The organism is Gaoshiqia sp. US2 (genome assembly GCF_059705485.1).
Genome location: NZ_AP048550.1, coordinates 4,094,239 through 4,324,924 on the forward strand (window position 1 = coordinate 4,094,239; position 230,686 = coordinate 4,324,924).

General features: G+C 46.1%; 159 protein-coding genes, 1 tRNA gene and 7 pseudogenes (2 of these 167 running past the window's edge). 83 read left to right on the forward strand and 84 right to left on the reverse strand.

What is annotated here, in order from left to right; genetic code table 11:
* From AC6H3C_RS16300 to AC6H3C_RS16350, 11 genes are all read right to left on the reverse strand, one after another.
* Nucleotides 1-2,320, reverse strand: partial view of a glycosyl hydrolase gene (locus AC6H3C_RS16300; RefSeq protein WP_497516473.1) — the 5' portion only. The gene continues 935 nt to the left of window position 1, outside the view; only the first 2,320 of its 3,255 coding nucleotides appear in the window; its start codon is at nucleotides 2,318-2,320; its stop codon lies beyond the left edge, outside the window.
* Nucleotides 2,313-3,764 carry a sulfatase-like hydrolase/transferase gene (locus AC6H3C_RS16305; RefSeq protein ID WP_497516474.1) on the reverse strand — a complete coding sequence of 484 codons (1,452 nt, stop codon included), beginning with the start codon at nucleotides 3,762-3,764 and terminating at the stop codon, nucleotides 2,313-2,315. Before AC6H3C_RS16305 ends, AC6H3C_RS16300 begins: the two co-directional genes overlap by 8 nt.
* Before the next feature lie 181 nt (nucleotides 3,765-3,945).
* Nucleotides 3,946-6,453 carry a CBM96 family carbohydrate-binding protein gene (locus AC6H3C_RS16310; RefSeq protein WP_497516475.1) on the reverse strand — a complete coding sequence of 836 codons (2,508 nt, stop codon included), beginning with the start codon at nucleotides 6,451-6,453 and terminating at the stop codon, nucleotides 3,946-3,948.
* 119 nt (nucleotides 6,454-6,572) lie between these two features.
* Nucleotides 6,573-9,407, reverse strand: coding sequence for a hypothetical protein (locus tag AC6H3C_RS16315; RefSeq protein WP_497516476.1), 2,835 nt, complete (start codon nucleotides 9,405-9,407; stop codon nucleotides 6,573-6,575).
* A 72-nt stretch (nucleotides 9,408-9,479) separates the two neighbouring features.
* Entirely contained in the window at nucleotides 9,480-10,643 is a 1,164-nt protein-coding gene (locus tag AC6H3C_RS16320; RefSeq protein WP_497516477.1) for a glycosyltransferase WbsX family protein, read from the reverse strand.
* Between the two features lie 86 nt (nucleotides 10,644-10,729).
* A complete protein-coding gene (locus AC6H3C_RS16325) occupies nucleotides 10,730-11,179 on the reverse strand; it encodes a hypothetical protein (RefSeq protein WP_497516478.1) in 450 nt (149 codons plus the stop codon).
* 104 nt (nucleotides 11,180-11,283) lie between these two features.
* A complete protein-coding gene (locus tag AC6H3C_RS16330) occupies nucleotides 11,284-12,981 on the reverse strand; it encodes a glycoside hydrolase family 99-like domain-containing protein (protein WP_497516479.1) in 1,698 nt (565 codons plus the stop codon).
* 49 nt (nucleotides 12,982-13,030) lie between these two features.
* On the reverse strand, nucleotides 13,031-14,824 hold the full coding sequence (locus AC6H3C_RS16335) for a RagB/SusD family nutrient uptake outer membrane protein (protein ID WP_497521272.1): 1,794 nt from the start codon (nucleotides 14,822-14,824) through the stop codon (nucleotides 13,031-13,033).
* A gap of 11 nt (nucleotides 14,825-14,835) precedes the next feature.
* Nucleotides 14,836-17,880, reverse strand: a complete 3,045-nt coding sequence (locus AC6H3C_RS16340) for a SusC/RagA family TonB-linked outer membrane protein (RefSeq protein ID WP_497516480.1) — start codon at nucleotides 17,878-17,880, stop codon at nucleotides 14,836-14,838.
* Between the two features lie 29 nt (nucleotides 17,881-17,909).
* On the reverse strand, nucleotides 17,910-20,189 hold the full coding sequence (locus tag AC6H3C_RS16345; RefSeq protein ID WP_497516481.1) for an FAD-dependent oxidoreductase: 2,280 nt from the start codon (nucleotides 20,187-20,189) through the stop codon (nucleotides 17,910-17,912).
* A 3-nt stretch (nucleotides 20,190-20,192) separates the two neighbouring features.
* On the reverse strand, nucleotides 20,193-21,854 hold the full coding sequence (locus AC6H3C_RS16350) for a sodium:solute symporter family protein (RefSeq protein WP_497516482.1): 1,662 nt from the start codon (nucleotides 21,852-21,854) through the stop codon (nucleotides 20,193-20,195).
* A 164-nt stretch (nucleotides 21,855-22,018) separates the two neighbouring features.
* On the opposite strand from AC6H3C_RS16350, the gene AC6H3C_RS16355 reads away from it, so the two are divergent.
* The gene (locus AC6H3C_RS16355) at nucleotides 22,019-22,261 is read left to right on the forward strand and encodes a LacI family DNA-binding transcriptional regulator (RefSeq protein WP_497516484.1); all 243 of its coding nucleotides are present in this window, start codon (nucleotides 22,019-22,021) and stop codon (nucleotides 22,259-22,261) included.
* A 166-nt stretch (nucleotides 22,262-22,427) separates the two neighbouring features.
* A complete protein-coding gene (locus AC6H3C_RS16360) occupies nucleotides 22,428-22,649 on the forward strand; it encodes a hypothetical protein (protein WP_497516485.1) in 222 nt (73 codons plus the stop codon).
* A gap of 242 nt (nucleotides 22,650-22,891) precedes the next feature.
* On the opposite strand, the gene AC6H3C_RS16365 is transcribed toward AC6H3C_RS16360, so the two are convergent.
* Complete coding sequence (locus tag AC6H3C_RS16365; RefSeq protein WP_497516487.1) at nucleotides 22,892-24,346, reverse strand: sulfatase family protein; 1,455 nt, start codon at nucleotides 24,344-24,346, stop codon at nucleotides 22,892-22,894.
* Nucleotides 24,347-24,468: 122 nt separating this feature from the next.
* Here AC6H3C_RS16365 and AC6H3C_RS16370 point away from each other — a divergent pair, with 122 nt between their 5' ends.
* Nucleotides 24,469-24,702 carry a transposase gene (locus AC6H3C_RS16370; protein WP_497516488.1) on the forward strand — a complete coding sequence of 78 codons (234 nt, stop codon included), beginning with the start codon at nucleotides 24,469-24,471 and terminating at the stop codon, nucleotides 24,700-24,702.
* On the opposite strand, the gene AC6H3C_RS16375 is transcribed toward AC6H3C_RS16370, so the two are convergent.
* Nucleotides 24,614-25,795 (reverse strand): sodium:solute symporter family protein, encoded by a 1,182-nt coding sequence (locus tag AC6H3C_RS16375; protein ID WP_497516489.1) that lies wholly within the window; start codon nucleotides 25,793-25,795, stop codon nucleotides 24,614-24,616. The genes AC6H3C_RS16370 and AC6H3C_RS16375 overlap by 89 nt on opposite strands.
* Before the next feature lie 230 nt (nucleotides 25,796-26,025).
* Here AC6H3C_RS16375 and AC6H3C_RS16380 point away from each other — a divergent pair, with 230 nt between their 5' ends.
* Nucleotides 26,026-27,048 (forward strand): LacI family DNA-binding transcriptional regulator, encoded by a 1,023-nt coding sequence (locus tag AC6H3C_RS16380; RefSeq protein WP_497516490.1) that lies wholly within the window; start codon nucleotides 26,026-26,028, stop codon nucleotides 27,046-27,048.
* Nucleotides 27,049-27,151: 103 nt separating this feature from the next.
* Here the strand turns inward: AC6H3C_RS16380 and AC6H3C_RS16385 are convergent, their stop codons facing one another.
* The gene (locus AC6H3C_RS16385) at nucleotides 27,152-34,201 is read right to left on the reverse strand and encodes a T9SS type A sorting domain-containing protein (protein WP_497516491.1); all 7,050 of its coding nucleotides are present in this window, start codon (nucleotides 34,199-34,201) and stop codon (nucleotides 27,152-27,154) included.
* Nucleotides 34,202-34,745: 544 nt separating this feature from the next.
* On the opposite strand from AC6H3C_RS16385, the gene AC6H3C_RS16390 reads away from it, so the two are divergent.
* The 6 genes from AC6H3C_RS16390 (at nucleotide 34,746) to mnmA (ending at nucleotide 42,126) form a co-directional block, all read left to right on the forward strand.
* The gene (locus AC6H3C_RS16390; protein WP_497516492.1) at nucleotides 34,746-35,252 is read left to right on the forward strand and encodes an RNA polymerase sigma factor; all 507 of its coding nucleotides are present in this window, start codon (nucleotides 34,746-34,748) and stop codon (nucleotides 35,250-35,252) included.
* 6 nt (nucleotides 35,253-35,258) lie between these two features.
* Nucleotides 35,259-36,095: a FecR family protein gene (locus AC6H3C_RS16395; RefSeq protein WP_497516493.1), complete on the forward strand. Its 837-nt coding sequence runs from the start codon at nucleotides 35,259-35,261 to the stop codon at nucleotides 36,093-36,095.
* Nucleotides 36,082-38,637: a TonB-dependent receptor gene (locus AC6H3C_RS16400; protein ID WP_497516494.1), complete on the forward strand. Its 2,556-nt coding sequence runs from the start codon at nucleotides 36,082-36,084 to the stop codon at nucleotides 38,635-38,637. Before AC6H3C_RS16395 ends, AC6H3C_RS16400 begins: the two co-directional genes overlap by 14 nt.
* Nucleotides 38,638-38,851: 214 nt before the next feature.
* Nucleotides 38,852-39,610: a FecR family protein gene (locus AC6H3C_RS16405; protein WP_497516495.1), complete on the forward strand. Its 759-nt coding sequence runs from the start codon at nucleotides 38,852-38,854 to the stop codon at nucleotides 39,608-39,610.
* Between the two features lie 6 nt (nucleotides 39,611-39,616).
* Nucleotides 39,617-40,750, forward strand: a complete 1,134-nt coding sequence (locus AC6H3C_RS16410) for a DUF4382 domain-containing protein (RefSeq protein ID WP_497516496.1) — start codon at nucleotides 39,617-39,619, stop codon at nucleotides 40,748-40,750.
* Between the two features lie 197 nt (nucleotides 40,751-40,947).
* Nucleotides 40,948-42,126, forward strand: coding sequence for a tRNA 2-thiouridine(34) synthase MnmA (gene mnmA, locus AC6H3C_RS16415; protein WP_497516497.1), 1,179 nt, complete (start codon nucleotides 40,948-40,950; stop codon nucleotides 42,124-42,126).
* A gap of 8 nt (nucleotides 42,127-42,134) precedes the next feature.
* Here the strand turns inward: mnmA and AC6H3C_RS16420 are convergent, their stop codons facing one another.
* Both AC6H3C_RS16420 and AC6H3C_RS16425 read right to left on the reverse strand, forming a co-directional pair.
* Complete coding sequence (locus AC6H3C_RS16420; RefSeq protein ID WP_497516498.1) at nucleotides 42,135-43,238, reverse strand: energy transducer TonB; 1,104 nt, start codon at nucleotides 43,236-43,238, stop codon at nucleotides 42,135-42,137.
* A 22-nt stretch (nucleotides 43,239-43,260) separates the two neighbouring features.
* A complete protein-coding gene (locus AC6H3C_RS16425; RefSeq protein ID WP_497516499.1) occupies nucleotides 43,261-43,863 on the reverse strand; it encodes an RNA polymerase sigma factor in 603 nt (200 codons plus the stop codon).
* Between the two features lie 124 nt (nucleotides 43,864-43,987).
* Between AC6H3C_RS16425 and AC6H3C_RS16430 the strand changes: the two genes are divergently transcribed.
* The 7 genes from AC6H3C_RS16430 (at nucleotide 43,988) to hydF (ending at nucleotide 51,299) form a co-directional block, all read left to right on the forward strand.
* Entirely contained in the window at nucleotides 43,988-45,832 is a 1,845-nt protein-coding gene (locus AC6H3C_RS16430) for a vWA domain-containing protein (RefSeq protein ID WP_497516500.1), read from the forward strand.
* 121 nt (nucleotides 45,833-45,953) lie between these two features.
* Entirely contained in the window at nucleotides 45,954-46,829 is an 876-nt protein-coding gene (locus AC6H3C_RS16435) for a YicC/YloC family endoribonuclease (RefSeq protein WP_497516501.1), read from the forward strand.
* 11 nt (nucleotides 46,830-46,840) lie between these two features.
* Nucleotides 46,841-47,407, forward strand: a complete 567-nt coding sequence (gmk, locus tag AC6H3C_RS16440) for a guanylate kinase (protein WP_497516502.1) — start codon at nucleotides 46,841-46,843, stop codon at nucleotides 47,405-47,407.
* A 22-nt stretch (nucleotides 47,408-47,429) separates the two neighbouring features.
* Nucleotides 47,430-48,002 (forward strand): nicotinate (nicotinamide) nucleotide adenylyltransferase, encoded by a 573-nt coding sequence (gene nadD, locus AC6H3C_RS16445; RefSeq protein WP_497516504.1) that lies wholly within the window; start codon nucleotides 47,430-47,432, stop codon nucleotides 48,000-48,002.
* Between the two features lie 87 nt (nucleotides 48,003-48,089).
* Nucleotides 48,090-49,481 carry an aspartate ammonia-lyase gene (locus AC6H3C_RS16450; protein WP_497516505.1) on the forward strand — a complete coding sequence of 464 codons (1,392 nt, stop codon included), beginning with the start codon at nucleotides 48,090-48,092 and terminating at the stop codon, nucleotides 49,479-49,481.
* Nucleotides 49,482-49,658: 177 nt separating this feature from the next.
* On the forward strand, nucleotides 49,659-49,898 hold the full coding sequence (locus AC6H3C_RS16455; protein WP_497516506.1) for a hypothetical protein: 240 nt from the start codon (nucleotides 49,659-49,661) through the stop codon (nucleotides 49,896-49,898).
* Between the two features lie 177 nt (nucleotides 49,899-50,075).
* A complete protein-coding gene (gene hydF / locus AC6H3C_RS16460) occupies nucleotides 50,076-51,299 on the forward strand; it encodes a [FeFe] hydrogenase H-cluster maturation GTPase HydF (protein WP_497516508.1) in 1,224 nt (407 codons plus the stop codon).
* A 5-nt stretch (nucleotides 51,300-51,304) separates the two neighbouring features.
* Here the strand turns inward: hydF and AC6H3C_RS16465 are convergent, their stop codons facing one another.
* Nucleotides 51,305-51,541 carry a putative signal transducing protein gene (locus AC6H3C_RS16465; protein ID WP_497516509.1) on the reverse strand — a complete coding sequence of 79 codons (237 nt, stop codon included), beginning with the start codon at nucleotides 51,539-51,541 and terminating at the stop codon, nucleotides 51,305-51,307.
* 975 nt (nucleotides 51,542-52,516) lie between these two features.
* On the opposite strand from AC6H3C_RS16465, the gene AC6H3C_RS16470 reads away from it, so the two are divergent.
* From AC6H3C_RS16470 to AC6H3C_RS16560, 19 genes and pseudogenes are all read left to right on the forward strand, one after another.
* Complete coding sequence (locus AC6H3C_RS16470; RefSeq protein ID WP_497516510.1) at nucleotides 52,517-53,107, forward strand: RNA polymerase sigma-70 factor; 591 nt, start codon at nucleotides 52,517-52,519, stop codon at nucleotides 53,105-53,107.
* Nucleotides 53,108-53,209: 102 nt separating this feature from the next.
* A complete protein-coding gene (locus AC6H3C_RS16475) occupies nucleotides 53,210-54,220 on the forward strand; it encodes a FecR family protein (protein WP_497516511.1) in 1,011 nt (336 codons plus the stop codon).
* Between the two features lie 162 nt (nucleotides 54,221-54,382).
* The gene (locus AC6H3C_RS16480) at nucleotides 54,383-55,348 is read left to right on the forward strand and encodes an STN domain-containing protein (RefSeq protein ID WP_497516512.1); all 966 of its coding nucleotides are present in this window, start codon (nucleotides 54,383-54,385) and stop codon (nucleotides 55,346-55,348) included.
* Nucleotides 55,349-55,516: 168 nt separating this feature from the next.
* Nucleotides 55,517-56,983, forward strand: a complete 1,467-nt coding sequence (locus AC6H3C_RS16485) for an ISNCY family transposase (RefSeq protein WP_497516513.1) — start codon at nucleotides 55,517-55,519, stop codon at nucleotides 56,981-56,983.
* A gap of 219 nt (nucleotides 56,984-57,202) precedes the next feature.
* Complete coding sequence (locus AC6H3C_RS16490) at nucleotides 57,203-59,638, forward strand: SusC/RagA family TonB-linked outer membrane protein (RefSeq protein WP_497521273.1); 2,436 nt, start codon at nucleotides 57,203-57,205, stop codon at nucleotides 59,636-59,638.
* A 12-nt stretch (nucleotides 59,639-59,650) separates the two neighbouring features.
* Complete coding sequence (locus tag AC6H3C_RS16495; RefSeq protein ID WP_497516514.1) at nucleotides 59,651-61,135, forward strand: RagB/SusD family nutrient uptake outer membrane protein; 1,485 nt, start codon at nucleotides 59,651-59,653, stop codon at nucleotides 61,133-61,135.
* A 137-nt stretch (nucleotides 61,136-61,272) separates the two neighbouring features.
* Nucleotides 61,273-64,164 carry a glycosyl hydrolase gene (locus AC6H3C_RS16500; protein ID WP_497516515.1) on the forward strand — a complete coding sequence of 964 codons (2,892 nt, stop codon included), beginning with the start codon at nucleotides 61,273-61,275 and terminating at the stop codon, nucleotides 64,162-64,164.
* 91 nt (nucleotides 64,165-64,255) lie between these two features.
* On the forward strand, nucleotides 64,256-65,512 hold the full coding sequence (locus AC6H3C_RS16505) for a glycoside hydrolase family 28 protein (RefSeq protein WP_497516516.1): 1,257 nt from the start codon (nucleotides 64,256-64,258) through the stop codon (nucleotides 65,510-65,512).
* Between the two features lie 34 nt (nucleotides 65,513-65,546).
* On the forward strand, nucleotides 65,547-68,552 hold the full coding sequence (locus AC6H3C_RS16510) for a glycoside hydrolase family 2 TIM barrel-domain containing protein (protein ID WP_497516517.1): 3,006 nt from the start codon (nucleotides 65,547-65,549) through the stop codon (nucleotides 68,550-68,552).
* 160 nt (nucleotides 68,553-68,712) lie between these two features.
* A complete protein-coding gene (locus AC6H3C_RS16515; protein WP_497516518.1) occupies nucleotides 68,713-70,494 on the forward strand; it encodes a beta-galactosidase in 1,782 nt (593 codons plus the stop codon).
* Between the two features lie 79 nt (nucleotides 70,495-70,573).
* Nucleotides 70,574-71,971 (forward strand): IS1380 family transposase, encoded by a 1,398-nt coding sequence (locus AC6H3C_RS16520; RefSeq protein ID WP_497515887.1) that lies wholly within the window; start codon nucleotides 70,574-70,576, stop codon nucleotides 71,969-71,971.
* A gap of 328 nt (nucleotides 71,972-72,299) precedes the next feature.
* On the forward strand, nucleotides 72,300-72,536 hold the full coding sequence (locus AC6H3C_RS16525) for a hypothetical protein (RefSeq protein ID WP_497516519.1): 237 nt from the start codon (nucleotides 72,300-72,302) through the stop codon (nucleotides 72,534-72,536).
* Between the two features lie 32 nt (nucleotides 72,537-72,568).
* Nucleotides 72,569-73,147, forward strand: coding sequence for a hypothetical protein (locus tag AC6H3C_RS16530; protein ID WP_497516520.1), 579 nt, complete (start codon nucleotides 72,569-72,571; stop codon nucleotides 73,145-73,147).
* A gap of 18 nt (nucleotides 73,148-73,165) precedes the next feature.
* Nucleotides 73,166-75,355: pseudogene (locus tag AC6H3C_RS16535) on the forward strand (glycosyl hydrolase 115 family protein); the annotation flags it as partial.
* A gap of 137 nt (nucleotides 75,356-75,492) precedes the next feature.
* The gene (locus AC6H3C_RS16540) at nucleotides 75,493-76,959 is read left to right on the forward strand and encodes an ISNCY family transposase (RefSeq protein ID WP_497516521.1); all 1,467 of its coding nucleotides are present in this window, start codon (nucleotides 75,493-75,495) and stop codon (nucleotides 76,957-76,959) included.
* 229 nt (nucleotides 76,960-77,188) lie between these two features.
* Complete coding sequence (locus tag AC6H3C_RS16545; protein ID WP_497516522.1) at nucleotides 77,189-77,812, forward strand: hypothetical protein; 624 nt, start codon at nucleotides 77,189-77,191, stop codon at nucleotides 77,810-77,812.
* A gap of 151 nt (nucleotides 77,813-77,963) precedes the next feature.
* Entirely contained in the window at nucleotides 77,964-79,361 is a 1,398-nt protein-coding gene (locus AC6H3C_RS16550; RefSeq protein WP_497515887.1) for an IS1380 family transposase, read from the forward strand.
* A 285-nt stretch (nucleotides 79,362-79,646) separates the two neighbouring features.
* Nucleotides 79,647-81,722 carry a beta-galactosidase gene (locus AC6H3C_RS16555; RefSeq protein WP_497516523.1) on the forward strand — a complete coding sequence of 692 codons (2,076 nt, stop codon included), beginning with the start codon at nucleotides 79,647-79,649 and terminating at the stop codon, nucleotides 81,720-81,722.
* 18 nt (nucleotides 81,723-81,740) lie between these two features.
* Nucleotides 81,741-83,213, forward strand: a complete 1,473-nt coding sequence (locus AC6H3C_RS16560) for a glycoside hydrolase family 28 protein (protein ID WP_497516524.1) — start codon at nucleotides 81,741-81,743, stop codon at nucleotides 83,211-83,213.
* Here the strand turns inward: AC6H3C_RS16560 and AC6H3C_RS16565 are convergent.
* The 3 genes and pseudogenes from AC6H3C_RS16565 to AC6H3C_RS16575 form a co-directional block, all read right to left on the reverse strand.
* Entirely contained in the window at nucleotides 83,128-84,291 is a 1,164-nt protein-coding gene (locus tag AC6H3C_RS16565) for an IS4 family transposase (RefSeq protein ID WP_497515873.1), read from the reverse strand. The two genes, AC6H3C_RS16560 and AC6H3C_RS16565, sit on opposite strands and share 86 nt — an antisense overlap.
* Nucleotides 84,292-84,651: 360 nt before the next feature.
* Nucleotides 84,652-85,026 (reverse strand): ISAs1 family transposase, encoded by a 375-nt coding sequence (locus tag AC6H3C_RS16570; RefSeq protein WP_497516525.1) that lies wholly within the window; start codon nucleotides 85,024-85,026, stop codon nucleotides 84,652-84,654.
* Nucleotides 85,027-85,198: 172 nt separating this feature from the next.
* Nucleotides 85,199-86,035 (reverse strand): annotated as a pseudogene (locus AC6H3C_RS16575) (reverse transcriptase domain-containing protein); the annotation flags it as partial.
* A 628-nt stretch (nucleotides 86,036-86,663) separates the two neighbouring features.
* On the opposite strand from AC6H3C_RS16575, the gene AC6H3C_RS16580 reads away from it, so the two are divergent.
* From AC6H3C_RS16580 to AC6H3C_RS16590, 3 genes are all read left to right on the forward strand, one after another.
* On the forward strand, nucleotides 86,664-87,080 hold the full coding sequence (locus AC6H3C_RS16580; protein WP_497516526.1) for a HEPN domain-containing protein: 417 nt from the start codon (nucleotides 86,664-86,666) through the stop codon (nucleotides 87,078-87,080).
* Between the two features lie 67 nt (nucleotides 87,081-87,147).
* Complete coding sequence (locus AC6H3C_RS16585; RefSeq protein ID WP_497516243.1) at nucleotides 87,148-88,083, forward strand: IS982 family transposase; 936 nt, start codon at nucleotides 87,148-87,150, stop codon at nucleotides 88,081-88,083.
* A 29-nt stretch (nucleotides 88,084-88,112) separates the two neighbouring features.
* Nucleotides 88,113-88,424 carry a nucleotidyltransferase domain-containing protein gene (locus tag AC6H3C_RS16590; RefSeq protein WP_497516527.1) on the forward strand — a complete coding sequence of 104 codons (312 nt, stop codon included), beginning with the start codon at nucleotides 88,113-88,115 and terminating at the stop codon, nucleotides 88,422-88,424.
* A 298-nt stretch (nucleotides 88,425-88,722) separates the two neighbouring features.
* On the opposite strand, the gene AC6H3C_RS16595 is transcribed toward AC6H3C_RS16590, so the two are convergent.
* On the reverse strand, nucleotides 88,723-89,358 hold the full coding sequence (locus AC6H3C_RS16595; RefSeq protein ID WP_497516528.1) for an IS91 family transposase: 636 nt from the start codon (nucleotides 89,356-89,358) through the stop codon (nucleotides 88,723-88,725).
* A 171-nt stretch (nucleotides 89,359-89,529) separates the two neighbouring features.
* Nucleotides 89,530-89,605, reverse strand: a tRNA-Lys gene (locus AC6H3C_RS16600).
* Nucleotides 89,606-89,845: 240 nt separating this feature from the next.
* On the opposite strand from AC6H3C_RS16600, the gene AC6H3C_RS16605 reads away from it, so the two are divergent.
* Both AC6H3C_RS16605 and AC6H3C_RS16610 read left to right on the forward strand, forming a co-directional pair.
* Nucleotides 89,846-91,651: an SLC13 family permease gene (locus AC6H3C_RS16605; protein WP_497516529.1), complete on the forward strand. Its 1,806-nt coding sequence runs from the start codon at nucleotides 89,846-89,848 to the stop codon at nucleotides 91,649-91,651.
* 205 nt (nucleotides 91,652-91,856) lie between these two features.
* Nucleotides 91,857-92,507 carry a response regulator transcription factor gene (locus AC6H3C_RS16610; protein WP_497516530.1) on the forward strand — a complete coding sequence of 217 codons (651 nt, stop codon included), beginning with the start codon at nucleotides 91,857-91,859 and terminating at the stop codon, nucleotides 92,505-92,507.
* An 18-nt stretch (nucleotides 92,508-92,525) separates the two neighbouring features.
* On the opposite strand, the gene AC6H3C_RS16615 is transcribed toward AC6H3C_RS16610, so the two are convergent.
* From AC6H3C_RS16615 to AC6H3C_RS16725, 23 genes are all read right to left on the reverse strand, one after another.
* A complete protein-coding gene (locus tag AC6H3C_RS16615; protein WP_497516532.1) occupies nucleotides 92,526-93,557 on the reverse strand; it encodes a patatin-like phospholipase family protein in 1,032 nt (343 codons plus the stop codon).
* A 73-nt stretch (nucleotides 93,558-93,630) separates the two neighbouring features.
* On the reverse strand, nucleotides 93,631-94,116 hold the full coding sequence (locus AC6H3C_RS16620; RefSeq protein ID WP_497516533.1) for a hypothetical protein: 486 nt from the start codon (nucleotides 94,114-94,116) through the stop codon (nucleotides 93,631-93,633).
* A 73-nt stretch (nucleotides 94,117-94,189) separates the two neighbouring features.
* Complete coding sequence (locus AC6H3C_RS16625; RefSeq protein WP_497516534.1) at nucleotides 94,190-94,978, reverse strand: hypothetical protein; 789 nt, start codon at nucleotides 94,976-94,978, stop codon at nucleotides 94,190-94,192.
* A 60-nt stretch (nucleotides 94,979-95,038) separates the two neighbouring features.
* The gene (locus AC6H3C_RS16630) at nucleotides 95,039-95,920 is read right to left on the reverse strand and encodes a tetratricopeptide repeat protein (protein WP_497516535.1); all 882 of its coding nucleotides are present in this window, start codon (nucleotides 95,918-95,920) and stop codon (nucleotides 95,039-95,041) included.
* A 16-nt stretch (nucleotides 95,921-95,936) separates the two neighbouring features.
* Nucleotides 95,937-97,253, reverse strand: a complete 1,317-nt coding sequence (locus AC6H3C_RS16635; protein WP_497516536.1) for an ATP-binding protein — start codon at nucleotides 97,251-97,253, stop codon at nucleotides 95,937-95,939.
* 11 nt (nucleotides 97,254-97,264) lie between these two features.
* Nucleotides 97,265-98,242: a tetratricopeptide repeat protein gene (locus tag AC6H3C_RS16640; RefSeq protein ID WP_497516537.1), complete on the reverse strand. Its 978-nt coding sequence runs from the start codon at nucleotides 98,240-98,242 to the stop codon at nucleotides 97,265-97,267.
* Between the two features lie 12 nt (nucleotides 98,243-98,254).
* Nucleotides 98,255-102,013, reverse strand: a complete 3,759-nt coding sequence (locus tag AC6H3C_RS16645; protein WP_497516538.1) for an eCIS core domain-containing protein — start codon at nucleotides 102,011-102,013, stop codon at nucleotides 98,255-98,257.
* Between the two features lie 10 nt (nucleotides 102,014-102,023).
* The gene (locus tag AC6H3C_RS16650) at nucleotides 102,024-102,374 is read right to left on the reverse strand and encodes a hypothetical protein (RefSeq protein WP_497516539.1); all 351 of its coding nucleotides are present in this window, start codon (nucleotides 102,372-102,374) and stop codon (nucleotides 102,024-102,026) included.
* A 2-nt stretch (nucleotides 102,375-102,376) separates the two neighbouring features.
* The gene (locus AC6H3C_RS16655) at nucleotides 102,377-104,236 is read right to left on the reverse strand and encodes an eCIS core domain-containing protein (RefSeq protein ID WP_497516540.1); all 1,860 of its coding nucleotides are present in this window, start codon (nucleotides 104,234-104,236) and stop codon (nucleotides 102,377-102,379) included.
* A gap of 24 nt (nucleotides 104,237-104,260) precedes the next feature.
* On the reverse strand, nucleotides 104,261-105,754 hold the full coding sequence (locus tag AC6H3C_RS16660; RefSeq protein WP_497516541.1) for a contractile injection system tape measure protein: 1,494 nt from the start codon (nucleotides 105,752-105,754) through the stop codon (nucleotides 104,261-104,263).
* Complete coding sequence (locus tag AC6H3C_RS16665; RefSeq protein ID WP_497516542.1) at nucleotides 105,738-109,973, reverse strand: PKD domain-containing protein; 4,236 nt, start codon at nucleotides 109,971-109,973, stop codon at nucleotides 105,738-105,740. The genes AC6H3C_RS16660 and AC6H3C_RS16665 overlap by 17 nt, the downstream gene beginning before the upstream one ends.
* Before the next feature lie 10 nt (nucleotides 109,974-109,983).
* The gene (locus AC6H3C_RS16670) at nucleotides 109,984-112,689 is read right to left on the reverse strand and encodes a baseplate wedge protein (protein ID WP_497516543.1); all 2,706 of its coding nucleotides are present in this window, start codon (nucleotides 112,687-112,689) and stop codon (nucleotides 109,984-109,986) included.
* Nucleotides 112,677-115,832, reverse strand: coding sequence for a baseplate J/gp47 family protein (locus AC6H3C_RS16675; RefSeq protein WP_497516544.1), 3,156 nt, complete (start codon nucleotides 115,830-115,832; stop codon nucleotides 112,677-112,679). The genes AC6H3C_RS16670 and AC6H3C_RS16675 overlap by 13 nt, the downstream gene beginning before the upstream one ends.
* An 11-nt stretch (nucleotides 115,833-115,843) precedes the next feature.
* A complete protein-coding gene (locus tag AC6H3C_RS16680) occupies nucleotides 115,844-116,254 on the reverse strand; it encodes a GPW/gp25 family protein (protein ID WP_497516545.1) in 411 nt (136 codons plus the stop codon).
* Nucleotides 116,255-116,257: 3 nt separating this feature from the next.
* On the reverse strand, nucleotides 116,258-116,548 hold the full coding sequence (locus tag AC6H3C_RS16685; RefSeq protein ID WP_497516546.1) for a PAAR domain-containing protein: 291 nt from the start codon (nucleotides 116,546-116,548) through the stop codon (nucleotides 116,258-116,260).
* 1 nt (nucleotide 116,549) lies between these two features.
* Nucleotides 116,550-118,295: a type VI secretion system tip protein VgrG gene (gene vgrG, locus AC6H3C_RS16690; RefSeq protein WP_497516547.1), complete on the reverse strand. Its 1,746-nt coding sequence runs from the start codon at nucleotides 118,293-118,295 to the stop codon at nucleotides 116,550-116,552.
* Nucleotides 118,296-118,300: 5 nt separating this feature from the next.
* On the reverse strand, nucleotides 118,301-119,014 hold the full coding sequence (locus AC6H3C_RS16695; RefSeq protein ID WP_497516548.1) for a CIS tube protein: 714 nt from the start codon (nucleotides 119,012-119,014) through the stop codon (nucleotides 118,301-118,303).
* Nucleotide 119,015: 1 nt separating this feature from the next.
* Nucleotides 119,016-119,174, reverse strand: a complete 159-nt coding sequence (locus AC6H3C_RS16700; RefSeq protein ID WP_497516549.1) for a DUF5908 family protein — start codon at nucleotides 119,172-119,174, stop codon at nucleotides 119,016-119,018.
* Between the two features lies 1 nt (nucleotide 119,175).
* Complete coding sequence (locus AC6H3C_RS16705) at nucleotides 119,176-119,607, reverse strand: phage tail protein (protein ID WP_423126893.1); 432 nt, start codon at nucleotides 119,605-119,607, stop codon at nucleotides 119,176-119,178.
* Between the two features lie 2 nt (nucleotides 119,608-119,609).
* A complete protein-coding gene (locus tag AC6H3C_RS16710; RefSeq protein WP_497516550.1) occupies nucleotides 119,610-120,044 on the reverse strand; it encodes a phage tail protein in 435 nt (144 codons plus the stop codon).
* Nucleotides 120,045-120,073: 29 nt separating this feature from the next.
* Complete coding sequence (locus AC6H3C_RS16715; protein WP_497516551.1) at nucleotides 120,074-121,993, reverse strand: phage tail sheath family protein; 1,920 nt, start codon at nucleotides 121,991-121,993, stop codon at nucleotides 120,074-120,076.
* A gap of 17 nt (nucleotides 121,994-122,010) precedes the next feature.
* Nucleotides 122,011-122,886, reverse strand: a complete 876-nt coding sequence (locus AC6H3C_RS16720) for a hypothetical protein (RefSeq protein WP_497516552.1) — start codon at nucleotides 122,884-122,886, stop codon at nucleotides 122,011-122,013.
* Entirely contained in the window at nucleotides 122,883-123,479 is a 597-nt protein-coding gene (locus AC6H3C_RS16725; protein WP_497516553.1) for a Pvc16 family protein, read from the reverse strand. Before AC6H3C_RS16725 ends, AC6H3C_RS16720 begins: the two co-directional genes overlap by 4 nt.
* A gap of 303 nt (nucleotides 123,480-123,782) precedes the next feature.
* On the opposite strand from AC6H3C_RS16725, the gene ribB reads away from it, so the two are divergent.
* The 14 genes and pseudogenes from ribB (at nucleotide 123,783) to AC6H3C_RS16795 (ending at nucleotide 140,519) form a co-directional block, all read left to right on the forward strand.
* The gene (gene ribB / locus AC6H3C_RS16730) at nucleotides 123,783-124,406 is read left to right on the forward strand and encodes a 3,4-dihydroxy-2-butanone-4-phosphate synthase (RefSeq protein ID WP_497516554.1); all 624 of its coding nucleotides are present in this window, start codon (nucleotides 123,783-123,785) and stop codon (nucleotides 124,404-124,406) included.
* A gap of 24 nt (nucleotides 124,407-124,430) precedes the next feature.
* A complete protein-coding gene (locus tag AC6H3C_RS16735) occupies nucleotides 124,431-125,192 on the forward strand; it encodes a DeoR/GlpR family DNA-binding transcription regulator (RefSeq protein ID WP_497516555.1) in 762 nt (253 codons plus the stop codon).
* A 316-nt stretch (nucleotides 125,193-125,508) separates the two neighbouring features.
* On the forward strand, nucleotides 125,509-127,005 hold the full coding sequence (gene glpK, locus AC6H3C_RS16740) for a glycerol kinase GlpK (RefSeq protein WP_497516556.1): 1,497 nt from the start codon (nucleotides 125,509-125,511) through the stop codon (nucleotides 127,003-127,005).
* A gap of 58 nt (nucleotides 127,006-127,063) precedes the next feature.
* Nucleotides 127,064-128,479: an L-fucose/L-arabinose isomerase family protein gene (locus AC6H3C_RS16745; RefSeq protein WP_497516557.1), complete on the forward strand. Its 1,416-nt coding sequence runs from the start codon at nucleotides 127,064-127,066 to the stop codon at nucleotides 128,477-128,479.
* A 113-nt stretch (nucleotides 128,480-128,592) separates the two neighbouring features.
* Nucleotides 128,593-129,447, forward strand: a complete 855-nt coding sequence (locus tag AC6H3C_RS16750; protein WP_497516558.1) for a transketolase — start codon at nucleotides 128,593-128,595, stop codon at nucleotides 129,445-129,447.
* Nucleotides 129,448-129,493: 46 nt separating this feature from the next.
* Nucleotides 129,494-130,444 carry a transketolase family protein gene (locus AC6H3C_RS16755; RefSeq protein ID WP_497516559.1) on the forward strand — a complete coding sequence of 317 codons (951 nt, stop codon included), beginning with the start codon at nucleotides 129,494-129,496 and terminating at the stop codon, nucleotides 130,442-130,444.
* 150 nt (nucleotides 130,445-130,594) lie between these two features.
* The gene (locus AC6H3C_RS16760; RefSeq protein ID WP_497516560.1) at nucleotides 130,595-132,250 is read left to right on the forward strand and encodes a DUF5060 domain-containing protein; all 1,656 of its coding nucleotides are present in this window, start codon (nucleotides 130,595-130,597) and stop codon (nucleotides 132,248-132,250) included.
* 59 nt (nucleotides 132,251-132,309) lie between these two features.
* Nucleotides 132,310-133,287 (forward strand): family 43 glycosylhydrolase, encoded by a 978-nt coding sequence (locus AC6H3C_RS16765; RefSeq protein WP_497516561.1) that lies wholly within the window; start codon nucleotides 132,310-132,312, stop codon nucleotides 133,285-133,287.
* 132 nt (nucleotides 133,288-133,419) lie between these two features.
* Nucleotides 133,420-134,265: pseudogene (locus AC6H3C_RS16770) on the forward strand (D-ribose ABC transporter substrate-binding protein).
* 6 nt (nucleotides 134,266-134,271) lie between these two features.
* Nucleotides 134,272-134,910 carry a DUF2291 family protein gene (locus tag AC6H3C_RS16775; protein WP_497516563.1) on the forward strand — a complete coding sequence of 213 codons (639 nt, stop codon included), beginning with the start codon at nucleotides 134,272-134,274 and terminating at the stop codon, nucleotides 134,908-134,910.
* Complete coding sequence (locus AC6H3C_RS16780; RefSeq protein ID WP_497516564.1) at nucleotides 134,894-136,429, forward strand: sugar ABC transporter ATP-binding protein; 1,536 nt, start codon at nucleotides 134,894-134,896, stop codon at nucleotides 136,427-136,429. The genes AC6H3C_RS16775 and AC6H3C_RS16780 overlap by 17 nt, the downstream gene beginning before the upstream one ends.
* On the forward strand, nucleotides 136,416-137,414 hold the full coding sequence (locus tag AC6H3C_RS16785) for an ABC transporter permease (RefSeq protein ID WP_497516565.1): 999 nt from the start codon (nucleotides 136,416-136,418) through the stop codon (nucleotides 137,412-137,414). Before AC6H3C_RS16780 ends, AC6H3C_RS16785 begins: the two co-directional genes overlap by 14 nt.
* Before the next feature lie 288 nt (nucleotides 137,415-137,702).
* Nucleotides 137,703-139,172 carry a nucleoside hydrolase-like domain-containing protein gene (locus tag AC6H3C_RS16790; RefSeq protein ID WP_497516566.1) on the forward strand — a complete coding sequence of 490 codons (1,470 nt, stop codon included), beginning with the start codon at nucleotides 137,703-137,705 and terminating at the stop codon, nucleotides 139,170-139,172.
* Between the two features lie 42 nt (nucleotides 139,173-139,214).
* Nucleotides 139,215-140,519: a DUF1593 domain-containing protein gene (locus tag AC6H3C_RS16795; protein WP_497516567.1), complete on the forward strand. Its 1,305-nt coding sequence runs from the start codon at nucleotides 139,215-139,217 to the stop codon at nucleotides 140,517-140,519.
* Nucleotides 140,520-140,590: 71 nt separating this feature from the next.
* On the opposite strand, the pseudogene AC6H3C_RS16800 reads toward AC6H3C_RS16795, so the two are convergent.
* From AC6H3C_RS16800 to AC6H3C_RS16820, 5 genes and pseudogenes are all read right to left on the reverse strand, one after another.
* Nucleotides 140,591-141,778, reverse strand: a pseudogene (locus tag AC6H3C_RS16800) (MFS transporter); the annotation flags it as partial.
* 44 nt (nucleotides 141,779-141,822) lie between these two features.
* Nucleotides 141,823-142,713, reverse strand: coding sequence for an HAD-IIA family hydrolase (locus tag AC6H3C_RS16805; protein WP_497516568.1), 891 nt, complete (start codon nucleotides 142,711-142,713; stop codon nucleotides 141,823-141,825).
* A gap of 6 nt (nucleotides 142,714-142,719) precedes the next feature.
* Nucleotides 142,720-144,033, reverse strand: coding sequence for a sn-glycerol-1-phosphate dehydrogenase (locus tag AC6H3C_RS16810; RefSeq protein ID WP_497516569.1), 1,314 nt, complete (start codon nucleotides 144,031-144,033; stop codon nucleotides 142,720-142,722).
* A gap of 11 nt (nucleotides 144,034-144,044) precedes the next feature.
* Nucleotides 144,045-145,289, reverse strand: coding sequence for an MFS transporter (locus AC6H3C_RS16815; protein WP_497516570.1), 1,245 nt, complete (start codon nucleotides 145,287-145,289; stop codon nucleotides 144,045-144,047).
* Between the two features lie 35 nt (nucleotides 145,290-145,324).
* Nucleotides 145,325-146,893, reverse strand: a complete 1,569-nt coding sequence (locus tag AC6H3C_RS16820) for a glycerol-3-phosphate dehydrogenase/oxidase (protein ID WP_497516571.1) — start codon at nucleotides 146,891-146,893, stop codon at nucleotides 145,325-145,327.
* Between the two features lie 253 nt (nucleotides 146,894-147,146).
* Between AC6H3C_RS16820 and AC6H3C_RS16825 the strand changes: the two genes are divergently transcribed.
* Entirely contained in the window at nucleotides 147,147-147,911 is a 765-nt protein-coding gene (locus tag AC6H3C_RS16825) for a DeoR/GlpR family DNA-binding transcription regulator (RefSeq protein WP_497516573.1), read from the forward strand.
* A gap of 57 nt (nucleotides 147,912-147,968) precedes the next feature.
* On the opposite strand, the gene AC6H3C_RS16830 is transcribed toward AC6H3C_RS16825, so the two are convergent.
* From AC6H3C_RS16830 to AC6H3C_RS16860, 7 genes are all read right to left on the reverse strand, one after another.
* Complete coding sequence (locus tag AC6H3C_RS16830; RefSeq protein ID WP_497516574.1) at nucleotides 147,969-148,697, reverse strand: metallophosphoesterase family protein; 729 nt, start codon at nucleotides 148,695-148,697, stop codon at nucleotides 147,969-147,971.
* Between the two features lie 15 nt (nucleotides 148,698-148,712).
* Complete coding sequence (locus AC6H3C_RS16835) at nucleotides 148,713-149,177, reverse strand: fibronectin type III domain-containing protein (protein ID WP_497516575.1); 465 nt, start codon at nucleotides 149,175-149,177, stop codon at nucleotides 148,713-148,715.
* Nucleotides 149,178-149,190: 13 nt separating this feature from the next.
* Nucleotides 149,191-150,780: a calcineurin-like phosphoesterase C-terminal domain-containing protein gene (locus AC6H3C_RS16840; protein ID WP_497516576.1), complete on the reverse strand. Its 1,590-nt coding sequence runs from the start codon at nucleotides 150,778-150,780 to the stop codon at nucleotides 149,191-149,193.
* 89 nt (nucleotides 150,781-150,869) lie between these two features.
* Entirely contained in the window at nucleotides 150,870-152,456 is a 1,587-nt protein-coding gene (locus AC6H3C_RS16845) for a RagB/SusD family nutrient uptake outer membrane protein (protein ID WP_497516577.1), read from the reverse strand.
* A gap of 90 nt (nucleotides 152,457-152,546) precedes the next feature.
* Nucleotides 152,547-152,921, reverse strand: a complete 375-nt coding sequence (locus AC6H3C_RS16850; RefSeq protein ID WP_497516578.1) for a hypothetical protein — start codon at nucleotides 152,919-152,921, stop codon at nucleotides 152,547-152,549.
* A complete protein-coding gene (locus tag AC6H3C_RS16855; RefSeq protein WP_497516579.1) occupies nucleotides 152,905-153,831 on the reverse strand; it encodes a hypothetical protein in 927 nt (308 codons plus the stop codon). The genes AC6H3C_RS16850 and AC6H3C_RS16855 overlap by 17 nt, the downstream gene beginning before the upstream one ends.
* Nucleotides 153,832-153,868: 37 nt before the next feature.
* Nucleotides 153,869-154,777 (reverse strand): glycerophosphodiester phosphodiesterase family protein, encoded by a 909-nt coding sequence (locus AC6H3C_RS16860; protein WP_497516580.1) that lies wholly within the window; start codon nucleotides 154,775-154,777, stop codon nucleotides 153,869-153,871.
* Nucleotides 154,778-155,394: 617 nt separating this feature from the next.
* On the opposite strand from AC6H3C_RS16860, the gene cysD reads away from it, so the two are divergent.
* The 9 genes and pseudogenes from cysD to AC6H3C_RS16905 all read left to right on the forward strand — a co-directional run bounded on the left by cysD (nucleotide 155,395) and on the right by AC6H3C_RS16905 (nucleotide 166,695).
* A complete protein-coding gene (gene cysD, locus AC6H3C_RS16865) occupies nucleotides 155,395-156,303 on the forward strand; it encodes a sulfate adenylyltransferase subunit CysD (protein WP_497516581.1) in 909 nt (302 codons plus the stop codon).
* Nucleotides 156,304-156,351: 48 nt separating this feature from the next.
* Nucleotides 156,352-156,561: pseudogene (locus AC6H3C_RS16870) on the forward strand (four helix bundle protein); the annotation flags it as partial.
* 32 nt (nucleotides 156,562-156,593) lie between these two features.
* On the forward strand, nucleotides 156,594-158,501 hold the full coding sequence (gene cysN, locus AC6H3C_RS16875) for a sulfate adenylyltransferase subunit CysN (RefSeq protein ID WP_497516582.1): 1,908 nt from the start codon (nucleotides 156,594-156,596) through the stop codon (nucleotides 158,499-158,501).
* A 373-nt stretch (nucleotides 158,502-158,874) separates the two neighbouring features.
* Nucleotides 158,875-159,018, forward strand: a complete 144-nt coding sequence (locus tag AC6H3C_RS16880) for a hypothetical protein (RefSeq protein ID WP_497516583.1) — start codon at nucleotides 158,875-158,877, stop codon at nucleotides 159,016-159,018.
* 10 nt (nucleotides 159,019-159,028) lie between these two features.
* Nucleotides 159,029-160,261: a M48 family metallopeptidase gene (locus AC6H3C_RS16885; protein ID WP_497516584.1), complete on the forward strand. Its 1,233-nt coding sequence runs from the start codon at nucleotides 159,029-159,031 to the stop codon at nucleotides 160,259-160,261.
* Nucleotides 160,262-160,553: 292 nt separating this feature from the next.
* Nucleotides 160,554-162,815 carry an aconitate hydratase gene (locus AC6H3C_RS16890; protein ID WP_497516585.1) on the forward strand — a complete coding sequence of 754 codons (2,262 nt, stop codon included), beginning with the start codon at nucleotides 160,554-160,556 and terminating at the stop codon, nucleotides 162,813-162,815.
* Between the two features lie 20 nt (nucleotides 162,816-162,835).
* Nucleotides 162,836-164,068 carry an NADP-dependent isocitrate dehydrogenase gene (locus tag AC6H3C_RS16895; protein WP_497516586.1) on the forward strand — a complete coding sequence of 411 codons (1,233 nt, stop codon included), beginning with the start codon at nucleotides 162,836-162,838 and terminating at the stop codon, nucleotides 164,066-164,068.
* Between the two features lies 1 nt (nucleotide 164,069).
* Nucleotides 164,070-165,338, forward strand: coding sequence for an NADP-dependent isocitrate dehydrogenase (gene icd / locus AC6H3C_RS16900; protein ID WP_497516587.1), 1,269 nt, complete (start codon nucleotides 164,070-164,072; stop codon nucleotides 165,336-165,338).
* A 37-nt stretch (nucleotides 165,339-165,375) separates the two neighbouring features.
* Nucleotides 165,376-166,695 (forward strand): citrate (Si)-synthase, encoded by a 1,320-nt coding sequence (locus AC6H3C_RS16905; RefSeq protein ID WP_497516588.1) that lies wholly within the window; start codon nucleotides 165,376-165,378, stop codon nucleotides 166,693-166,695.
* Nucleotides 166,696-166,794: 99 nt separating this feature from the next.
* Here AC6H3C_RS16905 and AC6H3C_RS16910 read toward each other — a convergent pair whose 3' ends face one another.
* From AC6H3C_RS16910 to AC6H3C_RS16935, 6 genes are all read right to left on the reverse strand, one after another.
* The gene (locus tag AC6H3C_RS16910; RefSeq protein WP_497516590.1) at nucleotides 166,795-167,217 is read right to left on the reverse strand and encodes a DUF3276 family protein; all 423 of its coding nucleotides are present in this window, start codon (nucleotides 167,215-167,217) and stop codon (nucleotides 166,795-166,797) included.
* Between the two features lie 117 nt (nucleotides 167,218-167,334).
* The gene (locus AC6H3C_RS16915; protein WP_497516592.1) at nucleotides 167,335-168,153 is read right to left on the reverse strand and encodes a M48 family metallopeptidase; all 819 of its coding nucleotides are present in this window, start codon (nucleotides 168,151-168,153) and stop codon (nucleotides 167,335-167,337) included.
* A 1-nt stretch (nucleotide 168,154) separates the two neighbouring features.
* Nucleotides 168,155-169,036 (reverse strand): bifunctional methylenetetrahydrofolate dehydrogenase/methenyltetrahydrofolate cyclohydrolase FolD, encoded by an 882-nt coding sequence (folD, locus tag AC6H3C_RS16920; RefSeq protein ID WP_497516594.1) that lies wholly within the window; start codon nucleotides 169,034-169,036, stop codon nucleotides 168,155-168,157.
* 16 nt (nucleotides 169,037-169,052) lie between these two features.
* Nucleotides 169,053-170,381 (reverse strand): signal recognition particle protein, encoded by a 1,329-nt coding sequence (gene ffh, locus AC6H3C_RS16925; protein WP_497516595.1) that lies wholly within the window; start codon nucleotides 170,379-170,381, stop codon nucleotides 169,053-169,055.
* A 435-nt stretch (nucleotides 170,382-170,816) separates the two neighbouring features.
* The gene (argS, locus tag AC6H3C_RS16930) at nucleotides 170,817-172,610 is read right to left on the reverse strand and encodes an arginine--tRNA ligase (protein WP_497516596.1); all 1,794 of its coding nucleotides are present in this window, start codon (nucleotides 172,608-172,610) and stop codon (nucleotides 170,817-170,819) included.
* Nucleotides 172,611-172,712: 102 nt separating this feature from the next.
* Complete coding sequence (locus AC6H3C_RS16935) at nucleotides 172,713-173,150, reverse strand: OmpA family protein (RefSeq protein WP_497516597.1); 438 nt, start codon at nucleotides 173,148-173,150, stop codon at nucleotides 172,713-172,715.
* Between the two features lie 206 nt (nucleotides 173,151-173,356).
* Between AC6H3C_RS16935 and AC6H3C_RS16940 the strand changes: the two genes are divergently transcribed.
* From AC6H3C_RS16940 to AC6H3C_RS16950, 3 genes are all read left to right on the forward strand, one after another.
* Entirely contained in the window at nucleotides 173,357-173,824 is a 468-nt protein-coding gene (locus tag AC6H3C_RS16940) for a 3'-5' exonuclease (protein WP_497516598.1), read from the forward strand.
* Nucleotides 173,825-173,889: 65 nt separating this feature from the next.
* Nucleotides 173,890-175,464 carry an IS1634 family transposase gene (locus AC6H3C_RS16945; protein ID WP_497516599.1) on the forward strand — a complete coding sequence of 525 codons (1,575 nt, stop codon included), beginning with the start codon at nucleotides 173,890-173,892 and terminating at the stop codon, nucleotides 175,462-175,464.
* A 15-nt stretch (nucleotides 175,465-175,479) separates the two neighbouring features.
* Nucleotides 175,480-175,713 carry an exonuclease domain-containing protein gene (locus tag AC6H3C_RS16950; protein ID WP_497516600.1) on the forward strand — a complete coding sequence of 78 codons (234 nt, stop codon included), beginning with the start codon at nucleotides 175,480-175,482 and terminating at the stop codon, nucleotides 175,711-175,713.
* A gap of 38 nt (nucleotides 175,714-175,751) precedes the next feature.
* Here the strand turns inward: AC6H3C_RS16950 and AC6H3C_RS16955 are convergent, their stop codons facing one another.
* The 6 genes from AC6H3C_RS16955 to AC6H3C_RS16980 form a co-directional block, all read right to left on the reverse strand.
* On the reverse strand, nucleotides 175,752-176,165 hold the full coding sequence (locus AC6H3C_RS16955; protein ID WP_497516601.1) for a DUF5606 family protein: 414 nt from the start codon (nucleotides 176,163-176,165) through the stop codon (nucleotides 175,752-175,754).
* Nucleotides 176,166-176,352: 187 nt separating this feature from the next.
* Complete coding sequence (locus AC6H3C_RS16960; RefSeq protein WP_497516602.1) at nucleotides 176,353-178,152, reverse strand: OmpA family protein; 1,800 nt, start codon at nucleotides 178,150-178,152, stop codon at nucleotides 176,353-176,355.
* Between the two features lie 20 nt (nucleotides 178,153-178,172).
* Nucleotides 178,173-179,102 carry a PorP/SprF family type IX secretion system membrane protein gene (locus AC6H3C_RS16965; RefSeq protein WP_497516603.1) on the reverse strand — a complete coding sequence of 310 codons (930 nt, stop codon included), beginning with the start codon at nucleotides 179,100-179,102 and terminating at the stop codon, nucleotides 178,173-178,175.
* A gap of 21 nt (nucleotides 179,103-179,123) precedes the next feature.
* Nucleotides 179,124-186,533: a T9SS type B sorting domain-containing protein gene (locus AC6H3C_RS16970; protein WP_497516604.1), complete on the reverse strand. Its 7,410-nt coding sequence runs from the start codon at nucleotides 186,531-186,533 to the stop codon at nucleotides 179,124-179,126.
* Nucleotides 186,534-187,160: 627 nt separating this feature from the next.
* Entirely contained in the window at nucleotides 187,161-187,955 is a 795-nt protein-coding gene (locus AC6H3C_RS16975; protein ID WP_497516605.1) for an amidohydrolase, read from the reverse strand.
* A 38-nt stretch (nucleotides 187,956-187,993) separates the two neighbouring features.
* Nucleotides 187,994-190,936 (reverse strand): FAD-binding and (Fe-S)-binding domain-containing protein, encoded by a 2,943-nt coding sequence (locus AC6H3C_RS16980; RefSeq protein WP_497516607.1) that lies wholly within the window; start codon nucleotides 190,934-190,936, stop codon nucleotides 187,994-187,996.
* Nucleotides 190,937-191,435: 499 nt separating this feature from the next.
* On the opposite strand from AC6H3C_RS16980, the gene pta reads away from it, so the two are divergent.
* From pta to AC6H3C_RS17010, 6 genes are all read left to right on the forward strand, one after another.
* Nucleotides 191,436-192,440: a phosphate acetyltransferase gene (pta, locus tag AC6H3C_RS16985; protein ID WP_497516608.1), complete on the forward strand. Its 1,005-nt coding sequence runs from the start codon at nucleotides 191,436-191,438 to the stop codon at nucleotides 192,438-192,440.
* A gap of 11 nt (nucleotides 192,441-192,451) precedes the next feature.
* A complete protein-coding gene (locus AC6H3C_RS16990; protein ID WP_497516610.1) occupies nucleotides 192,452-193,423 on the forward strand; it encodes a 3-hydroxyacyl-CoA dehydrogenase family protein in 972 nt (323 codons plus the stop codon).
* A gap of 116 nt (nucleotides 193,424-193,539) precedes the next feature.
* Complete coding sequence (locus AC6H3C_RS16995; RefSeq protein ID WP_497516611.1) at nucleotides 193,540-194,751, forward strand: acetate/propionate family kinase; 1,212 nt, start codon at nucleotides 193,540-193,542, stop codon at nucleotides 194,749-194,751.
* Nucleotides 194,752-194,940: 189 nt separating this feature from the next.
* Complete coding sequence (locus tag AC6H3C_RS17000) at nucleotides 194,941-195,843, forward strand: phosphate acyltransferase (RefSeq protein ID WP_497516612.1); 903 nt, start codon at nucleotides 194,941-194,943, stop codon at nucleotides 195,841-195,843.
* A gap of 5 nt (nucleotides 195,844-195,848) precedes the next feature.
* Nucleotides 195,849-196,934 carry a butyrate kinase gene (gene buk / locus AC6H3C_RS17005; protein WP_497516613.1) on the forward strand — a complete coding sequence of 362 codons (1,086 nt, stop codon included), beginning with the start codon at nucleotides 195,849-195,851 and terminating at the stop codon, nucleotides 196,932-196,934.
* Between the two features lie 144 nt (nucleotides 196,935-197,078).
* Nucleotides 197,079-197,354, forward strand: coding sequence for a hypothetical protein (locus AC6H3C_RS17010; protein WP_497516614.1), 276 nt, complete (start codon nucleotides 197,079-197,081; stop codon nucleotides 197,352-197,354).
* 114 nt (nucleotides 197,355-197,468) lie between these two features.
* On the opposite strand, the gene AC6H3C_RS17015 is transcribed toward AC6H3C_RS17010, so the two are convergent.
* The 7 genes from AC6H3C_RS17015 to AC6H3C_RS17045 form a co-directional block, all read right to left on the reverse strand.
* Nucleotides 197,469-198,830, reverse strand: a complete 1,362-nt coding sequence (locus AC6H3C_RS17015) for an IS5 family transposase (RefSeq protein WP_497516615.1) — start codon at nucleotides 198,828-198,830, stop codon at nucleotides 197,469-197,471.
* A 225-nt stretch (nucleotides 198,831-199,055) separates the two neighbouring features.
* Entirely contained in the window at nucleotides 199,056-200,384 is a 1,329-nt protein-coding gene (locus AC6H3C_RS17020; protein WP_497516616.1) for a Gfo/Idh/MocA family protein, read from the reverse strand.
* A gap of 76 nt (nucleotides 200,385-200,460) precedes the next feature.
* Nucleotides 200,461-202,866, reverse strand: coding sequence for an alpha-L-rhamnosidase-related protein (locus AC6H3C_RS17025; RefSeq protein WP_497516617.1), 2,406 nt, complete (start codon nucleotides 202,864-202,866; stop codon nucleotides 200,461-200,463).
* 171 nt (nucleotides 202,867-203,037) lie between these two features.
* Nucleotides 203,038-204,570: a RagB/SusD family nutrient uptake outer membrane protein gene (locus tag AC6H3C_RS17030; protein ID WP_497516618.1), complete on the reverse strand. Its 1,533-nt coding sequence runs from the start codon at nucleotides 204,568-204,570 to the stop codon at nucleotides 203,038-203,040.
* Between the two features lie 17 nt (nucleotides 204,571-204,587).
* Nucleotides 204,588-208,028, reverse strand: coding sequence for a TonB-dependent receptor (locus AC6H3C_RS17035; RefSeq protein WP_497516619.1), 3,441 nt, complete (start codon nucleotides 208,026-208,028; stop codon nucleotides 204,588-204,590).
* 197 nt (nucleotides 208,029-208,225) lie between these two features.
* Entirely contained in the window at nucleotides 208,226-209,236 is a 1,011-nt protein-coding gene (locus AC6H3C_RS17040; protein ID WP_497516620.1) for a FecR family protein, read from the reverse strand.
* A gap of 64 nt (nucleotides 209,237-209,300) precedes the next feature.
* Nucleotides 209,301-209,915 (reverse strand): RNA polymerase sigma-70 factor, encoded by a 615-nt coding sequence (locus tag AC6H3C_RS17045; protein ID WP_497516621.1) that lies wholly within the window; start codon nucleotides 209,913-209,915, stop codon nucleotides 209,301-209,303.
* Nucleotides 209,916-210,436: 521 nt separating this feature from the next.
* Here AC6H3C_RS17045 and AC6H3C_RS17050 point away from each other — a divergent pair.
* From AC6H3C_RS17050 to AC6H3C_RS17060, 3 genes and pseudogenes are all read left to right on the forward strand, one after another.
* A pseudogene (locus AC6H3C_RS17050) lies at nucleotides 210,437-210,643 on the forward strand (SulP family inorganic anion transporter); the annotation flags it as partial.
* Nucleotides 210,644-210,698: 55 nt separating this feature from the next.
* Nucleotides 210,699-211,178: pseudogene (locus tag AC6H3C_RS17055) on the forward strand (family 43 glycosylhydrolase); the annotation flags it as partial.
* 74 nt (nucleotides 211,179-211,252) lie between these two features.
* A complete protein-coding gene (locus AC6H3C_RS17060) occupies nucleotides 211,253-211,477 on the forward strand; it encodes a hypothetical protein (RefSeq protein ID WP_497516622.1) in 225 nt (74 codons plus the stop codon).
* Nucleotides 211,478-211,601: 124 nt separating this feature from the next.
* On the opposite strand, the gene AC6H3C_RS17065 is transcribed toward AC6H3C_RS17060, so the two are convergent.
* From AC6H3C_RS17065 to AC6H3C_RS17085, 5 genes are all read right to left on the reverse strand, one after another.
* Nucleotides 211,602-212,810, reverse strand: a complete 1,209-nt coding sequence (locus AC6H3C_RS17065) for a glycoside hydrolase family 88/105 protein (protein WP_497516623.1) — start codon at nucleotides 212,808-212,810, stop codon at nucleotides 211,602-211,604.
* 271 nt (nucleotides 212,811-213,081) lie between these two features.
* On the reverse strand, nucleotides 213,082-214,284 hold the full coding sequence (locus AC6H3C_RS17070; protein ID WP_497516624.1) for a YeeE/YedE thiosulfate transporter family protein: 1,203 nt from the start codon (nucleotides 214,282-214,284) through the stop codon (nucleotides 213,082-213,084).
* Between the two features lie 7 nt (nucleotides 214,285-214,291).
* Entirely contained in the window at nucleotides 214,292-214,813 is a 522-nt protein-coding gene (locus tag AC6H3C_RS17075; RefSeq protein ID WP_497516625.1) for a YeeE/YedE thiosulfate transporter family protein, read from the reverse strand.
* Nucleotides 214,814-214,817: 4 nt separating this feature from the next.
* The gene (locus AC6H3C_RS17080) at nucleotides 214,818-215,474 is read right to left on the reverse strand and encodes a cytochrome b/b6 domain-containing protein (protein ID WP_497516626.1); all 657 of its coding nucleotides are present in this window, start codon (nucleotides 215,472-215,474) and stop codon (nucleotides 214,818-214,820) included.
* Between the two features lie 34 nt (nucleotides 215,475-215,508).
* Nucleotides 215,509-217,107 carry a tetrathionate reductase family octaheme c-type cytochrome gene (locus AC6H3C_RS17085; RefSeq protein ID WP_497516627.1) on the reverse strand — a complete coding sequence of 533 codons (1,599 nt, stop codon included), beginning with the start codon at nucleotides 217,105-217,107 and terminating at the stop codon, nucleotides 215,509-215,511.
* A 258-nt stretch (nucleotides 217,108-217,365) separates the two neighbouring features.
* Between AC6H3C_RS17085 and AC6H3C_RS17090 the strand changes: the two genes are divergently transcribed.
* Together AC6H3C_RS17090 and AC6H3C_RS17095 are read left to right on the forward strand one after the other, a co-directional pair.
* Nucleotides 217,366-218,766, forward strand: coding sequence for a hypothetical protein (locus tag AC6H3C_RS17090; protein WP_497516628.1), 1,401 nt, complete (start codon nucleotides 217,366-217,368; stop codon nucleotides 218,764-218,766).
* Nucleotides 218,767-218,923: 157 nt separating this feature from the next.
* Nucleotides 218,924-220,576, forward strand: coding sequence for a diphosphate--fructose-6-phosphate 1-phosphotransferase (locus AC6H3C_RS17095; protein ID WP_497516630.1), 1,653 nt, complete (start codon nucleotides 218,924-218,926; stop codon nucleotides 220,574-220,576).
* A 193-nt stretch (nucleotides 220,577-220,769) separates the two neighbouring features.
* Here AC6H3C_RS17095 and AC6H3C_RS17100 read toward each other — a convergent pair whose 3' ends face one another.
* Both AC6H3C_RS17100 and AC6H3C_RS17105 read right to left on the reverse strand, forming a co-directional pair.
* Nucleotides 220,770-222,011 carry an outer membrane protein assembly factor BamB family protein gene (locus tag AC6H3C_RS17100; protein ID WP_497516631.1) on the reverse strand — a complete coding sequence of 414 codons (1,242 nt, stop codon included), beginning with the start codon at nucleotides 222,009-222,011 and terminating at the stop codon, nucleotides 220,770-220,772.
* Between the two features lie 70 nt (nucleotides 222,012-222,081).
* Nucleotides 222,082-222,489, reverse strand: a complete 408-nt coding sequence (locus tag AC6H3C_RS17105; protein WP_497516632.1) for a gamma-glutamylcyclotransferase family protein — start codon at nucleotides 222,487-222,489, stop codon at nucleotides 222,082-222,084.
* A 91-nt stretch (nucleotides 222,490-222,580) separates the two neighbouring features.
* Here AC6H3C_RS17105 and AC6H3C_RS17110 point away from each other — a divergent pair, with 91 nt between their 5' ends.
* Both AC6H3C_RS17110 and AC6H3C_RS17115 read left to right on the forward strand, forming a co-directional pair.
* Nucleotides 222,581-224,566 carry a peptidase U32 family protein gene (locus tag AC6H3C_RS17110; RefSeq protein ID WP_497516633.1) on the forward strand — a complete coding sequence of 662 codons (1,986 nt, stop codon included), beginning with the start codon at nucleotides 222,581-222,583 and terminating at the stop codon, nucleotides 224,564-224,566.
* Between the two features lie 120 nt (nucleotides 224,567-224,686).
* Nucleotides 224,687-225,613 (forward strand): DUF6807 family protein, encoded by a 927-nt coding sequence (locus AC6H3C_RS17115; protein ID WP_497516634.1) that lies wholly within the window; start codon nucleotides 224,687-224,689, stop codon nucleotides 225,611-225,613.
* A gap of 118 nt (nucleotides 225,614-225,731) precedes the next feature.
* Here the strand turns inward: AC6H3C_RS17115 and AC6H3C_RS17120 are convergent, their stop codons facing one another.
* Nucleotides 225,732-226,784 carry a Gfo/Idh/MocA family oxidoreductase gene (locus AC6H3C_RS17120; RefSeq protein WP_497516635.1) on the reverse strand — a complete coding sequence of 351 codons (1,053 nt, stop codon included), beginning with the start codon at nucleotides 226,782-226,784 and terminating at the stop codon, nucleotides 225,732-225,734.
* Nucleotides 226,785-226,938: 154 nt separating this feature from the next.
* Between AC6H3C_RS17120 and AC6H3C_RS17125 the strand changes: the two genes are divergently transcribed.
* Nucleotides 226,939-227,658 (forward strand): cytidylate kinase-like family protein, encoded by a 720-nt coding sequence (locus tag AC6H3C_RS17125; RefSeq protein ID WP_497516636.1) that lies wholly within the window; start codon nucleotides 226,939-226,941, stop codon nucleotides 227,656-227,658.
* Between the two features lie 600 nt (nucleotides 227,659-228,258).
* Nucleotides 228,259-230,686, forward strand: partial view of a DEAD/DEAH box helicase gene (locus AC6H3C_RS17130; protein ID WP_497516637.1) — the 5' portion only. Its footprint extends 509 nt past the window's final position; 2,428 of the gene's 2,937 nt are visible here — the first part of the coding sequence; it begins with the start codon at nucleotides 228,259-228,261; its stop codon lies off the right edge, out of view.

The window sequence follows — 230,686 nt, forward strand, 5'->3', positions numbered from 1 at the left end:
CTTCTACAATTTTGGGCTGATCATGCTGGTTGGATACAAAAAACAAATCAGTTTCTCCTTCTTTACGGTGGATATATTCAATTCCGTTACCGGTATCCGGGATTGAACCGGAACTACCTTCACGGATGACCCGGTAAGAAAAATCAGGCAACAGGTTTGCCATGCCGAATATAGAATTCAGGGGTTCATTCCAGTAAATTTTACCTTTGCCATAACTGTTCATGGTTACAGCTTGCCCGTCACAATCGCCCCACAGCCGGTCTGCTATCGTCTTCAGGGTTGTTTCTGAATCTTTTCCACCTTCTAGTCCGGGAATATGCAAAGGTTTTGGACCGACAACAGTGGCACCAGCAGCTACAAGATTTTCGATGACATGCAATACTTCCGGACGCATGTGCAGCCGGGGAGGTAAAACCAGTATCCGGTAGCCCATACCGTTGGGAAGCACGAGCTTGCCGTCTTGCACCTCAATCTGCCTGAGAATTTCCCGGTTACCATAATCAAAGTCAAAACCATCCGGTAAAGAAGGTTGAAGTTCCTCACGGACAACAGGGGCCTGCGGCGCATCCTCGCCCGCGTAATAAAGCACATCGGCGACAAATTGCCCTTGACGAAGCATATACTGGCAACGGGACAAATAATCTGTCCATCCTTTTATGTAGGGCCACCATGTGTTACGCCTGTCGAAATGTGAGCCGTAAGCGCCCAGGCCTAAACCGGGGGCTTTTTCGTATGGGTCATGGGCAAAAACGTGCAAGTCAAACTGATTGATCCCCAAGCAAAAAAAATGATCGCCCTGAGCTTTTAATTTTCCGGGGTATTCTTCAAAAATTCGTCCCGGTGTTCCGGTAAAAGCTTCTGAACCTACTTTTGTCCTTCCGTAAGTGTGAGCTGCAGATGAAGCAAGTTTAGCCTTGGCGTTGGCATCAGGATTATTATTAAACGTCCACCATTCGTTCATGGGGATACCGGCAATACCGGCAACGGTAAAATCGTCGGTATTCCCAAAATTCCCATACGGTTCAACCGAAAGTGACAATCCGTTTTCGCGGCACAGTTCGGCAAAACGTCCATAGTAGTTTTGTGCAACCATATCGCTGATAGTCTTTCTAAAATCCCAGAGAAACTTTTCAGCCGTTTCCAGGCTGCCAACCACGCGTCCTGTTAATGCGGGCAAATACTTCAGCAGGTTATATCCCCGTTGTTCCTGAAAATCCTTTTCAAATGATGCCGTCCAGTTCTGGTGCCCCACCTCGTAACTGTCAATGAGAATGTGTTTCAATACTTGTTTTGCCTGAATACTATTTCCTTCTTCAATAATTTTTGAAATGGATTTCTCCCAGTAAAAATCAATAGCCACAGATGACATTTTATCGACCTCCAACCCCCTGCCTTCCGGTGGTGCAGGATGGTTTTGCCTGCCGGTTGGCTGATACCCCAGGCGCAACAGCGTCCAATCCCCTTCCGGAACGTTCCACCTCAAACGCCCCTGTTCATCCAGTTTTGATGTCAGGTCAATTATTTGAGACGGATCAATTATGTCTGAAACCGGAACATTCCGGTAATCCGGTGAATACTTTTTCATTTTTTCAAACCCCGCTTTTGCCCACCAGTTTTCAATCCGAAAAGGGGCATCTGCTTTTTCGCTTTTGGGTGTGGGGAATGCCAGCAGCGCAATATCCCGGTAATAACCACGGACCTTTTCCCTTGGGACGTAATACCTTTTGTTGATTTCGGGGTCGCGTTTCATATCCCTTTCAATCCCCAACGCCGGTAAAGGTATATCGAGTGTTCCATCAAATACAGACGGTCCCGATAGTTGTTTTTCCGTCCACACTACTTCCTGCATGGCCTTATCCGGTGTTACCCACGGTCCGCCACTGGATGACCATCCGGCACCATTGTGAACCCCCATTTCAAGTCCCAGGCGTTCCGCTTCTTTTTTCGTGTGTTTCAATAAATCCCACCATTCCCGGCTCATATATTTTACCGGTCCGGGAGGAGTGCCTTCGGAAGTGTTGAAAAGTGTGAACCCGCCAAAACCGGCCTGTTTCATCGCCTCAAGGTCACGGGTAATTGCCTCTGCGGAGATATGGCCATTTATCCAATGCCACCAGATTCGCGGTTTTGCCGGGTTTAGCGGCGCTTTGAAGCCTTGTTCCAACCATCCGGTACCATCAAAGTTTTCATTGCTTGAAACAACTTCTTTTTTACTTGAACAGCCGGTATTACTACCTGCAAGAAATAAAATAATAAGTAAGACCGGAACCCAAGGGAAACGCCCAACGGGATTTTTTCTAATACACCAATTATCAATCATTGTTTAAATCAGTTTTAATTTTTTCATGCAGTTCTCTGGTTTGTTTATTGGAATTCATTTCAGATTGTTCCCCATACTTTTTGAAATACGCTTTCAACTGTTCGCTGTCTTCCAGCATGCCGTAATCCCCGGTTTTTTTGATCCAGTCATCCAACACCATTCGCATTTCTGCCAGTTTATCCCGATAATCCGTATCATTGACCAGGTTATGCATCTCGTAGGGATCGTTGCGCAAATCGTATAATTCTTCCTCAGGAAGCGGTTCCACCAAAGCTTTCTGCCAGGGGTTGAGTTTGTTTTGCGCATCGAGGACATTAATAACATGATAAATGGGGTAATGAGCTTTTGTATGGGCAGTAGAAGCTTCATTTACAGAGAAATCATGGTTAAAATTTTTAATGTATTTAAATGCTGTGTCCCGAACGGCCCTGCTTTTATAGAAAATTTCCCCTATTCTATCCGATGCGGCAAAAATGTATTGGCGTGGTTGCTCTTTTAGATTTCCCCAGAAAACCTCACCCTCCATATAATCGGGTTTCCTGATACCGGCCATTGCCAGACTGGTTGCAGAAATATCAATGGCACTGACAAGCTGGTCAACGATACCTCCCGGTTTATATTCTTCCGGCATCTCGACTCCTTCCGGGATATAAACGAGCATGGGGATCTTAATGCCGCTATCATATAGCCAGCATTTTGCCCTGGGCATTGGCCTTCCATGGTCTGAAAAGAAAAAAACAATAGTGTTTTTGTCCAGATCAAGTTTTTTTAATGTATCCAACACCTGCGCAACTTGATTGTCCAGGGTCTCAATACTCCGATAATAATTGGCCCAATCTTCCTTTGTTGGTGCAACATCCGGATAGTAGGGAGGAACATCTATCTTATCGGAATCTACATGAATCGACTGATCTGTAACAAAAGGCCTATGGGTTTTAAACAAACATAATTCCGCGAAAAAAGGCTTGTCCTGGTTAACCAGGTCGTCCCAATGGCGAAAATCCAGTTGACTGGAAACATCATGTTTAAATGACCAGTGGGTTTTTCCTATACCTGGTTTATCTGCAATATTCCCAGCCAGGTAACCATTGGCCCTGAAAATATCATTGAGCGTTTGTATTCCCTCAGGAAGGGGATTTACCAAACTATCCGGGTACAGCATGTGGTGCGCGTTAATGGAAGTTTGATGCATACCGGTGATTAAAGCGGTACGACTGGGGGCACAAACGGCAGCCGTTGTATAAACATTGGTAAATTTAGTTCCATTTTCCGCGAGCTTGTCAATTGTTGGCGTGTGTGCTACCTGATTTCCATAGCATCCCAAATCGAGAGATAAATCCTCCGCGATTATCCAAAGGATATTGGGTTTTTTTGCCGGTTCACTGCATGAAAACAGGGAAACTGACAAAAAAAGGCTCATACACGATGCATTTAAATTTTTCATGATTTTCTTTTAAATAAGCGATTCGTTAAAACTTGTTGTGCCCTCCTGGATATGTCCACTTTTGATCGGTTCGTAGATTTCCCGGGCGTTGCTGTGTGTAGCATGTACCACAGCCATAAGGATAAAAATTAATAACTTTTTCAGAATAGGTGTATTTATTTGGTCAATAAACTTACTGCATTTACTGCGGAACAATTACATTCCTCGTATTTTGTTGGTCAATTTGTATTTGATCCCTGGTGCAATCGGATCCTTTACCAACGATGGTATTGCCACTGATTACAAAATCCTGTGCCGAAACCAGCAAGATATCGGCATTCATAGTACATTGAAACCTGTTTTTTTTGATCAGTACCCGGCGGGGTCCCAAATCAGGAGAGGATTGGTCTCCAAATTTCTGAAATCTCATTGTAACAGGTGGAGTGGAAGGCCGTTGGAAACTACAATCGCGAAATTCGTTATCGTGGATAATAATGTCGGAACAATACAAACCGTTAGGCCAATAAGGTTCATTCATAAAAATAACACCGCTGCTTGATGTCCCTTCATAGAAGTTGCCTTCCACCACACCTCGTCTCGCCCTGAAAACCGTCCCATACCTCCGGATGTTTCGGATGGAATTGTTCCTGATCATAAAGTCGCCTGACGATTTGCTCCGGTTCCAAATTTGGGTAACGCGTTGAATATCTTTAGTGGTAATTCGCGAAATCCAGCCCGGTCTGCGGGCAGTGTGGATGTCTTCGTTATGTTGTTTTTTCTCTCCGGTTGTGGCAATCCCATCAGGAACATCTTTTGCGAATAGCACCAGCCAGACGTCTCCTTCCTTCTGAACAGAGGAAACACTACCTTCGAAAAGTATCTTTCCTTCATCCGGATTAAAAAACGAAACCTGGTTTCCAGGTTCAAGCCCCATATGCAAATCGTTTAAAAGTAAAGCGTTTTTCTTTCCCCCTGGATGAACCTGATAAACCGTTGCAGGCCGGGCATACAATGCAATACCGTCATCACCGATAGCCTGGATGCTGCACGCTTCGACCCACGGCCCCACCTCTAACCCACGGCAGTGAATCCCATCCGCATTGCCCGAAAACCAGTTCCCTTCGGCGATCTTCCACTGGCAATGCAAAATATTTAGGATTGACCCTCCATAGGACGCATAATGAAAGGCACTTGCGCCGTAGCTGGTAATATCGGTATAAGTTATGTTTTGGCAATCGTTGGACTGGGCCAGCGCTTTGCCGTTATTACGCATGAGATGAACAAACCGGTCGCCGGGTGCAAAGTCTTTTATTAACGTTCGAGGGGCCTGTATCAACTTTAATATCCAGGTACCGTCGGGGCCGGCAGAATAGGATTCAAATTGAAAAAAACTACTGGCTCCACTCTTAAGACGACCGTTAATTTCAGTATCCAATAACGACATAAAATGAATCCCCTGTTGAACATAGGGCTCATCGTAACCGGGAAAGCCCTGTTCCAGTTTAACCGTAACTGTTCCATCTTCCTTATTCACAGCAAGCACCCTTCCCTGAAGAAAGGTCTTCTCTCCGGGAAAATCGACTTCAAAACCCGTGATGACCATACTGTCCACATTCGTTAACTGCGAAAGGCCTCCATTGTACCTTAAAGAATGTATCATCGAGCCATTCCCGTCAATGATCATGTTCCCGGTGTTGCTAAGAGTAATAAGGGCAGTGTTTGGTTTATCAAACTTATAAGTACCTTTGGGAAACACAACCCGCACAGACTTACCTGTAGCGGTGATAGCTTTGGCTTGGGAAAGAGCCTGCTGTACTACATCAAAATGATCCTCTGCTCCTGGATTGTAATTAACATGTACTTCCTCATCGCAGGGAGTAATTGCGAAATAACCGGTTGACGACCATTCCGTTGGTTTGGAGTTAGCCGGAAGGGCGCGTACCCGCCAAAAATAATTGCCAGGTTCTAAAGGACGGTCGTGAATATAACGGTTGAGCCCGATACTGTCCCTGTCAACCACATTTTGGAAGTTTTTATCCCTCGCGATTTCAATTTCATAGTACACCGGTTCTGAAACAGACTGAAATGCCTGACGGTGTGCAGTCCAGGTAAAGTGGGGAAAGGGATAAAAACTTTTACTTTCCGCAACCGGAGTCAAAAGTTGTTGCCGGCCGGAAAGGGAAAGTAAGGGGTGTTTATTTGCTTGGTCTGAAGAAACGCTGTAAAACTGAACAAGGTCATTATGCCCGGTAGGAGCTACCCTTATTGTAAAAGTGTCAACATTTCCCCGGGTTACCAACTCGTTGTAATAATCAGTGATATCAAGTTCGATATATGGATCTGAAGAAGAAACTTCTGTATTCCCCAATTGCTTAAGACTTGCCGGATTGGGTCGCGTATCCCATGTTAATCCTTCGGTAAGGTTGCCCTTGCCTGCTGAAAAAGCTATGGTGGCCGGGTCGTTGCTCAGAACTTTCATTACATACAATCTTAAAACAACAGATTCGACTGTCGTGGTATCGGTAATCCTAAAGGCCAGATAGCCTTCTCCGCGAAAGTTTGTAGCCATTCTCAAATAAATAAGCGATTCGTTAAAACTTGTCGTGCCCTCCTGGATATATCCGCTTTTGATCGGTTCGTAGACTTCCCGGGCGTTGCTGTATGTAGTATGTACCACAGTCAAAAGGACAAAAATTAATAACTTTTTCATAATAGGTGTATTTATTTGGTCAATTCGTATTTGATCCCTGGTGCAATCGCGTCCTTTACCAACGATGATATTGCCACTGATTACAATAAAATTTTTCATTTTTCCTATTATTTTCTGGTTCATTTTAATATGGTAGGTTTTGCAACAAGTTTTTCGTTGTGATTCGTTAAGACCTCCACACGATATTCTATTTCAGGAATTCCCCCGTTTAATGGGATACTTAATTCAAAGGGATAAGATGTATCGGTAAACTCTTCCCATTCATCCGTTCCCTTTGTTTTAAAATGAAAGGTGGCCTGCCGGATCTCATCCTGTGAGGCCTCCAGCCAGATATAAGCATGATTCAGGGATGGGCCCATAGAAATGATCATTCCCGTTACCTTGCCAAACGGGGTTTGTTTTTCAGCAAAACCCTGTTCAAAATGGTTTTGCTGCTTTCCCTGATATAATTTCTGCCGGAACCCGGGGACGATTTTGAGCCCCTTGATCCGCAGGGCAGTTATGCCTTTCGCTGAAATATCAACGTTTATCCGTCCGTCCTGCATTTGAACGCCGGGTACTGGTTTATTGTCTTTCCATACATCTGCTTCATACGTTTTCCCCTTTTCCCATGGCACGACAAGCGGATCGATGAAAATGTTCAGGGAAGAAGCATCCCCCGATTGATTAAGAAAAGCCAGGTACAGATTATCATTTCCATAACCGGCTACGTAATTGGCTTGTATGTTATCCGTGGTAAGCAAACCGGAAGGCAACCACACCCGGACATCGTTATCCCCATAAAATTTACCGGGCTGATCACCATAAACCTTACTCTGCAAATAGGCATACCCCTGTGCATAATGGTTTGGAAAAAAAATATTGTTTTCCGACCGCACAATGGCATCGGTAATCAAAAAATCCATTGTTAACGCGATCTGTGGCCAAATATGGTTATAATAAAATGTATTATAAGTAGCCTCATTCAATGGGCGCAAGGGATAATCAGCCCGCTGTACAATGTTTGTATACTCGCCGTAAAAACAATATCCCGGGTAATTTGAATACCTGCCTACGATAGCTGCACGGGCAATATCCCTGAAGAAGGTGTCCTTCGTGTAACCATACAGCCTGAGCATCCAGGCGGCATGGTTTGCCAGGAACACATCGCGGTTGACGGTAAAGGTGTTGGACGCTTCCGGCATAAGCCCAACAGGGGATACCTGCCATGCCGGAATCGTTTGCTCAGGCGCAATCATTGGTTGTGTATTTTTGAACAACCGGTTCTGGTGGGCATAAGCGCCCACTTTATTCCCCTCATTGACAATTATTTTATTGTTAGTTATGGGAAACTGCAGCCAAATAAAATTGGTATAAAGTTTGGCGCCTTCCGTTGCTGCCTCGAGATACTTTTTCTCTCCTGTTGTCTCATACAATTCCAGCAGTTCGATCCATTTTGGGGCAAAGTCGGTCCAGAATTGCCCGCCCAGGCCATTCCCTATCCGGGCATCGCTAAAATCTTCCTGTGGCTGGTCTATCCGCAGAGAAACATATTCATTGGCCCCTTTTTTTGCTTTTTCCATGAATTCCGTATTACCCGACATGCGGTAAAGCGCCAATGCACTTTGCCAGCTTCCGCCTTTACTGACCATTCCCAGGTTCAACACGCGGGGTTTATCAAACAAATCTTCAGCATAATGTTTAAAAACCGGGCAATTGTGATGCGAAATTTCATACAGCGCTGCCAGTTCCGAAACTTCTGTCGCAGGCCCTCTCAATAAATGTGACGGACTTTGATGGGTATCCACAGGTTTGGATGTGGTAAAGAGGTATTTTTCCCTCGACATCAAATATTCGATGGTGGGCAGCGCCCGTCTCTTATACACCTGCCCGTCATCGGTAACAATTGCTATGGATAAGGGGTGTAAAGCGGAGACTGTTTTTACCGTATTTTTCACATCGGTAGCATAATCCGGCGCTTTCAGGCCCGCATTCCATCCCGAATAATCATCATTCATGGCAAAATCGATCATGTTTTCGATCGTCTTGTTCATTGAAACACTGATGTTTTCCCTGTAATCGTGGAAGTTAAAGAGTTGCGTAGCCAGGTACCTGTAGGCATCATAGCAATCGCCGGTTCCCACATATAAGCGGGCTTTAAACGAAAACGACTCTCCTTTTTTCATTCCGGAATCCTGTTGCCCTAACACCGGGGCGAACAAAATGGGTTGAGCTTCTCCCCGTGGATTCCTGACAGTTACGCCAAACCTGCTGTTTTTGTGGGTTACAAACCGAAACGGGATTTCCGAAGGATCGGCTATAACGCTCCATGTTTGGCCTTTTTTCTGGACAAAAGCAGCAGGTAACGTGCATGCATATTCAGGGGATAAATAAGAAGCCGATGGAAATCTTTTTTCCTGCCAGATCAAGGGCTGCCAAATGGCATCCAGGTCCTGTTCAGTTACTGTAGGGGCTCCCGCGTATCCAACAGAATACCAACCGGCTTTCCCGGCTTGAAAATGAAACTTAAGAACCGGCAGTTCTTTTCCCTCCGGTAATTCCAATGTGGCGTTTAAAACAAACCCTTCACTGGATTCAAATGTCCATTTTATCCGGTTTTCCACGGTAGTTACCCCGGAAGCCTCCTTTACGAACAAAGTGTCGGCTGCCAGAAAATAGTCGGTCACCCTTTCATTTTTGTGGTTTTTCCATGCAGCCATTTCATATTCCAGCGCACTGAAATGGGTAATATGGATACCGGGGTCATTTTTTCGGTACAACACATAAAAAGAGGGCTTAAAAATAGCCGACACGTTGGAGTTTTTAAGCCTGATTTGAACAGCTTTGTCTTTTTGCAGGAAGATTTGGTACCTGTCATTCTCAAGGGTATTTGCTTTGGGAAGCGTGCTGCCCCCTCGTACAAATAGATGTGGCAAAAATATCAGGCAACCTATAAAAACAAGTGTTTTTCTCATTAATATGTATTACTTTTTAATAATTGTGCTTTTATGACCTTTTTATTATCAAAGCCTTTCCGGAATACGAATTTAATCTTCCATGAAAACCTTTTTTACAGCTTCCAGGTAACCGTAACCGTACATTGTGCAGGGCATCAGGTAACTGGTCTCGGTCCATTCGTTCCAACTGTTGACGGTAATCAAAGGCGCCTGATCGGGGTGAGCATCCACGAATCCCTTTGCCATCCGTAAGGCCTTTTCAAAATTTTCCGGCGTATTGTTTTTTACTATATTCACCCGGGCACCATATATTCGGGGACTGGAATCCCAACCAACAGATACATGCGGATAATATTTTGCAGAATAACTCCCCGAAATCGCGCTCCAGTCTTTGGCGACATCGTTTAAAATCTCGTTATAGTCCCTTTTAACATCGGTAAAATGTACAAACTGGTAATGGGTAAGTGAATTGAACCCTACTTTTTCAACCACCTCCTTTTGTGTCCCGATGTTATCTCCCGGCACAACAGTCATGCTCCTGTTTGTTTCTCTCCTCATGGAAAGCTGGAGTTCAAGACCTTTGAAACCAGCTTTCACAGTTTGTTTACGGAACCAGTTAAGGGCTTCTTTGGTCTGCTCCACCCCACCCAGCCCCAGGATGAGTTTATTCATATCATAGATCATTAAAACCGGTTTGCCATCAATTTTATAATATGACGGATGCGTGAAATATTTATCGATCCAGCGTAAGGCAACCTTTTCAAATTCCTGCCTGTTGATATCCCCCCGCCAAACGAGAGCCTTGTTTTTATGATCAAAAGCATCATCTGCATTACGCTTGTCCCACCCAAGGTTGACGTCGTGGTTGGCCCACATCAGGTAAAATTTCACCCGGTCATTGTTTCTTGCTTTCAGATAGCCTTCGTTCAAATGGCCTTCCAGGAAAGGCATGCCATCGTACCAGTACCAGTCAAAAATAAACACGTTCACCCCATGGTCGGCTGCTGCATTGATTTCCATCTCTGAGACATATGGGTCGGCTTCATTAATGTATCCCCACAACGGGTAACGGGGTTGCTCGTGCCCTTCGAATTTGGCTTTGTTGCTGATCACTGTTTGCCACTCGCCAACCCCATCCGGCCAAAAGATTTTTGCACGGTCATCAGGGTGATAAGACGGCCAGACAAATGCAGCCACATCATATTTCTTTTCCCGGGAATTTTTTGTTGTTTGGGCAACAAGAAATCCGGTCATGCATACAAACGTTATTGTAAATAGAAAAATTCTTTTATTCATAATATTCATTCCTTATTGTTTATTAAATTTAACCTTTGCCGTTTTTATAGATAAATTTTGACGGGATTGTTATTCATTCCTTTTTTGATCCGCCCATTTTCCGTGCATGGCGCAATATGGTGGCCTTCTCCCCACTCGTTCCAATTATCCAATAATAGCATCCTGCTGCCAAGTTGATTTTGCGGAACCTTGAATAAATTATTCATCAAATCCGCTTCATTGGCAACCCTCCCTTTCCAAAGCGTGGTTTTCCCGTATGCCGGAAGTTCAACCCGGTGTTTGGTTACACCTTCAGTATGAATACCATCGGGTAATTTTAATTTCACCGAGAGCCTGACCCGAACTGCTGCCGGTTTGCTGACCGTTGCCAGTACCACAAAAGGACGCCCCGCTCGGGTCATGGGCTGATCCCCCAAAAATTCAACTATTTTTGGGGGATCGGTAATTTCATTCCCATCCTGGCCGCAACCTTGAATTGTAAAAAATAATATCATCAACCCGGTAGTTAAAAAAATTATTTTAAATACTTTCATGATTACAGGCATAAGTTGTTTTTCAATGGAATTTTTTACATTAAACCCGGGCGATTCTGTCAATCCTATTTCAGTAAATCTTTTACGGCTTTAATCCTGGAATCATCAGTTCCACCTTCCGGAGACAACGTGGGACATATCCAACCGCCCTCATCAAATTCGTTCCAAGCGTAAATAATGGCTGTCCTGGCAGGAGCATGATCGGGGTGTTCATTGATCCACTGGATAGCCTCGGTCAGATGTCCGGCAATCTCTTGTGGAGTCGCCTGTTGAACCCACATATTTTCAAACTTTTCATAATCCGGCTCCCAGGGTACAGGATTGTCAAATCTGGGCCGTTTGTCCCAGCCGGTCGTTACCGTAGGCACCAAATTGATTTGCGGGGCCCCTGCATCTGCATAACTTTGCCATTGGCTTTTTTCAGCGCTGGCCAGTGCGGCATAAGATATCCCGTCCGTTCCCGATCTTGCATAACGGCTGACTGCATCAGCGCCCACTTCCCTGGCCGCGATAACAGCGTCATCTGCCGGAAATTTCATGATCACAATGTAAGGGCTCGGGAGGCCGGCATTTTTTGTTTCTTCTTTTAATTGGTTGACCTCCTCAACGCTGGGTGTACGGAAAAAATAAACCAACGGTCTTTCATTCATCACTTTCTGGTAATTTGGCTCTTTGAACCGCTCAATCAACACCTGCAAATTTTCACCGAAACTGGGTGTGCGAAAGTGACCTTCGATTATTGCACACCAGCTAACCTGATCCTTAAGGGAACTGGATAAATACAGCTCTCTGGCGAGAGATAACGGCCCTGTTGGATAATAAACAAACGCCCAGTAGTCGATCCCCGCCTCTTTGGCAAACTGTATCTCCTGATCTACAACATCCCGGGTAGCGCCGTCAATCTTCACGGATATTCCTTCGTGGTTGACTTTGACTTTCACATTGTCGATGTAAAGATCTGAGATGAGGCTCCCATTGGTAGCAAACCTGAGTAAACCAATGGATTCTGTGGCATTCCTGAAAGGTGTAGTTGTTTTAAGTATCCCATCCACATAAATGTCAACAGTACCTGCCCCGGGATCGGCCTCGATTTTAACGGCATACCAGGCATCGTCGGCGATGGTTTCAATAGCCTGGAATGAAGCATCGGGGGCAATATAAATCAGTTCTTTGATGCCTGCCTTTACCCTGGTACGGATATCAACCGCTACCTGGCCCGCTGAGTTGACCAGCACGGCTTGAGACCACCTGCCTGCCACGGTTTCTTTCCAGTCCCATTCAACTATGGTTTTTCCCGTTTGGGGGGAAAAGGTGTAGCTCATCTTCGGAGCATCAGATGCGGATTCATCGTGGAGGTGGACACTCTTGTCGTTTGCGCCGGGCACCTCCACTACCGAAACACTGGTGCCATCCGGCTCGGAAACGACCCAACCCGCGGGATCCGAACCGGTAGTCTCTGTATTGAAGCCCTGGTCGAGAAAGATATCCTCGTAAGGCGAACCCGGTTCAAGAATTTTTGAATAGAAAGGGAGCCGGAAATGGTACTTTTCCGGTGACAACGAACGTTCCACCGCTAACCCTTCACTACTCCGGCTACTCACCCAGGCATCCCATCTAATCGCTCCAATCAATACAGATTGGTCCCCCTGATGCCCGTTTTCAATTTCGTTTTCTATATTATCCTGCTCACCCCAGTTTTTACACCCGGTGGTTAACAGGAACCATGTCATTAAAATGAACGATATTGAACTTATAGTTTTCATGATTTGATATTTTTCAGTTAGTGAACATGTTTTAATAAAAAGAGGTTGGTTAATAATATCCCGGATTCTCAACCAAATTCGAATTAGCGCCGGTTCTGGAAAGAGAAATAGGCAAATAATAATGTTTACTTTCAAAATAAGGGGTAGTAGATCCATCTACTCTGTCGACAATCTTCACCCGATACTTTGCATTTAAAACATCATATGCTCCTTGTTCGTAAGAATTACCGTCAAGGATAAACCTCAATCCATGAGAAGCTAATGATAAGTTAGTAATTGCTATTCTCCAGCGTCGTAAATCAAAGTAACGGTTCCCTTCAAATGCGAGTTCCACTTTCCGCTCTTTACGCACTAATTCCCTGGTAACCGAACTATATACCGGCATGCCGGCACGTTCGCGAATTTTGTTTACTGCCTCAAGGGCATCTTCACTTTTGTCTAACTCAATAGCTGCTTCAGCATAATTCAGGTAGATTTCCCCTAACCGAAAAATGATGTAATCCGTATCTGAATAACCTCTTTCATGGACAACAGCCCGTTCCTCGTCAAGATATTTTAACATTCCAAAGTTGGTAAGCCGTCCTACACTTTGAGTTTTGGCAAGTATCCCCTTGTAAGAACCACTTTTTTGTTCTTTTCCGTCAACCAGAATTGCATCATGGTAGTCCAAAATAAACGGCCCGTTCTTATAGGTCCAGGGAGAACCATGCGTATATACCGATGCCCTGAAGCGGGGATCCTTTTGCCCCCATAACTCATCAACCGTCCACAGGTAACCTGAAGCAATCTTATCCCGGTCGATTATACCCGAGGTTCCATCAACATTATCAAACGATTCAACCATTTCCAGGTAAATACAATTTTTTTGTCCTCCCCCCCAAACCTGATAACTTTTAGGAACATTAATCATATCCAAGGTGTGCCCTTTACCTGATAAACCATCAAACCGTTCGCTGAAAATCACTTCACTGTTTCCTTCATCCAGAAACAGGTTGCGAAAATTTAATGTTTTATCATTAGGATATTTGTTGTATAAAGCAAATTCATTGCTGCTTATAATCGTTTGGGATGCATCATAAGAAGCTTTCCAGTAAATATTGGCTTTACTTTCCGGAATACCGACTATGCCATCAAGCTGAACCGAGCCCCAAGTTGCAATACTTGCTGCATACATGGCTGCACGACTTTTGAGCGCCAAAGCTGCATACCTGCTTGGCCGCCCTAAATCTCCAGCGGGGTATTTTTCAGGTAAATCAGAGGTTATGGCATCCAATTCGGATAGGATAAAATCATACACTTCTTCTTCCTTGTTCCTTTTAGGGTATAATTCGCCTTCCGGAGAGTCAAGCAGCAGCGCTGTAGTGATCAAAGGCGTTCCGCCGTATCGTTTCGCCATATTAAAGTAAGCAAATGCCCGAAGGAAACGAGCTTCAGCCAAACGTTGGTTTCTGTATGACCCGGATAAATCCAGTGTCTGAAGTTTATCAATAAAAATGTTCAGCTTTCGAACAGTAGGATACCCCCACCATTCAAAATGTTTGCCGCTAATATTGATCCAATGAGATTTTGGCGATACTCCTCCCCATGCTGAAAGGCACTCATCTGACAGAGAGATTGCATCGGTAGAATTGTTTGCATTAAGTAAGTTAATAGGTTTACCATATGGCATCTCAAAGAAGAAGCCCATCTCGGAATAACACTGGTTCAGGTAATCGTCCATTAATATAGGATCTGACCAAACAGCAACATCGGTAATAGTATCCAGGGGTTGCTTTTCAAGTACATCTTCACAAGAAATGAGAAAACCCGAAATTATCAATAAAAATAAAGCTATTTTTTTCATTTTTCCCAATATTAAAGTGTAAAGTTTAAACCAAATGTAATGGTGCGCATTTGCGGGTAATAATACCCTCCATAACCGTTCGGAGCTTCAGGATCAATATCATACTTCATTAAACCGCTCCATGTAAACAAATTGGTGGCAGCTCCATACAAACGTAAATTCCTGATATTTAACTTCCCTAAGAATGATGAAGGTAAACTATAGCCCAAAGAAAACGTTTTTAACCGGATGTAATCCGCCCTTTTATAGTAGAAATCTGAATATAACCCATTAGAAGATGCTCCTCCTAAACGTTCTATTAAAACATTTTTACTGTTATTTTCAGGGGTCCAGCGTTCATTATACATTAATTCAGAAAAATTGTTCCCCCAACGGAGCTCAACTTGATTGTAAAAACCAAATGCACCCTGGAACAGGGCAGACATGTCAAAATCCCGATATTTCAAATTCAGGCTTAAACCGCCCATCCAGTGAGGGGTTGTTCCTTTTCCGATTTCAACCTTATCCCTCCAGTCCAACAGGCCATCCTTTACATACTCTACGTAACGGATGTCCCCTGGCGCAAGGGCAGCATTCCCATTACCTGTACTGTACACAAAATCGAGGGCGTCAATTTCTTCCTGCGAAGTAAAAACCCCGTCAGACTTGTACCCAAATGACCGGTCAGTCCATTGCCCGGTTTTTTTATCTATTCGAATCTGGTCAGGATCGTCATATTCCGGCTCGTCAAAGAAATCCCATTTAGAACGGGACCAGGAGAGGTTCGCGTTGATATCCCATTGAAAATCCCCCAGTTTCCCTTCATGACCTAACGTCAATTCAAATCCGCGTGTATTGATGCTGTTCAGGTTCTCCACCGGCAGGTCTGCCCCAAAAGTATCAGGAATTGCCACCCTCCGCTGGTCTGGTATACCATCCCTGTCGCGGTAAAACACATCAAATTCCCCGTAAAGTTTCCGTTTCAATAGTGAAAAATCCAAACCGGCATTGTAAATGGTCATATTTTCCCATGTCAACCGGGGATTTTCCATTCCTGTTGACGCTAACCCCTTCGATGCCGCAACTCCGATCAGGTAAGTAGAACCATATTCGTAACCAGACAGGTACGCGAAATTGGCTACATTGTCTTTGCCGGTTTCACTGTAACTCAGCCTTAATTTCAGGTTATCCAAAAAACGGGCATTATTTTTTATAAAGTTTTCCCCGGAAAGCCTCCAGCCTAATGACACACTCGGGAAATACCCCCTTCTATGTTCCTTGTCAAACTTCGATGATTCATCTATTCGAAGCGTGCCTTCCAAAAGATATTTGGATTTATAAGAATAATTAACACGATTGATTAAACTTTGCCTTCCCATCTCTGAAGCGCTTCCATCAGCAACCTGGTTGGTCAAACCCCCGGCAAAAAGGTAATCAATGGAGGTAGTCTTGTATTCTATCCTTTTCGCGCTGATCCAATCACTATAATAGTCAATAACTTCGTAAAGAACCATTGCCGATACCTGATGATCCTCTGCAATCTCGCGGTCGAAATTAAATGAAAACTGCCCTGTTATATTTCGATTCTTCGAATCATAGTGGTATAATTGAGGTAGTGTTGCAGAAGTTTCTCGCTTATACGTGTCGTTAGAGTAATTATAAGACCAACTATCACTTAGCCAATTAAATTGTTTTAAAAAACTATAATCCTGATTGTAGTTTACAAACACTTTGGAAGACAGCCCCTTAATGGTTTTAAAGTCATACTTTAAAGAAAGGGTCCCCTTTAAATTCTGGCTATTGGTTTTCCTGTAACCTGATAATTTACTATTCGTTATATAATGATAGCCAATTGCGGCGCCAGCCCCGCCATAAGGTATTTTATCCGGATCCGGTAATGTTGAAGACCAGAAAGGCTCAGTATTCCAATATTCCTGCCAAACCGAATTTTCTCTTTCACTGTTTCGCCATGGAAAATCCCTGTTTTCAACAATACTTGACAGATCAAGCTGTAAGGTCAGATTATCCAGAATTTTTGCATCAATATTTGATCGCAGATTATACCGTTGGTATTCCCCGCCATTTTTTTTAAACATGGATTGTTGATCCAAATACCCTAAAAACCCGTAATACTTTATTTTATCACTACCTCCCTGTATTGACAAATTATGTTGGCTTTGAGGAGACCAATCACGTGCGACTATGCTCCACCAATCTGTATTCGGATAATCAGGATCGGTTCCCGCGTAAAACTTTTGGACTTCTTCCTCGGTAAACCTTATATCGGCAACCCCTCTATTAATCTGCCCTTCTCTCCACAATTCAGCCATTTGGCCTGAGCTTGCCATTTTAGGCAAATTGGCAGCTCCCTGAAAAGTCATTGAACTTTGCAAATTAATTGTTGGTTTATCAATAGTTCCCCTTTTGGTGGTAACTAATATCACGCCATCCCCGGCCCTGGCTCCATAAATAGCTGCGGCAGCATCTTTTAACACGCTGATGGATTCTATTTCATTAGCGTCAATATTATTAAAAGATGATTCAACCCCATCAACGATTACCAATGGAGTTCCAAACCCGCGAATACTCAAGGATGATGCGTCTCCTCCCGGTACTCCGCTTTCCTGCTTGGATATCAATCCGGGCAAACGGCCCGCCAACGTGTTTGTAGTACTTGCAACCGGTGCAACAGTTAATTTCTCAGAACTGACAGTTGCTACAGAACCAGTCAAATTAATTCTTTTTTGGCTGCCGTATCCTACAGCAACCACTTCTTCCAGTCCAACCGTTTCTTCCCCCATAGTAATAATGAAAGAAGTTTTTCCTGCAACAGGCGCTTCCTGCATTGTCATGCCCACGAACGAGAACTGTAAGATTTTCGCATCGCCGGGGACGCGTAACGAGAACTCGCCTTCGGAATTTGTGATGGTACCAATCGTGGTTCCCTTAACAACAACCGTAACTCCCGGCAGTGACATTCCCTCCGGATCGGTCACCCGGCCGGAAACCTCTTTCTCTTGCGCAAACAGCGCAGTGAAAAAGAACATGAATAAAAAAAACGAAATGATTTTCCTCATAGCTTAAGAAATTTGAATTAAAAGCATAATTAGGTAATGGTTATTTCAAAGATTGAGGCAGGAACATGCCCCGAAGGATGTTCCAACCCGAGTATCAGCCCTTTGGCTTTAAACCCTGGTTTAAAGTTCCAGGTGTTAATTGTTTGATAGTTGCCTTGTTTTTCGAACAGGACTTCTCCGGTTAAATTTTTAATCGTATAATTCCGGATGCAGAGCGGAACAACATTTTCCGGGTGTCCGAACAAGGTTGATTCCATGGGGTGGTCGTAATCAGTGTCAAAAAATATCCTGATTTGCCTTAATTCTTTTTCTTCCGGCCATTCAATCGTTAAACGCGGGCGCTTATCGTCAAAATTGGCCACCCAGGCGTTGGTGCCGCCCCAGGGACGGACAAAACCGTTGCAGATATTCCCCGGTTGATAAATGTCAAGCGCCGGACTGATTTGCATCGCAATATTTTTCCCGTCAGGCCTGCGGTAAGAGATCCAGAATTCAAAAGCTTCGATGCCTATCCCGTCCGGCGGCAATTGCTTGCCGTTATTTGATACCGCTTTGTTTTTACCGTTAAAAACCGAAAGGACCCCGGTATATCGCTTGTTGCTGCTTTTAAGATAAACCTTCTCATTTGCCTTAAAAGTCACAAATGCATATTGGTCTTCTGTCACCGGGTTTACAAACTCAAAATCAATCCACTGCTCACCTTTAGCCAACTCAACAAAAAAGGTTTCGAGGGTTATATCCGGCGTGTAATTTTTAGATTTCGATGATTTCCTCAACTGAATTTCCAATTTCGACTCTTCATCTGCCTTTACCTGGATTTTAAACCGGTAAGACCGGCCTGCTTTAAAGGGGAGCATTTGCGCGGCAGGTACCCTAAGGCTGATCCAATCCCCATCGAAAGGTATTTCCGCGAGTTTTAACGTTGAAGAAGCCTTGATGGAAGCTTTGGAAACAAGGTTGGACCCTTTCCTGACAGGTATGCCGGGGATACTTTGCCCCGCTTTGTTTAGTTTATCCTGAAGCCCTGCTATTTTGTTTTTTTCGATTATAGCTGCCGGCTGCAGATTTTCTTCGATACATAAGGCGGCAGCCATGCCGACTGCTTGGGCCCCCAAGCCGTTGGTAGCCATTACCCGGGTCGAACTAAAGGCAACATGCGTGGCGCTGATAATTCTTCCGGCCAAAAACAAATTGTTTATATCCTTGCTTACATAGCACCTGTACGGTATTTGGTAAATACCCCTGGTATGCCACTGCGAACAACCGGGCAAATTGCTGTAAATCCCGTCCGCGGGGTGCAGGTCGAGTGCCCATCCCCCGTGGGCAACAGCATCATCAAACAGTTTTTGTTCAACAAGATCCTGTTGTTTTAGCATGTACAAACCCTCGAACCGGCGGCTTTCACGCTTACCGGGGATAGTAGCTACCCATTCCAGGGTCAGGTTGTCAACATCTTCAAAATTTCCTGAATTTTTAATGTAATCCCACACCCCGTAAATGACCTTCCATAACTCCCACTTGATCTCTTCAGTTTTATGCACGGTATCTGTCCGCCCGCCAAATTCAAACCACCAGAAGCGGCAGCCCTGGTCCTCTTTGCTGATGATTTTGTATCGCGGGATTTCCCCGATATCCTTCAACGCGTAAGACGGGGCTATAAATTTCACCGGGGCGTCTGCCCGTTTGCTGTAAAAATACATCGAGTGCCCAAGTAATTCCCCGTAGGATTCATCCGGCGCCAGTAATTCTCCAAACTCTTCTTTTGGCTCTGCTCCCATCCGGAAGGCGGCGCCTGCTTTAAATGCCACGACCCCGTCCCCGGACGCGTCACAAAAGATTTTAGCGCTGATTTCATACCTTGTTGAATTCTGGCTGCAAAAGGCAACCACCTTCTCTATCGTTTTTTCGTCTGACTTTTTCAGATCGTAAACGCAAGCGTTAAGCAACAACGTGATGTTTTTTTCCTGAATGACCTTTTCCAGCAGGATGGTATCAAAAATAACCGGGTTTCCTTCTTTATTGCGATAAAGGTTCTCCACAAGGATCTCATCGATCACCCCGCCTTCGCGTGCCCAGCGGTTATTATTTCCCATGTGGGAAGTAGCTCCCAAAATCCAAAGCCGGACTTCCGAAGAAGCATTACCTCCCAAAACAGGCCGGTCCTGGATTAAAACCGTTTTAATCCCCTGTCGCGCTGCAGTAATGGCAGCGCATACCCCTGCAATCCCGCCTCCAATAACTGCAAATTCGGTATTGATCTTTTCTGTTTTGCAATCCCTGTAATGCTCTTTCTCTTGTCGTATCAACATAATTTAATATTCTTTCCTGTTTTGTATATTTTTTCTGATTATCCATATTCCAATCAGGAGTACAATTCCACCCATGCCACCTGTAATGCCCCTTTCGGTGTTGGCAAAAAGTGACAGCGAGGCAATCAAAAGGCCGGTTGAGGCTATCCCGATGCCAATAACGGTTGCCCCTTTCCTGTTTTCATTATTATCATCTTCTGTTGTAGCGGGTTCGGGTAGGCTTGCACGGTTAACGTAAGCGAGATATGCTTTTTGATCTGCTTTTGCCCAATAAGCATATATTTCATATAATGCCAGTAAAAGGATTGGCGTCCCGGCCCCGACACCCATTTCAGTTGCCCTGCCGAGCGAAATTCCGAGCAATGAAGGGGATATAAATTTAAAAAACACACCAACCGCGAGTGAAACGAGGGTAGCTGTCAAAACACTCCTGCCTGTTTGCCGGCGGGAAAACAAAGCCCAAATAGGCGGTAAGAACAACGCGCCTCCCGTAAGGGCCGCCACGCTCAGGACGCTCTCAACAACGCCTCCCATGTAAGGCACCATCAGGGCAATAATTATCGTTAATATGCCAAGTAACACAGTAGCAACCCGTCCAACTTTTACCAAATGGCGATTGCTTGTTTGGGGAAAGAAGTGTTTGTAGACATCATTTGCCAGCACACCGGCCGAAATATTCAACGTGGTATTCACCGAGCTTGAGGTGGCGAAAACCATCCCTGCCAGCATCAGGCCCAACATGCCTGCAGGCAAGACTTCCTTGCACATCAACAGATAAGCCCCCTCATCGGCAAGTCCCTCGAGGCCCGGGTTCAAAACGCGGTAAATCATAGGGGGCAGCATCCAGATCACGGGGCTAACGGCATACAAAGCGCCGAATATCCAACCCACTTTTTTTGCATCTCCCGGAGTGGCAACGCTCGTGTAACGTTGTACATAGGCCCAGTTGCCGGCAATAAAAAAAAGGTTATACAGCCCAAAGGCAATCAAAAACCCACCGGTGTATTCGCTATCAACAAAAGAGAAAAAACCCTCGGGCGTCCCGGAGATGAAGTTTCCCATTCCACCTATTTTGTTGAATGACAACGGAACCACGATCAATACCACTGCCGTGAGCACAACGAATTGCAATACGTCCGTAACAATAACAGCCCACAACCCGCCGACTGCCGTGTATATTATAATAAGAACACCTAAAAAAATGATGCTCGCGGTTATCGGGATGCCGGTTGAAACCTCTACAATTTTTGCCACCGGGTACAAAAAGTTTCCCGTGGTAAAAAGGGATATCAACAAAAACAGCCAGGTATAAATTTTTTGGGTATTGTAACCCAGCCTGTTAGTGATAAATTCGGCCGCTGTCAGGGAGTTTGTTTTCCTCCATTTCGGGGCGATCACAAAGCCGATAACAAAACCGGCCATGCTCATCGTCCATTGTATGGTTACAGCCACCCACCCGCTGCTATACGCGATGGAGCCCCAAACCACAAACGTTCCTGCCGAAAAGAAACTCATGAACAAGGACAACCCGCTCATCCACCAGGGCAATGCCCCCCCCGCGGCAAAGAAGGACTTCATGCTTTTGCCCGACTTGGAAAATAACATTCCACAGGTGAAAACAAGAAGGGAAAAAATCAAGATCACACTAATATCTATCCTGCTCATTTAGTTAGGTTTTTCAATTATTTTCCAGCAAAATAACAAGTAGGATGAAATTCTAGCAAATTTTTAACATCCAAATTTTTCGAAAACGTTTTCGAAAACGTTTTATTTCGTCGAAAACGTTTTCGACGAAAAGTGTTTATATTTGCATCAATAATCCGGATAAAATGAAATTTGTCACTATTAAAGATATTGCAAAAGCTTTAAATGTATCAGTGTCTGCTGTTTCAAAAGCATTTAACGACAAATATGATGTTAGCAAAGAAACCAGGGAATTGATTTTGGCAAAGGCCAGGGAGATGGGGTACCATCCCAACCCGATAGCCCGGAAGCTCCTTTCACAGCGGAGTTATAACATTGGTGTGGTTGTTCCGGAATTTAACACCCCGTTTTTCCCTCACGTTAAATAGGTATCCAGGACATATTTTAAAAAAAAGGATATCAGGTTTTGATTATGCAATCAAACGAAAACTTTGAGACGGAACTGGAAAATGTAAAGACCCTTGAAAATAACATGGTGGATGGAATAATCCTGTCCTTAACGCACGAGACGAGTAATACTGATATTATAAAAAAATGATTGAAAACGGGTTCTCAATCGTGTTATTTAACCGGGCAAACGATGAATTGGAATGTTCCAAAGTAGTTTCTGATGATTACAAATGGGCATTCTTCGCCACTGAACACCTGGTGCTGCAAGGCTATAAAAATATTTATCATTTTGCAGGTCCTGGAAAACTTGCTTTGTGTGCTAACCGGATCAAAGGATTTGTGGATGCTCACAGAAAATATAAATAAAAGTTCATGACAGCCAAATAATTGAGACCGGGCTTTTAAAAGAAAACGGGGAAGAAGCCGTTAAAAGCTTAATTGAAACCAATCAATTACCGGATGCAATTTTTGCGGTAAATGCCCCGTGTGCTATTGGAGTACTCCCCAATTCCTAATGCTTTTCAATGTTGCCGGGTTTCAGGTACTAATGGGTATGCGCTGCAAATATTTTTTCTTTTTGATAAGGAGTCATTTTACTAAACACATGATTATTTTATGCTTTTAATCCCTGATTTGTTTGTCTTTATTGAATCATCCATGTCCCAGGTATAGTTCCATTTTTTCATATATTCCTTCCCTTCAAGAAATTCATCTTTTCTCTTATCAAGGAGCTTTTGTAGTTTTTCTTCCAGTTCGGCCTGAAGTGCTGCATATTCCGGTTTATTGCAAAGATTGTTCACCTGATACGGATCATTTACATTATCGTAAAGGAGCCAGGGGCCATTTAAATCTTTTGCGTAAGTGTACCTTTCGGTACGGATCCCGCGGTATTCACGCCCCCCGTATTTGTACGACCATTGATGAAATGGAACGGGGCAGGTAATATAAGCCCCCTCTATTTCAAGGTTTTCCGTTCCTATAAGCTCCCCCGAAAAATCAATCCCTTCCACTGAACCGGGAATTTCAAGATTACTGAGTCCCAACAAAGTGGGCATGATGTCGGGATAAGAAAAAACCTTTTTAACCTGGCCCGCTTTTAACTTTTCCGGGTATTTCAACAAAAAAGGCACAACAATAGACTCTTCCCAGGGTTTTTGCTTTTTTTCAAGCCCATGAGAGCCGAGCATGTCCCCGTGATCGGAAGTGAACACAAAAATGGTGTTTTCTTCAATCCCCGCTTCCCGTATGGCATTTTGCAACTCACCTATGCACCGATCCAATGCAGCAATATGAGCATAGTAACCCCGTAGCCATTCAGTAGCTTTATCCGCATATTCATCAGGTACATTAGGCCGGAGTTCTATTTCCAAATCTTCATATAGTTCCTGAAATTCTTCGGGGGCAGTTTTATAAGGTGCATGGGGTGGCCCCCAGGAAAGAAAAAGCAGAAATGGATCATCTTTGTGGGTTTTAATGTAGCTGACAGCTTCTTTAGTTTGGGCAATGGCATCGTACCCTTCCCATTTGTGTTCCACGTTTTCCTCGTTAAAGTAAACCGAGTTGTTATAATCGTGGGGACACTCGTGCGCTTTCCAGAAATCAAACCCCTGCCTGCGCTCTACAGGAACTGGCAAATTCCTGCCTTCCAAAAACGAGGTTTGGTGGTCGTGCCCGTTGATGTGCCATTTACCAATGTAGCCGGTTTGATACCCGTTTTCTTTATACACCTCGGCCAGGCAGATGGCATCGGTTGCCAGCGGCTTGTCATTATAGAAGAGGCCATGTGTCAATGGATATTGTCCTGTCATCAACGACGCCCTGGCCGGAGTACATACCGGAATGTTGGAAATGGCATTCCGAAAAACGACCCCTTCTATGGCCACCTTGTCAAGATTGGGCGTTTTTACCTGTTTGTTCCCAGCATAACCCAAGTCTTGTGCCCGCCATTGGTCGGCGAATACAAATACGACATTGGGTTTTTTAACATCCCCGGAATTTTGATGTTTACAGGCAAATCCGAAAAAGAGTGAACTGCCAATTAAAAAGGAAGCTAATTTTTTCATAATTCATATGTTTTTAAATCGAACTCATCTTGACTTTTTTTTTGAAAAAAGATAGGGTTGCAGAAATTTGTATTGCGAAACATAAAACCACAACCCAATGTACCAAGTACTAAACAAAAGATATGATAGAATTAGAAATTGTACCCTATTTACCAGAGACAAAAAGAGGCTTTAAACCCAAAGCGCCTCTTTACGAGATTGTTAATGCTATATTATATAAGCTTAAAACAGGAGTCCAGTGGGAATACTTGCCCGTTGAAAGTTTGTTTAGCCATACGGTATTGCATTACAAAACTGTTTTTGGTCATTACCGTAAATGGTGTGAAGATGACGCATGGAAATCTTGTTGGATATAACTTTTGAAAAACAATAAATCAAAGCTTGATTTATCAAATGGCGATTGCTTGTTTGGGGAAAGAAGTGTTTGTAGACATCATTTGCCAGCACACCGGCCGAAATATTCAACGTGGTATTCACCGAGCTTGAGGTGGCGAAAACCATCCCTGCCAGCATCAGGCCCAACATGCCTGCAGGCAAGACTTCCTTGCACATCAACAGATAAGCCCCCTCATCGGCAAGTCCCTCGAGGCCCGGGTTCAAAACGCGGTAAATCATAGGGGGCAGCATCCAGATCACGGGGCTAACGGCATACAAAGCGCCGAATATCCAACCCACTTTTTTTGCATCTCCCGGAGTGGCAACGCTCGTGTAACGTTGTACATAGGCCCAGTTGCCGGCAATAAAAAAAAGGTTATACAGCCCAAAGGCAATCAAAAACCCACCGGTGTATTCGCTATCAACAAAAGAGAAAAAACCCTCGGGCGTCCCGGAGATGAAGTTTCCCATTCCACCTATTTTGTTGAATGACAACGGAACCACGATCAATACCACTGCCGTGAGCACAACGAATTGCAATACGTCCGTAACAATAACAGCCCACAACCCGCCGACTGCCGTGTATATTATAATAAGAACACCTAAAAAAATGATGCTCGCGGTTATCGGGATGCCGGTTGAAACCTCTACAATTTTTGCCACCGGGTACAAAAAGTTTCCCGTGGTAAAAAGGGATATCAACAAAAACAGCCAGGTATAAATTTTTTGGGTATTGTAACCCAGCCTGTTAGTGATAAATTCGGCCGCTGTCAGGGAGTTTGTTTTCCTCCATTTCGGGGCGATCACAAAGCCGATAACAAAACCGGCCATGCTCATCGTCCATTGTATGGTTACAGCCACCCACCCGCTGCTATACGCGATGGAGCCCCAAACCACAAACGTTCCTGCCGAAAAGAAACTCATGAACAAGGACAACCCGCTCATCCACCAGGGCAATGCCCCCCCCGCGGCAAAGAAGGACTTCATGCTTTTGCCCGACTTGGAAAATAACATTCCACAGGTGAAAACAAGAAGGGAAAAAATCAAGATCACACTAATATCTATCCTGCTCATTTAGTTAGGTTTTTCAATTATTTTCCAGCAAAATAACAAGTAGGATGAAATTCTAGCAAATTTTTAACATCCAAATTTTTCGAAAACGTTTTCGACGAAAGTTATTATATTTGTCTTGACAATCCGGATAAAATGAAACGAACATGTTGCTTCACAACACTCAAGGGTATGATAATAATTTTCAGCAACATGGAGTTCCATACTGCCATTAAAAAACAAATTATTATAGTATGAAATTCATAACCATTAAAGATGTTGCAAAAGCTTTGAACATATCAATATCTACTGTTTCAAAAGCATTTAACGACAAATATGATGTCAATAAGGAAACCAGGGAATTGATTTTGGCAAAAGCCAGGGAGATGGGGTACCATCCCAACCCGATAGCCAGGAAACTCCTTTCGCAACGGAGTTTTAATATCGGGGTGGTTGTTCCGGAATTTATCACACCGTTTTTCCCTCATGTGATCATCGGTATCCAGGACATACTTTTAAAAAAAGGTTATCAGGTTTTGATTATGCAATCGAATGAGAATTTTGAAACAGAACTGGAAAATATCAAAACCTTGGAAAATAACATGGTGGATGGAATAATCCTATCCTTAACACACGAAACAAGTAATACTGATTATTACAAAAAAATGATTGAAGATGGATTTCCAATCGTGTTATTTAACCGGGCAAACGATGAACTGGAATGTTCCAAAGTAGTTTTTGATGATTACAAATGGGCTTTCTTCGCCACTGAACACCTGGTACTGCAAGGCTATAAAAATATTTATCATTTTGCAGGCCCAAGGAAACTCGCTTTATGTGCAAACCGCATCAAAGGATTTGTAGATGCACACAGAAAATATAAAATGAAAGTTCATGACAGCCAAATAATTGATACCGGGCTCTTAAAAGAAAACGGGGAAAAGGCCGTTAAAGATTTAATTGAGGCCAATCAGTTACCTGACGCCATATTTGCCGTTAACGATCCATGTGCAATCGGGGCGCTAAAGATGTTGAAGAAATATGGGATGAAAGTTCCGGATGAAATTGGAATTGTCGGTTTTACCGAAACCGAAACAGCTTCACTGATTGACCCGCCATTAACCAGCGTTTCCCAGCCAACTTTTGAAATCGGGCAAACGGCGGCGAGACTTTTGTTGGATCAAATTGAGAACAACGGAATATTCGTCCCTCAAACGATTGTTTTAAATGGAAAGCTCAACGTCAGGGAATCTTCTGTCCATTTAAAAGGCAAGTAATCCTGCTGACCCCATAACTTATTAAAGCCGGGTTTTAATTGACATAATAATTTATTGACAAAAAAAGGGTGCCCATCGGACACCCTCCCTTTCAAACCACAGCTTACTTATTTTTAATTACTTTTCCTGTAAGCGTTTGGTTATTTAACACGAATCGATAATAATAGACGCCTGCGGGTAACCCGGAACCGTCAAATTCAACAGAGTAGGTTCTTCCTTTATAAACTTTTTCGTTAAGAGCATCCCCAACCTTGCTTCCGAGCAAATTGTAGATTGCAATATGTGCGTCACCATCCTGATTCGGCACAAATTCAAATCTCACTTTCTTATCGAACGGAGTCGGGAAAACTTTAATTTTCACAGGTTTATTGTCTTCCACAATTGATTCAGAAGCAACTACGGATTCTCCACAGTCAACCCCCATTTCCGTAGCAGAAACAACACCAGAACGATTTACGTCACATGTCACAGCGTGGGCAATTACCCAAACTGGTCCTTCCACATTCGTAAATTCAACTGTGTAATCATTCACCCATGCCAGACTTCCTGCATTGTGAGTGTACTGCCCGGGAGCAACGGTTTCTTTCCCGTTTTTCATAACAGGATATTTACCGCATCCCACATATACATGGACCTCACTCAGAGAATAGCCAGGATCAGTTAAGTACTGAACTCTCAGGGTACTTCCGGAATAAGTTATTTCGACTGTACCGACCAGTTCTCCCTTATCAGGATTACATTGGGCTGCACCGGCATAAAGAGGCATTGAATATTCCCCTTCTTCGGAGATTGAGTTTGTCCAGCCCCAGCGGTTGAATCCATCGTCAAGGAAACAAACTGAACCGCCTTCCAGCATACCATAAGCCGTTTCACAGTTCGGTTCACATGGATCAACGGTTACATTGACCACACATTCAGATGAATTACCACATTCATCAACTGCAGTGAACGTGATGACGGTTATGCCCTCTGCGAATGGGTCGTTCAATTCCAATCCATCTGAACGGGAAGCCGTAACTTCAACGCTTCCATCGCAGTTGTCGGTTGCTATTGGCAATTCAATATATGACGCTAACTCGCATCCGGCAATATAGATGTCTTCAGGACATTCTATTACCGGCCCGGCCAGGTCAACTTTCCAGGTAACGGTTACTGATGCGTTGCTTTCGTTACCGCACTCATCAACAGCGGTGAACGTACGCATCTGGCTCTTCAGGCAATCATCGCCTGTCACATCACCGTCCGCATAATTAACCGTGACTTCTGCATCGCAGTTGTCGGTGGCGGTGGCGCTTCCCAGGGCAGCGGCTATTTCTTCTGCTGTCGGGTTACATCCTAAGTCAGAATCTGCGTTGGCTGCCGTGATAACCGGTGCTTCCAGATCAACTTTCCAGCTAACCGTGACGGTTACTGCTTCGGCCTGGTTGCCGCACTCATCAACAGCGGTGAACGTACGCATCTGGCTCTTCAGGCAATCATCGCCTGTAACATCACCGTCCGCATAATTAACCGTGACTTCTGCATCGCAGTTGTCGGTGGCGGTGGCGCTTCCCAGGGCAGCGGCTATTTCTTCTGCTGTCGGGTTACATCCTAAGTCAGAATCTGCGTTGGCGGCCGTGATAACCGGCGCTTCCAGATCAACTTTCCAGCTAACCGTGACGGTTACTGCTTCGGCCTGGTTGCCGCACTCATCAACAGCGGTGAACGTACGCATCTGGCTCTTCAGGCAATCATCGCCTGTAACATCACCGTCCGCATAATTAACCGTGACTTCTGCATCGCAGTTGTCGGTGGCGGTGGCGCTTCCCAGGGCAGCGGCTATTTCTTCTGCTGTCGGGTTACATCCTAAGTCAGAATCTGCGTTGGCGGCCGTGATAACCGGCGCTTCCAGATCAACTTTCCAGCTAACCGTGACGGTTACTGCTTCGGCCTGGTTGCCGCACTCATCAACAGCGGTGAACGTACGCATCTGGCTCTTCAGGCAATCATCGCCTGTCACATCACCGTCCGCATAATTAACCGTGACTTCTGCATCGCAGTTGTCGGTGGCGGTGGCGCTTCCCAGGGCAGCGGCTATTTCTTCTGCTGTCGGGTTACATCCTAAGTCAGAATCTGCGTTGGCGGCCGTGATAACCGGCGCTTCCAGATCAACTTTCCAGCTAACCGTGACGGTTACTGCTTCGGCCTGGTTGCCGCACTCATCAACAGCGGTGAACGTACGCATCTGGCTCTTCAGGCAATCATCGCCTGTAACATCACCGTCCGCATAATTAACCGTGACTTCTGCATCGCAGTTGTCGGTGGCGGTGGCGCTTCCAAGGGCAGCGGCTATTTCTTCTGCTGTCGGGTTACATCCTAAGTCAGAATCTGCGTTGGCGGCCGTGATAACCGGCGCTTCCAGATCAACTTTCCAGCTAACCGTGACGGTTACTGCTTCGGCCTGGTTGCCGCACTCATCAACAGCGGTGAACGTACGCATCTGGCTCTTCAGGCAATCATCGCCTGTAACATCACCGTCCGCATAATTAACCGTGACTTCTGCATCGCAGTTGTCGGTGGCGGTGGCGCTTCCCAGGGCAGCGGCTATTTCTTCTGCTGTCGGGTTACATCCTAAGTCAGAATCTGCGTTGGCGGCCGTGATAACCGGTGCTTCCAGATCAACTTTCCAGCTAACCGTGACGGTTACTGCTTCGGCCTGGTTGCCGCACTCATCAACAGCGGTGAACGTACGCATCTGGCTCTTCAGGCAATCATCGCCTGTAACATCACCGTCCGCATAATTAACCGTGACTTCTGCATCGCAGTTGTCGGTGGCGGTGGCGCTTCCCAGGGCAGCGGCTATTTCTTCTGCTGTCGGGTTACATCCTAAGTCAGAATCTGCGTTGGCGGCCGTGATAACCGGCGCTTCCAGATCAACTTTCCAGCTAACCGTGACGGTTACTGCTTCGGCCTGGTTGCCGCACTCATCAACAGCGGTGAACGTACGCATCTGGCTCTTCAGGCAATCATCGCCTGTAACATCACCGTCCGCATAATTAACCGTGACTTCTGCATCGCAGTTGTCGGTGGCGGTGGCGCTTCCCAGGGCAGCGGCTATTTCTTCTGCTGTCGGGTTACATCCTAAGTCAGAATCTGCGTTGGCGGCCGTGATAACCGGCGCTTCCAGATCAACTTTCCAGCTAACCGTGACGGTTACTGCTTCGGCCTGGTTGCCGCACTCATCAACAGCGGTGAACGTACGCATCTGGCTCTTCAGGCAATCATCGCCTGTAACATCACCGTCCGCATAATTAACCGTGACTTCTGCATCGCAGTTGTCGGTGGCGGTGGCGCTTCCCAGGGCAGCGGCTATTTCTTCTGCTGTCGGGTTACATCCTAAGTCAGAATCTGCGTTGGCGGCCGTGATAACCGGTGCTTCCAGATCAACTTTCCAGCTAACCGTGACGGTTACTGCTTCGGCCTGGTTGCCGCACTCATCAACAGCGGTGAACGTACGCATCTGGCTCTTCAGGCAATCATCGCCTGTAACATCACCGTCCGCATAATTAACCGTGACTTCTGCATCGCAGTTGTCGGTGGCGGTGGCGCTTCCCAGGGCAGCGGCTATTTCTTCTGCTGTCGGGTTACATCCTAAGTCAGAATCTGCGTTGGCGGCCGTGATAACCGGCGCTTCCAGATCAACTTTCCAGCTAACCGTGACGGTTACTGCTTCGGCCTGGTTGCCGCACTCATCAACAGCGGTGAACGTACGCATCTGGCTCTTCAGGCAATCATCGCCTGTAACATCACCGTCCGCATAATTAACCGTGACTTCTGCATCGCAGTTGTCGGTGGCGGTGGCGCTTCCCAGGGCAGCGGCTATTTCTTCTGCTGTCGGGTTACATCCTAAGTCAGAATCTGCGTTGGCGGCCGTGATAACCGGTGCTTCCAGATCAACTTTCCAGCTAACCGTGACGGTTACTGCTTCGGCCTGGTTGCCGCACTCATCAACAGCGGTGAACGTACGCATCTGGCTCTTCAGGCAATCATCGCCTGTAACATCACCGTCCGCATAATTAACCGTGACTTCTGCATCGCAGTTGTCGGTGGCGGTGGCGCTTCCCAGGGCAGCGGCTATTTCTTCTGCTGTCGGGTTACATCCTAAGTCAGAATCTGCGTTGGCGGCCGTGATAACCGGCGCTTCCAGATCAACTTTCCAGCTAACCGTGACGGTTACTGCTTCGGCCTGGTTGCCGCACTCATCAACAGCGGTGAACGTACGCATCTGGCTCTTCAGGCAATCATCGCCTGTAACATCACCGTCCGCATAATTAACCGTGACTTCTGCATCGCAGTTGTCGGTGGCGGTGGCGCTTCCCAGGGCAGCGGCTATTTCTTCTGCTGTCGGGTTACATCCTAAGTCAGAATCTGCGTTGGCGGCCGTGATAACCGGCGCTTCCAGATCAACTTTCCAGCTAACCGTGACGGTTACTGCTTCGGCCTGGTTGCCGCACTCATCAACAGCGGTGAACGTACGCATCTGGCTCTTCAGGCAATCATCGCCTGTAACATCACCGTCCGCATAATTAACCGTGACTTCTGCATCGCAGTTGTCGGTGGCGGTGGCGCTTCCCAGGGCAGCGGCTATTTCTTCTGCTGTCGGGTTACATCCTAAGTCAGAATCTGCGTTGGCGGCCGTGATAACCGGTGCTTCCAGATCAACTTTCCAGCTAACCGTGACGGTTACTGCTTCGGCCTGGTTGCCGCACTCATCAACAGCGGTGAACGTACGCATCTGGCTCTTCAGGCAATCATCGCCTGTAACATCACCGTCCGCATAATTAACCGTGACTTCTGCATCGCAGTTGTCGGTGGCGGTGGCGCTTCCCAGGGCAGCGGCTATTTCTTCTGCTGTCGGGTTACATCCTAAGTCAGAATCTGCGTTGGCGGCCGTGATAACCGGCGCTTCCAGATCAACTTTCCAGCTAACCGTGACGGTTACTGCTTCGGCCTGGTTGCCGCACTCATCAACAGCGGTGAACGTACGCATCTGGCTCTTCAGGCAATCATCGCCTGTAACATCACCGTCCGCATAATTAACCGTGACTTCTGCATCGCAGTTGTCGGTGGCGGTGGCGCTTCCCAGGGCAGCGGCTATTTCTTCTGCTGTCGGGTTACATCCTAAGTCAGAATCTGCGTTGGCGGCCGTGATAACCGGTGCTTCCAGATCAACTTTCCAGTAATAAGTTATACTTACCTGAACGGCTTCATTATCGCAATAATCGACAACTCTAGCTATCCATGTTTGGCTCATGCCGCAACCTTCTGCATCCTGAACGGGACCATCTGTCGCTACATTTGGGGTAAAGTCGCCGCAATTATCAGTTGCAGTAAATTCCGGAACGGGAATTTCCTCCGGGTTACATCCCCAATCGTATCCGTCAACTGCTTCGGTCGAGATCACCGGGATCTCTTCATCTTGAATAGCTACAATTTTTTCGCAGCTACTTTCACATCCGTTTTCATCCGTAACAACCAACGAAAGTGTAAATGACCCGCAAACGGCATCAGCCTTTACTGTTACCGATTGTCCGTCGGCGCTTCCAATGATTGTTGCATCTCCTGATATGCTCCAGGCATAGGTGCTTATCACGGATGTTCCGTCGTAGGTATAAACAGATTCCCCGTCCGGGCAAACAGCATCGTCGCCGGCAATGGAGCATAGCGGATTTTCATTAACAGTAACTTGCATTTCCTCCGTGAAAACACACGCCTCAGCTGTGCTTCCTGTTGTCGGCAAACGAAGTGATACCGAGATGGTTTTGCTACCCGGCCCTCCTAAAAGGGCAACCAGATCGCCAATCAGCGGGAAGTCGCCATCACCGGTAATCGCCATAAAATCGTTCCAGCTAAATGCCGGAAAGTTGGTAGCAAGATAATTTTGAAGTTTTATGTAATCTTGCTGCAATACAGCATCTATCGAAAAGCTAATTTCAAGATCAGCAAGGTAATCAGCAATTACATCAATGTTTTCGAGGGTCACACTCAGGCTTGCCCCAACTTCGTCCTGACATAAATAAATATCAGCAGGAAGCGTAAATGAAATGGGCACGTCATTCACCAATACATCCGTTTCGCATTCTGATGACAGAAGCCCATCTGAAATCTCCACATGCAGGGTATATCCACCCGGATTTTCAGAAAGTACCGTCACTTCAGCCCCGTTTACCGGCCCGACAAAAGCAGCTCCCGAAGTATTATTCAGAATCGTCCATACATAAGTTGGATTTGATGCATCTGAAATGGCCTGGAAGGTGATTACTTTTCCACCGCAAAACCGATCGACCGGTGCAACATCGCAGGTAGGCGGTATCGCAACAGCGTCAGCAGACAGCGACCGGTCCTGGTTTCCCAGGTTGTTCAGGTTCCAGTCAATTACACGCATGTGATAGGGAGAACCACTGATTCCACCGGCTGAACGTGGTGTTCCGTCGGGGAAATATCCCCACTCCAACCTGCTGCCGATATGTCCGCCCCAGGCCAGCAAAACTGAAGTTGATTCTACCGTAAAGTTAACGGTAATCTTTTGTGCTGATTGAGACAAAGCTAAGTTAGCAGCATGGGCGACACCGTTTTCGTCGGTATAAGTGATACCGGAAATGGTACCACCCCACATGGTCATGAGAACCTCGCTGCCGGGAAGAGCGGCGTGGCTGGATGCAGGCATACCTGCAACCTCGGAATTATATCCCGGAGGAGCAGGAATCGCCCAGGTACTGGTCGGACTCATCAATTGCCCGTCAAAGGCTGTTCCCTTTGTGGGGTCAACTGTTTCGGCGCTGTGACCATACATACTGTGGTCTTCCAACCGTTGGAAATGTGTCAGGTAGTCCAGGGCATGTTTGCCGCTGTGTTTGGCATCATATTCCAACGTCAGTTGAACGGCCACGCCAACAGGCATCTTAATCATTACGGCGCGGTATGCGACCGACATTCCTTCGGCGTAATGAGAATTTTGGGCTCCCAGGTTCCCGTTTACCCAACTCGGGTCGGGAAGAGGACTTGTTGCAGAACCATTACGCAACTGATCGAGAGACACAGCTGCCTGGTTATACTGCGCATAGCTTGCAGCGGAACTGAACAGGAGTCCGCCCAACACAATCAAAAATACCAAACGGAATTTTTGAAAGAATCGAAATGTTCGAAAACACAAGTAAAGTTTTTCCATTTTTCAAAATGTACGATTAATAAAACATTTGTTCTAATATCATCAGAGAATGAACTGTCAGGCAAAAGATTTCTCTTTTAAGCCAAAACAATACCCTGTAAGTCACACGACCATGTGACATATCATCCGCAATTTCAACTTGATAAAATGATCCGGGAAATCCGGAAATTTTTGACCGCAATAACTAAGTCCTGATGCACACCTTACGATGGCTATCAACATGTTCCTGTTAATATCTCAGCTAAGTAACGACAAGTTTCCTATCCGGGGCAATGGGTATTTTCCGAACCTTTTTATGAAAATCCTGTTTTCTTGATTGTTAACCGAAGAATTTAATCCAGGAATGGGTAATTTCCGAAGTTTTCGGCTTGAAATATTTCATTATCAAAAATTTGAAAAACATTCCATTTTTATACTGCAAAAAAGAAAAAAGATTTTGACCATTATGTTTATATTTGCATAGTTCATATTAAACATTCCAACTTCAGCCATGATAAACAGGCAAAACAATACCATCTGGTTTCGCAAAATATTTGATGATCACTATACGCATATCAGAAACTACATCTATTATCTTTCGGGAGATATTGATTTGGCAGAAGACCTGACACAAGATGTATTCCTGACGTTCTGGGAAGAACACACAAAAATCAGGCAGGATACCGTACGGGCCTGGTTATACACGCTGGCGAAAAATCAATATTTCAAGCACCACCGGAGAAAGACTATTAATTTAAACTTTACCAGTTCCCTGGTATTGGGACAGGAAAACGAGTCGCCTGAATTTATCATGGAGTTAAAGGAGTTTGATCAAAAGCTGCAGCAAGCGATCGCTAAAATCCCGGATAAAACCCGCGCCATTTTTTTAATGAGCCGTATTGATAACCTGACCTACTCGGAAATTGCGACCGATTTAAAGATCAGCAACAAAGCCGTAGAGAAACATATGCACAAGGCCCTGAGTATATTGAAAGAAACAGTAGAGCGTAAAATATAACCGTGTATGCACTCAAATAAATTCGATATCGAAAAACAGATGAAGGGCTACCGTGTACCTGAGAACAGGAGCAAGGAAGAAGCCTGGGAACTGCTGTCAAAAAAAATAGCTGAACGCCAAGCTCCAAAGCATACAAAAACCCGACTGATTGGTTGGTCTTCAGTTGCCGCAGCGGCTGTCGTTCTGCTGTACTTTACTTTGTTTCACGAGACTAAGCAAGCCCGCTTAGTAAAAAATGACCTTGCTCCCAGTCAACTGGTTTGGCTGCCCGACAGCAGTCTGGTTACACTAAAGACCCGAAGCGAACTGACATACAGTTACAGGAAACGAAACGGCGAACGGGTAATCGGGATGAAAGGTGAAGCATTGTTTGAAGTAAATAAAGGGAAAACCTTCCGTGTCAATTTTCCGGGGGGAGAGCTGGAAGTACTCGGCACAACATTCAACATTCAGGCTTATTCGGCCGAATCGGGTCGGATTGATTGTTACGAAGGTTCGGTAAAAGTGAGTTTGCATCTACAGGAAATTATCCTGAAAAAAGGACAGGCCGTTACTTTTGACACCGAAAAAACAGATGGCCCTTTTGAAATCAGCCCGGATGTATTGTCAGATTTGCCGGAAGGAACCTATTACTGGCATAGCCGCCCGCTAAAAGAGATCCTGATGCTGATTTGTCAACGCGAAGGTTATACGCTGGTTGCGCCCGATAGCATGCTCGAACAGCGTTTTACAGGCAAACTGAATTTAGCACAAAGCGGCCTCTCCCTTCAGATTCTGTCCCGTGCCATGAATTTTAACTACCTGATTGAAACCAATAAACTTCAATTAATTGAAAGAAATTAGACCACATATTTATATTATCCTGTTTTTTCTGACCCTCTCCACATTGGCATTTGGTCAGGAAAAATTAATATCGGTTCACAGCAAGGGCAAAAAACTGAGCCAGGTGCTGGAGAATCTGGCGGCCGAATATCAATTGCAATTTGCCTTTGATGCCGACTATTTTTCCGGAATTGACACTGAGCTGAATTACGAAGCAATTTCGGTAACGCGGTTTATGGACGAACTGTGCCGGAAATATCATCTCCTTTACGAAAAAATTGAGAGTACCTGGGTGGTTTATAAAAACCCGGCTCCAATCCCGGAAAAAGCCCCTGAATTTATCCGGCTTGAAGGATTGGTCGTCGACAAACACACCGGAGAACCACTTTTGTTTTGCAACATCGGTTTCGGCGGCAACAAAGGAACGATCACCAACGAATTAGGCATTTTTGGTGAAAAAGTTGAAATGACGGATCAGTTACCGGTAGAAATCAGCCATCTCGGTTACCAGCGGCTGGATACGACGCTTCGCCCGCTACCCGGAAAATTTCACCGGATTGAATTAACGCCGTTCGCGTTTCACATCGAAGCCATCAATGTATACCAACAGGAAAAAGATGTATTGGAAATGCGCGATCACTCCGAAAAAATAGCCTTCAACCCAAAACAAGCCGCCAATATGCCCCGGCTCGACGACGGCGACCTGGTAACCGCGTTGAGTCTCATTCCCGGAGTTAATTTTCTGGGCGGTCAAACCCAGGGCATTTCCATTCGCGGCGGATCGCCTTCCGAGAACCTGATTTTGCTCGATGGCATCCCGGTGTTGGAAACCAGCCATTTATTCGGTAGCATGAGTGTCCTGAACGCCAAGTACATATCGCAGGCCTTTGTTTCGCGCGGCGCTTTCGATGCCACCCTGGGCGAACGGACTTCGGGTATTATTGAATTGTCGGGAAAAAACAGCTATTACAAACCGGCCTTCGACCTTTCGGCCAATTTGCTCAACGTAAATGCCACCGCCAACATCCCGATCGGAAAAACCGTTTCGGTAAGCGGGGCCTTTCGCAAATCATACATCGATGTCTGGGAAAATTATTTATACAAGCAGATCCTTGAACAGGAAATTGCCACAGACGAAGAATCGACCATGAAACCGGTTGTTTATTTTGACGACCTGAACCTCAAAATCAGCATGAAACCAACCGACAAGCAGGAAATCTCCTTTAATGTGTTAACCAGCAACGACGAGCAAACGCAGGATTATGTATTCAAAGAAGGATCGCGTTTTTACCGGAACCAGGAAATGGAAAGCAAAAACAGGGGATTCAGCGGGAACTGGCGGTATCAATCCGGGAGCCACTGGCAACATCACCTCAACTTCGGGTATAATGAGCTGAACCGTTCTTCGCTCCGCAATGCCGGCATGTTGCCAAACAGCCAGGGGCACGGAGGAAAAACAGAACTGGACCAAGACGACAATCAGCTGGAAGAATTGATGGCCAGCCTGTCATCGGAGTTTAAAACCGGCCGTTTCACCCATCAACTTGGCTTTGGGGCCAGAACCAATCAGGTTAGCTACCTTTACCTGGCAGAGCGTACAGTTGGTAATATCCAGGTCGACTCCATTAATTATAATTCGAAAGCGACCATTTTACATGCTTATTTTCAGGAGACCATTCAACCGGCAGAAAAAGTCCAAATACGCGCCGGCCTGCGGGTCAACAAAGCCGATATCACCGACAAACTCTATTTTCAGCCGCGTTACGGGATCAGCTATAAGCCGACCGCCGATCTGAACCTGTTTTATTCAGGAGGAACCTACAACCAGTTTTTATCACAGATCCGCAAGATTGACAGTCAGGGCATGAGTGAATTGGTCTGGTTTTTACCCGATACTACCGGCAACGGCATCATGAAAGCCCGTCAGCATGTCATCGGAGCCGGTTACGAAAAAAACGGCCTTAGTCTGAATGTGGAATCTTATTACAAAAAAACAAGCGGAAAAATTAACCTCTATGCCGAAGTCAGCGGCAGGAAAGATAAATTTATTGAATATGTGACACATCCCGGCCAAACAGAATCATATGGTCTCGATGCGCTCATTCATTATCAAAAAGGTATGTTCACCCACATGTTATCTGCCTCCCTGTCCAAATCGACAGAACAGTTTGAGGTATTCAATAACGGCGAAAGTTATCCGCCGTTTGACGATCAACGGCTCAAACTCCGGTGGACTGAAATAGCGAAATACAAAAGCTGGGTACTTTCAGGAAGTCTGAACTACCACTCACGCAGCCCTTATTTAATTACCGAAACAGACAGCCAAACATTTGGGCGGCTCCCCTATTTCGCTCAAACAGACCTTTCGCTTATTAAACGATTCTCATTTAAGTATTTTGCCCTGAGTTCGGGTATTTCCATTTTAAACTTGTTTAATCGCGAGAACGTACTGATAGTCGATTATTTTAATATCTCCGACAGTACGGGTTCTTATTCCATCCGTACCGATATCACCTCTGTCAAATTCACACCCGTGTTTTTTATCAATATCAGAAGCCTGTAAATAAGCAACTTACGTTTTTATTTAAAAAAAGTTGATTTTCCCGGTAGGGTATTTCAGGATGAAAGGATATTAATGCTGTAAACAAATTAAAAACGTGTTAAACAGCAACAATATATGTCTACATCCGGAATTACCTGTAATCACACCAAATGAAAATCCGATTGATCAGGTAATCAGATCATATTTAGTTCCGGGGAAAACAGATAAAAATATTGTGCTGCAAAAAATATTAAAGAAAATTGAAGAAGGGCGACAAAATCAGGTCAGTACAAAAGCAATATTACTAAGTCCTGTTTATCGAATCGCAATTTCAACCGCTGCTTCTCTGGTCCTGGTTTTCCTTCTTCATTTTTTCTTTTCGGTAAAGGTATTTGAGGGAAATATTCAACAAGTTAACGCAATCAGGCTTCCGGATCACTCCCGTGTTGTTTTAAGTGAAAACAGCACCATCAGTTACCCAAGATACTGGTGGAAACGAGAGATCAAACTACAAGGAGAAGCTTACTTCGAGGTAAAAAAAGGGGATAAGTTCATTGTCAAAACACCCAAGGGAGATGTTCGTGTTTTGGGAACGAGATTCCAGGTTTCGGATTCCGGTAACGGACTAAAGGTAACCTGTTTTGAAGGGAAAGTGATGTTTACTGCGAAAAACCTGGCCCAGGAAATTTCGGCCGGGAATTCAATGATTTATCAGCCCGACGAACAAACATCAATGGTTCATACCGACGAAATGTATCCGGGAACAGCAACGTTTAGAAAAACCTTCTCAAATGAAACGCTTTCGAATGTTGTTGCCGACCTGGAAAACTTTTTTCAAGTCAGGATTTTGCTGAACCAGTCAGCGCAGAAACATTTTTCAGGAAAGCTGGAAACTGCCAGCGCTGAAACAGCCATCAAAATCCTATGTCGTTCCCTAAATCTCGAATACTCCTTTCAAACAAACGAAGTAATTATTGTTAACGAAAAAAAGTAACGAGTTATGAAAGAAAGAATGAAAACAATGCCAGTCTTGATTTTTGCCTTACTGGCTGCGGTTTTTACCGCTTGTAACACAGACGAGTCAATCAACAAAGAAGGAAAAGGAACAGTTCGCTTTTTACTGACTGACGCCCCGTTCCCATTTGAATGGGTAGAAGAAGCCAATGTGACCATTGACCGGGTTGAGGTTCGCCAGTCAGCGGGCGAAGCAGAAGAGGAAGACGTAAACTCGTCGGATTTTATCGGGTTTGACCTTGAAGGAGAAACAACATTTAACCTGCTTGACCTGCAAAACGGTGTTACAGCAGAATTAGGAGAGATTGAACTGGAATCCGGAAGTTATAACGAAATCAGGTTACATGTGGTGAGCGCCAACATTAAACTCACCGATGGCACCCTGATGGATTTAAAAATTCCCAGTGGATCAAGCAGCGGTCTGAAAATTAAAATCGAAGGCGATCTGAATGTCACATTCGGTGGCTTTGCAACCGTACTGGTTGATTTTGATGTCAGCCGTTCATTTGTAATGCAGGGGAATGCTGCCACTCCGGCCGGAATTAAAGGATTCAATTTTAAACCGGTCATCCGCGCTTCTGTAATCGACAATACCGGCTGGATTGAAGGTACAGTAACCGCCAATGGCGAAGCCCTGGTCGACACCATTGTTGACATTATCCACAACGGAGACACCCTTTCGGCCAAAACCGGCGAAAACGGATACTATAAAGTGATGGGCTTGCCTGCAGGAACCTACACCGTCAGCTGCGAAATTGCAGGCTTCGAAAAATTTGAAGCAAGCGCTACGGTTGCCGTCGGAGTTGGAACGACTGTAGATATCGCTTTTGTGACACCGGGAACGATTGCAGGGGTGGTAAGCACAGGTGCAACCCTGCTGCAAGGTATCACGGTTGCCGTTCATCCGACACCGGCCGAAGGACAAGAAGTGCCGGCAGCCATTGCTACTGCTGTTAGCGGAGAAAACGGAGCTTATTCCGTCAGCGGGCTGGCGCCCGGAACATACATTGTCCGGGTTCAGGCAACAGGTTACACCGCCTTCCAGCAAACCGGCGTTGCTGTAACTTCGGGAGCCACAACTACAGTTAATATTGCGCTTGTTGTTCCGGCAGCAGGATAATATTATAATTAAACAAGAAAAGAAAGGAAGCAGCTTTCAGAGATTATTCGAGACTGTTTTTGAATTACAGAAGGTACCCTTGCCGATTGACGCAAGGGTACTTTTTTTTATGAATCGCACCGAAAACGGTTAGGGTGAAACAGAACATTGCGGATCTCCGATTTTCGTTCTACTTTTGTCGCACAATTTAATCGAACATGAAACGGGTAGTTATTGGTTTATCGGGAGGAGTGGATTCGAGTGTGGCGGCATACCTGCTCAAACAGCAGGGCTATGACGTCGTTGCCTTGTTCATGATCAACTGGCACGACCGCACCGGAACGCTTACCGGACAATGTACCTGGGAAGATGACGCCCTGATTGCTGAAATGGTAGCAAAGAAGCTGGATATGCCCTTTCATATCGTCGACCTCAGCGAACATTACAAAAAACGCGTGGTTGATTATATGTTCGACGAATACAGCAAAGGCCGCACTCCAAACCCGGATGTGCTGTGCAACCGCGAGATCAAATTCGATATTTTCATGGATGAGTGCCTGAAACACGGCGCCGATTTCGTGGCCACCGGTCATTATTGCCGGAAATCGGAAATCCAAAAAGACGGCAAACCCATTTATCAGTTACTGGCCGGCGCAGACAACAACAAAGATCAAAGTTATTTTCTCTGCCAGTTAAACCAGGATCAGCTGAGCAGATCGCTCTTCCCCATCGGACATCTCGATAAGCCAGAGGTACGCCGTATCGCGGCCGAACAACAACTTCCAACGGCCACCCGGAAAGATTCACAAGGAATCTGTTTTGTGGGGAAAGTGGATTTACCCACCTTTCTGCAACAGCAACTGGAGCCTAAAACAGGAAATGTGATTGAAGTTTCTTCCACCTTTATCGAAAAAAAGAAACAGGTTGAAAAATCACCCGTTAATTTCAAAAAACTGTGTTTCCCCTATCCATACAGGCCCTGGAACGGAAAAATCATCGGGGAACATCGCGGCGCACACTTTTACACCGTTGGCCAACGAAAAGGACTCAACATCGGGGGTCATTCCGAACCGCTGTTTGTGATCGGCACCGACGTTGCCCGAAACATTATTTACGTGGGAGAAGGAACGGAACATCCCGGTTTATACCGTCCGGGACTGTTTATTTCAAACGAAGATATCCACTGGATCAGAACAGATTTACAAATGACTTTCGGCGAAATCCGCGATTACCGGGTACGGATCCGCTACCGCCAGCCTTTGGAAAAAGCCAGACTTTACCGGCACGAAGAGGGCTTATACCTGTTGTTCGAAGACGAACAGCGCGGAATTACTTCGGGGCAGTTTGCCGCCTGGTACGATGGCGACGAACTGATCGGCTCGGGTGTGATCGCGTAAGGCATCGTCTACTCCCTGGACTGAAAAACAAGACGTAGTTTCACCTGTTCTGCCTGAAGAACCGAATCTTTCACTTTTGGCAACCACGATCCGCCATGTTGAACAATCCGGATCGCCTCCCGGTCAAACAATTGATCATCGCTGCTCACAATCTCAAATTGTTCCGGCTGGCCGTTTACATTCACGATAAACGTCAGCTTCACCACAACTTTTTTCTTCGAAGGATCAACCAGAATATCCTGACAAGCCTGATCCAGATAAGTTCGGTATGGTTCCCAACCGCCTAAAGGCATGGCTTCCCGGTCGGGCACAACAGAAGAAACAGCCCCGGTTATCCGGGATTTTTTCCGGCTCCCGTATCCTACAACAACCACCTCATCCAACGCCGGTTCTGAAACAGAACCCACCAATGAGAAAGAATCGGACGGATTATCTTTTATCATCACCTCTTTCAGCGCCAAACCGGAGGTATCCTTCACATCAACCTGTTTGGCTAAACTTACGGCTGATGGTACCGGAAAATCGGTTTTTTCCTCTGCAACCGTTGCGCGAACAGCAGACAGATCAAGCTCATTAACAATCAAATTCTGTTCCTCTTGTACGAAAACACCCTCCGTCTGAACGGCCCGGCCTCGGGAAATGCTGCGACCACCCGAATCAGTTTCTTCGGTATCCTCAACCATCAACAAGGCTTCTTCTTCTTCTTCTTCTGCTGCTGCTGCTGCTGCTGCTGCTGCTGCATCATCCGCTAAATCAGTTATGATCTCTTTGGAAGATTGACCCGGGGCATGATCTTCCTGGTGTTCCTGAGCTTTCTCTTCGGTTACCCGATCCACCCGGTTGTGAGTGATCGTACGAAACGTCTTTTGCTCCAAATCAAATAACCAAACCGAACTAACAACAACCAACAAAACCGAGGCGGCCACATACCACCAAACAAGACGATTACGACGATTCCCGGAAACTATGTTCTTCTTCAACTCCGACAGATCGTCCCAGACACGGTCATCCTCCATACTGGACAGACCCTCAACAGCTTCGGCCAGAAAAGGATCTTTTTGCAACTTACGTTCAAAAGCATTCCTCTCCCGTTCAGATAGTTGATTTTTCAAATACCTGAAAATCTGTTCATCCTCATGATATGATTTCTGAGCCGGCATGTTTTTTCTCCAAACAAATTTTCAAATTTCGTTTCCCGTTTTGCAGCAAACTTTTCACTTTATGTTCATCCAACCCGGTTAAACCGGTGATTTCCCGGTAACTTTTACTTTCGTAATAAAACAAACGCAGGCATTGCCGTTGTTCCTCTTTCAGGCGGTCGAGGCAATCCTGCAATGCCTCGCTCAACTGTAAATCCTCACGATCTTCAATAGGATGCGCCTGATGCTGAAATTCCACAAAATCAGCCTGTTTTTTCATCCAATCGTGTTCCCGTTTTTTGAGTGAATCCTTTTTTCGCAACTCCATCAGACAATGATTTTTACTGATCACGTACAGCCAGCTTCGAAACTGCCGCACATCGTGCCGGTGCAGGTCATCGGCCAGTTTCTCAAAAATCTGCATCACCATATCCTTCGATTGTTCCCTGTCGCCAAAATACTTCAGGCAGAGTCCGAAAACCAAGGTCACATACCTCGCATACAGGTAGCCCAACAATTCCTGATCGTTTTCCCTTTTATACCGAAGAACGATTTCTTCATCTGTCAGGTCTGTTTTATGTTTTAATTTCAGGAACAACCGGTCTGCATGTTTAATGGATGAGACTAAAAGTACATCTTTTTACAAAAAATCCTGAACTTTTTATGGAATCCTTTTCCTGATTGCATCCTATCTGCAAACATTAACTCTAAAATTTCAAGTCATGAAAAATCTAACCGTGATCACACTCGCGCTTTTACTGTCACTCCCGGGTATGGCGCAACTTTTGGTAAAGGGAAAAGTAACTGACGAAACAGGCCGGGGTCTGTCGAAGGTCTATGTTCGCGTCATCCATCAGTCCGTTAGCTCGCATACCGCCGCCGATGGCAGTTTTAGTATTCAGGCCGTTGGGACAGATACGCTTATTTTCTCAGCAAAGGGTTATCAAACAAAAAAACTGCCGGTAAACAACCGGAGCTTTATACCGGTTACATTAAGCCCGGATCTAACGATCGTTGAAGATGCTGAAGTTTTAGATGAATGTATTGTGGTAGGTTTTGGTGCACAAAAAAGAGCAAGCACGACCGGCGCAGTTTCGTATGCCGTTGCGCCGGCTTACTTTACCCGCCCCGAATTTAACACCGAAAATTACAGTACCATCCACGAAAGCGGTTTCAAGGAGGTAATCCACAATCCGCTGTCGACTTTTTCCATTGATGTTGACCGGGCCTCGTACACCAACATACGCCGGTTTTTAAACCTGGGACAAATGCCTCCGGTTGACGCCGTACGGATTGAAGAGATGATCAATTACTTCAATTACAACTACGAAAAACCGGAAGCAGGTAAACCCTACTCGATCAATACCGAACTGACCCACTGTCCGTGGCGCTCCGACCATTACCTGCTGATGGTCGGCCTTCAGGCCAAAGAAATTGACAAAACCATCTTACCACCGTCGAACCTGGTGTTCTTAATCGATGTATCGGGCTCCATGCAAGCGCCCAACAAACTACCGCTGGTAAAATCGTCGATGACGATGCTGGTAAACGAACTTCGCCCAAATGACCGGGTAGCAATCGTGGTTTATGCCGGAGCAGCCGGACTTGTTTTGAACTCAACAGCCGGGAACCAAAAACAGACCATTCTTTCAGCAATCGACAAACTGGAAGCGGGTGGATCAACAGCCGGTGGAGCCGGACTGAAACTGGCTTACAAAATTGCCCGTGAAAATTTCATTTCGGAAGGGAACAACCGCATCATTCTGACTACCGACGGCGATTTTAACGTCGGGGTTTCCAGTACTTCAGAAATGGAACGATTCGTGGAAAACGAAAGGGAGTCCGGCATTTTCATGACTGTTTTAGGATTTGGAATGGGCAATTACAAAGATGACAAGATGGAAACCATCGCCGATAAAGGAAACGGGAACTATGCTTATATTGACAACCTGCAGGAGGCGCAGAAAGTATTGGTCAAAGAGTTTGGCGGCACACTGTTTACGGTTGCCAAAGATGTAAAACTGCAACTGGAATTTAACCCGCAACATGTAAAAGCCTACCGCCTGATCGGTTATGAGAATCGCCTGCTTAACAACGAAGACTTTAAAGATGATAAAAAAGACGCCGGCGAAATGGGCATGGGCCATTCCGTAACCGCCCTGTACGAATTGATCCCGGCCGGGTCCGAAGAAAAAATTACCGGAACGGATGAACTGAAATACCAGTCGGGCCGAAGATCATCCGAATTTAAATACTCCGAAGAACTGGTCACGGTAAAAACACGCTACAAACTGCCTGACGGACATACAAGTTACCCGATTGATAAAATCGTGCCCACAAAAGTTAGCCCGCTAAAGAATTCTTCCGAAAATATCCGTTTTGCTTCAGCGGTAGCCGGATTTGGTATGTTGCTCCGAAATTCGGAATACAAAGGAACACTCACGCACAATCAGGTGGAAGAGCTGGCTAAAAGCGCCCGTGATCAGGATGAAGACGGTTATCGCGGAGAGTTTATCCGATTGATCAAAGTCGCTAAAAGTTTGAGTCAGGTGCAGTCGTTCAATTAGATCGTCCAATTTATTTGCCGATACGGTATTATTCCAGGACAACCGGATTCACGAAGATTCCGGTTGTCTTTTTTCTGAAATAAAATTGGTATACCTTTGAGCTCAATTTAAAAATCAGCACATGATCAAATCGATGACCGGCTACGGAAAAGCCGAATTTGAAAGCGGAAATAAGAAAATCACGCTCGAATTGAAATCATTAAACAGTAAACAACTGGATATCAATTCGCGTTTACCGATGCTTTACCGGGAGAAAGACATTGTGATTCGAAAAGAAATTTCGGAGAAGCTCGTCCGCGGCAAGGTTGATTTTTCTCTGTACATCGAAAACCTGGGGACCGAAAGCAACTCGGCCATCAATGAAAATATTGTTACGGCTTACTTCAACCAACTCAGCAGCATTCAGAAAAACCTGGGTCTGCCGGTCACCGAACAGATCATGCAATCGGTCATGCGTCTTCCTGATGCTGTAAAAACCGTTTACGAAGAGCCGGATGAACAGGAATGGGAAAACATTTTTGCACAGATCAGGTCGGTCGTCCGGATGCTGGACCAGTTCAGGATACAAGAGGGGAAAGCGCTCGAGAACGATATTCGTGCCAACATTCGCGATATTCAGCAATTATTAACGCAAATTACACCGTTTGAAGAGCAACGCATCGAAAACATCAAAGCCCGTATCCTGGATGGATTAAGTGAAATTAATCTCAACGGGAACATGGATAAAAACCGGTTTGAACAGGAACTGATCTATTACCTGGAAAAACTGGATATGAATGAAGAGAAAGTACGGTTAATCAACCATTGCGATTATTTTTTGGAAACGCTGGAGAGCAGTCAGGATGTTGGCAAAAAACTGGGATTTATCGCTCAGGAAATCGGCCGCGAAATCAACACCATCGGTAGTAAAGCCAACGAAAGCAATATCCAGCGTATTGTTGTACAAATGAAAGATTCGCTTGAACGAATCAAAGAACAATTACTGAATGTTTTGTAAACCCATAAGGAATGAAAGGGAAGTTAATCATCTTTTCAGCGCCGTCGGGAGCAGGTAAAACCACCATTGTAAAACACCTGCTACAACAGGATTTCAACCTGGAATTTTCAATTTCGGCAACCAGCCGGGCGCCAAGGCACACCGAAACACACGGGGTTGACTACTATTTTTTAAGCCCGGAAGAATTTAAGCAAAAGGTTGCGAACGATGAATTCCTGGAATGGGAAGAAGTGTATCCCGGGATCTGTTACGGAACCCTGAAATCGGAAGTGGAACGAATCAGGAACAAGGGTCGGCATGTCATTTTTGATGTGGATGTGATTGGGGGTATCAATATCAAAAAATATTACCAAGATGAAGCCCTTGCGGTCTTTGTCCAACCTCCGTCGATTGAAGAATTACGTAACCGGCTGATTGGCCGTTCGACCGACTCACCCGAGGTGATTGAAAAGCGGCTCCAAAAAGCCGAATACGAACTCAGCTTTGCGCCAAACTTCGACACCGTCCTCATCAGCCAGGAGTTGGCGGTCACCCTGGCCAATGCCGATAAACTGGTTCTCGATTTCATTCATCAGTAAACAACAAGCATCACGTTTATCCATGAAGGTAGGACTTTATTTCGGAACATATAACCCCATCCACATTGGCCATTTAGCCATTGCCAATTATATGGTCGAATTCACCGAAATCGACCAGGTGTGGTTTGTTGTTTCGCCACACAGTCCTCATAAGAACAAAAAGAACCTGCTGGATGACTATCAACGGCTCGAACTGGTAAACCGAGCGATTCACGACGACTTCAGGTTCCGCGTAACCGACATTGAGTTCCGGCTCCCGAAACCGTCATTTACCATCGACACGCTCACCTATTTACAGGAAAAACACCCGAAACACGAGTTCTTCCTGATTATGGGCGGTGATAACCTGGATAGTTTTCACAAATGGAAGAACCACGATCAGATTCTTGAAAACTACCGGATCTTAGTCTATCCCCGTCCCGGGTTTAATATGCAGGAAAAGGATTTTCACCCGCACATTCAGCTGGTTAACGCCCCGCTCATGGAAATATCGGCCTCCTTTATCCGGGAAGCTCTTGCCGCCGGAAAAGACATCCGTCATTTCATTCCGCCCAAAGCGTATCAATACCTCGAAGAGATGAACTTTTACCGATAGGTGAAAACCGAAGAGGCAGGTTTTGTTTAGGTATCATTCCATCTGTTTGATTAACTTTATCTCCCAATAGGTTTTCCAACGTCAACAATGAAAACACGTACCGAAACTGATCTTTTAGGTTCGAAAACAGTTCCTGTCGATGCCCTTTACGGTATTCATACCGCCCGTGCCATCGGAAATTTTCAGCTGGCCCAACGTCCGGTAAACCCGGAACTGATCAAAGCATATGGTTGGGTAAAACTTGCCTGCGCGCAAATCAACCGCGAGTTGGGCTATTTCCCCGATACATTAAAAGCCGGGGCCATAGAGCAGGCCTGCGGCGAGATGGCCGAAGGACTGCTATCCGGCGCAGTGGTGGTTGATGCTCTCCAGGGTGGCGCCGGCACCTCAACCAACATGAATGTGAATGAAGTGATTGCCAACCGCTCACTCCGGTTATTGGGAAAGCCTTTGGGCGACTACAGCACGGTTTCGCCGCTCGAAGATATCAACCTGCACCAATCAACCAACGACACCTACCCCACTGCCCTGAAACTGGCGGCAATAAAACTGCTCCGGGAGTTGGAACAATCGGTACTGGAGTTACAGGAAACTTTTCAGCAAAAGGAAAAAGAGTTTGCCGCCATTGTAAAAATAGGGCGTACCCAACTCCAGGATGCCGTGTTGACAACCTTGGGGCGCGAAATGGCCGCCTATGCCGAAGCCTTTAACCGCGATCGCTGGCGAATTTATAAATGCGAAGAACGGCTTCGGGTGGTCAACCTGGGCGGAACGGCCATCGGCAGCGGACTGGGCGCTCCCCGGCAGTTTATTTTCAGGGTAACCGACCGTTTGCGCGAACTAACCAATACCTCATTGGCGCGGGCCGAAAATCTCACGGAGAATACCCAAAACGCCGATGTATTTGTCGAAGTTTCCGGAATTTTAAAAGCCAGTGCAACCAATCTGATCAAAGTGTCGAACGATTTACGTTTGATGTCGAGCGGGCCCGACGGAGGTTTCGGCGAAATCAACCTGCCACCCGTGCAGGCCGGCTCATCCATGATGCCCGGTAAGCTTAACCCGGTGATTCCCGAAGCGATATGCCAGGCAGCCATGCAGGTGATCGGGAACGACCACCTGATCGCGATGGCCGTCATGAGCGGAAACCTGGAACTCAATCCGTTTATGCCACTTATCGCCGATGCGCTGCTCAACAGCCTTCAATTACTGACTAAGGCAGCCGAAAGTCTTGCCCGTCATGCTATAAAAAACATGACTGTCAATCCTGAAAAGTGCCGGGCACAGGTATTAAACTCAACGGCTGTCGTCACGGCCTTAATCCCGAAACTGGGCTATGATAAATGCACCCAACTGGCACTGCAGGCCAAAACCTCGGGGAAAACCGTCAGAACCATCGTACTCGAACAAAAGCTAATAGAAGATGAAGAATTTGAAGCATGTATTTCTCCCGAAGCTGTCCAGAAATTAGGATTTTAGCCGTTCTTTTGCGCATAACCGGATCGCTGTTGGAATGCAGGAACAGAAAAAATACGGGTATCGAAATCCGTTCACAGAGGTACCTAACAAAATTTTTTCTAAACAATTGTTAAGGCTATTTTTATTTAGAATAATTCTCAATAACTTGCTCCTGAATAAATTTAAAAATGGAAGATTATGAAAAAATTGGTATTAGTGTTAGCAATTGTTTTTGCTTTTGGAGTAACATTCGCCTTAAATGTCCCTGTTCAGACTGAAAAAGCAAACACGGAGATTGTAAGTTCAGTAAAATCTGACGAAAAAGACAAAAAAGAAGCAAAATCTGAGAAGAAAGAAGGAAGTAGCGAGAAATCAGCAGAAGCCAAAAAAGCTTGCTGTAGCGAAAAAAAAGCTTGCGACGAGAAGAAAGCTGAATAATCTCTTAGAAAATAGGACAAAGCCGGCAGTTGCCGGCTTTTTTTATGCCCGCATGTCTCACCGGTCACAAAAACGAAGAAGAACAACCGCTTTCTAAGGCAAATAAACGAACTTTCTTCCTCCAACTCATTTGATTTATCAAACAAGCTTTATACTTTCGCACATCATCTGTTAGCTATGAAAGCGCCGAAATCCTTTCGCTTACATATCGGTTTGTTTGGTCGCCGGAATGTCGGAAAATCGTCCTTGCTGAATGCATTAACGCAACAGGAAGTTTCGATTGTTTCCGAAGTTGCAGGCACCACCACCGATCCGGTAGAGAAACCCATGGAACTGCTTCCGCTGGGGCCGGTATTGTTTATTGATACTGCAGGAATTGACGATGCAGGCGCATTGGGTGAAAAACGCATCAGGAAAACGATGGAGGTGTTTAACCGAACTGATCTGGGCATTATTGTTTCAACCGGTAACGACTGGGGCGATTTCGAGGAAAAATTTTTGCAGGAACTGAAAGACCGGGACATTCCGGTGATTATCGTTTTTAACAAATCCGACCTTTACCCTACCCGTTCGTGTACCATGAACAGTTTCGCCGGTGAGAAATTACCCCTTGTCGAAACATCGGCAACAGGCAATTTGGGTATTTTACAACTGCGCGAAACGATCCTGAGATCGGCTCCTGATGATTTCATTAACCGTCCCGCGATTCTGTCCGATCTGGTTGGTCCGGGCGAAGCTGCGATCCTGGTCGTGCCCATCGACAAAGAAGCGCCAAAAGGACGACTTATTCTGCCACAGGTGCAAAGTATCCGCGATTTATTGGACGGCGATTCGTTTTGCATGGTGGTAAAAGAACGGGAGTTGCGGGAAGCGTTAAACCGACTGAATACCCCCCCCAAACTGGTGGTAACCGACAGTCAGGCCTTTTTGAAAGTAGCTGCCGACACGCCGCCGGAAATCCCGCTGACCAGTTTTTCAATCCTCTTTGCCCGTCATCAGGGCGATTTGGGAGAGATGGTGCGCGGCGCCATGGCGATCGACCGGCTCCGGGCCGGCAACAAGGTGCTGATTGCCGAAGCCTGTTCGCATCACCCCATTGGTGAAGATATTGGAACGGTGAAAATTCCGCGCTGGCTCACTCAATATGTTGGCGGAAAACTGGAAATTGATCATACCCGCGGCCACGACTTCCCCGAAAATATTTCCGACTATCAGTTGATTATCCATTGCGGTGCCTGCATGTGGAACCGTCGCGAAATGCTTTCACGCATCATGAAAGCCCGACAGTTAAACATACCCATCACCAATTACGGCCTCACCATTGCTTATTCTCTGGGTATTTTCGAACGTGCGCTGCAACCCTTTCCGTCAGCATTGGAAATATACAAGCGTAATAAGTAAAAAGCTTATCCGTTTTGCCGGACAAACTCTTGAATAAAGGGCTCGGCCTCGTTGAAATCGGATTCATGAATATAAAGATCGACCGCCGAAGGGATTCCTCCGGCAAAGCCCGCTGCAATTCCCGAACTGAAATCATTTTTGATCAACGCCGAAACGCCTATATTTTCAAGTTCTCCTTTAAGCAGAAGCACCGAGATTTCGCTTCCGGTATAAATTCTGACTAATTTTACTCCTTCTCTCATATTCTATTCAATTAAAGATGCATTTTATGAAAATTCGCGATAAAAGTCAATATTTTGTTCACTTATTTAAATGATACACCCGGTATTTAGATTCATTCCGGTTAATTCGAAATGAAATAGTTCATCAGCCAGCCCATCGGTTGAGGAAACAGTTTCCAAATCGCGATGCAGCGCTTCGTTTTGACAAGATTTTTGCTTCCGCTTTACCGACTTGAAAAAGGAAGGGCCCGGCCGGCCTAAGGACAATCACTCTGAAGAAAGCATGGCTGCCTATGTCCTTCCGGACGGGATTTACTTTTTTGTCTTGACACAAAAAAGTAAACAAAAAAAGTCAAGGCTGACGGACGACAGGCCATCACCGAAGCGCTGTTTTGCTGAACTCGTTTCAGCATCTGTTGCCGTTTGTGGCCCGGCGGTTAACGATAAAGATCCCGATCAGGCAACCTTCGGACGCGACGACGCGTCCAGACGCCTGTTGTAGTAGCCGCTACAAACGGCTGCCTGCACGTATATCTTCAATGCACCTGCCAATAAACCGGGAATATTCCGCAGCCTGACAGGTTATAGGTCCAGCCAGGCTGTGAGTACTCCTCCCATTAGGCTGTGAGCCGGTCTCACATTAGGGAGTGAGACCGTTCACCATTCTGGCCATGACTGATCACTGCAAGCTGTGGCCGAATTAACCCTCCACCGCTTGTTTCTGTACAGATCTTTACCCCGTCACCCGGGTAACGTTACGCTAATATCACAACCGGACCAGCCGGGTGGCGTGGTTTTTAACCGCGCATTCGGTCATTGCCGGTTAAAACCGGCGCACCCGTGGTGCGTCAGGGACACAGCAAGAGTTTAAAATAAGACATCGTTACATTCGGCTTTTGTTAAAAACTGTTACGTACAATGAGGTAATTGCCGGACGGATTGATTAGACTAAGTTTTGTTTTTTTGTTAGTTTTGTCACACCTGGAATTAATTGGAATGACTGAACCCGAAGCACAACTTGTAAAGAAAATTATAAATGGCGACGATGTTGCCTTTAAAGTTTTCTACAATAAATATTTTTCGAGATTGTATTATTTCATTTACGAGTTCATTCGCATAGATGACATCGCGGAGAATATTGTGCAGGATACATTTGCAACGTTTTGGGAGAAACGGCAAACCTTAAAGGAGGATATGAATGTCAGTTCTTACTTATATTCTGTTGCAAGGAACAACTGTTTATATAGGCTTCGGGATCAACGCTACAGACAAAAACTATTCACCTCAGGCTTGGCCGCTCCGAATGAGTTGAACCAAAATCTAAAAGCTTTAGATGCAATTGACACTTCAGTCCTGGTTTTTAACGAGATTGAGCAAATCATCGATAAAACGTTGGAAGATTTACCTCCTCAGTGCAAAAAAGTATTTATGCTGAGCCGGTTCGAAGGAATGAAAAACAGGGAAATCGCAGAAGAACTCAATATTACGACCAAAGCTGTTGAAGGGCATATAACCAGAAGCCTGAAAATATTTAAAACAGCATTAAAAGATTACCTCCCATTGGTGACCTATATGTTTCTTTCATAATACTCTGTTTTTGAGCGTATTAATCTAATAATTGCATTTTATTTAAACTTTTTTTGAAATTTCATATAGGGTAAATTCAATTTCGTGCAAATAAATAAGTGTATGGAGCGAAATATGAAAAATACGGAGGACATTGTTAATCTTGCCGCGGACTGTATCGAGCCAAAACGTAAAGAGGAAATGTTTTCAAGGATCGCACAAGATCCCGAAAGCGAAAAGATTTACAATAAGGCAAAGGCAGCATGGGCTTTTCTGGCTTCGACCAATACTATGCCGGAATATAAAATCGAAAATTTATACAAAAAGCTACAGGTAAGACTGAATCCTCAACGTACTTCATTCCGGTTAAAAATAAACCTTCTTTTGAAATATGCCGCTGTTCTCCTGCTGTTTCTTAGTACGCTTCCATTAGCATTCTTTCTGAAAAATCAATTCGCCAGTGATGAGGCTGAATTAAAATATACCTCGGTAGTTGCCAAGTACAAACAAATATCTGAAGTGATTTTACCCGATAGTTCTGTTGTTTGGCTAAACTCCGGCAGTACGTTAACATATAACAATAATTATTCACGAGACAACCGCGACTTGGTTCTAAAAGGTGAAGCCTATTTTGATATCCGGAAAAATAAAAAAATCCCGCTGACGGTCGCCTTTAACGATTTTAAAGTAAAGGTTTTGGGCACCAAGTTTAATGTGAACGCTTATCCCGATAATGAGGAGATAGCCGTTGCCTTGGAAACCGGAGCTGTGGAACTACTGTATACAAAAAATTCATCATCCAGGTATCAATTAAAAGCAGGAGAGATAGCCGAATGTGACATCAAAACTAAAGAGGTCAAGGTAACAGAAATGACGATTAGAGATTATACCGCCTGGAAAGATGGATTACTGGTTTTTAAGGATACTCCAATGGATGAAGTCCTTAAAATACTGGAACGTAAATTTAATGCAAGTTTCATTGTCTCAAACCCTGCCATTTATGAACCCGCGTTTAACGCTACTTTCAGGGACGAAAATCTGATCGAGGTTTTGGATTACATAAAATATACTTGCCATGTCAACTATCACCTAACTAAAGATAACGCCAATAAAACAATAATAAAGCTCTACTAAAATTACTCGTGATTAACCTAAAAGAAATGCTTATGAAGTAACCCGATGCAAAAAAAAAGGAGATGCGACCAACACCTCCTTCTCTGTTTCTTATGTGCTTAAGCTCCTTAAACTTCGGGCACATAATAATTTGAATTACAAAACTCAAATCATTACAAATTTATGAAAAAAAAACATTATTCATGGATTTCCATGGCTAAGCTTTTGTGGAGATCGAAACTGTTAAAAACGATGAGACTAACGCTGTTTGCAATACTGGTAAGTGTAGTCCAAATTTTTGCTACAAACGCACACGCTCAGCAGACCCTGTTGAGCCTGAACCTCAAAAATACTTCCATCAGGAGTGTATTGGGACAAATTGAAAATCAATCCGATTTCTATTTCATCTATAATGCCAAAGCGGTTGACGTTGAAAAAAAGGTGAGCATTGAGGTTGAAAATAAATCGATCCCTGAAATACTTGATAAGATTTTTGAAGGAACGAATGTGACCTACAAGATCGATAAAAGGCAAATTGCTATCTCAACAAATTTAGCTGAAAATGCGGTTCAACAAGAAGTCACCGTTTCTGGCCGCGTGACTGACGCCTCAGGTCAACCTCTCCCCGGAGTTACTGTTGTTGAAAAAGGAACAACCCAGGGAACTATTACTGATGGGGACGGAAGTTATTCCATCACAAACGTACCGGCAAATGGCACTTTGGTCTTTTCATTTGTGGGGATGAAATCAACAGAGATTCCGGTTGGTAGCCAATCAAAGATCAACGTGACGATGGTGGAAGAGACCATTGGCCTGGAGGAGGTGGTGGCCGTGGGTTATGGCTCAGTAAAGAAGACAAATCTTACAGGCGCTTTATCGTCTGTAAAAATGGATGACATTCCCCAAGTTGCTACTACTTCAGTTTCTAATCTGTTGGTGGGCCGCGTTCCTGGGTTATCAATCCGACAAACGTCAGCCGCTCCAAATGGTGGATATGATATGGTGATTCGAGGCGCTGCGTCCATAAGTGCCGGGAATTCCCCGCTGTATGTTATTGATGGATTCCCGGGAGGGGATATAAATGCCATAAATCCCGGAGATATTGAATCTGTTGAAGTTTTAAAAGATGCAAGTGCGACCTCTATTTAGTGTCTCTAAGAAAACCTGCAATAATTTATAGATCAACAATATAGTATTGATATCTTTTTTGAATCTTTTGGGTTAATTGTTTTGATAAGTTGATTATAGTGCAGATATTCAGGGTATTATTACATGAGGATAGGATATTTTGACCACTTGACAAAAAAAGATTGAACCATGAGAAAAAGATTCGAACAACAATTGGGGTTAGGGCAATTGCCAATCGAAGCTACTTATATTAATCCCAAAAGCAAGAATGCTTTAGATCAACTTTTAGCAGCGTTGAAGGCGATCTATTGCAACAAGAAATACAACGAAGAGATATTCAGTATTTTGGAAGATCATATCAATTCCGGGAAGAAAAATACGGGAAGGACAGGAATGGACCTATGGAGTATTTTTGTTTTGGCCCAGGTTCGCTTGTGTTTGAATTTAAGTTATGATGTGTTGCACGATCAGGCAAACAACCACCACAATATGCGGTGTTTGATGGGCGTAGAAAAGGGCTTTGGTTTTGAACGTATCGAGTTTGAATACCAGAATATTTATGACAATGTCGCCCTGCTTAGCGATGAAATGGTTTGGGAATTAAACAAGGTAATCCTGGATTTTGGGCATGGAGAGGTGTTTAAAAAAAAAGAACATACAGCATTGCGCTTAAAATCAGATAGTTTTGTTGTTGAAAGCAATGTTCATTTCCCCACAGACTACAACCTGTTGTGGGACTGTGCCCGAAAATGCATCGGCACCGTTTCAAGGATAATGAACAAACATAAGGATATTGGAGGTTGGCGCAAGATCGGCAATTGGCGTACAGAGTTGAAAAAGTTGATGCGCAATTTGGGCCATGCCAACCGTTCAGGAGGCAAAAACAAGAAAGAAAAAGTAGTTGCCGCGGCCGAAGAATACCTCAATAAATCAAGGTTATTGCTCAAAAAACTAAACGAAGAAAAGTCCGGTTTCCCGCTAACGGACATGGGCGATCTGGTATTGATCATTACGTTGGAGCACTACATGGAACTTCTTGAAAAGCATATTGACCTGGTCGACAGGCGTATATTAAAAGGCGAAACCATTCCGCATGAAGAAAAGATGTTTTCGGTATTTGAAACCTACACCGAGTGGATTACAAAAGGGAAGATGAACCCCAGTGTTGAACTGGGCAAAAAACTGAACATCACCACCGACCAGTGGGGGCTGATCGTGGATTACCAAATAATGGAACAACAACAAGACCGGGACATTGTTATCGAAATGGCCGACAGGATTTTAACAGAACATAAAGTCGCATCGTGGAGCTTCGACAAAGGCTACTGGTTAAAAGAAAACAAGGAAACCCTTCAGTTGGAAGTTGACCAGGTTATCATCCCCAAACTTGGGAAGCGCAACAAAAAAGAGAAAAAGGAAGAACGCAGCAGGTCATTTAAAAAACTGAAAAACAAGCACAGCGCGATCGAATCAAACATCAACGAATTGGAACACCGGGGGCTCGACCGTTGTCCCGACCGGAGTTATGCGCATTTTAAAAAGTACATCGGGTTGGGCGTGTGCGCCTACAACCTCAAGAAAATTGGGAAACAAATCCTGAAGTTGGAGCGTGAAGCGCTTGAAGCGCCCACCAAGCAGATTAGGAAAGCTGCTTAGTAAAATCGGTTCAAGGAAAAAACATGAAAATTAAACATGAAAGGGAGAATTATGCCTGGAAACTAAAAAATTACACCGAAAACCCAATTTTCGGTGGCGAAAATTACGGCAACCAATTAACAGGCTAAAAAATTTAGTGGTAGTAACCGAAAAAACAAGCCGATTACATATAATTATGTACACCTTTCGAAAAAAACGGGTAGTTTTCTTAAAGACACTATTTATGGTGCTCGGGCAGCCAACGGGGTGATACTCGTCAATACAAAAAAAGGTAAAGCTGGAACGATGAATATTAGCTTTAAGGCTAATACTTCAGTGCAAAAGGTGTCTAATCCATATCAGATGGTCAATGCCAAAGATTATATGAATCTGGCAAATGATTTTTTTGAAGAAGAATGGCTTTATAACAATAAAATTGCTCCTTACGGGAATGTTGATCCTTCAACAATAACAACCAGTCCTAAAGTTGCATTTTCAGACGAACGAATAGCAAATGCTACAAATGTAACCGATTGGTTTGATGAAATTACCCGTACCGGAATGATCAATGAAGAGAGTGTTTCTATTAATGGAGGTGCCGACAACGTACGCTATCTTTTCTCTTTAGGCTATTTTAACCAAGACGGTATCATTATAAATAGCGGTATGGAAAAATATACGAGTCGGTTAAATCTGGAACTTGATCTTACTAAATGGTTAACTACTGGTGTTTCTATATCCGGTAGTCAAACGAATCAAGATAATACAAGGCAGCCTACTTCGGTTCACGATGATGGTGGAATTATCAAACATGCCATGTATTTTCCGCAATATCTTTCAGTATATGATGAGGATGGAAATTATTCTCTTAATCCTGATCATGCTGGAACAATTAATCCAGTATCTTGGAAGGATGTGGAGTTAAAAAATAATACTTTTCGGACTTTGGTTAATAACTTCTGGAATCTTAAATTGGCTAAGGATTTGGATTTTCGAATGAGCTGGGGAATGAACTCTTCATTTTCAAAGGCGACGTCTTACTTTCCAAGAACGACCCTGACAGGACAGATTTCAAATGGCCAAGGCTCTATTACCGAACAGCGTAAAAATGATTATTTACTCGATGCAACACTGACATATTCAAAAGCAATTTTCAACAACCACCAATTAAGAGTAATGGCTGGTTATGCTTATCAAAAGTTCAATAATGAGAGATTATACGGAGCAAATTCAGGTTTCATATCCGACGTCTTTGGTGTGAATAATCTTCAGGCAGGAGGAGATTTGACAAAAGCTGTTGAAAGTAGCAAGAGTGTTGTGAAATATCTATCGTATTTTGGCCGTATCAATTATGATATAGCAGATAAATACTTGTTTACATTTACAATGCGTGCAGATGGCAGCGATAGATTTGGTGCAGATAATAAATTCGGGTATTTTCCTTCGGGAGCCTTTGCTTGGAGAATTATCGAAGAAGACTTCTTAAAAAACCAAAATCTGCTATCCAATTTAAAATTGCGACTGAGTTTAGGACAAACAGGGAATGCTGAAATTGGAGGAAATGCCTACGCGTTTTACGCGACAGGAGCCAACTATGTATTGGGAAATTCCTTGGTATCTGGAGTTACAGAAGACCAATTGCCAAATTCTCGTCTTAAATGGGAAACGACAACTGAGTTTAATGTTGGATTGGATTGGGGATTATTCAAAGATCGCCTAACCGGAACGTTTGAATATTATGAAAGAACAATCTCAGACTTATTGAACTGGCGGACAGTTGGAAGTTATTATCCGGTGAGTTCAGTCGCAGATAATTTAGGTAAAACACAAAGTAAGGGATTTGAAATTCAGCTGACTAGCGTCAATGTTAAGAGTAAGAATCTAACTTGGACAAGTGATCTGACTCTTTATAGCTACAAAGATAGTTGGAAAGAAAGGAACCCATTTACGATTTTGTCTATTTATGAAAATGAAAGAGCGCCACTGCATATCAGCTATGGATATCTTAGTGATGGTTTAATTCAAGAAGGAGAAGTGGTTTCTCATATGCAGGATGCGCCTCCCGGAAGTATAAAAGTCAAAGACATCAATGGCTGGCTTAAAGATGAAAACGGTAATTTCATACTTGATGACAATGATAAAAAACAGCTTTCAGGACAACCGGACAATGCGATTGACGATGCAGACAAAACAATAATTCGAAATAGTGCACCAGATCTGAGTTTTGGATTGGGAAATACCTTCCGATATAAAAATTTCGATTTAAGTCTGTTTTTTTACGGAGAAGTTGGACGGGAGTTGAATAACGAAACGCTTAGGGATTTTATGAGTGCTGACAGAATCCGATTCAGCGATAATGTAACAACAGACGCATTTGACAGATGGTCTTCTTCAAATCCTAACGGGAAATACCCTTCGGGACTTTACATTAAATATGATACCAATACAGACTTCTGGATTGAAAAGGCCGATTTTGTTCGTTTGAAAGATGTGACTTTCGGGTATACATTACCCAATACACTGTTTAATGGCCTTTTCAAACATACACGTTTATCATTCAACGCACAAAATTTATTTGTTATCACAAATTACTCTGGTTCAGATCCTGAAACTGACGGCTATACAGCTTATCCAAATCAGAAGACATATTCTTTTGGCGTTGAATTAACCTTTTAAATGTAGTAGATTATGAAAAAAATATTAATAAAATTCACGAGTGTTATAATACTAATATATTCATGCACGAGCTGTTTCGATTTGGATTATGAGAATTATAATAAAATTAATTCTGAAAATTTTCCAAAAAGTGAAGATGATTTGCAAGCTGCGACAATAGGAGTATACAATACTTTAGGTAATAGTTTCATCATGTCGTGGCTGAACAATGCCGGTTGGACTTTGAGTACTCTGACCACAGACGAACTAAACACAAGCTGGGGAGGTTCATGGCAGCAAACAGAACGCTTCTTGTGGACAGCAAATGACATGATGGGTAAAACATGTTATCTCCAATATCAAAAAGGCATTACAAAGGCAACCCGTTTAATCGATGTTTTTCAGACTTCGAGCGTTGATGATGCTAAGAAAGACAAGTACATTGCAGAAATGCGTGTATTGCGTGTGATGTTTGCAAACTATTTATATAGTATGGTTGGAGCCGTTCCTATTGTCACTGACGCTGATATTGCCAACGATGTGTATACTGAATGGAAACCTGCGAGGCCCACAAAGGAAGCATACGTTTCCTTTATGACGAATGAGATCATTGAATCATATGAACTGCTTGATAAAGTGCAATCAGCTGAAAATATCGGTCGGTTTTCACAAGGAGCTGCTTTGACATTGTTAATGAAGATTTACATGAATGACAAACAATGGCAAAATGCCGCAGACATAGCCCAAGAAATTATGGATCTTGGTGTATATGATCTGATGCCATCTTATAAGTCAATTTTCGATATTAACCAGGAGGGCATTTCCAACACAGAAAGAATCTTACCCATCCAACGGATCACCTCCAATACATCATATGCATGGAGCTATTTCTCTTCTGTCATGCCCGCAACTCCCGCATACAAGTCGGAAGTTGGAGGGCAGATCAATATTTCAGGAGGACTTAAGATGCCTTGGTCTTTTTATGACAAGTACGAAGAAAGTGACTCACGACTGGAGACCATTGTGCGATACTATACGGATCGGGATGGAAATTTTGTTGATTTTCGTACAGTCAACCATCCAAAGGCTACAGGTGCAGCACCGATGAAATACACGTTAGACCCGGATCAACAAGGCGCAATGCAGGGAAGTGATTTTATAGTTTATCGCTATGCTGACGTAATCCTATCTCGTGCGGAAGCGTTAAATGAGATTAATGGACCGACTCAGGAAAGTATAGATCTGATTAACTTGGTAAGAAGTCGTGCAAATGCATCACCAATTAATTTAGGAGATTATACAAAGGAAACATTGAGAGATTTCCTTTTAGATGAGAGAGGACGTGAGCTTTATTGTGAAGGACATCGTCGTGACGATCTTATCCGCTTTGGCAAATTCATTGAAAAAGCGCTGGATAAAGGGTTTAATGCTCAGAATTACCATGTGCTTTTCCCTATACCACAAAGTGCGATGAATGAAAATCCTAATTTGGTACAAAACCCCGGATATGAAAATTAGATAGTATGTTACATTGTTCGTTCCAATTCTGTTTTTTATGATAGAGTTGGAACGAACTTACTTGATAATTTACTGCTAGATAACTTACTGCTAGATAACTTTCACTTTTTATGTATATAAATTGCTTCCTTTCATTCTTGAAGAAGAATTTGATTGTCCCATTTTTCTTCGTCTATGTTTTCTCAAATGGACAAAATATACCAGTAAATTTTACGAAACCAAGTCCAACCGGATTAAACCCGAATCATGCTGTGTTTCAGGATAAGGATGAGAACCCGTTGGCAGGGGCATTTCTTAATCCGACAGAATTGGCTAAGCCGATAATCATTTGGCAGTGGATGAATGGTGTTGTTAGCCGCGAAGGCATTACCGCTGATCTCGAAGCATTCAAGCAGGCTGGATTAGGTGGCGTAATGAATTTTCAGGTTGGAGGGACGAATCAGGCTTTGGCGGACGACCCAAGTATCCGGATAGGCAATGACAAATGGAGAGAATTGATGCGCTTTGCCATGGATGAGTGCGCCAGGCTGGGCTTGAGCTTTGGTACACACAATTGCCCGGGATGGTCGTCCAGTGGTGCACCTTATGTGAAAGTCGAAGATTCCATGCAGAAAATAGTTTGGTCGGAAGTGAAAATATCCGGATCTGCTGACCTTTCTCTGAAGATTACTCAACCGGAAGTAGATCCAACCTGGAATTATTATCGTGACATTGCAGTACTCGCGTTACCAGCTCAACCTATCGTACCAGTAACAAGTGTTGTTGATCTCACCACTAGGATGAACGAAAATGGTGAAGTGAAGTGGGATGCACCGGCAGGCCAGTGGATTATACTTCGTTTTGGACATACAACAACAGGGAAGACCAATGGGAGCACAGCCCCGCTGTCAGGTGTCGGGCTGGAATGCGACAAATTGAGTCGCGCTGCTGTGAACCGATATTGGGAAGGGTACCCGACCATGCTGATAGACATCGCTGGAAAAAATGCAGGTACAACCTTCAACCAAATAGAAATTGATAGCTATGAAGCGGGGCCACAGGATTGGACACCTTCGATGTTCGCCGACTTCAAAAGACTCCGCGGCTATGATCTATTGCCTTGGATGCCCGTTCTGGCAGGTAAAACGGTTGGATCCATGGCGGTGACCGAACGGTTCAAATATGATTGGAAGAAAACGATTGCCGATCTTTTTGCGGACAATTATTATCTTTTTATGGACGAGCTGGCACGACAAACTCCAGGAATGAACCTATTGGTACAACCCTACCATGGCCCGTTCGACACTCATTCTGTTAGCGGAGGTCAAAGTCAACTCTCATGCGAATTCTGGACTAGGCCCAACTGGGGATGGAATTCAGTGTTACCCGTAGCATCAGCAGCACATACTTTAGGGAAGCCACTCGTAATTGCTGAAGGGTTCACCTGTTGGCCGCTTTCTGCCTGGCAGGATGATCCATATGCCCTTAAGGCTGTCGGAGATCGTGCCTTTAGTGAGGGCGTTAACAAGCTGATGCTTCATGCTGCAGCACAGAATCCGTGGCCTGATGTCAAACCCGGCATGTCGTTTGGTAAGTGGGGGACACAGTTTTCGCCAGGCCAAACATGGTGGGAACATGGTGGACCGGAATGGATCGCATACCTGACACGTTGCCAATCCCTTTTGCAACGGGGCTTGTTCGTTGGGGACATATGCTACTTAAGTTTGTTCGGGGACGAGACCAACAGTCGTCCGGCTGGGTATGCAGGCGATGAATGCGGGGAGCGGGTATTTATGTCTGACGTGACCGTTCAGGATGGGAAACTCGTTTTGCCCGGTGGCATGAGTTACCGGGTACTCGTATTGCCGGAATCTCAAAGTATGCCAGTACCAATAGCAAGTAAAATTCGTCAGCTTGTGAAAGATGGTGCAGTCGTAGTTGGGCCCAAGCCAATTAAATCAGTTGGTCTGGAGGATTACCCCGCCAGCGATGCCGAGATAAAAAAGATTGGTGAAGAGGTCTGGGGTGATTGTGATGGAGTCTCTGTGAAAGAACAAAGTTTCGGAAACGGAAAAGTCTTTTGGGGAAAATCGCTGGAAGAAGTGCTTGGTGAAATTGGCGTCCAACCAGACATTCAGTTGAGCGATTACTCTGGAATCAAATGGATACATCGTTGCGAGGATGACGGCGATATTTATTTCATTTCCAACCAAAAAGATCAGGCGGTTGAAATCACTGCGTCGTTTCGTGTGTCTGGTCGGCTACCGGAACTTTGGTATGCCGATACCGGGTTGCAGGAAACTGCTTCGTATTGGCAGAATACTGACGGACGAACGGAAGTGATGCTGGAACTCAATCCAAGGGGCTCGGTCTTTGTCGTGTTTAACCAGATGATAGAAAAGGCTGGTCCCGGCTTGCAGAAACCGCCCGCCCCGAAACCGGATATTCTTGAAGTGAAGGGACCATGGGAGCTTCGTTTCCCGACCGGATGGGGAGCGCCCGAAAGCATCATGTTGAACCAACTCGTGTCGTGGACTGAAAACACTGACGCAGGCGTAAAATATTTCTCGGGGACTGCAACTTACCTGAAAGATGTCGAGCTGCCTTCTTCGTTCGATGGCACCAATACGACTGTCAATTTGGAATTGGGTTCTGTCAAAAATATTGTCGAGGTAATTGTAAACGGCAAAAACTGTGGAACCTTGTGGAAGCCGCCTTTTCGAACAGACATTAGCCACGCGCTGAACCCAGGCAAAAACCAATTGGAAATCCGTGTAACAAATCTTTGGCCTAATCGCATGATCGGGGATGAGCATGAACCGGATGATGCAGAATGGGGTGAACCGTTCAATTATCCCTACGCTCCCGGCAATCCGGTAATTGGGCGTATGCTCGCATCAGAGCCTGAATGGCTTGCCGAGGGAAAACCTCGTCCGTCACAAGGTCGCTACACCTTTGTATCATTTAAATTCTTTACTGAAGATTCTGATTTGTTACCCTCTGGTTTGCTTGGTCCTGTGAAATTGGAAAGTGTTGTCGAAAATAAATAGAATGATTTAACTGTGAGTGGTGAAGCGACTAAACAGCAGACAACGACTCGGTTAAAACAAGAAATGAAGATTTATATTTAAGTAAAGAATTATGAATCTAAGAATACTTTATACTCTTGGCCTGATAACAATTGCATTATCTGCTTTTTCACGTGATTTTATTATAACAGAATATGGAGTTGGCACTGACAGTACCACGATGAACACTGCCGCAATTCAATCGGTAATTGATAAGGCCGAATCTGATGGTGGTGGAACTGTAGTTATTCCGAAAGGTGTTTATCATTCAGGAGCCTTGTTTTTTAAACCGAATACAAAATTGCGTTTGGAAGAGGGCGCAGTGTTAAAAGGTTCTGATGATATTGCCGATTATCCGCTGATTCCCTCCCGTATGGAAGGGCAAAACCAACTTTATTATGCAGCTCTAATCAATGCTTATTATGTGGACAGTTTTAACATTGCAGGTCCTGGCACCATTGATGGCAACGGTCTTCGGTTCTGGAAAAACTTCTGGTTGCACCGCGATACCATGAATCAAGCAGGTAAACCTTGGACAAACTTGGAAGTGCATCGGCCACGACTGATTTTTATTTGGGGATGTAATAACGTAACCATTCAAAACGTCAATCTGCGCAACTCCGGATTTTGGACTACTCATTTATACCAGTGTACCAATGTTTTGATTGAGGGTTGCGACATTCGTTCTCCATTCTCGCCAGTGCCTGCTCCAAGTACCGATGGCATTGATTTGGATGTTTGTTCAAATGTTATTATCCGAAACTGTTACATTGCCGTCAACGATGATGCTATTGCAATAAAAGGAGGTAAAGGATCCGATGCTCATAAGCACCCCCAGAATGGTATTGTTGAAGAAATTCTTATCGAAAACTGTTCATTCGGTGAATCTCATGGTGTTCTTACAATGGGCAGTGAATGTATTCATGCCCGCAATATTGTGATGCGGAATTGCAAAGTAGAAAATAAAACATCTATTCTGCGACTAAAGATGCGGCCTGATACTTACCAAGTTTATGAAGATATTACAATTGAAGGCATCACAGGCAGTTGCGGATTGCTTATTGCTTTAGCTCCCTGGAAACAGTTTTTCAATTTGAAGGATAGTACAGAAAAACCATTCGGTACAGTGCGCAACATCACTTTTTCAAACATCAATGTGAAATGCGACAGGGTGGGTGATATAAAAGGGAACCCGGATGATAAGATCTCGGATATTGTATTCAGGAACATTACAGCCAATGCCGTAGCTCCTACTCTAAAAACAATTGGGTATCCATATATTAAAACAGAAAATGTTGTGGTGAACGGAATCCCTCTGGTTTTGAAATAATATGGTCAGATAGTTACAACATAAAAATATAAGTATGACGTTAAAGTGCATGATTTCGGCAGCTACCATCGGATTGATCTTAGCCTGCAACAGTTTGTTTGCCCAAGTGCTTTTGCCAAACTCAGGCGATGTAAATGACAAGATATTGCTCAACGGAATATGGAAATTCAAATACTTGCCCTCTTCCGAAATGGGAGTAGATTCTCTGTTTTACATACCTAATTTCGACATTAGTAAATGGTCAAATATACAAACACCAGGGAACTGGGAATTGCAAGATTTCAGCGAACTTACTTATGGTCGCGAGGTGAAAGAGGCTACAGGACTCTACCGCACTACCTTTAATACGCCTAGATCATGGGATGGCAATCCGATATATCTCTGCTTTGACGGAGTTTCATTTGGATATTATTTGTGGGTGAATGGTAAATATGCAGGAGAATTTGCCAGTTCCTACAACCGGCAAATTTTCGATATCACTTCTCTGGTTTTACCAGGTAAATCGAACACTTTGGCGGTAAAAGTGATCACTCGTCCCAAAGGTTGGGAGTTTGATACGAATGACGACTGGTCGCTTACTGGAATATTCCGAGACGTTACATTGTTTAGTCTGCCGGTGGTCCATGTTAAAGATCTGGTGGTAAAGACATTTGTTGGTGACAAAATAGCTACTCTTTCTGTGAATATATTGATAGAGCAAAGTTTCGGCAAAGACCTTCCCAAAAACCTTAATCTTTCTGCTCGGTTACTGGATTCTTCCGGCAAAGTGATTAAAGATTTTTCGATGACGACGAATATTTCCGAAAAACCGGACTCAGATATGGCCTCTTTTAGTCAAAATATTACTTTGGAAAATCCTCTTCTGTGGACGGCAGAAACTCCCAATTTGTATACCTTGTGTATTTCTTTGAAAGAAAATAATACTGAAATACAACAATATGCTGAACGTATTGGCATCAGAGAAGTGAGTTGGGCTGATGGCATCCTCAAACTCAATGGTGCACCTATAAAGCTTCGGGGCATCAACCACCCCGATATTTCACCGGTGAATGGTCGTTGCATTTCTGAAGAAGAGATGCTGGAAGATCTGCAACTGATGAAAGAAGCTAACATTAATTTTGTTCGCATTGCGCATTACCCTCCTCACCCCCGGCTACTCGAATTATGTGATTCTTTAGGCTTCTATGTAATGAATGAAGTGCCTTACGGTTTTGGTGATCAGCATCTTAATGACACTTCCTATTTGCCTATTTTGATGCAACGTGCTAAAGCTACTATATGGCGCGATAAAAACCGACCATGCCTGATTGCATGGAGTGTCGGGAACGAAAATCCAATAACGGATATAGGATTGAAAATAGGCAGGTACGTAAAAAGGCTCGACAATACCCGTCCGTATTGCTTTCCACAATATCCAAGTGAATTTGAAAAAATGCTCCAAGCTATTCCCGATTCGTTGGATCTATTGGATGACCATTACGCAACCGCTGCTGATTTAAAAAGATATGTTGCCATAATTGATCGTCCGCTTATAGTAGGAGAATACGCTCATTCTTTAGGGCTTGATTTCAATAGTATGGAAGCTGTTTTCGAAACAATGTATGTTCATCCGAAGCTGGCTGGTGGAGCCGTTTGGTCATTTATGGATCAGGGAATTTTGCGTAAAGCGTCAAAAAAAATATCAAAAAATGACTATACTTTATATGCCTGGCCTACGTCGGATTCCTTTTACGATACAGGAGGTAATCAGGGAGCAGACGGGGTGGTGTATTCCAATAGAGTGCCTCAGGTTGATTACTGGCAGGTTCGTAAAGTTTACAGCCCGGTTAAAGCTTTGGATGATACACTCCAGTATGAGTCTGGCAACTATAATCTAAACGTAAAATTGGTGAATCGATACGATTTTACCAATTTGACTGAAGTGAATTGTAAGTGGCAATTATATGCCGACCGACAAATCATTAGTTCGGGAACGGTTCCGTTGAACTGTATGCCACACGATACTACCACCTTAAAAATAAATGTTGTATTACCAGATAAACCTACAGCAGCTTTTTATTACTTAAAGCTCTTATTTGAAGATAAAGCAGATTATCAGTTTTACGAGAAGACTTATCCAATACAAGTAAGTGGGAGTTACTCTATGTTGGCACATTTTAAGAAAGGAAGCGGCACCAAGCCAACTAAAATAGGAAATCCCATTGAGGGAGAAAATTATCGGTTTGAGATTTCAAAGGATTCAGGCAGCATTCAGTTGAAAAATAAAGGTGGACATCTGTTGATTAAAGAAGGACCTTACGCCCGAACAGGGCGTAAACCCTCCATTTCTCAAATTGCTGCTATCAACAAAACGAACAATGAGAAACACATGATATCAAATCAATTTCTGTGGACTAAGGCAGAAGCAGAAGTAAAAACAGAGGGAGATCAGGAACTAGCAATAGATTATCGGTATTTGCCAGACACCTCTAACCAAAGTTATATTTCGGGGGAAGTGACTTATCATTTTTCTGATAATGGTTTTATTGATGTGGCTTACAGTTTTATTCCAAATGGGATAGAAGAGGCTTTAGAAACTGGAATATCCTTTCTAGTTCCTTCCTCGTTTACTGAATTTAGATGGGTTGGGAAGGGGCCATATGCAACTTATCCGGGTAAAGATCGGTTAAGCGAGTTTGGTATTTATCATTTGAATACGAACGACCTTTACTTCCCTGGTAATAGGCAAGATGTCGATTGTGCTATTTTTTCCGATACCATTGGTAATGGATTTGCATTAATTGCCAATAAAGCAAATATCTCAGTTGAGCGAATCAATGCGGGTATTGTGGTGAGCCATAATTCACATGTGTCGGGTCGCTTTAATAAATATAACTGGCCGGATGATTTGTACTCATTTCAAGACGATAAAACGGTTGCCGGAAGTTTTGCTATTATTCCCCTTACTTCGGAATGGCCGAAAATATTTAAAATGCTGTTTGGTGATTACAAAAACAAAACAACGCCGTGTCAGCCATTCTATCATAGTTATGACCAATGACTTGAAAAAATGAAGACACTGTTCTAATAATATATTTAGCAATATATATTGACGCAAATTACAAAAAGCTTTTAAGAGCAAGCACGGCAGTTTAAAATTTGAACAGTAGCAATTTTCGAATCATTGAACTGATATAATATAACATAATAAAAATAGAAGTATGAGTATTCTAAACGGAAAATTTCAAAGAAGATACATGCGATATGTGTTTTTAATTACTTTCTTAATCTCGATACAACAATCCAATGCCCAAATAAGATTTGACAATGTTCTTTACGGCGTTTCGTACTACCACGAATATATGCCCTACGAACGCCTTGAGAAAGATGTTCAAATGATGCAGGAAGCGGGTGTCTCCGTTGTCAGGTTAGCTGAGTCATCCTGGAGTGGATTCGAACCTCAGGAAGGAAAATTTGAATTTGAATGGATGGATCGCATTATCGACCGGTTACACAAAAGCGGAATTAAGGTTATTGTTGGTACACCAACCTATTCCATTCCGCCTTGGTTATGGCACAAGTATCCCGAAATTTTGATCGAGTATGCAGGTGGTTCGAAAGCTCATTATGGGATCAGGCAAAATGTTGATATTACCAACGCCACTTACCTTTTCTATTCCGAACGGATTATCCGGAAGATAGCCGAACGCTATTCAAAACATCCTGCCGTTATCGGGTTTCAGGTTGATAACGAAACCTTAACCAGGGGAGTCAACAATCGTGATTTTCAGGTTAGCTTTGAGAACTATCTGAAAAGTAAATTTGGCTCAATCAAAAACATTAACAAGGTCTGGGGCTTGAATTATTGGGGAATGGCCATGAACGATTGGGACGAATTCCCGGAACGAGACGGAGTTACCAATACAGGCTATAAATTGGAGTGGGAAAGGTTTAAAATGAAATCGATTGCTGATTTCCTGACCTGGCAAACAAAGATTGTCGATGAATACAAACGTCCTGACCAGTTTGTAACACATTGCTTTATGACAACTCCTGAAATAGACAAACCGGCGACCAGCCGTGCTATGGATATTCTTGGACTGAATAAATATCCACCAGCACAAGACAATTGTTCCGGCGCAGAATATGCGATGGCAGGAGATTATATACGTTCTGTAAAAAACTGTAATTACCTGGTTACTGAGACAACCGGGCAGACCATAGGCTGGAATTCAAAAGATCAACATCCTCCGTATGATGGACAGTTGCGTTTAAATGTATATTCAAATATTGGATCAGGTGCAAATATGGTTGCCTATTGGCATTGGCATTCCATTCATTATGGACAGGAAACATACTGGAAAGGAATTCTATCGCACGATTTGGAACCAAATCGCATTTACAGTGAAATGAAAAAAACAGCTTTGGAGCTGAAAAAAATTGGAAGTCATCTGGTGAACCTGAAAATAAAACCAGAAGTAGCGATACTTTACAGTTATGATTCGAATCATGCACTAAATATTATGCCCTACAAAGACGGGGAAGATGTTTATCGCGCTCAGACAGATCAATTGCATAGGATGCTATATAACAACAGTATGGCCGTTGACTATGTTTTTGCTGAAAAGCCTGATCTAATGAATTATAAACTGGTGATTATCCCTCCGCTTTATGTTGCTTCTGATTCGCTTTTGACGGCTATCTCCGACTATGTGAAAAAAGGTGGTCATGTGGTCATGATGTTTAAAAACGGTTTTTGTGATGAAAACTCCATGGTGCGCCCTGTGATTGCGCCCGGTCCACTCCGTGAGGTATGTGGGTTCTTTTACCAGGAGTTTGCCAATATTAAAGAGCTGAAGTTGAAAACAAATCCGTATGATGTTTCTGAAGCTAAAAATTCAGTTACAGAATGGGCTGAACTGATCATTCCAGAGACTGCCCAAACGATCGCATTTTACGATCATCCTTTTTATGGGAACTATCCGGCAATTACTTTAACCTGAATAATTCACAAAAACGAAGAAAAGCTCACGAAAATTAAAGATAAATTACTATCTTACAGCGTCTTACAACCGTATTTCCATGAGCTCTTCAGAAAATAAAATTACCGAAAAAACTCTGGACAAGCAAACAGACGTTGCAATTTGCCAGGGAAAACTCTTCGATTTACAACCAATTGACAATAAGCGTATTGAGGTAAGTTTTACTGCATCTGAGATTTCTTCAGATGGTGGTTTGCTGTTGGTCAAAGATATCGAGAGCCGGATTGGCATCATCAAGTCGCTGGTTACTTGTATTGAGGACACCCGGCATCAAAGCTATGTTGACCACTCTTTGGAAGAGATTGCTGCACAGCGGGTATATCAGATTGTTGCTGGATATGAAGATGCCAATGATTGCAATACCTTGCGCGATGACACGATCCTGAAAATGAGTGTTGGACGTTTGCCCATGACAGGGAATGCCTTGGCATCTCAATCAACTATGACCCGTTTTGAGAACACCCCAAGAGCCAGTGAACTGTACAACATCGCGTATGCCTTTGCCAATAAGTTTATTGAATCCTACCCTTCGGAACCTCCTGTGATTATTATCGATTGCGATGACACCAACATTGATACCCACGGGGGGCAGCAGTTAACCCTGTTCAATAACTATTACGGAGAGTATTGCTACATGCCCCTTCACATTTATGAAGGCTTGTCGGGAAAACTGATTACCACCATACTCAAACCAGGCAGGCGCAGCAAAAGTGCCAATGTTTTTGGGATACTCAAAAGGCTTGTTGCCCATTTGCGCAAATCGTGGAAAAATACGGTGATCATTGTTCGGGGCGACAGCCACTTTTGCAGCAAAGAGTTGATGGACTGGTGCGTTGGACAACCCAATATCCATTTTATAACTGGCTTGACCGGAAACAGCGTATTGAATTCGAGTGTTGAAACTCTTGTAAAGAGTTGCGAAAATGAATTTGCCAGATATGCCAAACCCATAAAGCGTTATCACTCATTTGGCTACAAAGCGGGTAGTTGGGAAAACCAGCAACGCGTGATTGTTAAAATCGAAGTGACAAGCAAAGGATCCAATATTCGTTTTATTGTAACCGACCTTTGGGAATACCGGACAAAGGCACTTTACGAACAAGGGTACTGCGGACGGGGCAGGATGGAACTCAATATCAAAGACCACAAAAACTACCTGCAATCAGGCCGGATGTCGTGCAATAGCTTTTATGCCAATCAGTTCAGGTTATTCTTGCATTCAGCCGCTTATGTGCTGATGCACTCGTTGCAGGAGAACATGCTAAAAACAAAGGGGTTGGCAGCTGTTACGATGAAGACATTACGTGAAAGGTTCATTAAAATTGCTGCCCAGGTTAGACAAATGAAGACAAAAATAAAAGTGGAATTTCCAGCTTCATGCCCGCAAGCCAAACTGCTTGAGAATTACTTCCTCGAAATCGGACAGTTGCGCCGTTAGCAACAACCCAACTATATTCAAAAATACATATTAATCAGGCACTTGCAAAGCACAAGATAAAATACCTATGTTCTGTGAAGAAAATACACACAATTTTTGGTCTAAAACTAAACAGGCCAACCTCTAAAATGACCAATCGAAAACAATCGCAGACAACAAATTTTCTTTTCAGCATATGGGTTATTAAATCCCACGGCTGAAAAAATCAAATATTCACCTTTTTAAAGTTTATGAATTATTCAGGTTAAATCAATTTGGAAAAGGTTCACTTCTGTACGAAGGTTGTCGCCCTTCCGATGAATTGCAGGAAAAAATTCTGTTGTCAGCTATGGAGCGTGCGGGGATTAAAACCGAGGACCAGAAAGTTCATTGGCCACTTATTACCAAACAGGGAATCAACGATTTTGGCAAAACAGTCCATTTCTATTATAACTATTCTTCGAACGCTGATTCGGTATTGTATAAATATTCCTCGGGAAAAGAGTTGACCACCGATCGGATTGTCAAGCAAAATGAACAACTAGCTATAGAGCCATGGGGTGTCCAAATTATTGAAGAAGAATGATTTTAATATGATGACAAACTAAATCAACGAACATGAAGTTTTTCGCTTTCCGTTTCCTTTTCTCAATTTGTATCGTTTTGCTCCTGTTTTTATCAACCACTGTAAAAGCAGATGAGCCTTTTGTTGTTTCAAACCCTGAAAAGGTTGCTGATTTGGTGATATATACAGGCGAAAATAGATTAGTTCATACTGCCGGCGATTTGTTTGCAAACGATGTATTTGCCGTTACTGGCCGTATCCCTGATGTAAAATCAACGAGTGATTCTCCTTATCAAATCAAGGTGGGAACTTTGGGGTTAAATCTTGATTTTGACAAGGAATGTGCAGCCAATGGAATTGACATCGAAAGCTTAAAAGGAAAGTGGGAAACATACATTCTGAAAGTCATTCAAGATGAAGGTAAATACATATTATACGTGGTTGGGAGCGATCCACGCGGCACTGCCTACGGATTGATGGAACTCAGTCGATCGATTGGCGTTTCACCATGGTGTTGGTGGGCCGACGTTCAACCGGAAAAAAGGAAAGTTTTGGAATTGCCGGGAGACCTTTATAAGGAAGGTGAACCGCAGGTCAAATACCGGGGAATTTTTCTGAATGATGAAGGCTAGGGCTTATGGCCTTGGGCGAAGAAAACCTTCGATCCGGAATTTGGCGATATTGGCCCGAAAACCTATGAAAAAGTTTTTGAATTACTACTTCGTTTGCGTGCCAATCATATTTGGCCGGCCATGCACCCCAATACCAAATCGTTTCAGTTGATACCCGAAAACAGGGAAATAGCCCACCGGTATGGTATCGTGATCGGGTCGAGTCATGCTGAGCCGCTTTTGTTTAACAATGCCGGTTCGGAATGGAACTCCCGCAGGGATGGTCCCTGGGATTATAAACTAAACAAAGATCGGATTCTTGAAGTGCTGGAAAATCGCGTTAAGCATGCAGCTCAATATGAGAACATTTATACGATGGGGTTGCGAGGAATTCATGATTCCAAGATGCAGGGCATTAGCACACCCGAAGAAGGGGCTAGCTTGGTAGAAAAAATTATAGATGATCAACGTGGTATATTAAGTAGCCATATTGGAAAACCTGCTGATAAAATTCCGCAGGTATTTATCCCATATAAGGAGGTTTTAGAGCAATATAATGCCGGTTTAAAGTTGCCCGATGATGCCACACTGATGTGGGCCGACGACAATCACGGGTATATCCGCCGTTTCTCCAATGAGTACGAACAAAACAGAAGTGGACGCGGAGGTGTTTACTATCACCTTTCTTATCTGGGAGCGCCGCATCCCTATCTCTGGCTTTCTCCAACATCACCCGCGCTTGTTTGGCGCGAAATGACCCGGGCACGCCTGCACAATATGGACCAAATATGGATAGCCAATGTAGGCGACCTAAAACGACGCGAATGGGAAATGGAGTTCTTTCTGGATTTAGCATGGGGCGAGAAATTGTGGACGGCCAATAACATTGAGAGCTATTTTGAAAAAGTCGCTGCACGAGATATTTCTCCGCAATATTCTATCGAAATTTCGAGCCTGATGTGGGAATACTACAGGCTTGCCACCGAGCGAAAACCCGAGTTCATGGGCTTCTCGGAAAGCCAGTGGGCTGGATGGCCACTGATAAAAGATCCGCTGTTTAGCCTGTGGAATTATGGCGATGAAGTCGAACGCCGTATTCGCTCTTACCAGGAACTGCGTTCCATAGCAGAACAATTGGCTAAAAAGCTTCCCGAGAAAGTATCGGATACTTATTTCCAGTTGATATATTATCCGATTGCCGGAGCCACTGCAATGAACGAAAAGTGGTTGTATGCTTTCAAAAGCCGCGAATATGCAAAACAGGGCAGAGCAGTTGCCAATGCCTACAGCGATTCGGCCTTTCATGCATTCGACAAAATAAAAGAATTGACTCGCCGGTATAATGAGGACATTACAAATGGGAAATGGAACCACATGACCAGCTATAAACCCGGGTTCAAAGGTGGATCTTCGGTGTTTTTTGAACCAATCACCGCGCGTATCGAGAACAATGATGTGGAGGGGCTTGGAGTAGCCATCGAAGGGCACTCACGACCGTTAAAGCCAGAAAAGGGTTCTCTGCCTAAAATCACAACAAGAAACTCCGTTTTACAAATGAGCAGTGCCGAGGCAAAGGTTGCCGGAGAGCTGATAGTTGCCGAGGATAGCCAGAGCAAAGCATACCTGATCTGGCCAAAAGGAAACGAAAAACAGCTTGTTCTTGCCCCAAGGTGGGATGCCATCCCGTATGCGATCAACACCCCATCGAAAGCGGTCTTTGATTTTTATTTTGACGATGTGCCCGGAGGTGAGCATACCCTGTACTTATCAGTTGACCACCCTGATTCAAACAGTGACTCCTGGTGGGTAGAATTTAACGACAAAGCTCCTGTACAAACTAAAGATTTTGTGGGGATTACAGATAGCCTAAAGGTTATGGATGTTGTGCTGAATCCCGGCTGGAACAGGTTAACCATTTATCCCGGAGAAGACGGAGCAAAACTTTACGGTATAGAATTCATCCAGAAAGGCCAGCGCCATCAATTCGATTTTACTACCAACAATGTTCTTCCAAAGTTTAACAGATTCACTCAGCAGGCTTTTTTTATTGACATCTATAGTTTGGGAAAGAATGTAGAGGAGTGGGTTGCAAGTGCGAGCGCTCCTTGGATCGAAACGAGTAAACAAAAAGGCTCATTGCGTGAAAGCTCGGAGCGCATATGGATTACGATCAATTATGACAAAGCTCCCTTATATAGTGTCTCTAAGAAAACCTGCAATAATTTATAGATCAACAATATAGTATTGATATCTTTTTTGAATCTTTTGGGTTAATTGTTTTGATAAGTTGATTATAGTGCAGATATTCAGGGTATTATTACATGAGGATAGGATATTTTGACCACTTGACAAAAAAAGATTGAACCATGAGAAAAAGATTCGAACAACAATTGGGGTTAGGGCAATTGCCAATCGAAGCTACTTATATTAATCCCAAAAGCAAGAATGCTTTAGATCAACTTTTAGCAGCGTTGAAGGCGATCTATTGCAACAAGAAATACAACGAAGAGATATTCAGTATTTTGGAAGATCATATCAATTCCGGGAAGAAAAATACGGGAAGGACAGGAATGGACCTATGGAGTATTTTTGTTTTGGCCCAGGTTCGCTTGTGTTTGAATTTAAGTTATGATGTGTTGCACGATCAGGCAAACAACCACCACAATATGCGGTGTTTGATGGGCGTAGAAAAGGGCTTTGGTTTTGAACGTATCGAGTTTGAATACCAGAATATTTATGACAATGTCGCCCTGCTTAGCGATGAAATGGTTTGGGAATTAAACAAGGTAATCCTGGATTTTGGGCATGGAGAGGTGTTTAAAAAAAAAGAACATACAGCATTGCGCTTAAAATCAGATAGTTTTGTTGTTGAAAGCAATGTTCATTTCCCCACAGACTACAACCTGTTGTGGGACTGTGCCCGAAAATGCATCGGCACCGTTTCAAGGATAATGAACAAACATAAGGATATTGGAGGTTGGCGCAAGATCGGCAATTGGCGTACAGAGTTGAAAAAGTTGATGCGCAATTTGGGCCATGCCAACCGTTCAGGAGGCAAAAACAAGAAAGAAAAAGTAGTTGCCGCGGCCGAAGAATACCTCAATAAATCAAGGTTATTGCTCAAAAAACTAAACGAAGAAAAGTCCGGTTTCCCGCTAACGGACATGGGCGATCTGGTATTGATCATTACGTTGGAGCACTACATGGAACTTCTTGAAAAGCATATTGACCTGGTCGACAGGCGTATATTAAAAGGCGAAACCATTCCGCATGAAGAAAAGATGTTTTCGGTATTTGAAACCTACACCGAGTGGATTACAAAAGGGAAGATGAACCCCAGTGTTGAACTGGGCAAAAAACTGAACATCACCACCGACCAGTGGGGGCTGATCGTGGATTACCAAATAATGGAACAACAACAAGACCGGGACATTGTTATCGAAATGGCCGACAGGATTTTAACAGAACATAAAGTCGCATCGTGGAGCTTCGACAAAGGCTACTGGTTAAAAGAAAACAAGGAAACCCTTCAGTTGGAAGTTGACCAGGTTATCATCCTCAAACTTGGGAAGCGCAACAAAAAAGAGAAAAAGGAAGAACGCAGCAGGTCATTTAAAAAACTGAAAAACAAGCACAGCGCGATCGAATCAAACATCAACGAATTGGAACACCGGGGGCTCGACCGTTGTCCCGACCGGAGTTATGCGCATTTTAAAAAGTACATCGGGTTGGGCGTGTGCGCCTACAACCTCAAGAAAATTGGGAAACAAATCCTGAAGTTGGAGCGTGAAGCGCTTGAAGCGCCCACCAAGCAGATTAGGAAAGCTGCTTAGTAAAATCGGTTCAAGGAAAAAACATGAAAATTAAACATGAAAGGGAGAATTATGCCTGGAAACTAAAAAATTACACCGAAAACCCAATTTTCGGTGGCGAAAATTACGGCAACCAATTAACAGGCTAAAAAATTTAGTGGTAGTAACCGAAAAAACAAGCCGATTACATATAATTATGTACACCTTTCGAAAAAAACGGGTAGTTTTCTTAAAGACACTATATAGTGATATGGAGGGCTATATTGAAATTTCCGGTACAGAACAATCTTACAGGGTCGAAGTAGCTGCGTTAAACCAAAACCGTTCTGTTCCCGCCAATGCTTATGTAGAAGATAACGGTGTAATTACCATATTGGCAAGCGGCTATACCCAAAAAAGAATAGGAAATGTTGCTGATTGGCACCCTGTTGTTGGCCTGGGACGAAGTGGTTCGGCCATGCTTTTAAAGCCCATGACAGGTTGGTATATCGACAATTTGAAACAAATTAGTTCCGAATGCCCGCTACTGGAATATGAGATTGCTGTTGTTGAAGGAGGTGTCGCACAGGTAATTCTGGAAGCAGTTCCTGCCTTTCCAATAAACAAACTGAAAATCCTCAGGTGCGCTATAAGTATTGATGATGGAGAGCCACAATGGATAACATTCAATATGGGTGAAGATGGTTCAAAAACCTGGCAATCAAATGTGCTTGAAAGCCGGATGCTTGGAAAAGGCAATCTGCAATTGTCTCCGGGAAACTATACACTAAAATTATGGGGAACTGATCCATCCGTAAATGTTGACCGGATTTTAATTGATTTTGGAGGGTTGAAACCGGGTTACTCAGGACCTGAGATACAAAACAACAGGTAATGATTTGTTCTAATAACCCTTTTGTGAAAATATTTTTGTGTTATGAAGAATGTATGGAAATCTTTATCCTGAATAATTCACAAAAACGAAGAAAAGCTCACGAAAATTAAAGATAAATTACTATCTTACAGCGTCTTACAACCGTATTTCCATGAGCTCTTCAGAAAATAAAATTACCGAAAAAACTCTGGACAAGCAAACAGACGTTGCAATTTGCCAGGGAAAACTCTTCGATTTACAACCAATTGACAATAAGCGTATTGAGGTAAGTTTTACTGCATCTGAGATTTCTTCAGATGGTGGTTTGCTGTTGGTCAAAGATATCGAGAGCCGGATTGGCATCATCAAGTCGCTGGTTACTTGTATTGAGGACACCCGGCATCAAAGCTATGTTGACCACTCTTTGGAAGAGATTGCTGCACAGCGGGTATATCAGATTGTTGCTGGATATGAAGATGCCAATGATTGCAATACCTTGCGCGATGACACGATCCTGAAAATGAGTGTTGGACGTTTGCCCATGACAGGGAATGCCTTGGCATCTCAATCAACTATGACCCGTTTTGAGAACACCCCAAGAGCCAGTGAACTGTACAACATCGCGTATGCCTTTGCCAATAAGTTTATTGAATCCTACCCTTCGGAACCTCCTGTGATTATTATCGATTGCGATGACACCAACATTGATACCCACGGGGGGCAGCAGTTAACCCTGTTCAATAACTATTACGGAGAGTATTGCTACATGCCCCTTCACATTTATGAAGGCTTGTCGGGAAAACTGATTACCACCATACTCAAACCAGGCAGGCGCAGCAAAAGTGCCAATGTTTTTGGGATACTCAAAAGGCTTGTTGCCCATTTGCGCAAATCGTGGAAAAATACGGTGATCATTGTTCGGGGCGACAGCCACTTTTGCAGCAAAGAGTTGATGGACTGGTGCGTTGGACAACCCAATATCCATTTTATAACTGGCTTGACCGGAAACAGCGTATTGAATTCGAGTGTTGAAACTCTTGTAAAGAGTTGCGAAAATGAATTTGCCAGATATGCCAAACCCATAAAGCGTTATCACTCATTTGGCTACAAAGCGGGTAGTTGGGAAAACCAGCAACGCGTGATTGTTAAAATCGAAGTGACAAGCAAAGGATCCAATATTCGTTTTATTGTAACCGACCTTTGGGAATACCGGACAAAGGCACTTTACGAACAAGGGTACTGCGGACGGGGCAGGATGGAACTCAATATCAAAGACCACAAAAACTACCTGCAATCAGGCCGGATGTCGTGCAATAGCTTTTATGCCAATCAGTTCAGGTTATTCTTGCATTCAGCCGCTTATGTGCTGATGCACTCGTTGCAGGAGAACATGCTAAAAACAAAGGGGTTGGCAGCTGTTACGATGAAGACATTACGTGAAAGGTTCATTAAAATTGCTGCCCAGGTTAGACAAATGAAGACAAAAATAAAAGTGGAATTTCCAGCTTCATGCCCGCAAGCCAAACTGCTTGAGAATTACTTCCTCGAAATCGGACAGTTGCGCCGTTAGCAACAACCCAACTATATTCAAAAATACATATTAATCAGGCACTTGCAAAGCACAAGATAAAATACCTATGTTCTGTGAAGAAAATACACACAATTTTTGGTCTAAAACTAAACAGGCCAACCTCTAAAATGACCAATCGAAAACAATCGCAGACAACAAATTTTCTTTTCAGCATATGGGTTATTAAATCCCACGGCTGAAAAAATCAAATATTCACCTTTTTAAAGTTTATGAATTATTCAGGTTATGATCGATTAATAAGTGCGAAAAACTAAATGTTGTGATATGAAAAAAATATTACTGATTACCTTTTTATTTTTTTTGGCCTGTGTCGGAATTGCTCAGGATAGGAATGTATATTTTCCCCAGAAAGACCTAACCACCGTGGGTGCCTACTATTATCCCGAGCATTGGGACGAGTCTCAATGGAACAGGGACTTAAAAAAGATGGCCGAAATGGGTTTTGAGTTTACCCACTTTGGCGAGTTTGCCTGGGCGCAACTGGAACCCGAAGAAGGGGTCTATGATTTTGATTGGCTGGATCGAGCGGTCACTTTGGCTGCCAAGCACAAGCTAAAAGTCATTATGTGTACCTCCACGGCCACTCCACCGGTTTGGTTGGTTCGTGAGCATCCCGATGTATTGGTCATGCGGGAAGATGGTACGCAATATGATCATGGATCACGCCAGCATGCCTCCTTTTCCAACGAATTTTATCGTGCCTATTCTCAAAAGATGATTGCCGAATTGGCAAAACACTACGGAAATGATCCACAAATTATTGGCTGGCAACTGGATAATGAACCTCGTTCAACCGTTGATTACGGAGGAGATGCTCAAAAACGGTTTCGCGAATGGTTGAAAGCCAAATACATAAACATTGATACCTTGAATAAAGCTTGGGGCACCAACTTTTGGAGCGGCACCTACAGCGATTTTTCTGAAATCAATATTCCGCAACATCAGCAATGGGGAATGAACTTATACCAGCGTTTGGATCACAGCCGTTTTTGCGACCACGAAACAGCTTCCTTTCTGGACGAACAGGTCAAAACTATCCGTCAATATGCCAGCGTTGACCAATGGATCACCACCAACTATATTCCGATGTACGATGCCCGCTTTATCGGGGCCAGTCAGGAACTGGACTTTATCACCTACACCCGTTATATGGTGTATGGAGAACACAAGGGAATGGGTCGCAAAGGCTATCGGATTGGCGAATATTCGCGGATTGCCATGGCGAACGACTATTTCAGACCACTCACGCCGTTGTATGGTGTCATGGAATTGCAACCGGGTCAGGTGAATTGGGGAACGATTAATTCGCAGCCCCTTCCGGGGGCGGTGCACTTGTGGCTCTGGCATGTTTTTGCCGGCGGAAGCCAGTTTACCTGCACCTACCGCTTCCGTGCCCCAATTTATGGCTATGAACAGTATCACTATGGCATTGTTGGCCCGGATGGTATTACGCCAACGCCTGGCGGACTGGAATATCAGCAATTTATCGATGAAATCAATCTGTTGCGCAGTAATTCAACCTTGGGGCAAGTTCCTCAATATTATTTGAAACGAAAAACAGCCATTCTTTACGATCCTGACAATACCGTAGCCATCGACCAAAACAAACAAACGACGGTTTGGGATACCGAAGGTCATGTTCTGAAATACTATAAGGCATTAAAATCATTTGGCGCTCCGGTCGATTTTATTCGCGATACGATGGACTTCTCAAAGTACCAGGTGATTGTGGTTCCGGCCTACCAGCAGATGAGTCTGGAACTGATGAAGAAGCTTACTGCTTATGTTGAAAACGGGGGCAATCTGGTGATGTCATGTCGTACAGGCCATCAAAATGAGCTGGGACATCTGTGGGAAACAAAACATGCTGAGCCGATCTATAAATTAATTGGAGGAAAGATCGAATTTTACGACTTACTTCAACCATATGCTGCGGATACAGTTATCATGAGTGGAGAACGATTTGCCTGGACCAGCTGGGGTGACGTTTTGATCCCGTCTGAAAGTGCCGAAAGTTGGGCCACTTACAGCGGCGACTTTTATACCGGGAAAACCGCAGTGACCTTTCACCCAATGAAAAAAGGAACCGTGACTTATGTGGGTGCCGACAGCAATCAGGGCGATTTGGAGCAAGCCGTTCTCTCTAAAGTTTATAACCGATTGAACATTGCGGTTGAGAACTATCCCCCGGGTGTCTTGGTGGAATACCGTGATGGCTTTGGCATTGCCATGAATTATACGGACAAAGACTACAGAATGGATCTTCCGGAAAATGCAGAAGTATTAATCGGCAATAAAGTCATACCAACCGCAGGAGTACTGGTTTGGAAAATTAAATAATCTTAAAAAAATAGTTCAATGAACGCAAAACAACTTACACTTCTCATAGGTCTTGTGATTGCCATGTTTTCATGCACAATCAAACCGGCGCAGGTTGGAAAACAAACGATCCAGATTGAGACGCCTTTTGAGATGCCGGCCACCACGATTCCTGATTTTTCCGGATGTAAAGAATTTGTGATCACCGACTTTGGTGCAGAACAGGGCAACCAGCAAAAAATATCGAATGCCATTGCACACGCCATAGAGGAGGCCTCCAAAATTGGCAGTGGAATCGTGGTCATACCTTCGGGCGAATGGTTGACCGGAAAAATCCACTTGAAGAGCCATGTCAATTTGCATTTGGAAAAGGGGGCAGTATTGCTGTTTTCTGATAACCCGGAGGATTACCTGCCACCCGTGCATACTACTTGGGAAGGGATGGAATGCTACAACTATTCGCCGCTGATCTATGCCTGGGAATGCGAGAACATTGCCATTACCGGACAAGGTACGTTGAAAGCGAAGATGGACCACTGGAAAACTTGGTTTGGCCGGCCATCGGGGCACATGAATAGTTTGAAACGGCTCTACAATCTGGCCTCATACAACCACCCGGTAGAGGAACGGCAAATGGTGAACGATACGGCAAACCTCAGACCTCAGTTTATCCAGTTCAACCGGTGTGAGAACGTATTACTGGAAGGAGTTAAAATCCGTAACAGTCCGTTTTGGACGATCCATCCCTACCTCTCCAAGGATGTCGTTATCCGCAACATCGACGTATACGCCCATGGTCACAACAACGATGGAGTGGATCCCGAAATGAGCCAGAATGTATTGATTGAGAATTGTGTCTTTGACTATGGTGATGACGCTATCGCCATAAAATCGGGGCGAAACCAGGATGCCTGGCGATTGGACATGCCTTCAAAAAATATTGTTATTCGCAATGTTACCGTAAAAAACGGGCACCAACTGGTTGCCATCGGCAGCGAGCTTTCTGGTGGGATTGAGAATGTTTTGATTGATAGTTGCAGGGTGGTTGAAGGGGCAGACCTAATGCATTTGCTTTTTTTAAAAACCAATGAGCGAAGAGGCGGATATGTGCGAAACATCTATATGCAAAACACAGCCTCTGGTAAAATCAGGTATGGCATTCTTGGGATTGAAACGGATGTGCTTTATCAATGGAGAAACCTGGTACCCACAGTTGAACGCCATTTAACGCCCATTAGTGACATTCATTTGACGAATGTGCACGCCGGTCATGTTGAATTTGTCAGCCGGATACTGGGGCAAGAGGAGTTGCCTGTCAGAAATATAACCCTGCAAGGAGTGCATGCAGATACCGTCTCCGGGCAAAGTTATATTAAAGAAAAGGTATTGAATTTTCACTGGTGTCTATTAAAAAATGTTAATTCAATTAGAAGTCCAAATGCAGTTGGCAATCGCTATCATCATAGGCCTTATTTTCCCTCGGAGCCAAGAGTTCTTGAATGGGATCCTTGACCAGCAGGGAATTACCAAGGATACGCATGACCTCCACAACAGGTCTGCCCAGTTTGAGGTCGTGTTCAATAATAGCGACAAGACAGTACGTGATGATGGCGACATGTATCTGTATGCGGACCGCATTCTCGGATTCTCCCCAAAAGGATTTGACACGGAGATGCTGCTTGATCCATTTGAAAAACAGCTCCACCTGCCATCTGTAACGGTAAAGAAGAGCAATTTCATTTGCTTTGAGGTAGAAGTTGTTGGTGTAGTAGGTGAAGGCCCTTCCAAGGTCAGGGGCATAGAATACGATGCGTCTGAGCGAAACCGGATAGTTTCCACTGTTTCGCTTTCCTGTAAACCTAACCGTTTGGTCCCGCAGGACATTGTCATCTCCTTCAAGCATGTCATCTCCTTCCGTAATTTCATAATCAGGGCGGGACTTCTCCCGTATGATGAAGAAAGCTCCGGCCAGCTCAATTGCGTAGAGTCTGGAGAGATCAAAGTAGCCTCTATCAAACACATAGCAAGCGTGCCGTTCGTATGTAAACCAGTCCATAGACTTGGTGTCATGCACATTTGCATGGCTGATTCTGTAGAAGACCGGTATTTCAGTGGCAATATCAATCTGGGTATGAATCTTGATGCCAGACTTTGTGCTCCTAAACTTTGCCCATCTAAAGACCGACATGCACAGGTCGATGGTAGTGGAATCAATGGCATAGAACCTTCCGTGGAGTTCAAACTCTTTGGTGATACGTTTGGCCTGGGCAATAGACACAATGTAAAAGGCAAACTTCTCAAAGATCCCATGGTCTCTAAGGCTGTTTGCTTTGGAAAGAACGCTTCTGTTGATGGGAACCTTTCCAAACCCGAGGTGAAAAGATCTTTTGGCATGAGCAATAGTGACATCTGTGAGTTCTCTAAGACTATGGCAGCCTATGAGCTGGCCGTACATGATAACCAGCATATGGCTCCAGTAGGATGGTGCCATTCTGACTGTCCTGTCTTTGTGTTTTATTACCAGTCGTTCGAAGTAACGTTTCGGGAGAAACTCCACAATCTGTGCGAAAACATATTTGCCAACGTTCATACTTGTTCCAATTTGTACCTGAGTACAAAGGAACAAATTTCAAAAGGGCGACAAGGTTTTGAAAAGCTAGCATGCTGTGCATAAAACAGATATGAGGCATTTTAACAAAAATTAATAGACACTAGTGTTGAATTTTAAAGCCGAATAACCTTTAAAATTGCAAGATGTTATCAAAGAAACAAATACGTTTTATCATTTTTCAGATGATGCTCAGCTGTTTTATATTCCAAAATGCTGTGGCACAGGAAAGATATCAGGCTATTCATAGCGGGATAAACTGGTTCGACCAGAATTATAACGAGGTTAACGCTCACGGCTCTGGTATCGTAAAAGAGGGTGATAAATACAGGGCAAACGCATTTAAATTTTGAGTAAAGTTTCCCTGTATTTTTCGTTCTGTAAAGCTTTTGATCTTTTTCTCTTTTTGCTGGCTTTCCAATGTTGCTCGTTTACCAGCAAAGCCATGACTGTTTTTCGTATGGTGTTAAAATTCTGGGCGGCATAACCTTTTCTTTTTCTGGATTGATCTTCGCCAAAGACTACATCCAAAGTCCAATGCAGGTTGTTCTCGATAGCCCAGTGGTTGCGTGTCCAGGTGTTGAACTGTTTTGCCTGGGCTTCCAGACTTGATATGTAATATCTTGTTTGCCGGGAAGTTTCTCCGGTTGACTTGATAACCCTTTGAGAATCGATCCGGAAAATTGTTTTCAGCCCTTTTATTTGAGCGATTTCCAACTCTTTTCGCTTGCCACCAGTTGGTATTTGCCTTTCTCTCCTTTTCGGTAAGTGGGTACGAATCCGTATCCCAGCACCTTGAAGTTGACAGGTCTACGGATGCCGCTTTTATCCAATCCCGGTTGATGGGCAGTTTCAGCTTATCCTTTAGAAACAGGAAAATGCTGTTGCCAATCTTGCGGGCTGCCGTTTTACTGTTGGTGTACACACTAAAATCATCGGCATAGCGGACATAGCGAAATCCTTGCTTTTCCAGTTCCTTGTCCAGTTCATGTAGCATGATGTTGGACAGCAGCGGGCTAAGCGGGCTTCCCTGTGGCACACCTTTTCTGCGTTTGACAAGTTTCCCGTTAATTTGAATCGGCGCTCTCAGCCATTTGCGGATCAGCCGTAGCGTGAGCGGGCATTTGACCTTCTTGTAGATCAATTGCAGTAAAATACAGTGGTCAACTTCATCAAAGAAGCTTTTCAGGTCGATATCAACAATGTGCTGATAGCCCGAGTTGATGTATTCCTGCGCTTTGAGTACGGCTTGCCGGGCATTGCGGTTAGGCCGGAAACCATAGTAACCATAGCTGTAATCTTCAAACTCCATCTCAAATTTGACAGCTAAAACCTGACCAACGGCTTGTTGAAGCATCCGGTCGGTTACGGTAGGCACACCCAGTAGTCGGGTCTTCCCGTTGCTTTTGGGGATTTCCACCCCTCGAATGGCTCGTGGTTGGTACTTCCCTTGCCGGATATCGGATTCTATCTGCTCCCTGTTGGTCAGGTGGGCATATAGTTCCTTCACCGGCATACCATCAACGCCGGCCGAACCTTTGTTCGACACCACCTGACGGTAAGCCCGCATCATATTCCTTCGGTTGAGTACCTGTTCAATCATTCCCGTTTTCGTTTTATTCGGTTGCCCTGTTCCGCTTAAGACAGGGCTGGCAATGCCTCCCTGACGAATTTGGAACATCTTAATGTTCGGCCCTTCACTACCTCGGTGAGTCCTCCGATTCATTCATCGGCTCGTTACCGGCTGCTACTATGTCCGGCAGCTGCCGGATGACTTCTCACCACAGCCAACACGTGGACGGTGAGATCTCCCCTGGTAAAAGCTTTTCCCTTCCTCCAATGCCTGCCTGATCTACTATAAAACGATTTTGGCGTTCGTCGGACGTTACAATGATGTGCTTGCTTATCCTCGTTTAATAGCCTCATATCAGATTCCTGTTCGTCAGTACCGGATTTTGCCGTTTGACTTCCTTCAGTGCATTCCTCACGGAAAACCACCTTGCCACTTGCTAATACTTCCGGGCGTTACCCCAGCGTATAAGGGATTTACACCCTCCGGGAAAATACACACTTGTTGTGTTGCTACTATGTAAAGTTTATTTGTATTTTTAAACTTTTTCAACAGCTTACAACAAGTGTGCGCGCTGCTTATGCAGGGCACACACACGCCATATAGCCAATAAGGGTTTCAGTGGTAAGCGGAGGGTTGTAGCCCGCTTCAATTTTTGTGTACCTTGACAGGAAATCGCCCGCAATCCCTTACTGGCCATACCACCACCGTTGGGGCGTCATGGTAAAAAAGGACACACCCATGTATCTTAAGGACTTAAGTGAAAATTTTGTACTTTTGAAAAATGGAACAAAAGGATTTTGATAAGGATAAGCTGATTAAGTATTGGTCTGATAGTTCAGATGAAGACTTTGATACAATGATTACTATGTATGAAAGTAAAAAATTCAGTTGGGCGTTATTTGTAGGCCATCTAATGATTGAAAAACTCTTAAAGGCGCTTTACGTCAAAATAAATAATGATTATCCACCTTTTATCCATAATCTGCTGCGACTTGCAGAAAAATGTAATATGGAATTAACTGATGATCAGCGATTGTTTTTAGTAACTGTTACAGCATTCAATATTAATGCACGGTATGACGATTATAAAATGAGTTTTCAACAAAAATGTACACCAGAATTTACTGCAACATGGATTGAAAACCTTAAAATTAACGTGAGTTTTGGATATAAACAGCTATTAGTTAATAACTTATGATAGTTCAATAGAGATTGTATTTAAAAAAATGGGAGCTTTTAAGTGCAAAACATAAAACAAAGCTCCCATGACAGAAAATTTGGAACTAAAATTAATTGAAATTTTTTGTTGTGCCGATGATTTCTGCCAACAATTTGAGAAAGAAATAGAGCATAAATTAATACCCGTGGTATTGCAAAACAAAAAATCCAAAGTCCCCTGCGGGTTATCAATGAGTGAGATGATGGCCGTTGAAATGTTTTACCATTTACAGGGGAGCAAATGTTTCAAATATTATTACAGGTACTTTGTAGAGGTACACCTGAAAGGCTATTTTCCAGGCTTGCCTTCCTACAACCGTTTTGTCCAACTCAAACCCAGGATGCTGCTATACCTTTTTTGTTTTTTGCTGGCCTGCAGGATGGGGGCAGTTACCGGAACTTATTACATTGATTCGGCCAAACTGGTGGTTTGCCATAACCTGCGGATACATTCGCACAAGGTTTTTAAAGGGCTGGCCAAAAGGGGGAAGACCTCGACAGGTTGGTTTTTTGGCTTGAAACTGCATTTGGCCATCAACCAGTTTGGGGAGATTGTTTCCTTCATTATAACCCCCGGAAATGTGGCGGACAACAACCTTGAATTGGGCGTCAAGCTATGTAAAGGTCTGTGCGGAAAGCTTTTCGGGGACAAAGGCTACATTAGTGAAAAGCTCCGGGAAGCATTGGCAAGACAAGGGCTCCTGTTGATTACAAAAACCAAAAAGAACATGAAAAATAAGTTAATGTTTTTCGAAGACAAGAGGTGGCTGCAAAGCCGGGGGGTGATCGAATCGGTCATCGATCTGCTAAAGCATATCTGTGATATAGAGCATTCAAGACACAGAAGCCCGGTAAATGCGATGGTCAATGTCCTGGCAGGCCTTGCTGCATACTCGTTCCTTGACCATAAACCATCGGTTAAAAATAAGAATATAAGGTTCCGGGAGTATTTATTCCTGAACTATTTACCATTAGTCGCTTAACCCAAAACTCACGTTAAAATTAACAGGCAATGGATAAAAAAACAGATAATATAATTAGACAATATATTTCGACAGTAGCAAGTCAAACTCCAGGATTTGTGACAGCTTATCTTTTTGGTTCATTTGCTAAAAATAATCAAAGACCTGAAAGTGACATTGATATTGCATTGATTATTGATAATCTCAAGGATTCTGACAAATTCGATATTCAAGTCCAATTGATGTTATTAGCATCCAAGTTTGATTCAAGGATCGAACCGCATCCATTATCCAAGCAGGATTTGATTTCTGATAATCCTTTTGTTCATGAGATTAAGAAAACCGGGATTGAAATAAGATAATAACCACGAACGCCCAATAAATCGGACTCTGAGCGGTCTGCAAGACCCAGCGATGAGTGTGTGTTGGACTACACCCGCCGGGCCCCGGGCTATGCACTTACCGCAGGTTTTTATTGATTTTTTTAAAATAAAACAGGCAGAAAGCGGCCTGAGGTTCTTTGACGTATGACAGGTTTTTGTGCTTTTTCACGCCAATGACACAAGCACGTTGATGGCTATGCCCTGTTTTTTTGCCGTTTTTGCCGGTAACGGGGCATACCTCTCCCGGTTGCGCGGGAACGCAAGTTGGAGTTGTTGATTATGATTGTGTTACCGGTTTGTTCAACTGGCCCCATGCCGGAGACCGGATGCGTGGCAGTTCTCTTACAGCGATCATCTTCCCGGTTTTGCACACCGGGCAAAGGCAGGGGTTTATGCCAGTCAGCCTTGCAAACCGTTCAACATTGGTTTCGGGAGGTTTTTGCTTTTTGATTAGCGCGTCAATGTCGGGCTTTTCTTCCGAAACAAACTGTAATTGAAGGTTCCGTTTTACGGTGTGGTTGTATATACCAAAGCGCCGGATCTTGACAAACCGCCGGGGCAGGATGTGCAAAGCAAACCGCCGCAGGAACTCCACACCATCAAGGGTAACGGGCTTCTTGACGGCCCTGTCGCGGTAATCTTTGGCAACGAAGGTTACTTTTCCACCGGCAATGTTCAGGATGCGCTGGTTGGTAATGGCCACCCGGTGGGTATATTGCCCCAGGTATCTGACTACATGTTCGGCGCTGGCCAGCGAAGGCTCCCAGTGAACTACCCATTTGGTTTGATAAGCCTGCTGCACGGGTTCGTTGAAAAGGGAAAGTTCGTTTTGTTTTCGCAGGGCCCGTTTAAGGCTGTCGAGGAACTTCGCTTTAAAGGCTTCGCTCAGCTGGTGTACCGGTGATATCGCCATTACAATTGACTACGAAAAGTTTAAAGCAGACAGTGCCCGGAATGGACTGAAAGGATATGTCACCAATACACTTTATTTTGCAATTTCTTGAATATTTTGGTGTCTGCCGCAAAATAAAAAAGCACTTAAATCTATGATTTAAGTGCTTTTAAGTCTTTTTGACTTCTTAATTGGTGACTCAGCTGGGATTCGAACCCAGGACCCCATCCTTAAAAGGGATGTGCTCTACCTGCTGAGCTACTGAGTCATCCTTATTGTTATTGCCTTTTTGTTTAAAGGCGGTGCAAAAGTAGGGGAAAAATCAAAAATACAAAACAAAAAAGCACAAAAAAATAGCTTTTCCCCTTTTCTTTTTAATTTTATCCAGATAATGAGATAATTAATCTTCGTCCAGATTCTTGTTTCACTTCAGGCAGTAGCGAAATAAGTATTTTACTCCATACCAGCCTAAGTAAATAAGCCTACCTTTGCTGGCAAAACAGCCGTTATGACTTTTGAAGGTTACTTCGTCCTTGCCGTTATCGTAATTATGATTATTGCCCTGGTATTTGACTTGATGAGGCCGGGGATGTTATTGTTTTCGGCATTGGTTGTTTTAATGGCAACGGGTGTAGTTAACGCGCAGGAGAGCCTGGCCGGCTTCTCAAACAAAGGAATGCTCACGGTTGGAGCGCTCTTTTTGGTTAGTGAAGGTGTTAGACAAACCGGTGCATTGAATATTGTTGCCCGGGCTTTTCTCCCGGGACGACGGGGGCGGATGCCGGTCATGCTGGCCAAAATACTGATCCCTGTTTCGGCGATTTCTGCATTTCTGAATAACACGCCGGTCGTAATCATTTTTGCACCTATGGTAAAAAACTGGGCTGAAAAAATGAACCTGTCACCTCAAAAATTTCTAATCCCTTTGTCTTACGCCACCATTCTGGGAGGAATTTGCACCTTAATCGGAACTTCGACAAACCTGGTCGTTCACGGTCTGATGCTGGATAACGGATTGAAGGGTTTGAATATGTTTGAACTGGGTAAAGTGGGAATTTGGATTGCTTTGGGCGGTTTTATCTACCTGGCTTTTATCGGGCACAAAATATTACCGGGTAAAAAGAATAATAACAAGCGAAACCGCCTGGATTACAAACAATATTTCCTGGATGCAACCCTTTCGTCAAACAGTTCTCTTGTTGGCGAGGTATTAAACAACGGAAGGTCACAGCAACTCAAAGATGTGATCATTCATTCGGTTGAACGCGAAGGCGTTATTATTGATACCCGCAAAGGAAAATTTGAACTTCAACAGGATGACAAGCTCGTTGTTGCCGTAAAATCGGAAGCGCTGGTCCCGCTGATCACACATCGCCAACTGGATCTGAAAGCGATGAAGGGCTTTGGTAAATTTTATAAAAGCACCGATATTAAACAGATTGAGGCGGTCATCGCCCCGCGTTTCCCGGGGATAAACCAAACCATCGACGAATTTGACTTTCTGAGTCACTACCAGGCTGAGGTACTTGCGGTTTACCGGAATGGAGAAACCATATCAACAAACGTTGGCTCTGTCAGGATGAAAGACGGCGATAGCCTGGTTTTGCTCACCAACGAAAATTTCATCAAAAACTGGGGTGAATCAAAAAGTTTCTACCTGACTTCATTTATCGGAGAAATACCCCCACCCCGCTACCGCGGACAACGACTATTCGCTTTATTGCTGGTGCTGTTAATGATTGTTGGGGCCACTGTCGGGCGTTACCTGCCCGATATCAATGGCGAGAAACCCGACATGTTTTACTTTGCCGCCATTGTTGCCGTACTGATGACCTGGATTAATATTTTGCCAAACCGAAAATATACGAAAGCCATTTCCTGGGATACCTTAATCACCATCGCCTGTGCTTTCGGGCTCAGTAAAGCCTTGCAAAACTCCGGAGCCGCTGATTCGATCGCGACAACAGCCATCAATTTCTCAAAATCCTTCGGACCAATCGGCGTTTTGATTACCATTTACCTGATTACTTCCATTTTTACAGAGGTGATTACCAACAATGCTGCTGCTGCACTTATCTTTCCGATTGCCTATGCGGCTGCCCTGCAATTACATGTTGACCCCAAACCCTTCTTCATTACAATTTGTATTGCCGCTTCCGCCAGTTTTTCCACGCCAATCGGCTATCAAACAAATCTCCTGGTGCAAGGTCTGGGAAATTATAAGTTTGTCGATTACACGAAAACCGGCTTGCCCCTGAACATTCTGGCATTTATTATTTCCATCATTTTAGTGCCACTTATCTGGCCGTTTTAGCCCTTCATAAAAACATGCTAAACAACATAAAAAAGAGGGGTCACTTATCGTGATCACCCATGATTAATATTAGGTCATGCATTTGATTTGCCTTTAAAAAACCACAATAACCCAAACCCTGAAATACTTTAACGTATTGCCCGTTTTAAGATTTAGTTACGAGATTAACAGATAGAATTCAAGATAATTTATAGGGGAGGACATCATGAAGGGATACCAGACAATTGGTGATGAAATTGAAGAACTACTAGTTGACGAAAAAACACAGTTAAATCATTTTTTTAAACGCTTTAAGTTAAAAACAAAAGAGCTTGATATTGTTTACGACCTGGAGCAAGATCTATGCCGGCATGTTAGCTCGGCTTTCAGGGAAATAACCGGTCTCGACTGTGATGGCCTGTTTCACGACAGTATCTTATTCTTTAAAAACCTGATTTACCCGTCAGACTATTCGAATTTTTTAAGCGAACTGATTGAATTTATCAAATCGAAAAAAGAACTGAACGATGAGAACCTGAACGATTTCGAAAAAAGTTTCTCATTCCGCATCAAGGACCAGAAAAAAGAATGGATTGATGTAAACCTGTATGTATTGATTTTGCCCCCGGGCCGGATCGCGGGGATTATCCAAATAAAAAAGCAAAAAAGAAAAGCAGAACCTCTCAGTAATATTTCGCCCAGGGAAGCCGAAGTGTTAAAGTATATCGCCAATGGAGATTCTGCGAAAATCATTGGCGATAAACTGAATATCAGCGAAACGACGGTCATTACCCACCGCAAGCATTTGAGACAAAAATTGAATGCCAAAAACACCGCCGAATTAATCAAAGAAGCTGTTAAGGCAATGATTATCTGATCCGGGAAGAAATCACTTTTACACCCGATTTACCGGATGTTCGTCGGGGTTATCAAACCAGCTGAAATAATTTTCGGCTCCATCAATCCCCTGGATCAGTAAGGCCTTCTTTTTCTCATTCGTCAGTTTAAAATCGGTTGCTTTTACATCAAGCGTATTGATATAAACCGTCCGTTGCCAATCGTCGTCATACAAATGCTGATTTTCCTGTACCTGCATGATGGAATTCATTAGGGCCCTGGCATAATCGGTGAAATTTTTAATTGGTTTTCCCTCCAGGGGTTCGTTATACCGGAATGCAGCGATCAGTTTTTGAGAATCGAGCCGCAAACCCAGGGTCTGACGGTTGTAAACATACAGGCTCCTGCCGGGATTGGTTAACGAAAGCTTCGCGTTTTCCTTGTTGTAATATTCCGTATTTCGGGCGGCCCCGCTTTCTTCGTCCATATCGATGTAGCGCTCGCGGTCGAAAAGTTTTATCGGAAAATTTTGCATCACACCGCCGTCAACATATACATCGTCCCGGTCGCCGTGCCGGACAGCTGCAAAAAACAAGGGAATAGCCATGCTGATCCGTACGGCCTTGTGAAGCGGCATATCGGCATGACGCTCAGCAGAAAAAACCTCGGCAAAACCTGTTGACAAATTGGTGCCAATTACATACAGGTCGGGCAAACCGGCAGCTTTCAGATCACCAAAGGTGGCATCGCGGCTTCCCAATTTTTTTTCGATCAGGTTTCCGATCCATTTCGAGAAAAAGTCGCCTCTATTCCACCCGAAATCTTTAGCTAAACGCCGGATGTCCCGGATCAATCCGAAAGAATTGTCCATGAATTCTTTAAAATTCGTAGATTCCATAATCTCCAACTGTTCGCGGATGTTATACCCCAGGGAGAATATCAGGGCGTTAATCGCGCCGGCGCTGGTGCCTCCGGCACGCTTTATCGGAGAAAGCATGCCGCGCTGCTCCAGGATTTGCATGGCGCCGATGTAGGCGATTCCTTTCACCCCACCGCCCTCGAATATCAGGTTGCGAAATTGTGCTGCCATTGTATTTAATTTAAAGTTAATCTGTTTAGTTATCAAAAATTCCTGAACCTTAAAATCTCATTTATCAAAGAAATCATGTATCCGGATGTTGTTCATCCGTTTTGCCATTATCTTCGTTGTCGGTTACCCAATCGCCGATTTCGATGATTTTGTCCAAAATATCATCCACTTTATCGTTTGTAAACGATTTGGCAATTCCCAAGCCGATCTTTAACGGGCCCCAAACAAGATCCAGTTTTTTTATAAATTCTGTTTGTTCTTCTTCGGATGCCGAACCGGTTGAAATACGGACTCCCAGGTCGATTACAAATTGCAACGCCTGATCCACTTTGGGCCCGGTAATGGACAGTAATTTCAGATAGTTCAGCGCCGGTTGCAGAACAGGCCATACCTGGTTAAACACATCGACAAACTTTGGCGATCCATCCAGATCAACCTGAATATCGACCTGCTCGGCAGCTTTTACCAGCAATTTAAATTGCTCCTGTTTTTCAGCCCTTTGCATTTTCCGCTGCTCCTTCTTCTCTTTTCTTCTGGCTTTTCTCTCTTCTTTGTTCATCGTTATCCATTTTAAGGGTTAAATATTTCGTAATCATTCAAATCGCTAAATTCAGATCATGCGGTTGTCGGCTTTATGCCCTCGGGTCGCCATGTAAATAATACCCGGTGACTTCTTTAAACGCGTTTGAAGTCTTCTCTCCCGGCCAGCCGTCTTCCTTTAAAAAAACGCCGGGAAACTGGTTTAGGAATTGCTGTAACTTTTCACCATATTCCGTTTTTCCATCCGGCGAGTAATACACCAGAGGTAATTCCGCGTCAGCTACGATACGTTCTTCTTCAATTTCAATTATTTTCATCTCGAGCATCCGCCGAAGGATCACCGCGGCCCCACATTGTTTTGAGATGGCTGAATCGGACCAGGTGCCGTCGGCCACATATTTTCCGCTGGTGTAATGATTGGAAAAACTCCACAAATATGGCGACAACACGTGTGAATGATACAGGCGGTAGCCCCATCCGTTGTAGCCTTCGAGCTGATAAAGCAAGGCGCTTACGCTCCAGTCGGTCCAGCGGTGCAGGTTTCGTAGCTTCAGGGCATCAGCAGCGCTGTCCTCCCAGATGAAGGGTGGATGTCCCTGTTTGGGATGACCGGCCGGTACCTGGATGGTTCGTCCGCTTAGCGGGTCGCCGTTGTGCAAATGACGATCAAAATTCAGCGACGACTCCATGTTGTGAACCACCGCGATAAAATACCAGGGTATATTTAACAATGCGGCCACCTGCGCGTAACGCGGCTGATTATTTTCCAGTTGACGGATGATCTGCTCTACCGCGCCGGCTTTATCCCCGGCAATGCGGCAATGATTGAACAGATGAACATATTCGTCCTTTAGGGTCTGGGTAAACTTTACTTTCGACATGCTTTACTCTATTTTGATGATTGGCATAAAAACGTTTCCCGGTATTCCCCGCTCGCGGGTTTATGGATCAACCATCCTGAGTGAATTCCGGGCCCTCTCAGACAGAATACTCTTGGTCGCTGATCTGCTTGGTTGTGTCTCCATACTTTTGATGTCCTCCTGCACCATTAACCGGGCCATCGTATCGGTGGGGTTTTCCCTGACCCGCTGAATGTTTTCAGCGGTTTCGGTCAACTGAATAATTTCAGCCGCTTTCGCATCATCCGGACTATTGACCAGGACGGTCGCCGCCCGCTCTCTGGCTTTCATCGTTTCCCCGGTCAGCAGATTAGCCTCCGCAATCCGTAGTTCGGTATACTTATCCTGAACAGGCAAACGTTCCAGCATCCTCGCATTCTGTTCCAAAACCATGATCGCGCGGTGATCGTCCGGATTTCGCTCCAGTACATTGATCGCCTGCCCGGTTTCGGCAATGGTCCGAACGTTTTGGGCCGGAGCATATCCCGGGCTCTTCTGCAAGGCTTTTTCGGCATCGCGAATAGCGGCAGGATAATCGCCAAGCATGTTTTTGGCTTCGGCCATCCGGGTCAGATTTTTAGGTGAATAGATCACTGATTCATCGCTGTTCGAAACCATTTCGATCAGGTTTTCCCGCGCATCCGAATTGGCGGGATCATCTTTGAGCCGTTCAATTTCTTTTTGTAGTTCAACCGAAAAACCCATAAAAGAAATTTTGTTGATCCCGGGAAAGGCAATCATCAGGATTGAGATCAGGACCAATAAAAACGCCTGTTTTGGCATCTTTTGCCCTTGGCCGATTTTTACCAGGATAAAAATGACTACGGCGAGAAATACCAAAAATCCCAAAATCAATAAAATACTTTGGTACAGCGTCAGGCCGTCAATGGTAACGGCATCCAAACTGATTCGTAATAAGTTCATGTTTAGTTTTTTTCAGTTAATCCATACGGATCATTTTCCCTTCTTTTATAAATTCTTTCTGAATTCCATTCATCAGATCGTTGTAAGAGATTGTTGTCGATTGGTTCTCAAGGGTTTTTAACCCGGCGTAATGAATCACATTCACAATGTTGGCTCCGGTAATTTCAAATTTCCTGGCCACTTCTTTTAATGAGATTTTATCGTCCAAAGAGACGGAAGATGGCATGTAATTTTTCCATAACATGTCGCGTTCGGCAATTCCCGGATTTTCAAACTCAATAATTGAGTTAAACCGCCGGGTAAAGGAAGAATCGATGTTGTTTTTCAGGTTTGACGCCAGAATGACCAGCCCGGCGTGAGACTCGACACGTTGCAGCAAATACGATACTTCCTGGTTGGCATATTTATCGTGCGCATCGCGTACATTGGTACGCTTGCCAAAAATGGAGTCTGCTTCATCAAAAAACAGAATCCAGTCTTTATTGGCGGCTTTGTCAAATAATTTCGACAGGTTTTTTTCGGTTTCGCCGATGTATTTCGAAACCACCATCGACAGGTCGATGCGAAATACATCGCGGTTGGTATATTTACCCAACAGGCAGGCTGTCATGGTTTTACCCGTTCCGGGCGGGCCATGAAAGAGCACCCTGAAACCGGGTTTTATTTTGCCTTTCATCTTCCATTCATTCAGCAGCGTATCGTTGTGTTTCAGCCAGGTTTCAATCTCTTTGATTTCGGCGAATGTTTTATCCTGAAGCACCAGGTCGGTCCACTCCAGTTGGGTGGTAATCAATTCGGCCGGAAAATCGCTGCTCAGTTTGGGTTTTGATATCTTTCCCGTAGTAAAAAGGTCAACATATTCTTCGTCCATCACCAGGCGTCCGCTCATCCGGGGTTCTCCCTCGCCTGTTCGTTCAAGAGAAAGCACATTTTGCCTTGAAAACAAATGGCTCTCGTCGAAGAGTTTGGATACTTCAATCCGCTTTTCGATGTCTTTTCCGGCAAGGATAAATAAAACCGTTTCGCCGGTAGGTAAGATGCCGCGATGATTTTTCCCTTTCACGCCGCCAAACTCCGGAAAATCGCCGCCATTGGGCAAATAGCCGCCAACCACCGAATTGAGGAATCCCGGATCGATATGGGGGACAAGTGCCAGCAACAAGGTAACCAACTCGTGACCCGATAAACGATTTTCGAGCACAAACCGGAGGAGTTCCGATGAACTGGCATCAAAATCAAAGGGTTGGGGTTCAGCCGGTTGTTTCCCGAATTCCAGATCCAACCTGTATTTTATTGCTTTATCTAAAAATGAAATCACCTGATCTAACTTCATAAGACATTATTCTAACTGTTATTTTTCAATTTTGACAATAATTCAGAGGCTTTAGCGGCAAATCCGTGATCGCCCGTCTGAAGAGCAGTCAGGATGCCGGTTGCTTCCTTTTCGTCCGTACCCGCCTCAATCAAAGTCAGCGCTTTGTAGAACAATGCTTTCACCTGGGCGCTGTCTTTTGACAAGACCAGGTTTAATTCATGTAAGGCTTCCTGCCGAAAGCCGTGAGCCAACAGGGTTACAGCCTTATCAATCCGCACATGATGCCGGTTTTCGTTTTCAGCCAGCAGGTAATTCCACTGGAATAAGGCTTTGCCGGGTTGCGAAAGTCCCAGGTAAACAGCGGCAGCCAACATCCGGTAGGATTCGTTGCCGGGATTCATGGCGATCGCCTTGTTTACTGCGGTTTCGGCCAATCCAAAATTATTTTGGTAAAAATGAATCAAGGCAGTATAGTACCACAGTTGGTCGTGGTATTGTTCGTAATCCGAAGCCCCGGCGAGTACCGACAGGGCCTGATTGTACTCCTTCAAAGCAATCAGATCTTTTGTCAGTTGGATGATATAATCTGATTCGCGGCTGTAATTTTCAATGATGTTCTGCCAAACCTTGATGGAATAGCGATATTTTTTTTGAAACTGATACAACGAAGCCAGACTTTTCCAGGCCATAAGCGAATCGGGATTAAGTTCAATGCTTTTCAAATAACACTGTTCCGCTTCTTCCAGACGGTTAAGGTTGGCATAGGCATGTCCCAGGTTAAGCCGATAAGTGGAACTTTCTTTTTCACGGCTGGCTTTCAGAAAACAGGTTTCCGCCTCATGGTACTTTTTTTCCTGTAAAAACACCATGCCCAGATTATTGAGGGTAGCCGGGTAGCCGGGTAACAAATCCAGGGCCTCCAGGTATTTGTTTTTTGCATCCTCAAAATCGCCTTTTAAGAATAACCTGACCCCCTCATTGTTCAGTTGTTCAACCACTTTGTCCATTTTTTATACAATTTAATCAAAAATGCGGTCTTTCACATCACGTGCCAGTCCTTTCGCCATTTCCACCACATCCAGATCTGGGTAAATGACCTCTATATCGTCGAACGACATATCAAACGGTTCGCCTTCACGATAATGCACCGGGAATACGATTCCAAACTGTATGTCGGGCCCCCAGGAGAACGAAACCAGGTTGTAGCGCCAGGTTTTGGAGATCGACGTCACCCACAGATCGAGGCTGGCACGGGCAAAGGCATTTACGTCGAAGGTAAACTTCGGGTTCACGGTAATCCGTCCGGTAGCATCGAGCGCCAGGCCGGTTTGCGGGCTCCAGTTTACATCGACCTCGGCAGCCGCTTCCCCTTCCAGTCCGAGGGTTCCGGCAATTTCAATACCACCGGTCAAACTGGCGATCCCAACGCTGACACCCAGTCCCAGGTCTCCCCTCAGGGTTAGGCCGGCATCTGCAGGAATGGCAAATTCGCCGTGCCCGGTAATCGTTGTTTCCTCTTCACGGTCGGGATTGTAAGTCACATCGGCATACAAATCACGGAGTTGCCCCGGCCCGAAACCGGCTGAAAAATCCAAACCTCCGGTAATCCGTGCAACCAGACCAATACTTCGGGGTCCTAACGGGATCGCGAAAATGGGTATTTCAACAGCGGGGATGGTAAACAGGTTACGGTCGATGGATTTCCGGTCGAACACATCAACGCTGCTGGGAAGCCCGATGCGCCCGGTCACCTCGATTTCGCCGTTTGGGAGGAAATTAACGCCGGCTGTTGCCTGCAACCAGGGGGTAAGCGTTAAGGTGAGGCTGCCTCCGCCGTACACCCGCATGGTATCGTCGGGATCGCCCGACGGCTGCCCGTCGTCTCCGATAGTCCGGTTGGTAGCGCCGATATTTACGGTACCCGAAAGCATTCCCCGGCTGTAAGCGGCCGAGCCTTCAATGGTCAATGCCCCGTTATCGTAAGTCACCGTGAGCGAGCTGTCGACGCCGGGAATGTCGGGTTCGGCCGTACCCGAAACCCGGACGTTGTATCCTTCTTCGCCGTTTTGTTTTGAAATGGTCGCCGACACGCTTCCGCTCCTGATTCCGGGAATATCTTCACTCAACTGAAACTCGCCGCCAATGGAGAATCCCTCGGCGCTGTAGGTAACCTCCATGTTTCCCCGCCGGATACCCGGAATATCCAGTTCTGCTTCGCCCGAAGCCGAGAATGTATTTTCGCTGTAAGTAGCCGTGATCGTTGCGTTTTTAACACCCCTGATCTTGCCTTCGGGGATGCCGATGGTCCCGCCAATTGTCCAGACATTGTCTTTGTATTCGACATTGATTTGGGCGGGATCGAACAATTCGGAATCGAAGTTAAAAGCGCCCTCCAGCTCAAACCCACCCGAGGTTGATGCAGCAGCGCCGATATGACCTTCGCCAACATGCTCAATGCCGAAATCGACGCGACCTTGGATGCCAAGGCCTCGGGTTCCTGCAAAAACTTCTAAACTTGTATTATTAATTATAAACGGCGGTGGAAAATTAAAATCACTGGCACTAAAAATTTTACTAATTCTTACCCCATCAGCATTGATGACAACATTGATATTGGCATTTCCAATAAAAGGAACAGTTGGAGCGATTGTACCTGTAGCTGTTAATCCAACATCATCATCCAATTCCGCTTCATTCAAAGTAATCGGACTTAATTGTTTTAGTTCCAACGCATGAAGAGCTGCCTGAAGCACACTTGGCTTAGAAATAACACCGCCATAAGAAACTCCGGGCGCAGGGTTTATTGTAAAAGCCAGATTTGTTTTTTCCCGAATCATTCCGCCTGATCCTGGAAATGCAGTACAAACAACTGCCCCGCTCCCTCCCTGGCCTTCTCCTCCTTCTCCCGATGAATTATAAATAACACTATCAATTCGAAGATTAGCGCCACCCCGCTTCCCAATCCATAAATCGAGTCCTCCAAGTCCGTCTTTTCTTCCGGCATTTCTGGCCGATTCATCCCAAGGTATCCTGATTGCACGTCCGCCAACGGCATTGGAATATAATAATAGTTCATCCGGACTACCTCTTAAACCGGCAGCCTCCACCTCTGCTTCCGTTAAGAATTTTAACCCGCTTAAATGTCTTCCTTCTTTAATACTATCCAACGACCAATATTGATTGGGATCAGCATCACTGTTCAAACTCATGTTTTGTCCTGCAGTGACGCCTCGGCTTACCGTAATTGTATAGGTATCCTTAACCGTATCTAAGTTTGGCGGAGATTGCAAATGATCGGATGATCCGGAAAGTAATACCCTTATGCGACGGGTAATTTCATTATTTATGAGTGAACCGGATGATCTGTTTGCAGAAGATTCAAGCATCCACAAATTTTGTAAATCCGTCTCTCCCCCTCCCAATTGCAATTCTCTTTTATGATCAACATCATGTGGTTTATATTGCCCGGACGAGGTCCAGTAAGGCCTGGATATTCGCCGTTTAATAGTTTCCTGGCTACCGAAAATCACACCCGCATCACCTTCAGATTGTCCCCTTCGCTGCCTTGCAGTTCCCCCCTTCAGGGTCAAGTAATATATAGGACTACCATTAAACATTAAATCAGGTGCGTGGTCCTGTTGAATTTTACGATCAAATTCCTGAGTAAACCCGGAACCTGACATCGCATCCTGCTCCCACACCGGAATGTGATTATTTTCTCGTTGCGGTCCTCCTACCGGTAAATCAAATTGAGAGTTTGGGCCGAAGGGAACTTTAAATCTTGGCACTCCAACTGTAGGAATAATCGCGGTCCGACTGACTGTATTAATTGAATATTCTTCACGGCTTCTCCCATCTGTAAAAGAGTATTCATTGGATGGAGATTCCCCTTCGTCCTCCCCTTCCTTCTGAATCATCTTCGGGTGTACCGAGGCTCCCTGTTGCACGGTATGGGTTAGCTCGTGGGCAATCAGGTGTTGTCCGGATGCGGAGCCCGGGTTAAATTTTCCTTCATTGAAATAAATATCGCTCCCGTGGGTAAAGGCCTGCGCCCCCACCGCCTTGTTCATCTGAACGGCTGACGAGCCGGTGTGAACACGCACATGGCTAAAATCGGAGCCAAAACCCGCCTCCATCTGATTTCTCACCCCTCCGGGCAATGGTGAACCACTGCCTTTACTGTTGCTCAGGCTGTTTTCGAAACCGGGCGGAGTTTCATTGTTTCCATCAGACTTAAACTGAACGGTTTCCTGCTCCTTCTTTTGTACCTGTTCTTCATTTTCCTCAATGTTCCCTGTAATCTCTTCCCCAACAGGCTGCATCTGCAGGCTGTCTTCTTCCTCTTCCTGCTTTTGAATGACATTTCCCGTTTTCTCCGCCATAAAATCTTCCTCTTCGGTGGGCTGCTGCTGAATTATTTCCTCTTCATCTTCCGACTGACTTTGTATCAGTTCGTCCTCTTCAACAGGCTGCATCTGCATCATTTCCTCATCTTCCTGTTTCTGAACGACCGGGCTAATGCTTTCGGACAGGGGTTTGTGCTGAACCATAGTTGAATGCCCCGAATTTATGACCGGAGAAGTTGATGGCGTAAAAAAAGGCTGATTTTCTGCCTGTGGTTGATTGACCACCTGATCGGCTATGTTGTCGGCCTCCACTTCATATTTATCGCCGGGCTGGCCTACCTGCAGGCGAGGCTGAAAAAAAGGCATATCCGTTAAACCCAATCCGGAGGACGAGGCATGAGAAGCAGATTTTTTTTCTTTCGGAGCAAACATAGCGACTATTTTATACCGGACCTTCCGACACCCTCACTGTTTGTTTCAATATCACTGATTTCCAATGCAATTCCAGCAAATACGTTCCGGTGGCTTCAAAAAAAGCCTTCCCTAACGGCCACTGTACCGATTTTCGTTGTCCGGGAGGAACCTTGAAATTGACGACTGTTCCGTTTTGCACAGCCAGATCCCAGGCGATATTTCGCTTTGAATTGATATATAAACTTGTTTCTGATACATTAAAATGAAGCTCAACTTTTTCGTTGTTGACAATACCCAAGCCAATGCGGAAATCCGGCAAATTCTCTTGTTCAATGGTATTTGAACTGACCAGTAATTCGATGGTTGCCGTATCCTTCATAATCAGATTACGGTATTGTTGATAAACCGGATGACAAACGCGCCCGCTTTGGTAATCATCATGGTTCCACCCGGGAACATGGTAAAAGCCTGCACCGTATTGGTAAACACCCTTCCCTGTGCATCCGATTCGCCGTCAATTTTGTAGCGGTTGGGTATCACCCACTCAAAGGTGCCGAACGAGAAGGGAGCAGGCACGGCATGCCAGGAAGCGTGATCGCGCAGACCCGCATTATTATCGTTGAACGGCAGGTAATTGGGATTTGGATTATGGAAAATCGTCGCGGCGGCAAACTGGTTAAAATAACCCGAAACATTGGTTGCCGGGCCGGGGACTTCGAGCCATTGTGTACGTCCGAAATTTACGTTCAACGGGTTAACCGTTACATCGGTGATCATACAGGCTCCGGCAGTACCGGCAGGAATGGCATCGCGCGTTGCCACGGTCATACTTAAGGCGTCAGGCGCGACAACGGTAAAAGGGACGACCCTGGTTCCCCCCGGCGTCGTGAGCGTAATCGTCGGGCTGGCTGCCACGGGCGGCGCCTCCCAAACAACGTTGGCCCCTGCATTTAACCCGATAATACGTCCGTCGGAAACCGACCAGGTACCACTGGTGTCGGCCGTAAAGCGCACCCGCTCGCCTACTCCGACGATTTGCCGGGTATCGGGACTTCCGTCGGGAGCGCTTTTGATGGTTTCGGAGGTAATGGCCGGCGGATTGGTTGGTGGAGGAACTACCGGAATTGCCGGAGGCAGAGATGGCGCCCCCCCTGAAAATAAAGCATCAAGTGCCGACATCGTATTTGGGCCCAGTATTCCGTCGGCCGATAAGGACGAAGCCCGCTGAAAATCCTGTAATGCACGCCGGGTTTCGTTTCCAAAAATACCGTCGACCCCAAAGCGGGGAAGTGGAAATCCGGCATCGACCAATGCCTGCTGCACAAGCGATACCGCCGGTCCGCTGTCGCCAACCCGCAATAGCCGTTCGTTATCCAGACAAGCCTCCAGCACGGCATCACCCGAAAAGCGGGCAGCCGTCAGGTCGTGCCCGTCGCCAATGGTAAACTGTAAATTAACGGGGATCGCCCCGGTTTGCTGGATTGTATGCGTTAATTCGTGAGCCAGTAAATGTTTTCCTTCTTTCGAATCGGGCTTGTATTTTCCTTCGTTGAAATAAATATCGTTTTTATGGGTAAAGGCCTGCGCTCCCAATTCTTTGCTCAGTTGCACCGCTTTCGAATCGGTGTGAATATTAACCTTGCTGAAGTCGGCTCCAAACCCGCTCTCCATTTCGTGCCGGGTGGCGGCATCCATCTGGCTTCCGTGTCCCCCGTTTTTCAGTTTACTTTCGGTTGAAGGACTTGCGGCGGCCGCGCCGTTTGGTTTTGCCTGCACTTCTTCCTCTTCTTCCGCCTGGCCCTCGGTAAATTTGTCTTCTTCGGGACCTTCTGTCCCCTGTCCTTGTTTGGCCTGAATTTCTTCCTCTTCGTCAAGCGCCTGCATCTGAGCCATTTCCTCTTCCTCTTCTTCTTGTTTTTGGATCTCTCCGAATTGTTTCTGCAGCAGTTCTTCTTTCTCCTCCGGTTGTTTTTGTACCAGCGGACTTATGGTTTCTGCCAGCGGGTTTTCCAAAACAGGCCCGGCAGGCTGCTTCTGAACAGGGTTCGGGGACCCGGCATCAAAAAAGTGCGGAGCGGCTGACTCGGAGCGGCTCACCACTTTGTCCGCAACTGCGTCGGCTTCAACTTCATATTTATCGTCGGGTTCTCCAACCGATAATTTTGTTTGTAAACCAAAAAATCCCGAAATATTCCGGGCGTTAAAAAAAGGAGAGTTCCGTCGGTCCCTCCATCTCTTCATGTTCACTTTTGTTTTCATAACATACTACCAATCAACGTACAACAAATCTTCTCTCCACGGTAATTTTACCAGCGAAATATTCCATGCCAGTTTTTCCAGCAGCAGATCCTGCGCTTTGCGCTCAACCACCAGCTTGAACCTGTTTTCTTTTCCCCTGATCAGCTTTCCGTTACGTTGCAGAAACAACTGGCGTAAACCGTCGGGAGATGTTTTTTTCAAAGCAGTCCAGTTTTTGATGATTTCATTTAGTACGGTCTTAGCTTCATTCCTGATTTTCGCGGTCAGTTTACTTTGTTTCCGGACTGGCATTTCTGGAGGTATTCCGCATAGAAATTTCTCAAAAACCAGTTTGCCCTCCAAAAAAACTTCATTCCCCGTTGCCAGGTAATGCAAGGCTTGCACGGCTATCGCCCGCTTTTCGGGTTGAATCCGATTCTGCTCGTCGGTAAGACTAATCTGTTTGAAAAATTGCTTCAGAAAGGGATGAACCAGCACCAGTCCTGCATTCCGAACAGCAATTTCCTGAATATCATCCGGTCGTTTGTCTGCCGTTGCCGACTGTTTTTCCCGCCGGTCAGCGGAATGATCTCTTAAATCCGGACCATCATTCCCCGAAATTTCCGGCAAACCCTGGCTGATGATGGCCTGAATTTGCTTATTTGAGATGACCTTTTTAGGGACGGTAAGGATAATCAGATGGCTCAACACGTCGGGCAAATTGGAAACCGCCGGATGATGATCGTTTTTTTCTTTCAACTTCTCAAAATTTCGTTGAATGGACGAAACCACTCTGGTTGTTTCTTTTTGTGTTGAAATGGTAAAAAGCATCAGCAGCAGGTCATTTCTGATTTCCGCATTCACCTTACGGGTCATTTTCAGCAAATCGCGTTCGAAATTGATCAGGACCGGATTGATTTTGGATAAAAAAGCCAGGATCATCTCTGTCGGAAACTGCCAGACGAAACGCTGAAACACCCAGTTATACTCAAGTGTCAAGGCTTTCAACTTACGGACAAACGCCTTGTCGTCAAAAAACTTTTCCCAGTTTTCTTTTTTCTCCAGTTCACGGATTTGTTGTTCGACACCGTACCAGGGATAACAGCCGTTTTTCAGAAAATAGAAGAAGATTTCGGCGTAATTCTCCGTCACCGACAGGCTACGAACCCGGATATCCTCCTGATTGATGACCGAAAAAGCGGGTTTCCCCGATCTGAAGTCAATTTGAATGGACGACTTCAGCCGCTTTTCCAGGCGGTCGGTTAAATTCAGTTTCAATTGGTTGGTATTTGTCCAGTCGCTGACCGACAGATCGATGTTCAACTCATCGAAACGTAGTATAGCGTCAGGCAGGTCATATTCCGCGAAAAGCTTTTCCAGCAAAGGGCTCAGTTCTTTATTAAAAAATGAATCAATTTTATTTTTGATCGCATGAGCCGTATCTACACGGTTGGTATTGACCTCCAGAATCAGTTTCTCGATAATATGGCTTGTTCCGTTCATGTTATACCAGGTCTTCATTCAAAATGGTTTCAACATGTTTCAGGACGATTTCCAGGTTCTTCACCCTCACGATATACATTTTCAGAAAGTCCCTTAAGCTTGCAGGCAACTCTACCTGTCTCTCTTTCAGCATCTTCAATGTTTTCAGAATGACTTCAAAAACCTGTTGGATAAATTCAGTGGTTTCTTTGACCACCGCGGGATCCTGACATCCCAGGATGTGATAGAACAACTGCAATTGTAGCCGGAACAGTTCAAGCATCCGGAGATATTCCTCCTTGTTTTCTTCAGGATGAAGCCGGGCGATTATTTCGGCTGTTTCGGACAATAACCCGATAAACAAATCAGGCAGCATCGGATTGTTTTTTCCCGAAAGGAAGTTGTCGACATCGTTGAGTATCCCTTTGCCGAAAGCCCGCGAGCCACCGTATAACTCCATTGTTTTCAACCAGATCGGATGAACGAAGTCGGAATCAAAGTCAAGCCCGCTCAGCCTTTTTTGGTCGATCAGCAACGAGGCTTTGGTTTCGTCGATACAATGATCCACCGGTTCTTCCTCAAACCGGGTTTCGAAACTGACCGTTCCTGAATCGGCAGAGCCGCAAAATTCGCTGATGGCAGCCAGGCTAACCCGCCAACCTGTCGGGCTGTTAGGCGTTAATCCGATGATTACCGGGCTCGAATCACTTCGTTCAAGTTTGTCTCCGTTAATCGTCCAGACATAGGCGATAGCGCCGGTCGAATTGTTCGTCAGGATTAATTGATTACCGGCTTGTTCGTGACTGAACGCGGCCACCGGTGCCTGATGCACCGTCACAACCAAACCTGAAGGTGCGCCATTTAATATAAACTCAACCTGTCCGGGTCCAGCAATTGCAGGGATAAATACAAAGGTTCCGGAAGTATTTTGCTGTACCCCTTTCCCCTCAATTTTAGCCTGAACACCTGCCGGAGTGATTTCGAACGGATAATTGGTTTTGTCGTTTTCACAGAAATCGGATTCCTTTAAACTGATCTTTGTTTCTTCCATTTTAAAGGCAATTTCGTGTTCAACCGTCGCATGGCAAACACCGTTTGCCGCTGTCACCGTCAACGAAACAATCACTTTGTTTTCATCATTTACCGGTAGCCGGTAGGTGTGAGTCGGGTTTCGTTCGGTTGAAAGGTTGTCATCGCCAAAACTCCACAAAAAGCTTGCGCCATCGAGGTTTCCGGTTGGAACGAAGGTGATGGTGGTTTCGGAGGTGGGCGATTCGGGAACCTCAAAATCGAACTGAACGGCCCGGTACACGGTTATTTCAGTTTGCGTGATCTGGTCGTTCACCGTAAAACGGATGGTTTTACCCAACATCTCATCGGGGAAGGTTTCCGGGTCGAACGACAGCTTATTTCCTTCGATGGTCATTCCTTCCGTTTCCGGATTGGCTTTAATGACGCCATCGTCGGGAGAAACTTCAAATATTAGCGGGCTGACGTCTTTGCCCAGGCAGAAATGATCCTGCTCCAAACGCAGTGAAACCGGTTGCCGGGGCACAATAAAGTTGACCGGGGCACAATCGGAACAACACATGTACGGAAGCGAAAAATCGGCGACCACGGTATTATCGGGCACATCGGCCGCCTGGATCACCTGTCCCGATAATCCGGCCAATCCAAACCTTTCGGCTGCCGACAAGCTACTGATAGATGGTTCGGTTGGAGCCAGATGGGTCAGGTTTGTCGAAATCCGGCTTGCAGAAAGGCTTGTCGAAAGCGATGCCGCCGAGGTGAGCAATTCCCGCGAGGCGCCGGCTGTAAGTCCGGCAGGCGCTGTTCCCGGTGTTGGTTGAACTTTATTCAAATAAACCAGGATAAAGGTTCCCCCCGGTTCAACCCCGGCTTTATGCTCTGCGCCGGGATGTTTGTCGATGAATTTTGAAAGCTGTAACCGGATGATGATGGCTTCTTTCCGCTTATTGATTTCATCCAGCAGAATCTCCAGTTTTTTAGCCGAACAGCAAATGGACGAAAGCTGGATAATTAACACCTGCATCAAGGCTTTCAGGTTGGATGAAAGCTCCAGGTTTTGATAGCTGGTTTTCAGCCGTTTTACCCGAACGCAAAGCTCCTCCATCGTCAGCTTGTAAGTGTTTACGCCGGCGATATTCACATCCCGGATAAGCCCGGGCATTTTTTGCGACAACACGTGGGTGTAGGCCATTAACTCGATCGATCCGTCAATTACAAACTTCTTTATTTCGGGCTGTTCTTTCCAGGCGTCGGTATTTACCGCATCGGCAACCAGGAAATTGGCCCTGGCGATAATGTCGTTTACCGAACCTCCTTTTGTTTCTTCCAGCGCGGTCTTCATCACCTTACCCAACGCATCGTTGTCGAGGGTCAGGTTGTCGGCAATGACATTGCTCTTTGGCGAACTGATTACTTTGTACGCGGAGGTATCCAACAGTTGAGCTTTTTCTTTTGTTCCCGCTGTTGTTCCGGATGATAAACCGGATGCAAAACTGACCGAAGCTGCCGATAAACGCGAGTCGGCCAGTCTTCCCGCCGCCAGCGATTCTTTCACATTGGCTCCCGGTTGGGCGACACTAAAACCCGAAAAGAAACCGGCCACCTGTCCCAGGATACATTCCTGCTCGGTTGTCCAGGCTTTCAGCAAAACATTCAAATCTTCAAATTCGCATTCGTAGTCGTCAACATTCAGGGTTTCCTGGTTTATGTTTAACGACAAAGCTTTTACATCGAATGACAAGCCGTATTTTCGTTTCAGATTGTCAATTTCCTCTATCGCCTTGCGGTAATCTTTCCCCTGGTGTCCTTCAATCCGGTAAAAATCAAAGCGGTCGGTGTTATACAACAAGGGTTCCTGTACGTGAGGAACCGGCGCCAGGGCCGATGTATGATAGGATAAGTTCGTTTTTTGTAAGTGAATCTTTGTTTTAAAGAAATCCCAGCGATGCAGAAGATCATCTTTCAGCTCGTAGTAGAACGGGATGGCTTTGAACCCTAAATCCGTCAATTTATTGGATGGGGTAATCCGGGTTTCGCCCGCTGTAATTTTAAAATCGGAAATAAGCCGGAAAAGCCGCAACGCCAGGGTCCGGCATTGTTCAACCCGACTGTTTCCTCCGTTAAGAATGGGCGAAGGATAAAACTGATGCCGGTAGTTTTTGATGTCGTTTTCGGTTTCGTCGAGGCAACCCAGCATCAGGTGTTTCGGAAAGGCATGGATATCGGGGCAGCATTGCTCTTTCAGCGAAAGCAGGAGCGACTTAATTTCGTTGTAGGTATCGGTAATGTCTTTGACACAATCGTACCGGTACTGGATGTTAAACGGAACACTGTATGGTCCGAAATTGACCATGCTTTTTAATTTGGCGATGTAATTATCAAGCGCAGACGATGAGATATTTAATTTCAATACGGGTTCAAAAGTTTTGGCCATTTTGCTGATTCCTTCCGTCAGGCCGGCAATCAGGTTGACGTTTTGCACCAGCGCCGTATGGTATGCCCGTTTCAGTTCGTTGTAGTTTGAGGTATTTAACTGGCTCAGCACCACCCGCGGAACGGCAACGGCCGGAAGGTTAACGACCACGTCTTCCTGGTTGTGTTTTGAATAGATGGAGTCGATCGAGGCCATATAAGCGGCATCGGCTTTGGAAACCAGCAACACCCTGAGCCTGGCCACCTGCTCGACGCCCTGGTTGTCGCAGTCGATCGCCGTACACAGGTCTCCTTCTTTGGCATACGATTCGAGGTACAACACAACCACTTTATTTTTCAGGTCGGGCAGCGTATTCAGCGGCTTTGCGGTTTCAGATTCCCCGGGCAGAATTTCCCATAAGTCCAACGGTTCTTCCTGGACATTCCCGTCGATGGTGACCAGTCGTTTAAAAAACCGGTAGTTGGCCAAATTGTCTTCAAATTTCTTTACCCACGCGTATTCAATCTTTTCCAGGTCGATGGATTTCAGGCCGGCGCCGGTCAGGTTTCCGTACAGGTTGATCAGATCGCCGTCGGTCGTAACACCGGCCCCCTGGCTAATGGTTACGGATGGTTTGGCCGCATCGAATGCGAGCCTAAAGCCGCAAACCAGACCAACTCCGCTCAAAAAGATCCGCGACAGGCGATCCTGATCTTCAAAATAGTTGATAAACTCATTCAACTGGTCCTTGGTTAACACCTGGTCGTCGACAAATGTATGGTACTGTGTACTGATTTGGACTAATTTTGCTGCCATAACGTTTTAATTAAAGGTTTCCAATATTGGTGCGGCCAAGGATGATCCTGCCTGCCAATTCATCATCTTCATCATCGCAATCGATTAATTTTCCGGATGGATAAACGGAGTTTAACTTGCTGAGTATTTCAATGAATTCCTTCAGTTTCATTTCATCTTGTGCTTGCCCGGCATTGGTTTTTGCCAGAAGAAAGTCCTGATAGGCTTTTTCGAACAGCAGCATATCATTTTCTTCGTCGGGCACTTTGCCCCGGCGGTGACCAATCCAGCAAATGCGGGGCAGGATATGCGCCGGGAGTTCTTTCCGGATCAGGTCTTCCATAAATTCCCGGAAGTCCATGTTGGAAAACCGGTAGGTCCATCCCGGAAGCACAATGGTGACCCGGTACGAATACGGATCAACCGGCTCACAGCTTTCGCAGTTATCGGTGCAAACTGGCATAAACTGTCCGAGGGGGATATTCGTTTGGGTAACATCGGGGCGTAACAGGATATGTTCAACCAGAAAAATGCCCTCTTCGGTAAAAATGGTGGTCATAAACCCGATGATTTCGAGGATGGCCTGCTTCAGTTCTTCCTGGGTATTGTAGTAGCTGTACTGCCGTGCAATAATCCGGGCCGAGCTGCTGGCCGGAGCTTCCAGGTTAATCACATCGAAGGAATATTTCCCGGTTTCAGAACGCTGAATTTCAAAATTTCCAACTTCATCCTCATCCTTGATCTCCTGTTTAAAGGCTTCGATCACCGTTTCCGGCGAGGTTTCAATAATCCGGATCATCGCCAGGTACATTTCTTTTTCGGCCAGCGACAAGGCGGGATAATTTTCGGTAGCCGACAAAACGATATTTCCAAACTGATTCCTGATCCGCCAGCGGTATACTTCCTTGTCATCCGTTTCGTCGGGGTCGTAAAATTCGACAATAGAGCCGGAGAGGTTCCGGCGGTTATAGTTTTTCATGCCGGTGAGTCGGGCGATTCGTTTTTGTACGCCCGCGATATTGGAGGTATCCCACAGTTCGGATGCCGGCTGTTGGTAATAATTAAACGCGCTTCCCCTTTCGCGGCTGACCACCGGGTATTCTTTCAGAAAATTTTCTTTCGCCAAAAGAATGGCCTGGTTGGCAAAACTGCCGTACAATTCTTTCATCAGGAAGGCAAAGTCGCTGAATTTCTCAGCAAACCGGGCAATCAAATGATCCAGTAATTTATTTTTCCGTTCAACCACATCATCCAGCCCGTCAAACAACAGTTTAGTCAACTCTTCCGGATCGTTTGCCGAATAACCGGATACGAGTTCTTCGAAATCTTTAATATCGTTCACCGCTTGTGCAAAATAGGTTGATTTCAACCGGTTATCCACCGACAACAGTTCTTTCACGTTCGTGAGGTGTGCAAAATAACCGGCCAGAATCTGGTCGAAAAACAAGAGATAGGCCTTCAACTGTTTCGCCTGCGATTTCCGGGCAGTTTTAACGGTCGATGGCAAACCGGTTTGCCCGACTCCGTACGTATCGGGGAAATCGTTTTGAATGGTGGTGGTATCGCCGGTTTGCAGGTAAATTCCTTCGGGTGTTTCAATTTCCATGTCGATCCGGGCCAGCGCCTGTTCCTGATTCTCCGCCTCATCCATTTCGGCCAGGTAAGCTTCCACTTTCGATTGATTGATGTTGACCGGCAAAAGACTTTTATAATAACTGAAAGCGCTGTCGGGGCAATGCACCGGTTTTTTACCTTCGTCAATGCAAATCAGCCAGCCATCAGCTTCATCGTCCGGGTTCTGACAATCGGTCATGGAAATGTCTTTGATATTTTTCACCCCCTCGATATTCATGATCAGTTGAATGAGATCCGACAGGCGGACTTCGGTACGCAGGGTGGCTGCTTTCAGCTCATTGGTATCGAGAAATCCGTTTGTCAGCAGGGGACCTTCGAATATCTCGTCGGAAGCATACCCTTTTTCAAACATTTGACTGAGCGAATAAAACTTCACGGAAGGAGAAAAATACTGGCTGATGGCCCGCAATACCCTGGCATGGACCAACTCTTCATCGACCTCGGGAAACAGTTCGATGCTTGCGCAAACAGCTACCGGATGGACGTCGACTTCGCGAATATCGATTAAATCTTCGCACAGGCTCCGGTTGGCATGAAAGCGTTTTGTTATTTCATCTTTTACATCGCTGATTTGAGCCGCCGTTTCAATGTCGTTATCAAAATCCACGATCACCGAATACAATCCTTTCAGAATAAACTCTTTTCTGAAATCCTCGTGCGTAGCGGCAAAATCTTCCGGATTATACGAAAGCTGATCGTTTTTACAATCAACGTAAACCGTTTTCCTGTAGGGTTTCAACCAGCAGTTTTTCACCCCGTCGATGTCGATGAACAGCTTTCGGTAGTCGAGCTCTGTGACCGGCTTGGAGGGTAAAATTTCGGAAGCTCTAAAAAACTGATCTTCTATTTTTTTTGCTGTTTGATCTCCGGGGGCAAGCAGGTTTTCGATGGGCAAATCCATACGCATCCCCAGATCGGTGATGGCATAACACAACATTTCAAGGATGGTTATGCCGGGATCGTGCGAATTGTAATCCGTCCACAACCGCCCCGAAAGCTGTTCAATATAGTTCTGCCCTTCCTTTCTCAAAAACGAATAATCCAGGTCGTTTTGGGCAGATACATTCTTGGGGATGCTGATATGTTTGTTTAAGTCCGGCATGTTTCTTTCGTTTCAATGATGGTGGTACAACTTTTTATATCGGTGCTTAGCTGGTGTTGCCTGGCCGAAACAAGAATGGCTTTCGGGCACGAAGGCGCTACCCGTGCCAGGCTTATTTCGCCGTTTTTAATCAGTTTCACGTCTTCCACATAATCCACGTAGGTCAGTTTTTCGATGTAATTGATGACCACGCTCCGGTGCAGCGTGATGCCGAATTCGATGGCCGCGGTTTCTTCGAAGGCCCAGGGAGAAAGCAGGCGGGTAATATCTTTGTTCAACACCTTCAGGTAATAATTTTCGTCGTAACCCGCATGGAATTTCACCTTCATGCTCACGGTCACTTCTTCGTAATCGGGGTTGATCACCTTCGCGTTTACATGGAGGGTATTGAGTTGATTGATCTGTTTTTGTATCGCGTTCAGCGTGGCCTTGCTGACCCGCGGCTGGAAAATATCGAACACATTTTTGTTCACAATATCCGGGATCACCACGACCAACACATCGCCGGGCGACAGGAATGAGGTTTCGGACGAGTGATTGAGACATTTCACTTTATGCACCTCGGGGAATTGCTGTAGAATGATATGTTCGTAATCCCACAGCGTGACGGCCCTGTTTTTATGGCGCAGGCGTTCGCTCGCCCTCCGGTAATAGGCCAGGTCCGATTCTTCGGGGGCGCCGCCAAAGGTTGAAAACGGTTGCGATATGCTTTTGATAGTTGCCACGCGCTGTACCAGCTTTGATATCGTTTTGGCTTCGAGCCCTTTCTCCAGGTGCAGAAAATCATTCCCGTCGGGTGCAAATTCGGCCGGAACGGCCTGCGCCAGAATCGCGATGGTTTTGCATACCGCATCGTAATTCTTGTGGATTTTCACTTTTATCCAGACTAAACCGGCGGGCAGACGGGTATGATCCTTGGTGGCATCGGCCGGAATGGAAAACTGCACAATCCCTGATTTCAGGAAGTTGTCTGTTTGATTCGAAATCATAAAATTGGAATCGAGGCTTTTCCATTCATTTTGTGATAAAACCGACCATTCGGCCTTTTGTTTTCCGGTAAATGACTCGGCAAGCGGGTTCTCGCTGCCTTCCAAAACCTGCACCAGCAACGAAACCTGCTGCATGTTTTCAGCCTCTTCGAGGCCGATATACAGTTCACCTCCTTTACAATAGGCCGGGAGCAGTCTGACTTTTTTGTCCTCGTCCGTCAGAAAATTCAACCGGCTTTTCAGCCAGGGATGTTCTTCGGATTGGCCAAACGGATGCTCATGAAATAAGCTAACCGTGTTTTTACTATACGCTTCTTCAGTCGCCTCCAGCTTTATGCCGGCTTCGGCTTCATAATTCAGGCTGATGCTATCCACCATCGGGGTATAAGGTTCATTGGGGATCAGGGCATCTTTTTCCTCGCTGGTAAACGCGAGCGCGTAAATCCGCGGGAATAACTCGTGCAGAAACGATTGGTTGAGCGACAAACGCACCGGTCCTTTTTTCCCGGCTTCACCACTTGCGTTGGGTACTGAAAAATTGGTCCGGTAGCTGCCATCTGAGGTTTTGGTAAACAAAGTCTTTGCCGGATCAATAGTTTGCCAGTCTTCTTTTTCCAGTATTTCAACGGCGGCTTTAAAATAGGCGTCGCTGGTAACGATCAGGTTATCGGGTTTGGCATTGAATTGCCAGAGCGTATCGCCAACGTTCTTAAAAAACATGGCAGTAATGAATTTTGACGGATTGGCCTGAAAGATGTAATCTTTTCGATAAGCATAGTACAGATTTTCAAAAGGATCGACGCTTGCATTTGTGCTTTCAGGCGTATTTTTCCATTTTATATCAACTTCCAGGTTCTTCCAGCTTTTTTTGAAAAGTTCGGGATAACTGATATAAAAATTTGACCGTTTAACGGGTTGCGTACTGAATGGGTAAAACGGCTTTTCGGCATTTAGCGTACCGATGTCGCTTTCAAGCGTAAGGCTTTTTATGCCGCTTACCTGGACGTTTAGGGTCAGCTTTTTTATCTCGTGCGACACGAGGTTCCGGTACAAATCAAAGCCGTTTCCATTTCCGGTTTTTATCAGGATTCGGCATACAGGCTTTGTTGTATTGAAGCTTTCGCCCAGCGCTTCCGGCTGATAGCCAACCAGCGCTTCTTCCTCTTTCGGGATCTGAAATGCCATTTTCAGCTTCTTTTGTCCACTGTTCATCGACGAAGTAAACACCACGTTCCCGTTCTCATCTTCAAGCTGGGGCAATACCTGAAACGGGCCAAGCCATCCTTTTTCGCCCGAACAATATATCGCGATCTGATCCTGCAGCGTTTGGAAAGAAACGGCACCCGGACTTGAGGCGAAATCAACCGTAATTTGCACATTTCGCATTCCTTCCTTTAATTCGAGGATGGTTGATGCCAGGGCGAAGCCTGTTTTTGCATCGGCCAACTCCGGGTAGGCAGCATCGCCATAGTGTCCGAAAGGCCACCATTTTACCTCATCATTCGGGAATGCGGCGTCGTTCCCGTCGTATGAATCTGCTTTATTGGCGGCTTTCATCTTTTTATTCTCATGATCGGTATAGACATTCTTCAGTTGGGCAACCCGGCTTTTGTTGGCGATCAGTTCTTCGGTAGTTTTATAAATCCGTTTTTTGCCGAGAGAATCTTTTCCGCCATCCAACGCGGTTTCCAGGTTGATTTTTTCGTCCGCCACATTTCGGGCCAGCCCGAAAATCAGATGAACTTTATCGGGAGTAGCCGGAAGTTTTTCAATTTTCAGGATCTGGTGGTAATAAAAATCAAGATGCCTTTGGGTCAGTTTGTTAAATCGTTTTTTCGAAAACTCCAGCAAGCGGACAAAACTGACAAACAGGGCCAAATGCGGACTCAGATTTTCGCCATCGTCAACCAACTTCAGGAAATCATCCAGTTCTGAATCCGGTATAAAAAAGCCTTCCCAACTTCCGGACGGATTCAGAGCATCTGCCGGATCGAAATAATTTGCATGCTGTGCAAACCGGTATGCAAATTTCATCCATTCTTTCAAACTGAAATCGTTAAGTTTAACCGATTCGGGATCCAACGCTTTGACAAAGCGCTGCATCTGCCCGGTGCCTTCGCGTGCTGATAAGATATCTTTTCCGCAATTCGTCATAAATCAATACTTTACAGTTCGTTTCCTTCCTCTTTATAAAACGGGTAAACCATATTTCTCCGGGAGTTGGTTGTACGGATGGTGTAGTCGATCTGAATCAACAATACGCCCCGCAGCTCGTCGGAGGGGTCGATTTCAATTTTATGGACATCAATTCGTGGTTCGTGGTAAAGGATGGCCGTTTTAATCAAATCAACCACCCTGGTTTTCAATGTCAGATTCAAAGGGTTGAACAACAGCTCTTCGAGGTTGCATCCATAATCCGGAACCATGATGCGTTCGCCCAGCCGGGTTGACAAGAGGATTTCGAGACTGCTCCGGATATCATCTTCATCTTCGAGCATGACCACGGCATTTGTCCCCTTACTAAACTCGGGCGGAAAGCTCCAGCCCTTACCAAGAAATGATTTGTTTGTTTCCATCTGTTATCCTCCAATTAAAACGGTGGGGCATCCGGCGACAATGACTCCTCCGTGTGCCGTTAAATCGCCCATCCGGGCAGCCGGCATGCCGCCAATCAATACCGTTGACGAACCCATGACAATGGAATCGGGCGGCCCCGTGCAGGTAGCCATATCGCCCACCCGGGCAGCAGGCATCCCGCCGATTAACACCGTGGGATCGCCGGGTGGCAAAACAGGCCCTCCCACGTGGGGCACGGTACCTGTCACCATCGGGCAGGTGTGCATATCGGTTATCCGTGCTGCTGCTCCCATCTTAGTTTATTTGTACCAACGAACCTTTCAAAACAGCAATGGCGCTGGTCGAGACCTCAGCCCCACCAGACCCTTCTGCCTTAAACTGAGCGCTGGCTTTTACCGAAACATTTATGCCTTCAATCGTAATATCTCCGCTTGATTTCAGGGTGATGCCTGCCGGACTGTCGAGGGTGATGCCATCCGCGTCCATCAAAAGCTTATTCGAGTTTTCATCAGTCAGTTCAATCAGACCGGCATCGTCGTCAAGCGTCAGTTTCTTTCCGGCCGGTGTTTCCAGCGTGGCCGACTTTTTTTCGTCGTTAAACATGAATTTGATCCCGCTGCGAGTTGTAAATCCCTTCTCGTGATTATCATCGCTGGCAGCAATGGGCGCCGGTTTGGCGCTGCTGTTCATCATTCCCAATACAATGGCATCGTTTGGGTTTTCGTTAATGAAGCCAACAATCACTTCGTCGCCGATTTCGGGGCGGAAGAATGAACCTCGGTTTTCGCCCGCATCGAGGGTGGCCACGCGCGACCAAATTCCTTCGCCCTGCTGATCGACCACCGGCAGACGGACCAGAATACGGTCCTCTCCATTGGGGTCGTTTTCAAGCTGGGTGACAATTCCGATCTGCAGCCCGTTTACCGGGGCCATTAAGCCCGCAGCCGGGGTGTCGCTGATATTAACCGTCTCTGAAAACCAGTCCGGCTGTATTCCAAACTGGGCGTCAACCGTCCAGTTTCCTTCCGTAATCTGGTGACGAACAGCCGAAATGTACACCTTCCCGTTAAACCGGTCGCCCACGCCCTGCAGTTTCACGACCGTATCTGGTTTTACAGCCGGAATACCCTGGAACTTCAAACGTCCCCTGGTTTTTGCCAGTTGATTAAACAAGGCCCTGGCGTTGGCCCATTCCTGTAATTCAACATCGGGGGTAGCGCCGCCACTTTTAAAATCGAGTTTCTGCAAATTAACGACCGAGGCTAAATCGTCGGGGCTCAGGTTCCCGTTCAACGGCAGCGAAGGGCTGTCGGCCTCAATTTCGAGCCATTCCTGTCCCGAAGCATCCCAGGCATAGGAGGTCACCTGCTGAAACTGGTTTCGTGCATCCATTTCGGCATCGAACTCCAGCAAGCTGGCGCCGTAGCTTACCGTTTCAACTTCATCCTGATCATACCCCGGTTTTTTAATGGTTATTTTGCCATCGTCAACCACCACGATCCTCCCGTTGGCCTGCGCCCTGACGACGCAAAAATCCCAGTCGGATACCTGGTATTGCACCCGTTCTTTATGTTCCACGCCGGTTGCCTCCACCTCCTTTTCCAAACCATAAGCGTCGATGATTTCTTCCAGAATATCACTGTCCTTACTTTCGTAGAAATATTTGCTCTTGCGGCCAATGGTCAGCTTTACCGCTTTGTCCCGGCATTCAATAAGTAAATGGGCTTGGTTGGAGCGGATCCTGAGATTGTGCTTAATTACAATCCCCTTAAAGATGGTTTGTTCGTCGGAATGGTAACCCGCTTTAATTTCAATCTCCTTCCCGGGAATCAATAAATCCTGGTTGCTCAACTGAAAGTCGCGGGCAGCCGGGTCTCCGTCAATCAGGACGATTTTAGCCAGGGGCACACGGTTAATTTCCTTCTCCACGGTAATACCCGTAACGGAATACGACCGGGATAGTTCCTCTCCTTCAATCAGAATTTTATGCGTGATTAAATCGGCTGACTGAGCTGTATTTATGACTTCGGACTGAGGCATTTCATTTAAACTTTTTCGAGAGGTGGAAAGAAGATCTGTTGTCCCACCTTCAGTTTTCTGAAATTGGAAATTTGGTTCACTTTAGCTACTTCGAGGTAATATTTCGAATCGCCGTATATCCGGAAAGTCATCAACGGGAGCGTATCTCCTTCCTTAACAATACGGATATGGGTGAGGTCGGGCGAACTGTTATTTTCACGGGCAACCCGCAAATCGTCCTCAACAAAACCTTTGAATTTGGCATTTGCCACCGCCCTTAGCGGAGTTCCGTCGGCTTTGAACAGTTTAAAGGTGATGTCCATTTCGGCGAGGGTGCCTTTGAACAGAAGCGTCCCCCAGTAGATGATCAGGTAGTTTGGCTTATGTTCGTCGCCATTGTAATCGAAAATCACCTTTTTAAACTGCTCCACATCGTCGATGATGCCTCCGCCCTCGTCCTTAAACGTCTTATGGCCTTCTCCGCCCGGCGAATTGTAGTCGACAAGCACGCCGGTGCGGTCAAAAACAAACTGAAGTTCAAGATCTTCGGGCAAAGCCTTATTGAAACGGGGCGCCATGGCGCTGGTTCCGGAAGCCTGTTCCTCATTTTGTTCAATTTTATACTTGAACTTATAATTTTCAGGGTTTAACAGGGTTTTAAACTCCCCGTCGGCCACTTCATCCGAAAACCGTTCATCACGAAAGGCTTTAATTCTCAATTTTATCAGTTCTCCGCTCATCTTACCTCTCCCTGTTTTTAGCTAATAGTTCCATAACATGTTCCACACATGCGGCAATCAGCTTATCCTGTTCCTCTTTTTTTGATAGTTCGGAACCTGCTGCTTGCGAACTTTCGTCCACGTTGATCCGGATATGCAGTTCTTTTATTTCAATAGGCATGCTACTTGATATTAAAATAGTTGTATGCCAGCTCAATGGTTTCGATCACCATTTTACTTTCTTCTGCATTAAAATCGGCCATGGCCCATTTCAGCGGATAGGCATGAACGACGTTCCAGGTCATCAGTGGTTCGTGTTCTTCGTTCAACAAACTGATCGTAAGGTCGGTGGGCGAAATATTAAAATCTTCGAGCGCCTCCCGGCACCATTTTGCCAGGGAGGAATCGGTCAGCAGCCCACGTTTTAAAACCAGATTGGGGAACTTTGTTCTGACAGGCAATTTGTGTTTGAACCGGTTTTCACCTCCTTCGGCAAATTCCTCGGTATCAAAATCGATCGTCAGACCGGATACCGATTGAAATTCGTACTCACTTTTCAGATTGGTAAACTCCACCTTAAAGTGAAAGGCCAAAGGAGGATAATAATTGCTCATTGTCAGTCATTTTGAATGATCAGTCCTTCATGTACCAACTCCATCGACTCGATCGCGACTTCGTTTCCGTCGGCTTTTAAGTCGGTTGACTGGACTTTGATCGGCCAGGCATTTTTCACTTTCCAGCTGATCACCGGCTCATGCTCCTCATTCAGCAAACTGATGGTGATATCGCGCCTTTCAATCGTATTCAGCTTCACGGTGTTCCACCAGTTATAATACTCGTTATCGCTGGCAAAGGTGCCGCGCTTAAGCGTGATGTTGCTGAATTTTTGCAAACCCGGCATTTTCACCTTGGAGTATTCCGGACTGGCGCCGTGGCGGTACTCCACAACTTCTGTTTCCACATCAAGACCGGAGACTTCGGTGAATCCAATTTTTGTTCCTCCCCATTCAACCTGGAAATGGAACTTGACCAATGGGTAATTTATAGCCATAATTGTATGATTTTTATGTTTTTAACAGATTAGGATTCCTGCATTTTATGAGAGAATTTCAGGATGATAAACTCGGCAGGGCGGACGACTGCCATCCCGATTTCGACGTGCATGTAGCCATTTAGGATATCTTGTGCCGTCATTGTTTGTCCCAGGCCCACGCGCACAAAAAATGCTTCTTCGGGTTTAGCTCCCGCCAATGCTCCCGCTCTCCATTGCAGAATCAGGAAATTCTCGATCATGGCCCTGATTTTCACCCAGGTATTGGCATCGTTGGGTTCAAAAACAAATTGTGCCGTTGCTTTTTTTACCGACTCCTCCACCATGTTGTAGAACCGGCGAACCGGGACATATCGCCATTCATTATCATTCCCGGCCAGTGTACGGGCGCCCCAAATCAAGGTGCCCTTCCCGGTGAACGCCCTGATGGCATTAACCGATTTTCCGGCTTCGGTGTCAATATTCAGGCTTTCCTGATCTTCGTGGGTAATATTTACGGTTGGTCCCTTCACCGCGGCCAGACTAACATTGGCAGGCGCTTTCCAGACGCCCCGTTCACGGTCGACGGCAGCATACCGGCCAACAACAGCCCCGCTGGGCGGCAATACCACGCCTTGTTGCCTGATCGCGTCAACAATACTCCGGTAAACCGGGTCAACATCTTTGAGGGTCTCTGTGCGGTTGGCCCGGACTGCTTTCAACTCCGCATAAAATCCGTTGACTACCGCGTTCAATTTCCCCAGTAAGATTTTGAAGTAAGGGGCAGCATTCGCGGCGGTAGCCGTGGCGGTATAAATGTCGTTTTTGTCTGTCGCGGGCGCCGCAAAGGTCAGCGGGCCGAAATCGGCATCAAAATCGTCTGTCAGCAGCGGATTGTCCCAGGTAGGAGACGGAGCTTCGCTGTTGGCCGACTGGCTGAAATGGTTATAGTCGAACAGGATACTCAGTAAACTGTTAAAATTTGAACCGGCAGCGACAAACCGGGCATGGATACTTGCCGCCGAATTTTTATCGGAGGTATCGTTATCGGAAAAGCTCAGGTCGAAAAAATCTTTGAAATAAGCATACAAATCTCCGGCGGCTGTCACCAGCGATGGCCGGTTGTTGATATCGCCTATTGTCGGAAGGCTCAGACCCGATTGTGCGGCAATATCCGTATCAACGGAATCAATGGGTGCAACCACAGCGCTGTTGAACAATGCTTTAACATCGGCAACAGGCGATCCTTCTTTCGTGAATGTTCCGCCGACAATGGAATCGTAGTCAATTTTGAACGATAGCGTAGTTTTTAACCAGGGATAATAGGCGGCGCCGTACTTCAGGTAATTCATGCCCACGTTTTCTCTGAAATCGGCAACAGGATCGAGAGTCGGAGTAATATCCTGTTCGCCGTTCACCAAATCCATCACGGCAAAACGATCCTGCAACTTATTACATTGGCTGAGCATGGCGGCATGCACTTCGCCGGCCTCTGCCACCGAAAGATGCACTGTTTCGGGAATCACCAGCAGAGTAGGTAAATCTGCTTTTTCAAGTGAAGTCAGCCCGGCAAGCAATTCTTCTTTATCCACATCCGATTCGGAGGTATTGTACGCGCCAACAGAAACGACATAGCAGTCTCCTCCCCCGTTTACATAAAACATACGGACGGTATCGTAAAGCAGATTGATGCTGTTCACTTCGGCCGATTTTACCGAATTGTCTGCATTCAGTTCCACTTTAATTTCAGAGGGATCGGGAGCCCCTCCAAAATAAAATTCGTATTCGGGGAGCGAACCAATTTTCACCGGGCGGATGATTCCTTCCGTGTGATAATCGACCCCACCCACGACCGCCGAAGCAGTATAGCCAATAAAGGCCGGGATTGCAGTTTCTACTTGCGCCACCGAGGGAGGGAATTTGGATATCTCCTCGATATAAACGCCTGGTGTTTTGTAAGATGTTGCCATAATCTTGCTCTTTAGTTTTACATGTATATTTCTGAATAAATTTTATTGGTGGAAGCATCCGGTTTTATCAGACGGACATCCGGGTTGGGTAGTTCCTGCCCGTCCTGTTCGATCGAAATAAATCCGCTTAGGGTCAGCGGGTGCTCGGTTTTGGTAATCAATACCCGGTTACTGGCATTTTCTTTTACAACATCATCTCCGGGTTTCACGGTTTGGTCCTGGTTGAAAATGTATCGCCAAAATGTTCTGCGGTTTTCAAACAGCAGTTCAAAGGCGGGAGTTGCTCCCTGAAGCTTCCCCTGTGCATCGGTCATGTTGAGCGAACTGACATCGGCCTTCATAAAAATCCGGATGAAGCCAAAAAGATTCTCTTTCTCCGGTGGCGCCAGTTTCAGGAGTTCTGCCTTTTTACTGCCGGGGCTTAAACCAAATGAGTGATCAACGGTCAGGTTATCGCCCGATTTTCCAATCAGGGGAAATGTACCGGGTTCGGCCGGCAACCTTCTGTTCGAAAAATACATCAGGCTACCGGCCTCATTCAGGTCCAGATTGGTATAATTGTGGAAACGCGGGTCTTTCAGTTGAATCAGAAAAGTCAGACTCAAATCATCGGCCAACGGAATGAAGGGCGTGCCATCATCGTCGGCCGTGAGCCGCGTCCAGATCGTAAAACCTGTCGGTCCGGGCTTAAAAACCAACTGATGCCCGTTTAACAGTTGGCGCGATTCCCGGGTAGGGTAAATACCGGCGAAGGACTGGCTGTTATATAAACTCAACTGCTTGTCTTGATCTGCCTGCGCCATGCCGACAAACGGCGTACTTCCTTTATCCAGAAAAAACTGATGGAACAGGTCGACTTTAAAAAGGGGAACGTATTTTACTGAAAATGTCATGAGCCGATATCGTTTAATACACCACCAACATGCGTAATGACCCCGGAAGCCGACAATTTCTTGTCTCTCTCGATCTGAACCAGTTGAACCTTGTACATCACCGAAGGAAGTTGCCTTCCTCCCAGGGTTCCCCATACATAGTTTAGTTTTTCGAAATCGGGCGTGTACAACTCCACAATGAATTTGAAATAATCAAGCACGTCAAAAGCCACATTGGTCCGGTTGTAAACCGTATTGGCCGAGGTGAACACTTTTTTACCCTGAAAAAACCGGATCACTTTTGAGATACTGCGCAACGCATTTTCGTATTTATCAAAATTTGCCGTGATCAACAGATACAGGTTTAAATGAACGGGCGGATTTTTATACTCGGTTAAACCATCCTTCATTTTATTGTTGGGCATATTTTTCAGTGTAGTTTCTTCCTCCATGTTCAAAAGGGTAATCACTACTTTTTTGTCCAGATTCGAGTTTCCGTTCCCGTTAGGGTCCCAAAGGGCAATGTTGTCGAGTGTCACAATTTTATCGAATCCCTCTTCCGTCAAATAATTATCCAGCTGCTCCTTCAATATCTGCAATGTTTCGTAGATCATTAATTGTATTTATTTAGTCTTATTCTAATTTATAATAAAAAGTACAATTATATTTCATCTAACCACTTGATGGATAGATATTTTATCTCCTATTTAACATGACATAAAGTTACGACAAGCATTCATTAGATTCAATCCTCATTTTTGAGGATTTTTTTAATCGGCCTAAAAAGCGTAGATAAAACTGATCCAAAATGGGATCAGACAGGTCCGCTCTTATGGTATTCTGCCAAAATGCTTACGGATACATTTTCTTTTGCTTTCTTTTTATTTTATATATTTGCGGTTCTAAAAATCGGATCAATGGTAAATACCAATTATCAGGAAATTGAAGAAGCAATTGCCGAAATTAAAAAAGGAAAGGTCATCATTGTGACAGATGACGAGCACAGGGAAAATGAAGGCGATTTTATAGCTGGAGCCGAATTGGTGACTCCTGAAATAGTCAATTTTATGGCAAAAGAAGGCCGGGGATTGATATGTGCAGCCATCACCGAAGAACGGTGCCGGGAACTGGAGCTGGATCTGATGGTGAAATCAAACTCTGCGGTCAACTCCACCAATTTTACCGTATCGGTTGATCTGATCGGGAATGGCTGCACCACCGGAATCTCTGTACACGACCGGGCCAAAACCATTTACGCGTTGGTCGATCCGGGTACCCGGCCGGATGATTTGGGCCGACCGGGACATATTTTCCCGATCAAAGCACATCGGGGCGGTGTAAAAAAACGTCCGGGACATACCGAGGCAGCCGTTGAACTCGCCCGGCTGGCCGGTTTAAAACCTGCGGGTGTGCTTGTCGAGATCATGAACGCCGACGGTTCGATGGCCAGATATAACGACCTGGTTGGTTTAGCGGAAAAACTGGATTTAAAACTCATCACCATCAAACAACTCATTGCATACCTTGAACGCGAAAAATAGTCGAGAACCTAAAATTGGATACTTATGTTAGCACATCACCGCCGGGAAAAAATTCTTGAAATGATCCGTGAAGATGGCCATGCCAAGGTACTTCAGTTAAGTAAAATTTTTAAAGTGACCGAAGTAACTATTCGCCAGGATTTGGAAAAACTCGAGAAAGATGGTTTTATCGAGCGGGAGCATGGCGGGGCCTATTTGAAAGATATTGGCCTGAACGTAAAGAATATCACGCTTCAAAATCAGGATAAGCTTGCTGAAAAAGCGATTATTGCCAAAAAAGCGGTTAGCCTGATCAACGATGGCGATACCATTATTCTTGATTCAGGATCGACGACAACTGAAATTGCCCGGCTGATCTCCGGCTTCAAAAATCTGACAGTGATTACGAACTCACTGAATATTGCCCTCATTTTAGGGGTCGACACGGAGATTAACCTCGTGGTCACCGGGGGCGAATTTAAGGCGCCCACCCTTTCGCTTACCGGGCAAAAAGCGGCCGATTTTTTTGAAGGCCTGCACGTCGATAAATTGTTCCTTGCAACAGCCGGCATCACCCTGAAATCGGGTCTGACCTATCCAAGCATCAGCGACATCTGCGTGAAGCGGGCCATGATCGAGTCGGCCAATGTGGTTTATCTCGTTGCCGATTCCAGCAAAATCGGGAAAAGTTCTTTTGCCAGCCTGGGCGCGCTTTCACTGATCGATTACCTGATCACGGACTCCAACCTCAAACAGGAAGAAATGGATATGCTCCAAAAAAACGACATCAAACTGATTATCGCTTAAACAGTTCTTCAGAATTCACTAGTCACTGGTCACTGGTCACTTGCGGCTTGGAGCTTGGAGTTTGGAACCTGGAACCTGGAACCTGGAACTAAAAAGTACCTGAGTAAAACCGCTACACTGAGAGTGAATACTGAATACTGCTACTAAATACTGCGACTTTTCCCCGCCGCCTCCTGAAAAACGAAAAAAATTCATTCTCTTTTTGTTTTCGATTATTTTCTTTTATTTTTGTTTTCGCAAAATTCATCTAAACGGGTATCCGAATCTCCCGCTAATGATGAAGTTTTGAACTGCAACCTATAATCTGTTATCAGCTATGAGCAGCTTCCGAAAATATATATTGGCAATCGATCAAAGTACCTCGGCGACAAAGGCCATTTTGTTTAACCGGCAGGGAAAACCGGAATACAGGTCCACCATTCCTCACCAACAATACTACCCCGAGGCGGGATTCACGGAACATGATCCGGTCGAGATCTTTGAAAACACCTTAGTGGCCATCGGCGATGTGTTTGGGAAAATGAAAATAAACGAAAATGATCTGTACTGTATCGCCATCACCAATCAGCGCGAAACAGCTATGATCTGGGATAAAAACACGGGGGAACCGGTTTGCAGGGCAGCTGTCTGGCAGTGCCTGCGCGGGGCAGCCTATTGTTCCGAACTCAAACAAAAAGGATACAGCGAACTGATCAGGCAAAAAACCGGCCTGGTGATCGATCCGTACTTCTCGGCCGGCAAGCTGCACTGGATCATGAAAAATACTCCCGGACTGGATGAAAAAGCTAAAAACGGAGAGTTGCTGTTAGGAACCATGGATTCGTGGCTTTTATGGAAACTAACCAAGGGGGCCGTTCATGCGACCGACTATTCGAATGCCTGCCGCACCATGCTGTTTAATATCCACAGCCTGCAATGGGACGAGGAACTTATCCGCTTATTCGGCTTAAATAAAAACATGTTCCCTGAAGTCCGGTTTAGTAATGAGATCTTCGGCTATACCCGCCCGGACGTCGTGTTCGGCAAACCGGTTCCAATTGCCGGACTGCTGGGCGATTCACATGCCGCCTTGTTCGGACAGAACTGCTTTACCGCCGGCATGGCCAAAGCGACCTATGGCACAGGCTCGTCAATCATGATGAACATTGGCACGGAACCGCTGGATGCGCCTGAAGGACTGGTTACATCAGTAGGCTACGGATTGGATAACGAAATTTACTACGTATTTGAAGGCAATATTCACTGCACCGGCGACACCATCAACTGGCTGAAAAACGAGGTTCAGCTGATTGCCGATGCCTCCGAAACCGAAGTTTTAGCCACATCGGTTAGCAATAACAACGGCGTTTACCTGGTACCGGCCTTTGTCGGCCTGGGCGCGCCGTACTGGGACAACCAGGCCCGCGCCTGCCTGTCGGGTATGCCGCGCAACACCACCAAAGCCCACATTGTGCGGGCTGCATTGGAAAGTATTGCTTACCAGGTGAAGGACTTAATCGGCCTGATGGAAGAAAAAGGTGGGATTCATCTGACGGAATTACGCGTTGACGGGGGACCAAGCCGGAATGATTTTCTGATGCACTTTCAATCCGACATGCTCGACCGGAATGTCGCCCGCTCAGAAGTGGAAGAAGTGTCGGCGCTTGGCGTAAGTTTTATGGCAGGACTGGCCACCGGCTTCTGGAAAGATCTGGATGAAATAAAAGCGCTGAGAGAATCGGGGCACCTCTTTCAACCGAAAATGGACGACGCTGTACGGACACAGCTTTACGCCGGCTGGCAAAGAGCCGTGGAACGAGCACGGTTGCAGTGAAGGATCAATGACCAATATCGAACAAGGATTTTTCAATAACGAATACACAAGAATAACCATGAAGCTGAAAAAACAAACATTTGGTGTCATCATTGCCACGCGCAATATCTTTAATTTCAAATTAGCGGTTGATGCCCGTAAAAAAGTGTTGCAAAAACTCGAAAGCATGGGCTTTGGCTATGTCATTCTACCTGAAGAAGAAACGCCCACCGGAAACATCGAAGGTTATGCCGATGCGGTAAAATGTGCCGCCCTGTTTAAGAAAAACAGCGACATCATCGACGGGATCCTGGTGGTGCTGCCCAACTTCGGCGATGAGCTGGGCGTGGTCAACTCCATCAAAATGTCGGGGCTGAATGTACCTGTTTTGGTACAGGCCTGCGACGACGACAATGACAAAGTGGATGTAAAAAGCCGCCGCGATGCCTTTTGCGGAAAACTTTCGGTTTGCAATAACTTTTACCAGTACGGGGTAAAATTTACCGACACCATTTACCATACTTATAGTCTCGACAGCGAAGAATTTGCCAAAGACCTGCTCAAATTTGCCGGCATTTGCCGGGTCGTAAAAGGTCTGAGCAACCTGCGTGTAGGCGCTATCGGCACCCGCCCTATCGGATTTCAGACGATGCGGTTCAGCGAAAAACTGTTGCAAAAATACGGCATCACCGTGGTTCCGGTCGATATGTCGGAAATGATTGCCGCCGCCAACAAAATCAGCGAAAACGACCCGGCTGTAGCTGAGAAAGTGGAAGCGATCCAGGCTTACGGGGCCTGCGGAATTGCAAGCAAAGGCAAAATTGCCAAACAAGCCCGCTTTGGCCTTGCTGTTGAAAACTGGATCAACGACAATGACATCGATATTTCGGCCTTGCAATGCTGGGAATCGATCGAGAAAAACTATGGCTGCGCTGCCTGTGTTACCATGAGTATGATGGGCGAAAAACTGATGCCCTCGGCCTGTGAAGTGGACGTAGCCGGAACCATCTCGATGTATGCCCTGGCGCTGGCCGCCCAAACACCTTCGGCCATCCTCGACTGGAACAACAACTTTGCCGAAGACCGGAATAAGGTGGTATGCACCCATTGCAGCAACTATCCGAAATCCTTCTTCCAAAACGAAATTGAAATTGGCAGCCTGGATGTGTTGGGAACCGTGCTTGGCAGCGAAGACACTTTTGGTGCTGTAAAAGGAAAAGTAGCCGCCGGCGATATGACTTATTTCCGGATTTCGACCGACGACAACAAAGGACTGATCAAATCGTACCTCGGCGAGGGAATGATGACCGACGATCCGTACGGCATGGACGGCGGTATTGCCGTTTGCGAAATTCCCAACTTGCAAAACCTGATGAAGTACATGTGCAAAAACGGCTTTGAACACCACGTGGCCATGGTTCGCGGACAGGTAGCCGGTATTTTGGAAGAAGCCATCGGAAACTACCTGGGCTGGGAGGTTTATAAACACGAATAAGAACAGACGCAAGACACGAGACACAAGTATTAAGTACCAGATGCAGAAACCAGGGTTCAGAATACAAGACGAAAGAAAATTGTGCCCTGATACTTGATACCAAAATTCAAAAAATGAAAAAATATTCCGATCTGGAGCTGCAGTTGAAATCGGTGGCTTACCGAAAAGCTCTTCTAAAATACATTAAGATGGCCAACGCCGGGCATACCGGCGGAAGCCTTTCGTGCACCGACATTTTAAATGTGCTGTACAACGATGTGCTGAATATTTCACCCGATAACTTTACCGACCCCAACCGCGACCGGTACATTCAAAGCAAGGGGCACTCGGTGGAAGCCCTGTATGTGGTGCTGGCCGACCAGGGCTTCTTCCCCGAAAGCGACCTGGAAACCCTGTGCAAATACCAATCAAAATACGTAGGTCATCCTACACGGAAAGTGAACGGCATTGAGTTTAATACCGGTGCGTTGGGACATGGGTTACCCATCAGCGCGGGCATTGCCCTGGCTGCCAAAAAAGACAAAGCCCCGTACCGGGTTTTCACCCTGCTGGGCGACGGCGAACTGGCCGAAGGCTCGAACTGGGAAGCTGCCATGATGGCGGCCCATTATCAATTAGACAACCTGGTTGCGATACTCGACCATAACACCTTGCAAATTACCGGGCGCAATAAAGAGGTATGCAGCCCTTACCCGATCGATGAAAAATTCAGGGCTTTTGGTTGGGAGGTAGTGCTGGTAAACGGAAACAACATTCGCGAATTGCGTCGAACACTGAACCAGCTTCCCCGCACCGAAGGCAAACCCACCTTTGTCATTGCCAACACGGTAAAAGGGAAAGGGATCAGTTTTATGGAAGACGTGAAAAAATGGCACCATGGCGTCCCGTCCGACGAGCAATACCGGCAAGCAATGGAGGAATTGGATCAGTTAGGAAATCAGTTAAAACAGCAGGCTGCCGTATTATAAAACGGCTTGCCAGGCAAATCATTTGAAAAAATACAGGAATCAGGATATGACTTTAAATAAATTAGAACCGGGTAGGGCCAACCTCGACGAATTCTCAGCGACCTTGATCGGGTTGGGTGAAAAAGATAAAAACATTTTGGCCGTAACCAGCGACTCCAGGGGATCGGGAAAATTGATCCCTTTCGCCGAAAAGTTGCCGGAGCAAATTGTTGAAGTTGGCATTGCCGAACAGAATCTGGTGGGCGTAGCCGCCGGATTGGCATCAACCGGCAAGACGGTGTTTGCCGTATCGCCGGCCTGTTTTTTGGCCACCCGCTCGCTGGAACAGATTAAAAACGACGTGGCTTATTCCAATCAACCTGTAACTTTGGTTGGAATTTCCGCCGGAGTGAGCTACGGAGCGCTGGGTTCAACCCACCATTCGCTGCACGATGTGGCTGCCCTGCGCGCCATCAACAACATCAGCGTGGTGGTGCCCGCCGACAATTTTGAAACCCGCGAGGCAATCAAAGCTGCTGCCCAATCAACAAAACCCATCTTTCTGAAATTTGGAAAGAAAGCCATGCCCATCCTTCCGCGCCTAAACCTCACGTTCGAAATTGGGAAAGCTTCCGTGATTTGCGAAGGAAATGACGTCGCCTTTATCGCCTGTGGCGAAACCGTGGCTCCGGCTTACGAAGCCGCCCAACTGTTGGAAGAAAAAGGAATCAGCGCCGAAGTAGTCAGCATGCACACCATCAACCCGCTCGACCAGGAAGCCATTTTGCGGTTGGCAGACAAATGCAAAGCCATCATTACGATAGAAGAACACAGTGTTCACGGCGGTTTGGGCGAAGCCTGCGCCGCTCTGCTGATGCAAAACGGGAAGGCCCTTCCGTTTAAAATCGTCGGTATTCCCGACGAAGATACCGTCACCGGCTCTCAGGTTGAAATATTCAACCATTACGGAATATCCGGAGAAGGGTTAAAAGAAACTGCACTGAAGCTTCTGCAATGAGCTGCTCTTTGGTTTCAGGTTGAAATAAAAATTTCAGGCTGAAAATCTTAACCATACTGCCGCCTTTACAGCATTTGGGTACCAGGCTGAAATCCGGCAGTTTTTTTGTCAATTTTTAATCGCCGCACGATTAACCCGCTAATCCATAACATGAAAATCAGATTCGCAATCCTGTTCGTCCTATTCATTTCGGCCAGTTGCACTGCCCCAAAACAGAAGCCATACATTGGCCTTTACCGGACTTTTGAAACGCAACTGCAAAACGACAAATCCTACGGCAACAAATTCACCGATGTGGAGCTCAGCTGCGATTTTACATCGCCATCGGGTAAAACAACGCGGTTCACCGGCTTTTTTGACGGCGACGGCCAGGGTGGAGGCGATAAAATAAGCGGCAACATCTGGAAAATCCGTTTTATACCCGACGAAACGGGTGAATGGAACTACCGGTGGATCTGGAGCGACGGTACCCCCGGCGGCAGTTCTTCCTTTTTCTGTGATACAGTTGACGCCGGGAAAGGGATACTACGCCCTTTCGGTAAAAACCCGCGCTGGCTGGCCTACAACGGAACCGAACCGGTTTGGTTGAAATCGTATTATGAAAGTGGTCATGGCTCCATTGCCCAAGCTTTCCCCTGGATTGCGGAAAATGTTTATCAACCCATGATCGACCGGGGTTACAACCATTTCCAGGTGAACTGGCTGTTGTCGCTTTGCTGCTTCACCCAAATTTACCACGACGGCCCTGCTCCTTCGACCCGGGATCTGACCTTGTACACCGAGGGCGATACCTCGGGAACCATGCGCCTGGATGTTTGGCAAATGATGGAACAACACGTTTCGTGGCTCAACGACCGAAACATCGGTTTACATCTTTTTCTGGGTTTCGACGGTAGTAAAAACGACGGTCCGGCCTGGACGAAACTAAGCGAAAAAGAAAAAGATTTTTTGGTTCGCTACACCGTTGCCCGGCTGGCGCCCTACGCCAACATTGCCGGATGGGGTTTTGTGTGGGAAGTGCCGGGCGACCGGGAAGATTCAGAATTGGGCTGGGCCCGGCTGGTTCAGCAGTACGATGTGTTTGACCACCTGCGTACCTACGAAGACGAACATCCGGTGGAAAATGAATTTCACCGGCCCGAATATAATTTTGCAGCCATTGAAAACCATTCGATTGTTTCGACCGACCGCGACACCGACCGCCCATTCTGGAAAGAAGCCTGGACACACCATGAGGCTTGTTTGGCGGCTTATGTACCCGGAAAACCGGTTTATATGATTGAAGGCAATGCCCTGTGGCGGCGTTTCTGGCAACAGCGTACCAAAGCCACCCTCGACGATCTGCGCCAATCGGCCTGGGCCTGTGCCACAGCAGGGGCTTCGTTTAACTGGTGCGGCCATGCTGGCGAAGACTCGCTAAGGGCTTTCGGCCCCGAAGGACTGCCCTTTTTGGGCGATGAAAATCCATACGCTGTCTCAGCTCGCGAAATTGATATCCTGGCGGACGTGATGAGCCGGGAACTCACTTTTTACACCATGAATCCATCCGACGGCTTACTTTCTGAACATGATGAGATGAAAGTCTGGTGTTTAAGTGAGGCCGGGACGCAGTTTCTTGTGTTTTCGTGCAACGGAGATTCATTTAGTTTACAATTGGATGAAGGAAAATACAGCAACAACAAATGGCTGAACAGCATGACCGGAGCGGAAGTACTAATAGACAAGCTTTCTGTCGAAACGAACGAACCGATTGCTTTCAGCCCACCCGACCAAGTCAGCGACTGGGTACTTTTAATCCGAAAATAACTTGTACCCCCAACGTTCATCTACCTAAAACCACTAAAACAAATTAATCTGAAAAAACGATGAAAAGAAATCGAATGAAACAGCTTTCAATAATAGCGCTGACGATAGTTTTACTGACCAATCTATCAGCGGCCTATGCTCAAAACCCGCTCAACTTCGGGAGCGATATACTGACAGCCGATCCTTCAGGCCATGTGTGGAGGGACGGCAAAATGTACCTCTATACCTCGCACGATGAGTTATGCCAGGAAGACTTTTGGATGAAAGACTGGCATGTTTTTTCGTCGGCCGATTTGATAAACTGGACCGACCATGGCGCCTGCCTCTCAGTCGATGACTTGTCATGGGCCGACAATTATGCCTGGGCACCCGACTGCGCTTACAAAAACGGCAAGTACTATTTCTGTTTTCCGGCGGGTACCGGGGTGAAAGACCGTGTCAACCCCAAAAACAGCACCAAATGGATGGGCATTGGCATTGCGGTAAGCGATTCCCCGACCGGTCCTTTTGCGGACGCCATTGGTGCCCCACTATGGACAAAACCCTACGCCAACGACCCCTGTCTTTTTGTTGATGACGACGGGCGGGCTTATGTGTACTTTAATGGGGGCGGCGCCTATTTGGTCGCCGAACTGGCTGATGATATGCTCAGCATGAAAGGCGACTTCTTCAAAATGGACATGGGCGGCTACGAACCCAATCGCGAAGGCCCCTGGGTATTTAAACGCAACGGGATTTACTACTACACCATGCCCGAAAATAACCGCGAACTAACCTACTACACGGCCAACTCGCCCAAAGGCCCGTGGACTTACAAAGGCCTTATTATGAAAGAAGAAGGCGAAAGCAACAATCACCATTCGATTGTCGAATTCAAAGGACAATGGATTTTATTTTATCATCGATGGCTACCGACCGACTCGCCATGCGGCAAGAAACAACGCCGCACCTGTGCCGAATACCTGCACTTCAACGACGACGGGACCATACAGGAGATTGAACGGACCGATACCGGACTTTCAAAACCGGTTCACTAGCAAGCCTCAAACAAACCTCTCAAACCAAACCGGATGAAACGAAATCAAATCGTAAAAGCACTCTTTATTTTAACACTGGCTTTTGGCTTCAATGCCTGCGGCCCGGGAGAGAAAAAGGAACCGACTAAAAAAATGGCGGTTGTCATTTCTACCCTGAATAACCCGTGGTTTGTCGTGTTAGGCGAATCGGCTGCTCAACGGGCACGCGAATTAGGTTATACCGCCCACTTGTTCGATTCCCAAAACAATTCGGCCAAAGAAGCCGAACATTTCGACAACATCATCGCCATGGGCTACGATGCCATCCTGTTCAACCCCACCGATGCCGACGGTTCGGTTTTAAATGTAAAACGGGCCAAAGCGGCCGGAATACCAACCTTTTGTATGGACAGGGAGATCAACTCACCCGATGCAGCCGCATCGCAATTACTCTCCGATAATTTTACCGGTTGTGTCAAACTGGGCGAGTACTTTGTCAAACAAATGAATCAAAAAGGCAATTACGTTGAAATTCTCGGCCTCGTGGGAGATAACAACACCTGAAACCGTTCCGGCGGATTTCACAGTGTGGTGGATGAATTTCCGGAACTGGTGATGGTGGCGCAGCAAAGCGCCGACTTTGACCGCAACAAGGCGATGGATGTGATGGAAACCATCATGCAGGCCAATCCGGATGTTGATGCCGTTTTTTGCGGCAACGATGCTATGGCCCTGGGCGCTTACCAAGCCGTACTGGCAGCCGGAAAAGCCAACCGGATTAAGGTATTCGGTTTCGACGGGTCAGACGATGCCATCCGGGCCGTTGCCCATGGGAAACTGGCAGCAACGGTGATGCAGTTTCCGGTACTCATGGCCCGTAAATCGGCTGAATTAGCTGACCGATATATCAACGGACAGACAGACTTCGACCACAAAATGCCGGTTGAAGTAGAACTGGTGACCCCCGAAAACGTATTGAAATACCTGACTAACAAGTAGCAAACCATGAAAAACAAACTGCTCCGCTACTTTTCCGTAGTTTTAGCCATCTTATTGATCGGATTGTTCTCCGTGAACATTCAGAATCTTCAGGAATACAAAGCCAATGCTGTTGGCGCAGCCTTCGAAGCCACTGAGTTTGCCAACTCGTTTTGGAATGAGAATCTGCCGCAATGTATTGAAGAAGCGCCGGAAGCTACAGTGCTCATCAGGCTACTGGATGAAAATCCGGAACAGGCGTTTAAACAATACGGCAGAAAATTAGGCATTTCAAAAACCTCGTATTTTATGCTCAAGGGGACCGGCACCGTCTGGTCGGTGGACGACGAATACTTGACTTTATTGTTAAACGACCGGGATACGATACGCCTGGCCACGGCGTTCATTTTCGGGAATGCCGTTCGGGATGGCTCCGGCCAGGTGGACATTAACCAATTTATCAACATGACCGATTTTAACAAGGTATCGGTCGCCATCAACAAACTGGTTAGGGAAAAAGTGGTTTCGCGACTGAACCGATTGGCTGAAACAGGCAAACAAACAGAATTTGCCGGAGTGGCCGAAATACATGAAGATCAAGCCATGCCTGAATCATTCACGATTATTCCTGTTAAAGCAATGATTTCTGATGGAAAAACAGAATAATATACAAACGCCGGTTCTGGAAGTCAGAAACGTATCCAAGGATTTTTCGGGCGTTTATGCCCTGCAAAATGTCGATCTCGAAATATTTCCCGGCGAGGTAACAGCCGTTATCGGTGAAAACGGTGCAGGCAAATCGACCCTCATGAAAATTGTTTCGGGCGTTTACCCCGATTATGAAGGCGATGTATTACTGAACGGCCAAAAAGTAATCTTTAAAAATCCGAAAGAAGCCGGCGAACAGGGAGTCGTCATCATCCACCAGGAACTAAACCTGATCCCCCACCTCAGCATCGCCGAGAACCTGTTCCTGGGAAATGAAAAAAACAATCGCCTGGGACTACTGGATTACCCGGCGATGCACCACGCGGCCAAAGAACTCCTTCACCGGCTCCACCTGTATATCAATCCGTCTACACAGATCAGCCAGTTACGGGTTGGACAACAGCAACTGGTTGAAATTGCCAAAGCCCTTCTGCTCGACTCCAAAGTGCTCATTATGGACGAACCTACTTCAGCCATCAGCGACCAGGAAGTTGAACTGCTGTTTAAGATTATCCACGAGCTGCGGGAAAAAGGTGTTGCCATCGTTTACATTTCACACAAACTAAATGAATTGTTCGAAATAGCTGATCGCTATTCGGTATTGCGCGACGGGCGAAGTATGGGTTCCGGAATGATGAAGGACACCACACACGATCAGTTAATCAGCTTAATGGTGGGACGCGAACTGAAAGACAGTTTTAAAAAAGAGCATGCCATTGGCGATAAAGAAATCCTGCGGGTCGAAAATCTGATGTTTCGAAACCCGGGGAATAAGAACGATTACCTGGTTAATGATGTCAGTTTTTCACTTCACGAGGGTGAAGTTTTGGGTATTTGCGGGTTAATGGGCGCGGGACGGACCGAAGTGCTCGAAGCAATTTTCGGACTGCATCCGCAGCATGTCAGCGGAAAAATTTTTGTGGAAGGGGTCAGAAAAAACATACGAAATGTGAACGATGCCATTGCGGCCGGTATCGCCCTGGTGCCTGAAGACCGCAAGTTGCAAGGCCTCATCCTGAATATGAGCGTAGCCCAAAATACCAGTTTGGCCAGTCTCGAAAAAATTTCGGTTTTCAGTTTTATCAATAAAAAGAAAGAGTCTGAACTGAGCAGGCAATTCCAAAAGAAATTAAACACGAAAGTTTCATCACCGCAAATGCCGGTTGAGCAGCTCAGCGGAGGGAACCAGCAAAAGGTAGTGATTGCCAAATGGCTGGCCACCCACCCCAAGGTGTTGCTGCTCGACGAGCCCACCCGGGGAATTGATGTCGGCGCCAAACGTGAGATTTATCAGCTCATTGGCGAATTGGCGGCCCAAGGCATGGGAATCCTGTTTGTCTCGTCTGAACTGCCTGAAATCTTAGCCATATCGGATCACATCCTGGTTATGTCCGAATCCAGATTAACTGCCAGGCTAAGCCGTGCAGAAGCTACCGAAGAAATCATCATGAAAGCGTCCTTACGTGAAAAAGAATAAATCAACCGATATGAATACGACAAGCTTAAAACATAAACTGATCAAGTTTCAATCCATCATAGCCCTGGTCGTCATGTGCGTGGCGCTCAGTTTTTTGTCCGATCGTTTCCTGACCACCGAAAACTCATGGAATGTAATGCGGCAAATATCGGTCAACGTGGTCATCTCAGTTGGTATGACCCTGGTCATCTTAACCGGAGGCATTGATCTTTCGGTGGGCTCTATTCTGGCCTTGACCGGCGCCGTAACGGCGGGCATGTTGAAGTTTGGCGCCGAACTGACCGACCTGAATCTGTACGTCGGCTTCACCCTGCTGGGAGCGTTGGTCGGCGGCACACTGGTTGGAACGCTACTTGGCTGGTTTAACGGCCTTACCATTACCCGGTTTAAAGTTCCGCCCTTTGTGGCCACCCTGGCCATGCTCACCATTGCCCGCGGGCTCACCATGCTGTGGACCGGCGGATTCCCGATAACCGGGCTCGGCGACAACATGGCCTTTATTGGCACCGGCTGGTTTCTGGGTATTCCCATGCCGGTTTGGATTTCGGCGTTTATCGTCCTGGGGGCCGTTATTCTAACCCGGCAAACAACGCTGGGGCGGCATATTTACGCAGTTGGTGGTAACGAAACCGCGGCCAAACTCTCCGGTCTGAAGATCAAAAAAATAAAAATCATTGTTTACTCCATTGCCGGAGCCCTGGCCGGAATTGGCGGCATTATCGTCACTTCCCGGCTAGACTCGGCCCAACCCAACGCCGGCTTCGGGTTCGAGCTTGATTCCATCGCCGCGGTAGTTATCGGGGGCACTTCGCTCTCCGGCGGGAAAGGAACCATCCTGGGAACTGTACAGGGAGCGCTGATCATCGGCATTTTGAACAACGGGCTCGTGTTACTGAACGTATCCCCTTTCTGGCAGCAAGTCATCAAAGGCTTTGTGATCCTGCTGGCTGTTGTGATTGAAAAGTTTAATTCGAAAGAAGAATAAAATGAATCAACAATTCAGTTCAATCTTCACAATCATCAGCTTCGTATTTCTAAAAACATTGTGTTTTTCCCAAATACGTTCAGTTTTGGCAGTTACATCCGGACGGTATATCCACCCGGTCACGTATGGAAAAATGGGCGAATTTACCTGTATCCCTCCGATGACGACGGAACCATTCGATTGGCAAAAAGGACAGATGAAGGACCGGCAGACAAGCCGGTATCGCGATAATGGTCTCTTCTGCTATATAAACACAACAATTAACCCAATACAAATCAAACTATTGACATGAATCACTTAAAAAAATCGGAAAATGAGTTTACGGTGATCCGCTTACGTCGAAAAGTCATTCTGCTGCTGATTTTAACACTGGCAGTGGTCAGTATCGTTTCATCTGTAGAAAAGCCCCGCGTTTTTGTATTAACAGATATCGAGAATGAACCCGACGATGCCATGTCGATGGTCCGTTTTTTAGTGTATGCCAGCCAATGGGATATTGAAGGGCTGGCGGCCACCACCTCCATCCATCAGAAAAACAAGGTAGCCACCTGGCGGATACGTGAGATTGTAGATGCCTACGCCCAAGTGCAGGATAATTTGGAGAAACATGAAACAGGATTTCCGACCGTAGATTTTGTTCGCTCTAAAATTACAGAAGGTTTGCCCGAATACGGCATGCAAGCTGTTGGCAAAGGCAAAGACTCGCCCGCCTCGGAAGCGCTGATCGCTGCTGTTGACCGCCATGACCCTCGCCCGGTGTGGGTTACCGTTTGGGGCGGCCCCAATGTGCTGGCCCAGGCACTCTGGAAAGTCAGGGGAACACGTTCAAAAGAAGAATTGACCGCTTTTGTTTCAAAACTTCGGGTGTACACCATTTCCGACCAGGACGACAGCGGCCCCTGGATCCGAAAAGAATTTCCGGATTTGTTCTACATCGTCAGTCCGGGCTTTAATGCCGGAGGCGCATACCACCACGCCACCTGGAGTGGTATCAGCGGCGACTATTTTCATGCCCGTTGCGACGGCGCCGACTTTTCGCTGGTCACCAACGAGTGGCTCGACCGCAATATCCGGCGTAAGGGACCGCTTGGCGCACAATACCCGCGCTGGGATTTCTTAATGGAAGGTGATACGCCGTCGTTTCTGAACCTGATCAACAATGGACTGAGCGACCCGGAACACCCGGAATGGGGCGGCTGGGGCGGCCGCTATGAACTGTACACTCCACGCATGCAAAAATGGCACATGGAACCCGAAACCCGCCCCATCTGGAGCGATGCCGATGATGAAGTATTGGGTATGGATGGCCGCTGGCACGATGGCAACCACGAAACGATCTGGCGATGGCGGGAGGCTTTTCAGAACGACTTTGCCGCCCGTATGGACTGGACCATTCTTCCTCCGGATCAATCAAACCATCCGCCGGTTGTTCAACTCGATCACAACCAACACCTGACGGCCAAACCCGGCGACCGGATCAATCTCAGCGCCAAAAGCTCAACTGACCCGGACGGAGACGCGCTGTCGTACCATTGGTTTTGTTATGCCGAAGCCGGTTCGTTTCCCGTTTCGGGCGCCCGTAGCGGTCAGCCCATCGAAATTAAAAATTTTGATCATCCGGAAGCCTGGTTGACGGTACCCACCCAACGGGTTATGCCTCCCGGGTTGGGAACCATCCACATCATACTGGCGGTAACCGACCACGGCTCGCCACGCCTCACCCGTTATAAACGTGTGATTGTAAGGGTAACCCGGTAATCTTTTTATAAATCAGGTATCGTTGTCATATAAAAACATCCGATGAAACCATTTTTGTACAGTTTAACCTTCATCCTGGCCGCAAGTCTCAATCATTATGCGTGCAAGCAGCAACAATCCACAAAAGTTGAAAACCGTCACCGGATCATCGTATCGACCGACATCGGAGGCACCGATCCCGACGATTTCCAATCAATGGCACACATGCTTCTTTATGCAGATATACTGGACATTGAAGGATTAATTTCTTCACCGTTCGGCCCCGGCAGAAAAGAGCATATTCTCCAGGTAATTGATCAATACGAAAGAGATTATTCCAATCTGGCAACACACTCATCCCAATATCCGGCAGCAGAATCGTTGCGCCGGATGACCAAACAGGGCGCCACCGAAGTGGCCGGGTACAGCGGATTTGACAAGTCAACAGAAGGTTCTGAATGGATTGTTGAATGTGCAAGGCGAAATGACCCACGCCCCTTGTATCTTCTGGTTTGGGGTGGCATGGAAGATCTGGCGCAGGCACTGCACGATGCTCCCGATATTTTACCAAAGCTGCGTGTTTACTACATCGGAGGTCCCAATAAAAAATGGACTCCCGATGCCTATCAATATATTGCCGACCATCATCCCAATCTCTGGATCATCGAATCGAACGCCACTTACCGGGGCTGGTTTACCGGTGGAAATCAGGAAGGTGAATGGGGCAACAGTAGTTTCCCCGAAAGATACATCCGCGGACGGGGAGCACTCGGCCAGTTTTTTATGACTCAACTGGCAGGAAACATTAAAATGGGCGACACACCTTCGCTGGCCTGGCTGCTAAACAGTCCGGACCCGGAAGATCCGACACTTCCCAATTGGGGTGGACAGTATATCCGCGCATGGGATCGGCCTTACCGGTTGTTCAACCAAATGCCAGGCCGGAACGACAGCATTGCTGAGTTTACCATTATGGAACTGGTATTGCCGCTACCCGAACAATTGCCCGCCGAACCCGAAGCCCGTTTAGTCGTCGAAAACCAGGCGCTACCCGGAACCATCGGCAACGACGGTACCATGCGCTTTCGTTTTTCACCCAAAGTAGCCAAAGTGTTTCAATTTGAAATTGAAAGCAATGTACCCGAACTCAACGGTCAAAAAGGCGAGGTGACTGCGGTGACCACATCTCCGTGTCTGGCAGATCAGCCATCCGACAGGTTTCCCAACTGGTGGACCGATGATCCCAATCCGGAGTTTGCAGAGGAGGAACACATCGGCGCCAAAACGGTAAGCCGGTGGCGTGGTGAATTCATGGCCGACTTTGCAGAACGTATTGATCGTTGCCAGATTCCTGATCGAAAGAAATAAGATTTAAGAAAACCCATACTCCAGCCGTATTTGGTAACAATGACGCCCAAGCCCCACCCTGACAGCACCGTACTTAGATAGCCGAAAAGTCCGGTTAAACCAATTGCCGTTGCGGCAGCTCTTTTGGTTGCCAGGTTAGCGGCAATAATACCAACCAACGCTTGCGGACCGTAAATAAAAAAACCAACAACGCAAAGCAGGATTCCATAAAAGAACGGACTTTCATGCGGCAATTTCCAGAAGAAAAAGACAGCCACCGTACAGATCAGCATATAAATAAGGGCAGCCCGTCCTCCCCGACCCTTAAAAACCCGATCCATCATCCATCCGCTTGACAGCATCCCCAGGATTCCGAAACCTTCGTAGCCGGCAACCAGCCATCCTGCCCGTTGCAGTTCAACCCCTTTCATTTCCGTCAGAAAAGTAGGCCCCCAGTCCAGAATAGCATATCGAATGGTATACAGAAAAAGGTTTGCCAGACAAAGAAACCAGATCGCCGGATTGCCGAAAACCTGTTTCCTGATAAACTGTTTAAAGCCTGTTTCATCGCCTTCGCTGTCATCTTTTTTTATTTCCGGCTCTTCGTTCTTATAGACATCTACCGGCGGTAAGCCCAGCGATTCAGGCTTATCCCTTAAGCGGTTAATTAAAAACAACGCCCCGACAAATGCCATGGCGGCAGGCACAAAAAAGCAGTAACGCCAATCGTAAACTACCAGGAAACTATTCAGCACCAACACCAGGCCTGCTCCGATCGAATGCGAGGTATTCCAGAAAGAAAATTTAACACCACGCTCTTTCGGCGAAAACCAGTTGGTAATACTGTTGGCACAGGGCGGAAACCCCATTCCCTGAAACCATCCGTTTAACAGCCAAAAAATACCAAAAGAAATGACCCCGCTGCTTAATCCGAAAAACAAACTCATGGACGCGGATAACATCAATCCCAGCGCCATGAAATAACGGGGATTTGTTTGATCGCCGAAGAACCCGTTAACAAACTTGGAAAGTCCGTAAACAACTCCGTGAAGCGTCAAAAACAAGCCTAAATCAGCTTTCGAAATTCCCAGATCAGCCTCGATGGCAGGCATAGCAATCGATATGTTTTTCCTGACAAAGTAAAACATCACGTAACCAATCATGGTGGAGTACATAATCCGGGTTCTCCAGTACCGGTAACGTGCATTCAACTGGTCCTGATCGGTGATCGTCACCTCTTTTGCCGGGACAGGCTTTAAAAAATTAAACATCCGACTCATTATTATTGGTTATAGTTATGACTTCGTTTTTCCGGCTAAATTTATCAAGCTTGTTTCTTAATTTCCAAAGGAGAGTGAGCCATTTCCAACAACTCGCCAAACGTTGCCAAATTCGGGATCACAAGATCGGGTTTCGGATCAGCTTTTTCCACATCCTGCAAAGTGGCTTCGCCCGACAGGACCAGAACGCCGAGAGCCTTTGCGCGTTGAGCCATTAAAATGTCGGTATAGATCCGGTCGCCCACTACGGCTATTTCTTCGGTGGTCAATCCGTTTATTTTCAAAATTCCATTGAGCATTTCCGGTTGCGGTTTTCCCAGAACCATATCCGGCATTCTCCCGGTTGCTTTTTCCAATGCCGCACAAATCGAACCGCAATCCACTAAAATCGTTGGTTGATCGGTCGGGCACACAAAGTCGGGATTTGTAGCCACGTACAGTTTTTGCTTGCTGATCCACCAGGCTGCACGTGACAACTTTTCATAAACCAGGCTCAAATCAAAGCCAACCACAACGGCGTCCGGCTCTTCACGAGGATCGTCGGGTACAGCGTAAAAGCCTGCCAGTTCAAACTCTCTGACCATGCTTGGCGTACCAAGAATGAACAACCGCTTAATCTCCGGATGATTTTCGCTTAGGTAAGCAATTGTTGCATGCGCCGAGGTATACAACTCTTTCTGATCTGCCTGAATCCCCATGTTCTGCAAATGGATCAGGTAATCGGCCGTACTTTTTGAAGGGTTATTGGTTAAAAATGAATAGCCGATTCCCATCTTTTTAAAGTTGGCCAGAATTTTTTTTGTGAAAGGGAAGATGGTGCTTCCGTTATAAATTGTTCCGTCCATGTCGAGTGCGACATGTTTTATTGTTCGAAGCCTGTCCAACAAGGCCTCATCATTGTCGAATGATGATATATATATTTTTGTAGCCAGCATAAAATCTTAAAACATTTCATTTAACCATTGTTCGAGATAACCTGTCCTGACCGCTATATCGAGTATTGTAAACCGGGTGCGGATGTATTGGGCCCGTATGAAGGATGCTTTCATCCTTTCTTTGGAGATACCTATTTGTTCCGGTTCAACCGGCACCCCAACGGCCACCAGACGTCGTTCAACTTCTCCTGAAGGCACTAACTGTTTCGATAGTTGATCTTTGAGTTGCGGCCAGATCTGTTTAAGATGGCTTAACTGACCGGCCAATTCTTCGCGGGAAATGTATTTTGCACGTGATTCTTTAATTGCCGTATCCAAAAAATCGGTATCGCGAAACAGGCTTACCGCATTTTGCTCCAGTTCTTCCCACTCGGGCCATTTCTTGCAGCTGGCTTCCACGTCAAGTTCATCCAGTGGAGTCTGAAGCATTTTTTCATAAAGCCGGGTGATAGCCAGGGTGGCAATACCCACCTGAAAACCATGCGACGGCGCTTCGCCCTGATGAGTATGGTGTTCCATATTCCACAAATGGCTAAACTGGTGTTCGGCGCCGGAAGCCGGGCGGCTGGTTTGCGACCATTGCATGGCAAATCCGCCAAGAATAAGTCCCTCTACCAAAGGTGTTACCGCACTTTCTTTTCCTTCCTTGGCCCCTTCGGGATCAGCAAGGGCTTCTTTCAGTCCATCCTGTACAATGGACCAGGCACGTTTATCAATCGATTCTATCCTCAACGCATCCGCCAATATCCAGTCGGCTCCGGCCGTCACTTTAGCAAACAAATCGGCGTATCCCGATGCCGTCATTAAAGCGGGCGCTTTTCGGATCACCTCAATATCGGCCAGAACAGCCTGCGGCGCAGGGCACGAGAAGGTCTGTTTTGCCCCCTGGTAAGTAATGGAAGCGCCAAAAGCCGTATATCCATCCATCGAAGCAGCGGTTGCCACACACAGATACGGCCGGTTTGCCCGTGCAGCAGCCAGTTTGGTTAAATCATTGATTGTTCCTGATCCGACAGCCACCGGAATGGCATCATGCCCTTTCAGAGCCTCTTCCAGCTTAAGCACATTGCCGAACTCGGCATACGGACGGGGTTCATTAAAAATGAAAGGTTCACCATGCACCATCTTGTTGGCAAGTAAGCGGGCCTGAATTTCCCGTCCTGCAACCTCATAGGTTGTGGTATCACACACCACAAGCGCCTTTTTGCCGCTGAAATTTTCTTCGAACAAATGCGGAACCTGATCTATCATATTTCGGCCTATTTGCAGCGCACGCGTATCGCGGGCTGATGCCAAAGCTTCCTTTACACTCGATTTCATTGATAAATATCTTAATATGAATACATTGTTTTTGCATTGTTGGGCAGCGTAATAAATTTTGTTAACAGGGAACTGATAAAATATAAACCTGCCAGAATCCAAATCACGCCTTCGCTGCCAATGAGGTGATAAAAAACTCCGACAAGCAGAGGGCCAACAAACACGGGAAGCCCGGCCCCCAAATTAAGCACAGCCATCGCTGCCCCTTTATCTTCTTTTACCAGGGAAGGCACCAGGGCCGATAAGGGGACATAACCCGCCAACAGCGCTCCCCAGAGGGTCCCGGCCGCCATGACAATCCAAAAATTACCATCGCCAAAAAGAGGAGAGTAATAAAACAACAAGGTGCTGATTCCACATCCGACCCCGCCGAACCAAATCACGGTATTTCTCCAGCCTACGCGGTCGCCTACAAATCCAAAAATGAGGTTGAAAATAATATTGCCGGTAAAGATCGTACCCCAAATCTGTAACCACTCCGTGGTATTAAACCCGTGATCGAACATATACATCGGTAAAAACACGGGAAATGCAAACTGAGCGGTTGTATTGATGATCCGGACAATTCCTCCGAGCAAAACTTTGGGCTCGTCGCGCATAATGGTGATTCCTTTCATCAAGTCTTTCACTTTCGATTCCGCTTCTTTCCTTTCTATCCGCTTAAACTTACTCAGGCCCAAAGCAAAGAAAGCGCCGATTAAAGCCCAGAAAACCGAAGTCCACAAGGTGGGGATATGACCAAAGCGAATAATTGCCCAACTGGAATAATAAGCGCCCAATACGTTGAGACCTCCGGTAAACACAAACCAAAACCATCCGACTGCTCTACCCAATTGTTGCTTTGGCGTGCTGTAAGTAATCCAAACCAGGAACGAATAGGCAAACAAAGGATAGCCAAATCCTCTGAGCGCATAGGTAGCCAGCATGAGCGGGTAATTAAGCTGAGGCATGCCCATCCCGACAAAGCCCATCGTGCCCAGCAAATACAGGATCAATCCGGTCAGCATGGTTTTTTTGGCCCCGTAGGTCTCGGCAAAAACACCGGAAAACCAGGACGAAATGGCAATGGTAATTCCGTAAACGGTAAACAGGCTGGCAGATGCTTCGATTGTTAACCCCCGTTCGACAAGATACGGACTTAACCAGCCTTGTTCAATCCCGTCGCCCATCATAAAAATCAATACCCCTAAGTAGCCCCATGACAGATGTTTTGGTAATCCGGCATTTTCAAAAAAAGAGTTCCCGTTATTTTTCATCGTTTGGTCTCGTTTTATGTGGTTGTACCATTCCTTTAATTAACAAGGTAACATTTTGCGAGTGAAGTAAAATTCCGCACCTGTTGCCGGATCCATTCTTCCGGATATTTCAACTCTTTAGCCATGATTGAAGCCACCTTCGGCGCCATTTCAATCGCCGCCCTTGCATCCAGGAACAAAGCCCTCACCCGCCGGGCCAAAACGTCTTCAACCGTTTGGGCCATCTCCTCTTTCACCGCCCACACAACATGTGCCGCCTTAAACGTGTAAGCGGGATGTAATAACGCGTCATTTTCTGAATCCTCTTTAATTAAGCGGTTGATTTTCTCCGCGTCGCTGCCATAAACATAATCCCAAGCCGCCCGGTCTGCCTGCTCACTGTACCCGTGTAGTTTCAGATTTGCCGTTACGCACTTCCTCCGGACCAGGTTTCCGACACCGATGGCTTCATCAACAATTTCCTCGGCCATCTCGCGGTAGGTGGTCCACTTACCGCCGGTAACGGTAAGCAAGCCCGACTCAGACCGATAGATTTTATGGCTGCGCGAAATTTCTTTCGTTTTTTTTGAATCGCCATTCACCGGAGCGGCCAAAGGGCGCAAACCGGCAAAAACAGAAAGCACGTCCGAACGCTTCGGTTTCAGATCCAGGTATTGGCCGGCCTGATCCAAAATAAAATCAACCTCCTCCTCCAATGCCAAAGGCTCTGTTTCCGGTTTTTCCAGGGGAGTATCCGTGGTGCCCAAAACAACCTTATCGTGCCAGGGGACGCCAAACAACACGCGTCCATCCATGGTTTTCGGAATCATCAAAGCCGATTTTCCTCCCATAAACTTCCGGTCGACAACCAAATGAACCCCCTGACTGGGACGAACTTTTTTCTGTACACCAGGTGTATCCATAGCCATCAGTTCATCAACAAAAACGCCGGTAGCATTCACCACCACCTTGCTTTTTACCTTGAATAGCCTGCCGGATAACAAATCTACGGCATTCACCCCAGATATCCTGCCCGAAGCATCTTTTTCAAGACCTGTTACTTTCACGTAATTCAGGCAAATTCCCCCGTGATCAACAGCAGTCTGTGCCAACGAAATGGCCATCCGGGCATCATCAAACTGCCCGTCGTGATAAACCACTCCTCCTTTTAAACCATCCTGCTTTAAGCCCGGTATTTCTTTTCTCACTTTTTTTACCGACAAGGGCAACGAACGGCCCAGGCCCAACCTGCCGGCCAATACATCGTAACAGGTAAGTCCAATGGCGTAAAAGGCCCGTTCCCACCATTGGTAGTTCCCGATGATGAAACACATGTCTTTCACCAGATGGGGGGCATTTCGGCGCATGCGCCCCCGTTCCCTGAGCGCCTCAACCACCATCCGCACATCGCCCTGGACCAGATAACGGACCCCGCCGTGAACCAGCTTGGTGCTCCGGCTCGACGTGCCTTTGGCAAAATCGTCCTGCTCAAACAAAGCCACCCGATAACCGCGGGAAGCAGCATCGACAGCCACGCCCAGGCCGCTTGCACCACCACCGATCACTACCATATCGTATTCACAACCAGCTTCAGTTACTTTCTGCAATAAATTATTCCTTTTCATATCTATTATCAATAAGCCTTAAAAACGAAATTAGAAAATATCTAAAATTTCCTTTTCTATCTTTTTACTTCAAAATACACAACAAAAGTATGTAAAAAGAAAACACAAAACAACAAAAATTGAACAATGTATTTCCTTTTATATATCTTTTATTTGGCAATCACCTATAAAAAACAGTCAAAACACACATAACGAAACACAAAGAAGAACTAAAAAAAGCCTATCTTTGTGATAAATCATAATCAACAAAAATATGTTAAGCATTGCGGAACGACACAAGTACATCCTTGAAGCGCTGAATAAAAACGGATTTATAAAAGTTTCAGATATCGCAAAAGAGCTTGATGTAACCCTGGTGACCATCAGAAAAGACCTCAAATACCTGGAGGAAAAAAAACTGCTGTACCGGACCCACGGAAGCGCAAGCCCGGTTAACCCCCACACCTCCGACATCAACTTACAGGTAAAGGAGAAGATGAAAACCGACGAAAAAAGACGGATTGCCCAGGCTGCCTGCAGACTAATTGAAGAAAACGACTCCATCATCATCGCCTCCGGTTCAACTGCCCACACCTTTGCCCAGGAATTAAACCCGGCAAGCAACCTGACCGTTGTGAGCGCCTCCCTGAAAACATCCTTGCTGCTCAGCAATGTAAATAACATCGAAGTCATTCAATTAGGCGGGATTGTCCGCAAAAATTCATTTTCGGTGATCGGGGATTTTGCTGCCAAAATATTTAACGACCTCACTTGCTCCAAACTCTTTCTCGGCGTCGACGGGATCGATATTGACAACGGGGTTACAAACTCCAACATCCAGGAAGCTGCCCTGAACAAAATCATGATGGAAGCTTCGCTGCGTACCATCATCTTATCCGACTCTTCGAAATTCGGGAAAAGAGGCTTTGGAAAAATCTGCAGCCTGGACAAGATCGATGTAATTATTACCGACTCGGGAATACCGAAAGCAACTGCCATGACGGTAGAAGAAATGGGCGTAGAACTCATTATTGTATAAGCCTGAGCCTTGATGGTCAGAAAATCGGTTTAGGAAACAGCCCGTATCCGGAAAGGGCTATTTCCTAAACAGGAATTCATCAACAACATGACCGGAGGCATTCACCAGCTTAATACTTATACTTTTTGAACTGACTGACAGCTCTGCACGCCGGTCATTCGCGTTGATCAGGATCGGGAAATTATTATTTGCTTCTCCTTTACCGATATACAACTGCTTATGGATATGGCCGCACAGCATCAGATCAATCCCTGCCTTGTTAAGAACCGGCATAAACAGGCGTTCAACTTCGAGCGTTCCATGCCAGGCCCGCCCTGACGGCGGTATATGAATAAATACAATCTTCACAGGCGCGTTTTTGAACTCGTCCGTCGATACCAGCTGTTCAAGCCACCGGGCTTCTTCGCGCCTGAACTCATCGAATGCGGATAAACCGTAAAAACGGACATCGCTGTCGGGCTTGTCTTCACCGCTGTCTAAAAAGATAAAACAGGCGGGCCCATGCCTGAACGAAAAATAAGCCTTGCCCCCGGGAGCCGGAAAATAATTGAAGAATTCATAAGAAAATGAACCTCTGTTCTCGTGATTCCCCCTTAACGCGAAAAAGGGTATTTCGGAGGCAAAAAGCTGGCAGGCAGAGTTTAAATAGCCATCCACGATTTGTTTTTCCGATTCGATCTCGGTCAGCATATCGCCGTTAAAAACCACAAAATCCGTTTTATTCTCACGCACATCTTTTGTCAACTGACTGAAAACCGAATCATTTCCATGAATGTCGTTTACCACGGCAACCCGGATCTCCTACTGATCCGCATCAAGCGTTGTTACGGAATATGGTTGTTTTTTCAGGATATCGCTTCCGTAACTGTCGCCCAGAACCATCCGCTTATTTCCTTCGTCAAGCAGCAAAGCCTGCTGAAAGATGCGGTACCGGTAGGTTGTTCCTTTTTCGAGCCCGGTAACAGTCACGCGGTGTAACTTGCCGGTTACACGCCTGCCAAATAACGATTGATAAAACCGGGGACGCTCCCGGGCATAAAAAGGTGTAGCGTCGTTCGGAGCAAGCTCAACCCAAACAGCAGCATCGACATTGGTGGTCCAAACAACGGTAAATTCGGTTTCACCTACTGCCTGCAGCCAGGGACCACAAACGACCTTTGCCACAGAAATTTTACGCGCTGTTTCCCGATCAAATACTCCGGAATCCTGCGCGTAAAATCCCTTACAACAAAACAAAAAGAGGATGAATATCAATAGTTTATTCATTGTTAACCACCTTTCAATATGATGCAGCGGTTACAAAATCGGAAATGATCTGGCTCTGCGTATAAACTGTTCCGAACCGGTCGGTTGCTTTTACCTCCAGGCTTGCACCGGGATTGACCATGGTGTGAAGATACAAGTGTTTACATGCCGGGCTGTAATTATCGGGGTTTCTATTCAACACACCGATGTGATACCCGAGTGTCCATGCGTCTTTCAAGGATGTTGACAAAGGTGTGAGGTTCGCTACTTTCACCCCGTTTTCGTATGCTTCTACCTTCCAGCTACTATCGGAGTTAAACACATTGGCAACAATGGTCTGATCGCCCTGATTAAAGGTATAATAGCCATACTGACCGCCAAACGCCACATCGCCCCGATGCAACCTGATCTGGAAATTTTTGCTCAGTTTGGTTGGCTTATAATACCAGTTCGAGATGGTTGCCCCGTTAATTTCGTAAACGGCATAACCATTGGGCGTACCGTCTCCGTTCAGTGTCGAACGCCACCAAGAACCGCAGGCAGCCGCGTGAATATGCTCAAATGTTGTTATGGGATTGGTAATCTGAAAATTTTCGGTGTAATGCGTATGGCCGCACATCAGGTGAACCTCGGCATAACCGGCCAGGGCCTGGAGGATTTGGCTGCGATTACTGACCGCTGATGAATTCCGGATCGGGATATGGTAGTACACAATCACCATCTTATCTTTGGTAACATAACTCAGGTCTTGTTTTAACCACTCTACCTGGCTGGAAGTGAACCCGCCTGAATAAGATGAGGCATCAGAAAAGACAACATTATCGAGGCATACAAAATGCACATTGCCCCGGTTAAATGAATAATTGAGCGGACCATAAACTTTGGTAAAAGCATCTGACGTACGGGGTTGACTGGTCACCGAAGTGGCTACTTTATCGTGATTGCCGATGGTGGTAAACACCGGCATCGCAGCCGACCCGATCAGGGCTTTCATCTGCTCAAAAAAAGCCGGCTTGTCTCCAACCATGTCTCCCATTGCCAGCCCGTAAACAGGTGTCGACGCATTCGCTGTAAACTCTTTGATATCGGCCATCGTTTCCGTACGGAAGCGGTTCACCTCATCGGTGCTGGTTACCTGCGGATCGCCGATGCAAAGCAGGGTAAAGCTGGTTTCGGCAGCCGCAAGTTTCCTGAGTTTAAAGTCGTGTCGTTTGGTCGTACCGATTTCAGCATAAAACGATGCCATCTTTACCGATTCGCTGGTGGTGTTTACCGCATACCCGGAAGGCGTTGAATAAAATACAAATTTGCCCTCGGCATTCTTTTTCATCTGGTAAATTCCCTGAGCATCTGTTTGAATGCAGCTAAATCCGTCGCTGACAACAACATCTTTGATTGGATTCCCCTGAGCATCACCAATAAAACCGTACAAGTCCATGCCCGGTTTGGGGGTTATTTGCACAACCGGAGGATTCGGATCGTCAGGAATCACATCGTCCGAACTTTTGCTGCATTGCACAAAGGCCAACAACAGAAACGCGAAAAACAAGTAAAAATTCAACCTGTATACATACATGGCCATCCGTTTTATATCGTTTTTGAACAGGAGTTTATTTTGATTCATGTGCCAAATTTTAAAGGAATGAAATGCAGGAATCTTTGCCCTGCATTTCATTGTTTCCAAATAACTAACTTATCAGCCGTATCATTCAACTATTCCCATCCTGGATTTTGAGGTAACAAATTCGGGTTCAAGGTCACCGCGCTTTCAGGGATCGGCCTCAGGTACATTTTATCTTCCCACTTACGGGTAAGTCCCCACGCCCAGATTAAGTGACCGCTGTTACCGTCCGAAAGTTTAATGTTTGCACCCTGAACAACATATTTCACCCCGGCAACCGGCGGAGAGGGTATGGCATCAACCACACAGACATCAGGTTTTCCGTCACCATTCAGATCATAATTCACATTTTTTGAGGGAATGTAGATCCCCTTAAACGGCATCTTAGCCGACGACAGCAACTCTCCGTGTCTCCATCGCATCAGATCCTGATAACGCAAGCCTTCGAAGCAAAGCTCAATGCCGCGCTCCCGTCTGATTTCCAGCAAATATTTGTCCGAAATATCGGGAAAGAAAACCGTTTTCAAATAATTATCAGCGGTTTCCGGAGTCGAACCTGAAACGCCGGCCCGGGTCCGCAACGGTTTGATGGTTTGTTCCCACTCGGCGGGGCCAAATTCGCCTAACTCGGCCTTGGCTTCGGCATAGTTCAGAAGAACTTCGGCATAACGGATGATTGGAATGTTATTCGTACTGAAACCCTGGCCATCGTGACTTTTATCGTCCAGACTCCATTTCATGATATGATAACCGGTCAGCGTAACCGAGAAATCGGGAGGAGCAACTGATCCGTCGGTCCTGGTATAACCCTCTGTTCTGACGGATTGATTTAACCGATAATCGCGGCCTCTCATTTCATTTAAAAACTCAATCTGATCGAAATTGCTTTTATCGGTAAACCGGCTTCCATCGCGCATCAAATAGGTATTTACAAAGGGTTTAAGCAAAGACCAGCGGCTTCCGTTGGTTGCCGAATTGAAATTCCAGGTCAGGGAATGCCAGATTCTGGAATCGGTGTTCATATTTCTCGCCAGAATGACCTCTTTGGTGATTCTGGTCATCCCGGAGAGATCTTCAGATATGAATAAGGTCCGGTAATCATTTTCAGGTTTTCCCGTACTGTATAAACTATATCCGCCCAAATCCATCACTTCTTTGGCCGCATTAGCCGCTTCGCGCAACCAGTTATTCGCATCAGACAAGCCCAGGCCGGTATGATATTTACGATAGGTCCCTTCGTACAAACAGATTCTGGATTTCATTGCCAGGGCAGTAAACCGGTTGATCATACTGCTGTAGGTGTCTTTATTTTCGCGGATATGCGTGGCGGCAAACGTAATATCCTCCAGCACTTTACCCATAACAAACTCGCGGCTGTCGCGTCCTTTGTTCAACTCGGGATCGTCGGGGTTCAATGCCGTTTCGTACCAGGGAACAGCTCCAAAAGTTTGAACTTTTTCCAGATAAAACACGGCTCTCCAAAAACGGGCCAATCCGATATAATGATTCAGGACATCTTCGGAAACCGTGCGTCTTTGCTGAGCAAGTTCCTGATTCCCTGCCGTTGGCTGTCCTTTGGCTGTTGCGTAAAGGTCAGTGCCTCCCGCGACAGACAAAATCAGAATCAGACTTAGCACGGATAGCATCTGCCATAGTTTATTTTTATATTTAAATTTCATATTTTCAGGAAATTAGATTAATTATTGTTTTTATAATAGCCTTCATAAGACCGTTGTTTTTAAAACTGATATGCTGATTACCGTTAATCCTTACCGGTTGATGAACAGGGTGCAGTCGGCAGCGTTCTCAATGTCGGCCACTGAAGCGCCCGGTGTATCGAGCATATTGAAAAGGATTGGTGTTCCGGTTCGTGGAATAAGCCATTCGTCCGGGGTAACCTGTCCGCCAAGCTTAATGAAAACCCCCTTATCTGTTGCCGGAACCGGGAACAAATAGGTATTGGAACCCACTCCAAAAATTGGCTGGGGATCGCCGGTCTCAAGATCTGCCCGGTTATAACGGTCGTTATCGGGGATCTGCAATTTCACGGCATCGGTATTGAAGTTGGCCGTCGATCCAAAGAAAATCGCGTCAACCGGGATGGTATTTTCGTCAACCTGGATACCCTCAAATACCGCCAACATAGAAATATTGGCCTTTCTTTACTGATCCTGTGGTCAGGTTCATCTGGTAATTTCTTTTATCTGTTGGAAAATAAATACCATGCCCCCAACTGCTTACCACGCTTGAATTGGTGAAAACAACGCTATAGTTCTCCAGACTGAAATCAATATCTCTTAAGGCCATCAGTTGAACGTATTCATATTGTCCCGGATGAACAAAGCCATCACCCGATACAGCCCCTGTGACCGGGCTGTCCGAACCTCTCGGGTCGCTCAGAAAACCGGTGATAACAATGTCGGTGTTGTGATAAATCCGCCGCAATTCAAATGTTTTGGAAGTGGAAGCAGCATTCAGACTAAAAGCGGTTTCAGCCAAAACGATTTCATTCTCCGGGTCGTAAACAATCACATTGTAATCGCCTACAACAGAATGACTAAAGACCACCTTCCCGGTAGCATCAGAGAAACCTTCTTTAATCAGCGTTTTATCGGCCGTGTACAAACCAACCTTCCGGCCTTCGATCGGATTCTGAAGGTGATCAACAAGCCATACCGTGAAATTGTAGTTTTCAATGTACACATCAATCACCCATTCAATATCATTCCCGGTATTATCTTTCCCGATGGTTATTTGGGTCGATCCCAATTCCTCATCATTCAAATTGAAGGCTTTCATGGTATACGTCCTCGGCGCTAGGCTTCTGAAACTGGTTTTTCCAAGAACCGACGTAAACGCAGAATCAACAACAAAATCAGTTTTAATGTCGGTATAATAGAGTTTTGCCCAAACGTTCGACATGGCTACGCCATCATGATTAACAATCGTCAGGGTGCAATCATTGATCTCCGGCAAGGCGGGATCATCAAAATGATCACAAGCGGAAAAAAATACCGCTATGACAAAAAAAATAAAAACAAGTGTTTGTTTCATAAAGCTTGGTTTTTGTTAAAAGTGTATGAATTGCATGTTAAATCTCGTTTATCAGGACGGACCAGATCTCCGTAGGAATGTCCGATTCAATAATGTCGGGTTGTTTTTTCATTTCTTCCCGATAGGCCTTTTCGCGTTCCGCTTTCGTTTCCAGCTTATCGTGCGTTGGGGCATACGATACCATACACCGAACCCCTTTCGATCTTAACTCATTCACAATCTCTTCGTTGGTTTCGTCAATGGTTCGGCCCACGTAAGCAATCATGTTTTCCCAGGGAACCCCTGCAATGGAAATATCTTCATACTCTTTGGCATTACGGGCAAAAACCGACAGCATGATCCCGGGGAACCGGTCGTAATAATACCTGGCCTGAGCCCCGGTATGCACCATAAGCATGACATGATTCTGGGCCTGATGTTTTTCAATCAGTGCAGCAATCATAGGCAAAGGAACATCCTTCTTATCCAGATTGATAACCGTTTTTCCCTTGCTCCAGCGAATAACATCCTCCAGGGTCGGTATCTTGCACGAGGTAACGTTTCCTTCGCTGTCTTTCAGTCTGACCGACTGCAGTTCGGCCCGGGTATAATCGGCTAACTTACCGGTGGCGGTGGTCGTCCGGTCCAATGTCTCGTCGTGCATCAGCACAATCACACTGTCTTTGGTCAGGCGCGGGTCAATCTCAAAAAAAGCCGGCATTTGGTTTAATACGTTCTGAAATCCCTCCAGACTGTTCTCCGGGAATTTCAGTTCGCGACCTCCCCGGTGCCCGCTGATCAATACAGAGCCATCGCCCTTATAACTGAAATAGTCATGCAGCTCTTTCACGTCTTTGAAATCAACATAATTTCGCTCTGCCTTCTGAGCCAGCATGGTGCAGCCAAAAGAAAGAAAAAGAAAAACGACGATAGTGATTTTAAAATAAGAAAATCGTAATGTCATCATTTAAATTCTTTTTTGTTTCTATTTTCAAAAATAATTTCGAATCATTACATATCTATAAAGATTCTATTACATATTACAACACATTGCTTCCTTCCCCTCTTATTTACCTGAACCGCAACCACCTAAGGCAGAAAATATTTTCAAAAAAAAGATCATTCAGGATTTATCCGTCAGGCTGCGTTCCCGGAACAAAAGGAACAAAAAAAACCGTCCGCCACTTCCGCGCCCGCTTACATCATCACCAACAAGCTCACCCGGCAAAACAGCCGTGCACCAATCAGACCGAACCACGGCAACCGGACTGAAAACGAAAATCCTGGTGCATGAAAAAAATTTCCTTTTCTATCTTTTAGAACGATACACATAACAAATATATACAAAAGGAAAACACATAGCAATACAAAAACGAACTTTTTATTTCCTTTTGTATCCTTTATTGCGAAATTACTCATAAAAATACACGGAACGAAACACGGTCAGGAGTAAGCCGGGATATCTTATTTTTAGTAAGAATAAGAATTAATACCTATCAATCTTCGGCAGATTCAGTTATTTTTGTAAGCTAATTACAAATGGGCTGGAGGCGTTGGCCAAAAGTGGAATGAAAAATCAACATTATGAATAAATATACGCTGACGCATTTGCGGGAGCTGGAAGCCGAGGCAATACATATTATCCGCGAAGTTGCTGCCGAGTTTGAAAACCCGGTCATGCTGTATTCGATCGGGAAAGACTCGTCGGTAATGGTCAGGCTGGCCGAAAAGGCTTTCTACCCGGGTAAAGTACCTTTCCCGCTGATGCATATCGACTCGAAATGGAAATTTCGCGAGATGATCGACTTTCGCGACAATTACACCAGAGAAAACGGCTGGGACCTGATTGTGCATTACAACAAACAAGGCTTTGAGTCGGGTATCGGGCCATTCACACATGGCAGTAAGGTGCATACCGATGTGATGAAAACACAGGCATTGCTCGAAGGGCTTAGCAAATATAAATTTGACGCCGCCTTTGGAGGAGCCCGCCGCGATGAAGAAAAATCGCGCGCCAAGGAACGGATCTTCTCGTTTCGCGACAAATTTCATCAGTGGGACCCGAAAAACCAACGCCCCGAATTATGGGACATCTACAATGCCCGGGTACATAAAGGCGAATCCATTCGCGTATTCCCCATCTCGAACTGGACCGAGCTCGACATCTGGCAATACATCCGCCTCGAAAACATTCCCATTGTGCCGCTGTACTACGCCAAAGAGCGTCCCGTGGTCAGCGTCGACGGCAACCTGATTATGGTTGACGACGAACGTATGCCCAAAGAACTGGCCGCGAAAGCCGAAATGAAAAAGGTCAGGTTCCGCACCCTGGGCTGTTACCCCCTGACGGGCGCCATTGAGTCGGAAGCCGACACCATTGAAAAGATCGTGGAAGAAATGATGACGGTTACCGTTTCGGAACGCACCACGCGGGTAATCGACTTCGACCAGGAAGGCAGCATGGAACAAAAAAAGCGGGAAGGGTATTTTTAAAAGGTTGTCGGGGCAAGTTTACATTGATGTTATTTAAGGTATAAATCGGATTTTATCAAATTTTTAATCTATGCCCACGCTTCATTGCCTGAAGCAACATCTCAAGCCGAGTTTCTGAAAACTTTACATCCGGAAACCGGCTGGAATAAAATAACAGAAGAGTTAAACAGACTGGGAGTTAAATTTTCGAATTTCATTACATACGTCGAAACCAACCGGAAAGCCTCACAGGACAACAACAATAACAATTACAACTAATTACAACAACGGAAACGATGACAAGCCAAAATATGACAACACCAAACATTGACATACGAGCCTTTCTCGATCAGGACGAGAAAAAAGACCTGCTCCGCCTGCTTACCGCGGGTTCGGTCGACGATGGCAAATCGACCCTGATCGGGCGCCTGCTCTTCGACAGCAAAAAGTTGTACGAAGACCAGCTTTCGGCCCTGGAACGCGACAGCAAACGCATGGGGCACGCCGGCGAGGACATTGATTATGCGCTTTTGCTCGACGGGCTGAAAGCCGAACGCGAACAAGGCATCACCATCGATGTGGCTTACCGCTACTTCTCCACCAATAAGCGGAAATTCATCATTGCCGACACCCCCGGACACGAACAATATACCCGGAACATGGTCACCGGCGCCTCAACCGCTAACCTGGCCATCATCCTGATCGACGCCACCAAAGGAGTGATCACCCAAACACGCCGCCACACCTTCCTGGTTTCTCTGCTGGGAATCAAACACGTGGTGCTGGCTGTCAATAAAATGGACCTGGTGGAATTCGACCAAAATGTATTCGACGAAATTTGCAAAGACTACACCAACTTTGTCGCCCAACTGGATATTCCCGATGTGAATTTCATTCCCCTTTCGGCCCTGAAAGGCGACAATGTGGTTGAACCATCGGACAAAATGCCCTGGTATAAAGGAAAGTGTATGCTCGATTTTCTGGAAACGGTACACATCAGCTCCGACCGCAATTTCGACGACATGCGTTACCCGGTGCAATACGTGCTGAAACCCGACAATAATTTCCGCGGATTTTCAAGCCGTGTGGCCTCCGGCCTGATCCGTAAGGGCGAAACCGTGATGGTGTTGCCATCGCGAAAAACATCCAAAATAAAAAGTATCATCTCGTACGACGGCGATTTGGAAGAAGCCTTCCCGCCCCAGTCGGTAACCGTTACCCTCGAAGACGAAATTGATATTTCGCGCAGCGACATGATCGTTTATCCCGATAACCTGCCACGCATGGAGCGGCATTTCGAGTCGATGCTGGTTTGGATGGACGAAAAACCGATGGACCCGACGACACACTTCTTTATTAAACACGCCAACAACAACACCAAGGCCCGCATCGACAAAATTCAGTACAAAGTTGATGTCAACACCTTGCAAAAATCAGAAATCGACCATTTCGAACTGAATGAAATCGGTCGTGTCGTGCTTACCACCAACAAGCCGCTGTTTTTCGACCCTTACAAGAAAAACAAAAGCACCGGCTCGTTTGTATTGATCGACCCGGTTAGCCACAATACCGTGGCCGTGGGAATGATTATTGACAAGCTCAGCGCCGACGATCTGCCTTCGCGCATCAGCGACAACGACCGCGAACAGATTCGCCGGGGCAAAGGGCTGATCGCTGAGGAAGCCTATCAAAAACGGTATAACCAGAAAGGCGCTACGCTTTGGATTACCGGCTTACACGGTTCGGGCAAAAACGAAATGGCCTTTAGCCTGGAGAAACAATTATTTGAAATGGGCGCCACCGTTGTACTGCTCGACGGAAGTTCGGTACGCTCGGGCCTTTCGAAAGAGCTGGACTACTCGCCCACCGACCGCGCCGAACTGCTGCGCCGGGTTGCCGAAGTTTGCCGCCTGCTGAACGACCAGGGCATCATTACCATTTGTTCGTTCATTTCGCCCGATAAAAATATACGCGACCAGGTGTCCAAAATTATTGGCGACGACCGTTTCCACCTGTTTTACATGAATGCCAGCCTAGATTTTTGCCAGGCAAACAAACCCGAGTTCTACCAACAGGATGACCTGAAATATGTACCGGGCATTGATATGCCTTTTGATATTCCCGCGAATCCGAAACTGGTACTCGAATCGGTGAACAACGGCAAAAATCCGGAGAAAATCATTCGCTATTGCCGCGAAAACGGCCTGTTTCCCTTATAAATATTAAATTGCACAGCATACCAAGAGCGGCTGTATCAAAAGTCTTGAATAGAGTCATCCTGTCCGGCAGTTGCCGGATCAGGATCTCAACCCATTGAGTGACAGACCCCGAAATAAATTCGGGGTGACCAGATCTCCAAAGATTCAAGACTTTTGATATAGCCGCTCGTTATGCATCGTGCTGCCCGTCATTTTTTTGTCCTTATCTCCCACCCGGCCGGTCCCGTATCCAACAACCTCACTGTCAGCAGCTGTGAGTTTTTTAACAGTTATCTGCTAAATTTTTGATACCTGTTAAAATACAATTTGATACCTGTTAAAAATTATTTTAACAGGTATTAAAAAATCAACAGCACGGGTAAAAACCCCTCGTTTGTCATTAGCGGAAAGCCTGGTGCAACGGAAAGAAATGCTGTCAGAAGCCGGCAAAACCGAAATTACCCTGCGAAAAAGCGATTATTCAAGTCTGATGGCTCAGGCAATCCCTCAGCTTTTTTTACCTTTGAGATCAAATTAAATGTACTCGAATGACGACAATTTTCTGGATCATCATTGGTATTCTTGTAGTTGACTTTGCAGTGGAACGTTTTCTGGATTATCTGAATACCACCCGATGGAGCGACATGCTGCCGGCAGAACTGAAAGACATTTACGACGAAGAAAAATACCGGCAGCAACAAACCTATTCAAAAACCAATCACCGCTTTGGCATGCTTACCAGTTCGTTCAGTTTTGTACTGCTTTTACTGATGTTCTTTTTCCAGGGATTTGCCTTAGTCAATAACTGGGCGTTGGCGGTAACAAACAGCCCGGTTTGGTCGGCCCTGATTTTTTTCGGTATCCTGCTGTTGGCATCCGATATCCTCACAACACCCTTCTCGCTCTACGACACCTTCGTGATTGAAGAAAAATTTGGGTTCAACAAAACAACGATAAAAACCTACCTCCTCGACAAACTGAAAGGCTGGCTGCTCGGGGCGCTGATTGGCGGCGGACTGCTCGCCCTTATCATTGTGATTTACCTGAAAACCGGCGTTTGGTTTTGGCTGTATGTATGGCTGGTGGTAAGCGGCTTCTCCATCTTTATGGCCATGTTTTATTCCAGCCTCATTGTGCCGCTCTTTAACAAACAAAGCCCGCTGGAAGACGGCGAACTAAAGCAGGCAATCCGCGATTTTTCGGCAAAAGTAGGCTTTAAACTCGACAATATTTATGTAATCGACGGATCAAAACGGTCCACCAAGGCCAATGCCTATTTTACCGGCCTGGGTTCAAAAAAACGCATCGTATTGTACGACACGCTGATTAATGACATGGAAGTACCCGAACTGGTAGCCGTGTTGGCGCACGAAATCGGCCATTATAAAAAGAAACACATCATCATCAGCCTGCTGTTAGGCATTCTCCAGACCGGGATCATGCTATATTTGTTTTCTCTGTTTATCGGCAGCCCGGAGCTGTCTGCCGCCCTTGGCGTTGATCAGCCAAGTTTCCATATCGGTTTGATTGCTTTTGGCATCCTGTATTCGCCACTTTCGTCACTCACCGGCATAGGCATGAATGTATTTTCGAGACGAAATGAATACCAGGCCGACGCGTTTGCTGCCGAACACTACGACGGCGAATCGCTGGCCACCGCGCTAAAAAAACTCTCGGTAAAAAACCTGAGCAACCTGCGACCACACCCGGCCTACGTATTCGTTCATTACTCACACCCCACCCTGCTTCAACGGCTGGACGCACTAAAAACCCGCCGCTAATCCGGCAGCCGGGTTTATTCGTTTGTCATACACGCTCATAACCTGATAAATATCAGGATTAAACGGCATGGCCTCAAGTGGGCCAATCTACTGCCGTGCATAAGATTAATTATTGTTTAATCTTATTCAAAACATGTCCGAAAGTATGTTTTTTAAAAAACATGTATATATATACATCTAAAGCAAGTTTTTTTAATATCTTAAGGCCATTGATAAGAACCTTTGGCCGTCGTTTTTGTTAAGGAAGATGAAAATGGAATACCCTGTTATTATTGATTAAAAAACCACTGATATGTTTGATCTTGAATTGATAAAGAAAGTCTACGGGAACTTTGGCCCCCGTATAGAAAAGGCCAGAAAAGTATTGCAAAAACCGCTCAGTCTTTCAGAAAAGATTTTGTATGCACACCTGTTTGATGCCGACCAACCGAAGAAATTCGAACGCGGCGTTGACTATGTTGATTTTGCACCCGACCGGGTAGCCATGCAGGATGCCACCGCGCAAATGGCTTTACTCCAGTTTATGAACGCCGGCAAAGCAAAAACTGCCGTTCCTTCTACCGTACACTGCGACCACCTGATTCAGGCCAGTGTCAGCGGACGAACCGATTTGCAATTTGCCCTGCAGCAAAACAAAGAAGTATTTGACTTCCTCGAATCGGTTTCCAACAAATACGGAATTGGTTTTTGGAAACCGGGAGCTGGTATTATTCACCAGGTGGTGCTCGAAAATTATGCATTCCCGGGAGGAATGATGATTGGAACCGACTCGCACACCGTCAATGCAGGCGGACTGGGCATGATTGCCATTGGCGTTGGAGGCGCCGACGCTGTAGATGTCATGGCGGGCATGGCCTGGGAGCTGAAATTCCCGAAACTGATTGGCGTAAAACTAACCGGCAAGCTGAACGGCTGGACCGCCTCAAAGGATATCATCCTGAAAGTGGCAGGCTTGCTGACGGTGAAAGGCGGAACCGGCTATATTATTGAATACTTTGGCGAAGGCGCCCGCTCGCTTTCGGCCACCGGAAAAGGAACCATCTGCAATATGGGCGCCGAAGTTGGCGCAACCACCTCGACTTTTGGATACGACGACTCCATGGAGCGTTACCTACGCGCCACGGGCCGCGCCGAAGTTGCCGACCTGGCCAACCAAATCAGGGAACACCTGACGGCCGACGATGAAGTTTACGCCTCGCCCGAGAAATACTTTGACCAACTGATCGAAATCAACCTCGACGAGCTGGAACCTCATTTGAACGGCCCCTTTACGCCCGACCGGGCAACACCCATCTCAAAAATGGCCGAAGTAGCGAAAGCAAACGGTTGGCCAACCAAAATTGAAGTCGGGCTGATTGGTTCCTGCACCAATTCGTCGTACGAAGATATTTCGCGTGCCGCATCGCTGGCACAGCAAGCCATAGATAAAAAGTTAAAACCAAAGGCCAAATTCACCATTACCCCGGGGTCGGAACAAGTCCGTTACACGATTGAACGCGACGGGTTCATCGCTGTTTTTGATCAAATCGGGGCAAACGTATTCGCCAACGCCTGCGGCCCCTGTATTGGTCAATGGAACCGCGAAGGAGCGGAAAAGGAAGAAAAAAACACCATTGTTCATTCCTTCAACCGTAACTTTTCAAAACGTGCCGACGGGAACCCGAATACCCATGCTTTTGTTGCTTCGCCCGAACTGGTAACAGCCCTGGCGATTGCCGGTGACTTAACCTTCAACCCGCTTACCGACAGCCTGACCAACGAAGCCGGGGAGAAAGTGATGCTGACTCCCCCTACGGGAGAAGAACTGCCCGCCAACGGTTTTGCCGTCGAAGATGCCGGCTACCAGGCTCCGGCAGCCGACGGCTCTTCGGTAAACGTCGCGGTTGCTCCCAACTCCAGCCGGCTCCAGCTGCTGGATGCCTTTCCCGCCTGGAACGGCGCCAACATCAGCGGGGCCAAACTGCTGATAAAAGCGGAAGGAAAATGCACCACCGACCACATCTCGATGGCCGGCCCCTGGTTACGCTACCGCGGCCACCTCGACAACATTTCGAACAACATGCTGATTGGCGCTGTAAACGCGTTTAACGGCGAAACCAACAAGGTGAAGAACCAGTTAACCGGACGGTATGATGAAGTCCCCAAAGTACAACGGGCATATAAAGAAAAAGACATCCCGACAATCGTTGTTGGCGACCACAACTACGGCGAAGGTTCATCGCGCGAACATGCAGCCATGGAACCACGCCACCTGGGCGTAAAAGCCGTCATCGTGAAGTCGTTCGCACGCATCCACGAAACCAACCTGAAGAAACAGGGTATGCTGGCGTTAACCTTCGCCAACGAAACAGATTACGATAAAATCAGGGAAGACGACCGCTTTAACTTTGTGGATTTGGTTGACTTTGCACCAAACCGGCCGTTAACGCTTGAAGTGATCCATAGCGACGGCAGCAAGGAAAACCTGATCCTGAATCACAGTTACAATGATCAGCAAATTGAATGGTTTAAAGCAGGTTCGGCATTAAACCTGATCAAACAACAAAATAACTAATTGATAAACACACCCGAAAAATGAGAAAAATCAAAGTAGCAAATCCGGTCGTTGAACTGGACGGAGATGAAATGACCCGGGTTATTTGGTCATTTATTAAGGAGAAATTAATCTTTCCCTATTTGGACATCGACATCAAATATTACGATTTGGGAATGGAAAACCGCGACAGGACCGACGACCAGGTCACTGTTGACGCGGCCCATGCCATTCAACAATATGGTGTCGGGATCAAATGTGCGACCATTACACCCGATGAAGCGCGCGTAAAAGAGTTCAATCTGAAGAAAATGTGGAAGTCGCCCAATGGCACCATCCGGAATATTCTGGGGGGAACCGTTTTCCGGGAACCCATCATCATCAACAATATTCCAAGGCTGGTTCCCGGATGGAAACAACCCATCTGCATCGGGCGTCATGCTTTTGGCGATCAATATAAGGCAACCGATTTCGTCACCAAAGGAAAAGGGAAACTGACCATCACCTTCACCCCCGATGACGGGCGTCCTCCCCAGTCGTACGAAGTATACGACTTTCAGGGCGATGGCGTGGCCCTGGCCATGTACAATACCGACGAGTCGATCACCGGCTTCGCACGAGCCTGTATGAACCAGGCGCTGAGCAAAGGCTGGCCGCTGTACATGTCGACCAAAAATACCATCCTGAAAAAATACGACGGCCGGTTTAAAGATATCTTCCAGGAAGTGTTTGAAAACGAGTTCAGAGACCAGTTCGAAGCGGCCGGTATTACCTACGAACACCGGTTAATTGACGACATGGTCGCTGCCGCGATGAAATGGGAAGGAGGCTTTGTGTGGGCCTGCAAAAATTACGACGGCGATGTTCAGTCAGACACCGTTGCCCAAGGCTTCGGCTCATTGGGATTGATGACCTCAACCCTGATTACCCCCGATGGTAAAACCATGGAGGCCGAAGCAGCCCACGGGACTGTGACCCGCCACTACCGCATGCACCAGCAAGGCAAGCCAACATCGACCAACCCGATCGCTTCCATCTTTGCCTGGACCAGGGGCCTGGCTTTCCGCGGCAAGCTCGATCACAACAATGAACTGGTCAATTTTGCCGAAACCCTGGAACAGGTTTGCATTGAAACAGTGGAAAGCGGTAAAATGACGAAAGACCTGGCGCTAATTATTCACGAAAAAGATCTGAAAGAGGAACATTTCCTTACCACAGAAGCTTTTCTGAATGCGATTGATGAAAACCTTCAGAAAAAACTCAGCGTGAACTGATATGGGTGAAAAGATTACCTTGCAACAGAACAAACTGAACGTTCCCGACAAACCGGTAATCCCCTTTATCGAAGGCGACGGTATTGGCAAAGACATTAGCCTGCCCAGCCAACGGGTACTGGATGCCGCCGTGGAAAAAGCCTACGGAAATAAACGCAAACTGATTTGGAAAGAAGTTTATGCCGGCCGGAAAGCGTTTGTTGAAACAGGCAATCACCTGCCCGACGAAACCATTGAGGCATTCAAAACCTATCATGTGGGGATAAAAGGTCCGCTCGAAACGCCGGTCGGGGGTGGAATCAGATCGCTGAACGTCGCTCTTCGGCAAACGCTCGATTTGTATGTTTGCCTGAGGCCGGTACGCTGGTTCAAGGGGGTTCCGTCTCCTATCCGCTATCCATCACTGGTTGATATGCACATCTTCCGCGAGAATACAGAAGATATTTACGCGGGCATTGAATTCATGACCGGCGAAGAGAATACCCTGAAGTTTCAGGAATTCCTGTTTAAAGAAATGGGAATGAGCGAGCAGGTTCGTTTTCCCGAGAGTTCTTCATTTGGTGTTAAACCGGTATCAAAAGACGGTTCAGAAAGACTGATCCGGGCAGCCATTGATTACGCCATTGAGCGGGAATTGCCTTCGGTTACCCTGGTCCATAAGGGGAACATCATGAAATTTACCGAAGGAGCCTTTAAAAACTGGGGCTATGATTTAGCTGAAGCTGAGTTTGGAGAACAGGTGTTTACCTGGAGGCAATATCAGACCATTGAATCGACCAAGGGGCAAATTGATGCCCAAAAGGCCATCGAACAAGCGAAGAAAGACGGCAAAGTAATTATCAAAGACGTCATTACCGATGCCTTTCTTCAGGAAAGCCTGTTGCACCCCTACGATCATTCGGTGATTGCCACCCTGAACCTGAACGGCGACTATATTTCAGACCAGTTGGCCGCCATGGTGGGAGGAATCGGTATCTCTCCGGGAGCAAATATCAATTTCCAAAGTGGTTACGCCATTTTTGAGGCCACGCACGGTACAGCGCCCAGCATTGCCGGAACCGGGAAAGCCAATCCAAGCTCGCTGATCCTTTCAGGCGTGATGATGCTGGAGTACTTGGGTTGGGAAGAAGCTGCAGAACATGTTTTTGACGCCATGGAGCACACCTTCGCCAAAAGACGCGTCACGTCTGACCTGCACAGCATGATGGAAGGGGCAACCCTGCTGTCGACCACCGAATTCGCCGATGAGATAATCAGGAATATTCACTAACTTAAGGACAAAAACAAATCAATAAAATAAATTAAAGATGGAATACATTAAGAATAGGTTTTACGAAAAAGCAAGCAAGTGCATCGCTGAGTACCAAAAACTCAAAAACGAGCACGGCGACAAAGTGATCGCCCAGGTGACGATCGGTCAGGTCATGACTGGCATGAAAGGGGTTCCGAGTTTGATCACGGATACCTCGAAACTTGATGCCAACAGCGGAATTCGTTTCAGGGGATACAGTATTGACGAATTAAGACAAAAACTTCCCCGTCTTAACCCGGAAGGAGAACCGCTTCCCGAGGGATTATTCTACCTGATGCTTATCGGTGAAATACCGGAAGAAGAAGATGTTTTAAACATTTCAAAAGATTGGTCAACACGGGCGCATGTACCGCAACACGTGTTTGACGTGATTGATGCAATCCCGCGTACCGCAAGGCCAATGACCCAATTCAGCGCGGCAATTGTCGCCATGGCCACCGAATCGGTGTTCCAGAAAGCATACCGGTCGGGAGTAAACAAGAAGTACTACTGGGATTTCATGTACGACGATGTGATGAACCTCATTGCCCGTCTGCCCCGCATCGCGGCTTATATTTACCGCCGTAATTATTTTAAAGACAAACACATTGAGCCCGATCCGCGGCTCGACTGGGCCGGTAACCTGGCGCACATGATGGGCTACGATTCCGACGAAGTAAAACGGCTGATGCGTTTGTACATGGTTATTCATGCCGACCACGAAGGCGGAAACGTTTCGGCCCACGCCACTCACCTGGTCGGTTCGGCCCTGAGTGGTCCGTATTACGCGTTGAGCGCAGGAATGCTTGGACTTGCCGGCCCCTTGCACGGTTACGCCAACCAGGATGTTATTAACTGGATTTTTGAGTTGATGGATGAACTGGGAACCGATGAACCAAGTAAAGAGCAACTGGCCGGTTATGTGAAACGCACACTGGAGGCCGGCCGGGTTGTTCCGGGCTACGGACATGCCGTGTTACGGGTGACAGACCCGCGGTTTACCGCACAAAAAGAGTTTGCCGATAAGTACATCACACACGATAAACTGATCAACACGGTAAATAACCTGTATGAGGTGGTGCCGCCAATTCTGGGCAGCGTAGGAAAGATCAGTAATCCGTGGCCCAATGTAGACGCCTATTCGGGAGCCTTATTATATCACTACGGAATTAAGGAATATTCATTCTATACCGTTTTGTTTGGCGTATCGAGAGCGCTGGGCGTACTGGCCTCGCTGGTCATGGATCGTTTGTACGGACTGCCGATTGAACGTCCGTCATCTTATCCGTTAAAATGGTATAAAGAAAAAGCCCAAAGCGAAGGCGAAGGATGTTAAGATACCCTACGAAAGAGGCTGCACCAACCGGCGCAGCCTCTTCTATTTTTTCAAATCAAAATAATACAGTAATGTCTTTCCCCTTTTGTAAAAGTCAATTCAATTACTCAAGTCCTCGAATTCAACGCTGGTATAATCTTTTGCAAAAACTTCTTCCGTTTCTGTCAATACAACTTCTTCCTCTTCGTCTTCGATCACAGCCTGCGGTTCGTCGTAATTTTCTTCATCCATCACCGGCTGGTTGCCCATGATAAAGCCAACTACCTCATCCAAACCTTCTGCAAACTTCTCAAAATCTTCTTTATACAGAAAGATTTTATGCTTCTCAAAGTGGAATTTTCCATCCTGCTCGTAACGTTTTTTACTCTCGGTAATTGTCAGGTAATACTCATCTTTACGGGTTGATTTTACATCGAAGAAATAAGTTCTTTTCCCTGCCCTTACGGCTTTTGAATAAATTTCCTGCCGGAATTTACTGTCAAGTTCTTCATTCTGGTCGTCGTTCTTGTCAAAACCTTCCATCTTGCTCGTTTTTAGGTTATTTCCTTAGTTAGTAGCTCAAAAATAAAAAAATATTCTGAAAATTATTAAAACCTGTTAACAAACAGTACAAAGAAAGGCAATTCAACAAATGTTCACTTATCGGCTTTGGTAATATTTCAAGGCCTCGGGCATAATTTTCTCGAGGGCAGCAATCCGGTTTACATCAACCGGGTGGGTGCTCAGCAACTCGGGTGTTTTAGCTCCGCCGCCTTCCGACATCCGTTTCCAGAATGCAACTGCCGATCTCGGGTCGTATCCGGCCATGGCCATAAAAATCAATCCCATCTTGTCGGCTTCATACTCGTGTTTCCGCGAAAAAGGCAGCATCACTCCCACCGACGAACCCAGTCCGTAAGCAGCGGAGAAGATTGCCTGAGTTTCTTCCGGTTTTGTTTTTACAGCCTCCGACAAGGCAACACCACCCATTTGTAAAACCATTTGCTGGCTCATCCGCTCGTTACCATGACGAGCCACGGCATGGGCAACTTCGTGCCCCATCACCACCGCGATACCGGCTTCGTTTTGGGTATAAGGAAGTATTCCGGTATAAAAAACCACCTTTCCCCCGGGCATACACCAGGCATTGGGCACATCATCTTCAATCAGGTTAAACTCCCATTGAAAATTGGCAATATAACTTTCAAAGCCGTTGTCTCTCAGGTATTGCTCAACGGCGGCGGCAATATTCTTCCCGACGCGTTTTACCATATCGGTTTGCGCCTGATTTTTCGAGAGTTTATTCTCGTTCAAAAACGTGCCATAATTGGTTAATCCCATTTCCACCATGCTGGATTCGGGAAGTAAATTTAGCTGGCTTCGCCCGGTAAGGGGAACAGTACCACAGGATTGCACCAGAAATAATCCGGCAATCAATAAACTTTTCATTAATAAGTTTCTTACATCTGTTGTTTTCATATCATTCAAATTTATAAATCTCTTTTTTCGCTGCCAACAAGGTATTTTTAAGCAACGAAACGCGCGTCATCGGGCCTACACCGCCTGGAACCGGAGTAATGAACGAGCATTTTTCGGCAACCTCGTCAAAAGCAACATCGCCTTTTAACTTCCAGCCCGATTTTGTTTGATCTGATTTTATGCGGGTAGTGCCAACATCGATCACCACAGCGCCTTCTTTCACCATATCGGCTTTAACAAAGTCGGGCGAGCCAATGGCAGCAATCAGAATATCAGCCTTTGCGCAAGTTTCTTTCAGATTTTTGGACCGGCTGTGGGCAACAGTGACCGTTGCATTCATTTCTTTTTGCGACATTAATACGCTCAATGGCCGGCCAACAATATTACTTCTTCCGATAATGACACAATCCTTTCCCGATGTTTCAATCCCATGCCGTTTAATCAGATCAACAATCCCGTCGGGCGTAGCCGAAACGAAAGACGGAAGGCCAATCACCATCCGCCCGACATTAACCGGATGAAAACCATCTACATCTTTCTTCGGATCAATGGCTTCAATGATTTTCTGTTCGGAAATATGGGCTGGTAAAGGTAGCTGTACAATAAAGCCATCCACGTCTTCATCGCAATTCAGTTCCTCCACCTTGGCCAGTAATTCCGCCTCGGTCACCTCATCTTCGTAACGAATGAGGGACGATTTAAATCCAACTTCTTCGCAATCCTTAATTTTGTAGGCGACATAGGTTTCGCTTCCGCCATCGTGACCGACCAGGATCGCCGCCAGGTGAGGAGTCTTTCCACCTTTTGCTTTCAGTTCCTTCACCTGTTCTGCAATCTCGGCTTTGATATCGGCTGCGGTCTTTTTACCGTCGATTAATTTCATATTCGTGTTCTTCAGATTATTTCCGTTGCATATTTCCCATCATCCGGCCCAGGTTCTTCCCCTGCGAAACCATGCGCATCATTTTCCGGGTTTCGTCAAATTGCTTGATCAGGCGGTTTACTTCCTGAATATTGGTTCCTGAGCCCTCGGCAATGCGTTTTCTGCGCGATCCGTTCAGCACTGCCGGATCATTTCGTTCAGCCGGGGTCATCGAAAAAATGATCGCTTCAATGTGTTTGAAGGCATCATCATCAATATCGATATTTTTCAAAGCTTTCCCCATTCCCGGAATCATGGATGCCAGATCTTTCAGGTTACCCATTTTTTTGATTTGCTGGATTTGAGACAGGAAATCATCAAAATTGAATTGGTTTTTGGCCAGTTTCTTTTGCAACTGACGGGCCTGATCGGCATCAAATTGCTCCTGGGCGCGCTCTACCAGCGAAACGATATCTCCCATCCCGAGAATACGGTCGGCCATACGTTCCGGATAGAATACATCCAGGGCATCGAGCTTTTCGCCGGTACCGACAAATTTAATCGGCTTATTGACGATGGAGCGAATAGACAAAGCAGCCCCGCCACGGGTATCGCCATCCAGTTTGGTAAGCACAACGCCGTCGAAATCGAGACGATCGTTAAACTCTTTGGCCGTATTAACAGCATCCTGTCCGGTCATGGAGTCGACAACAAACAAAATCTCGTCGGGGGTAACCGCTTTTTTCACGGCTGCAATTTCGTTCATCATCTGCTCATCAATCGCCAAACGACCGGCGGTATCAATAATGACCAGGTTATGACCTTTTTCCTTGGCGTATTTGATTGCCGCCTGTGCAATTTTTACCGGCTCTTTATTTCCGTCTTCCGTATAAACCGGCACACCGATTTGTTCTCCGAGCACCTTCAACTGGTCGATCGCCGCAGGACGGTACACGTCGCCGGCCACTAACAGTGGACTTTTCGCCTTTTTCGTTTTCAGGTATTTGGCCAGTTTCCCGGAGAAAGTTGTTTTACCGGAGCCTTGCAATCCAGCGATCAGGATGATTGCCGGGTTTCCCTTCAGGTTGATGTCTGTAAATTTTCCGCCCATCAGGGTTGCCAGTTCGTCATGAACAATCTTTACCATCATCTGTCCCGGCTTCAGGGCATTCAGCACATCCTGCCCCAGGGCCTTTTCTTTGACAACTTCGGTAAATGATTTGGCAATTTTATAATTAACGTCGGCATCGAGCAATGCCCGTCTGACTTCTTTTAATGTTTCGGCAACATTGATCTCAGTGATTCGTCCCTCGCCTTTCAGCAATTTAAACGATCTCTCTAACTTCTCATTAAGATTTTCAAACATAGCAGAATCTGATTGTATTTTAAAGCTCGTGCAAAAGTACAAAAATAAAATATAGGGATTTTTCTTTAAAAGATTAAAAAAACGACTTTATGCGGGTAACCTTTAGCCAAAAACCGGAATATAGTCGTGTACCTGATTTTATACCGGTTTTTTTTGGGAGGAATGCTGTGATGAAAGAAATATCTGACTACTACGGATTGTTGTTTTGTTGTCCGATGAATTCGGAAACTAAGAGCTGTGCTTTTAGAGAAATCAGAAACAAAGACATCAACGAAAGAATCCAATACATGAAATTACTAAGCAAGGATGAACGGTCGGCGTTGATTATTAAGCACAAAAACTGTTTATCTCTGCGAGAAAATAAAGTCCCTTTTTCACGAATCGCAATTTTTTAGAAAGTCTGTGGGGGTCTGAGGACCCCCATTTTTTTTAGTCTTACATCCGCTCAGGAACCTGAATTCCCAACAAACCCATACCCGATTTTACAAGTTTTGCCACATTCTCCGACAAAATTAGCCTGAAATTCCGGATAGCCTCATTCTCTTCATTCAAAATAGAATGATCGTGGTAAAACTGATTATACTCTTTGACCAGATTATACACGTAATTGGCAATAATCGCCGGGCTATACGCATCGGCGGCTTCGTTAAGCGTTGCCGGGAATAAGGAGACGTTTTTTATCAATTCCTTCTCTTTTTCCGAGATCGTCAAAGATTTATCGAGTTCGGGCACCAATTCAATTCCTTTATCTGCGGCCTTACGTAAAACCGAGCGAATCCGGGCGTAGGTGTACTGAATGAACGGACCTGTATTTCCGTTAAAATCGATTGATTCTTCGGGGTTAAACAACATATTTTTACGCGGATCAACCTTCAGCATAAAATATTTCAAGGCTCCAAGCGCGATGATTCTGTAAGTTTCGTAGGCTTCTTCTTCCGTATAATCTTCTAATTTTCCCAGTTCTTCAGAAGTTTTCCGGGCTACCTCAATCATTCCGGCAATCAGATCATCGGCATCAACGACTGTTCCTTCGCGCGATTTCATTTTACCATGCGGCAACTCCACCATCCCATACGAAAAATGATGCAGCCCTTTTCCCCATTCGAAGCCAAGTTTGTCCAACAACACAGAAAGGGCCTGGAAATGATAGTTCTGCTCGTTACCCACCACATAAACCATTTTATCGATCCGGTAATCATTGAAACGAAGTTTTGCGGTACCAATATCCTGGGTCATATATACCGAGGTGCCGTCGCTGCGAAGTAAAATCTTTTGATCCAACCCGTCATTGGTGAGATCGGCCCAAACCGAGTTATCTTCTTTTTGAAAGAAGATGCCTTGTTCCAGTCCTTTCAATACTTCATCCTTCCCCACCAAATAAGTTTCCGATTCGTAGTAGATCTTATCGAAATCAACTCCAAGCTCCTGGTAGGTTACATCAAAGCCATCGTAAACCCAGCGGTTCATGGTTGACCAAAGCGCGATGGTTTCCGGATCTTTTGCTTCCCATTTGCGCAGCAATTCCCGGGCAGCTTCAATCGAAGGCGCCTGTTGCTCGGCTTCTTCTTTCGAAAGTCCTTGATCCATCAATTCTTTTACTTCCCGGCGGTAATGCTTATCGAACAGCACATAAAAATCACCCACCAGGTGGTCGCCTTTGATGCCCGTATTCTCGGGCGTTTTACCTTCGCCCCACTGCTGCCAGGCATACATGGACTTACAGATATGAATTCCGCGATCGTTGACAATGTTGGTTTTTACCACATTCTTGCCGGTCGCTTTTAAGATCTCGCCCAAGGAAAAACCCAATAAATTATTCCGGATATGCCCCAAATGCAACGGCTTATTTGTATTGGGAGATGAATATTCGATCATGACCACCGGAGACTCAGCCGTAGCTGCTGAAAAACCGTAAGAATCATCGCTGGAAGCATCTGCCAGCAAGTTAAGCCAGTAGCTTACTGAAACGGATAGATTTAAGAAACCTTTCACCACCGAATAGGCAGCCACATCGCTTACATTTTCCTGTAAGTAAGCGCCTAAATCAGCTGCGGTTTGCTCCGGCGATTTTCGGGATAAGCGTAAAAAAGGAAAGACCACCACGGTGAGGTCGCCCTCTACATCCTTTCGCGTATTCTGAATTTGAACACCTCCGGCGTCAATGTCTTGCCCGTAAAGTTCAGCAACAGCTTTTGCTATGTTCTCTTTGATTGTATGTTCGATAAGCATATCCATTATTTTTTGGCAGGGCAAAGATAATAGTTTCTGCCGGAATCGAACAGTAAAAAAGTCGTGGGTTCAGAGGTCTGTGTATATCCGTAACCGATTATTTTACTCGTCAACAAACAACTCAAACTCAACCCGGCGGTTCAGTTTTCTATTTTCTTCGGATGTATTCGGGAACGCGGGACAGGTTTTTCCCAGGCCTGCTGCTATGGCAATCCGGGAACGGCTCAGGCCCATACCTGTTAAAAACTGAACGACCGATTCCACCCGCTGTTCCGAAAGTTCCATACTCTCGTCATCACCGAGCAGATTGTCTGTATGCCCGTAAATGCGAATCCGGTATTCCGGGTTTTTGAGCAAAAGGTCGAGCAAATTGGCCAATCTGTTTTTTGTATAATTGGTCAGATAACTCTTACCCTGCACAAAATAAACCGGATAGAAGGTGACAACAGCTGTCTGAGATAGGTCACTATTCCGGCCTTCAGTTGCCCAAATATCCATTTCGTTTGGAAAAAAAGCCGGATCATCAATCCGGAATTTCATTTTTTGACTGATACATGACGCGTGGACCTGCACAAACGCATAACATAATAAGCTGGAAAACAATATAACCAACCCTTTCATAATCGCTATAATTCAAACCTAAAAACAAATTAAAGCCTTTTTTTTGATATATTTTTTTCCTTCTCAAAATTTATATCGTGAAATAAAATTCCAATCTTTGATGATTCAGAATTTGGAATTGAATTTTGTACTGCATTATCGACATAGAAACCACCGGACAGAGTTACAAAGAAGGTAAGATTACTGAAATTGCCATCTACAAACACAACGGGCTGGAAATTATCCAGTCGTTTGCGACACTGATTAACCCGGAGTGCCATATTCCTTATTTTATTACCAAGTTAACCGGTATTGATAATGAGATGGTGGCTAAGGCCCCGAAATTTTATGAGGTTGCCAAAACGATTGTGGAATTAACTTCCGGATCTGTTTTTGTTGCACATAATGCGGCCTTTGATTATCATTTTATCCGGGAAGAGTATAAACGACTGGGGTACGATTACAAACGAAAAACGATGTGCACCGTCAAGCTTAGCCGGAAATTTCTACCCGGCCATGCTTCTTACTCCCTGGGGCGGATTTGCAGCGATTTAAACATTCAAATTGACGGCAGGCCTGTTTTCGTCACTTTTTTTCCGATAATTTATATCTAATTGAAGCAGAATAAAATAGGCTCGTTTTATTTTGATTTTGGGTGTCTCATGGCTATTTTTGTTGCATGTTTGTTCGTCGCAAAGCAAATAAAACGGGATCGGTCAGTGTCCAGGTTGTTGACAAGAGCCATGGGCGTTACCGGGTAATCAAAAGTTTGGGTGCAGGGAGGACCGAGGCGGAAGTTGTCCGTTTAGAAGAGAAAGCTCGCCAACATGTACGCGAACTTACCGGAACAAACAGGTCTCTTTTTGAGGATGAAGATGAAATCAAGCTGGAGGACTTCCTATCAACCATTTCCAACTCACAGATACAAGTCATAGGCCCTGAAATCATATTTGGGACACTTTATGACCGGATCGGCTATGGCCGTATCCACAATGAGTTGTTCCGGCACCTGGTTATAACCCGGCTGTTTAATCCGGGCAGCAAGCTGAAAACGATCGATTACCTTTTCCGTTATCAAGGCGTTGTCTATAACATCAGTAAGATTTACCGGTTTCTGGACAACCTGTGCTTCCGCAGGGAGGCAGTGGAAAGCCAACCAGATGGGATCCCCGACATAAAAAAGCAGGTGGAAGATATCTCCTATTCCCATACGCTTCGTGTGCTGGGAGGGAAGATCGATGTGGTTTTCTACGACATGACCACGCTCTATTTTGAATCAAGCGACGAAGACGATCTTCGGAAAACCGGTTTCTCAAAGGACGGCAAACATCAATGCCCCCAGATTTTTCTTGGCTTGTTGGTTGGCCAGGGCGGGAACCCCATCGGTTATGAACTGTTTGAAGGGAATATTTTCGAGGGAAATACTTTTATCCCGGTACTGCAACGCATGGAAGAGCGGTATAACCTTGGAAAACCCGTTGTCATTGCCGATTCTGGCCTTTTGTCTAAGAAAAACATCTTGGCATTGGAAGAGAACGGGTATGAATATATCCTTGGGGCACGCCCCAAAAACGAAAACGACTTGATCAAGCAAAAGATTCTTGCCTTTGATTTAAAAGACGGTGATGTGCGGACGATAAAGAAAACAGGGGCCACCCGGTTGGTTTTGTCCCGGACAAACAAGCGGATGTCCAAAGATGCCCATAACCGCAAACGTGGATTGGACAGGCTGACCAAGCGCCTGAACAGCGGAAAACTGACCAAATCAAACATCAACAACAAGGGATACAACAAGTATTTAAAGATGGAAGGGATAGTTACCATCTCTATTGATTTGGAAAAGTTCAATGCCGATGCCGCCTGGGATGGCATAAAAGGATACTTGACCAACACTGCCCTTCAGGCAAAACAGGTGATCGCAAATTACAGGAACTTATGGTTTATTGAACGTGCTTTTCGTATGAACAAAACCGATCTTAGGGTACGTCCAATATACCATCGGCTATATAACAGGATCGAAGCCCACATTTGCATCTGTTTCACTGCATATACGGTAATGCTCGAATTGGAAAGATTGCTCAAGGCCAAAAAATCGGTCATTAGTTTGAAAAGGGCACAAGAAATAACGCACAATATGTACCAAATCCTTTATCAATTACCCTACTCGAAAGATACCAAAGCTCGAATGTTAAGAATGGATAGCGAGCAACAGGAACTATATGATATTATAATCCAATCCAAAACTGTAAATTGAAATTTAGGTGTCCCATTGACGAAAACAGGAAAAACGATGTGCACCGTCAAGCTTAGCCGGAAATTTCTACCCGGCCATGCTTCTTACTCCCTGGGGCGGATTTGCAGCGATTTAAACATTCAAATTGACGGCAGGCACCGGGCGGCAGGTGATGCCTTGGCTACGGTGAAGTTGTTTGAGTTGATTCTGACCCAACACGAGAATGTCCGGGATCAGGCGGGAGTGTCTCGTCAGCGCCGGCTATTTTAAACAAAAAAGTCATGCGTGAACATGACTTCGAAAACAGGCTACTCTGATTTTGTTTCTTCAGCGGCCTCACCTTCGTCAAAGTTCAGCAATTCATTCTTCAACAACAGGTTGTACCATTGAACCACCTTCTTCATATCGGAGGTATATACCCTGCTCTGATCGTAATCCGGCAGAACTTCTTCGAAAAAGGCTTTCAACTCGTTACCTGAATCTACCCCGGCCACTTCAAGGCTACTTTTCTTTTCAGCTATCTTTTTGAATACCTCTTTCAGCGACACTTCGCCGGTTCGCGTAAAAATAGCGATATCTTCCAGTGAACTTACTTTTGAAGTAGAATATACCGGCATCCGCTTTCCGGTTAGCACCGATTCCACAATAATGCCGTTTTTTGCTTCGGTAACCAGTTTATACAGACCTGGTTGACCTGAAATAGCTAAAATACCTTTCAACATAATCACTTTTCTAATTTTGAGAGGCGAATATACTATTTTAATGAAGGAAATAAAACAGAGCAGAGATTTTTATAGCCAAACCTCTGCTCCGTCGTTATCAATGAATCAATTGTCGGTATTTTACAATCGGCAATCCTCTACCCCAAACCAAATTGTATTAAAATACTTTCCTGCCAAGGCGGTGAGATTAAAGAATCTCTACCACAGTCCTCCTGTTTTGTGCGTGTTGTTCTTCGGTGCAGGGAACTCCGTCGTCACACTCGTTTACCAATTGCGTTTCACCAAATCCTTTATACTCCATACGGGATGAAGCAATTCCTTTCGAAATCAGGTACTCATAGGTTGATTTGGCTCTCCGTTCCGATAAGATCAGGTTAAACCGGTCACTGCCCCGGGAATCGGTATGCGATTCGAGGCGAATCCTCATTCCCGGATTTTCAGTCATCATTTCCACCAGTTTATCCAGTTCTCTGGCCGCATCCGGGCGAATATTGTGCTTCCCGAGATCATAATAAATGTTTTTCAACTCAATACGCGTACCGGCTTTCATCGAATATAAAGCCACCGAAAAAGTTGATACTCCCGGTTCAATTTTCACGGTTGAAAACTCAAAATCAGCAGCAATATACTGGTTGGCCGAAACATTGAGCACATAATTCCGATCCGGAGAAACAGATGTATAAAATTTACCCTGTGCATCGGTCGAGAGCGTTTCAATAGCTTTATGATCCAATAAAATACGGACCAGCGCTCCTGAAATCGGGTTGTAATCCATATCGACCACTTCCCCCTCCAATTGATACTGTGGTTCAAGAATTAATTTCTTCTCCATCACCTCAACCAGATCGCTTTCGGCCAGGGTAAATGATTGGGTAGCTCCCAGGTATCCCGGCTTGCTGGCCGATATGCGGTATTCCTCGTTCAGCTTTAATTTTGCCGCAAAGCGCCCGTCGGCATTCGACTTTCCACGGGCAATCACAGTCCCTTGCCGATTACTGATTTCAATTTCGGTATTTGCCACCGACTGATTGGCCTGCTTTGAAACAATCAGCAAATTCAGAGGAGCCTCGTCAAGCCTGAAAACATAAATATCATCACTCCCGGATCCGCCCTTCCTGTTTGACACGAAAAATCCAAACCGCTGGTTGTCATTGATCACCATCCCAAAATCGTCTGCCGGTGAATTAAACTGATCGCCCATAAGAACAACCTCGGACCCGGAATCCGGAGAAAACCTGGTATAATACAGATCCAACCCGCCAAATCCGCCTGACCGTTCGGAAGCAAAAATCAATGTTCCATCGGTATTCAGAAAGGGAAACATCTCATTTCCTGAGGTATTTACCCTGTTCCCCAGGTTAACCGGCTTGGTCCACTTACCGTCCACTTTAGCCGAGTAATACAAATCTGACTTCCCCATCCCACCCGGCATATCGCTGGCGAAAACCAGCGTGTCGCCGGTCTGGTTGATGGCCGGGTGAACAAGGGAATATTCCTTGCTGTTCAGCGGGAAATTCTCAACAAACTCCCAGCCGGAGCCAGTTTTTTGATACAGAACAATTCCTAACCGGAAATTCTCGGCTTTGTAAATGCCACTCTTTTCTGAAGAAACAACTTCATTTGACCGGGTTAGAAACAACTGACCCGATTTCTGACAATAACTCATCGGGCCTTCATGATAGTCCGACCGAATAGCTGTTGACTTCACCGGCATGCTTTTCATGTTTCCGAGTTCATCAATTTCACAAGTAAACAGTTCGTAAAATGAACTGCTTTCTTTTTTCCCCTTCACAAATGCTTGTTTCGTAAGCGAATTAAACATCAACTCAGAACCAATTATGGCTAAGCCAAAATCACTTGACGGCGTATTTATTCCGGGGTTCTCAACCACGACGTTCATATTGTCGAGCAGGTTCTTTGGCTGAGAAGTGGCAACCAGGGATGCCAGAAATAAAATGGATAACCCAAGCAAATATTTTTTTCTCATAGCAATTATATTTTCCATTATCAGAAATAACGAGGTGAAGCATACTTCGTCTTAACAAGATTCAATTCATAAGATACCATAATCTCATGCGTCCCGTTACTATACGATCTGAGCTTAGAGGTCTCAAAGTCGACGGCATAACCCACCCGCAACTTGTCGTTGATAATATACTGGGTATTAAAACCATAAGCGCCTGATGACCTGACCATTGCCCCAATCCAGAATTTTTCTTTCAGCAGAAAGCTGGCGTTCAGATCGCCAACTAAGGGAGAGCCGGTTACATAACGGGTAATAAACGAGGATTTAAACTTGACCGACTCACTCAAATCAAACACATACCCGCCGATCAGGGTAAAATGTCTCATTTCGGCATTGGTATTGTAATTCGTCGTTCCCATTTCAAAATCGTTTTGCAAAATTTTGGGAATAGAGAGCCCTGCATAATAGCGGGGAGCATACATGTAGGCGCCCAGACCAAAATTCGGCATAAACTTCCTGACCACCTCGCCGGTAAATGCCGGATCTTCTTCTGTAAAGAGTGAATGTTTACCCAGATTATTGTCATAATTGGTAAAACCCGCTTTCAGTCCCAATCTCAAATTCACTTTCTCCGTTAATTTTAAGCGGTACGAATAGTCGGTAAAAAGAGCAAACCGGTTGACAAATTGAATTTTATCATTGATCACCGACAATCCCAGGCCAATATTCTCATTTTTGAACGGAGCCTGAATGGTAAAGGTCTGGGTTTCGGGATTACCCTCAAAACCAACCCATTGATAACGACCGAGAGCCATCACACCAATACTTTCCCAGGTTCCGGCGTATGCCGGGTTATAGGATTGAACATTAAACATGTACTGACTATACATGGGGTCTTGCTGCCCGTAGGAAGCAAGCGCCCATACCGTCGCCCCAAACAGGCATATCGCATATTTTGAAATTAATTTCATCGTCTTCATTTCTGATCTTGTTTACCGGTTAATATATACTGCTCCCTTGCGTACTTCTGAATTACTTAGCTTCAGGACATAAAAATAGGTCCCTGCCGGTAATATGTCCTTCCCTTTTCCATTGACGTTTGCACGTCCATCCCACCAGGCATCAGTATTTCCGTGAATATCTGTATTTCCGTACCTGTCTTTTTCATAGACCTTGGCCCCCCAACGACTGAAGATCTCGATCCGGGCATCCGGGTAGAGGCACATCCCGTGAATCCGGAAGTAGTCATTGATGCCATCGCCGTTCGGAGAGAAACCGGTGGATACCTCAACATTGTAAATATCCGGAACAATGATCTCCTGCGTGCAGGTAGCCGTATTCCCGGCCTCATCGACAGCTGTCCAGGTAATCACGGTTGTTCCGACAGGGAGGCTCTCAGGGGCATCGTTATATACCTGAATATCGCCTGGCAAACTCAGGTTATCCGATACAATGGGGGTTCCCAGGTTAAATCCGGAAGCCTGACACAAATCCCAGTCTACCACGATGGCAGAAGGATGTACCGGACAAACAATAACCGGAGGAGTCGTATCCACTACATCGATCACCTGAACACAAGTCGACGAATTTCCGCAGTCATCCGTGGCTGTCCAGATTCGCTTGATTGTAAATTCAACAGCGTTAGGTCCGTCGATGATCTGATCAACATAGGTCACCGCGGGAACCGTGTCACAATCATCTTCAGCCGTTGCCATGCCGGTATCGGCCGGATCGGAAGATTCATCGCCTTCTATGGTCAGATCAGGCGGACAGAATGTGATGGTCGGGGCTGTGTGATCAATAAAAGTTATGGTTGATGAGACTGACTCAGCCTCATTGCCACAAATATCGCTGGCCGTAAATATGACTACAACTTCGTGGTTACAACTTTGCGTATAGGCCGAATAATTGTTGCCAACAACAATGTAACTGTCGCAATTATCTGAAACGCTTGCCTCCGCAAGCCAGTTAACAATAGCCGCCTCATGATCAGCAGACTGGTTGCAGGTTAATACCAGCGGCAGAGGAGCAGTGATCACCGGGGCCATGTTGTCGATAAACGTAATGGTCGACGTAACCGGCATAGCCGCATTACCACAGGCATCCGTGGCCGTAAACGTCACCGCAATCTCTTCTCCGCATCTCTGGGTATCGATACCATAATTGTTGTCAATCGCCAGCTCTGTATCACAATTTTCTTCGGCGGTTGCACTTGCCAGCCAATCTTCGATGATTGTTCTGTAATCTGTTCCCGGTTCACATTCCAGCACAAGTGGCGCGGGTGCGGTAAGTACCGGGGCTGTATCGTCTATGAAACTGATCGTCGAGGTGGCCGTGACCGAATTGTTGCAATCATCGGTGGCCGTGAAGGTAACCGTGATCACCTGGCCGCAGCCCTGGCTGTAAGCCGTGTAATCATTTGTAATCTCAACATTCTCGTCACAGGCATCGCTTGCTTCTGCACTTGCCAGCCAGGCTGATATCATGCCGCTGTAATCTGCACTTTGGCTGCAAACCAGCTCCAACGGCCCGGGCACATTCGCGAAGGCCGGGGCTGTATCATCTATGAAACTGATCGTCGAGGTGGCCGTGACCGAATTGTTGCAATCATCGGTGGCCGTGAAGGTAACCGTGATCACCTGGCCGCAGCCCTGGCTGTAAGCCGTGTAATCATTTGTAATCTCAACATTCTCGTCACAGGCATCGCTTGCTTCTGCACTTGCCAGCCAGGCTGATATCATGCCGCTGTAATCTGCACTTTGGCTGCAAACCAGCTCCAACGGCCCGGGCACATTCGCGAAGGCCGGGGCTGTATCATCTATGAAACTGATCGTTGAGGTGGCCGTGACCGAATTGTTGCAATCATCGGTGGCCGTGAAGGTAACCGTGATCACCTGGCCGCAGCCCTGGCTGTAAGCCGTGTAATCATTTGTAATCTCAACATTCTCGTCACAGGCATCGCTTGCTTCTGCACTTGCCAGCCAGGCTGATATCATGCCGCTGTAATCTGCACTTTGGCTGCAAACCAGCTCCAACGGCCCGGGCACATTCGCGAAGGCCGGGGCTGTATCATCTATGAAACTGATCGTCGAGGTGGCCGTGACCGAATTGTTGCAATCATCGGTGGCCGTGAAGGTAACCGTGATCACCTGGCCGCAGCCCTGGCTGTAAGCCGTGTAATCATTTGTAATCTCAACATTCTCGTCACAGGCATCGCTTGCTTCTGCACTTGCCAGCCAGGCTGATATCATGCCGCTGTAATCTGCACTTTGGCTGCAAACCAGCTCCAACGGCCCGGGCACATTCGCGAAGGCCGGGGCTGTATCATCTATGAAACTGATCGTTGAGGTGGCCGTGACCGAATTGTTGCAATCATCGGTGGCCGTGAAGGTAACCGTGATCACCTGGCCGCAGCCCTGGCTGTAAGCCGTGTAATCATTTGTAATCTCAACATTCTCGTCACAGGCATCGCTTGCTTCTGCACTTGCCAGCCAGGCTGATATCATGCCGCTGTAATCTGCACTTTGGTTGCAAACCAGCTCCAACGGCCCGGGCACATTCGCGAAGGCCGGGGCTGTATCATCTATGAAACTGATCGTCGAGGTGGCCGTGACCGAATTGTTGCAATCATCGGTGGCCGTGAAGGTAACCGTGATCACCTGGCCGCAGCCCTGGCTGTAAGCCGTGTAATCATTTGTAATCTCAACATTCTCGTCACAGGCATCGCTTGCTTCTGCACTTGCCAGCCAGGCTGATATCATGCCGCTGTAATCTGCACTTTGGCTGCAAACCAGCTCCAACGGCCCGGGCACATTCGCGAAGGCCGGGGCTGTATCATCTATGAAACTGATCGTTGAGGTGGCCGTGACCGAATTGTTGCAATCATCGGTGGCCGTGAAGGTAACCGTGATCACCTGGCCGCAGCCCTGGCTGTAAGCCGTGTAATCATTTGTAATCTCAACATTCTCGTCACAGGCATCGCTTGCTTCTGCACTTGCCAGCCAGGCTGATATCATGCCGCTGTAATCTGCACTTTGGCTGCAAACCAGCTCCAACGGCCCGGGCACATTCGCGAAGGCCGGGGCTGTATCATCTATGAAACTGATCGTCGAGGTGGCCGTGACCGAATTGTTGCAATCATCGGTGGCCGTGAAGGTAACCGTGATCACCTGGCCGCAGCCCTGGCTGTAAGCCGTGTAATCATTTGTAATCTCAACATTCTCGTCACAGGCATCGCTTGCTTCTGCACTTGCCAGCCAGGCTGATATCATGCCGCTGTAATCTGCACTTTGGCTGCAAACCAGCTCCAACGGCCCGGGCACATTCGCGAAGGCCGGGGCTGTATCATCTATGAAACTGATCGTTGAGGTGGCCGTGACCGAATTGTTGCAGTCGTCGGTGGCCGTGAAGGTAACCGTGATCACCTGGCCGCAGCCCTGGCTGTAAGCCGTGTAATCATTTGTAATCTCAACATTCTCGTCACAGGCATCGCTTGCTTCTGCACTTGCCAGCCAGGCTGATATCATGCCGCTGTAATCTGCACTTTGGCTGCAAACCAGCTCCAACGGCCCGGGCACATTCGCGAAGGCCGGGGCTGTATCATCTATGAAACTGATCGTTGAGGTGGCCGTGACCGAATTGTTGCAATCATCGGTGGCCGTGAAGGTAACCGTGATCACCTGGCCGCAGCCCTGGCTGTAAGCCGTGTAATCATTTGTAATCTCAACATTCTCGTCACAGGCATCGCTTGCTTCTGCACTTGCCAGCCAGGCTGATATCATGCCGCTGTAATCTGCACTTTGGCTGCAAACCAGCTCCAACGGCCCGGGCACATTCGCGAAGGCCGGGGCTGTATCATCTATGAAACTGATCGTTGAGGTGGCCGTGACCGAATTGTTGCAGTCGTCGGTGGCCGTGAAGGTAACCGTGATCACCTGGCCGCAGCCCTGGCTGTAAGCCGTGTAATCATTTGTAATCTCAACATTCTCGTCACAGGCATCGCTTGCTTCTGCACTTGCCAGCCAGGCTGATATCATGCCGCTGTAATCTGCACTTTGGCTGCAAACCAGCTCCAACGGCCCGGGCACATTCGTGAAGGCCGGGGCTGTATCATCTATGAAACTGATCGTCGAGGTGGCCGTGACCGAATTGTTGCAATCATCGGTGGCCGTGAAAGTAACCGTGATCACCTGGCCGCAGCCCTGGCTGTAAGCCGTGTAATCATTTGTAATCTCAACATTCTCGTCACAGGCATCGCTTGCTTCTGCACTTGCCAGCCAGGCTGATATCATGCCGCTGTAATCTGCACTTTGGCTGCAAACCAGCTCCAACGGCCCGGGCACATTCGCGAAGGCCGGGGCTGTATCATCTATGAAACTGATCGTTGAGGTGGCCGTGACCGAATTGTTGCAATCATCGGTGGCCGTGAAGGTAACCGTGATCACCTGGCCGCAGCCCTGGCTGTAAGCCGTGTAATCATTTGTAATCTCAACATTCTCGTCACAGGCATCGCTTGCTTCTGCACTTGCCAGCCAGGCTGATATCATGCCGCTGTAATCTGCACTTTGGCTGCAAACCAGCTCCAACGGCCCGGGCACATTCGTGAAGGCCGGGGCTGTATCATCTATGAAACTGATCGTCGAGGTGGCCGTGACCGAATTGTTGCAATCATCGGTGGCCGTGAAAGTAACCGTGATCACCTGGCCGCAGCCCTGGCTGTAAGCCGTGTAATCATTTGTAATCTCAACATTCTCGTCACAGGCATCGCTTGCTTCTGCACTTGCCAGCCAGGCTGATATCATGCCGCTGTAATCTGCACTTTGGCTGCAAACCAGCTCCAACGGCCCGGGCACATTCGTGAAGGCCGGGGCTGTATCATCTATGAAACTGATCGTTGAGGTGGCCGTGACCGAATTGTTGCAATCATCGGTGGCCGTGAAGGTAACCGTGATCACCTGGCCGCAGCCCTGGCTGTAAGCCGTGTAATCATTTGTAATCTCAACATTCTCGTCACAGGCATCGCTTGCTTCTGCACTTGCCAGCCAGGCTGATATCATGCCGCTGTAATCTGCACTTTGGTTGCAAACCAGCTCCAACGGCTCGGGCACATTCGTGAAGGCCGGGGCTGTATCATCTATGAAACTGATCGTTAAAGTTTGCGGTATTGCCTCATTCCCACTGGCATCAATTGCAGTAAAAGTGATCACCAGGTCTTCAGCACAACTTTGGACAAATCCCAAATAATCATGATTCAGCGCCGGTTCTATATCACAGTTATCGGAAACCTCAACCTGGGCAATCAAAGACTGTATGAACAGATCATATGTCCCGGATTGGCTTTGATTGCACTCCACTGGAAATGGATTTGCAACATCAGGCAGGGTAATCACCGGAGCCGTTTTGTCTTCGACATTCAAATTCAGCGTAGCTTCATTATCATCCGGATTGGCATCAACCCAGTAATCAGAATAGGCCGTGGCTGTAATTGCTAAGGTGGAGTTCACCTCTGCACATCCCGGCGCTTGCATGGTAACCGTGAAAAGTTCGCTGCCGCCAACGGGCAAATCGGTATCCACTGTCCAGGTAACCGTGTGGTCGACAGTGCTATAAATCCCGCCCGTTCCATTTGAAAGGTATGTCGCGGTTTCGGGCAGATAGGCAATCACCGTATAAGAATGGCCGGTGTGATCGACCTTGCCTATATTGCTCACGGTTATGGTGTATGTATATGCAGCTTCCGGTTCCACCGGGTCTGCATCAGACACAATATCGACCACCAGGTCGGGTACATTCTGAACAGTTACCACAGCGTATGACTGATTATTATTCAAATCGGCATCCGGCCGGGTGGGATCAACATCAATAGCTGCAATGTTCAGGATATTGGTCGACCCAACCGGGAAGTTACTTATATTGTTATCTACTTGCAAAGTATACGTAATCGTACCACTTGTCCCCGGCGCCAAATCCGGCAGATTCCAGGTCAGCAGCCCGGCCGGTTCAGAATCTGTTCCTCCCCCGGCATTGATGACGGTCATATACGTTTCGTTGTAATCGTCGGTTATCGTAACGCCAATGGCTGTCCGGTTGCCCGTATTCTGATAGGCTATCGTGTATTCCACCTCTTCTCCCGGCAAAACGACTGTTTTATTGGCCGTTTTGGTGATGATCAGATCCGGGGCGGAAGCAACTGTTGTTTTTTCCTGAAAAATCGAATACGTTTGGGAACCATCACTGATCGCTACGGTATTCGTTAACTCGGTCCCGTTCGCGATATTATTCTGAACATTCAGAACAACATCAATAATTGTATTCCCCGGGGGAAGCAATGGGAAATGCCATTGATTATTAAAATACGAAGCCGGGGGATTCGCCGATACAAAGGATGTATTCAATGGATAAGTCTCGGTCAGATAGACATTAGCCAAAGCTTCCCCGGCATTCAAAATCACAATTTTACATGATAATGACGAACCCGCGGGAACCGGATCGGGGGTATCAATTTTATACACACCGACCGGCTCAAAATCATCGTATTGCCCCCCGGAAATAAAGGTGGCAACCACGGCACCACATGTTTCCGGCGTAGCAGTAATACTTGTATAAGGGTACTCATCCGGTTTCGTTTCTCCCGGGGGTTGAAGGTGATACCGGAAGAAAAAGATTTCCCCCGGCGCGATATAGGGTGTAACCGATAATTCCGACGTATTACTGTCCATCGGCAAAATTTGCCGGATTAAATCCTGTCCCTCAATAAGATTTGACGTTAAACTATATCTCTCATAGACATTCCCTGTATTTACCAGGGCTAACAGATAAGTTAGCGTACTGTTGGCGGACGATTTAACGCCCGCGCTGTTACTGATTGAAAACGTACACCTTCGGCTTATTTCTGTCGTAACCACGTTACTTTCAACCGGGACGATAACTTCATCCGACTGAATGGTCGCAGAAAGAGTAAGCGTTTCCGTATCATTTGAAATCGAATAAGCAACAACGTCTTGCCCTGAAGAATTGGTCAATGTTTCGGGATTACCGGCAATCAGATTTACCGTAATGGAATAAATACCCGTATTCAACTGTTCCAGTTGCGGTATGTCATCCTTTGTCCAAATAATCTTCCCGCCGGATTCAACACCTGCGGGGCTTGAGCCGGAATAAACAAAATTCCCGGATGGCAGGGTCAGTTCAATAACCACATTGTTCGTCAAAACAGCTCCAATGTTGGAATACGAGATCGTGTAGCTCAACTCGTCGCCGGGCTCTGCTTCTCCGGGACCAGTTACTCTTAAATCCATATTCGCCGTCTGGGAGAAACCTTCCGTGACAGGGAGCAGGAATAAGCATAGTACCAGTAGTTGTTTCAGGTACCTTAAATAATTCAGGTAAAATTTCGTCTTCATATATGATAAGTTCTTATTGTATTTTATATTCTCCTGTGAAAAATTCGTTTATAAAGTTTCATCATCAACGAAACATCAACCACTTAACAAACAGCACTTCATGCCCGCACAACATTGGCCGACGGCATTTACGCCAACTGGCATATTCGTTACCGATTGAAATTTGAAGGAATTAAGAGTTATGGATGTGGTAAATAGAAAAGACAAAGCACATGTGTACTTTGGAACATCCGTTACAAATTGTACCGCATTTCGGATGTTTATGCCCAACCGTTTAAAAAAGACCCCGCTTCCCAAGCAATCAATGGAACGGGAATCAAACCCGGACTTACACAAGCAAATAACAAATACACTCTTCAGAAAAGTAAATAATTGCCCCATCAAGATTGTTTTTAGTTTCAGCAAATTCAGCTTTTGCCTCTTTTGTCACTGAATAAAACTGTCCGGCTTATCAAAAAAAAATTGTCTTTCAACCGCTAATTCACCAAAAACATATGCAAAATACACATAATTTTAAGTTTTTAATAAGTTTTTAACAATTAAAAATTATTTTTTTATATTTTTTCGTGCAAACAAGCCTTTATTACCGGATTCTTCAATTATCTCTCAAGGTACGGCAAAACAATACTACAAGGCAAGATGGTTAAGTGAAAAATCGTCGGCGTCGGACAGAGCCGGAAATTTTTCCCGGAAATGCACAAGCGCTGATTTGGACAGTTTCGCGTTAAAAATTTCCTCCCGACCGGATCCCTCTGCCACCATCGCTTTTCCTTTCGGATCGAAAACCAGGCTGTCGCCGGAATACCGAATGCCGTTGGCATCCTTCCCGATGCGGTTTACACCGGCCACGTATACCTGGTTTTCTATGGCGCGGGCCTTCAGCAAACATTTCCACACCTCTTTCCGGGGGGCCGGCCAGTTTGCGCAGTTCAGCAGCAAGTCGTAATCGTTCCGGTTGCGGCTAAACACGGGGAAACGCAAATCATAACAAACCTGCGGCAGAATCCGGAAACTTTTTAGCTGAAAGATCTTTCGTTCGGTTCCGGGTGAAAAGTGCAGGTGTTCTTCCCCCATAGAGAATAAATGCCGCTTATCGTAATATTCAACCGTTTTGTCGGGCCGGACAAACACGAAGCGATTGTAGTAACGTCCATCCTCCCTGATCATTAAACTACCTGCCAATACCACCTGATACTGAGAAGCCTGCTCTTTCATCCAACTCACCGTTTCACCTCCCATCTGTTCGGCAAACCGCTCTACCTGCATCGAAAAGCCGGTGGAAAACATTTCCGGCAAAACAACCAAATCGGTTTCACGAGGCAACTGCTGAAAAAACTGTTCCAACCGATAACGGTTCGCCGCCGGCTTTTCCCAAACCAGATCGGTCTGAATCGAAGAAATATGTAAATGGTCATTGGTCATTGGTCATTGGTCATTGGTCATTGGTCATTGGTCATTGGTCATTGGTTACTGATCACTGGCTTATCCCTCACCAGCGCGTCATATAACACTTCAACCGGATGAAGCGCTTTTCTCCCGGTACCATCTTCGATATGATGGCGACAGGAGGTGCCGGGGGCAGAAATGATGTCATCGGCCCCCGCCTTGCGTACAGCAGGAAATAAGACCAATTCGCCGATTTTCTGACTTAATTCGTAATGTTCTTTTTCGTAACCAAATGAACCGGCCATCCCGCAACATCCGCTGGCAATTTCAACAACCTGATAGTTCACCGGGATTTCCAACATCGTTTTAGTTGGAGCCGTTGATGCAACAGCCTTTTGCTGACAATGTCCGTGCAACTTAATTTGCTTTTGCTCTGTGGTGAACAGGCTTTGGTCGATCTGCTTTTCTTCCATTTTGGCAGCTATAAACTCATCGAGCGACAAGATATGCTTCGACAGTTGCATGGCCTTTTCTTTCAGGCGATAATCAACCAGTTCCGGATATTCGTCCCTGAAGGTCAATATAGCTGACGGCTCGATACCCAACAAAGGAGTTTCAGCAGAAACAAGCCGGTGTAATTGTAAAACATTCCTGGTCGCTATTTTCTTAGCTGTTCTTACCAATCCTTTTGACAAATAGGTGCGCCCGCTTTCGCGGTGTTTGGGGATGGCCACTTCATAACCCAACTTATTCAGCAACAAGATGGCTTTTATCCCGATTTCGCTTTCATTCTGATTGGTGAATTCATCGGCAAACAGGTACACTTTCCCTTTCGCCTTTCCGTTGAGCAGGACTGGTTTTTTGTACCACTGCCTTAAACTTAATTTCGGGAGTTGGGGAATATTCCTCTCTTCAGCAAAACCAATCATCCGCTTAAACAAATCGGTTCCGCACAGCCAGTTCGTCAGTGGCCTGAACAGGCGTCCCATCCGGTATAATTGAGGCAGGTAAGCAATTAATCTGCTGCGCAGGGGTATTCCGCGGACATCGTAATAATGCTGAAGAAATTCAGCTTTAAATTTGGCCATATCCACATTTGACGGACATTCGGCTTTACAGGCTTTGCACGAGATGCACAAATCAAGTACCTGGTATATTTCCTCCTGATCAAAGGGATTCGTTTTGTACGGACGGGTTAAAAATTCGCGCAAAATATTGGCCCGCCCGCGTGTCGACTTGTCTTCGTCTTTCGTGGCCATAAAGGTAGGGCACATGGTTCCTCCAATCAGCTCACTTTTCCGGCAATCGGCCGATCCGTTGCATTTCTCGATAGCCCTCAGCAGACCCTGCTGCTCGGAAAAATCGAAGGTGGTTTCAAACTGCCGTGTTTCACCAATCAGGTAACGTAGATTTTCGGTGATCGACGGAGTATCGATAATTTTACCCGGGTTCAGAATCTGATCCGGATCCCAGGTCTGTTTCAACTGCTTAATCAGCCGGTAATTGTGATCGCCCAACATAAACGGGATAAACTCACCTCGCAAACGTCCGTCGCCATGTTCGCCGCTCAGCGACCCCCGGTATTTTTTCACCAAGATGGCGATCTCCCGTGCAATGGTATGATAAAGGATCACATCGGCATCTTCTTTTAAATTCAGCAAGGGCCGTAAATGAATTTCGCCAGTAGCAATATGGGCATATTTAACGCAGTTTAACCCGTATTTTGCCAATACGTGATCGAATTCCTCCATATACGCCGACAGATATTCCGGAGCAACGGCGGTATCTTCAATCACGGTGACGCTCCGTTTATCACCCGGAATGTTTGAAAGCAATCCCAGTCCGGCAGTGCGCAAAGCCCATACCTTTTTAATATTTCCGTCTCCCTGAACCAGGGGATAGTGATAACCCAGCCCGGCTTTCCGCAGTTCCCGTTCCAGATTGGCAGCCGTATCCAGCAGCTCTTCCTCTGTTTCGCGGGCAAATTCGATCATCAGCATGGCTTTGGGATCGCCCGAAATAAAAAAACGATTCTTACGCTGCTCAATATTTTCACGGGTACAGTTCATGATGATGTCGTCCATCAGTTCAATGGCGCCGGGGTTGTACTTCAACGCAATAAGATTACCCTTGTACGCCTCCTGTAAACTTTCGAAATGAGCGCATACCAACCCGACATGTTTTGGCTGAAGCGGAATCAGATTCAGCTTCAGCCTGGTTGAAAAGGCCAACGTGCCTTCGCTTCCGGCCAGCAACTTACATACATTTATTTTTTCGCCATTGCCTGTAAACGGATCGGTTTCAAGCAATACATCAATCGCGTAGCCGTTATTTCGCCGCTTTACTTTCGGGTCGGGGTATTCGTTCCTGATCTGTTCCTGATTGACCGGGTTGGAAAGCATTTTGTACAGGTTCCGGTATATTCTCGTTTCCATTAAATCATCCGGACCATTGGTTTTTGAAAGAAACTCTTCGGTTGTAAGGGCGTTAAATACGAGTTCCGATCCGTCAGCCAGGATACATTCAGCCTCCAGAATATGATCGCGCGCACTGCCGTAAACCAACGAATGCAGTCCGCAGGAATTATTTCCAACCATACCGCCAATGCAGCAGCGGTTGGCAGTAGAGGTTTCGGGACCGTATTGCAAACCGTGGGGAGCAAGAAACTTGTTCAGTTCAGCCAGATTAACGCCCGGTTCAACAAGCACCCATTTTTCGTCGGCGTTAAATTCCAGAATCTGGTTCATGTATTTCGATACATCCACAACAATTCCGGGGCCTACAACCTGCCCGGCCAAAGAGGTCCCGGCTGCCCTCGGTATGACGGAAGTTTTGTTCGCACGGGCAAAGTTTATGATCCGGCGGATATCTTCTTTTGATTTAGGCTTGCAGACTGCCTGCGGCAACTCCCGGTACGAGGAGGCATCGGTCGCATAAATTACGCGTTGGACATTGTCGGTGTAAACATCACCTTCCAGTTCCAGCTTAAGCGGGTAAAACAGGTCATTTTCTTTCATCTTGTTCAGTACGACTGGTCACACAAACAAAAATATCAATTTAAATTGGTGTAAAAGGCCGAATAAAAACAATTCGCATGACCGGATGAACAAATTTTCGTTTCATCTAAAAAAACGAACCGGCTCCGGTTCATAAAAAAATTTAGGAAAACTTAATATTCGACCCTTCAGTCCAGCGAACGATCAATCTCATTGTGCAATCGATTGTCCCGCCCAACGGTCCGAGTCTTTGGCGATGGGGTCAGAAAGTCTGAATTTTATCAGGATTAACAAATAAATAGCATAAACAAGTCTGCACACGGCAGATTTTGCCTATTTTTGCAGATAGAATCTTTTAGTCAAAAATTAAAATCACAGGCTATCAGATAAAATGAACAAATCGCTTAAATTTTGCCCTGATTTTTTACCCTTAATGCCGGGTACCGGACAAACAAAAACAACAGATTTGGAAAAAAACGTATTTGTTCCATCAGTCAATTGAAAATTAGTATCAGATATAATGAAATTACTTGAACGTATTATTAAAAACGCACAAAGCTATCAAAAACGGATTGTGCTGCCCGAAGGTAGCGAGCCCCGGACGCTGAGAGCCACAGAGATCATCCTGAAAGAAAATATGGCCCGGATTATTTTATTGGGGAATCCGGTAGAAATTATGAAATCGGCCGGAGAATGTGGCGTAAACATTACCGGCGCAGTCGTGATTGACCCCAAAACCGACAGCCGTCGTGATTTGTATGCCGAAAAGATGGTTGAAATCAGGAAATCAAAAGGATTGACCAAAAACGAAGCGCTGGAAATGTTGAACGATCCCCTCGTGTTTGCACCGTTGATGATCAAATGCGGCGATGCCGACGGTGAAATTGCAGGGGCCATCAACGCAACAGGCGATGTATTACGCCCCGCCTTTCAGTTTGTCAAAACCTTACCGGGAGTGAGCGTTGTTTCGGGGGCTTTTTTAATGTTTATCAATAACCCGCAGTTTGGGCACAACGGCATTATCGTGTTTGCCGACTGCGCCGTGATGCCGGACCCGGACGAACGCCAGCTGGCCGAAATTGCCGTAACAACAGCCAAAACTGCCAGAGCGATCGTGGGCATGGAACCGCGGGTCGCCATGCTGAGTTTTTCAACCAAAGGAAGCGCCCAGCATCCCCATGTCGATAAAGTAGTGAATGCCCTTAAAATTGCCAAAGAGCTGGATCCGCAACTAAAAATCGACGGCGAACTCCAGTTGGATGCAGCCCTGATCCCCGAAGTTGCCAAACTGAAAGCTCCCGACAGCGAAGTGGCCGGACGCGCCAACATTTTGGTTTTCCCGGGACTGGAATCAGCCAACATTGGTTATAAACTGGTTCAACGGCTGGCCGGAGCCGAAGCAATCGGGCCTGTTCTACAGGGGATGGCCGCTCCGATTAACGACCTGTCCAGAGGCTGTTCAGTCAGTGATATTGTCAATATGGTCGCCATTACATCAAACCAAGCCGCAGCGCTTTTTGAATAAAATAAAGAGATATGTCGAGCGAGATTATATATGAAGCCATTGAAGAATTTGGCTTAATTAAAAAAGAAAAGTCTAAAACATTATTTTCCAAAATCGGGATTATCGGTTGCGGACTTGTAGGTCAGAACATTGCCCGCGTAGCCAGTTTTTACGGCATCGAAGTGGTTTTTATCGAAGTAAGTGAAGAAAAAATCAGGGAAGCCTACCGGAATATCGGCAAAGTACTTGACCATCGCATTGAACACTGGGGTTTAACCTCGAGCGAAAAAAGAGCTATTCTTTCCCGGATCAAAGGATCGCTGGATTATAAAGATCTGGCCGGTTGCGATTTTGTGATCGAAGCCATCCGCGCGGTTGACCGTGGCGGAAAAATCAAGGAAAGAAAAACCATCTTCAAAAAAATCGAGAAAGTGGTGGACTCAGACTGCATTATTGCCACCAACTCCACGACCATCATCATCACCGAACTTTCTTCGGAACTGGAACATAAAGAACGATGCGTAAGTCTTCATTTTTTTGTATCCTCACAGGAAGCCCGTATTGTCGAGGTGGTCAAAGGCTTGTATACCTCCGATGAAGCCTATGAGAAAGTCTGTAAATTCGTAAAACTGATTAACCGCAAGGTGGTTCCCGTTGAAGAATCTGCAGGTTTGGTCAGCGTACGCATGTTCGTGGTGTTACTGAACGAAGCGTGTGAAATTCTGATGGAAGGCATCTCCACCGTGGAGCATATCGACGAAACCATGCGCATTGGTTTTGGCATGCGTATGGGCCCCTTTGAGGTAGCTGATAAAATGGGATTGGACAAAATTATTCGCTGGATGGACAATATTTACAATGAATTTGGCGATGTACGCTATAAACCGTCACCCTACATTAAACGCCTGGTGCGTGCCAAACAACTTGGCATGGCCAACGGCAAAGGGTTCTATCATTATGACGAGGATGGTAACAAAATCAAAAACGGTAGCGACAATTGTTAGCAACCCGATGATCGTGAAAACAAACGGATCGTTTTAAAACCGCAACAAACTGGCACCCGTTGCAAACGCCCCGGTTTTCACACGCCAATTTAAAAGGAAACTGAAAAAACAAACAAATGAAGATTCTTGTACTCAACTGCGGCAGCAGTTCAATAAAATATCAGCTTTTTAACATGACCGACCGTCATGTGGTCGCCAAAGGCGGCATCGAAAAACTGGGCATGAAGGGCTCCTTCCTCAAACACAAACACGAAGACGGACGTCAAATTGTATTTGAAGGTGAAATCCTCGACCACAAAGGAGGGATCGAATATATCCTGGGCATTCTGACAAGCGAGAAATACGGTTGTCTGAAAAGCCTGGAAGAAATTGACGCAGTTGGTCACCGCGTTGTACACGGCGGCGAATACTTCAGCTCCAGCGAGTTTATCACCAATGAAGTAATCGATGCGCTTGTAAAATGCACCAACCTGGCACCTTTACACAACCCGCCAAACCTGAAAGGAATTTACGCGATGGAAGAACTGATTCCCGGAATTCCACAGGTGGGCGTATTCGACACCGCCTTTCACCAAACCATGGAACCGGTGGCCTACATGTACGGAATCCCCTACCTGTTGTATAAAAAGTACGGTATCCGCCGGTACGGATTCCACGGCACCAGCCATCGTTATGTAACGAAACGGGCCTGCGATCTATTGGGGCGCGATTTTTTAAACCAGCGGATCATTTCCTGTCACCTGGGTAACGGGGCCTCCATTGCCGCGGTTAAAAACGGCAAGTCGGTTGATACCAGCATGGGCTTCACCCCGCTCGAAGGACTGATCATGGGTACCCGCTCGGGCGACCTGGATGTCGGCGCGGTTACCTACATCATGGAGAAAGAAGAAATCGGGCTGAAGACAGCCAGTACGCTTTTCAATAAGCACAGCGGGGTTTTGGGCATTACCGGCATCTCGTCGGATATGCGCGAGGTGGAAGAAGCCGCCAATCAAGGCAACGAACGGGCGCAACTCGCCCTGGATATGTACGACTACAAAATCAAGAAATACATCGGTTCCTACATTGCCGCCATGGGCGGACTGGATGTGCTGATTTTTACCGGAGGTATCGGCGAAAATGCAGACACAACCCGTCTTGGAGTTTCCAAAGACATGGAATTCCTGGGAATCCAGCTGGATGAAGCCAAAAATAAAGGGCTCAGAGTCAAAGAAGCAGTCATCAGCAAAGAAAGTTCGCCGGTGACCGTTATGGTGGTCCCTACCGACGAAGAATTGATGATTGCCCTCGATACGGAGAAAATTGTCAGCGAACGGGCAAAATCATAAGCATCACTTCCTCAAAAATGAAAGTTTGAAAGGATAAAACGCCTATCAATACCTGATTATAACATCCGATGTTCTTCAACATCGGATGTTTTGTTTTTCAGCGGTTTAAAAACATTTTTTTGTTTGACTTTTGTTCTTTAATTTTCGTAAGTGAAGCGTTACTTTCACATTCACCATGACTTCAGAAACATGATCAAACATTTAGATGACATTATCAAGCTGGCCCAAAAAGGAAAACCGAAGCGGATGGTCCTGGTCAACGGGCTGGATGAACACAGCCTGGAAGCCGCCCGGCAGGCCATAAAATTGGGATTGGTTGAAGTAATTATCACCGGAAACCGGCAGGAAATTGAAGCAGGTTGTCTGCGACTGGAAATCGACACGGCAACATTTAAACTAGTGGATGCCGATAACGAAGACACCGCTGCACTCGCGGCCGTTAAACTGGTCAACTCGGGCGAAGCTGATTTCGTAATGAAAGGCCTGATCAATTCAGACAAGTACATGAGGGCTTTGCTCAATAAAGAGTTTGGCCTGTTGCCGCCCAAAGGCGTGTTGAGCCATGTTACGGTGATCGAAAACAAGAACTATCCGAAATTATTAATCGTCGGTGATGTCGCGGTGATTCCCTACCCCGATCTGGCGCAAAAAGCAGCCATAATCAACTACCTGATCGAAACGGCCAAAGCGTTGGGCATTGAACAGCCCAAGGTAGCCCTGATTGCCCCCACCGAGCAAGTATTGCCCGCTATCCAGGCCTGTGTGGATGCCGCCTTGCTAACCAAAATGGCCGATCGGGGGCAAATTTCAGGCGGCCTGATTGACGGCCCCATGGGGCTCGATGTGGCCCTGGACCCGGAATCGGCCCGGATCAAAAAAATAGTTTCGCCGGTAGCCGGCGACGCCGATTGCCTGCTGTTCCCCAACATTGATGCGGGCAATGTGTTTTATAAGGTGAGCGCCAAACTCTGTCATTCCGAACAGGCGGCTGTCGTGGCGGGGGCCAAAGTTCCGGCGGTGTTGTCGTCGAGGGGCGACAGTACGCAAACAAAACTGAATTCAATCGCGTTAGCAGCTCTATTGAGTAAATAAATTGCATGAGTGAATATCGTATTTTAGCCATTAACCCGGGATCGACCTCCACCAAGTTCGCTGTTTATTTCAACGAAGCGTGCAAGCTTTCCAAAGTACTCAGGCACTCCATCGACGAATTGTCGAGCTACCAAACCGTGTTGCAACAGTTCGACTTTCGCAAAGGAATGATCATCGACGCCTTGGTGGAAGAAGGCTTTGAAGTCGACCGCATCAAACACATTATCGGGCGCGGCGGACTCACTTACCCGCTTGAATCGGGCGTTTACCTGGTCGACAACCTGATGCTCGGCCATGCCCGCGAAGGGGTCTACGGGCAACACGCCAGCAACCTGGGCCCCTTGATCGCCGATTATATCGCTAATCAAATTCCGGGAGCCAAAGCTTATATTGCCGACCCGGTGGTCACCGATGAGCTCGACGAAATTGCCCGGATCACGGGACATCCGGTCTTTAAAAAACGGTCCATCTTTCACGCGCTGAACCAGAAAGCCACGGCCCGCGCACATGCCCGGAAAACCGGAATCCCCTACGAACAACTCCGGCTGATCGTCGTTCACCTGGGCGGGGGAATCTCGGTTGGCGCCCATCTTCAGGGCCGCGTGGTTGATGTGAATAACGCGCTCGACGGCGATGGCCCGTTCAGCCCCGAACGCAGCGGCTCCTTACCCGTCGGGCAGGTCATCGATTTGTGTTTCGACCCGCACTGGTCGAAAGAAGAAATCAGGCGGATGGTCGTGGGCGAAGGCGGCTATGTGGCCTACCTGGGCACAAACAATGCACAGGAGGTGGAACAACGGGCCACAGCCGGCGACGACAACGCCCAGATGATCCAGGATGCGCTGGGCTACCAGGTTGCCAAGACAATCGGAGAAATGGCCGTGGTCTTAAACGGACAGGTCGACGGCATTTTACTCACCGGAGGCATGGCCCACAACAAGTACCTGGTTGAATATATCCGTAAAAAAACAGCTTTTATCGCCGCCATGCACGTGTACCCCGGAGAAGACGAACTGGAAGCCCTGGCCCTGAATGCCTTAATGGTTGCCCGGGGCGAAACCCCCGCAAAAAAATACAACCCAAAAATGTAATGCCCGCTTCGCAGTCGCCGAAAATGCATTGCAAACTTACCGCCTGTTTATGACAGTAAAAAAAAATGTTTGTATCTTGGGGATCTGGCTTTGTGTAAGTGAAATCCGGTTCACAGGCATGTGATAACGTAAACAAGCTACCCTATGATACTCTCGACGATCTTTGGAATTGGTTTGCCACTGAGTGATCCGGTCCTGATTTTTGCAATCATCCTGCTGATTTTCCTTGTTTCTCCAATCCTGTTAAAATGGATTCAAATCCCGCACCTGATTGGCCTGATCATCGCGGGCATCATCATCGGGTTTAGTCATAATCTCTTGGTCGCTAAATGCTGGTTTGTTATTGCCCGTGAACCTTTGGCAATAAAATTGAGGTTCTTCTTCAAATTTGTCGCATACAAAATAGTAAATTCTTACTAACTTACCGTCTTTATCCTTAAAAATAAGCATCTTACGATCAGTATCGAATTGATTATGAGATACTGACTTCCAAGGATTCAAACAAATATAACGCGTTGATTTTTCGCTATTTAGTCAAACGTGAAAAACCCTCATTTTTCCAGAAAGCATGAAACTTAAGTTTCTACTGAAGAGGAAAATTAGGTTTTCAAATAGCTCAAAAATATTTTTTGCCCCGGATTTTAACCTCCGGAGCATTTTTCTCAGGTTGAAACCGACTGCCGCCAGGATTGAGTTCATATTGTCCCCAATCTGGTCGAGCAGGTAATTCCGAAGCATCCGGTGGTCGTGTTTCACGTGGCCAATGACTGGTTCTATCCCGGCCCTGGCCCTGAAGCGTTGCCTTGTTTTTTGCCGTTGGTATTTGTTGTGGCTTTCAAGTGGTTTCCCCGGGCAAATAATTTGTGTGCCATTTACTTGTTTGCGGCCCCGGTATCCCCTGTCAACAATTCCTGTTTCGGGCTTGTGGCCGGTGATCCTTTCCACTTGCGTCAGTTGGGGAGAGAGGGTATCTCCATCGAAGGGGTTTCCGCAAAAGCTTATGATCCCGATAATGATTCCCGATTGACGGGTCTTTACGATTGATACTTTGTTCCCAAATTCGTATTTCTTGTGTTCTTTGCCTTTGGCAATACAACTTACCTGGGGCTGGTGAATACTGTAAACCTTGTTCTTCGAACCCCGGGTTTGGGTCAGTACCCGTTTAAAAATACAGAACTGGTTTTGGTATTTCATTTTTTGGGCTTCTCCCATCTTGCGTTCCAGGTCACGAAAAATCTTTCCCGCAATCACTTTTATCCTTCGCCTGGCGGCCAACGCCTTCTTCTTTCTCCGGGGATGGTCATGGAAGCGCTGGTCGATCAGCAGTTGCTTTAATTCGCGTTGGTAGGTCTGCCTCAGGTGGATGCCTTCTTTCTTTGAGATTTTCCGGCACTTTTCGATGATTTTCTTCTGAAGTTTTACATCGGTGGGGAAGGTGATGTTTTTCTCCTGTACCGTGGTATCGATTAAAACTTCTTTTTCCCGGATTTCTTTGCTCCCAAACAAATCCACTGTTGCCTTCAAAATCTGTTCGGCTCCATTTTCCCCGATACGCCTGCGAAACTTGATCAACTCGGTCCGGTCGAACGGAAAATCGTGACGGAAATAAACTTCTCCGCAGAAATATTGCCAGTACGGGTTTTCGATCCAACGGTCAAGCACGCTTTCATCGCTCTGGTTATACATCCTGCGCAACATGACAACCCCAACGATCAACCGGATCGGGACAGATGGACGCCCGTTGTCGGCACAATAATAAACACTCAAATCATTCTCCAGACTTTTCCAGTCTATTTTCCCGGAAAGTTGAACCAGTTCATGGCTTTCATCAATAAATTGTTTCAACGGGACCCGGAACATACTTAATTGCGGATTTTTTTCTTTTTGACCTATCATTTCTACCAGCTTTTTCTCAAATTTGGCAAAAATCCGGTAGATTTTACTCCCCCAAAATCAAATTTAATCAACAATATTGTATTGATTATCAACAATGTGGAAGCATTATTTTGATTTTTCACGTTTGACTATTTAAAGAACTTTTTTTTTGTTAGTTTTTCAATCCTTGATTCACATTCGTAGTTTAAAAATGACCTTCGTGTAAGCATTTGCTTTCAGCTTAAGTTAAACCTCCGGAAATTTCCATGGGGTACGGTATTCAGGGGCAACCAGTTGGTTGGCTGCTTCGCTGTTGGTAAAGCGGTTGTTTTTGTCATCCCATTTCAGCAGCGGTTCGCCAACACGCCCAGCAATATTGGCCAGGTGTACATGCAGTGCGGCATTCCTACCCACTTCGGGCGGGCAAACGGTTTTTTGCCTTGATTTAATACAGTCCAGAAAATTGCGGACGTGTTCAGGGTGCGATTCTTTTCCTTCCGTAAAAATATATTCGCCCGCCTTGTTCTTCTTCGACTGGTTATCCCATTCGGGCATCACCGAAAGTTTCGATCGGTCTGTCACTATGGTGGCATTATCGCCAACAAAGGCAATTCCGTAAAGCATGTCGTATGGGCCACGCTGCAAACCGGCAGTCATGTCCCAATTGATGGCAAAATCGCTCTTCGGAAAACAAACGGTCATGGAATCAAAAGTTTCGCGGGTGCGTTTTTCCTGAAATGAATTGGCCGCATAAACCAAAACCTGCTCCGGCGCTTCGGTCAGATTTTTCGCCCACAAACCCATGTCGATCAGGTGGACGCCCCAATCGGACATCAACCCGCCGCCGTAATCCCAAAAATGCCGCCACGACCCGTGAAAACGGCTGGCATTGAAAGAACGGAGCGGCGCCGGCCCCAGCCACATGTCAAAATCGACACCTGCAGGGACCGCGCTGTCGGGAACGATCTTACCTCCAACACCGTAGGCGAAATTGGCCCAAATGTTTATTTTCCGCAGATTGCCGATCTCCCCGGACTGAATCAGATCCATCGCCTTCTTAAAAATGAAACCCGAACGCTGCTGCTGCCCTACCTGCACCACTTTGTTGTACCGGTTGGCCGCTTTCACCATGATGTTGCATTCTTCAATGGTATTTGCCATCGGTTTTTCAACATACACATCTTTCCCGGCTTGCAGTGCATAAACAGTCATTAAACAATGCCAATGGTCGGGTGTGCCGATAATGACTGCATCAATGTCTTTTTGTTCCAGCATCTTTCTGAAATCCTTATACAAGGTTGGTGTTTGCTTATATTTTTCGCGGATTTCGGCTGCCTTCTCATTCAGCACCGTTTCATCCACATCGCACATGGCGGTGCAATTAACGCCGTTGATATCCAGATGATGTTTGAGGATGCCAAAGCCCATATTGCGGCAGCCCACCAAAGCCACGTTCACCTGATCGCTTGGGGCTGGTTTTGATGCCCATACACTGGAAGGAATGACTGAAGCCAGCCCAATCGCTGTAGAAGTGACAGCCGTACTCCGGATAAATTTTCTGCGGTTTAGGTTCATATTTTTGTTGTTTAGATTGGTTTACAAAGCAGCATGTACGTGAACAATAACATTTTGTTTTAGCAGCCGGGAAGCCTTATTCATTAAAAGTGACTGACTGCTTTCCCTGTTTTAGTTTCATTGTAGTATTTCGCCAAACAAAGCTGGCGTCCATTCCCTTGGGAATCGTAACCGAACCGGTTATTTGTGAGCCGTTTCGCCGCAAATCCAATTCAACATTTCCCAAATGATGCGGGTAAACAGCGCTAATTTTCTCCAATTCACCAAAAGCGGGAGCAATCTCCACCTTTTTATGCCCAGGCAAAAGTGATTTAATTCCACAAACAGTGCGAAAGAAAAAATAATTAGGCGCGCTGCTCCAGGGATGGCATTCCGATCGTTGGTTTTCTTCGCCCCACTCAAGCGGGACTTCAGCAAAGGTAGTCATACCGCGGCTTTTCATCAGTTGCCATTCTGAAATCTGTGGCATAAACTCTTCCTGAAAACCAGTTTTGTTCATTGCTTCAAACAGGTAGAGGTGCAAAAACAGGTCAACCTGCCCAAACCAGTCTTTCGGTTCCAGCAATTTTTTCATCAGAATTTTGGCTTTATCGTCTGTAGCAGCTCCGGCTAAAATGGCCAGCAGGTTGGTAATCTGGCTGACCTGCTGGTTCCCGGGCGACTCGGTATAAAATCCGCCCTGGTTTTTACAAAGTTGATTGACTACTTTACAGATTTGATCAGCCCGATGGCGATATTCAACCGCCTGTCCGGCCTTTCCCAAAAAATCGAAAATTTCGGCAGCATGGCGTAAGGTGTAAGCGTAATGCAACGAGTAGAGCGTGTTGTCACCTTCGTAAACCGTTGGCGACTCGCCGTTTTTGTAATGACGCGGCCAGGCCAGTGCAGCCCACCAATCCATTTTCCCAAGCAAGCCGTTCGGCTGCCGTCGCTTTTCAAACCAGTCGAGCACGCTGTAAATCCCCAGTTCGAATCCGGCGATAAAGTCTTTGTCGTCCTTCCAAAGCATATAATCGTGCACCTGGTCAATCCAAATGAGTGAATACGATGGAATTATCAAGTGAAAAGGGTTTGGATAACAAGCAAAAGTCAGTCCTTCCGGAATACGCGACTGATCAAATTGGATCAGCGCATTACGGGTAAGTCGGTCGTCGCCTGAAAGGGTGAGCAACGAAAGATTGTGCACCCGCGAATCACCTGTGTATTGCATCTGTTCGTAATAAGCATCCGACAAAAGCATGTCTTGTGCACAAATGCTGACCGACCTCCAACCGGCGTCCATCATCCAATCGGTCAGCGGGTTATTTGCTTCAAATTTCGCTCTGGGTTCAATAGGCGCATGGCAGGCAACGTGCTCATATTTTTCAATGACCAGCGGTTCACCGCGGGTTTCAATATCCAGTTGAATAAAACGGAATGCCCGGAGGTATGTCGGTTTAAATAAGCGTTTTTTGCCGCCGTCGGGAATAAAAACGTCTTTCAACCCAACCATGAATTTGCCGTCAATCTCGTTGCGGTTTCCTTTGGGAGCTTTATTTTTTACGATCAGGTTTTCGGCATACATTACCTGTATCCGCGCATCTTTACCCCCGCTGACCAGCATTTCGGGATAACCCAGGGTGAGGTAAGTTTGATCAATCAAAATACTTACGTTTTGATTGGCAGAAATTTTCAGTTGAGCTTTTCCTTTCAGAAATTGCTCATCTGCTTCCACTCCGGCTGTCCGCCGGATGGTTGAAAACGGCACTTTCGTTTCCTTTAAAATGCCGGTCCTTCGGGGGACAAGCATTTTCCCGCCGCTGTATAAAATGCCACCGGCAAACTGCTGTTCCCGTTCGCCCGCAATGTCGCACCATTTTGCCGAGAGCCAATCCGAATCATCAAAAGCTGGATGTTCCCAACCCCACGGGTAAAATTCTGCACGGATGCTATCGGTTGGATTGCCCACGTACAAGCCAAAATCAATGGTGCTGGGGTCAGTCATCCAATCCACCTGTTTTGCGTTAAATGCCCGGTTGTGGAAACATTTCCAGCTTCCGCCGAAGGTATTGAGAGCCTTTTCGTTTTCAGAATCTCCCTGCAGGATGAAGGAAGTCATCTGCGAAAAATACGTAAAAGAACGTTTTGGCCCCCAGTTGATCACTTCGGCCGCAATGGTGTTTTTCCCGGGCTGAAGGAACTCAGCCAAGTCAACCGTTTCGTAAAACCAGTGTGCCAAATCGCCTCGCGCCGGCCCGCGCAAAACATAGTTGCCGTTTACGAACAAGCGGTAATGGTTGTCGGCCGAAAGGTGTACCACAAATTTTTCGGGTTTTTCCACCAGTTCGAAGTTTTTTCGAAACAGAATGACCGCATGGGCCTGCGGCTGCACCTCGGGATGCATAATCCAGTGGGCCTTCCATTCAACCCCATCCGCAGAAGAAAAGACAGGCAAAAAAAGCAGAAACAGAAGGTAAATGATTTTATTCTTTTGATACGCCATTTGTTTGATTTGAAAAGAGGGTGTTTATACTGCACGGGATAAAATGTGTCAATCTTCCTTATCTAATTGGCAGTTGGCAAGTGTTTTTGCCACCTGCCAACTGCCTTTTGTCAACTTGAGAAAATAAAAACCCTGAGTTCAGTGTTAAACGACACAATCTCATTTTTCCCATTAATAACCTGTATTTTGAACCAGATTTGGGTTCTGGATGACTTCGCCCTCAGGGATCGGGAACGAAACATTATAATCCTTAAAACTGAAGTCGGGTTTTAGTGAGCCGAAATTCCATGTTTTAAGATCGATCTCCCCGGCCATGTGCCTCCGGCGAAGATCGAACCAACGGTGTCCTTCTTCAAACGCCAATTCAATCCGTCTTTCTTTGAAGATCCAGTCCAGGATGGTATTCACATTGGTTTCACCGGTGTTCAGGTTGGCCGGCACTACCGCTTCCACGCCATTGGCGGTCGACATCCGCGCACGCTGGCGAACCTGATTAATCAGGCCGATTGCCTCGCTGGTACTCGCCCCGCTGCGAACAAGCGCTTCGGCTTTCAGCAGCAAAATATCGGCATAACGTAAAATACGAAGGTTATTTCGTTGAATATTGTAACCGACGGCCCAGTTGCCGACCCTGTTGCCATCTTTGATGTATTTTACCACGTTTTTTAAGTCAGCAGCATCCAAATTAACGATGTACGGAATACGCGGGTCTCCCGGCTCAAAAGCATTTTTTAATGTCTGCGTCGCCGTGTAAAAGTTGGAACCGATCCAGTCGGGTTCCTGGGTAAAAAAGCCTACATAAGCGCCAATCTCCCCCACAACCGAAAAATCATCATTATTCAAAAACGGGTTGGTTTCGGACGACTGATCGTTGGCTTGAAATTCGAATAATGATTCCGCGTTGTTTTCTTTGGTGGCATCAAAATTATCTCCATATTTTGGCATCAGCGCGACATTGTTCATGCTATTAAAAGCAGTGATGGCAGCGGTAAAATCTGCATTTTGTCCACTAACATTCCCCCTGAAAACCAAAATTTTGCCAGCCAGTCCCAAAGCAGAATTTGCGGTTACACGCCCTTTGTTTTCGGCATTCCAGGCGTCAGGCAACAAGGTGGCAGCTTCCTGCAAATCGATGATTGCCTGGTCAAGCAGTTGCGTGCCGGTACTACTTGGCGGATAAGCATCGTCCAAATTTGTGATCCGTTGGGTCACCAATGGGGCCGCGCTGCCAAAGGTGTTCCACAACCTAAAATACATCCATGCCCGCAGGAAAAGCGCCTCGCCCCGGTGATAGTTCATCAATTCGGGTTGAATGTTATAGGCGAAATCTTTATTCTCCTCTATTTTTGCCAACAAGGTGTTTGCCCTTGCAATGAGTTGATAAGCATACTGGTAATACGAACCCAGCGAACCATTGCTCCCGGTCAGCCCAACAAAATTTTCAAATTCATGGCCGCCCTGGGTCGTGAGGTTATCATCGGGCAACAGCCATATCCCTGCCAACCAGGCATTTCCCCTAAATCCATAGAAAAAACTCATTTTCTGGTAGATGCCCATCACTGCCTGGGTCATTTGGGTTTCGTTCTGAAAAAAGCCGGCTTCCGTATCTCCGATCGGATCCAATTCGATGGTTGCTTCATCGCACGATTGGATAGTCAAGGCAACCACCAGGAACAAGCAATATAAGATTTTCATTTTTTTCATGATATGGGACATTTAGTTTAAAAATTGACATTCACACCAAGGGTAAAGGTAACCGGAGTGGTGTCGTTTTCCGGGTCAAGTCCTGAATAGGGAGTGATTACAAACAGGTTCGAACCCGACAAGAAACAACGCAGACTGTTTGCCCCAATTTTATTCAAAACTCCTCCCCTGAAGTTGTAACCGACCTGGAAGTTTTGGAACCTTAAAAAGCCGGCGTCCTCCACCATCCGGTCCGAAATACGGTTGTTCCCCGATGGGTCGCCCTCAATCGCCCTGGGTATTTTATTGGACGGGTTTGTAGAAGTCCAGCGGTCGTTATAAACCTCCAGAAAATTGGCCCCACCTGCGCCTATCGACAGTTTGCCATCGGTATTGACGCGCTGTACATCGCCCACACCACGAAAGTTCAGGTTGGCATCCCAGTTTTTATAGGCCAGCTCCAGGTTGAAACCATAATAATATCTGGGAATAGTCTTTCCCAAATACGTCCGGTCGTACGAATCAATCTTTCCGTCGGGCTCATAATGTACATAAGCATCTTCGCCATCGGCGTCGGTTGGCGCACCGTTCAGGTCAACAAAACGAACATCGCCGGGGGCTTTCTTTGAGGTTCGGCCTGGATCGTCAGTTTTGGCCAGCCAGTCAGCAACTTCCTGCGGTGTCTGAAAAATGCCATCGGTTTTGTACCCGAAAATGTAATTCATCGAATGTCCTTCTTCTATCCGTAAGTCTCCGTTTTCAGAAGGCCGGTTCCGGTAAAGTTTTTTCACTTCGTTTTTTACCGTAGTCAGGTTAAAAGAGGCATTGTAACTGAGGTCGCCGATTTTGCCGGCATAACTTGCCTGGAATTCAAAACCTTTGTTTACAACCGTTGCAAGATTGACCACAGGGTTGTTCAGCGCACCAATCACTTGCGGAATGTCGATTGTTTGCAGGATGCCTTCGGTTGTACGTTGGTAAAACTCAGTGGTTAAGGTCATTTTGTTGTCAAAAAACACTGCATCAAACCCAATGTTGAAGGTGGTGGCCGTCTCCCAACTCATGTCCACAATCGGGAAATCGCCAAGCGCCGCAGCAGGCACAATATTGCCCTGCCCGGGAATTTCTGTGGAACCAAGCCCGTATTTCGGGCTGAAATTCACCAGCGACAGGTATGCAAAATCCCTGGTTTCCTGGTTGCCCGTCTGCCCCCAACCTGATCGGAGCTTCAAATCATCGAGCCAGTGAACGTTTTCCATAAAAGTTTCGGAGGAAATCCGCCAGGCTGCAGCAAACGATGGGAAGGTGCCCCATTTGTATCCCGGCCCGAATTTGGAAGTTCCATCGCGGCGCACGGTTGCATCCAAATAATATTTGTTGCTATAATTGTAGCTCATCCTTCCCATATACCCCTGAAGGCCTGAAGGCATGCGGACAATAAACAATCCTTTATCTTCGCGCGGCCAGCCTTCGTCAATTCTACGTTGATCCCAGTTTGGAAGCGGCGAATGGTTATCGATACTTTTCTGCTCCAAAACCCAGTTCACTTTTTGGTCCATCGCGTTCAGCACAATGTCAATGTTGTGGTTTCCCAAACTTTTGGTATAGCCAACTAAAAACTCTTTGATGACATTGGTATTCACGTTGTCGCGTTTCCGGTAAGTATTGCCGTTGGTGTCATAGCGGGTACCCCTTTGGGCTTCAAACAAACCGCGCTCCATCCCGTTAAAAGTTTCATTCGCATTTGATGAATAATCAAAGCTCAGGGTACCTCTTACCCGCAAACCGTCAATGGGATTTACTTCCGCATAAAAGGTACCCAAATTTCGTATGATGTTATAAATATTTATCATGTACTCATACCTGCCCGGCGTATCGCGGGTTGAGTTTCCGTAGCCAAACGACTGAAAAACACCGTTCACCATTCGTCCCGGTGTCGCCCATCCGTTGATACCGTTTTCGCTGTTGTCGTAAACCGGTTGCCACGGTGCATTAAATGCGGCGCTGACACCTCCTGTCCCGTCTTTCGTGTCATTTTTTGAATAGATGAACCGGAAAGATTCGCCCAATTTCAACCAGTTGGTCAATTTGTGATCCGAATTCATAAAAAACGAATAGCGGTCGAACTTGCTGTACGAAACAGCGTTTTTCTGGCTGGTGTATCCGGCTCCCAACGAGTAAGTTGACACTTTCGAACCTCCCGACAGATTGACATTGTAGTCTTGTATCGCCGCGTTTTTTACAAGGCCGGCGTTTATCCAATCTTTGGTGTAGCTTGGACTGTTTCCCAGGTATTCGGGCGCTGACGAGTTGTAATACCGGTAATAATTGGCATTTGGCGTAACGCTGGCGTTGTTTGCCCAGGCTTCGAGATGGGCTGCAACATAATCCTGCACCGACATCACATCGTGCCTTTTATTGATATTCTGCACTCCGTAGCCGGCCGAAAAATTGACAACTGGCTTTCCAGCTTGTCCCCGTTTGGTCTGAATGAGGATGACACCGTTTGACGCACGAACACCATAAATAGCTGTTGCCGAGGCATCTTTCAACACCGAAATGGATTCAATATCATTGGGGTTGATCATACTGAATACATTGATCGGGGTGCGCATGTCCTGCAATCCGGCGTGGGATACAGAAGCGCCGCCCTCGGTCAGTGGGATGCCGTCAACCACATACAGCGGGTCGTTGAAGCCCAAAGTGCCCACCCCACGGATACGGACCGTCGGCCGGGCTGTTGGGTCGCTGCCCGGGTTTGAGATATAAACCCCTGCCATTTTTCCCTGCATTGCCAATTCGGGCGACATTTTGATCTCGCGGTTCAATTCCTCCGACGAAATGGAGGATACAGCGCCGGTAAGGTCGCTCTTTTTCCGGGTACCGTAGCCAATGGCCACGACCTCTTCCAACCCGATGGTTTCTTCTTCCAGCACCACATTTACCTGCGACTGGCCAATCAAAACAACTTCTTTGGTTTGCATGCCAATGAATGAAAAAACAAGTTGTTTGGCGTTTGACGGCAAAGCAATGGTGTACCGTCCGTCGATATCAGTGATGGCGCCAATACTGGTGCCTGTCACCAGCACAGTGACCCCGGGGATTGGCTCGTTGGCAGCATTGGTTACCACCCCTGAAACCCTTCCCTGGTTTGCCTGGTTGATGATTGACAAGCCGCCTTTGTTTTTCAGCAGAATATGCCTGTCGAGTATTTCACTGGTAATTTCTGTGCCTTTAAAAAGTTCTTCAAGAATTTCGTTAATTTTTTTGTTGGTGAGTTCAATGTCCACCTTTTTGGAAAGGTCGACCTGCGAGTTGTCGTAAAAAAAACGAAAATCGCTTTGCTGCTCAATCTGTTCCAGCGCGGTGGCAATGGTTACGCCGCGAAGCGCCAAACTGAGCCTGGCACTTTGGGAATAACTGTTTGCAGATACTTGCACCAGGCCGGCCATCAACAGAATAAACGTGATTCTAGCCATTAGTAACATTTTTTTAAGTGGACGGGGAAATAACATCCCCCTCCCGGATTCATTTTTTTTCATAAATTTGACTGTTTGAATTAAAATACTGTAAGCATGTTGCTTGCGTGTTTTAAAAGGAGCATCATTACTGTTCCTTATTTAAAGGCGGAAAGTGTTGGAAGCATTTTCCGCTTTTTTATAACACCGCGGTCATTTCATAGGCGTTTGATTTTCAGGTAGATTTTATTTCTGTCATAGTGATATTCAATTGATTCGGCGGAAGTGCGTTTTATGGCTTCCATCAAAGTGAACACATTGTCGTTCACACTTAAAGTTCCGGTGTAGGTTTTTTGCTTTAAAAAATCGTCTTCAAATACGAGGCGAATATTGTAGATCCTGTAAATTTTATTAGCAAGGCTTTCAAGGCTTTCATCCTTAAAAGTATAAATACCTCTCTTCCAATAGTCAAAAAAAGATGCCTCGATTTTTTCCCGGACGACTTGTTTATCCTTGAGTCCGTAATTCAGGCTGAAACCCGGGGTGAGCTCATACGAAACTTCACTTTCAGATGCAGTGCCTGTTTCAAAAATCACCTTTCCTTCTACCAGGGAGGTTTCAACGAAAGCGTCATCCGGATAAGCAGTTACGGCGAATGTAGTCCCCAGTACTTTAATGCGGTTTTCGCCCACTTTCACCAGGAATGGATTTTCTTCATCATGCGTAACTTCAAAATAAGCTTCGCCTGACAACTCAACTTCGCGCGAGCTGCCGGTGAATTTTTCAGGAAAAACAAACCGGGTGTCATTCGTGAGCCAAACTTTGGTGCCGTCGGGCAAAACAATTTGGGTACGGTTGCCTTTTGGCACAAGAATGGTGTTGAAAGCAACAGTCTCTTCAACAGCCAATCTTGAGGTTGAAAAATAATGGTAGCCAAAAAAACCGAGCGATAAGAAAATAAGTACTGCCGCCGCAATTTTAGAAACCTGCAAAAGCAAATATTTTGGACCGGATTTTTTCGTTGTATCCATTTTCCGACGGAGGCTTTGATATAGTTTTGGCATTTCATGCATCCCGCGATGTTCCGACTCCCAAAAATTTTTTAGTTGCTCCCAAATCAACTTGTTCGTTTCAGATTCATGTAGCCATTGAGTCAGTTTTTTTTCATCTCCTGAGTCTCCCTCTCCTGCCAACTTTCTCGAAATATGTTTCCAGATATCTTCCATCATTTTATTCTTATAAAGGAATAAACAGGAAGAATTTGGAAATCCCCTAAAGAGAAATGACAAAAATTTATTCTGAAGGGATAAAAAGCTGTAAAAGCACTGAAAACGGGGTGCCTGTGTCGTTGTTGTCAAGGTGGTGGCGAATGACGTTTCCAATCTTTCTGACAGCGATAGCGATCTGACTGTCAATAGTTTTAACGGAAACCTGGAGCAAAGACGCAATTTTTTTGTATTTCATTTTTTCAACCTTTGCCAAATTGTAAATCAATTTGCACTTGGGCGGAAGGCAGTAGACAGCAGCTTCGACAGCTTCGCGCAACTCACTGTCAATAAGTGAAGTTTCAGGACTGATATGGTCAATCATCAGGTCAACGTTCAGGTTTTCCAGCCGCTCTGCTTTTTGTCTTTTTTCCTGGTCAATGTAATTGAGAGCAGTATTCCGGGTAGCTTTAAACAAGTAAGCATGGAAATTTTCAATCCGCCCCAAAAGGTCTCGCTGAGTCCATATTTTGAAAAAAACATCAGAAACAACTTCTTCTGAAAGTTCATAATTGTTCAGGAATGAATTGGCAAATCCGATCAGACGAAAAGCGTAACGGTCGAATAATTCTTTGAAAGCCTTTTCATCAGAATTTTTTGAAATCCGATGCAAAATACCGGGAAGTAGGTTCTGGTCTTTCAAAGCAAGTGATTGTTTTAATGCTCAAAGTTAAACATTTATCACATAAAAAACGGTGGACAACCGGCCGTAGGGAAATCGTTTTTTAGTTTCGGAGATAACGAGCCCTTCCATTGATCGGCAGAACTAAGCAATTTTTTCATCAATAATACTTTGATCAACCAAAAACATTTCTAAAATGACTTCCCCGAGTCAACTACTCATTTTTCAACCCTTTGTCATTACTGGAAGCCAGTGCTTTTTTACTCATTAGTTAAAGATCAAATTAATACTTCCATGAGAATAACGGCATTTATTCAGCTATACATTTGCGCCTTCAACTTTATATGAAGGTGTTAGCAGTAATTTGTTTTACCCGAAGCTGGTAAGCGTATTAAAACAGGGTCTTACAAAAAAACAAGTGTCAAAAGATGTATTTGCAGGTATTATCGTGGGCATTGTGGCTTTGCCGCTAGCCATCGCTTTTGCAGTTGCGTCGGGGGGTTTCGCCCGAAAAAGGTTTAATTACGGCAATTCTTGCCGGCTTGCAGATTTCGGTACTTGGCGGCAGCCGTGTGCAAATTGGAGGCCCAACCGGGGCGTTTATTGTTATCGTGTTCGGCATCGTCCAAACTTATGGGCTGGATGACCTGATGATTTCAACGATGATGGCCGGTGTAATTCTCGTTCTGTTTGGTTTACTGAAGTTGGGTTCGTTGCTGAAATTTATCCCTCACCCTTTGGTCGTTGGTTTTACCAGTGGCATTGCACTGGTCATTTTTACCACGCAAATTAAAATTACTGGACGTGGAAACCGAAAAGTATTACAGCAACCTGAAAGGGCTGGTACCCGATTGTGCCGACCCGTACATTCTGAATCACGAAGGGAAATACTACCTGTACGGAACCAGCGGCAGAAAAGGAATCCGCGTGTACCAATCGGACGATCTGGCCAACTGGTCGGACGCAGTTGGCGTGAGCAACGGGTTTGCCCTCGATTCGGCTGACGTGTGGGGCCATCACTCGTTCTGGGCGCCCGAGGTTTATTTTCTGAAAGGAAAATTCTACATGTTTTATTCGGTGATGGAACACCTGGCCATTGCCGAAAGCGATTCGCCGTTTGGCCCCTTTATCCAAAAGGAAAAGAAACCGCTTCATCCTGATATTAAGGAAATCGACTCGCACCTGTTTGTCGACACCGATGGAAAAATGTACCTGTATTTTGTTCGCTTCACCTGGGGTAACGAAATCTGGATGGCCGAAATGAAGAACGATTTGTCGGGGATAAACGAAGAAAGCCTGACCCGTTGTTTCGGGGTATCGGAGCCCTGGGAACGAACAGAAAATATGAAAATAACCCGGTGTTGGTTGGCGACGGGAAAACCATCTTTGGCACCGGCCACCATTCATTTTTTACAGCCAATTCGGGGCAGATGTATATCGTGTATCATTCGCACAAAAACGGCCAATCGGTGCAACCCAGAACAACCTGTCTCGACCGTTGCGGCTTTGAGAAAGACGGAGAAAACAAACCCGATAAATTAGTGGTATACGGATCAACAACGAGCCCGCAACACGTCAGGTAAAGAACAGCCGCCAACCGATCAAAAAACGCAGGTTTCGGTGATGACATTTCGGGTTCGGCCGGAAATTTAAAAGGGTAAATACAAAAATCGCATCTACCCTTTCCCATAATTCTATATTTCTGATCTACTTATCCAATGCTTTCTGCATTTCGATGCCAGTCATAATAAAAGGACCGACACCTTTGGGATCGTCGTCACGAATCACCGTTGAGATGTAGTATTCATATGAACCGTCGCGGTAGGGTGTTCCTCCTAAACCGGCTACGGCGCAGCATTGAGTTAATGATATGGTTCCGTCTTCGTTTTCGCGGATAAAGTTTTTAAGAATTCCTTCAAATCCTTTTTTCGCTGGCTCCAGGTATGACGTTTCGAGGTATCCCATGCGTACGCCCTTCAACAGCGAATAGACAAACATCGACGAAGCGGTTGATTCCAGGTAATTCCCTTCACGCCCACCCTGATCCAGCACCTGGTACCAGACGCCGGTGTCGTCGTCTTGCACGTTTACAACCGCTTCGGCAACGGTGTTTAATATGCCGATTAAGGCATCGCGTTTGGGGTGATCGGCCGGTAAAAAATCAAGAATATCGACAATCGCCATGAAATACCAGCCCTGAGCGCGGCCCCAGATATGGGGAGAACGGCCGGTTTCGGGGTTCGCCCAACGTTGCTCGCGACTTTCGTCCCATCCGTGAAAATTCAGGCCGGTTATGCTGTCGTGTGTATTTTTCTGAACCACCAACACCTGGTTGGCTGCATCATCAAATGCTTCCGGATGATCAAATACCAGCCCGAACTGAGCATGGAACGGGTCTGCCATGTAAACGCCATCCAGCCAGAGCTGATGCGGATAAATCAATTTATGCCAGAAACCACCTTCGCTTGTCCTCGGATGAGTTTCCAGCTGACTATTTAGCAGGAAGATGGCTTTGCGATATTTCTCATTCCCTGTTTTCTCATAAATTTCAAACAGAATTTTACCCGAGTTAACCAGGTCGACATTATATTTTTCGATGCTGTAAGTCGCGATATTCCCATCGTCGTCGATCATTTTATCGGCATAAGCCAAACCGTATTCGTAATATTTCGGATCGCCGGTTTCGGCAGCCAGCCGTTGATTGGCCAAAGTAACCAAGCCCTGGGTGTAACTCCATACCGGCTTCGGGCTAAAATCGAGCATCGACGCATCGGGGTTGCGTTTCATATCCGAATCGGCCATCTTGATGGCCCATTGTAACGGACTTGTTGTTTCGGGAGCCGCTTGTTTGCAGGCTGAATTGGTCAGGAGTGATGTACACAGCACCAGGAATGCAAAAGTTTTAAACAGTTTCATTAGGTTAATCATTTAAAAAATTAAACTCCATTACTGCTGACAAAGATACCCGAATGAAGAAAAATAAACTTCGTAGAAATTGTCTTTTAAGGGGGGACAAACTGACAATCCGGTGAGCAGATTCAGTTGATTGCCGGATTCGTACAAAAAACGAATTTTCAGCGTTTTCACCTTCGTTGCTGAAGGCGAAAGGCTGAAAATTCAATCTATCTATTCACAATCTACAAATCCGGCATGAATCTGTTTTTCTTTACGAACCCCTCAACAAGGCTTAACTGCATCCGCCCGAGGCCACTTTCACTTCCATCGTCACCGGTTTCCCGATATTCTTCAAGGCTTCGGTGAGGGCATCCATATCCCGGGCTGCCTTATTCCTGAAATGATATTCGTTGATTTCCTGTTTTGATGCGGTTGTCATCTCGGGAAGCGCCGGTTCATAAAACAATTTATGAAACTCGTGTGCCGATTCCCTCAGGATCAGGTTGCGGGACTTTCCTACAAAACGGGCCTTCAAACAAGACATTTTTACCAGGGTATCGCTGTCGGCATAAAAAATATTTGTTTTCATCTTTTGTTTGAACAGGTGCGCCCATTTCCGGTCGGTCAGCTCGTCAAACGGAATATTGATGGCCATTGGCAGGTGGTAAGCTTCGTATTCTTCAGGCGAACGGACATCAATCACATTCAGTTCGTAATAATGATTGACAATTTCATCGGCCAGTTTATCTGCCGTGATCTCATGAAAAACACATTTCTTTTGACGTTGCGCATCAGCCACGTTGCGGGCAATCAGTTGTTCCCTGTCCGGGAAAATAAATATGGCAGCAATAACGACGAAAGGCGCTAATGAAGCAAAAGCATAACGCGACACCCAGATCTTAGAGGTATGATAACTGCTTTTCCGGATGCGTTTTTCTATTTTCCAGGTGAAATAAAAAGCCATCAGCGCAACGGCGGTCATTAACAATGCAAAAAGAGGCGTCGATAATCCGAGTTGTTCATTCATTTTTAGCGGTCCCATCGCATCGGCCAGGTAAAAATCTTTAATCCACGGATAGCTTTCCATAAACAGGAATACGCCCACGAAGCCGCCAAGAACAAACAACATCCCGTTCATTTTACCGATGGATGCAGCACAAACGCCGGTACCCGGACAAAAACCGCCGATAATAAATCCGGCGCCCATTACCACGCCGCCAATAATCGCCGAACGCAAAAAGGTCGGATTGATGTAGATTAACCGGACATCCAGAATTCCGAAATGATTAAACAAAACCACCCCGATCATAGCGGTTACGCCAGCCGTGAAGAAAACCCGCAGCACGGTAAAGTCGTAACCGTAAAACACGCCAACCAGTTTTTTCGTGGAAGAAAACCCGGCCTGTTCCAGGATAAAGCCAAATCCGATCCCGATGATTAAAGCAATAATCAGGTTAAACTCGTCTGATATGATGTAAGGTACGATTGGTCCCATGATATTCTTATTTTATCCAAAGTTTTCTGAAAAAATACGCGAAGGCATAGCCCGATCCGAAAATGGCAAACATGGTAATGATTCCGCCAAACGACATCACCGCCATTCCGCTTAAGGCCGACCCGCTGGTACATCCCCTCCCCAATTGCGAACCGTAGCCAAACAGGATTCCGCCCAAAATGGCGCCAATAATACGGGCCCGGTTGCTCGAACGCGGCCCCTTTTCAAATTTTAAGCCGACGCGGTTAGCCAGCACGCCCGAAAAAAAAGCGCCAATCACCACGCCAATCACTTCAAAAAACAACCAGTCGTGCAGAGGGCTTCCCGGGTTATTCGCGGCAAATTCCTTGTAGTACAAACTGTTTTCGGCATGTTCGGGAGCGACGGTCTGCACAGCGGCTACCATCATACTTTTAAAGGCGCCGCTCGCGCCTAATCCGCGTCCCGAGATATAAATGGTTGCCAGCAACAGCAGGCCCAAAAGAAAACCTGCCAGGTAGGGGTTCATATAAGGTCTTGGCTTCATCATCTTATTATTTTTCAGGTTGATTGATCTTGGTTGAATTTTCTTCCGGTTCGTCGGTTTCGTCGTCCAGTTCTTCGTAACCGGTAATCATCGCGTTGATATTCGAAGTCGGGCTGTGTCCGGTCGTGGTCATATACACGTGAACAACCAGAAAGGCCATCAGCAGCATGGCGCCCAGAGTATGCCAAAAGGCAATGGTTCCCAGTTGGATATCTTCCACAATCACCACATTATTTTCATCGATGGTTTTGTGCAGCATATAAAACACCCCCGAGATCACGGTCAACGGGATCAATACCAGCTTAAATCCAAGATAAACCAAGCGTTGCAGCGGGTTAAGTTTACTCAGCTCGGTTTTTTTTGTCGGGTGTTTTTCACCTTTAAACATGCCCAGCGAATAGTACAGTAACTGCTCTTTCAGTTTTTTGGTTGTCGGCAAATATTGTTTCCACGCGCCGGTGGCAAAATGCCAGAAGATGGCAAAAACGATCAACACGATCAGCATCCACGAAGCCACCCGGTGGTAACGGGCTGCCTGTTCAAAACCCAGGATATGGAAGGTGCCGTGTACTTCAAAACCGGTGAGGGCCAGGAAGATGATCAGGATGGCCTGCGACCAGTGCCAAAACCGTTCAAACCGTTGATAGATATATATTTTTTTCATGATACTTCTTTTAGATTGAAACTGTCACTTCAGGTTAATTGTCGGTATCGTAGTCAATAATTTTGGTTTCATACTGCTTGTTTTTGATGGACACGATGATGCGGACGGCAGCATGAATGACCACAACAGCCAGTGAACCAAAGAACAGCAGGAAACCAAAAATATCCAACGGTTTGTTGTAATCACGTCCCGGCAGATAAAAACCGGTTAGTTCAGCCAGACGGCCATCAGAAGAACGGGTATGGCACTCAGCACACGACACGGCCTGTTCTTTGGGCGAAACCATATGGTTGACCGGCCAGTACATTTCCGTTTCAATAAAACCGTACTCTCCGCTGTACGGCAAACCAATTATTTTCATTCCGGCGGCAGCCGCTTTGTCCCAGTCCAGGTCCATCCAGTAGGCGCTGTCGCCTTTGGTATCCGACCAAAGTTTCGGCTGAATCAGTGTTTTATGCACCTTATCGTAAATCTGATCGCCCCGGTGTATTTTCACAGGAATAATTTTCGACACCCCATCGTCATGCGATCCGTTTAACGGATTGATCACCAAAGGCTCTGATGTGATCACATCGCCCAGCAAATAATGATCGGCCGTTCCGTTAAACCATACGTAATCCGGCTTTACGTTCTTTTCCCACCTAAACGATCCCTTAATCGTCATATAATCGTGGTTTCCCATCTCATCTTCGGTTTGATAAGGCTGTCCATCCTTAAGTTTTCCGGCTTCAGACCATTTCCAGGCCATCTTCGTGGCATTCACCTTGGCATATTCGGGAATGTGGCAGGCCTGGCACGACACTTTGGCGTTGTGCCGGTTCAGGATCGGATCGAAATGGGGCGTATTGGTATGACATTGTTCGCAGGTAGCCCGCTGGGTATTGGTTGACGATACCGAATACATCTTTCCTAAAATCTGGTGATTTTCGGCGGTATGGCAAGCCGTACACTCCATGTTGATGCCGTTGACAGCCATGTGTACATCCACATCGCGCGAACCGGCCAGCAGGGCCTGCTCCAGATCGCCGTGTTTCACATTGTTTCCGCCACCGCCGTTGAAATGACAGCTTCCGCAGTTGTGCCGGGTGGGCTGTCCCACACTCTGAGCCACTTTGGCGAGGTTAACCGAACGGTCGGGAAACCCGGCCATCGATGTCCCTTTCAGGTATTCGTCGCTGTTATCGTGACAGACCATACAATCGACATTCCGCGCATTGTTGAAGTCGAAGTGATCGTTGGTCATGCCATAACCAATGTGGCATTTGGCACACGATTGTTCGTTGGATTGCGCCCCGATGCAAAAGTTATTGATCACATTCCGCTTACCGGCGGCAGCAATACCACGTCCCTCTACATAGGAAACCCGCTCCCAGTTCCAGTGTGCCGAGGCCATCACCTCTTTGTGCCGCTCGGTATGACACGAAATACAGGCTTCGGTCACATCCTGCGGCGTTTCAAATTCCTGTTGAAGAATCTTAAACTTCGAGTGATCTGCCGAAGGAACCGGTTTAATCGCGTATTCCTGCTTCAGTTTTTCCAGCTTCAGGTTATAGTAAACCTCTTTGTGAAGAACATTTGTTAAAACCAGGGCCACAATGACCCCTCCTATCACAATAATGACCGATCTGTTCATTCCGATCAGGTTTTTAGATTAAGCTTTAATTTAAATTGCAAAAATTTCGATCAAAAATATCTATTTATATTGATATGTAAAAAAATACATTTTTGTATGATTTAATGATCAAATGATCAGAACAGAGATATTTGCTTGTTTATCTGAGAATTAAAGTCAATCAAAAATTTTCATTCAAATTGTAATCTATAATGAATCTAAACTTGTAGTTAACTATATTTTTCTATTTTTAGGATTCAGAAAACAGGAAAATAAGCGATGAAAACAATTTGCCTACTATTACTATGGGGTAATTCCCTATTATCACTTGCACAAAATGAACTGACAGAAGTGAACCTGCGCGTTTATGGTCTCGCGGGGAACAGAGACGAACTTCCTTTTTGGTTGATTCACAACCAATCGGGCAAGTTTTCGTCCGAGGCCAACTGGCAGGAACTAACCGAGCTCAATGTATCGGGAAACTATCGGCTAAATGAAAACCTAAGCCTGAGTTACGGAACCCAACTGGCTTTATCAATACAACCAAAAGACGTTGAACCCCAAATTATTCAGGCCTGGGCCGGGTTATCGGGTCATATCCTGAGCTTTAAGGCCGGAGCCTTTGCCGAGGACCTGCAATTGGGAGGCCTTTCCTCGACCAACGGCGATATGACCCGGTCGCTGAATTACCGGCCCTATCCGAAAATCCGGCTTTCAACATCCGGTTTCATCCCGCTTTTTTTTGCCAAAAGCTGGTTTCGCTTTAAAGCAGAATACGACGAAGGGATTCTGTACGACGAGCGCTATGTTGAAAAGCCGCACCTGCACCACCGCTCTTATGCCGTTCGCTTTTTAACAAGCCACAACAGCCGGTTAACCCTGGGCATAAACCACTATGTTTTTTGGGGAGGAACACTACCCGACGGCGAACAACTTCCTACCGGGCTGAGAAATTATTTTCGATACATTTTTGGTCAAAACGGGAATGACCAGTTTTTGGAAACCGACCAAATCAATGTCGCCGGGAACCACCTGGGAAGTTACCTGGTCACCTTTGAGAAAAATCTGGAAAACTACCTGCTGGAACTTCGCTTCAATCACCCGTATGAAGACCACTCGGGGATGGAATTCGAAAACCTGCGCGACAACATTTATACGATCTACCTGAAAAAAAAGAAGACAGGGACGCTGCTCGATGAGTTGCTGCTCGAATACATGTACACCAAACACCAAAGCGGCGACCGGCACCAGGTAACCGGACCCAATGAAGAACGCATGCGTGGAATAGATAATTATTTCAATCATGGCGTTTATCACACCGGGTTCTCGCACATGGGCTACAGCATGGGAACACCCTTATTCTATCCGCTAACGATCACCAACGAAGATGTACAGGATGCCTTCGAAAACAACCGGGTATCGGCTTTTCACCTGGGAGCCAAAGGCTTCCTGGTTGGTCAGTCGCTTAGCTGGAAAACACTGCTGACTTATTCCCGTAATTTCGGAACCTATAAAAATCCGTATGATGATATGAAACAGCAGTTTTTTTCCCTCGGCGAACTAAGCCTGACTTGCAAAAACCGGCCGTATACCCTTTCGGCTCAATTGGCGGCAGATTTTGGCGAACTCAGGAAAAATACCTTCGGATTTGGTCTTCACCTGAAAAGAACCTTTCGCTGACAAACTAACGGATGAAGCTCCCCGGACCGCCTACCTGTTTAAATTTACTTTAAATCAGGACAAGCTGGCTTGACAACATGTTATTTGCGATCATTTTCAGTTATTTTTGCAGCGAATTTTAAAGAAAAAGTAAAACTTACCTAAAAATTGAACGCATATGACCATCAGTGCATTACAAAAAGCCAGGGCCCAATACCAGCCTAAACTTCCAAAATCATTAAAAGGCGAAGTGAAGATTATTGAAGGCGCCGCTACCGAATCGGTTGCCGATCAGGCTGAAATCAAAGAATTATTCCCCAATACCTATGGTATGCCCATCATTACCTTCGAAAAAGGTAACGAAGTAAGCGGCTTACCGGCAATCCATGTTGGTGTTATCCTCTCGGGCGGACAAGCGCCGGGCGGACACAATGTGATTTCCGGTATTTTCGATGGAATTAAAGCCCTGAACCCCGAAAGTAAATTGTATGGTTTTCTGGGAGGTCCCGGTGGTTTGGTCGATCACAAATACATGGAAATCACGGCTGATTACCTGGAAGGTTTCCGCAATACCGGCGGTTTCGATATTATCGGCTCGGGCCGTACCAAACTGGAAGAAGAAGCCCAGTTCGACAAGGGCCTTGAAATTCTGAAAAAACTGAACATCAAAGCGTTGGTCATCATTGGCGGCGACGACAGTAATACCAATGCCTGCGTATTGGCCGAATACTATGCTGCGAAAAAAGCCGGAGTTCAGGTTATTGGCTGCCCGAAAACCATCGACGGCGATTTGAAAAACGAGATGATCGAAACTTCTTTTGGTTTCGACACGGCCGTAAAAGTATATTCCGAGTTAATCGGAAACATCCAGCGTGATGCCAATTCAGCAAAAAAATACTGGCATTTTATCAAACTGATGGGACGTTCTGCTTCGCATATCGGTTTGGAAGCTGCCCTGCAAACACAACCAAACATCACCCTGATTTCGGAGGAAGTCGCCGAAAAACAGCAAACGCTCGACGAAATTGTCGCCTATATGTCCGGCATTATTGCCAAACGCGCCGAAAATGGCGAAAACTTTGGCGTCGCCCTGATCCCGGAAGGATTGGTGGAGTTTGTCCCGGAAATGAAAAAGCTGATTGCCGAGCTAAATGACCTGCTGGCCGAAGGTTCTGACACCGAACAGGAATTCAGGATTGTCCAGAAATCTCACCGTCTGGAATATGTTGCCGGTAAATTAAGCACCGAGTCGGCAGTCGTTTTCCAATCGCTGCCTGCCGGAATTGCCACCCAGCTGACCCTCGACCGCGACCCGCACGGAAACGTTCAGGTTTCGCTGATCGAAACAGAAAAACTGTTGGGCGAAATGGTAAAAGCCAAACTGGATGACATGAAAAAAGCCGGTAAGTTTAAAGGCAAATTCGGTACGCAATACCACTTCTTCGGTTACGAAGGCCGTTGTGCGGCCCCCTCAAACTTCGATGCCGACTACTGTTACTCCCTGGGCTACACTGCATCGGTACTGATTGGCGCCGGAAAAACCGGTTACATGGCCAGCGTGCGTAACACCACCTCTCCTGCCAACGAATGGATTGCCGGAGGAGTTCCTGTTACGATGATGATGAACATGGAAAAACGCCACGGACATATGAAGCCGGTTATTCAGAAAGCTTTGGTAAAACTGGATGGTGCCCCGTTCAATTACCTGGCAGCCAACCGCGATAAATGGGCCATTGAAACCTGCTACCTTTACCCGGGACCAATCCAATACTGGGGTCCGACTGAAGTATGTGACCGGACAACTGTGACTTTGCAACTGGAACAGAAATAAATAAATCATCTTCTGCATAAGCATACAGGAGGCTGTCTAAAAAAGTATTTTAGGCAGCCTTTTCATTTTCAGGCCCCGTCGCAAAATCAACAGGATTTTCTTTTCAAAACCACATTGGGGGTTTAAATTGTTTTTCAACTTTGATTTGCATGAATAAATAAAATTTAAACGATCTCTTATCCGGAGAACCTGTTTAAGTTTTATCGCCAATTTGATAAGCGCCCAGGTAATTCCCGTGCCTCAGGTATAACACGCCCCTGTGAATCACCGGGTGGGCAAAATGTTCCCTGGTCCCTTTGATCAATTTAAATGAACCGGCCACCTCCATCCCGTCAGCGGCAGGACGAACCAGGTAAACCATTCCCTGATCGTTGTAAAAGCAAATCATTCCGTCGGCAAGAATGACATTGCCCCGGCCAATGTTCAGGCTGTCGGTTTTTTCACCGGTTTCGCAGTCAACAGCCATCAGTTGTTTTTTTGAATGACTGCTTCCGTATAAACGATTATTCCATTTCACAATGCCGGTCATGTAATTATCAAATCCAACCGTTTGCCAAACTTGTTCAAAGCCTGTTGCCTCTTCGTTCAGTTTCAGTTTTACCCCACCGTTGCCGTCGCCCTCTGCGTAATAAATACAATGGTCATCAAAAAGAACGGTATTGCCGTGCGTATCGCCATTGCCCGGTTCACGCTCTTCGGGCCGGGTATTGGTTTGCTCGTGCGACCAGAGCAACTGCCCGGTTTCGGCATCGACCCCCAGCAAGTGATAAGCCGAAAATGTGACGATAATTTTTTTGCCACCCGCTTCAATCAATTTGGCGGAGCAATATGCAGGACGCTCGCCCCGACAAGGGCTGCTCCACATTAGCTGGCCGGTATACCGGTTTAAAGCTACCAGATTATGTGCTTCGCCGCCCGCCAGACAATATACCTTCTCCTGATCGATCAACAGCGCTTCCGAAAAGCCAAAACGAGGGCTAATTCCGCCAAAGTCGGCAACCAGATTTTTACGCCAAAGCTCAATCTGTTTTTCTGTATCCAGGCAAACCACCTCGCCCTGGCCTGAACAAATATAAGCCAGTTGATCAACCAGGGTTGGAGTACCCCGTGGCCCGGTGAAATTGGTTGTCCACTCGGCTTCATAAGTCATCCGGCTGATTTCCCTCCCCTGATGATCGAATTGGAACAGGTAGCCTAAACTGTCGATCTCTCCCGTAAAAAAGACATATTGGTCGGTCACCACCGGGCTGCTGTAACCGTTCCCTGCGATTTCGGTTTCCCAAACAAGCGCCGGACCTGAGTCGGGCCAGCTTTTCAACAAATTGGTCTCCGGGTAAATTCCATCGCGGGAGGGCCCCCGCCACTCGGTTATTTTAGGCGTTTGTTTGCATGCAAACAGTACGAGCAGTATAAAGATAAGTCGGATTGATCTCATAGTTTTTTCCATACCTGTCTGCACTTCAACCCGAACATTACAGTTAAAAACAAAATACCCCATTCGTTTTCTATTTCCTGTTCAATTTCAGAAACGCTCGTATGTCTTCCCGTATTTTCTGCCTGTTCGCCTGAAGATCGGGAGACCAGGGAATTCCCTCCGTTTGATTTTGAGTGTAAACAAATGCCTCTGCTTTTTCACCTTCGTTGGTAAACACCTGTTTCAGTTCGCGTTCGTATAAGGGCACTTCTTCCCAGCAGTCAATCAGCCGAAGTTCGTCCGGCGTGATTTCGAAAAAACAGCCTTTTACCGTACTGCCAGGCTTCGGCTTTACAAACAAATAGCCGTTTTGCGGATGAACCAATAACTCGTAACCGTGCAAAATCGCCCCGGTATATTCGGGTACGCGGTTCAGTAACAACCGAATGAACTCCGGGTCGGAAAGGGTTCCGTATGTAAAAAGCAACAACTTTTTCATCACGCACGCAATCGGACCAAAGTTAAGCTGATTCGGATGCAAAAACAGAAACCATAAAAATATTGTATTTTTGGGCAAATTTTCGCTGAAAATGGGACAGAAAAAACCGGAATTATTACTCCCCGCGGGTAACGTTGAATCATTCAGAGCAGCTATTCGAGGAGGGGCCGACGCGGTTTATATGGGCTTGAAACAATTTAATGCCCGGGCGCGCGCCAATAATTTCAGTGAAAACCAGTTGCCTGCCATCCTGCAGGAAGCCCGAAAAAACCAGGTGAAAATTTACATCACGCTGAACACGGTCGTCAAAAACCGGGAGATCGAAAAGCTACTGGATGTTCTGGCCTGCCTCGAAAAAGTTGGCGTAGATGCCATCATTGTCCAGGACTGGGGCGTATACTGGCTTGCCCGCCAATATTTTCCCAAACTGGCCATTCACGCCAGCACACAAATGGGAAATCATAACAGGCTTGGAGTGCAACATGCTTCCGGAATGGGAATTTCGAGGGTGGTGCTTGCCCGCGAACTCACCATGAGCGAATTGGAGGCCATTGCCGCCCGTCCGGCCTGCGAACTCGAGATCTTCATTCATGGCGCCCTGTGCTACTCGTTTTCCGGTCAGTGCTTTTTCAGCAGTTATATCGGCGGACGCGGAGCCAACCGCGGATTATGCAGCCAGCCTTGCCGGATGGTTTACAAGGATGGTTCACAACAAAAATACCTGTTCAACCTGAAAGACAACCAGCAACTGGCCAACCTGCAAAAAATGACCGGAATAGGCATCCACTCGTTCAAAGTAGAGGGGCGTATGAAATCGGCCGACTACGTGTTTCAGGTAGCCGGGGCCTACCGGCTGGCGCTTGATCAGCCCGAGCAAACAGCAGCGGCCGAAGACATGCTCCGGCTGGATTTTGGACGGGCAAAAACCAGTTACTTTGCAGGGAAAGATGTCAAAAATGCCCTAGCTGATACCTCAAACACCGGTATCCCGGTTGGTCACATCATCTGTATCAATAAAGGTGAAGTTACCTTCCTGTCGTCGTGTGATTTACGAAACGGCGACCGCATTCGTATCCGGGATGTCCGGTCGAATGAAACGTTTAGCCTGAAATTGGATGAGATATGGGAAGAGCACGGACGTTATTCGTTCATTTTCGAGGGGAAAGAAAAACTGAAAGCCGGGGATGAAGTGTATTGGATTGGCCGGCGTGAGCAGTCATTCCCCTCGCGCCTGCCCAATGTTCCGGCGCCAAAGGTGTTCATGCCGATGCATGAAAAAAAAGCCATCCTCCAAAAAATAAATACCGGAAACCGTCCGGGCAAACCGCGGCTGTTTGTTCGTATCGGGCATCCCGACTGGCTAAGTCAGATCCGCATGGAGGATGTTGACGGATTAATTCTTTCTTTTACCCAAAGCCAATTCGAAGCATTTAACTTCGACCAAACGGTCATTCAGCAACACCCGGCGAAAATACTGGTAGAGCTTCCGAAATTTATTGCCGAAACGCTACTACCCGCCTGGCAAAAACTGATCCAGACCGCCGAGAGCAAGGGAATCCATCATTTTTTCACCAGTCATTTGTCGCAACAATTACTGGTTGGCAAAAGCAGCCAGGTGAGTTGTAACGAACAGGTTTACGTGTATAACGATGCCGCGGCAAAACTGCTTCAGCAACAGAAAATCCGAAATTTTTGCTACCCCATCGAAAATGACCTGGACAACCTGAGATCGATGCAAAACAAACAAGGGATCGTCATTCTGCACACGCTGCCCGAGCTATTTTACTCGCGTATGCCGGTCAGTTTAAGTAACGAAGATTCCGTGTTTAAAGATGCCTGGAATAAAACATACCGGAAGCTCAGCCGCGACGGGATTACGCTGGTAATCCCCGATCGGCCGGTAAACCTGTTTCAATACAAAAATCAATTGCTGAAAGAAGGCTTCAGCAGTTTTATGATCGACCTGAAACATGAAAGCCCGGGAAAGAACAGCTTTAAACGCTTGCTTGCCAAATTCCGTTCGGGCGAAGCGGTTCAACCGTCAACAACATTCAATTTCAGGCAAGGACTTCAGTAAAACCACTCCTTCACCTGTCCGAAAATTTCCGAAAATCGTCAAAATCAACATTCATTTTTATACCTTAGCCATCCAAACACGTATTTTTATACGGATTAATCAAACGATGAAAGCCTAAACATGAAAAAGTCATTCACCATATTGTGCCTGATTCTGTTGCTGTCGGCAAGCGGAATTTTCGCACAAATCAACATGAAAAAAGAAAACGGTGGCTTCATGATCACCGAAGGCGGCAAAAAAATCGCCTTTTACCAGAAAGATCCCATCCGTGTCGGCCAGGAAAACCTGAGAAATAATTTCTGGCACCCGGTTTACCTTCCCGACGGCGCTGAAATAACCGAAAACGCCCCGGCCGACCATCCGCACCACCGCGGCATATTTTGGGCATGGCATCAAATCCTGATTGATGGCAAACCGATAGGCGACCCCTGGGAACTGAAAGATTACCAGGTTGACGTGAAAGACATTGAATTTAAGCGGACAGGAAATGGTCATGGCGATTTCGCAACCATCGTGTTCTGGAGGTCGTCGGCCTTCGAAAATGGCGAAATACCGTATCTGAAAGAAAATGCACACTATACGTTTTATCTGCAATCGGGAAATTACCGGCTGATTAAAATCGACCTTGAATTAACGGCTTTAACCGATTGCCTGAAGTTAGGCGGCTCAAACGATGAGAAAGGATACGGGGGCTTCTCGGTCAGGATGAAGCTGCCTGAAAATGTCCGGTTTAGCGGCGAAAACGGAACAGTTGAGCCTCAAAATACCGCCGTGGAGGCAGGGCCTTACATCAACATAACAGGGGGCATGGCTAAAAACGGGAGCCAGGGCGGCGTCTTCATTTATGCCGACCAAAAAAATCAGTCATCGCCGCAAAGCTGGATCCTCCGAAAAAAGACGAGCATGCAGAATGCTGTGTTTCCGGGAGCAACACCGGTTAACTTACAGAAAGACGTCCCCCTGAAACTCAGCTACACCCTGGTTTTATACACGGGAAAAATCAAAGAAAAACGGATTCTGAAGGAAATTGCAAAGATTTACGAGTAATCGGCTCAGCCTGCCGGCTGCTCATCGGGCTTCAAAAACGGTTCGCCTGCCTGAGCCGTCAAACAAACCTCTTTGCGCCATGCCCTTTGCTCCATGCTCCTTACTCCACGCTCCCTCTCTACACACCCAGCGTCACCGTGCGCTTTTCCCGATGGCTTTTTAAGCAAGCTTCCAGCACCAACTGGCAATCACGACTTTCTTCCGGTTTTACAAGCAATTCGGCGCCGTTTACAAGGGCCTGATACACGTTATTGTAAAAACTCGTGTAATTCCCGGGAATTGTTTCCACCTTTCCTCTGAAATGAAGGCCATTCCGTTCGGTATCCAGTTCACCCCAATCGGCGAAAGGTTCGGTTCCCCAACCCGTTTCGTTCGGTAAACGTCCGGCTTTCAGCGCTTCTTCCTGCGGGTCAATCCCCCATTTATGGTAAGTGCCCAAATCGCCGTGCAGACTGTACCGGGGCCCGGGAACCCGCACCAGGTATGAACATTTCAGAATAGCTGCAAAACCGTTGTACTGAAGACGAATGTCATAATAATCGCTCACCGCACCTCCTTCGCGCACAATGGCCAGGTGAGCGGTAACGGCCTGTGGCATACCAAACAACACCAGGGCCTGATCGACCATATGAGAACCCAGGTTATACAAAACACCTCCCCGGTCGTCGCCGGTTTCTTTCCAGGTTCCGGGCTGAATAAAATTACGATACCGGTCAAAATGCGACTCAAACTCCACCAAACGTCCCAATTGCCTTTCTTCGATGATTTTCTTCACCGTCAGAAAATCACCGTCCCAACGGCGGTTTTGGAAGACCGTCAACAAAAGACCTTTTGATTTGGCCAGCTCAATCAGTTCATTGGCTTCGCCGACGGTGCGGGTAAAAGGCTTCTCAACCACAACGTGTTTGCCTGCCTCCAGGGCCTGTTTACACATGCGGTAATGAAACTCATCCGGCGTATTTACGACCACCAGCTCAATTTCAGGATCGTCCAGAATGTCATCATAATTCCGAACAATGACGGCCTCGGGGTAAAGCTGTGCCGACAGATTTTTTGAACGTTCCATGATCTTACAGATCCGGAAATTCGGATTGACCTTCAGCATGGGCCCGTGAAAAACCATGCCTGACATCCCGAATGAGGACAACGCGGTCTTGATCAGCTTGCTCATCGTTTATTTTTTCCTGCTAAGATAAAAATTATATGTTTTCCAAGCTTGTTTTAAAACATCAATAGAATCGGGTATTGTAGAACATTTTTTTGCACTTGGTTGAGTCATGAGTTGTAGTTTTGTTTAAACGGATCACACCTAAAAAATTTACGCTATGGAAAACTTAATGAGCTCCTATATTGAAAGTATTCTGAACAGTCCGCTAAAGAATAAAATCCCCGGACCGGTGATCATGATCTCCCGCGAATGCGGCTGTTCGGCAAAACGAATCGCGACAAAATTGTCGAAAATACTGACCGGATACAGTTTTCATTCGGAAACAAAAACGGATGTCCCGTGGAAGTGGGTCAGCAAAGAAATTATTGAAGCAGCGGCCATCGAACTGCAAATGGACCCCTTAAAAATCAAAAATGTTTTCCTTTCGGAGACAAAACTCAACATTGAGGAAGTGAGCTCGGCTTTTTCAACCGAGAAAGTTTACGATTCGGAGGATCAAAAAGTGATCGATACGGTCCGCAAAGTTATTCTGCGTTTGTCGGAAGAAGGAAACATGATTATTGTTGGCCGGGCAGCAGGCGTGATTGCCAAAGACATTTCGCGCAAACTCAGCATTAAACTGCAGGCTCCCCTGGAATGGCGGATTAACCGGATCATGCAAATCAGCAATTTATCGCATGCCGATGCCCAGGAATACGTGCTGCAAATCGATCGTCAGCGTGAACTGTTCAGGGAACACGTAGCCGGCCGAAAACTAAATGACAACGATTTCGACATCATCTTCAACTATTCGACCCTGCAGGATGACCACATTGTAGATGCCATTATGAATGTGATTAAGAACAAACACTTTTTTGCCGAAGACGAAGAAAATTGAGCGAATGAGGCTGTAAACCATCCGGACTGAGTTTTGCCCTCCGCGAAACTTTGCGCTTCACTGCGACCTCCGCGTTAAAAAAGCACCTGAGGGCCAAAGTACCAAAGTAAAACGGCGACGGAATACGGTGATTCCCCGGTTTTCTGCTCCGGTCTCCGTCCTTCCGTATCCCGGCTCCGTTCTCTCTTGCTTTGCCTCGCGAATAGCTTCGTCATCTTTCGGAAAATCATCGCCGACATTGCGTATTTGATTATTGATGGTGCGTATTTGATCAACGATGGCGGTAGTTTTCAATCTCCCGTCTTCCTGCTCCGGGCTCCCGGGCTGTTGGCAATCCGTAACCGGTGATCGTTAATGTTTCAACAGGCTCGTGATTTCCAGGCACTGATAGGCATCAGACGGTACCGGGGCGGCGATTCTTTCATCGAGCTAATTTTGCGGGTTGGCGGTCCAAACCGGAAGCGAAATTCATTGATAAAACCCGATTCCTGAAAAATCTTTCCAGCGCACATAAGCGGTAGGCGTTTTTATGTATATTTGGAGTTTTGGGCAGACAAAAGATCTGCAATTAAAAGGCGCTGATTTTTAGTTGAGTTGAATATGGCACAAGAGCTGATTATCGGGTTAACAGAACATCGTACGTTTGGACATCTTTTTCAGGCTTTCCTGATTGAGAAGAAGGTTTCGTTTTACACCATCAACAAACTGGTGAAACAGCGCGACATTGAAAGCCTGGAACTAAACGCCGAACAGGCTGCCCTGGTGAAACTTACCGAGCAATACAGCGATGAAAAACTGGTGCAGAAATTTTCGAAAAAGAAAGAATCGGTCAATTTTTTTCAGAAAATCGATCCGGATTTATTCGAAAACCACATCAGTCCGTATATCGACAAGTACCTGAACCGGATTATCCGCATGCTGATGCAGGGAAACACCCGCCTGTTTTTTAAACAAGCCAAATATGCCAACCTGTACGACGAAGACCTGATCAGGCTGCCGCAAACCTTTACCGAAAGCATTTTCTGTTTCGACCGTACCGAACAGGTTACACGTTACAGCCTGCAACTGGTCCACGAAGGGCAGACGTTGAACCTGCTGCACAAAAACGTGGTGATGGTTACCCACGAGCCCTGCTCATTGGTGTGGCAGAATACCTTGTTCGTCTTCGAAAAAATCAGCGGGAAAAAGCTGCTTCCGTTTTTTGAGAAAGAAGCGATTTTCGTTCCGGCACAAATGGAAGATAAGTATTACAAGAGTTTTGTCCTGAACACGATCAAAGAACACGAGGTAAAAGCGAGCGGTTTCACCATAACCGAAAGTGCAAGTGAAAAGCAGGCCATTCTTTCGCTCGAACCGAACCTGCGGATGGAGGCCGTCGTCTTACCCAAATTCAGATACGGCGAATATGAATACCTGTCGAACAGCCAGACCGAAGTGGTTGTGAGCCTGAAAAAAAGCGAAGGAAGCTACCGGTTTAGCCGGATGAAGCGCGACCGCGACTGGGAAGCCCGTTTGCTGCAACGCTTAATCGATTTTGGCCTGTTTGAAAATAACGGGGCGTACGCGCCTATAGGAATTGACCTGTTATCCATGCAGGACCGGCTGTATGAACTGGTGAACTGGCTAAACCGGAACCAGGAAAAATTAAAGCAAGCCGGCTTTCAGTTACAGCAAAACAATTACGAAAAACGGTATTCAACCGACATCCAGGACCTGCAAATTCAACTAAAAACAATCGACGACTGGTTTGATATTTACGCCAACGTTCGTTTTGGCGAATACCAGTTCCCGTTTATTAAACTGAAAAAATACATCCTGAACGACATCCGTGAGTTTGAACTTCCGAATGGCGAAATTGCCGTGTTGCCTAAAGAATGGTTCAGCGACTACAAGGATTTACTGCCTTTTGCACGAACCGAAGGACAAAGCTTCCGGTTAAAAAAATATCATTTTCAACTGATCCAAAGCAGGCTTAAAGGCATCGACAAGGGCTTTTTCCAACGCTTGCAGGAAATCGGGAACAAAGGCGGAAAGCCGGTTCCGGTGCCCGAAAACATCCAGGCAAGCCTTCGCTCCTACCAACACGAAGGCTTTTCGTGGATGTACCAGTTGTACGAACAACAATTCGGCGGCTGCCTGGCTGACGACATGGGACTCGGGAAAACGCTGCAAGCGCTTACCTTATTGCTGAAACTAAAACGCCTGAAGAAGGTGAGCCCAATCCGGCCTTCGCAACAGTCTCACGGACAAATCTCGCTGTTTGCCCTTGCCGAAGAGCAGGCCGCGGAAAACAATCAGCCGGCCAGCCTGATTGTGATGCCCACATCGCTGGTCCACAACTGGGAAAATGAAATCAAAAAGTTCACCCCTTCGCTGCGGGTATACCGGCACGTTGGATTCCAACGAAACAAAATGGCCGATTTTAACCGGTTGCTGCATGATTACGACATCATCCTGACCACTTACGGCACTGTGCGCAACGATTTTGAGATGCTCCGGACACATGATTTTTTTTACCTCATACTCGACGAAAGCCAAAACATTAAAAACCCGTCGTCGAAAACCTATCAAACGGTCAGCCAGTTGAAAGCAAAACACCGGATGGTACTCACCGGAACGCCTATCGAAAACTCGTTGTCGGACCTGTGGTCGCAAATCAATTTCATTAACAAAGGGCTTTTAGGAAACCTGGCTTATTTTAAACGGGAATTTATTACACCCATTGAGAAAAAGAATGACCCTGAAAAACAGGAAAAACTGCAAAGCCTGATCCGACCGTTTATTTTACGGCGCACCAAGGAACAAGTGGCCCGCGACCTGCCGCCGCTGACCGAACAAATCCGTTATTGCCAGATGACCGGCGACCAGAAACGCATTTACGAAACCGAAAAGTCGGCCATCCGAAACAGTATCCTCGAAAATATTGAAAAAGAAGGCGTGGAGAAGTCGGCCTTCGTGGTGTTACAGGGATTGACCAAACTCCGGCAATTGGCCAATCATCCTTCGATGTTGCAAGATTCAGACGAAA

Coding starts and splice junctions, on each gene's coding strand:
- AC6H3C_RS16305 (WP_497516474.1), bottom strand. CDS start 3,764: ATGAAAAATTTAAATGCATCGTGTATGAGCCTTTTTTTGTCAGTTTCC.
- AC6H3C_RS16310 (WP_497516475.1), bottom strand. CDS start 6,453: ATGAAAAAGTTATTAATTTTTGTCCTTTTGACTGTGGTACATACTACA.
- AC6H3C_RS16315 (WP_497516476.1), bottom strand. CDS start 9,407: ATGAGAAAAACACTTGTTTTTATAGGTTGCCTGATATTTTTGCCACAT.
- AC6H3C_RS16320 (WP_497516477.1), bottom strand. CDS start 10,643: ATGACCGGATTTCTTGTTGCCCAAACAACAAAAAATTCCCGGGAAAAG.
- AC6H3C_RS16325 (WP_497516478.1), bottom strand. CDS start 11,179: ATGATATTATTTTTTACAATTCAAGGTTGCGGCCAGGATGGGAATGAA.
- AC6H3C_RS16330 (WP_497516479.1), bottom strand. CDS start 12,981: ATGAAAACTATAAGTTCAATATCGTTCATTTTAATGACATGGTTCCTG.
- AC6H3C_RS16335 (WP_497521272.1), bottom strand. CDS start 14,824: ATGAAAAAAATAGCTTTATTTTTATTGATAATTTCGGGTTTTCTCATT.
- AC6H3C_RS16340 (WP_497516480.1), bottom strand. CDS start 17,880: ATGAGGAAAATCATTTCGTTTTTTTTATTCATGTTCTTTTTCACTGCG.
- AC6H3C_RS16345 (WP_497516481.1), bottom strand. CDS start 20,189: ATGTTGATACGACAAGAGAAAGAGCATTACAGGGATTGCAAAACAGAA.
- AC6H3C_RS16350 (WP_497516482.1), bottom strand. CDS start 21,854: ATGAGCAGGATAGATATTAGTGTGATCTTGATTTTTTCCCTTCTTGTT.
- AC6H3C_RS16355 (WP_497516484.1), top strand. CDS start 22,019: ATGAAATTTGTCACTATTAAAGATATTGCAAAAGCTTTAAATGTATCA.
- AC6H3C_RS16360 (WP_497516485.1), top strand. CDS start 22,428: ATGATTGAAAACGGGTTCTCAATCGTGTTATTTAACCGGGCAAACGAT.
- AC6H3C_RS16365 (WP_497516487.1), bottom strand. CDS start 24,346: ATGAAAAAATTAGCTTCCTTTTTAATTGGCAGTTCACTCTTTTTCGGA.
- AC6H3C_RS16370 (WP_497516488.1), top strand. CDS start 24,469: ATGATAGAATTAGAAATTGTACCCTATTTACCAGAGACAAAAAGAGGC.
- AC6H3C_RS16375 (WP_497516489.1), bottom strand. CDS start 25,795: ATGAGCAGGATAGATATTAGTGTGATCTTGATTTTTTCCCTTCTTGTT.
- AC6H3C_RS16380 (WP_497516490.1), top strand. CDS start 26,026: ATGAAATTCATAACCATTAAAGATGTTGCAAAAGCTTTGAACATATCA.
- AC6H3C_RS16390 (WP_497516492.1), top strand. CDS start 34,746: ATGATAAACAGGCAAAACAATACCATCTGGTTTCGCAAAATATTTGAT.
- AC6H3C_RS16395 (WP_497516493.1), top strand. CDS start 35,259: ATGCACTCAAATAAATTCGATATCGAAAAACAGATGAAGGGCTACCGT.
- AC6H3C_RS16410 (WP_497516496.1), top strand. CDS start 39,617: ATGAAAGAAAGAATGAAAACAATGCCAGTCTTGATTTTTGCCTTACTG.
- mnmA (WP_497516497.1), top strand. CDS start 40,948: ATGAAACGGGTAGTTATTGGTTTATCGGGAGGAGTGGATTCGAGTGTG.
- AC6H3C_RS16430 (WP_497516500.1), top strand. CDS start 43,988: ATGAAAAATCTAACCGTGATCACACTCGCGCTTTTACTGTCACTCCCG.
- AC6H3C_RS16435 (WP_497516501.1), top strand. CDS start 45,954: ATGATCAAATCGATGACCGGCTACGGAAAAGCCGAATTTGAAAGCGGA.
- gmk (WP_497516502.1), top strand. CDS start 46,841: ATGAAAGGGAAGTTAATCATCTTTTCAGCGCCGTCGGGAGCAGGTAAA.
- nadD (WP_497516504.1), top strand. CDS start 47,430: ATGAAGGTAGGACTTTATTTCGGAACATATAACCCCATCCACATTGGC.
- AC6H3C_RS16450 (WP_497516505.1), top strand. CDS start 48,090: ATGAAAACACGTACCGAAACTGATCTTTTAGGTTCGAAAACAGTTCCT.
- AC6H3C_RS16455 (WP_497516506.1), top strand. CDS start 49,659: ATGAAAAAATTGGTATTAGTGTTAGCAATTGTTTTTGCTTTTGGAGTA.
- hydF (WP_497516508.1), top strand. CDS start 50,076: ATGAAAGCGCCGAAATCCTTTCGCTTACATATCGGTTTGTTTGGTCGC.
- AC6H3C_RS16465 (WP_497516509.1), bottom strand. CDS start 51,541: ATGAGAGAAGGAGTAAAATTAGTCAGAATTTATACCGGAAGCGAAATC.
- AC6H3C_RS16470 (WP_497516510.1), top strand. CDS start 52,517: ATGACTGAACCCGAAGCACAACTTGTAAAGAAAATTATAAATGGCGAC.
- AC6H3C_RS16475 (WP_497516511.1), top strand. CDS start 53,210: ATGGAGCGAAATATGAAAAATACGGAGGACATTGTTAATCTTGCCGCG.
- AC6H3C_RS16480 (WP_497516512.1), top strand. CDS start 54,383: ATGAAAAAAAAACATTATTCATGGATTTCCATGGCTAAGCTTTTGTGG.
- AC6H3C_RS16485 (WP_497516513.1), top strand. CDS start 55,517: ATGAGAAAAAGATTCGAACAACAATTGGGGTTAGGGCAATTGCCAATC.
- AC6H3C_RS16495 (WP_497516514.1), top strand. CDS start 59,651: ATGAAAAAAATATTAATAAAATTCACGAGTGTTATAATACTAATATAT.
- AC6H3C_RS16505 (WP_497516516.1), top strand. CDS start 64,256: ATGAATCTAAGAATACTTTATACTCTTGGCCTGATAACAATTGCATTA.
- AC6H3C_RS16510 (WP_497516517.1), top strand. CDS start 65,547: ATGACGTTAAAGTGCATGATTTCGGCAGCTACCATCGGATTGATCTTA.
- AC6H3C_RS16515 (WP_497516518.1), top strand. CDS start 68,713: ATGAGTATTCTAAACGGAAAATTTCAAAGAAGATACATGCGATATGTG.
- AC6H3C_RS16520 (WP_497515887.1), top strand. CDS start 70,574: ATGAGCTCTTCAGAAAATAAAATTACCGAAAAAACTCTGGACAAGCAA.
- AC6H3C_RS16525 (WP_497516519.1), top strand. CDS start 72,300: ATGGAGCGTGCGGGGATTAAAACCGAGGACCAGAAAGTTCATTGGCCA.
- AC6H3C_RS16530 (WP_497516520.1), top strand. CDS start 72,569: ATGAAGTTTTTCGCTTTCCGTTTCCTTTTCTCAATTTGTATCGTTTTG.
- AC6H3C_RS16540 (WP_497516521.1), top strand. CDS start 75,493: ATGAGAAAAAGATTCGAACAACAATTGGGGTTAGGGCAATTGCCAATC.
- AC6H3C_RS16545 (WP_497516522.1), top strand. CDS start 77,189: ATGGAGGGCTATATTGAAATTTCCGGTACAGAACAATCTTACAGGGTC.
- AC6H3C_RS16550 (WP_497515887.1), top strand. CDS start 77,964: ATGAGCTCTTCAGAAAATAAAATTACCGAAAAAACTCTGGACAAGCAA.
- AC6H3C_RS16555 (WP_497516523.1), top strand. CDS start 79,647: ATGAAAAAAATATTACTGATTACCTTTTTATTTTTTTTGGCCTGTGTC.
- AC6H3C_RS16560 (WP_497516524.1), top strand. CDS start 81,741: ATGAACGCAAAACAACTTACACTTCTCATAGGTCTTGTGATTGCCATG.
- AC6H3C_RS16565 (WP_497515873.1), bottom strand. CDS start 84,291: ATGAACGTTGGCAAATATGTTTTCGCACAGATTGTGGAGTTTCTCCCG.
- AC6H3C_RS16580 (WP_497516526.1), top strand. CDS start 86,664: ATGGAACAAAAGGATTTTGATAAGGATAAGCTGATTAAGTATTGGTCT.
- AC6H3C_RS16585 (WP_497516243.1), top strand. CDS start 87,148: ATGACAGAAAATTTGGAACTAAAATTAATTGAAATTTTTTGTTGTGCC.
- AC6H3C_RS16590 (WP_497516527.1), top strand. CDS start 88,113: ATGGATAAAAAAACAGATAATATAATTAGACAATATATTTCGACAGTA.
- AC6H3C_RS16595 (WP_497516528.1), bottom strand. CDS start 89,358: ATGGCGATATCACCGGTACACCAGCTGAGCGAAGCCTTTAAAGCGAAG.
- AC6H3C_RS16605 (WP_497516529.1), top strand. CDS start 89,846: ATGACTTTTGAAGGTTACTTCGTCCTTGCCGTTATCGTAATTATGATT.
- AC6H3C_RS16610 (WP_497516530.1), top strand. CDS start 91,857: ATGAAGGGATACCAGACAATTGGTGATGAAATTGAAGAACTACTAGTT.
- AC6H3C_RS16615 (WP_497516532.1), bottom strand. CDS start 93,557: ATGGCAGCACAATTTCGCAACCTGATATTCGAGGGCGGTGGGGTGAAA.
- AC6H3C_RS16620 (WP_497516533.1), bottom strand. CDS start 94,116: ATGAACAAAGAAGAGAGAAAAGCCAGAAGAAAAGAGAAGAAGGAGCAG.
- AC6H3C_RS16625 (WP_497516534.1), bottom strand. CDS start 94,978: ATGTCGAAAGTAAAGTTTACCCAGACCCTAAAGGACGAATATGTTCAT.
- AC6H3C_RS16630 (WP_497516535.1), bottom strand. CDS start 95,920: ATGAACTTATTACGAATCAGTTTGGATGCCGTTACCATTGACGGCCTG.
- AC6H3C_RS16635 (WP_497516536.1), bottom strand. CDS start 97,253: ATGAAGTTAGATCAGGTGATTTCATTTTTAGATAAAGCAATAAAATAC.
- AC6H3C_RS16640 (WP_497516537.1), bottom strand. CDS start 98,242: ATGGACAAAGTGGTTGAACAACTGAACAATGAGGGGGTCAGGTTATTC.
- AC6H3C_RS16645 (WP_497516538.1), bottom strand. CDS start 102,013: ATGTTTGCTCCGAAAGAAAAAAAATCTGCTTCTCATGCCTCGTCCTCC.
- AC6H3C_RS16650 (WP_497516539.1), bottom strand. CDS start 102,374: ATGAAGGATACGGCAACCATCGAATTACTGGTCAGTTCAAATACCATT.
- AC6H3C_RS16655 (WP_497516540.1), bottom strand. CDS start 104,236: ATGAAGAGATGGAGGGACCGACGGAACTCTCCTTTTTTTAACGCCCGG.
- AC6H3C_RS16660 (WP_497516541.1), bottom strand. CDS start 105,754: ATGAAGACCTGGTATAACATGAACGGAACAAGCCATATTATCGAGAAA.
- AC6H3C_RS16665 (WP_497516542.1), bottom strand. CDS start 109,973: ATGGCAGCAAAATTAGTCCAAATCAGTACACAGTACCATACATTTGTC.
- AC6H3C_RS16670 (WP_497516543.1), bottom strand. CDS start 112,689: ATGCCGGACTTAAACAAACATATCAGCATCCCCAAGAATGTATCTGCC.
- AC6H3C_RS16675 (WP_497516544.1), bottom strand. CDS start 115,832: ATGACGAATTGCGGAAAAGATATCTTATCAGCACGCGAAGGCACCGGG.
- AC6H3C_RS16680 (WP_497516545.1), bottom strand. CDS start 116,254: ATGGAAACAAACAAATCATTTCTTGGTAAGGGCTGGAGCTTTCCGCCC.
- AC6H3C_RS16685 (WP_497516546.1), bottom strand. CDS start 116,548: ATGGGAGCAGCAGCACGGATAACCGATATGCACACCTGCCCGATGGTG.
- vgrG (WP_497516547.1), bottom strand. CDS start 118,295: ATGCCTCAGTCCGAAGTCATAAATACAGCTCAGTCAGCCGATTTAATC.
- AC6H3C_RS16695 (WP_497516548.1), bottom strand. CDS start 119,014: ATGAGCGGAGAACTGATAAAATTGAGAATTAAAGCCTTTCGTGATGAA.
- AC6H3C_RS16700 (WP_497516549.1), bottom strand. CDS start 119,174: ATGCCTATTGAAATAAAAGAACTGCATATCCGGATCAACGTGGACGAA.
- AC6H3C_RS16705 (WP_423126893.1), bottom strand. CDS start 119,607: ATGAGCAATTATTATCCTCCTTTGGCCTTTCACTTTAAGGTGGAGTTT.
- AC6H3C_RS16710 (WP_497516550.1), bottom strand. CDS start 120,044: ATGGCTATAAATTACCCATTGGTCAAGTTCCATTTCCAGGTTGAATGG.
- AC6H3C_RS16715 (WP_497516551.1), bottom strand. CDS start 121,993: ATGGCAACATCTTACAAAACACCAGGCGTTTATATCGAGGAGATATCC.
- AC6H3C_RS16720 (WP_497516552.1), bottom strand. CDS start 122,886: ATGACATTTTCAGTAAAATACGTTCCCCTTTTTAAAGTCGACCTGTTC.
- AC6H3C_RS16725 (WP_497516553.1), bottom strand. CDS start 123,479: ATGATCTACGAAACATTGCAGATATTGAAGGAGCAGCTGGATAATTAT.
- ribB (WP_497516554.1), top strand. CDS start 123,783: ATGGTAAATACCAATTATCAGGAAATTGAAGAAGCAATTGCCGAAATT.
- AC6H3C_RS16735 (WP_497516555.1), top strand. CDS start 124,431: ATGTTAGCACATCACCGCCGGGAAAAAATTCTTGAAATGATCCGTGAA.
- glpK (WP_497516556.1), top strand. CDS start 125,509: ATGAGCAGCTTCCGAAAATATATATTGGCAATCGATCAAAGTACCTCG.
- AC6H3C_RS16745 (WP_497516557.1), top strand. CDS start 127,064: ATGAAGCTGAAAAAACAAACATTTGGTGTCATCATTGCCACGCGCAAT.
- AC6H3C_RS16750 (WP_497516558.1), top strand. CDS start 128,593: ATGAAAAAATATTCCGATCTGGAGCTGCAGTTGAAATCGGTGGCTTAC.
- AC6H3C_RS16755 (WP_497516559.1), top strand. CDS start 129,494: ATGACTTTAAATAAATTAGAACCGGGTAGGGCCAACCTCGACGAATTC.
- AC6H3C_RS16760 (WP_497516560.1), top strand. CDS start 130,595: ATGAAAATCAGATTCGCAATCCTGTTCGTCCTATTCATTTCGGCCAGT.
- AC6H3C_RS16765 (WP_497516561.1), top strand. CDS start 132,310: ATGAAAAGAAATCGAATGAAACAGCTTTCAATAATAGCGCTGACGATA.
- AC6H3C_RS16775 (WP_497516563.1), top strand. CDS start 134,272: ATGAAAAACAAACTGCTCCGCTACTTTTCCGTAGTTTTAGCCATCTTA.
- AC6H3C_RS16780 (WP_497516564.1), top strand. CDS start 134,894: ATGGAAAAACAGAATAATATACAAACGCCGGTTCTGGAAGTCAGAAAC.
- AC6H3C_RS16790 (WP_497516566.1), top strand. CDS start 137,703: ATGAATCACTTAAAAAAATCGGAAAATGAGTTTACGGTGATCCGCTTA.
- AC6H3C_RS16795 (WP_497516567.1), top strand. CDS start 139,215: ATGAAACCATTTTTGTACAGTTTAACCTTCATCCTGGCCGCAAGTCTC.
- AC6H3C_RS16805 (WP_497516568.1), bottom strand. CDS start 142,713: ATGCTGGCTACAAAAATATATATATCATCATTCGACAATGATGAGGCC.
- AC6H3C_RS16810 (WP_497516569.1), bottom strand. CDS start 144,033: ATGAAATCGAGTGTAAAGGAAGCTTTGGCATCAGCCCGCGATACGCGT.
- AC6H3C_RS16815 (WP_497516570.1), bottom strand. CDS start 145,289: ATGAAAAATAACGGGAACTCTTTTTTTGAAAATGCCGGATTACCAAAA.
- AC6H3C_RS16820 (WP_497516571.1), bottom strand. CDS start 146,893: ATGAAAAGGAATAATTTATTGCAGAAAGTAACTGAAGCTGGTTGTGAA.
- AC6H3C_RS16825 (WP_497516573.1), top strand. CDS start 147,147: ATGTTAAGCATTGCGGAACGACACAAGTACATCCTTGAAGCGCTGAAT.
- AC6H3C_RS16835 (WP_497516575.1), bottom strand. CDS start 149,177: ATGAATAAACTATTGATATTCATCCTCTTTTTGTTTTGTTGTAAGGGA.
- AC6H3C_RS16840 (WP_497516576.1), bottom strand. CDS start 150,780: ATGAATCAAAATAAACTCCTGTTCAAAAACGATATAAAACGGATGGCC.
- AC6H3C_RS16845 (WP_497516577.1), bottom strand. CDS start 152,456: ATGAAATTTAAATATAAAAATAAACTATGGCAGATGCTATCCGTGCTA.
- AC6H3C_RS16850 (WP_497516578.1), bottom strand. CDS start 152,921: ATGTTGGCGGTATTTGAGGGTATCCAGGTTGACGAAAATACCATCCCG.
- AC6H3C_RS16855 (WP_497516579.1), bottom strand. CDS start 153,831: ATGAAACAAACACTTGTTTTTATTTTTTTTGTCATAGCGGTATTTTTT.
- AC6H3C_RS16860 (WP_497516580.1), bottom strand. CDS start 154,777: ATGATGACATTACGATTTTCTTATTTTAAAATCACTATCGTCGTTTTT.
- cysD (WP_497516581.1), top strand. CDS start 155,395: ATGAATAAATATACGCTGACGCATTTGCGGGAGCTGGAAGCCGAGGCA.
- cysN (WP_497516582.1), top strand. CDS start 156,594: ATGACAACACCAAACATTGACATACGAGCCTTTCTCGATCAGGACGAG.
- AC6H3C_RS16885 (WP_497516584.1), top strand. CDS start 159,029: ATGACGACAATTTTCTGGATCATCATTGGTATTCTTGTAGTTGACTTT.
- AC6H3C_RS16890 (WP_497516585.1), top strand. CDS start 160,554: ATGTTTGATCTTGAATTGATAAAGAAAGTCTACGGGAACTTTGGCCCC.
- AC6H3C_RS16895 (WP_497516586.1), top strand. CDS start 162,836: ATGAGAAAAATCAAAGTAGCAAATCCGGTCGTTGAACTGGACGGAGAT.
- icd (WP_497516587.1), top strand. CDS start 164,070: ATGGGTGAAAAGATTACCTTGCAACAGAACAAACTGAACGTTCCCGAC.
- AC6H3C_RS16905 (WP_497516588.1), top strand. CDS start 165,376: ATGGAATACATTAAGAATAGGTTTTACGAAAAAGCAAGCAAGTGCATC.
- AC6H3C_RS16910 (WP_497516590.1), bottom strand. CDS start 167,217: ATGGAAGGTTTTGACAAGAACGACGACCAGAATGAAGAACTTGACAGT.
- AC6H3C_RS16915 (WP_497516592.1), bottom strand. CDS start 168,153: ATGAAAACAACAGATGTAAGAAACTTATTAATGAAAAGTTTATTGATT.
- folD (WP_497516594.1), bottom strand. CDS start 169,036: ATGAAATTAATCGACGGTAAAAAGACCGCAGCCGATATCAAAGCCGAG.
- ffh (WP_497516595.1), bottom strand. CDS start 170,381: ATGTTTGAAAATCTTAATGAGAAGTTAGAGAGATCGTTTAAATTGCTG.
- argS (WP_497516596.1), bottom strand. CDS start 172,610: ATGCTTATCGAACATACAATCAAAGAGAACATAGCAAAAGCTGTTGCT.
- AC6H3C_RS16935 (WP_497516597.1), bottom strand. CDS start 173,150: ATGAAATTCCGGATTGATGATCCGGCTTTTTTTCCAAACGAAATGGAT.
- AC6H3C_RS16945 (WP_497516599.1), top strand. CDS start 173,890: ATGTTTGTTCGTCGCAAAGCAAATAAAACGGGATCGGTCAGTGTCCAG.
- AC6H3C_RS16955 (WP_497516601.1), bottom strand. CDS start 176,165: ATGTTGAAAGGTATTTTAGCTATTTCAGGTCAACCAGGTCTGTATAAA.
- AC6H3C_RS16960 (WP_497516602.1), bottom strand. CDS start 178,152: ATGAGAAAAAAATATTTGCTTGGGTTATCCATTTTATTTCTGGCATCC.
- AC6H3C_RS16965 (WP_497516603.1), bottom strand. CDS start 179,102: ATGAAATTAATTTCAAAATATGCGATATGCCTGTTTGGGGCGACGGTA.
- AC6H3C_RS16970 (WP_497516604.1), bottom strand. CDS start 186,533: ATGAAGACGAAATTTTACCTGAATTATTTAAGGTACCTGAAACAACTA.
- AC6H3C_RS16975 (WP_497516605.1), bottom strand. CDS start 187,955: ATGACCAATGACCATTTACATATTTCTTCGATTCAGACCGATCTGGTT.
- AC6H3C_RS16980 (WP_497516607.1), bottom strand. CDS start 190,936: ATGAAAGAAAATGACCTGTTTTACCCGCTTAAGCTGGAACTGGAAGGT.
- pta (WP_497516608.1), top strand. CDS start 191,436: ATGAAATTACTTGAACGTATTATTAAAAACGCACAAAGCTATCAAAAA.
- AC6H3C_RS16990 (WP_497516610.1), top strand. CDS start 192,452: ATGTCGAGCGAGATTATATATGAAGCCATTGAAGAATTTGGCTTAATT.
- AC6H3C_RS16995 (WP_497516611.1), top strand. CDS start 193,540: ATGAAGATTCTTGTACTCAACTGCGGCAGCAGTTCAATAAAATATCAG.
- AC6H3C_RS17000 (WP_497516612.1), top strand. CDS start 194,941: ATGATCAAACATTTAGATGACATTATCAAGCTGGCCCAAAAAGGAAAA.
- buk (WP_497516613.1), top strand. CDS start 195,849: ATGAGTGAATATCGTATTTTAGCCATTAACCCGGGATCGACCTCCACC.
- AC6H3C_RS17010 (WP_497516614.1), top strand. CDS start 197,079: ATGATACTCTCGACGATCTTTGGAATTGGTTTGCCACTGAGTGATCCG.
- AC6H3C_RS17015 (WP_497516615.1), bottom strand. CDS start 198,830: ATGATAGGTCAAAAAGAAAAAAATCCGCAATTAAGTATGTTCCGGGTC.
- AC6H3C_RS17020 (WP_497516616.1), bottom strand. CDS start 200,384: ATGAACCTAAACCGCAGAAAATTTATCCGGAGTACGGCTGTCACTTCT.
- AC6H3C_RS17025 (WP_497516617.1), bottom strand. CDS start 202,866: ATGGCGTATCAAAAGAATAAAATCATTTACCTTCTGTTTCTGCTTTTT.
- AC6H3C_RS17030 (WP_497516618.1), bottom strand. CDS start 204,570: ATGAAAAAAATGAAAATCTTATATTGCTTGTTCCTGGTGGTTGCCTTG.
- AC6H3C_RS17035 (WP_497516619.1), bottom strand. CDS start 208,028: ATGGCTAGAATCACGTTTATTCTGTTGATGGCCGGCCTGGTGCAAGTA.
- AC6H3C_RS17040 (WP_497516620.1), bottom strand. CDS start 209,236: ATGATGGAAGATATCTGGAAACATATTTCGAGAAAGTTGGCAGGAGAG.
- AC6H3C_RS17065 (WP_497516623.1), bottom strand. CDS start 212,810: ATGAAACTGTTTAAAACTTTTGCATTCCTGGTGCTGTGTACATCACTC.
- AC6H3C_RS17070 (WP_497516624.1), bottom strand. CDS start 214,284: ATGGGACCAATCGTACCTTACATCATATCAGACGAGTTTAACCTGATT.
- AC6H3C_RS17075 (WP_497516625.1), bottom strand. CDS start 214,813: ATGATGAAGCCAAGACCTTATATGAACCCCTACCTGGCAGGTTTTCTT.
- AC6H3C_RS17080 (WP_497516626.1), bottom strand. CDS start 215,474: ATGAAAAAAATATATATCTATCAACGGTTTGAACGGTTTTGGCACTGG.
- AC6H3C_RS17085 (WP_497516627.1), bottom strand. CDS start 217,107: ATGAACAGATCGGTCATTATTGTGATAGGAGGGGTCATTGTGGCCCTG.
- AC6H3C_RS17090 (WP_497516628.1), top strand. CDS start 217,366: ATGAAAACAATTTGCCTACTATTACTATGGGGTAATTCCCTATTATCA.
- AC6H3C_RS17095 (WP_497516630.1), top strand. CDS start 218,924: ATGACCATCAGTGCATTACAAAAAGCCAGGGCCCAATACCAGCCTAAA.
- AC6H3C_RS17100 (WP_497516631.1), bottom strand. CDS start 222,011: ATGAGATCAATCCGACTTATCTTTATACTGCTCGTACTGTTTGCATGC.
- AC6H3C_RS17105 (WP_497516632.1), bottom strand. CDS start 222,489: ATGAAAAAGTTGTTGCTTTTTACATACGGAACCCTTTCCGACCCGGAG.
- AC6H3C_RS17110 (WP_497516633.1), top strand. CDS start 222,581: ATGGGACAGAAAAAACCGGAATTATTACTCCCCGCGGGTAACGTTGAA.
- AC6H3C_RS17115 (WP_497516634.1), top strand. CDS start 224,687: ATGAAAAAGTCATTCACCATATTGTGCCTGATTCTGTTGCTGTCGGCA.
- AC6H3C_RS17120 (WP_497516635.1), bottom strand. CDS start 226,784: ATGAGCAAGCTGATCAAGACCGCGTTGTCCTCATTCGGGATGTCAGGC.
- AC6H3C_RS17125 (WP_497516636.1), top strand. CDS start 226,939: ATGGAAAACTTAATGAGCTCCTATATTGAAAGTATTCTGAACAGTCCG.